Here is a 165241-nt window from a genome sequence, read left to right on the forward strand (position 1 = left end):
GAGCGCCATGTCCGATATCCGCCAGCCGGACACCTGGCGGCGACGCACACTGGAGGGGTGATTGACGAGGAGACCGGATACGGAGCCGTACGCAGCCGGGACGCCCGGTTCGACGGCGCGTTCTTCTTCGCCGTGGAGACGACGGGGATCTACTGCCGGCCGAGCTGTCCCGCGGTGACGCCGAAGCGGGAGAACGTGCGCTACTACGCCACAGCGGCGGCCGCGCAGGGCTCGGGATTCCGGGCATGCCGCAGATGCCGCCCGGACGCCGCCCCCGGTTCCGCCGAGTGGAACGTACGCGCCGACGTCGTGGGACGCGCGATGCGGATGATCGGCGACGGCGTAGTGGACCGCGAGGGCGTCGCCGGTCTCGCCGTCCGGCTCGGGTACAGCGCCCGGCAGGTCCAGAGGCAGCTGACCACGGAACTGGGCGCGGGCCCGGTGGCCCTGGCACGGGCCCAGCGCGCCCACACCGCGCGGGTACTGCTGCAGACCACGGAACTACCGGTCACGGAGATCGCGTTCGCCGCCGGATTCGCGAGCGTGCGGCAGTTCAACGACACGATCCGGACGGTGTACGCGTCCACCCCGACCGAGCTGCGCGCCGCCGGAAACAGGGGCGGGACGCGCCGGACGGCGGCCACCCCCTCCGCCGGGATACCGCTGCGCCTCGCGCACCGGGGCCCGTACCAGGCAGCCGCCGCCTTCGACCTGCTGAGCGCCGAGGCCGTGCCGGGCATCGAAGAGGTGGCCGGCGCCCCCGGGGCCCGCACTTACCGACGGACACTGCGGCTGCCGTACGGCACGGGCATCGTCGCCGTGCGGGAGCGCCTGTCGGGCGCCTCCGCCCACAGCGGCGGCTGGCTCGACGCCCGGCTGCACCTCACCGACCTGCGGGATCTCACCACCGCCGTACAGCGGCTGCGCCGGCTCTTCGACCTCGACGCCGACCCGTACGCCGTGGACGAGCGTCTCGGCGCGGACAGCCGGCTGGCCCCGCTGGTGGCGGCCAGGCCGGGGCTGCGTTCGCCCGGCGCCGCCGATCCGGAGGAGCTGGCGGTGCGCGCGCTGGTCGGCCCGCACGAGGCCGAGAACCTGGTGCGGACCCACGGGAAGGCGCTGGACGCGCCCTGCGGGACGCTCACGCACGTCTTCCCCGAACCGGCAGCCCTCGCGGAGTCCGGCGGCACGCTGGGCGCCCTCGCCACCGCGCTCGCGGACGGCACCCTGCGGCTCGATCCCGGCGCCGACCGGGAGGCGGCGCAGGCCGCACTGCTCACCCTGCCCGGCCTGGACGAACACGTCGTGGCCGTCATCCGTACCCGCGCCCTCGGTGACCCCGACGTGGCCCCGCCCGGCGCACAGGTCCCCGAGACCTGGCGTCCGTGGCGTTCATACGCTCTGCGGCACCTGGCGGCCGCCGAGCCGGAAGGCGAAGAGAAGTGACCACGTACTACACGGCCCTGGCCAGTCCTGTCGGTGAACTCCTGCTCACCGCTGACGAGTCGGGCGCGCTGACCTCCCTCTCCGTGCCCGGCCAGAAGGGCGGCCGCACGGTCCAGGCCGACTGGCGGCGCGCACCGGAACCCTTCCAGGAGGCCGAGCGGCAACTGGCCGCCTACTTCGCCCGCGAACTCAAGGAGTTCCAGCTGGAGTTGAGGCCGAGCGGCACCGAGTTCCGGGAGCGGGTCTGGAGCACCCTCGACTCCGTGCCGTACGGGACGACCGTCACGTACGGGGAGATCGCCGCCCGGATCGGCGCGTCGCGCATCGCCGTGCGGGCCGTCGGCGGAGCGATCGGCGCCAACCCGCTGCTGATCGTCCGCCCGTGCCATCGTGTGATCGGCGCGGACGGATCGCTCACCGGGTACGCGGGAGGGCTGGAACGCAAGCTCCGACTCCTCACCCTCGAAGGCCGATGAGTCGTTCCTTCGGCCGCCCGGCTATTCCTCGAGACCCCAGCTGTGGATGCGCCGGGGGTGGACGCGGATCAGCTCCTCACTGAAGTGCGGTCCCAACTCGTGCGGCCCGGTCAGCAGTTCGGCGTCCCCACGGATGTCCACTCCGCGCACCTTCCAGGGGCGGAGGCTGACGATGTCGTCGATCACCAGGGCGACCTTGGGGTTCTTCTGCAGGTTGCGCCACTTCTTGGTGGTCCCCATGGCATAGCCGCCGATGAGGATGGTGCCGTCGTCCTGCGGATGGAAGCCGACGGGGTTCGCCTGCGGCTGGCCGTGCTGGTCGACGGTGGCGAGGCGGCCCAGCCGCTGGGATTTTAGGTACGCCCGTTCGGCTTCACTGAATGCGGTCATGTCAGCAGCCAAACACGGTTTTCGTGCTCTCCGCATCGGATCCTGACCCCGGATCCGGAGACCCGCACCCGTCGGGCTCCGTCGGCGGAAGGCAGGAACGCATGGTCGGGTTCGGACGAAGAGACGCGGCCCGGGCGGCGACCGCCCTGGCCGGCGCGCTGGCACTGACTCTGACGGGCACGGGGGTGGCCCACACGGGTTCCGTGGCGGCCCCCGACCGCACGGCCCCGCGAGCCACCCCCGCGTACTGGACCGGCACCTGGGAGGCCTCCGCCTCCGGCACCGCGCCACCGCTCCCCGGCGCCTCGATCCGTAACGTGATCCACACGAGCGTCGGCGGCACGGCCGTCCGCGTACGGATCTCCAACCGGCTCGGTTCCCGGTCGCTCGTCCTCGGCGGCGCCACCGTGGCCAGGCAGCAGCCGAAGGCGCCGAGGAGCCCGAACGCCCTGCGCGGCACGATGCGCACGCTCACCTTCGGCGGCAGGAAGAGGATCACCGTGCCGGCCGGCAAGGACGTCGTGAGCGACCCGGTCACGCTGACGGTACCGGCCGCCGCCAACCTTCTCGTCACCCTCCACACTCCCGGTGACCCGGGCCCGGCGACCTACCATCGCGACGCGCGGCAGACCAACTTCTACGCCAGGAACGGCAATCGGGTCGCTGAGGTGAGCGGCGCGGCGTACACGGCCACGACCGGGTCCTGGTACTACGTGACAGGTGTCGACGTGCGCCGTCCACAGGCGGCGGGGAGCGTCGTCGCGTTCGGTGACTCGCTCACCGACGGCTCCGGTTCGACGCCGAACACCAACCGCCGTTGGCCCGACCGGCTGGCCGAGCGCCTGCGCGCCCTGCCGTCCCACCGCCGGCAGGGCGTACTGAACGCGGGGGTCGCCGGCAACCGGCTGCTGCTCGAAGGCCGGGGGCCCAGCGCTCTGGCCCGGTTCGACGCCGACGTGCTCTCCCGCACGGGGGTGCGCACGGTGATCGTGATGGAGGGTGTCAACGACATCAAGAGCCCGCCGAACCAGACCGACCCGGCTGCCCTCGGCGCCGCGTACCGGGAGATCGTCCGGCGCGCCCATGCCCGCGGAATCCGCGTCGTCGGCGCCACTCTCACGCCGTTCGGCGGCCACGGCAGCCACACGGAGGCCCGCGAGCGCGTCCGCCGGTCGGTCAACCATCTCATCCGCACCGGCGGCCTGTTCGACGCGGTCGCGGACTTCGACGCCGTCGTCCGCGACCCGTCCCGGCCGCACCGCATGCTGCCCGCCTACGATCCCGGCGACCATCTCCACTTCAACGACGCCGGGATGCGGGCGCTGGCCGACAGCGTCGACCTGGCCGCTCTGGCCCGGTGACTCACGGGGTGGGCAGGCCCCAGCGCGGGGCCTCAGCGTTCGGTTCGACGGCCGTGACCCGCAGGTCGGGCCGCTCACCCCGGGCGGTGATCAGCGCCGACCCGCCCTTCCTCAGGGCGATCCGGATGCTCCCGTCACCCGCGTCCTCGTGGCGCAGCGGCCGCCCGCGTCCGTCACGTACGTCGATCGCTCCCGGCACGCCGTGCCGTACGACGCAGGGGGCGCCCGCCTCGCTGACGAGCCGGACCCACCGGGTCCGGCCGCCGCTGCGCACCGCGCTGAGCCGGAAAGCCCCCTGGGTGCGGAAGTCGTGCACGGTCAGGTCGGCCCAGGCGGCGGGCAGGGCCGGGAAGACCCGGACGATGCCGCCCCAGGACTGGCAGACCATGTCGTGCAGCGACTGGGCGGCGGAGAGCGGGGTCTCGATCACCGGCCCGGACTCCTTGTACATGGTGTTGGGCTGGATGAAGCGGGCCATGAGCTGGTCGAGGTAGGCGAGCGCTTCCTCTCCCTTGCCGAGCAGGGCCGACATGGAGGCCGCGCCCGTGAACGTGTAGCCCTGGAGCGCGCCTTCGAAGCCGACCCAGTGGGCCAACGACTTCTCGATCAGGGCCCGTTCGTCGGGAGTGCGGCCCGTCAGCTCGTACAGGGGGTAGACGGCGAGCAGGTGCGAGTAGTGGCGGTGCGACTTCGCGAAGGGGATGTCCGCGCCGATCATGAAGCCGTTCGCGTCGGTCGGGTACGCGGCGCGCCGCTTCAGCACCTCCCGCCAGTGGGGCGCCGACTCGTCCCGGACGCCGAGGAGTTCGGCCGACTCCAGGAGGGTGCGGCAGCCCCAGGTCAGCAGCATCAGGTCGTAGTTGCAGTCCCGCGAGTTGCCGCCGTACTCGGGCGAGAACGTCGCCGGCAGGTGCAGTCGGCCGTCCGGGCCGGGCTCCAGGAAGTGCAGGTAGTAGGAGACGGCCCTGCGCAGGAGCGGGAAGAGGACGTCCCGGAGGATCGACTCGTCCATGGTGTGGCGGTAACTGAGCCAGACGTTGTGCAGCGCCCACACGAGGTTTCCCACCTCGGGTGTCGGCGGGTCCTGGCCGGGGATGCCGACCCCGTAGCCCTCGGCGTTGCTCGTGGCGCCGCCGTTGACCAGGTACGCGTCCGTGGTGCGCGGTATGCCGAGCGAGTCGGCGCGGTACGCCGGTGCCATCTCGGCCTTGAGGTTGTCCCGGAACTCACTCAACGCCCGGGTGACGGCGTCGAGTTCGAGGTGGTTGGAGCCGTGGATCAGCCAGTACTCCAGTTGCACGTTCAGGTTCCACCAGGTCGCCGGCCACGGGGTGGACTCCAGCCAGGGGCCGCTGGTGGCCATCACGGGGGCGTCCCGCCGGGCCGCGGATGCCGTCTTGTACAGCTGGATCCAGTAGAAACGCTGGAGGCGGGCGTCGGGGAGCGACAGGAAGCTCTTGCGGTAGAAGGCATGCCACCAGGCCCGATGCGTCGAGGCCAGTCCGTCGTAGGGCAGTTGGGCGGCCTTGCGGACCGCTGCCAGGGCCCGCCCCCGTGCCGCCGTCCCCGGGAACGAGTGCGCGACATGGACGTACAGGGTCCGCCGTGACCCGCGGGCCCGCTCCCGCCACGCGGTGACGTGTCGGCCGCCGGCCAGGAGCGGTTGTACGGCAGCGAAGGCGCCGTCGTGCTCTTCGACCGTGGCGGGCGGGTTTCCGGCGTAGCCCTCCGGCAGCGGGCGGAACGCGGCACGCGGGCTGATCGCCTCGGCCGGATGGAACACCCACCGGTGGTCGCGTTCGCCGCTGCTCGGTGTCACCTCGACGACGAGCACCGAGCGGGTGGTGTGCACCAGTGCGCGGATCGTGAGGGTGCCGCGGTCCGTGGTGAGCGTTCCGGTCAGTTCGGCGTCGCGGAGTCCGAGCCGCCAGTCCAGTGAGGTGATCGTGCCGACCGGTTCCAGGGTGAAGTGGCCGATCGGCAGCCGCGCGAGCCCGAAGAGCGACCCGAACTGCGGGCGGTGGTCCTGCACTTCGGAGTGCTGCACGTTGAAGCGGACGGCCTCGGTCTCCCGGCCGGGCTCGGCGTAGATGCCGGAACCGAGGAAGCCGTTGCCCAGATACGGGCCCTCGTACCAGGTCTTCGGCATCCGCCGCCAGACGAGGTCGGCGTCGTCGAGGACGGTGCGCCAGGGGTCGGAACCGAGGTGGTCGGGCGGGGAGGACGGGGCGCTCCGGCGGTCGTCCGCTCCGGCCTGGGCCGGCAGCCCGCCGGCGAGCAGGGCGCCGCCGGCGGCGGATCCGGTGGTGAGCACGGTACGTCTGGACGGGCGGGGCATCGCGACTCCTGGCGGCTTGTGCGGCTGCGTGAGCGAAAACCGGGCGATTCATCGGAGCTATCCCGGAACGCAACGTAGAGAAGGTGCGCGATCCCGTCAACAACAAGGGAGAGATCCGATGTGTTGCCGCACGTAATGCGCCGTACCGCGACACACCACGGCCTCGCACCACACCACACAGCCCCGCCCCGCACGGCACCACACAGCCCCGCCCCGCATCGCACCGTGGTGGTCGGTGTTCAGCCGAAGAGCACGGCGCCCAGCCACGCCCCCGTGATCAGCAGGCAGGTGAACAGCTCCACCAGCACGCTCGTCCCGCCGCGGCGCATCACCGAGCGCACCGAGGCCATCGCCTCCCCGTGTCCGCCCAGCCGCAGCCGCTCGGCGAGGTAGCCGCCGCCGACATAGCCGGGGATCGCGCCGAGCACCGGCACGACGACGAAGCCGAGCAGGGCGCCGAGGCCCGCGTACACCGCCATTCGAGGGGTCGCGCCGCTCGAACGCAGCCTGCGCGGTGGCAGTCGCCAGCGGATCACCTGGGCGACGAAGAGGGCGGCGGTGGCGCCGGCGAGCACGCTCCAGGAGAGCGTCTTGGGGTCCTCGAACGCCCACCACAGGACCGCGGCCCACACGAGCCACGACCCCGGCGCGCCGGGTACCAGCACTCCGCTCAGGCCGAGCAGCATCACCACGCCGACCAGCAGGAGTTCCCACGCTCCCATCTGCCCAGAGTGCCCCACGACGGGCGAAACCGCAGGTCAGTCCTGTCGCTCCCGGGCGACCCAGCCCTTCTCGTACGTGTGCCAGCCGAGCTGGAGCCGGGTCGTCACGCCCGTCAGCTCCATCAGCCGCTTCACCCGGCGCTGCACGGTCCGCAGGCCCAGGTCGAGCTGTTTGGCGACGCTCGCGTCGGTCAGCCCGGCGAGGAGCAGCGAGAGGATCTCCAGATCGGTGCCGTCCGGGCCCTCCCGCTCCTCCTCGGTCACCGTTCCGGATGCCCCCAGGCGCAGTGGGAGCGCGTCCCGCCACACCGACTCGAACAGGCCCGACAGCGATTCGAGCAGACCGCTCGCGTGGACGACGAGCGCGGCGGGCTCCAGGGTCCGTGAGGTCAGCGGCACCATCGCGAGGGTCCGGTCGGCGATCACCAGTTTGGTCGGCACGGTGTCCACGACCCGGACCCGCTCGTCCCGGCCGAGTGCCGCGGACAGCTCCGTGATGCCGTCGGGCAGGTCAAGGACCGCCCGCTCGACGACGACGCGGTAGCGGACACCGCGGTCGGCGGCCTGCTTCTCCGCGTCGTTGTCCGTCCCGGCGACGACGACGGGATTGCCCGTGACCAGGGCGCACACCTCCTCGCTCGCACCGAGCTGGAGCTGCAGGAACCGCTGGGCGACCGCGGCCGCGCCGGTCACCACCTCGACCAGGTCGTGCGCGGCGGGCTCGGTGGAGCGCGCGCGGAAGTCCTCGGCGAGCAGCGTGGCCGCCAGCTCGGCCTGGTCCAGCTCGTGGCGCCGCTGGGTGAGCAGCGCGCCGAGCGCGACGCCGGGCGGCGCCGCGACCCATCGGCCGGGCCGGGCGGACGACTGGGCCGCGAGACCGTGGCGTTCCAGTCCGCGCAGCGCGCGCTCGGTGTCGTGCTCGCCGAGCGTGAGCCGCCGCGCGAGATCGGGCACGTCGGCGGCTCCCACGGACACCAGCGCCCGGTACGCCGACTCGTGTGTGTCGTCGAGCCCTATCGCTGCCAGCCCTGTCGCTCCGTGCATGCGGCTGTGCCCCTCCCCGAAGACCGGCCGTGGCGGAAAACGGCCACGGCGTAAACCCGCCTCGGCCCATCATCGCCGTACCGTCCGGGTCTCTGCCAAGGTGGCGGTACGGCAGCGTGACGCAGGGCCGGTTATGTCCGTCCCGGACGGTATCGGCCTGCGTGAACGCGTGGGACCGGTCGGGGGCGGGGGCGGCGGTGCGCTCGGCACGGGGCGAGTCGGAGCCACTGCCGGGTCCGCCTCGCCGACGGTGAGTCCGGAAGCGGCGACCGGCGAGGACCGGCCAATGATCGAAGGATCAGGGCCGGCGTGGATGAACAGGGCCGCAGGTGGAACCCGCCCCGGGATCACAGCTCGGCCCCAGGGAAGCGGGGCACACTCCGGACCGGACGGACCGCTCGCGCGGAAGCCGGTCCACCAGAGCGTGACGCGGGCCCCGGCGGTCACCGGGGTCCGGTCACACCGGCGCCGCCGGGCGGTTCTCCCGTGGGGGGTGGGACCGCCCGGCGGCCCCGTACCGTTGTGCGACCCCGACCTCCCGGCCGGTTTTTCCGGATGCACCGTTTTCATCCGGCCTCAACGGTGGACAATCAGGGACATGAGCCAGCAGGGGGAGAGGCCCACCGGTCAGCAGGACGACTGGTGGGGGCAGCTGTACGACGACTCCACGGGGGACACCGGGCCCGCGCCCGCGGCGGACTCGCTCGACGACCGGTTCGCCTCGGCGACGGACACCCTGGGGGCGCCTGCCGACGCGGCCCCGGTGCCCTCGGCAGAGGGGCCCGCCGTACCGCCGCCCCGCACGCCGACCGAGCGGCCCGGGCGTCTCCGCGGCGCGTCCGGCCCTGCGGCACCGGGCCACGGGGCGCGCGGCGACGACGGGTCCATGGAGTCGGACCCCCCGCCCTGGTGGCCGCCGAGCGGGCCGGCCTCGCGCGTACCGTCCGGCCCGGCCGTCGACGCACCCGGGGGAAACGCCCCATCGGCAGACGTGGCCGCAGCCGGTGCTTCTGGTCCCTCCGACCTGTTCGGGACCTCCGGCACCCCCGGGACCTCCGGGCCTCCCGGAACCTCCGGCACCTCCGGGGGCCGGGAGACGGGCACGCCCGGAGGTTCCGTGGCGCCCGGAGGGGCCGTGGCCTGGCGACCGGCCGGCGGAGGGTCCGGAGACGGCGAGGCCGCCGGAGACATCGACAGCGTGGAGGCCGGAGCGGGTTGGCAGGCCCGCGGGGCGTGGACAGGCGACCCGCGTGGGCCCGTGGCAGGCTCACCGGGCCCCGCGCGGGGTGGTGTCCGCCCAGGCGAAGGCCCCACGTCCTCCGGCGAGACGCACAACAGCGGGCTTCACCAGCGGCAGCGGGCTCCCTGGGAGGCCCCGCCCGCCGAAACCCCGGGTCCGGCCACCTTCCCACCCGGGCCCGGACCCACAGGGCCCCGCGCGCCGACACCGTCCCCGGGCATGCCCCCGGAAGCCCCCGGGGCAACGGCGCCCACCTCGTCGACCCCCGCCTCGTGGACGCCCACGGTCCCGCCCTCTCCGGATCCTGTTGACGCGGTCCCGCCGTCGGCAGACCTGGCAGACCCGGCAGGCCCGGCCGACGCGGTTCCGCCCCCGCCGGGCCCGGCTCCGAGGCATGCCGCCACCTCCGACGCGGCTCCCCGGTCCTCTGCCTCTTCCTCCTCCTCTTCCTCCTCGTCCTCCGACACGGCTCCCCGGCACGCCGCTCCCCCCGGTGCGGCCCCGGAGACCGGACCCGCGGCGTCCCGGTGGCCCCAGCCGCCGGGGGGACCGCCGACCATCGGCCCTCCGCCCACCGTGGGCACCCCCTCCATCGACGAGCGCGAGAGCCCGGCCCGTCCCGAGCCCTCAGCCCGTCCCGACGCCGCGGCCCGTGCCGAGGCCGGTCCCGACAGCTGGGCCCCGGCCGGTCCCGAGGTCCCCGCGGGCACGCCGTCCTCGGTGCCGCCCGGCGCCCTGCCTCCGATGCCGGCGGGCTCCCCGCCTCCGATGCCGTCCGGCGCACCCGCTACGGGCGGCGCCTCCACCGGACGGCCCGAAACGGCGGGCGGCGGCCCCTCCGTCCCGCCGGCCGAAGCCCCCGCCGGTGCCCCGGGCGTGCCGGACGCCCCTGACGCCCGGCACGGCACCCTGGTCGACGTCCCCTCGGGCGGCCCGTCCGACCAGCCCGACCTGCAGATCCCCGACATCCCCGCCCCCCTCGGCCACGTGGGCTCCGGCCCGCCCACCTACGAGCCCGAACCCACCGCACTGCCGCCCGCGGACCCGGACGACCTCGGCGACCTCGTGGCCGACACGGTGCTCGACGGGGCGTCCTACGGGACCTGCACCCTGCGGGCCGTGTCCGTGCGGGGGGACTCGGCGCGTTACCGGGGCGAGCCGCGCAGGGACTCCCTGCTCACCGCCCGCTTCGGCGTCGGCGACGCGGCGCTCGTCCTGGTGGCCATGGCGACCGGCGCCCGAGCCACCCCCGGCGCCCACCGGGCCGCGGCCGAGGCGTGCCAGTGGATCGGCAGGGCCGTGGGCCGCAGCCACGCGCGGCTCGCCGAGGACATCAGGGCCGCACGGCGCGGCGACCTGAAGTCGGGCCTGCACCGGCTCACCGACCGCAGCCTCGGCAAGCTGCGGGCCAGCGCCTCCGAACAGGGCGTGACTCCCGAGGAGTACACCGCGAGCCTGCGCTGCCTGCTGCTCCCCGCCGACCCCGAATGCCGTACACGCGTCTTCTTCGGGGTCGGAGCGGGGGGTCTCTTCCGGCTGCGCGACGGCGAGTGGCAGGACATCGAACCGCGCGTCGCGGACACCGCGGGCGAGGCGGTCGTCGGCTTCGGCTCACTGCCGCACGAGACGCCCGACGGCGACCGGCTCACCATGGACCTGGGCATCACCACGCCCCCGAGCCCGTACGAGCCCGCCCCCGAGCCGCCGCCCCGTGACCCCTTCCGCTTCCGGGCCTCCGTCGCCCGCCCCGGGGACGCGCTCCTGCTGTGCACCAGCGGGCTCGCCGAACCCCTGCGCGGCGAACCGCGCCTGGTCGAGCACCTGACCTCCCGCTGGTCGGGAGGCGACCCGCCCGGCCTCGCCGCGTTCCTCGCGGACAGCCTGGTCCGGGTCAAGGGATACGCCGACGACCGGACCGCTGCCGCCGTCTGGGAGGCGTAACCGCGACCGCTGTGAATTCATGGGACATGCGAGGGAAGGGAACCCGGGACAGCGAACGACACCAAGGGGCGCGTGACTCATGGCCAAGCAGAACGTTGCCGAGCAGTTCGTCGACATCCTTGTCCGGGCGGGGGTGAAGCGCCTGTACGGAGTCGTCGGCGACAGCCTCAACCCGGTGGTCGACGCCATCCGGCGCAACTCGGCCATCGACTGGATCCACGTCCGGCACGAGGAGACGGCCGCCTTCGCGGCGGGCGCCGAGGCCCAGGTCACCGGCGGGCTCGCCGCCTGCGCGGGCTCCTGCGGCCCCGGCAACCTCCACCTCATCAACGGCCTCTACGACGCCCACCGTTCCATGGCGCCGGTGCTCGCCCTCGCCTCGCACATCCCGTCCAGCGAGATCGGCCTCGGGTACTTCCAGGAGACCCACCCCGACCAGCTGTTCCGTGAGTGCAGCCACTACAGCGAGATGATCTCCAACCCGAAGCAGATGCCCCGCCTGCTTCAGACCGCCATCCAGCACGCGGTCGGACAGGGCGGAGTGAGTGTCGTGACGCTGCCGGGCGACATCGCCGACCAGCCCGCTCCGGACAAGGCCGCCGAGACCGCCCTCGTCACCTCACGGCCCAGCGTCCGGCCCGGTGACGCCGAGATCGACAAGCTCGCCGCGATGATCGACGAGGCCGACCGGGTCACCCTGTTCTGCGGCAGTGGCACCGCGGGCGCGCACGCCGAGGTCATGCAGTTCGCCGAGCGGATCAAGTCCCCGGTCGGGCACGCCCTGCGCGGCAAGGAATGGATCCAGTACGACAACCCGTACGACGTCGGCATGAGCGGGCTCCTCGGATACGGAGCCGCCTACGAGGCCACCCACGAGTGCGACCTGCTGATCCTGCTGGGCACCGACTTCCCGTACAACGCGTTCCTTCCGGACGACGTGAAGATCGCCCAGGTCGACGTGCGGCCCGAACGGCTCGGCCGTCGGTCGAAGCTGGACCTCGCGGTGTGGGGCGACGTGAAGGAGACGCTGCGCTGCCTCACCCCGAAGGTGAACCCCAAGAGCGATCGCCGCTTCCTCGACAAGATGCTCAAGAAGCACTCCGACGCGCTCGAAGGGGTCGTCAAGGCCTACACGCGCAAGGTCGACAAGCACGTCCCGATCCACCCCGAGTACGTCGCCTCCGTCCTCGACGAACTCGCCGACGACGACGCCGTGTTCACGGTCGACACCGGCATGTGCAACGTGTGGGCGGCCCGCTACCTCTCACCCAACGGCCGCCGCCGCATCATCGGGTCCTTCTCGCACGGCTCCATGGCGAACGCCCTGCCGCAGGCCATCGGCGCCCAGTTCACCGACCGCGGGCGCCAGGTCGTCTCGATGTCCGGCGACGGCGGATTCTCCATGCTGATGGGCGACTTCCTCACCCTGGTCCAGTACGACCTGCCGGTGAAGGTCGTCCTCTTCAACAACTCCTCCCTGGGCATGGTCGAGTTGGAGATGCTGGTCGCTGGGCTGCCCTCGTACGGGACCGCCAACAAGAACCCCGACTTCGCAGCCGTCGCGCGGGCCTGCGGTGCCTACGGCGTACGCGTCGAGAAGCCCAAGCAGCTGGCGGGCGCCCTCAAGGACGCCTTCCGGCACAAGGGCCCGGCCCTCGTCGACATCGTCACCGACCCGAACGCCCTGTCCATCCCGCCGAAGATCAGCAAGGAGATGGTCACGGGCTTCGCCCTGTCCGCCTCCAAGATCGTCCTCGAAGGGGGAGTGGGCCGCATGGCCCAGATGGCCCGCTCCAACCTCCGCAACGTGCCCCGGCCGTAGGGCGCGGGTGTCATTGGCCGTAGGGGACCCACTGTCGCTCCGAACCCTCCGTGCCGTACCAGTAGCGAGGCAGCCCCTTGATGCTGCTCGTGCGGAACGGACGGCCGTGGTCGTCGATGCGGACCGTGCCCGTGCGTCCCTCGGAGGACCAGTCGAGTTCGAGGTACCAGGAGCAGCCACAGGTCTGTGTCCGCGCGCTGACCAGGAGGACTTCCGGGTCCTCGGCGGACACCCGGTAGGGCATGCGCACCGCCGGGATCGGGTTTCCCTCGTCGCTGCCGGGGACCGCGCGGGCGATCGGGCGGTCCTTGTCCAGGTCGACGGCGAAGGAGCGGGGGGTGATCGAGCCGCCGCAGCCCTGGTCCATGGCGTAGACGGTGCCGGGCACGGGGGCCGTACGGGCGACCACCCGGACCCGCAGCGCCGTCAGGACGACGGCGGTGGAACTCCGGCCCTGCACCGAGATCTCCACGTTGGTCTCCCGGCCGTGCACGGCTTTCTGGGTCGCCGCCCAGGACCCTGCGTCCTGCGCGGCCGGCGGCGGCGGAACCTGCTGCGGCTCCTTGCGGATGACGTAGTCGTGGCCGCAGCCGAGCGCCCAGGCCTGCGAGTTCGCGGTCCAGGTGAGCGGCACGGCGACGGATCCGCCACCGTTCGGCTTCGCCTTGCCCGACGGCGTTCCGTTCTTGGCCGAGGGTTCGGAGGTCTTCGGGGGGGCGCTGACCGACGGGGACGGGCCGGTTCCGCTGGGGGAGGGGCTCGTGGACGGGCGGTGACGGGCGTCGGGAGCTGCCGTCGTCGGGGCCGGGCGGACGGCCCGGGAATCGTCGTCGTCGGAGGACCGGTCACCGGAGAGCGCCGACAGCCCGCCCAGGGAGGCGAGCAGCGCGGACACCACGGCCACGGTGACGGTGACCCGTCGCCGGTACCAGGCGCCCCGGGGGCGCGCACCGGAGGTGGACACGAGTCCGAGGGCGGTGGCCGGGACGGGTGAGCCCGGTGCCTTCGCGGCGGTGGCGCCGGAGGCCGGATCCCCGCTCGCGGACGTGCTCGCGGTGCTCGCACCCGCAGGGCTGGGCGCAGGCTCCGCGGGCCCGTCGTCCATGCCCGGCTCCGGGTCCACGTCCGGGTCAGGCTTCACGGCCGCGTCCGGCTCCGGGTCCGGCTTCAGGTCCGCGTCCGCGATCGGCTCCGGCTCCTCGTCCGCGTCCGGCTCCGGGTCCGGCGACGGACCGGGTGTACGAGGCCGTTGCCGCGCCGCCACCGCCAGGATCCACAGGCGGTGCAGTTCGAGGCGCTCGTCGGGTGTCGCCCCGCACAGCGTGGCGAACCGCTCCACCGGGGCGAAGTCCAGCGGCACCGCGTCACCGGCGCAGTAGCGGTGCAGCGTCGAGGTGTTCATGTTCACCCGGCGCGCCAGGGCGCCGTAACTGCGGTCCGTCCGCGCCTTCAGACGTCTCAGCAGTGCCGCGAACTCCTCGACGTCGTCGTCCCGAGTCGACACCGTTCCCCCGTACTCGTCGTCGCCCCCTGGTCGAAGGGGCGTGTCCCGGCCCGGGAGGTCATCCCAGGCACTCCATATACCTGCACGTCAGAAGGGATGGGATGGTTCCACCGTGGCGGATCCGGCGCCGTCTGTTGCGCAGAGCCCGAGTGACGGCTGATGCTTCTGGTGTCGCACCGACCGCCGCCGGACCGACCATCCGACGGCAGCCCGTGACGGGCCTTCGCGGCGGCACCCACCAACCAGGCACATACGCAGATCATGCATGCGTTCAGATCGACCATGCACTCATACACAGGGGGACGAAACAATGGCCAAGCGCACTCGAGCCGTGGCACTCACCGCACTCGCCGCCGCGAGCCTCGCCGTCGGTACGGCGCTCGCCGGCCCGGCCGGTGCCGCGCCGAACGCCTCGGCGCCCGTCAAGGTGGCCGCGAAGAGCACGCCCAAGTTCCTGTCGGCCTCCCAGCTGCCGCCGCACCCCTCGTCCGCCTGGACGGCGGGCAAGGTGACGCCCGGTGTGCCCGACGAGCTGTGGTTCTGCCTCCAGGACGCGATGCCCGGCTACGACTCCTCGTACCGCGACTTCCGGACCGACCTGGAGACCAGCGCTCAGCAGCTCACCATCGTCGTCGGCAGCAACGCCAAGGCCAAGGCCCTCGCCACGCGGCTGAACAAGGAGATCCGGTCCTGCGGCGCCCGGGCCGAGCAGGCGGACCCGGAGGTCGAGGTCACGACGAAGGACTACGGCACGCTGCCGGTCGAGGAGGGCGCCCACGTCCACGGGAGGCACACCAGCACCTCCTGGGGCGCCACCGACATCAACCTCGTCTCGGTCGGCCGCGACGGGCGGACCGTCACCGTCGTGAACTGGGGGCAGATGGGCGACTTCTCCGACGCACCGGTGAAGGCCTTCAAGAAGACGACGACCACCGCGGTGAACAAGCTCCACTGACCCACCGGGAAAAGCCGGAGCCGCCCTCCCGCCACGGGGGTCGAGAGGGCGGCTCCATCCGGTGCGACGGACCATCGCACCGGACGGGACCGACCAGCATCACGAAAACGGGGAGTACAGAACGATGAACAGCACCACCACCTCGCGCAGGCCGGGCCGTCGTGCCGCCCTGGTCGCCGGCCTCGTCGCCGCGACCGCCCTGCCGCTCGGACTCACCGCGTCGGCCGAAGCGACCGCCGGGGCTGCCGCGCCCCGGTCGGTCACCGGCAAGCCGTCGGACCCGGTGACCCGGATCGCCGACTTCTACGGCGCCTACATCGACGCGCAGAGCGGTCCGGGCAGCGGCGGCAAGCTGGTCACCGAGCTCCGGAAGTTCTACGTACACGCCGACTACCTCAAGGAGATCGAGGCCTGGGAGCGTCGCAACCACGCGGACGGTGTCCTGCGTGCCCAGAACGTGCCGGCGAAGTGGACGGTCACCGCCAAGGGCGCCGCGAGCCACAGGGAAGCGCTCGTGACGCTGACCTGGGGGGACGGGCCGGCGACCCGGCTGGTCGTCGGAATGAACCGCAACCACAAGATCATCCACATCGGCACCGAGGCCGCGGCCCGCAAGTAGGCGCCTCCGGCCCCCTCCACCGGCTCGCGTACGGCCGGTGCGGCAGGCGGGTGTCGGCCGACGGGCCGAGTGCCGTCGGCCCACCCGTCGGCAGGAATCGCCGGCCGACGGCGGCGCGGCGCTGCCGGCTTCGCCGTGGCCTTCCGCCGCAGATGGACCGTGTCGCCCCGTTCGCCCGCCTCCCGATCGTCGTATACGGGGCTTTCCGGCGGGTGCGCGGGGCGGACTCGTCCCTGGACCGCCCCAGCGCGGCGGGGACAACGGCCGGTGTTCGACAGGTCGTTCAAGATTCGACATGACTGCCGCGTTCCGGGCGGGGCATGCATTCCGTGAACGTGTTCGATCCGGAGGGGAATCGACAGCGGCGGCGGGGGTCATGAAGAGGCATGCACGAGGAGGCGGTCCCGTCATAGCCGGGGCCTCCTCGTCGAAGACGGTGAAGACGGCCACGACGATGGAGGACACCGCGGAGAGCACGCCCGACCAGCAGGGCTCTTCGCAACTCAGGCGCAGGCTCGGCCGCTGCGACCTGCGGGCGGTGCCCGAGGTCCGCAAGGCGCTGCGGGAACTGCTCGCCCACTGGGGGCGGCCCGGCGGGTCCGAGACGGCAGAACTGCTGACCAGCGAAATCGTGACCAACGCACTCATCCACACCGACCGGGAGGCACTGCTGACGGCCACCGTGGGCCCCCGCGGACTGCGGGTGGAGGTACGGGACTTCGCGGCATGCAGGCCGAGGCTCCGGGCACCGAACGCCGACGACGGCACGCACGGCAGAGGCCTGGTCCTGGTGCAGGCGCTCGCGGACGCCTGGGGTGTGCGCATGCACGGGGTGGGGAAGGCGGTGTGGTTCGAACTGGATGGGGGCGCGGCATGAAATGCCGCGCCCCCATCCAGAGTTGAGGCCGCAGGGCGGCCGGGTCACGCTCAGCCGAACTGCTGCTCCAGATCCTTCAGCTTGCGCTCGAGGGAGTCGAGCCGCGGCAGCGCCATCGTGTCGTCCTCCGCGGTGAGGTCGACCGTCGGCGACTCACCGGCGCGGCGGACGGGCTGCAACGAGGGCCGGGCGCGTACGGGTAGTTCCGGCGCTGATATGGCAGGCTCCGCGGCGACCTGGGCGGCCGCCTGGGCCGACTGGAGTTCCGCCTGACGGCCACCGCGTCCGATCATTCCGCGGTGGCCGCGGGTGATCGCCTTGATGCGGGCACGGTCCAGCTTCTCCTGGTCGCGACGGCGCAGACGGTTCTGCTCCTTCTCCCGCTTGTCCTCACGCACTTCCTCGACGGCCTCGTCCAGGCTGCGCACGTTCTCGAGGAGCATCAGCGACCAGGCGCCGTAGGTCTCACGAGGAGCACGCAGCCACCGTACGATCCGGATCTGCGGCAGCGGCCGGGGCACCAGGCCCTGCTCGCGCAGGGCGGCGCGGCGGGTCTGCTTCAGCGCGCGGTCGAAGAGGACGGCGGCCGACAGGGACATGCCGGCGAAGAAGTGCGGGGCGCCCGCGTGGCCGAGGCCCCTGGGGGCGTGCACCCAGTTGAACCAGGCGGCGGCGGCCGCGAACGTCCACACGAGTATCCGGGAGCCGAGCGCCGCGTCACCGTGGCTGGCCTCGCGCACCGCGAGTACGGAGCAGAACATGGCCGCGCCGTCCAGGCCGAACGGCACCAGGTACTGCCAGCCGCCGGAGAGGTTCAGGTTCTGCTCGCCGAAGCCGACCAGGCCGTGGAAGGAGAGTGCGGCGGCGACCGCGGCGCAGCAGAACAGGAGTACGTAGGAGGCGGTGCCGTATATGGCCTCCTTGCGCCTGCGGCGCTCTTCCGTGCGCTCCCACGAATCGTCGGCGTGGGTCTTCTCCCCGGCGCGCTTACCACGCGCGAGCACCGCAACCGCCGCCAGCAGGCCCAGGAGCAGCACGGCGCCGGGAAGCAGCCAGTTCAGCGATATGTCGGTCAGTCTCATCTGGGGTCCCTTGCATTGGGATAGGGCGTAACGCCCGTCATAGTGGCCCAATCCCGCGCGTCCTCAGGGGGTTTCGGGGCAAGAGGCCGCCAAGGGAGTGCAAGGGGATGCGCGAGGACGGCATTCTGCTCGAACTGCCGCTTGAGGAGCGGGAGTTGAGTTCGAGTTAGATTACCCGTACGAGTGGTTCCACGGAAAGTTCTTGCGCCAAGTGAGGATTTTGTGAAGCAGCTGTAACCCGGGCGGCCGTCTCCGCGGCCAAGACACCGGATTCCGCGCCGAGTTGATCTTACGTGACGCCGGGTGCGGGCCTGCGCACGGGGGCGCGGACGCGGGGCCGCACGGGGTGCGGCCGCGGGACCGCATGAGAGTGCGGGCGCGGCACCGCGCGGGGGTGCGGGCGCGGGAAATTCAGCCCGTCGGCCCGGCCGCCTGTGCCGTCAGCTTCGCGACGCGGACCGCCTCGGAGTTGCGCGGGCAGTTGGCGCAGGTGTCCTCGGGGTCGAGGGTGTAGTAGAAGCAGCAGCTGGCCCGGTCCCGGGTGGGCAGGCACTCGCCGTTCGGGCCCGCCGTCTCGCGGAAGCCGGCCGAGCCGACGTACGGCCGGGTGGTTCCGGGGAACAGCCGCTCCAGCTCCTCCGTCGCACGCCGCTGCTCGCCCAGGAGGCCGGCCACGTACCAGAGGCTCTCGACGACCTCGTCGGTCGCCATGGCCCACAGGGCGCGGTCGCGGCGCCGCATCCGCGGGCCGAATCCGCGCAGGACCGGCTCCAGGTGCTCGGCGACGGCGGAGCGCACCTCCGCCCGCAGGGCCTCCTCGTCCCGGACGACGCGCGCGCCGCTGAGCGCGGCGGCCGGGTCGTCCGGCAGACAGGCGAACTCGCCCACGCGGACCGCGATACGGCCGGGCATGCGCTGGAAGGTGACGTGCTCCACGGGGAAGCGGGGGACGCGGCGCAGCAGGAACCACGGCACCGTGATCAGCAGGCAGGCGGGCCAGGCGTACCGGTGCAGGCCGAAGCTCGCGATGACGTCCGGGCGGGCTTGCCGCCCGTGGTCGGCCAGCACCTGCGCGTCGTCCCACGCCAGGAAGGAGTCGAGGGCTGCGCCGCCCGCCGCGAGTCCGGCGACGGCGATCCGCCCGTCACCCGTCGGGGCCGGTTCGCCGGGAGCGAGCTCCGTCACTCCCAGGGCCGGGAATGCCTCGGTCATCCGCGCGTACGCCTCGGTGAGGACCGAGCGGGCCGGGTGCGTGTCGGCACCGGGTGCGGTCTCGGCGAGGGCGGGAGCGGACATGCAAGGACCCCGTTTCACGATCGTTCGCAGGTAAGGCTTACCTTACCCGATACGATCGAGGTTTACCCTGTTCTGTCGGGGTCGCTCCGGGCCCCGCCCGAAATACCCACCACACCGCCGACCCCGGAGGGGGACCCCGTGGAGAAGGCCGGTTCGCGCGAGGCGTACGGCCCTGCCGGAGACCCTTCGGACGCCCGCCTGGAGGAGGTCCGCCCGGAGGAGGTCCGCCCGGAGGAGGTCCGCCCCGGGACGGCCGCCGTGCGGGTGCCTCCCCAGGCGCGCCCGGCGGACGGCCCACGAGGACGCGGGGCGAGCCGGGAGGACGTTCCGCGGGGCGGCGCCTCTCCCGCAGACACGGAAACCACCGCGGCCCCGGCGGGCCCGTCGGCTCCGGCCGCCGCCCGGACGGCCCCCGCCGAGCACGGGGCCCGCGGCGAGCACACCCACAGCGAGACACCGATTCCCCGTCCGCGGCTGACGCGGGAGGACGGTCGCGAGCCGCGGACCTCCGGTGGAGCGGACCGAGCCGCAGGGCGCGCGGGGCTCCCCGGCACCGGCGGGCCCGCGACCCGCGTAGGGCTCCCGGGTGAGGGCGGGACCGAAGCGGGAGGCAACGCCGCGCGCGGGGCGTTCACGCACGTTCCCGGGATCTCGGCCCACGGCGCCGAGGACGGCGTCCGGGACACCGGCACCCACGACACGTCGACGGCCGTGCCCGGCGCGGCGGGCCGGCGGACCTCCGCTCCCGCCCCCGCCGCCGCTTCCGGCTCCGCCTTCGCCTCCGCGGCCCGTCGGCCCGTGGTGCAGCGGGCCTCCGTCCGCGGCCAGATCCTCGACGCCCTTCGCGCCGCCCTGGTCGGCGGCGACCTCGCCCCGGGCGAGGTCTACTCCGCCCCGGCGCTCGGCGAACGCTTCGGCGTCTCGGCGACCCCCGTGCGCGAGGCCATGCAGCAGCTCGCCAACGAGGGCGCGGTGGAGGTCGTCCCGAACCGCGGTTTCCGCGTCGTGCGGCGCGGGGCACGGGAACTGGCCGAGCTCGCCGAGATCCGGTCCCTCGTCGAGATGCCGGTGATGCTCCGGCTGACCCGTACGGTCTCCGCCTCCTGCTGGGCCGAGCTGCGCCCGCTGGCCGACGCCACCGTGGCGGCGGCGTGCACCGGTGACCGCGCGCGCTACGCCGAGTCCGACCGGGTCTTCCACGCAGCGGTCCTCGCCCTCTCGGGCAACCGCCAGCTGGTGCAGCTCGCGGACGACCTGCACCGCCGTGCCCAGTGGCCGATGGCCGGGGCGCCGGCCTGCCGCAGCCGCGCCGACCTGCTGGCCGACGCGACCCAGCACACGGCGATCCTCGACGCGCTGACCGCCCAGGACGTGCCAACCGCGCAGTCCCTGCTGCGAGAACACTTCGCCGGCGCGTAGCGGGCAGGCACCGGCCGCCGCGCCGCGCCACGACGCCACGCCGCGCCACGACGCCACGCAGCGAAGCGTCGCGACCGCGGTCCGGGTTCCGGTGGTCAGCCGCCCGGCCCCGGCCCGCCGCCTTCGGGCGAACGCCCCCGGCCCCGGCGGAGGGCGGCCGGAGGCGCCGACGGCCGAGCGCCAACCGGGCCTCTGGGTAAGGGCGTTCGGTCAGGGCGGGAGGCCGCCCCGACCCGGTGCGGACGCGGCCGACAGAGGCCGGTGCCGAGGCGTCAGGCCGTGGCGGCCGGTGGCGCCAACTGGCCGGCGAGCCAGGTGGGTACGCCCCCGAGCAGCCTGAACAGCCGCCCCGCCTCGGCCCGCAGCCGGGACGCCTCCGGTTCGGTCTCGGCATCGGCGAGGGAGGCCAGGGCCGGAGCCGTACCGACGAGGTAGCCCAACTCCTCGCGGATCCGCAGGGATTCGGCGAAACCGTGCCGAGCCTCCGCCAACTCGCCCTCGCGCAGGGCGAGTCCGGCGAGGTGACGCCAGGTGAAGGACAGGAGCAGCGGGTCGTCGTGCGCGGTGGCGCCGGCGTGGGCCCGCCGGTAGGCGGCGCGCGCGGACTGCGGGGAACGGGCGAGGTTCTCGGCGAGCAGGCCGCGCCGGAAGTCCAGCAGGGCCCGTCCCGGGGCGCCCGGCGCGATCAGGGCGGCCGCCCGGCCGAGCGCGGCCCGCGCCTCGTCGGCGCGGTCGCGCACCGCGAGCAGTGTCGACGCGTACGCGAGCTGTCCGCGCTCGCAGGCCGCCGCGCCCCGCTCGTCGTCGCTCTGGGCCAGCGCCTCCGCCGTCCGCAGCGCGTCCTCCGCCTCCGCCCAGCCCTGCTCGGTGTAGAGGCACCGCTCGACGAGGAGTGAGGCCCGCTGGAGCGCCGCCGAGGCCGTGCGTGGCTCGAGGAGCGCGGCCGCGTCGGCCCAGCAGGCGCGTGAGCGCAGCCGCCATACCGCGGTCTGGAGTGGATCGTCTCCGGCAGTCGTTCCGTAACCAGACATGGCGGGATACGCCACGTTGCCCTCCCCGAGCACGCCATTGAGCTGTTGAGTGGTGGCGGCATCTCAGCACGAATCGACGCGCCCGGCCAAGGGGGTGGGTGAAGGATTTCACAAAGTCGTGGGGCAGAGAAGGCACTTGGTGCCTCTTCCTGGCCGCCCGCCCCGCCCAGGCAACCACGGCTTCCTCGCCCACGGGCCTGTGACCTCAGCTCATGCGCAACGCCAGGAAGAAGTCCAGCTTGTCCTCGAGCCGGGAAAGATCTCGGCCCGTCAACTGCTCGATACGCCCCACCCGGTAGCGCAGCGTGTTGACGTGCAGGTGCAGGCGGGCCGCGCAGCGGGTCCAGGAGCCGTCGCAGTCGAGGAACGCCTCCAGGGTCGGGATCAGCTCGGCCCGGTGCCGGCGGTCGTAGTCCCGGAGCGGGTCGAGGAGCCTCGCCGTGAAGGCGCGGCGCACGTCGTCCGGCACGAAGGGCAGCAGCAGCACGTGGGAGGCCAGCTCCTGGTGCCCCGCCGCGCACACCCGTCCGGGGCGGGCCGCGGCCACCCGGCGCGCGTGCCGGGCCTCCTCCAGGGCGCCGCGCAGCCCCTCCGCCGAGTGCACGGCCGCGCTGACACCGAGGGTGAGCCGCCCGTCGCCGTCGAGGCCCGCCGACAGCGGGTCGCGCACGGCCTCAAGGAGCGTGTCGGCGAGCAGCCCGGCCTCCGAACCGTCGTGCTCCGAGGAAACGGCCGGAAGCGGTACGAGAGCGACGGCCTCGTCACCCGTGTGGGCGACCGCGATGCGGTCGGACGGCTCGGGACCCGACGACAGCGGGTCGACCAGGATCTCCTCCAGCAGCGCCTGCGCCACCGGACCACCCTCGACACCGCCCGCCGGGCGCCCGCCCTCGGCCGGGGACCCGGCGGGCCCGCCCCTCGCGTCGTCCCACTCCACCCGGGCGACCACGACCTGCCAGTGCGGGGCCGCGCCGAGCCCCGGCAGCAGCACCGGTGCGGCCACCCGCAGCCGTGCCGCGATCTCCGCGGGCGCGGCACCGGTCTGCACCAGCTCCAGGACCTCCTGCGCGAGCCTGCGCCGCACGGTCCGTGCCGCGTCCCGGCGGTCCCGCTCCACCGCGATCAGCTGGGTGACGCCCTCCAGCAGGTCGAGCCGCTCCTCCGGCCAGTCCCCGGCGTCCGCCTCGACCGCGAGCAGCCACTCCGACAGCACCGTCTCGCGTACGTCGCGCGCACCCGCCGCCCCGCGACCGCCGCTGCGGACCGGGAAGAGCGAGTACGTGGTGGGGCCCACCGTCACCCGGTGCGGCCCGCGCCGCCCCGTGCGGACCGCTGCCAGGTGCTCACCGGCCAGTGCCGCGCACACGCCCGTGGGCAGCCACTCCTGCGCGAGGTGGGAGCCCGCGATGAGGCGGCCCGCGGGGGAGAGTACCCAGGCCCGCAGGTCCAGGTCGGAACCGAGCAGGTCCAGGACCACGTCCGGGCCGCCGCCGGCGGGTCCCGAGGTCATCATCCGGCGGTGCCGGTCCACGACGGCCGCCAGGTCCCCGGCCCGCTCGCCCGACACCTGCCGTACGACGTGCTCGGTGATCGTCGCGAAGGCCACCGACTCGTTGACGGCGAACAGCGGCAGCCGGTGTCTCGCACAGGCCGCCACCAGGTCGTCCGGGATCGCGCCCAGCTCCGCCTCTCCCGCGGCCAGCGCCGTGACACCGGCGCCCGCGAGGATGCGTACGAAGGGTTCGGAGTCGGCGGCGCCGCGGCGCCAGGCGAGGCCCGTCAGCACCAGCTCGCCACCCGAGAGGTAGCGGCTCGGGTCCCGCAGGTCCGTGGTCATCACGCCACGCACGGTGCGGTCCAGCTCGTCGTCGCCGCCGAGCAGCCGCAGGCCCAGCGCGTCCGTGTCCAGCAGTGCGCGCAGCCGCATCTCGTCGCCGCCGTTCTGTCTCGAAATCTACGATGGAAGTGCGGGAGCCGGACCGGACCCGGGGCCGGAGGCCCGAGGCACCGGGTGTCCGGCCTCCGCCGGGTCGGGTCCGCGGACCCGGGCGGACGGTGGTTCCGGCCTCCGTGGGCCCTGTCCTGGGCTTTCGCGGACGGTGCTCGCTGTTTCCAGGTCCGCGTCGGCCGTCTCCGAAGGTCCGCGTCGGATGTTTCCAAAGGTCTGCGTCGGATGTTTCCAAAGGAAAACGAGGAGGCTACTGATGACCTCCGTTCATACGAATCTACAAGATGGGCGCCCTGGCCAGCCAACTCCTTCATGGTTTCGGTGACTGACCCCGGTGGAGGACAGCGCTGTGTACTGGCTGCGATCCACGTGAACACCTCATGAACGAGCCGGGCCCGCCGCACACGATCTGGCTTGAACAGCACGCTCCACGAGACGAAGAAGAGAGCCGGTCATGGACTTCCTTCGCCCCGCCAGCTGGGAGGAGGCGCTCGCCGCGAAGGCCGAGCACCCCACCGCTGTGCCGATTGCGGGTGGCACCGACGTGATGGTCGAGATCAACTTCGACCACCGCCGTCCCGAGTACCTGCTCGACCTGAACCGCATCGGCGAGCTGGGCGAGTGGGAGGTCGGCGAGGAGTCCGTCCGCCTGGGCGCCTCGGTCCCGTACACGGCGATCATGGACAACCTGCGCGGCGAACTGCCCGGCCTGGCCCTGGCCTCCCACACCGTGGCCTCCCCGCAGATCCGCAACCGCGGCGGCGTCGGCGGCAACCTCGGTACCGCCTCCCCGGCCGGTGACGCCCACCCCGCCCTCCTCGCGGCGGGCGCCGAGGTCGAGGCCGAGTCCGTACGCGGCTCCCGGCTCATCCCCATCGACGCGTTCTACACCGGCGTGAAGCGCAACGCGCTCGCCCCCGACGAGCTCATCCGGGCCGTCCACATCAAGAAGGCCGACGGACCCCAGCAGTACTCGAAGGTCGGCACCCGCAACGCGATGGTCATCGCGGTCTGCGCCTTCGGCCTGGCCCTGCACCCCGGCACCCGCACGGTGCGCACCGGCATCGGCTCGGCCGCGCCCACGCCCGTACGGGCCAAGGCCGCCGAGGAGTTCCTGAACGCGGCGCTCGACGAGGGCGGCTTCTGGGACAACGGGAAGATCATCACCCCGTCGGTCGCCAAGCAGTTCGCCGAGCTGTGCTCGGCCGCCTGCAACCCGATCGACGACGTCCGGGGCACGGCGAGCTACCGCCGCCACGCGGTGGGCATCATGGCCCGCCGCACGCTGACCTGGACCTGGGAGTCGTACCGCGGCACCGACGGCCGGACACATCAGAAGGGGAGTGTCGCGTAATGCGCGTCAATTTCACGGTCAACGGCCGCCCGCAGGAAGCCGACGACGTCTGGGAGGGCGAGAGCCTTCTCTACGTCCTGCGCGAGCGCATGGGCCTGCCCGGCTCCAAGAACGCCTGTGAGCAGGGCGAGTGCGGCTCCTGCACGGTCCGTCTCGACGGTGTGCCGGTGTGTTCGTGTCTGGTCGCGGCCGGGCAGGTGGAGGGCCGCGAGGTCGTCACGGTCGAGGGCCTCGCCGACTTCGCCAAACAGCGTGCGGAGCACGGCGGTTGTGCCACCGGTGCCTGCGGTCCGTCGGGCACGTCCGTCCAGGACGCCCGGCGCTGGGCCGCCGAGGGGCAGGACTCCCGGACCGGCGAGGGCACGGAACTCTCCCCGATCCAGCAGGCGTTCATCGACGCCGGCGCCGTCCAGTGCGGCTTCTGCACCCCCGGCCTGCTGGTCGCCGCCGACGAGATGCTCGAGCGCAACCCGACCCCGAGCGACGCGGACATCCGCGAGGCGCTGTCGGGCAACCTCTGCCGCTGCACCGGCTACGAGAAGATCATGGACGCGGTCCGCCTGGCGGCCGCCCGTCAGGGAGAGGCGGTCTGACGATGCCTTCGAAACCCACCATCGGGACGCCCACCAAGGTCACCCAGGGCACCCCCACCAAGGGTGGCATCGGCGAGTCCACACTCCGCCCGGACGGCACCCTGAAGGTCACCGGGGAGTTCGCGTACTCCTCCGACATGTGGCACGAGGACATGCTCTGGGGCCAGATCCTGCGCTCCACGGTCGCGCACGCCGAGATCCTCTCCATCGACACGGGCGAGGCCCTTGCGACACCGGGCGTGTACGCCGTCATGACCTACGACGACCTGCCGACCGAGGTGAAGAACTACGGCCTGGAGATCCAGGACACCCCCGTCCTGGCCCACGGCCGCGTACGCCACCACGGCGAGCCCGTCGCGATCGTGGCCGCCGACCACCCGGAGACCGCCCGCCGCGCCGCCGCCAAGATCAAGGTGGAGTACAGGGAGCTGCCCGTCGTCACGGACGAGGCCTCGGCCACCGCGCCGGACGCCCCGCTGATCCACGAGGGCCGCGACGACCACCACATCGGGCACGTCCCGCACCCGAACATCGTGCACCGCCAGCCGATCGTCCGCGGTGACGTCGAGGCGGCCCGGCGGCGCGCCGACTTCGTCGTCGAGGGCGAGTACACCTTCGGCATGCAGGACCAGGCGTTCCTCGGCCCGGAGTCCGGCCTCGCCGTGCCCGCCGAGGACGGGGGTGTCGACCTCTACGTCGCCACCCAGTGGCTCCACTCCGACCTGCGGCAGATCGCCCCGGTGCTCGGCCTGCCCGAGGACAAGGTCCGGATGACGCTCTCCGGCGTCGGCGGCGCGTTCGGCGGCCGCGAGGACCTGTCCATGCAGATCCACGCCTGCCTGCTGGCCCTGCGCACGGGCAAACCGGTCAAGATCGTCTACAACCGGTTCGAGTCTTTCTTCGGGCACGTCCACCGCCATCCCGCGAAGCTCCACTACGAGCACGGGGCGACGAAGGACGGCAGGCTGACCCACATGAAGTGCCGGATCGTCCTCGACGGCGGCGCCTACGCCTCCGCGTCCCCGGCGGTCGTCGGCAACGCGGCGTCCCTGTCGGTCGGCCCGTACGTGCTCGACGACGTCGACATCGAGGCGATCGCCCTCTACTCCAACAACCCGCCCTGCGGCGCCATGCGCGGCTTCGGCGCGGTCCAGGCGTGCTTCGCCTACGAGGCGCAGATGGACAAGCTCGCCGACAAGGTGGGCATGGACCGGGTCGAGTTCCGTCAGCTCAACGCGATGTCGCAGGGCACGATCATGCCGACCGGCCAGCCCGTCGACTCCCCGGCCCCCGTCGCCGAACTCCTGCGCCGCGTCAAGGCGATGCCGATGCCGCCGGAGCAGCAGTGGCTCGCGGCCGGCGAGGCGGCGGACGTCCGTCAGCTGCCCGGCGGCCTCTCCAACACCACCCACGGCGAAGGTGTCGTCCGCGGTGTCGGCTACGCGGTCGGCATCAAGAACGTCGGCTTCTCCGAGGGCTTCGACGACTACTCGACCGCCCGGGTCCGTATGGAGGTCGTCGGCGGTGAGCCCGTCGCGACCGTCCACACCGCGATGGCGGAGGTCGGCCAGGGCGGAGTCACGGTCCACGCGCAGATCGCCCGCACCGAGCTGGGCGTCACCCAGGTGACCATCCACCCGGCCGACACCCGGGTGGGGTCCGCCGGTTCGACCTCGGCGTCGCGCCAGACGTACGTCACCGGTGGCGCCGTCAAGAACTCCTGCGAGCTCGTCCGCGAGAAGGTCCTGGAGATCGGCCGCCGCAAGTTCGGTACGTACCACCCGGCCTGGGCCACCGCCGAGCTGCTGCTGGAGGGCGGCAAGGTCGTCACCGACGGCGGCGAGGTGCTGGCCGACCTGGCGGACGTGCTGGAGGACGAGTCCGTCGAGGTCGAGGCGGAGTGGCGGCACCGGCCGACCGAGGCCTTCGACCTCCGTACCGGCCAGGGCTTCGGTCACGTCCAGTACTCGTTCGCCGCGCACCGCGCCGTCGTCGAGGTGGACACCGAGCTCGGTCTGGTGAAGGTCATCGAGCTGGCCTGCGCACAGGACGTCGGCAAGGCGCTCAACCCGCTGTCCGTCGTCGGCCAGATCCAGGGCGGCACGGCCCAGGGCCTCGGCATCGCGGTCATGGAGGAGATCATCGTCGACCCCGTCACGGCGAAGGTCAAAAACCCCTCCTTCACCGATTACCTCATCCCCACGATTCTCGACACGCCGACCATCCCCGTCGACGTGCTCGAACTCGCCGACGACCACGCGCCGTACGGGCTGCGCGGCATCGGTGAGGCCCCGACCCTGTCGTCGACCCCGGCCGTCCTCGCGGCGATCCGGAACGCGACGGGTCTGGAGCTGGACCGGACGCCGGTACGACCGGAACACCTCACCGGGACGTAGCCCTCCGGGGGTTGGAAAGAAGAGTTTCTCCGGGGGCCGAGCCCCCCGGCCCCCCCCTTGTTCGCCTCGGGCCGTCCCCCGGGTCGTGCACATCCCAAAGCCCGCGTACGCCGAAGGCACAGCGTGGGTGCCCCTATGAACCTTGGGAGACGGCACCATGACCCAGCAGTCACTGGAGCCCAGGACCACCGCCGACGACGCGGGCGAAGGAACCCGCGTCCCGGCCGGCCGGTCCTGGCTCGACCGCTACTTTCACATATCCCTGAGAGGCAGCTCGGTCGCGCGTGAGACGCGCGGCGGCGTCACCACCTTCATGGCGATGGCGTACATCCTCCTCCTCAACCCCCTCATCCTCTCCGGCAAGGACGCGGCGGGGAACACGCTCGGCCAGCAGGCCCTGATCACCGCGACGGCGTTCGCGGCGGCCCTCACCACGCTCCTGATGGGCTTCTTCGGCAAGGTGCCGCTCGCCCTCGCCGCCGGGCTCTCCGTCTCGGGTGTCCTGGCCTCGCAGGTCGCGCCTCAGATGACCTGGCCGCAGGCCATGGGCATGTGCGTGATGTACGGCGTCGTGATCATGCTCCTGGTGGTCACCGGGCTACGCGAGATGATCATGAACGCGATCCCGCTGGCGCTGAAGCACGCGATCACCATGGGCATCGGACTGTTCGTCGCCCTCATCGGGCTGGTCAAGGCGGGCTTCGTCCACCCGGGCAAGGCGACCCCGGTCTCCCTCGGCCCCGCGGGCGAACTGGCCGGCTGGCCCGTGCTGCTCTTCGCCGTCACCCTGCTCGCCATCTTCATGCTCCAGGCGCGCGGCGTCCCCGGCGCGATCCTGGTCGGCATCGTCGGCGGCACCGTACTCGCCGTCGTCCTCAACGCCCTCGGCGTCATCGACCCGAAGCAGTGGGCGAGCGGCGCGCCCGAACTGCACGGCAGCGCGGTGTCGATGCCGGACTTCTCGCTCTTCGGCGACGTCGAGTTCGGCGGCTGGGGAGAGGTCGGCGCGATGACGGTCGGCATGATCGTCTTCACGCTCGTGCTGGCCGGCTTCTTCGACGCGATGGCCACCATCATCGGTGTCGGCACCGAGGCCGGACTGGCCGACGACAAGGGCCGGATGCCGGGCCTGTCCAAGGCACTGTTCATCGACGGCGCGGGCGGCGCGATCGGCGGCGTCTCGGGCGCCTCCGGCCAGACGGTGTTCGTCGAGTCCGCCACAGGGGTCGGCGAGGGCGCCCGGACAGGACTGTCCTCGGTCGTCACCGGCCTGTTCTTCGCGGCCTGTCTCTTCTTCACCCCGCTGACGGCGATCGTGCCCGGCGAGGTCGCGGCCGCCGCCCTGGTCGTCATCGGCGCCATGATGATGACGAACGCCCGCCATGTGGACTGGGCCGACCGCGCGACCGCGATCCCGGTGTTCCTGACCGTCGTGATCATGCCGTTCACGTACTCCATCACCGCCGGTGTGGCGGCCGGAGTCATCAGTTACGTCGCGATCAGGATCGCCCAGGGCAAGGCCCGGGAGATCGGGGCGTTCATGTGGGGCCTGACGGCGGTCTTCCTCGTCTTCTTCGCCCTGAACCCGATCGAGAGCTGGATGGGCGTCCACTAGGCGCTCCGCTGTGTGGGGTGCCTCGTCCACGGGTCCGCCCCGGCCGACGAGCCACCCCAACCACCGTGAGGAGAACGAGAGATGCTGGACATCGCCGAAGAACTGCACCGGTGGGTCGAGCAGGGGCGTGACTTCGCCGTGGCCACCGTCGTGGCCGTCGGCGGGAGCGCGCCCCGCCGGCCCGGCGCCGCCCTGGCGGTGGACTCCGACGGCACGGTGATCGGCTCGGTCTCCGGCGGCTGTGTGGAGGGCGCGGTCTACGAGCTGTGCCAACAGGCGTTGGAGAACGGGGAGTCGGTGCTCGAACGCTTCGGTTTCAGCGACGAGGACGCCTTCGCGGTGGGCCTGACATGCGGTGGGGTCATCGACATCCTGGTGACCCCGGTACGCGCCTGTGCCCCCGTCCGCGAGGTGTTCGCGTCGGCGCTCTCCGCAGCCGCGGCAGGGGAGACGGCGGCGCTGGCGCGGATCGTCTCCGGACCGCCGGAGCTGCTGGGCCGCGCCCTGCTGGTCCGCCCCGACGGATCGCCCGAGGGCGGCTTCGGCGCTCACCCCGAACTGGACCGCACCGTCACGGGGGAGGCCCGTGCCTTCCTGGACGCGGGGCGCACCGGCACCCTGGAGATCGGGGAGCGGGGCTCGCGCTGCGGAGCGCCGCTCACCGTGCTCGTCGAGTCGTCGGTTCCGCCGCCCCGGATGATCGTCTTCGGTGCGATCGACTTCGCCTCCGCCCTGGTCCGCATCGGCAGGTTCCTGAACTACCGCGTGACGGTCTGCGACGCGCGTCCCGTCTTCGCGACGGCCGCGCGCTTCCCGGAGGCGGACGAGATCGTCGTCGAGTGGCCGCACACGTACCTGGAGCGCACGGAGGTCGACGCCCGCACGGTGCTGTGCGTCCTGACCCACGACGCCAAGTTCGACGTACCGCTCCTGCGGCTCGCGCTGCGGCTCCCGGTCGCCTACGTCGGTGCGATGGGCTCGCGCCGCACCCATCTCGACCGCAACGAGCGCCTTCGTGAAGTGGGCGTCACCGAAATGGAGTTGGCGCGGCTGAGGTCGCCCATCGGGCTGGACCTCGGTGCCCGTACGCCGGAGGAGACCGCCCTGTCCATCGCGGCGGAGATCGTCGCGAACCGGCGGGGCGGAAGCGGGGTGTCCCTCACCGGGGCGCACACCCCGATCCACCACGACGTGTCGTCGGAGCCGCCGCGCCGCATCGGATCGGTCGCCTGACGCGTTCGGTTCGGGAGACCGGAGTCCCGGACCTGCGCGGCAGCGGCCCGGTCAGAGGTGGGCGAGGAGGCGTTCCAGCGGTCGCGGTGTCCGGTCGAGATCCAGGCTCGCGACGAGTTCCCGCGCGTACTGGGCCTTGCGGCCGCTGTGGGTGCCCATGAACCGGTGCAGATGCTGCTCCACGGTCCGATCCCGCTGCGCGGGCTGGTTCTGGAAGGTGCGGAACGCACGCAACTCGCCCTGCTCCTCGACGACTTGCTGAATCAGGTCGGCGCCCAGGGAACGGATCAGTTCGTCCTCCAGGTCCGCCTCGCACAGGTAGAACCCGAGCGATTGAAGCCCGTCGGGCGTGAGATCCGAGCCGATTCCGGCCCGCTCCAGCGCCCGCCGGAAGAACCTCTCCTCGGCGACGTCGCACAGACCCGCCAGCCGCACGTCGAGGCCTTCGGGCCCGCACAGGTCCACGAACCTTCCGATGCTGGTCGCGCCCCCGAGGGGGACGACCGAGACACCCTCCTTGTCGAGGTCCCGGCCGTGCCGGGCGGCCAGCGCCTCCACGGCGACCCGGTCGCTGCCCCCTTCGACGAGTACGACCGTGCGCAGCCCGGTGCCGGCCGCCAGTTCCCGCGCCGCCGCGGCCGCCCCCGATGCCCCCGCGCCGCCGGCGGCCCACTCGACGACCGCCTCACGGAACCGCCCCATGTCGTTCATGGGTCCCAGTCTCGCAACTCCGAGCGGACTCGTTCCATGGACTTCTGCCTCGGTGAACCTCATGAGCCCCAGGGACGAGCGGGTTGGAACGCGTCGACGAGCACGACCGGCGGTGGAGGCCGTCGACCGGGGAGCGCCGTGTCGCCTCAGGGGCGGGACAGCAGGCGGTCCACGGCCCGTCCGAACATCCGCCGGCCCGCCGCCCCCAGCACGGGGTCGAAGGCCCTCGGCAGCCCTCGCACCCCCAGCTCCTCCCGCCACACCACCCGCGCACCGCCTCCGGCGGCGGGGATCACCTCGATCTCGGCCCACCCGACGACGAGGCTGCCGCGCTTGACGAGCCGGCACAGACCGGGGCCGCCGTCCAGGGGCGGACGCCAGACGACGACCTCCATACGGTCGTCGAACGCCACCGGCCCCACCCCGGTCCGCGCCACGAACACGGTGCCCGCCCCGCGCGGCGGCACCGTGACGACCCGGACCCGCGTCAACGGCACCACCTCCGCATGCCGCTCCCACACGGTGAGCCGCCGCCACGCCTCATCGGCGCTCAGGGGGGTGTCCCGGGACACGAGAAAGAGAACCACCCCCGGATCGTAAGCACACACCGGCCGCGACGGCTCCACGGCTGCCGCGGCGGCGTCACACGTCCAGCAGATCCCGTGTCCGGACCGGCAGCCCCGTCTCGAACGACTCGTTGGCCGCGAGCCCGGTCACCAGGGACTTCGCTCCGTCGACCGCGTCCGCCGCCCTGCCCAGGGGATCCGCGTCGGTCCGGGGACCGAACAGGTCTTCCAGCATCCGCACGTCGCCACCGCCGTGGCCGCCCGCGCCGCTCGCGACCTTCACCTCACGGGCCGGCTCCCAGAACCGCCGCAGCAGCAGCTCCGTACGCCCGGCCTCGTCGTCGGCGGTGGAACCGTGCAGGACGGGACCGGCCCCTGCGGCCCCTGCCCCGGGCCGTACCCACGTCGACTCCTCGACGAGCAGTTCGAGCCGCCCCTCGCTTCCGTTGAACGCGACGCGATAGCCCTCCCACGGGGCGTACGCGGTGAGGTGGTAGGTCAGGGACGCCCCGGACGCGTACCGCACGAGGACGGCCATGTCGTCCTCGATGGTCACGCCCGGCCCGAACACGTTCTGGTCGCGGTGGTAGCCGTCCTGCGCCTCGGCGTCGAGGTACAGCGCGCTGAGCACCGGCGAGTCCGCCAGGCGTACGGCGAAGGGGTCGCCCTCGGCGGCGGGGGAGCCGTGGGCGCGGGCGTAGGGACGGGCGAGTCCCCGGCGCCGGCCGGCCTCGTCGCCGTAGAAGAAGAGGCCGCCCTGCGCGAAAACCGTCCGGGGTTCGGTGCCCAGCCACCAGTTGACCAGGTCGAAGTGGTGGGTCGACTTGTGGACCATCAGGCCGCCGGAGTCGGCCTTGTTGCGGTGCCAGCGCCGGAAGTAGTCCGCGCCGTGCCGCAGGTCGAGCAGCCACTCGAAGTGCACCGAGCCGACCTCACCGATCTCCCCGGCCGCGATCAGCTCCCGTACGGCCGAATGCACCGGGTTGTAGCGGTAGTTGAACGCCACCCGTACCTCGCGGCCGGAGCGGCGCCGGGCCTCCAGGATGCGGCGGGCCCGGTCGGCGTCGGTGGTCATCGGCTTCTCGGTGACCACGTCGCAGCCCGCCTCCAGCGCGCGCACGATGTAGTCGTCGTGGGTCCGGTCGACGCTGCACACCACGACCAGATCCACCCGCTCGCGCCGCAGCATCACCTCGAAGTCCTCGGCGGCGTACGCCGGTACGGGCTCCCGGCCGGGGTGGTCGTCCGCGATCCAGCCGTTGTGGACGGCCATCCGGTGCGCGTTGACGTCGCAGAACCCGACGAGGTCGACCCGGTCCGCGTACGGTCCGGCCAGCGCTTCGGTGAACAGCCGGGCACGGGCGCCCAGGCCCACCACGGCACAGCGGCGACGCGAACCGGAACCGGTGCAGGGGTCTTGTTCTGACATCAGGACCTTCCCTAGGGTCGTGCCGGGGGGTGGAAGCGCTTTCTAGCGAATGAGGTGACCCACTCATGCCCGGAAACGGGACGAGGAAGTCCTGGCGGCCCCACCTCGCGGCGGCCACGGCGATGCTGGTGTCCTGCTCGGTACTCGCCGGCTGCTCGGGGCCGGACGGGGCGAGCGGCACAGGCAAGGTGGTCCTGCGCTACACCTGGTGGGGCAACCCCGACAGGGCGGCCCGAACCCAGGAAGCCGTCGACCTCTTCGAGAAGAAGCACCCGGGCGTCGAGGTGCAGACGTCGTTCTCCGGCTACGACGCCTACAAGCAGAAGCTGGCCACCCAGGCGGCGGGCGGTGACGCCCCCGACGCGATGCAGCTCGACTACCGGATGATCGACCAGTACGCCTCCGGGGGAGTCCTGCTGGACTTCGCCGAGCAGCGCGCCACGCTGGACACCGGGGAGTTCGACGCGGGTCTCCTCGCCACCGGAAAGGTGGACGGCAAGCAGTACGCGATCCCCCAGGCCCGCGGCACCGAGACCGTGGTGTACGACGTCACCCGGTGGAAGAAGGCCGGGGTGGACCTCCCGCGCGAGGGCTGGACCTGGAGCGAATGGGCCGACACCATGCGGGAGTTGGCCGACCGGACCGGCATGCCCGGCGCCACCGACCCGGGACAGAGCGAGGACGCCTTCGAGGTCTGGCTGCGCGGCCGGGGCAAGGCCCTCTACACCGAGGACCGCCGGCTCGGCTTCACGGCCGACGACCTGACCCGCTGGTGGACCTTCACCGACGGGCTCCGCCGGGAAGGCGCCGTCTCGCCCGCCGAGCAGACCACCCAGCTCGACGGCACCGTCGAGAACACCCCGCTGGGGCGGGGCAAGGCGATCTCCGACAACAACTGGGACGCGCCGTCCAGTGGATACGTCGCTCTCGTGCCGGACGGGATCACCCTCGCGCCGATGCCCTCCGGCGAGGACGGCACACCGGGCCAGTACTTCAAGCCCTCGATGTTCATGGGGGTCGCCGCCGACACGAGTCACCCGAAGGAGTCCGTGCAGCTCGTCGACTTCATGCTGAACGACCCGCAGGCCGCGAAGATCCTCGGTGCCACCCGCGGCATCCCGGTCAACGAGACGCTCCGCGACGAGATCGCCCCCGGGCTCAAGGACTTCGACAGGACGGTCTTCGACTACCAGGCATCCCTGGAAGGAAAACTCAACGCCCCGCCCCAGGCGCCCCCTTCGGGGGACAGCGCACTGCAGACCACCTTCCAGCGCGACTACGACCAGGTGTCGTACGAGCGGATGTCGCCCCGTGAGGCGGCCGAGGACTACGTCACCGAGGCGAAGGCGGAGCTGAGGTCATGACCACCACCGAGATACCGGCACCCGCCCCCGCCACGAAGACCGCTCCCGGCAAGCGACGACCCGGCAAGCGCCGACGCGAGGGCGCCGCCTGGGTGTTCCTCTCCCCATGGGTGCTCGGCGCCGCCGTGCTCACCCTGCTCCCGATGGCCGTCTCGCTCTACCTGTCGTTCACCGACTACGACCTGTTCAACCCGCCCCGGTGGGTGGGCCTGCGCAACTACACGCAGATGTTCACCGAGGACCCGCGCTACTGGCGCTCGGTCGGCGCCACCCTCACGTACGTCGTCATCGCCGTGCCCCTCCAACTCGCCCTCGCCCTCGTCGTCGCGCTCGCTCTGAAGTCCATGCGCCACGGCCGGGGCTTCTACCGCTCGGCCTTCTACGCGCCCTCCCTGCTCGGCGCCTCCATGTCCATCGCGCTGGTGTGGCGGGCGGTCTTCAACGACGGCGGCACGGTCGACAACCTGCTGGGCACCGGCGGTTGGGTCAACCGGCCCGGCTGGGCGCTGTTCGCCGTCGCGCTGCTCACGGTCTGGCAGTTCGGCGCGCCCATGGTCATCTTCCTCGCCGGGCTCCAGCAGATCCCGGCAGAGCTCTACGAGGCGGCGTCGGTGGACGGGGCGAGCCGGTGGCGGCAGTTCCTGTCCATCACCGTCCCCATGCTCTCCCCGGTGATCTTCTTCAACCTGGTGCTCCAGACCATCCAGGCGTTCCAGGTCTTCACCCCGGCGTTCGCGGTCAGCGCGGGCAAGGGCGGGCCCGCCGACTCGACGCTCTTCTACACCCTCTACCTCTACGACCGCGGTTTCGTCGCCTCGCACATGGGCTACGCCTCCGCGATGGCCTGGGTCCTGCTCCTCGCCATCGGCGCCGTCACCGCGGTGCTGTTCCGCACGTCCCGCACCTGGGTCTTCTACGCGTCCGAGGGGGACCGATGACCATCTCGACCGCCGCCGAGGGCAAGCCGGTCGCCTGGCGCCGCGTCGCCCTGCACGTGGGCTGTCTCGCCGCGCTGCTCGTGATGCTGTACCCGCTGGCGTGGCTGCTCGCGACCTCGCTCAAGCCCGCCGACGAGGTGATCGCCAGCCTCGACCTGCTGCCCGGCAGCCTGGAGTGGTCCAACTACAGGACCGCGCTGGACGGCGTGAACGACGTCTCCGTGTGGCGGCTGCTCGGCAACTCGCTGTTCATCGCGGGCGGCGCGGTCGTCGGCAACGTACTGAGCTGCTCGCTGGCCGCGTACGCCTTCGCCCGCCTGCGGTTCCGCTTCCGCGGACCGCTGTTCGCCTTCATGATCGCGACGATCATGCTGCCGCACCACGCCGTGCTGATCCCGCAGTACATCATCTTCAACCAGCTCGGCATGGTGAACACCTACTGGCCGCTGATCCTGCCCAAGTTCCTCGCCACGGAGGCGTTCTTCGTCTTCCTCATCGTGCAGTTCATGCGAGGGCTGCCGCGCGAGCTGGAGGAGGCGGCGCGGATCGACGGCTGCGGGCCGTTCCGCAGCTTCTTCAGCGTCATCCTGCCGCTCACCCGGCCCGCCCTCATCACCACGGCCATCTTCACCTTCATCTGGACCTGGAACGACTTCTTCACCCAGCTGATCTACCTCTTCTCGCCGGAGAAGTTCACGCTCACCCTGGCGCTCAGGTCGTTCGTCGACGCGTCGAGCACGTCGGCCTTCGGCCCGATGTTCGCGATGTCGGTGATCGCCCTGCTGCCGATCGTGCTGTTCTTCCTCGCCTTCCAGCGGTTCCTGGTCGAGGGCATGGCGAACTCCGGGATCAAGGGGTGAGCGGCGGACAGGCCCGCGAGACGGGCGAGATCTTCGGGCCGCGCATGACACTGTTCGCGGACGTGCTGAGCGTGGGCGTGTGCACGGCGCTCGCCTCGCTGCCGGTCGTCACGTTGCCCGCGGCGCTGTCCACGGCGTGCGCGGTCCTGCGCGGCACGCGTGAGGACCGGCCGGCGACGGCCGGACGGTATCTGGCGGTACTGCGACGGCGCCTGCGCACCGGGGACATCGCTGCCGGAGTGCTGACCGCGGCCGGTGTCCTGCTCCTCTGGGCGGACCTGGCCCTCGCCCGCGCGGGACTGCCGGGCGCCCCGCTGTTCGCCGTCGTCGCGGCCGCCATCGGCACGTGCGCGGCCGTGGTGGGTCTTCGCGCCTGCGGGCGCCCCGAGTCGCTCACCGACTGGCGGGCCGCCGTGGCCGGCGCCGCCCGGGACTGCGCGAGGGACGTGGGCGGCAGCGGTCTCGTCCTGCTCGCGCTCGCGTCGGCCGTGCTGTGCGCGTGGATGCTGCTGCCGCTGGCGTTCCTGGCACCGGGACCGCTGGCCCTGGCGCTGACGGCGGTCGACGTCCGCCTGCGGGAGCGTGCGAACGCCCCCGAAGAGCCGACGGTCCGGTCAGGAGGGGGCCGCCGTCCGTGACCTGGCCCGGCCGGGCGCTCCGCGGCACGTGACCCCTGGCGGTCGCGGGGCCTGTGCGGTTCCCGTACCTCACCACGACGCGCGCGGCGCAGGCGAGGGGCGGACGGGTCACCGCCCGCCCCTCGCCGGTGAACCCCGCCGCCCTACCTGACGAGTTTCCACTCCTGCGAGCCGTCCGCGACCGCGTTCTGCAGGGTCAGCGGCGCCCCGGCGGAGGCACCGGTCAGATACAGGCTCGTGTTCCTGACCGCCTGCAACGTGTAGTGGCCGTCGGTGATCCTGACGAGGTTCCAGCTGCCCGTCGGGCTGTCGTCGACCCACTGGCCGATCCGCTGGCCGACCGTCGCGTTGCCCGTCCAGATCGCTGCCGCGCGGCCACCGGACTTGTTCAGCAGGGTCGTGCCGCCGTTCGGCCCGGTCACCACGTGCCAGTACTGGGTGTCCCGGTTCGCCGCCGACCCGGGAGCCTCCAGGCGTACGTCGGGAACGTCCCCGTTGCCGATGTTCGCGTCGTTGCTCCTGTTCCCGGTGCCGATCACCTGGCCGGTCCTCCGGTTCACCAGCCGGAAGTAGGCGCCCTCGGAGCGGCCCAGATCCACCTCGGCGTGGGCGATCGTCGACGTGCCCTGGTTGTTCAGGATCACGAGACGTCCGGTGCCCTCGACGTACTGCAGGTTGCGGCTGTAACCGGCCCGCGACGTCGTCTGGTACTCCTTCCACGGGCCGTCGCTGCGCCCGCTCTCGTTGACCCAGACGTTGCCGCTGCCCGCGGCGTTGTAGACGAGGCGTCCGTCGGGAAGCCGGATGACCACCGGGCTGCCGCCGGTGGCGAGGGGGCGGGAACCGGCGTCGAGCGGCAGCGACGTGACGGGGGCGCCCGCGGAGCCGGCGTGGAACTTCAGCGGGTCGTCGGCGATCACGTACCTGGTGTTGGCTCCGCCGCCCCAGTACTCGTACGGGAGAAGCCACTTGCCGTCGGTCGTCCGGACGACGTTCGTCATGCCCGGCCGCCCGCCGCCGATCTCCGTCTTGCCGCCGCCCATGTCCTGGGTCAGCCCCGCGACGTCGACGACGGGAGCGCTCCACCCGCCGTCGCGGCCGTCCCAGGTCTTGTGGACGAGGATCTGGCCGTGCGAGTCGGTGGCGGTGTCGTTCGCGGGATCCAGTTCCGGGACGCCGGTGACCGGGTCGAAACCGAGGTAGTCGTTCTCGTCGGAGTAGTAGCAGACCAGCTTGCCCTTGTGGACCATCAGGTACGGCTCCCAGAGGGGATCCACCTGCTTGTTCCTGTTCGCGGCGGCGATGTTCTGCCCGACCGCGCCCGCGCTGCCGCCCTGCCAGCCGCCCGTGGCGACGACGTTGAGGACCTTCCAGGTCGTGCCCCCGTCGGTGCTGGAGTACAGGGCGATCGCCATGTCCTTGCGGTCTCCGTCGTTGGACGGGGTCCAGCCCGGGTCGGCCGCCTTGTGTTCCCGGTAGTACTCGTCGTCGCCCGACACGACACTCGCGAGGAGCAGCGTGCCCTTCTTCAGCTTCCCGACGCTCTGCGGAAGCGTGTAGAGGTACGGGTTCGTCCAGTTGCTCGTGTACTTCGCGTACTTGGGGTTCTTGGACAGGTACGCGGGGGCCTCGACCTCGGACAGCGGCTGCCAGGACGTGCCGTGGTCGTCGCTCTTGTGGACGGGGAGCGTCTGGCGGTCCGCGCTTCCCGTCTCCGGCACGACCGTGGACTTCTCGAACGACGCGACCAGGCGTCCGCCCGGCAACTGGGCCGACTTCGGGTAGACCGCGCAGTTGCCCCGGCCCTTGAGGCACGGCTCGTTCCCGAGCTGGTAGACGGTTCCGCCCGTCGGGTTGTACGCCTGCGCGCTGCCCATGGGTACCGCCAGCATCGCGGACGCCGCCACGAACGTGCCCAGCGCCTTCGCTGCTCTTCTTCGCCGCACTTACTCCTCCAATGGGTAGGACCAACGCCGGTGTCGGCGTGCTAGACGCGGCTGTCCGCGTCGGGTGCCGGAGCGCCGGCCGCGTCGGCGTGGACGAGCACACGCACGTCCCAGGCGCCGAGTTCCAGGGGTGCGCCCGCCGGGACGGACGTGCCGTCGAGGACGTCGGACAGGCCCACCGGCGCGGGGACGCTCACGGGCTCCCAGCTCCAGTTGTGGACGACGTGGACACGGCGCCCGTCGGGGGAGGTGCCGGTCGTCGCCGTGACGGATGCCGGGAGGTTCTCCCACGCGCCGCGGGAGACCGGGGCCGCCCACGCGGCCAGCGCCCGGGCGAGGTCACGGCCGGGGACGGTGCCGACGGTGGTGACGCGCCCCGCGCCGTGCCGGCGGGTGGTGACCGCCGGCCAACGGCCGAAGTGCGGGTGCTCGTACGTGACGAGCACGTCGGCGTCGGTGACGGTGAGGCCGTCCGCCCACCGCGTCGCCGTCGCGCCCTCGGGCAGGTCGAGCGGCCCGCCGGACGCCGGGCGCACGGGAACCTCCTGTACGAGGTTGCTGAACTCGTCGTAGGTGACGCCCGCGGCGCCGGTGAGCCGCCCGGGGGCCGGCTCGTGGCGGGCCCGGGCCTCGTGGTCGGCGTAGCCGGTGCGCGGACCGAGGACCAGATGGCCGCCCGCCTCCGCGTAGGCTGCGAACCAGTCGAGCGCCGAGTCGGCCGCGACGTAGAACGCCGGGACGACGAGCACGGGGTGACGGCCGGCGGCCTCCTCGGGCGTCAGGCCCGCCCGTTCACCGCGAGGGTCGTGCAACTGGCGGGCGTGCACGATGCGCACCTGGCGGCCCGCGTCGAAGGCGCCCTGGTAGAACGGGTCGAAGATCCGGTGGTAGGCCTCCGGGTCCGGCTCCCCGTCCGGTGTCGCGAGCGGCGGGTACTTCTTCATGAGCCACTTGCTCGGCGTCGAGTACACCATCGTGATGTCCGCGTCCGGTTCGAGCCCGGCGACGAGCGTTCCGGCCGTCTCGAACTCGGCGCCCAGACGGGCGAGTTCGGCATAGGTGCGGCCGGGCTGCCCGGTGTGGGGCAGGATGCCGCCCCAGTAGGTCTCCGCACCGAAGTGCAGGGTGTGCCAGTGCCAGTACTCGATCATGCGGGCCCCGCGAGCGACCAGCGCCCAGGCCGCCTGGCGCCACTGACCGTCGTAGGCGGGGCGGTTGTCCCACGGGAAGCCGATCGAGCCGGCGTTGGTCTCGGTGACCAGGAACGGCTCCTGGCGCGAGGAGAACATCCAGTCGGCGGTCTGGTACAGCGACCACACCCCGGTCGTCTTCCAGGTCTGCTCGTGGTCGTCGGGCGTGGGATCGGGCAGCAGGAGGCCGTCCTGCATCGTGTAGTAGGGGTTGCCCGAGGCGATGTCGAGGCGGTCGGTCAGCTCGTCGTCCTCGACGGCGGGGCGCTTGTAGGAGATGCAGGTGGTGACGAACTGCCCGGGTACGGCGTACTCGCGCACGATGTCCGCCTGCCAGCCGATGAACTCGGTGACCTGGCGGGCCTGGAACTCCCGCCAGGCGACGTCGTACTGGGGCTGGACGTTGCCGTCCGGGGTCCACAGGTCGGCCCACGTCGACAGCCGGTGCGACCAGTAGACGAGGCCCCATTCGCGGTTGAGGGTCTCGACGTCGCCGTATCTGTCGCGCAGGTGGTCGGTGAAGCGCTGGAAGACGCCGTGGTTGTGGAGCAGTTCGTTGCCCGGCTCGTTGTCGACCTGGAAGCCGATGACCGCCGGGTGTCCGGCGTACCGTGCGACGATCCGGCGGATGACCCGCTCGGCGTGGAACCGGAACGCGGGGTGGGTGAAGTCGACCTCCTGGCGGGCGCCCCAGCCGATGCGCTCACCGGTGTGCCGCTCGCCGGTGATCTCCGGGTACTGGCGGGCCAGCCACGGCGGTACGGCGTACGTGGGTGTGCCGAGGACGACGGAGATGCCGCGCTCGTGGGCGCCGTCCAGCACCGGCTGGAGCCAGTCGAGGTCGAAGCGTCCGTTCTCCGGCTCCCAGGTCGACCACACCGACTCGCCGACCCGGATGACGGACAGACGGGCGTCGGCCATCAGGTCGAGGTCGGTCTTGAGACGCTCGTCGGACTGTTCGGCGCTGTAGGGCGGCCGGTACTCGTGGTAGTAAGCGGCGCCGAAGAGGACGCGGGCAGGCAGAGCCGCCATGAAGGAAACCTCCGGGAGAACGGTGAGTGGGACGAAGAGGCGGGCGCCGTGGGCCCTACTGCTTGACGCCGCCGGTGGCCAGGCCGCTCTGCCAGTACCGCTGGAGCACGAGGAAGGCCACCACCAGGGGCAGGATCGAGATCAGGGAGCCCGTCACGACGAGCGCGAGCATGTCGCTGCTGGCTCCCGCCCCGCCGTTCTGCGCCTGCGCGGCCCAGGAGGACAGACCCACCGTGATCGGGTACAGATCCGGGTCGTTGAGCATGATCAGCGGCAGGAAGTAGTTGTTCCAGGTGGCCACCAGGGTGAACAGCAGGACCGTCACCAGGCCGGGAGCCAGCAGCCGCAGTGCGATGCGGAAGAAGATCCGCGCCTCGCCCGCCCCGTCGATCCGGGCGGCCTCCAGGATGCTGTCCGGGATGGCGTCCTCCGCGTAGACGCGCATCAGATACAGGCCGAACGGGTTGACGAGGGAGGGCAGGATGATCGCCCAGGGTGTGTTGACCAGGCCCGCCTTCGCGAAGAGCAGGTAGGTCGGGATGGCCAGGGCGGTGGCCGGGACCATGACGGCGCCGAGGACCAGGTTGAAGGAGGCCCGGTCGCCGCGGAAGCGGAACTTGGCGAATCCGTATCCGGCCGCGGCAGCGAGCAGCGCGGCCCCGAGCGAGCTGGCGACGGCGTACATCAGTGTGTTGAGCAGCCAGCGCACGAACACCCCGTCGTCCTGGGTAAAGGTCGCCTTGATGTTCGCGAGCAGCTGCGGGGCGTCGGAGAACCACAGGCCGAAGCTGTTGAACAGGTCCTGGGTGCTCTTGGTCGAGGCGATCACCAGCCAGCACAGCGGCAGGAGGAAGTACGCCAGGGCCGCCAGCATGGCGATCGTCAGCGGGGTGCTGCGGCGACGTGGGGCGCGGGGCGCTCGTCGGCCGCGGGTCCCGGGCGCGGGCCCCTGGGCCGCCGGGGTGACGGCGGCCGGCGGGGTGGCGGTGGAGGTCATGGAGTCCTCCTGCGGTTCGCGGTGAGCAGGACGGCGTAGGACGCGATCACGATGACGAGGCCGAGGAGGAAGGACACCGTGGCCGCGTAGTTGACCTGCTGACCGGTGAAGGCGAGGGAGTAGGAGTAGAGGTTGGCGGTGTAGGAGCTGCTGATCACGTCCGGGGCGATCTTCATCAGCAGGTTCGGTTCGTTGAAGAGCTGGAAGCTGCCGATCACCGAGAACAGCAGGGTGAGCAGGAGCGCGGGCCGCAGCGCGGGCAGCTTGACCGACCAGGCGGTCCGCCAGGCGCCCGCGCCGTCCATCGCGGCCGCCTCGTACAGCTCCTGGGGGATGGTGCGCAGGGCGGCGTACAGGATGATTATGTTGTAGCCGACGAACTCCCAGGTCACGATGTTCGCCAGGCTGCCGAGCATCCAGCCCTCGCTGAGGAAGTCGGGCGCCGGCACGCCCAGGTTCCGGCCGAGCTGGGCGAACGGGCCGAAGTCCGGTCCGTACAGGTAGCCCCACATGAGCGCGGCGACCACGCTCGGGACGGCGTACGGGACGAAGATGCCCAGCCGGATCACCCGTGCCAGCCGCAGCAGGCCGCTGTCGAGCGCGAGGGCGAACAGCAGCGCCAGCAGCAGCATCACGGGGACCTGGATCACGAAGAACAGCGCGACCCGCGCGACGCCGTGCAGGAGGAGCGGATCCTTCAGGGCCTGGACGTAGTTGTCGAGCCCGACGAACGCCGTCCCGCCGATCAGGCGTTCCTGGAACAGGCTGAGGTAGGCGGCGTAGCCGAGCGGGGCGAGGAACAGCAGCAGGAAGAGCACCATGAACGGCGCGACGAACAGCGGTCCCGCGGTGCGGCGCCTGTCCCTGGTACGGCTCGGCGAGGGCGACCGCCGGCCGGGCGCGGCCGAGACCTCGGGGGCGGCCATCTCAGCTCCCCCTGACGGTGAAGCCCTGCTTCTTGGCGTACGTGGTCAGACGTGACTGCCAGGTGCCGAGCGCGCGGACCGTGTCGGTCTTGTCCGCGAGGGACTTTCCGACGGTCTCGGTCCAGTCGGTCGCCGCCTGGTCGAGGAACGGCGGCCACTGGAAGGAGGAGTTGACCGTGGAACTGACGTCGGCGAAGACCTGGTTGACCTTCTGGCCGCCGTAGAAGGCCGGGGCGTCCGCGACGAACTCGGCGTCTGCGAGCAGTGACTTGGTCGCCGGGAAGAAGAACTGCTCGGTGGCGAACATCTTCGCGCTGGCCGGGTCGCTGTTGAGGAACTGCGCGAACTGGGCCGCCGCGACAGGGTTCTTGGTCGAGCGGATGACCGCGGTGGTCGAGCCGCCCCAGTTGCCCGCGCTGGGCTTGGCGGCGTCCCACTGCGGCAGGGGGGCCGCCCGCCACTTGCCCGCGGTGGCCTTGGCCGAGCCGGAGAGGAAGGCCGGGCCCCAGGCGGCGGTGAGCCAGGTGGCGTACTTGCCCTTGTTGAGGGCGGCGTACCAGCCGTCGGTGAAGTCGGGCTCGACGCCGATGACGCCTTCCTTCGCGAGGCCGCCCCAGTACGCGCCGAGCTTCCGGGAGACCGCGTCGTCGACGCTGATGGTCATGTCGCTCTTGCCGGCGGTCGCGTAGGGCTTGCCGCCCGCCTGCCAGACGAGGCCGTGCCAGGCGGCGGGCTGGTTCGCGGCGAGGTTGGTGAGGTAGACGTCGGGGTCCGCCCTGTGGAGCTTTCGCGCCGCCTCGGCGAACTCGTCCCAGGTGCCCGGCACTTCGATGCCGTGCCGGTCGAAGATGTCCTTCCGGTACAGCATGCCCATCGGGCCGGTGTCCTGGGGGATCGCCCAGACCTCGCCGTCCGCGCCGCTGACCTGACCCCAGGTCCAGTCCACGAACCTGTCCTTGAGTGCGGAGGCGCCGTAGGGCCGCAGGTCCAGCAGGCTGTTGGTGATGGTGAAGGTCGGTATGGCCTGGTACTCCATCTGCACCATGTCCGGGGCGCCGCTGCCGGCCTTCAGGGCCGTCCGCAGCTTGGTGTACTGCGGGGTGCCCTGACCGGCGTTGACGACCTTGACCTTGATGGCCGGGTACTTCTTCTCGAAGAGCGCGATCTCCTTGGCGATGTTCGGGACCCACGTCCAGAACGTCAGCTCGGTCGGCGTCTTCATCGCCTTGTCGATGTCGGCCTGGGAGACCGGTTCCGCGGCGCCGGAGGAATCGCCGGAGTCACCGCCGCCGCAGGCCGTCAGGGCCGCTCCGAGGGAGACGGCACCCGTCGCGGTGAGGAACAGCCGACGGCTCATCGGCGAAGGGCTGGACGAGGAGAGGAACGTGGATCTGGGCATGGTGAACTCCCGCCGGAGGCGAAGGTGGCGGCACGCCTGGCGAGGGCGTGCACTGGCGTGTCGGGAAAGGCACGGACGCGACGACCGGGGCCGGAAGCCGGCCTGTACGGGTGTGCGTCCTCGTGGAGAGGTACCGGCGAGCGTTCCGCGCACTGCGGGGCGGAGATCGCGGCCGGAGCGGGTGGGGCGAAGAGGAGCGCCGGGGGCGGGTGCGGTGAACTCGGCCCGGGCGGTGCTCAGTTCGGTGAGGTGCTCGGTGTCGTCCGCGCGACGGGGTCGTTCGCGGGGGCGCGGGCACGGCCGGTGTCGCGGCTCGTCCCGGGTGAAGCGCCGGCCGTCGGTTCTGCCGACCGGGCCGGCCCGTGTACGTCAGTCATGGCTTAAGTCGGGGTGGGGCGGCCCTCCGTTCGGGAGTGGCGCAGTGCGGGCGCCCCCGCGGGAACGGGAGGCGGTACGCCGACCGTCGGCCGGGGTCGTCCGGTCCGGCGGAGGGGCGGTGGAGGCGCGGACGACGAGGTCGACGGGTGGGCCGCTCGCCGGCAGGGGGTCCGCTCCCGGGTTCTCGATGGCGTGCACGAGACGTTTGAGTCCCTCCTGTGCCACGGCGTCGAAGGGCTGGCGGACCGTGGTGAGGGGAGGAGTCACATAGGCGGCGACCGGGATGTCGTCGAAGCCGACGACGCTGACGTCCTCCGGCACCCGCCGCCCCGCCTCCGTCAGTGCGTGGATGAGACCGATCGCCATGTCGTCGTTGGCGGCGAAGACCGCGGTGACCTCGGGGTCCGCGGCCAGTTGGCATCCGGCGCGGTGCCCGGACGCGGCCGACCAGTCGCCCTCGACGACCGGCGGTACGTCCCTGCCCCGCGCGGTCAGCGTCGCCTGCCAGCCCTCCAGGCGGTCCCGGGCCGCGTACCACCGATGCGGGCCTGCCAGATGATGGACCGTCACATGGCCCAGGTCCAGCAGGTGTTCGGTGGCGGTGCGGGCCAGCAGGTCGGCGCCGTCCCCTGCGGTCAGCACCGAGGGCGCGGTGACGGCGGCCGGTGCGCCGAGGACGAGGACCGGTACGTCGAGGCGGAGGGAGAGGTCTCCTTCGGCGCCCTCCTCGTCGATCGGCTCGGAGATGACGATGCCGTCCACGCCCTGGTCGAGCAGTGACTCCACGGCGCCGGTGATGCCCGCCGGGTCGCCCTCCATCGTGTTGACCACGCGAAGCGCGTACCCCGTGTCCCGGACCACCCGCTCGACACCGATGAGCAGGGAGGCAGGTCCGTACAGGGCCGTGCCCAGCGACACCACGCCGATCGAGCGGGTTCGTCCCGAAGCCAGCGCCCGGGCGGCGTTGTTGCGCCGGTAGCCGAGCTGTTCGGCGGCCTCCAGGACGCGGGTGCGTACGTCGGCCGAGACGTACGGCTCGTCGTTGAAGACCCTGGACACCGTCTTCTGCGAGACGCCTGCCAGGCGGGCGACGTCCACACTGCGCGGCGCGGCGGAACTCCCGCCCCGCCCTGTTCCTCGCGTCATGGTGTCTCCCGGTGACCGCACGATCCAGCCCAATGATGCCAGACGCCGTCCGGATGACTGCGCTGTCATGTCTGCGCTGTCATGTCTACGCAGTCATAGGGCTGTCGTCAAGAGTTCGGTACGCATCCGTGGTTCGGTCGCCGCGCCGGAGGTGACTGCCGGTGAGGGGCCGGGGCCGGAGCCGGTGAGTGGCCGGGGCCCGAACCGGTGGTGGCCGGGGTTAGAGCCAGTCCCGCCGCTTGAAGATCACGTACAGGCTGGCGCAGACCACGCCCATCAGGCCGATCGCGAACGGGTACCCGAAGGTCCAGCCCAGCTCCGGCATGTGGTCGAAGTTCATGCCGTAGATCGTGCCGACGAGGGTCGGGGCGAAGAGGATGGCGGCCCACGAGGAGATCTTCTTGATCTCCTCGTTCTGTTCGAAGCCCGCCTCCGCCAGCGCCCGCATCTCCGCGTTCTGCTGCTGGGTGACCAGTGTGGCGTTGACCGTGAGGATGTCCGTGAGGGCCTGACGGAAGCCGTCCACGCGCTCGCTGGTGTGAGTGACGTGGTCGGCGACGTCGCGCAGATAGCGCTGGAGTTCGTCGTCGGTGCCGTACTTGGCGAAACCGGCCATCAGACCGTGCAGCATGCCGACCAGCGGGCGGGTGGCGCGCTGGAACTCGACCATCTCGCGGGAGAGTTCGTAGATGCGGCGCGAGACCCACGGGTCGCCGCCGAAGACCTCGGTCTCGATCTCGTCGATGTCGTTCTGGACACCGGCGACGACCGGGGCGTAACCGTCCACGACGGCGTCGAGGATGGCGTACAGGACCGCCTCGGGGCCGAGGCGCAGCAGCTCCGGGGTCTCCTCCATGCGGCGCCGGACCGCGGAGAGGTCGGGAGCGGCACCGTGCCGGACCGTGATCAGGAAGTCGGGACCGAGGAAGACGTGCAGCTCGCCGAAGTCGACCTCCTCCGACGCGTCGAGATAGCGGGCGGCGCGCAGGACCACGAAGAGCGTGTCGCCGTACCGTTCCAGCTTCGGCCGCTGATGGGCCTCCATCGCGTCCTCGACGGCGAGCGGGTGAAGGTCGAACTCGGCGGCCAGCGAGAGGATTTCCTCCTCCGTCGGACGGGCCAGGCCGATCCACGCCATGCCGTCCGGCTGCTCGCGCAGCTCACGGAAGGTGTCCGCCAGGGAGGCGGGGGTCGCGACGCGCACACCGTCGCGGTAGAGCGCCGCCTGTACGACACTGCCGGGCTCCACGGGCTTCACGTCGGCCGCAGCCGGCTCGGGCGCCGGGGGATCCGCCGGCGGTGGCGGGGCCGGGACCCCGGCGCGTCGCCACACCGGCTTCCTGCCGCCCTTCGCGGCGGGTACGGGGCGGGCTCGGCGCTCCGGCATCGCGGCTGCCTCCGTGTCGTACGAGTCGAACACGTGTCTCGCTGATCACGGAGCAGGATATACGGGTCAAATGGCCGGAGCACCCGGGTGGAGTAGGGGAACGGCAAGGATCGCGGACAGAAGGTGTCCGCAAGTCCCGGTAGCGTGCGGAGCATGACGAAGACCTCGACCGCCCCCGTGCTGAGTGCCCGTGAGCTGAACCGCGCGACCCTGGACCGGCAGCTGCTCCTGCGCCGGACCGCGATGTCCGCGACGGACGCCGTCGAGCACCTCGTCGGCCTCCAGGCCCAGAACGTGAAGCCCCCCTACTACGCGCTCGCCGCCCGCCTGGAGGGCTTCGACCCCGAGGAGCTGTCCACGGCGATGGACGCGCGGGAGGTCGTACGCATCGTCACCATGCGTTCCACCATCCACACCCACACCGCCGACGACTGCCTCACCCTGCGCCCGCTCGTGCAGGCCGCCCGCGAACGTGAGCTGCACGGCTTCCGCAAGGGCCTCGTCGGAGTGGACCTCGACCGGCTCGCCTCGATCAGCCGGGAGCTGGTCGAGGCCGAGCCGCGCACGATGAAGCAGTTGCGGGAGGCGCTGCTCGTCGAGTGGCCCGACGCCGATCCCCTGGCCCTCGCCGTCGCGGCCCGCTGCAGGCTGCCTCTCGTCCAGGTCACCCCGCGCGGGCTGTGGGGCCGCAGCGGACAGGTCGCGCTCACCACCGCCGAGCACTGGCTCGGCAGGCCGGCCGAACCGGTCCCGGCCCCCGACGCCACGGTCCTGCGCTATCTCGCCGCCTTCGGCCCCGCCTCCGTCATGGACATGCAGGCGTGGGCGGGCCTGACCCGGCTCCGCGAGGTCTTCGAACGGCTCCGGCCCCAGCTGGTCACCTTCGCCGACGAGCGCGGGGTCGAGCTCTTCGACCTGCCCGACGCGCCCCGGCCCGACGCGGACACCCCGGCGCCCGCGCGGCTGCTGCCCGAGTTCGACAACCTGCTCCTCTCGCACGCCGACCGCTCCCGCGTGGTGTCCCCCGAGTACAGGGGCCGTACCTGGCAGGGCAACCAGGCCCACTGCGCCCTGCTCGTCGACGGGTTCCTGGAGGGGGTGTGGCGGCTGGAGGAGACCGGCGACCGGGCCGTGCTCACCATCGAGCCCTTCGGCACGCTCACCCCGCGACAGCGCGAGGAGGCGGTCGAGGAGGCGGCACGGATGCTCACGGTGCTGCGTGGCTCGTCCTCGTACGACATCCGGTTCGGGACCGTCGTACGCGGCTGACGGCTGACGGCGGGGCCCGGGGTGGCGCCGGGCACGTGGAAAGGGGGCGTTGCGGGCCGCTCGTGGAGGCCCGCAACGCCCCCTGGCTCAACCTGAGTCGTGCTCAGGGAGTGTTCGGGACGGAAGCGATCAGATGGACGATCGCCTGTCGGTTGCTAGGAGTTGACCTGCGTCGTCACCAGACTGGAGAAGGTCGTCAGGCGGGTGTAGACGCCCGGGTAGGCGGCGTCCGCGCAGCCGTAGCCCCACGAGGTGATGCCGGCGAGCTTGCCGCCGATGACGAGGGGGCCGCCGCTGTCGCCCTGGCAGGTGTCGACGCCGCCGGAGGTGTAGCCGGCGCAGACCATGTCGGAGGCGATGTAGGACGAGCCGTACGCCGAGGAGCAGGTGGCGTTGGACACGGTCGGAACCGTGGCCGTGCGCAGCTGGTTGGAGGAGGAGCCGCCCGAACTGGTCGTGCCCCAGCCGAGGATGCGGGCGGTGGCGCCGGCCGCGTACACCCCGGTCTCGGAGGAGGAGACGTAGCTGATGGGCGTGTACGGCATGGACGTCGACAGGGTCAGGACGGCGACGTCGTCACCGCTCTCGGCGTCCGAGTAGCTGGGGTGGATCCATATCTTGCTGACCTGGGCGACGGTGCCGTTGGTGCCGTTGCGGTAGGTACGGCCGCCGACCACGCGGGTGTTGCTCGTGGTTCTGCCGACCATGCAGTGGGCCGCCGTGACGACCTTGGTGGCCGACACCAGGGTGCCGCCGCAGAACTGGCTCTGCGAGGCGTTGGTGATCTGCATGACGTACGGGTACGCGGACGCCGTGGTCGTCGAACCGCCGACGATTGGCTGGGGAGCGGCGCTCGCGGTGGTCGCGCCGAGCAGACAGGTCGTCGCGGCGGCGGCGACCGCCGCGGTGACAGCGGCGGCCTTCTTGGCAAAAGTGAGCCCGAACATGGATCTCCTCAGGAGTGCCGGTGGGGGGTGCACTGTGGGGGTGGAGCGACAGCCTGCGGGGCGGGTCCCACGCTAGAAGGGCACGGGGAGTACCCCCAATGAGGGAACTCCCTGCGGGAGTTGCCGAGGGATAACCCTCGGTCGCCGCCCGGTCGCTGCCTGGTGACCGCCCGGCCACCCGGCCTTCGGCGCATGCCCGGCCGTCCCGGCGCCCGGCCGCTCCCCGCCCTCACGTCCCGATACGAGGATGCTGCCGGGAGCCGGGAGCCGGGAGCCGGGAGCCGGGAGCCGGGAGCCGGGAGCCGGGAGTTCCGGGCCCGGAGCAGGGACGGCCCGGCATGTGATGGCGTCGCCCCGGGGCCGGGGGCCCAACGACCGCCGCGGCCGACGGCTTCGCCCCGGCGCCGGCCCGTGTCGGCCCAGGCCGTGGGTGCCCCCTCCCCGGCGGGCGGGAAAGCCGCCGCCCGGGCGAGCCTGGAAGGGCTCGGTGCCCGGCCGTGGACGGGCTTCAGTCGCCCCGCTGCTGCCCCGCGGCCAGTCGTACGATGTCGACCCGGGAGCGGATCCCCAGCTTCCGGTAGACGCGGGTGAGCGTCGCCTCGACCGTCTTCACGCTGATGTACAGGCGCGCGGCGATCTCGCGGTTCGTGGCGCCCTCCAGGACGAGCGCCGCGACCTGACGCTCCGTCGAGGCGAGCCGGTCCAGGTGCGGCAGCACGGACTCGGGAACGGCCGGAGCGGCGGTGGCCGGAGCGGCGGTGGCCAGGGCCACCGCGTCCAGCTGCCGAAGCCAGGGCACCGCCTTGCAGCGGCGGAACAGCCGCGCCGCCTCGTCGTACGAGCCCCGCCCCGACTGCTCGGCGCGCAGCCGGGCCAGCGCGAGGGCGGCCCGCGCCTCCTCCAGCCCGTAGCCGAGCTGCGCCAGCCGGTCCTGCGCCGAGGTCAACTGCTCCGCGGCCGCCTCGTGATGGCCTGCCGCGGCCTTCACGAGGGCCTCGGCCCGGTCCAGCACGGCCAGGACGCTCGCCCGCCGCAGCCGGACCGCATGCTCGCGCGTGGCGGTGATGACGTCCTGCGCCTCCGCGGGCTCGCCGATGAGGACGAGCGCCTCGGCGAGATCGCCGTGCCAGCGTCCGCGTGCGGGATCGAGGATGCCGATGCCCTGCTCCAACTCCCGTGCCCTGCGCAGGGACTCGACCGTCCCGGCGGCGTCCCCCGCCACCAGCCGGGCATGCCCCAGCGCGCCCAGGGCCCGGGAGAGGTAGATCAGGTCGCCGTCGTCCTCGGCACGGCGCACCGCGTCCGCGGCCAGCGCGAGCGCCCGGTGCACGTCGCCGCCCGCGGCCTCGGCGAACGAGGTGAACATGTTGCCCGCGGCCTCGCCGATGCCGGTGTCCCGGGCGAGCCGCAGACTCTCGTGGGCGAGGTCGAGCGCCCGGCCGCAGTGCCCGGAGCGCAGCTCGGTCTCGGCGAGCCCGCGCAGGAAGTGCACCTCGCTCTCGACGATGCCGCGTCGGCGCACCTCGCCGAGCAGCCGGGTGATCGTGGCCCGGGCGTCGGTGAGCTGGTCGCTCATGATGAGCCAGCGGAAGCGGGTGGCGCCCGCGCCGTTGTGGTCGCAGGCCACCCGCAGGTCCTGCGGTTCCGCGAGGGCCTTCACGAGTGTCGCCGGGGCCGCCGGATGGCCCATCAGGGTCTCCATCTGGGCCTGGAAGGACAGGGCGAGCAGCTCGGTGCTCCGGTCACCCGCGGTGGCGGCGAGCCGTGCCGCATGGGCGGCCTCCTCGCGGCCCTTGGCCATCTCTCCCTCCACCAGCAGTGCCCGCCAGGCCAGTTGGTAGCGGACCAGCGCGAGCAGCCGCGGATCGTCGCCCGCGTCCGCCAGAGCCTGCGGGAACACCGCCTCGACGTCGGCCATCGCCTGCCCGGCCGAGTCGATCACGACCATCCAGGCCCGTACCCGGACGGCCGCGTCCGTCGCCCGGTCCAGGACGTCCCGGGCCACCTCACGGGCCAGGTCGATCTGGCCCGAGGTCAGCGCGTCCTCGGCGGACCGCAGCCGGCGTTCGTCCGCGCCGGGCCGGCCGTCCGCCGGGGTGTGCCGGGCGGCGAGCAGCCCGAGCTGGGCCGCCACCGAGGGGGCGCCGCGGTCCCGGGCCAGTGCCGCCGCCTCGGAGAGACGGGCGGCGACCTCCTCGTCGGTTCCGGTGGTGGCCAGCGCGAGATGCCGGGCCCGCTCGATCGGATCGGAGGCGGCCGTGGACAGCGCCGCGTGCGCGGCCCGCCGCTCCTGGGGTGCCGCCTGCGCGTACAGCGCGGCGGAGACGAGCGGATGCGCGAAACGCACCGGCCCCTCCTGGCCGTCCGGCCCGTGGCCGTCCGGGCCCTGGGCCGCCACGAGTCCGAGCGAGGCCGCGAGGGCGATCTCCGACTCCACGTTCGTACGGCCGGCGGCCGCCAGCAGTGCCTGGGTGGGGCGGGCTCCCGCGCTCGCCACGAGAAGAGTCCGGCGGGCTTCGGCGGACAGCAGGTCCAGGCGGCTGAGCACGAGGGCGCGCAGCGAGGTGGGCACGGGCAGCGGCTCGCCGGGCCGGTGCGGCGTCGTGCTCTCGGCCAGCGCGCGGCCGAGCTCCAGCGCGAACAGCGGGTTGCCGCCGCTGGTGTGGTGGATGTCCCGCAGGGTCGAGCGGCGCAGGCCCGTGTGGCCGCGGGCGATGAGCAGCTCGGCGATCTGCGGACGGGACAGCGGGGTCAGCCGCAGGGCCAGCGTCTCCGGCGGATACGCGCGTAGATACGGGTCGTGCTCCTGTTCCTTCGGTTCGGTGCCGGTACGCACCGCGCCGAGCATCCGTACCGGCATTCCGCCGAGGCGACGGGCGGCGAACCCGAGCAGTTCGGCGCTGGGCGCGTCGAGCCACTGCAGGTCGTCGGCGACGAGGAGCACCGGCCCCTTGGCCGCCAGGGCGCGCAGCACCGACAGCACGGCGAGCCGCAGCGCCAGGCCGTCCTGGTGCAGGGACGATTCGGCGCGGCCGGTGAGGGCCGCTTCGAGAGCGGCCTGCTGCGGGGCGGGCAGGGCGTCGGCGACCTCGTCGGCGACCAGGCCGAGCAGATCGACCAGGGCCAGGAACGGGAGATGGGATTCCGACTCGGTGGCGGAGCAGCGCAACACAGTCCGGGCCGATTCGGCGTATTCCGCAGCCATTGCCCGCAGGACGGTCGACTTTCCTATTCCGGGCGGACCGTGCAAGAGGAGGCTGCCGCCTCGCGAGAGCTGCTCGCGTGCTCGTCCCAGCAGCTCGTCCCGCCCGACGACCTGCTCGGAAAGGGGTCTGACAGGCTCCTCGAAATCCCGTCGCACGCGCACCGCTCCCCTCATGTCGTGTTCGGATCAATATTATGCAAAGAGCTTCTGAATTTCGGGGGGTTGCGCCGTGAGGGAAATAACAGAGATTCGGCATACGGGATTTCAGGCTGCCTGTGCATGTATACCCGGCGCGGGGAGGTACGGACCTTCACGGCAGCAACCCCGCCGTCCGCGCCGCCACCACGGCCTCCAGCCGGGTGTGCGCGCCCAGCTTGCGCATCGCGGACCGTAGATAGGCCTTGACCGTCTCGGAACGCAGCCCGAGCCGTTCCCCGGCGCCCGCGTTGGTCGTACCGGCAGCCACGCAGGTGAGAACGTCCAGCTCACGAGGGGTGAGGCGGACCTCCGGGGCCGACGGCGTCCGACCGGGTGAGGCAGCCAGCGTCTCGCAGACCGAGAGAAGCTCGGCCCGCAGGACGGGGTCCACGAGGCGCGGGGCCAGCGCGCGCAGCGCCCCGTGCGCCTCCCGGAGCCGCTCCCACGCCGCGCCCTCCGCCCCTCGGGGCCCCACCGGCCCCCCGGCGACCCCGCCTTCCGGCATGCGCGCCGCCGCCAGCAGTCCGTACGCCTCGTCCCGCACGACCAGCGACTGCTCCACGTCCCGCGCCGCCTCCACCGCCGCGGCCAGCGTCCGGTCGCCCAGCGGCTGGGCCGTGCGCAGGGCGCCGTACAGGACACCGCGCACCCGGCGGCGCACGACGACCGGCACGGCGAGGACGGACCGCAGCCCCTCCGCGGCCACCGCGGAGTCGTACTCGTGGCTGATCCGACGCGAGGAGGAGTAGTCCGTGACGGCGCACGGCCGGGCCAGGGCGACCGCCTTGCCGCCCAGGCCGTTGCCCGAGGACACCGCGAGCGCGCTCAGGGCCGCCGTCGCCGTGCCGTTCAGCTCGCTGATCCGCACCTGCCCGCGGCCCGGCTCCACCAGGCCGCCGAAGGCGACGGGCAGCCCCGTCGCCCGGCGCAGGCGCATCAGCGCGCCGCGCAGTTCCACCGCTTCGGTCACGCCAGCCGCCACGTGCTCGTCCCTTCGCCGCTGCGCACCCCCCGTTCGGGGGTAGTGAGACCCGCATCACGGATTACACGATGTGAAGGAGCCGCCCGGCAATGGTCCGGGTCCGAGGAGGACAGATGACTACGCCGCCGACGACGCCGACGGAGCGCTTCCGCAGCGCGCGGGACTTCCTGCTGGAACACCGCGAGGACTACGCCACGGCCTGCGCGGGCTTCTCCTGGCCCCGCCCGGAACACTTCAACTGGGCACTCGAATGGTTCGACACCATCGCGGACGGCAACGGCCGGACCGCGCTGCACATCGTCGAGGAGGACGGCAGCGAGACCAGGCTGTCCTTCGAGGAGCTGTCCGCGCTCTCCGGCCGGGCCGCGGGATGGCTGCGCGGGCTGGGCGTGCGTGCCGGGGACCGGATCCTGGTCATGCTGGGGAACCAGGCCGAGCTGTGGGTGACGGCGCTCGCCGCGATGAAGCTGCGCGCCGTCGTCATCCCCGCCACGCCGCTGCTGGGCCCGGCCGACCTGCGTGACCGCGTCGAACGGGGCCGGGTCCGCCACGTGATCGTGCGCGCCGAGGACACCGGCAAGTTCGACGAGGTGCCCGGCGCCTACACGCGCGTCGTGGTCGGCGGCGAGCAGCCGGGCTGGCATCCCTACGAGGACGTCCACCGCCACGACCCCGGGCCCTTCAGGCCGGACGGCCCGACCCGCGCCGACGACCCCCTGATGCTCTACTTCACCTCGGGCACCACCGCCCGCCCCAAACTCGTCGAGCACACCCATGTGTCCTACCCCGTCGGCCATTTGGCGACCATGTACTGGATCGGCCTCAAGCCCGGGGACGTGCACCTGAACATCTCCTCGCCCGGCTGGGCCAAGCACGCCTGGTCGAACCTCTTCGCCCCCTGGAACGCGGAGGCGACCGTCTTCCTCCACAACTACACGCGCTTCGACCCGGGCCGGCTGATGGCGGAGATGGACCGCGCGGGCGTGACGACCTTCTGTGCTCCTCCCACCGTCTGGCGCATGCTCATCCAGTCCGACCTCGGCCGGCTGCGTACGCCGCCGCGGGAGGCCGTCGCCGCCGGTGAGCCGCTCAACCCCGAGGTCATCGAGCAGGTGCGCAGGGCGTGGGGCGTCACCGTCAGGGACGGCTTCGGGCAGACCGAGACGGCCGTGCAGGTCTCCAACAGCCCCGGCCAGCCACTGAAGACGGGGTCGATGGGACGGCCGAGCCCGGGCTTCGAGGTCGTGCTGCTCGACCCGGTGTCGGGCGCGCCGGGCGCCGCCGAGGGCGAGATCGCGCTCGACCTGTCCGCGCGGCCCGTGGGCGTGATGACCGGCTATCACGGCGACCCGGACCGCACGGCCGAGGCCATGGCGGGCGGCTACTACCGCACCGGGGACATCGGCTCGCGCGACGCGGACGGTTACCTCACGTACGTGGGGCGGGCCGACGACGTCTTCAAGGCCTCCGACTACAAGATCTCGCCGTTCGAGCTGGAGAGCGCGCTCCTGGAGCACGAGGCGGTCGCGGAGGCCGCCGTCGTGCCCGCGCCGGACGAGCTGCGGCTCGCGGTCCCGAAGGCGTACATCGTGCTGGCGGACGGCTGGGAGCCGGGACCCGACACCGCGAAGGTGCTCTTCGAGCACGCGCGCACGGTCCTCGCCCCGTACAAGCGGGTCCGCAGACTGGAGTTCGGCGAACTGCCCAAGACCGTGTCCGGGAAGATCCGGCGGATCGAGCTGCGCGAGGCCACGGCCGCAGGCTCGGACGCGGAGTACCGCGAGGAGGACTTCCGGTGAGTGACCTGTCGTACGCGCACGGAACGAGCGGCACGCCGCTGGCCGGCGCCACCATCGGCGCCGACCTGGACCGGGCGGTCGCGGCCTGGCCGGAACGGGAAGTACTCGTCGACGTGCCGTCCGGGCGCCGCTGGACGTACGCCCGCTTCTGCGCGGACGTCGACCGGCTGGCCCGCGCGCTGCTCGCGAGCGGAGTGGCCAAGGGCGACCGGGTGGGCATCTGGGCCGTCAACTGCCCCGAGTGGGTCCTCGTCCAGTACGCCACCGCCCGCATCGGCGCGATCATGGTGAACATCAACCCGGCGTACCGCACCCACGAGGTCCAGTACGTCCTCAGGCAGGCCGGGATCTCCCTGCTCTTCGCCTCCCTCCGTCACAAGTCGAGCGACTACCGGGCGATGGTCGGTCAAGTGCGGGGCAACTGCCCAGAGTTGCGGGAGGCCGTGTACTTCGAGGATCCGAGCTGGGACGCGCTGGTCGGGCGCGGGACACCCGAGCTGCAACAGGAACTCCTGGCGCGTGCCGGTGAACTGTCCTGCGACGACCCGATCAACATCCAGTACACGTCGGGCACGACGGGCTTCCCCAAGGGAGCGACGCTCTCCCACCACAACATCCTCAACAACGGGTATTTCGTGGGGGAGTCGATCGCCTACACCGAGCAGGACCGGATCTGTGTCCCCGTGCCCTTCTACCACTGCTTCGGCATGGTGATGGGCAACCTCGCCGCCACCTCGCACGGCGCGTGCATCGTCGTCCCGGCGCCGTCCTTCGATCCCACGGCCACGCTCCGCGCGGTCCAGGAGGAGGGCTGCACCTCGCTGTACGGCGTCCCGACGATGTTCATCGCGGAGCTGAACCTCCCGGACTTCGCGGCGTACGACCTGTCCTCCCTGCGGACCGGCATCATGGCGGGCTCGCCCTGCCCGGTCGAGGTGATGAAGCGGGTGGTCTCCGAGATGCACATGGCCGAGGTGTCCATCTGCTACGGCATGACCGAGACCTCGCCGGTGTCCCTCCAGACGCGCCGCGACGACGACCTGGAGCACCGCACCGGCACGGTCGGGCGCGTCCTGCCGCACATCGAGGTCAAGGTCGTCGACCCCGCGACCGGGGTGACCCTGCCGCGCGGCTCGGCGGGCGAACTGTGCACCCGGGGCTACAGCGTGATGCTCGGCTACTGGGACGAGCCCGCGAAGACCGCCGAGGCCGTCGACCCGGGGCGGTGGATGCACACCGGTGACCTGGCGGTGATGCTCGACGACGGATACGTACAGATCGTCGGCCGCATCAAGGACATGATCATCCGGGGTGGCGAGAACATCTACCCGCGCGAGATCGAGGAGTTCCTGTACGCGCATCCGAAGATCGCCGACGTGCAGGTGGTGGGCGTGGCGCATGAGCGGTACGGCGAGGAGGTCCTCGCCTGTGTCATCCCGCGCGACCCCGGTGACCCGCCGACGCTGGAGGAGCTGCGGGCCTTCTGCGAGGGCCGGCTGGCGCACTACAAGGTGCCCAGCCGGCTGCGGATCATGGAGTCCTTCCCGATGACGGTGTCCGGGAAGGTGCGGAAGATCGAACTGCGGGAGAAGTTCGCGGACGCGGACGTCCGCGGCACCCCCTAGGGAGCAGTCCGCTGTCCGGCCGGCTCCGTGGCCCGGTGCATGCACACCCGGGGCCAGCGGTCGAGACCGTGCCCGGCCTCCGCGGCCCGGATGCGCCGCAGTCCCGGCGTGAGTTCGGGTCCGGCCAGGACGCGGAAGCCGAGACGCTCGTAGTAGGGCGCGTTCCAGGGGACCTCCGCGAAGGTGGTCAGCGTGAGCGCGGCCAGGCCCTGTTCACGGGCGCGGTCGGCGGCGTACGCGATCAGGGTCCGGCCCACGCCCCGGTGTGCGGCGTCGGGGTGGACGGAGACCTGCTCGATGTGGAAGGCGCCGTCCACCGGTTCGCCGACCAGGTAGGCGACGGGCCCGCCGGTGGCGTCCTCGGCGACCCAGGCGTGGCCCGCCTTCGTGAAGCGCTCCAGGACGTCGAGCGAGGGCGGTTCGTCGTCGGCGACCTCCGGCATGCCGAAGAGGCGGAAGGGTTCGCCCGCGGCGCGTTCGATGTCCTGGAGCACTGGAAGGTCGGCGGTAGTGGCCACTCTGACGGTCATGGGACCAAGTATGTGGCTGGCCGGGGGAGTTGGAGTGGTCAGGCGCCGGTCTCGACGAGTTCGTCGGCGAGGCTGTTCGCCGCCTGCGGGGTGCCTGTGAGGTCCAGTACGAACAGGGGGATGCCCAGCGAGTCGGCGCACGCGCGGGCGGCGTCCTCGTATCCGGCCAGCGAGAAGTAGACACAGCCCGCCGATTCCGTCATCGCCGTCAGCCAGAGGCACTCCACGTCCCGCAGGGAGGCCGGGCGCACGGTCGGATCCACCTGGGCGACGATCCCGCGGGCCGCGAGACCGATCCCGGAGGGCGGCCGCTGGTCGGCCCGCCGGATGTCCCGGTAGCCGAGCCAGCGCAGGTACAGCGCGGCGGCCGTCACCGCGTCGCGGGCCGTGCGGATGGTCACCGGCTGGAACGCGGGGCGGGGGGCCGGTTCGGTGCGGGGGAGCGGGATGGCCGCGGGGAGACGCCTGGGCCGGGGCTTCGGGGACTGGTGGCCCGCGCCCTCCCGTGCGGTTTCCGGGGCGTCGCCGGTCTCCGTGCCGTCGCCTTCTGCCCCGCCGCTCCCGCGGTCCGGGCCGCCCGATCCGTCCGTGGTGGAGGAGCGCGGCGCGTCATGGGCGGCCGGGACGTCCGTACCGCGGGCGCGGGGTGCGTCGGGAGCGGCCGGTCGCGCAGCCGGGTCCGGCCCCTCGGAGTGCCCGCCGGGCCCGGCCTCCGTCACCGGCACCCGCAGGACCGTCCCGCACGGACAGCCGACCTCTGGGCGGGGCCACTGGTCCTCGCGCCCGCAGGACACGCAGCGGATCGTCACCCAGCCCTCGTCCCAGGTGTGGTGGGTGACGGACTCGGCGCGGGCCTGCCGGTCGAGGACGGGCGCGACCGGCGCACCGCACGCACACGGATACGTCGGCGCCGCATAGACGTGCTCGCGCCGGCAGGCCGGACACCTCACCGGCACGCTCTCGGACATGACCCTCTCCAGAACACCGTGACACCACATCGGGACAGCCCCTCCATCGTCCACCGGAACGCCACGCTCCGGCAGTGAATCGATCGGAAGTGCCGCAATCGCACCGCCTCCGGGTCCGTCGTCGACCCTTGACGCCCTCCCGCCTCCCACCTACATTGCTTCCAGATAGTAGAAGTTAGTTTCCGTAATACGGAATTTGAAGCTCTCCGCGGGGCGCGACGGGAGCCCGAATCCGACGGCCGAAGCAGGAGTACGCAATGGCTCGTATGACCGCTGCCCGCGCGGCAGTTGAGATCCTCAAGCGCGAGGGCGTCACCAGCGCGTTCGGTGTCCCGGGCGCGGCGATCAACCCCTTCTACGCGGCACTGCAGGCCTCCGGTGGCATCAGCCACACCCTCGCCCGGCACGTGGAGGGCGCCTCCCACATGGCGGAGGGCTACACCCGCACCGCCCCGGGCAACATCGGCGTCTGCATCGGTACGTCCGGCCCGGCGGGCACCGACATGATCACTGGCCTGTACTCCGCGACCGGCGACTCCGTCCCGATCCTGTGCATCACCGGCCAGGCCCCGACCGCCGTGATCCACAAGGAGGACTTCCAGGCCGTCGACATCGCGTCGATCGCCAGGCCGGTCGCCAAGATGGCGGTCACCGTCCTGGAGGCCGCGCAGGTCCCGGGCGTCTTCCAGCAGGCCTTCCACCTGATGCGCTCGGCACGCCCGGGCCCCGTCCTGATCGACCTCCCGATCGACGTCCAGCTCACGGAGATCGAGTTCGACCCAGGGACGTACGAGCCGCTGCCGGTCTACAAGCCGGCCGCGACCCGCCCCCAGGTCGAGAAGGCGCTCACGCTCCTCAACGAGTCCGAGCGTCCCCTGATCGTCGCCGGCGGCGGCATCATCAACGCGGACGCCTGCGAACTCCTTGTCGAGTTCGCCGAGTTGACCGGCGTCCCGGTCGTGCCGACCCTCATGGGCTGGGGCATCGTCCCCGACGACCACGAACTCAACGCCGGCATGGTGGGTCTGCAGACCTCGCACCGCTACGGCAACGCGACCTTCCTTGAGTCCGACTTCGTCCTCGGCATCGGAAACCGCTGGGCCAACCGCCACACCGGAAAACTGGACGTCTACACCGCCGGCCGGAAGTTCGTGCACGTCGACATCGAGCCGACCCAGATCGGCCGGATCTTCGCCCCGGACTACGGCATCGCCTCCGACGCCCGGGCCGCGCTCGAACTGTTCGTCGAGGTGGCCCGGGAGCTGAAGGCCGCGGGCAGGCTCCCCGACCGGTCCGCGTGGGCCCGCTCCACGCAGGAGAGGAAGGCGACCCTCCAGCGCCGTACGCACTTCGACGACATCCCGATCAAGCCGCAGCGCGTCTACGAGGAGATGAACAGGGCCTTCGGACCGGAGACGCGGTACGTCACCACGATCGGCCTCTCGCAGATCGCCGGCGCGCAGATGCTGCACGTCCACCGGCCGCGGCACTGGATCAACTGCGGTCAGGCGGGCCCGCTCGGCTGGACCGTCCCGGCCGCGCTCGGCGTCGCCAAGGCCGACCCCGAGGCGCAGGTGGTCGCGCTGTCCGGCGACTACGACTTCCAGTTCATGATCGAGGAACTGGCCGTCGGGGCGCAGCACCGGATCCCGTACGTCCACGTCCTGGTGAACAACTCGTACCTCGGCCTGATCCGCCAGGCCCAGCGGGCGTTCGACATCGACTTCCAGGTCAACCTGGAGTTCGAGAACGTCAACTCGCCCGAGCTGGGTGTGTACGGGGTCGATCACGTGAAGGTCGTCGAGGGGCTCGGCTGCAAGGCGATCCGCGTCACCGACCCGGGCGAGTTGGGCGCGGCCTTCGAGCAGGCGAAGAAGCTCGCCGTCGAATTCAGGGTCCCGGTGGTCGTCGAGGCCATCCTGGAGCGTGTCACCAACATCTCGATGTCCACCACCAACGACATCAGCAACGTCGTGGAGTTCGAGGAGATCGCGACCGAGCCGGGCCACGCACCCACGTCCATCAGGCCCCTGAAGGTGTGACCCCGGATCGACCTGACCGGAAGACCCGACCTGACCTGACCTGACCTGAAGACCGGACGGGTCGTCCGAGCGGACCGGCCCGTGCGAGGTGAACAGCCGTCCGACGTCAGCTCGTCGGGCCCGCGGGGAAGCCGAGGCCCCCGTCCTGTGAACCAGGACGGGGGCCTCGCGCCGTGTCCGGCCCGAGCGGCCCCCGCCGCCGCCCGTACCGAACCTGCCGCCCCCGTGTTCCCCCGTGGTCCCACCCCTGCGGTCCCGCCCCCGTGCCGGGCCCGGCCCGTGGTGGCCCCGGTGGGGCCCGCCGCCCCCGTGCCGGCGGGCCCCATGTGCTGAGAATGTGCCCTGGGACACAGTGAGTTGAAGCCCCTGGGCCATGTTCAGAGGTTCATTTGAGGGTTCCGTAGCCCGGGTACGCCCACCGGCGTACGTACGGGGTCTCGCGTGAGCGGGGCACCGGCGGCCCGGCCGGAGGGCCGTCCGGCTAGCGGGCCGGGAGGGCGGGGGAGCCGAGGGGCATCGCGGACCGCGAAGAGCGCCGAGTACGGGATGTCCGTACTCGGCGCTCTCGGTTCGGGCGCGGGGCCCGGGTTCTCGGTCTTCGTTCTCGGCCGGGACCGCGGCGGCCACGACGGTCCCGGGGTTTCCCTTCCCTCATGTCGAGAAGGGGGCCCCGGGGCCTTCACCACCGCACTGGCTCGCCCGCCGCCGCGGTCCTCGTCCTGCCCGCTCGTTCCGTGGACTACCCCTCATCCGGATCCACGGCTCTCGCGGGCGGTGCGCCCCGGGCCGGACCTCCCGTCAGGTCCGGGGCGCAGCTCGGGAGTTGATCGAGGCGACCGGTGCACGCGCGGGGCGCGGACCGTCTCCTCACGGACCGGGGCCGGTGGCCCGGGGGTCCGTGGTCCGGGCTCCCTGGCCGGGAGTCCGGGGCTCGATCTGGTGCCGGGCGGCGCCGCCGCTTGGGCGCGACAGGACAGGTGTCAGCGCCGGCGCCGCCCGGGGTCTGTGGGTGGGTCGTCAGACCTGCGCGCCGGAGAGGCGCTCGACCGCGCGCAGCAGCGCGGAGTGGTCCAGGCCGCCGTCGCCCTGTGCGCGCAGCGAGGCCACGAGCTGGGCCACCACGGCACCGACCGGCAGGGCGGCACCGACGTTGCGGGCGGCGTCCGTGACGATGCCCATGTCCTTGTGGTGCAGGTCGATACGGAAGCCCGGACCGAAGTCGCGCTGAAGGAAGTTGTCCTTCTTGCGCGTCAGCACGGTGGAGCCGGCGAGGCCGCCGTTCAGGACGTCGAGGGCCGCCTTCAGGTCGACGCCCGACTTCTCCAGGAAGACCACGGCCTCGGCGCACGCCTGGATGTTGACGGCGACGATCAGCTGGTTGGCGGCCTTGACGGTCTGGCCGGAACCGTGCGGCCCGCACAGCACGATGGTCCTGCCGAGCGCCTCGAAGATCGGCTCGGCCTGGTCGAAGTCGGCCTGCTCGCCACCGACCATGATGGACAGGACGGCCTCGACGGCCCCGGCCTCACCGCCGGACACCGGCGCGTCCAGGACCCGGATGCCCTTGTCCTTCGCAGCCTTGGCCAGGTCCACGGAGGTCTGCGGGGTGATGGAGGACATGTCGATCAGGAGCGCGCCGGACCGCGCGTTCTCGAGGATGCCGTCCGGCCCGTACGCGATGGCCTCGACCTGCGGGGAGGCGGGCACCATCGTGATCACGACGTCCGCGTTCCGCACGGCCTCGGCGATCGAGCCGGCCGCCGTGCCGCCCGCGGCGGTCAGCCGGTCCAGCTTGTCCTGCTCCAGGGTGAACCCGGTGACGTCGTATCCGGCCTTGATCAGGTTCTCCGACATGGGGGAGCCCATGATGCCGAGGCCGATCCAGGCGATCGTCGGGCGGGGCGGGCGGGAACCGCCGGCAAGGTTGCTCATGGTGAGGGTGCCTCTCTGACTGCTGTGCCGTGTCTTTGCCGTGTCTGTGCCGCGTCGTGGGGGCCGCTCAGCGGGCGGCGCGGGCCTCGCGCGGGAGCCACTCGAAGGCCGCCGCGCTCGGCAGGTCGCCCGGCTTGTACTCCAGGCCGACCCAGCCCTCGTACCCGTGCTTGCGCAGCAGGCCGAGCAGCTCTTCCAGCGGGAGCGAGCCGGTGCCGGGGGCGCCCCGGCCGGGGTTGTCGGCGATCTGGACGTGGCCGGTCCGGTCGGTGTACCGCTCGATCACCGACGGCAGGTCCTCGCCGTTCATGGACAGGTGGTAGAGGTCCATCAGGAACCTGGCGTTGCCCAGTCCCGTCGCCTCGTTGACCCTGTCGACCACGGCGACCGCCGCGGGGGCGCTCACCAGCGGATAGAGCGGCGACTCCGGCTCGTTGAGGGCCTCGATCAGCAGGACCGCGCCGATGCGGTCGGCGGCGCGGGCCGCCAGGACCAGGTTCTCCAGGGCGAGTTCGTCCTGCACGGCCGGGTCGACGCCCTCGACACGGTTGCCGTACAGGGCGTTGAGCGCCGTGCAGCCCAGCGACCGCGCGAAGTCCGCGGCCACGTCGATGTTCGTGCGGAAGCGCGCCGACTCCTCGCCGGGGACCGACAGCGCGCCCCGGTCCGGGCCCGGCAGCCGGCCCGCGTAGAAGTTCAGGCCCGTGAGCTGCACGCCCGCGTCCTCGATCGCCCTCCTGAGGGCGTCGAGCTCCGCGCGCCCGGGGTCGGGGGAGTCGGTCCAGGGCCACCAGAGCTCGACCGCGGTGAAGCCCGCCGCGGCGGCGGCCGCGGGGCGCTCCAGGAGCGGGAGCTCCGTGAAGAGGATCGACAGGTTGACGTTGAAGCGCTGCTCTGCGGCTGCATCCATCGAGATACCGGGCATGTGGGTTGGCGCTCCCTTCCGTGACGAGTAGTTCCGTATTGCGGAAGTTCTTTTCTGCTTGATGGAAAGGCTGCCTGGACGGGGAGGCCTTGTCAAGAGGGGTCGTAGACAAACGCGCCAGGACGCGAGGAGGGCCCCGGGCGGATTCGCCCGGGGCCCTCCATGGGGTGGCGCGGCTGTCAGCCCACGTTCACCGAGTAACTGCTGGAGCTCAGCTTGCCCTTGCCCGTGAACACTTCGGTGCCCGCCTCGACGCTGGTCAGGTAGTTGGTGTTCGCCATGAGCCGGCGCTGCACCAAGGTGTTCGCCAGGCCGGTGAGGTCGGTCGACGCCGCGTTGGTGTTGGCGGCCCGGACGAACGAGAAGACGTTCCAGCTGCTTGTCACCTTGCCGCTGCCGTCCTTGTTGATGATCTTCCCGACGTACAGGTCCCAGGCCGTGCCGCCGACCGTCAGGCGCTCACGCTTGGTGCCGAGCGGCCCCGCGCCGTTCTGCCGGTTGAGCCAGACCATCATTTCGTCGTGCGGCTGGTCCTTCCAGTCGGGATTGGGCTTCTGGTGGAACCAGACGTCGTACGAGACGTTCATGACCGTCGGTGTGTTCTGGGTGATGCTGAAGTTCCAGTCGGAGGTGACCTTGCGACCGCTGTTGAGCCGGACGGGGAGCCTGGTCTTCGTGTCCTTCCAGCCCCAGTGCCAGCCGAGCACGGCGCTGCCGTACGCCTTGACGCTGGTCCGGTCGCCGGTCCAGTCGAAGGACGTCTCCCAGTTGGCCTTGCCGTTCCGGTAGGAGTTGAGCCAGGTGCACTGCTTGCCGGTGGCGTTCTTCGCGCCCCAGACGTTGTTGTTGAGGTAGTACGGGGAGATGCTGACCGTGTTGAAGGCGGTGCAGGAGTCCGCGGCGCGAGCCGTGGCCGCCGGGGTGATGAGCAGGGGGACCGCAAGGGTGGCCGCACCCGCCAGCGCGACCAGGGGTGTGCGGTACCGGCGTTCGAATCCGATCACTGTCTCTCTCCCTTACCTGTAGGTGACGTCCGACGTCCGGTAGACGCAGTTCCTGCCGTCCGGCCCCGAGCCGGTCTTGGCGGGCTCCCCGGAGGTCACCCCGCGGAACTTCTGGCAGATCACGATCTTGCGCCCCGGGTCGCCCTGGACGGTGATCCGCGTGAGCCGGGCCGTGTCCCCGTACGGGGTGGGGTTGATGCCGACGACGTCCAGGCCGGGTCCCTTGACGGTGACGTTGTCCAGGACGACATGGCGCTGGTACTGCGTCTTGCAGTTGCCGCAGGAGCGGTACAGCTTGCCGAAGTTCTCGACCTCGAAGTTGCGGACGACGAACGTGCCGGGGCCGTTGTGCTGGAACACCTTGTCGGCCGCCCTGCGTGCGCCGCCCCCGTCGATCGTCATCGTCTGCGAACCCTTGGTGCCCTTGAAGGTGGCCGCGTCCTCGCCGACGTCCTCCCACCACACGTTCTTGAGCGTGCAGGTGCCCCGGCAGTGGATGCCGTCGGCGGCCGGGGTCCCGATGATGACGTTGGAGATCGTGGCCCCGTCGGCCAGTTCCAGGACGGGCGGCTGGTTCTCGGCCTGGTCGCCGCCGGCGAGCGCGCCGGCGCCCACGAAGCGTGTGAAGTCGTAGTTCTTGCTGCCGGCCGGGACCTTGATCGTGGCGGGCACCCGCTGGGTGCGCTTGGCGGTGGGCCAGTCGGCGGCAGCGGCCGGGGACGGCCCGGCGACCAGGGTGACGGTGTTCAGTGCGGCGGCCAGCGCGAGGGCGGCGCCGAGCAGCGGGCGGAGTCGTCCCATGGCGCCCGTCACCGTTCCTTCCGTGCGACGTGGTGCGGGTCGGTGGAGTGCGAGGATCCGGCGGGCACGCAGCCCAGACCGATCAGGCCCCACCGGCCGGCCTCGGCGTCGGACGCACACTCCAGGGCGATACCGCCGTGGCACTCGTCCTCGTGCTCCTCGGGGGTGAAGTTGTGCGGGTGGCAGCCGATGCCGACGGACACGTCCGCCGGAACGGTCAGTCCCGCGTGGTCGAGGACCGGCGCCACGTGGCTGTCGCCCGCGGGAGCGATCTCGTGACAGCAGTAGCCGGAAGGGAGCCTGACCATGGTCGTGGCGGGCGCGGTCCGCGCCGAAGAGGTGCCCGCCGAAGCGGTCGCCGGTGTCAGGGACACCAGAGCCGACGCCGTCAGGGCAGCCAGCGGCACCAGGGTGCATGTACGGAGGTTCATGGACGAATCGTTACGGTACGCCGGTCGTCCGCGCGCGATCAGAAGGCCGAACGTGTGTCTAACGGCCCGTCCGGACGTTCGACGGGATGTTCCGGGTGGACCGACTGCGGGTGGGCTAGGGTCGCTTGCGCGCCCACGCTGCCCCCGGATCAGGTGGGCCGGGGAAGCGTACAGGCCGGAGCCGATGCCATGGGGGCACAGTGCGACTGAGAGTGGAGTTCACGACCGAGCCCTTCGATCTCGACGAGGCGCCGCGGCACGCGCTGGTCGCCCGCGAGGTCATCGAGGCGGCCGAGCTGGACGCCGTGGACGTCGGCCCGTTCGGCAACACCGCGGAGGGTGGCGCGGACTCGGTGCTCACCGCGGTCGACGCGCTGCTGCGCAAGGCCCTGGAGGCGGGCGCCACCCGGGTCTCGCTCCAGGTCAACGTGGTCGGGGAGGCCGGCGAGTGACCGGTATCGGGGACGACCCCTTCGTCACGGCCGTGAAGCCCCTGGTCGACGCCATGGGCGGCGAGATGCTGCCGCCCGGCCAAGCGGAACCCGACGACGTCGTTCTCTCCTGGGAGGGCGTGGACGTGGTCGCCGTCCGTCTGCCGCAGCTCGCCGACTCGCTGGACCACATCCTGGCCGCCCTGGAGCGCAAGCGCGGCAAGCCCCTGGCCGAGCTGGACCGCAAGGCCAAGCAGGAGGTCGTGCGGATACTCGAGGCGCGCGGCGCCTTCTCCGTGCGGCACGGCGTGGAGACCGTCGCGGGCGCCCTCGGCGTCAGCCGGTTCACCGTCTACAACTACCTGAACCGCGAGAAGGACGCCTGACCCGTCGCCTGTCGCCCGACCGTGATGCCCGGCGGACAGGCCTCTGACCTGGTGTGACGCGCTCACGGGCGACCGGCCGGGATGGCCGTGGCGCAGATTCGTCAGCCCTCTGCCCGCCACCGTTGTCCGGCATGCGGGCAGCGGTTTCCGCTTCCCGGATTTGTTACCCGGATTTTTCAACAAAGTGTTGACGTGGTGTTTCCGAGGGCGTTAGCTAATCCGCAGCCCGTCCAGCACAAGGCCACGGAGGCTTCCCGTGACTTCGAGTACGACATCCGGCGGCCTCGCCCGATTCAACGCCCTGGAGGAGCACGCCGCCTACGCCGCCCTCCACGAGGTCTGCGCCTCGGCGGCCTGGGCGCACCGGCTGCTCGCCCGCCGCCCCTACGCCGGCACCGACGACCTCTTCACGGAGAGCGACACCGCCACGGCCGGCCTGACCGACACGGACCTCGACGAGGCGATGGCGGGCCACCCGCCGATCGGACGCCCGAAGCCCGGGGACCCGACCTCCTCGCGCGAACAGCGCGGCATGGCCGGCGCCTCCGAGGAACTGAAGGCGGAGATGCTCGAACTGAACCTGGCCTATCAGGAGAAGTTCGGCCACGTCTTCCTGATCTGCGCGACCGGCCTGACCGGCGAGCAGATGCGCGACGCCGTCAGGGAGCGGATCGACAACACACCAGGGGAGGAGCGCGAGATCGTGCGTACCGAACTGGGAAGGATCAACCGCATCCGGCTCGCCCGACTCGTCGAAGAGGACGCACCCGCATGAGCACCGAGACCACCGCTTCCGTGTCCACGCACATCCTGGACACCAGCGTCGGCCGCCCCGCCGAGGGGGTCGCCGTCCAACTCGCCGCCCGCGCCGGCCGCGAGGCGGACTGGCAGGCACTCGGCGGCTCCGCGACCGACGCGGACGGCCGGTGCAAGGACCTGCCGGCGCTGCCGGAGGGCACCACACACGTACGGCTCGACTTCGCGGTCGAGGCGTATTTGCTGAAGTTCGAGAAGAAGCAAGCCGATGCGCAGCAGGACGCCCCCGCGAACCGGGACAGCGGCCGCGTAGGAGCGTTCTTCCCGGAGGTGGCGATCACGTTCGCCGTCGTGCCGGGCGAGCACTTCCACGTACCGCTGCTGCTCAATCCGTTCGGCTACTCCGTTTACCGAGGGAGCTAGCAGGCAATGGCAGACAATTCCCGCCCGGCCCGCCCTGTGATGCTGGGACAGAACCAGTACGGCAAGGCCGAGAACCGAGTCGTCAAAATCACTCGCGACGGCGCCACCCACCACATCAAGGACCTGAACGTCTCCGTCGCGCTGAGCGGCGACATGGACGAGGTCCACTACTCCGGCTCCAACGCCAACGTGCTGCCGACGGACACCACCAAGAACACGGTGTACGCCTTCGCCAAGGAGCACGGCATCGAGTCCGCCGAGCAGTTCGGCATCCACCTCGCCCGGCACTTCGTGACGAGCCAGGAACCGATCAGGACCGCCCGGATCCGTATCGAGGAGTACGCCTGGGAGCGGATCGGGACCTCCGGCGCCAACGCCGGGTCCAGCGGCGCCGACGAGGTCAAGCACTCCTTCGTCCGCCAGGGCCAGGAGACCCGGGTCACCCAGGTCACGTACGACGGCTCGGCGTGGGAGGTCGTCTCCGGCCTCAAGGACCTCGTCGTGATGAACTCGACCGACTCCGAGTTCTGGGGCTACGTCAAGGACAAGTACACGACGCTCCCCGAGGCGTACGACCGCATCCTGGCCACGCAGGTCTCCGCCCGCTGGCGCTTCAACTGGACCGACGACCAGCAGCGGATGCCGCACTGGGAGCAGTCCTACGAGCAGGCGAAGAAGCACATGCTCCAGGCCTTCGCCGAGACGTACTCGCTGTCGCTCCAGCAGACCCTGTACCAGATGGGTTCGCGGATCATCGAGAACCGCGGTGAGATCGACGAGGTCCGCTTCTCGCTGCCGAACAAGCACCACTTCCTCGTCGACCTGGAGCCGTTCGGCCTCAAGAACGATACCGCCGAGGGAGCTGTGTACTTCGCCGCCGACCGCCCGTACGGCCTGATCGAGGCCACGATCCTGCGGGACGGCTGCGAGCAGAGGATCCCGGTGGACCTCACCAACCTCTGAACCAGTCTCTGGACCAACCTCTGACGTTCCCCATTTCGGCACCCGCGGCCCGCCCGCCAGGCCGGGCCGCGGCACTCAAAGCTCCCAGGGGTCCTGCCGTGCCCACTCCAACTCAGCGACTCCTCAGCGAAGAAGGACGAACCATGGCAGCAGACCCGCGCATCGTCATCGAGAACTGTTCGATCGCGACCGTGGACGCCGTCGACACCGAGTACCCGTCGGGCCACCTGGTCATCGCGGGGAACCGTATCGAGTCGCTCGGCGCGGGCAGGGCCCCCGAGGGCCTGGAGAACGTCGTACGCCGGATCGACGCGACCGGCCACCTCGTCACCCCCGGCCTGGTCAACACCCACCACCACTTCTACCAGTGGATCACCCGCGGCCTCGCCACGGACCACAACCTCTTCAACTGGCTCGTCGCCCTCTACCCGACCTGGGCGCGCATCGACGAGCGGATGACGTACGCGGCGGCCCAGGGCTCCCTCGGCATGATGGCCCGCGGCGGTGTCACCACCGCCATGGACCACCACTACGTCTTCCCGAAGGGCTCCGGCGACCTGTCCGCCTCGATCATCCGGGCCGCGCGTGAGACGGGCGTCCGCTTCACCCTCGCCCGCGGCTCGATGGACCGCAGCGAGAAGGACGGCGGACTGCCGCCGGACTTCGCCGTCGAGACCCTCGACGGGGCCCTCGCCGCCACCGAGGCGACCGTCGACGAACACCACGACGCGTCCTTCGGCGCGATGACCCAGGTGGCCGTCGCCCCCTGCTCGCCGTTCTCGGTGTCGACCGAACTGATGAAGCAGGGTGCGGAGTTGGCGCGAAGGAAGGGCGTCCGCCTGCACACGCACGGCTCGGAGACGGTGGAGGAGGAGCAGTTCTGCAAGGAACTGTTCGGCATGGGCCCGACCGACTACTTCGAATCGACCGGCTGGCTCGGCGAGGACGTGTGGATGGCCCACTGCGTCCACATGAACGACTCCGACATCGCCGCCTTCGCCCGCACGGGGACGGGCGTGGCCCACTGTCCCTCGTCCAACGCCCGTCTGGCGGCCGGGATCGCGCGCGTCCCCGACATGCTCGCGGCCGGCGTCCCCGTCGGCCTCGGCGTCGACGGCACGGCGTCCAACGAGTCGGGCGAACTGCACACCGAACTGCGCAACGCGCTGCTCATCAACCGCCTCGGCGCCCACCGCGAGGCCGCCCTGACCGCCCGTCAGGCGCTGCGGCTCGGCACGTACGGAGGCGCCCAAGTCCTCGGCAGGGCAGGGGAGATCGGTTCGCTGGAGGCCGGCAAGCTGGCCGACCTGGTGCTGTGGAAGCTGGACACCCTGGCCCACGCGTCGATCGCCGACCCCGTCACCGCGCTCGTCCTCGGCGCGGCGGCTCCGGTCACCGCCTCCTTCGTCAACGGCGAGCAGATCGTCGAGAACAGCCGCCTGCTGCACGTCGACGAGGACGCCGTCGCCCGCTCCACCCGGGACCAGGCCCAGCGCCTCGCGCGGATCGCCGCGCAGGCCTGACCGTCAAGAACTCCGGCTGAGGGGGACGGCCCTCGGCCGGTGGCCGCGGACTCCGCGAGGGGTCCACGGCGACCGTCTCCGGGGCGCGCGCACGAAGCTGCCCGCGCCCCGGAACGGTCCCCCGCCACGTCCCCTCCGTGACGGGCTTCGCCCCCACCTCCCTGACACCCACGTCGACGACGACGTGTACCCGACCGGAGGAGCCGCCGTGGCTGCCCAGCCCACGTCCAGCCGTACGGAAGCAAGCCCGACTGGCGAGAAGAAGCACCCAGTCGACGAGAAACTCCCCGCCCTGAAGATGGCGACCAGCGGTCTGCAGCACGTGGCCGCCATGTACGCGGGAGTGGTCGCCCCGCCCCTGATCGTCGGCGCGGCCGTCGGACTCTCCGCGACCGAACTGACCTTCCTCACCGGCGCCTGTCTGTTCACCGCCGGGCTCGCCACCTTCCTGCAGACCCTCGGTGTCTGGAAGATCGGCGCCCGCCTGCCGTTCGTCAACGGCGTCACCTTCGCCGGCGTCGCCCCGATGATCGCGGTCGTCAACTCCACCGACGACAAGCGGGACGCGCTGCCCGTCATCTTCGGCGCGGTCATCGTCGCGGGCGTCCTCGGCTTCCTCGCCGCCCCGTTCTTCAGCAAGGCGGTCCGCTTCTTCCCGCCCGTCGTCACCGGCACGGTCATCACGCTCATCGGGATATCGCTGATGCCGGTCGCCTTCGGCTGGGCGCAGGGCCCCGATCCGGCGGCCGGCGACTACGGTTCGACGACCAACCTCGGCCTGGCGGGCGCGACCCTGGTCATCGTGCTGCTCCTGCGCCGCTTCACCCACGGCTTCGTCAAGCAGATCGCCGTACTGCTCGGCCTGGTCGTCGGCACGCTCGTCGCCATCCCGTTCGGAGCCACCGACTTCGCCCCGGTGGCCGACGCGGCCGTCGTGGGATTCCCGACGCCGTTCCACTTCGGAGCCCCGCAGTTCCAGCTCGCCGCGATCCTGTCGCTGTGCGTGGTCATGGTCGTCTCGATGACCGAATCGACCGCGGACATGCTGGCGTTGGGGGAGATCGTCGAGCGGCCGGCGGACGAGAGGACCATCGCCGCGGGCCTGCGCGCCGACACCCTCGGCTCGGCCGTCAGCCCGCTCTTCAACGGCTTCATGTGCAGCGCCTTCGCCCAGAACATCGGCCTGGTGGCGATGACCCGGATCCGCAGCCGGTACGTCGTGGCCACGGGCGGCGGTTTCCTCGTCCTGATGGGCCTGTGCCCCATGGCCGCCTCGCTGATCGCCGTGGTGCCGCGCCCCGTGCTCGGCGGGGCGGGTGTGGTGCTGTTCGGCTCGGTGGCCGCGAGCGGCATCCAGACCCTCGTCAAGGCGGGCCTGGAGAAGGACAACAACGTCCTGATCGTGGCGGTCTCGCTGGCCGTCGGCATCATCCCGATCACAGCGCCGGAGTTCTACCACGCGTTCCCGGAGACCGCGAAGATCATCCTGGACTCGGGGATCTCGACCGGGTGCGTGGCGGCCGTCGTCCTGAACCTGGTCTTCAACCACCTCGGAAGTCAACGGGAGGCCGACGAGGTGACGGCCCCGATGGAGCCGGGCGACGAGATCGCCGTGCAGCACACCGGGGCCGGGCCCCAGCCGTCCCCGGGCCACTGACGAATTCGCTGCCGCGGTACCGGCAGTACCGGCAGTACCGGCAGGGTCAGCAGCGCCGGCCGTGACCGGCTGCGGGCCGGTGGCCACCCGCTTGTCGGCGAGTGGCCACCGGCCCGCTTCTCGGCCTGCCTCGGCTCAGGTCCGCGCTCGCCGGGCCGTGGACCGGGGCGCCCGTCTCACCGGACGGCCCGTGTCCGCGGTGGCGCGCGAGGAGGGCACCCTCAGCCGATGTGGTAACTGTCCCCGTACACCTGCCAGTTCAGCGGCGGATTCAGGTTCAGGTTCCGGTTCCTGAGGAAGACCCGCTGGGCGGTGTCCACGCGGCTCGTGTCCTCGTGGGCCTCCTCCTGCTTCATCGCCCACACCCGGGCGTCGAGGAAGGCGTGCAGGTACGTGACCTCGTCGCCGCCCTGGGCCGGGGGCCTCGCCCGGCCCAGGGCCCGCCTGCGGATGCTGCCGAAGCTCGCACTGTCGCCGCCGTCGCCGTGCATCACGATGGCGTCGTAGTACGCGAACTGGCCGAGCACACCGACGCCGTCGGCCTTGCCCTGCCGTACCGCGGGGTTGAAGTAGACGCGGTCCCGCTCGTCGTTCTGGGCCTGCCGGAACGCCGGGTCCTGGGCCGCCCGCCGCCAGGCGTCCGGGTAACCGGGGTCCAGCCCCTCGTGCGAGTCGGTGCCGTCGACACGGCGCAGCGCGGGCAGGTAGCCGGCCAGCGCGTTGCCGGGCCTGCGCTGTGCGTACAGCTTGACGAGGTCGAGCATGTCGCCCGTGCCCGAGCAGAATCCGATGATCCCGGCGGTGTAGCCACGGCCGTCGCGGATGTCCTCGATGTACTTGTACTGCGCCTTCCAGTCCAGCGAGGAGTTCTCCGCGCTGGAGACCAGCTTCATGGCGATCTCCTTCTTCGCCGGGTCGTCGAGGCCCGCCGGTGCGGCGCTCGCGGACTGGGTGGCAATGGCCGGGCCTGCCACCAGGGATGCTCCGATCAGCGCGAGGAGTGTGCGTCGCGAGGAGCGGATGTGGGGGGTGTGCACGGGACCTCCAGTGGGGTGGGAGTCGCTCTTCCGTACTGTTAGGAAAGTTTCCTACCAGAGATTCCGAGTGACGTATACCCGTCAAGAAGGAGTCGTGCCTCAAGTTCGTGGTGAGGGCCTGCCCGGAGAGGGCCTGGGGCTGGCCCGGAGAATCAGAGTCGGCTCAGGGCCTGACAGGGCCGCGCGTCCGGGAGGCGGCCGGTGAAGAAAGACGTGGGCGGCACGCCCATCAGCGTCCGGAAGTCGGACGTCATGTGGGACTGGTCGTAGTACCCGGCGGACACGGCGAGTTCCGCCCACGACGTGGTCGCGCCGTGCGTGAGCAGGTGCCGCACCCGCCCGATCCGGGCGAAGTGCTTCGGTGACACCCCCACCCCGTCGGCGAAGAGGCTGCGCAACTGGCGCTCGCTGACCGAGAGCCGGCGCGCCAGGTCCCGCACCCGCGAGGGGACGCGCCCGGAGTCCGTCGACAGCTCCTCGACGGCGGCCCGCAGCAGCTCACGCCGCGAGCGGCCGGAGGCGCCGGAGAGCCGTGCCGGCAGCACCTCCGCCAGATGCGTCACCGCGTCCTCACCCTCCAACCACCGCAACTCGCGCGCCAGTTGACGGGCCGGGGTGCCGGGCAGGTCGCCGAGCCGCACCACCCGCCCCACGAGGTCACCGGCCGCGACGCCGAGCAACGGCCGTGCCGTGCCAGGCCCGAGCTCGACCCGTACACAGGAGGCGAGCCGCTTGCTCGCGTGATACGTGGCCCGGGTACGCGGGCCGACGACGAGTGTGTCGCGACGTCCGCCCTCCTCGATCCGCAACACCAACTTCGTGGTGGCGTCCGGGACATGGGTGAACGGCTCGGGCACCTCGCCCCCACCGGTCGCGATGCCGGTCCCCGCGTCGACCCCGGTGATCCAGGGCCGCAGCGCGTCGGGGGTGGGAAGGGTTCGCGCGGCAGGAGCGTTCGTCACCGCTCCACCGTAGACGCGGTGCGCGGCCGCACGGCGGCCACAACCGTGCCGGAATTTCCTAGAGTCGCCGGACCGCGCCTCGGCACGGTGGTTCCCATGATTCTCGTAACCGGTGCCACGGGCACCATCGGCAGTGAAGTCGTACGGCTCCTCGCGCGGCGCGGCGAGAAGGTCCGCGCCCTGACCCGCGATCCCTCCCGGATGCGGCTGCCCGACGCGGCGGAGACGGAGGCGGGAGTGGAGGCGGGGGTGGAGGCGGGGGTGGAGGTGGAGGTGGTACGCGGGGACTACCTCGACCCCGCGTCCGTGGACGCCGCGATGTCTGGCGCCACGGCCGTCTTCCTCGTCGGGGTGCTCGGGCCCGACGACGTGGACCGCGACCGGGCCCTGGTCGAGCAGGCCCGCGCGGCCGGCGTGCACCGCGTCGTGAAGCTCTCCGCGATCGGCACCGGCGACCCCGCCGTCGGCAGGGTCGGCTCCTGGCACCTCCCGGGCGAACAGGCGGTCAGGGAGAGCGGGTTGGAGTGGACGGTCCTGCGACCCTCGTCGTTCGCCTCGAACACCCTGAGCTGGGCCGAGGCCGTCCGGGCGGGTGACCCCGTGCCGAACATGACCGGCGACGGCCTCCAGGGCGTCATCGACCCGCGTGACGTGGCCGAGGTGGCCGCCGAGTCCCTGCTCTCCGCGCGGCACGCGGGCCACACCTACACACTCACCGGCCCCGGGATGATCAGTGTCCCCGATCAGGCGGCCGTCCTCGCCGACGTGCTCGACCGCCCGGTCGGGACCCTGGACCTCACCCCGGACCAGGCCCGCGCGAAGATGACCGAGTGGGGCATGGCCGCGGCGTACGTGGAGGGCGTCATGGCCGGCAGCGCGTACGTGCGGGCGGGCGGCAACGCCGTTGTCACGGGTGCGGTGCGGCAGGTGCTGGGCAGGCCGCCGCGTACGTACCGGACGTGGGCGCAGGACCACAGGGCGGCCTTCGAGGAGGCCTGACGCGTGACGTGCGGGCGGGCGTGGACGGGGCCGGAACAGGGTCTGGACTGGGCGGGCGGACCTCACCCGCGTTCACGTCCGGCCCTGCTCACCGGCCCCGCTCGCCGGCTCGTCTCTCGCTGCCCGTCCGCCTGCCCGCCTGTTCGCCCGAGCACCGGCCGACCGTGGTGTCCGCCTCGGCCGCGCGCCGGCGCCAGCCCCCTCCCTGCGCCAGCCCCCTCCCTGCGCCGGTCCTCTTCCCGCTCCGGTCCGGATCGCTCGCGCCTGCCCCGCGCGGTCCGGCCGGAACGCGCGCACCCCGGTCAGAGGCCGAACAGCTGTGGATCGGTGGCCAGCGCGCGGAAGTACTCCCGCGGGTCCGCGACCAGCCTCCGCTCCTTCAGGTCCATCAGGCCGCCGACCGCCGTGATCTCGGCGGCGACGGCTCCGTCGGTCCTGCGGATCGTCTGCCGTATCCGGAAGGTCTTGCCCTCACCCCACTCGAACTCGCAGGTGACCTCGACCTCGTCGCCCGCCCGGAGTTCGCGCAGGTAGCGGACGGTCATCTCCAGCGACACCGGGCCCACGCCCTTGGCCACCAGGCCGGCCTGGGTGATCCCGGCGGCCTGCAGTAACGACCAGCGGGCGTGCTCCGCGTAGTTCACGTACACGGCCTGGTTCAGGTGCCCCTGGACATCGGTCTCGTACCCGCGCACGGTCACCGGGACGGCATACGGTTCGGCCACGACTTTCCCTTCAACGGCGAACAGAACGGGCGCCAGCCTACTGAGCAGTCGATCACGGGCCTCGATTTCGCGCGGTCGTCCACGGGCCGGCCCGAGCAGCGGCTCACGCGGCCGCCGTCTCGGGCGCCGCACGGCATTCCGGGGGCCGTCAGGACCGGCGGGGCGAGGCCAGCAGATAACGCGCCCCCGTGCGCGGCTCCGTGTGCTCGCTGACCTGCCAGCCCGCCTTCTCCAGCGTCGCCGCGCACTCTCGCAGGGCCGTCGCGTCCGGCTCGCGCACGGCCACGGCCTCCGGCTGTGGAGTCGCGCGCACCCGGTACCCCTCGGGGCCCGCCCCCGCCGGACGGAGTCCGGCCGCCTCCAGGGCGAGGGCGGCGGCCTGCACCAGATGCGTACGCTCCCAGGCGCACGGCCGGTCCACGGCGCCGCCCGTACCGGTCATCCGGCGCAGCTCCAGCAGCCCCTGCCAGGCGCTGTGCACTTCGCGCACGCGTGCTGGACCGGTCTCCGCGGCCTCCTCACCGCCGACGCGGGCGGTGAACACCCCGGAGGACTCGCGGGCGGGTGCGGGTGCGGGCGCGGGTGCGGGTGCGGGCGCCGCGGTCGTCCCCTCGCGTGTGCGGTGCCCGGCCGGTGTCAGGAAGTGGTCGTGCGGCGGACGCGGGTGCCGGAAGGCCAGACCGTGTCTGACCAGCGCCGCGAGCTGGCTCTCCGTACCTCTGAGCCGCCCGGTCACGGGATCGGCGGCATCGATGACGCGCCGCTGCGCGGCGGTCGGCGGTCGGGTCACGGGATGCTCCTTCCTCCTCGGCGCGACGAGCCGACCCGCTGCCGGACGACCGGCGAGCGGCGGGCCCGTTCGAAGAGTACGACCCGGGTCCGACATCCCACCGGGCTCTGCCGGGCACACCACGATCCGGGCTCCGCCGGGCACACCACGAGAAGCCCGGCGGCGGGCCGAGTACCACCGTCTCCACCGCCTACTGCCGGTAGCCGCTCAGGAACCGGCCGATCCGGCTGATCGCCGCGTCGAGGTCGTCGGCGTGCGGGAGGGTGAGGATGCGGAAGTGGTCGGGCCGGGGCCAGTTGAAGCCGGTGCCCTGGACGACCTGGATCTTCTCGCGCAGCAGCAGGTCCAGTACGAGCTTCTCGTCGTCGTGGATCTTGTGCACCGAGGGGTCGATGCGCGGGAACGCGTACAGCGCGCCCTTCGGCTTCACGCAGGAGACGCCGGGAATCTCGTTCAGCTTCTCCCACGCACGGTCCCGCTGCTCGCGCAACCGGCCGCCGGGGGCGGTGAGTTCGTGGATGGACTGGGTGCCGCCGAGCGCTGCCTGGATCGCGTACTGGGCGGGGGCGTTGGCGCACAGCCGCATGGAGGCCAGCATGGTGAGGCCCTCCAGGTAGTTCTTGGCGTGCTGGCGCGGGCCCGTGACGACCAGCCAGCCGGAGCGGAAGCCCGCCACGCGGTAGGTCTTCGACAGGCCGCAGAAGGTGAGGACCACCAGGTCGGGGGCGAGGGCCGCGGCCGAGTGGTGCACGGCGTCGTCGTACAGGATCTGGTCGTAGATCTCGTCCGCGAACACCATCAGGCCGTGCCGGCGGGCCAGGTCGAGGATGCCCTCGATGATCTCCCGGGGGTAGACCGCGCCGGTGGGGTTGTTCGGGTTGATGATGACGACGGCCCTGGTGCGGTCCGTGATCTTCGACGCCATGTCGTCCAGGTCCGGGTACCACTCGGCCTGTTCGTCGCACAGGTAGTGCACGGCCTTGCCGCCCGCGAGCGTCGTCACCGCCGTCCAGAGCGGGAAGTCCGGGGCGGGGATGAGGACTTCGTCGCCGTCCTCGACGAGTGCCTGGACGGCCATGGACACGAGCTCGGAGACCCCGTTGCCCAGGAAGACGTCGTCCACGTCGACTTCCAGGCCCCGCTCCTGGTAGCGCTGCGCCACGGCCCGGCGGGCCGAGAGGATGCCCCGGGAGTCCGTGTAACCGTGCGCCTGGGGGAGCATCCGGATCATGTCCTGGAGGATCTCCGCCGGTGCCTCGAAGCCGAAGAGCGCGGGGTTGCCCGTGTTGAGGCGCAGCACGCTGTGGCCCGCCTCCTCCAGAGCGTTCGCCTGCTCGATGACCGGGCCCCGGATCTCGTAACAGACCTCGCTGAGCTTGCTCGACTGCCGGAACTCCATGCGGTGCGCACCTCCAGGTTGTGGTGTTGCTTGGTTTTACCAAGTAGGTGCTTGGAAAGTCCAACAAGTTGTCTAGACTGCGTCGCATGTCACCTCGCCGAAGCTACGACCAGTACTGTTCCGCTGCCCGGGCCCTCGACGCCGTCGGTGACCGCTGGACCCTTCTGATCGTCCGCGAGCTGCTCGCCGGTCCGCGCCGCTACACCGACCTGCACGCGGACCTGCCCGGTGTGAGTACCGACGTGCTCGCCTCCCGGCTCAAGGACATGGAGCGGGACGGCCTGGCGACCCGGCGCCGACTGCCTCCGCCGGCCGCGGCGTACGTGTACGAACTCAGCGGGCGTGGGCGCGCGTTGCTGCCCGTGCTGCAGGCCCTGGGGGAGTGGGGCGCGCCGCTGCTGGCGGAGCGGCGGCCCACCGATGCCGTGCGCGCGCACTGGTTCGCGCTGCCACTGATGCGGAGCCTGGCGGGACTTGGCGACGGCGTCGTCCATGTGCGCCTGGACGAGGGCGAGTTCCACGTGCGGCTCGGCTCCGTGGACGGCCCGGTGTACGGGGAGGGCCCCGCACCCGAGGAACCCGACGCCCGCCTCACGCTCGACACCGAGGCGTGCACGCTGCTCGGCCGGGGAGACCTGACACTGCCGGAGGCGGTCCGGGGCGGACGGATCACGGTGACGGGAGAGGGCCCCCTGGCCAAGGCGCTGCGGGAGGCCTGACCGTCCCTGGACGGTCGGCGGCCCGCCGCACCGCGGAACCGGCGCGACGGGCCGAACGCCCCGAAGGGGCACGGGGAACCGCGAACGAGCCATCACCGGTCCGCGGACGAGCGACGACCGGTCCGCGGACGCGAGCGGGCCGGTCCGCGGACGCGAAACGGCTGTGGAACGGGAGACTCAGGCGCCCGGCGGCACCCGTGAGGGCCGCCCGGGCCCCCGCGTCAGCGTGTACCCGCCGACGCCCGCGAGCGCGGCCAGCACACCCCCGATCCCGGTCCACACCCAACGGTCGGACCACCACCCGGAGGCCCACCCGTCATCGGGCTCGATGCTGGACAGCACGGCGGCAGGCGTGTCGGACTCCTCGTCCTCCTTCGCCGTCACCGCGATGCCCGGGACCAGCGGCTCGGCCAGCGAGCCGTCGACCGCGGCCGCCCCGCCCATGTCCTTCGAGTCGACCCGCACCTCGGCGTCCACCGGCAGTCCGAGGTCGGCGGCCTCCAGGCCGACGGTCGTCAGCCGGACGTAGTACGTGCCGGGCAGCGGGTCGTCGGCCCACGGCTCCGACCAGGCGCGGACCGTGCGCAGGGTGCAGGACAGGTCCACGGAGGCGGCCTCCTGGGCGGCCGTCCGCGTCTGCGCCCCGTACTGGCACGCCTGGCGACGCCGCAGCCCGTCGTACACGTCGATCTGCCAGGTCGCGGAGGCGTGCGCGTCCGGCAGCTTCACCTTCGCCTGCACGGTGGGCCGCTGCCCGGCGTCGGCGGGGAACGACCAGTAGAGGTAGTCGCCCGTGGAGGCGCTCGCGGTCGCCCGCTGCCCCTGGTCGACCTCGGCCGCCGTGCGGAAGGACGTTCCCGCCGAGGTGGGCGCGGAGTCGTCGTCCGAAGGGCTCGCGGAGGGGGAGGAGTCGGCGGTCGCGGGGGTCACCGAGACCCCGAGCAGCAGCAGCCCCGCACCGATCGCGCGGACGACACCTCTGGCGCCGACGGCGCTCGACATACGGTTGGCACGCATCAGTTGGTCCTCCAGACCGTGATCCGCCAGCGCGAGACCCAGCCCCACAGCACACCCGCGAGGAAGCCGGTGAGTACCAGGGCGCCCAGCAGCCACCAGCCGCGCCCGAGGCCGAAGGAGGCCACGTCGCTCGATGTGCCGGGCCCGTCCACGACGTCCACGGTCAGTTCGAGCGGCAGGCCGGGTGTGGTCTTCACTCCGGCGGCCGCCGAGAAGGAGTTGGCGACCTGGAGGCACACGGTCTCCGTGGCGGCCTCGTCACCGGAGTCGTCGTCGCTCTCGGCGCTGGGGTACCGCAGTCCGGCCGACATGACGTCGGTCCGTCCGTCGCCGGTCGACTCGCCGCGCACGATCTCACGCCCGTGCGAGGTCACCGCCCGCAGCGTCACGCCGTAGTCCCGGTCGACCCGGCGGTCGGCCGCGACGCTCACCGAGGCGCGCAGCTCGGAGCCTGCCGGGAGGTCCACGCGGTACCAGCGGTGCTGCCCGAACTCCTCACGGTCGGTGTAGAGCCCGGACTTGACCGCGGGAGCCTTCGCGCAGGCGTCGGCCCCTTCCACCGCGACCGGCGTCACCACCGGATCGGCGGCCCGGTCGACCAACTGGTTGACCTTGTCGGCCAGTTCGTCGGTGTGCTCGACCGACGTGTACGTTCCGCCGGTGGCCTCCGCGATGCAGCTGAGCTGCTGCCGCAGCTTGGTGTTCGGCACCAGTCCGAGGGTGTCGATGGTGAGGCCGATGCCCTTGGCGGCGATCTCGCGTGCCACCTCGCACGGGTCCAGCGGGGCGCAGGTGTCCTCGCCGTCGCTGATGAGGACGATACGGCGGGAGCCCTCACCGCCCTCCAGGTCGTCGGCCGCCTTGAGGAGCGCCGGGCCGATCGGGGTCCAGCCGGTGGGTGAGAGGGTCGCGACCGCCGTCTTCGCCTCGGTGCGGTCCAACGGCCCGACGGGGTAGAGCTGTTCGGTGTCCTTGCAGCCCGTCCTGCGGTCGTCGCCGCGGTAGTTGGCGCCGAGTGTCCGTATGCCCAGCTGGACCTCTTCGGGCGTCGCGTCGAGGACCTCGTTGAAGGCCTGCTTCGCCGCCGCCATCCGGGTCTGGCCGTCGATGTCCCGCGCCCGCATCGAACCGCTGACGTCGAGGACGAGGTTGACCTTGGGCGCGGCACCCGTGGGTTCGTCGGCGACGGCTCCGGCCGGCAGGGCGATCCCGGCCGTCAGGGCGGCGAGCAGGGCGCAGGCGCCCGCCGCCGGCCGTTTTCTTGTGATCATCGCCGGATCCTATGGAGCAAAGGCGCCACGCTTCAAAACGAGGGCGCCGGATCCTGCCGAACGCAGCTGCCACACGTCAGAGCGGCCGGCCCGAAGACCGGTCCGTGGACCGGTCCGAGGGCGGGTCGGTGAGCGGGTTGGGCAGGCGCGCCCAGATGTCGCCGGGCCGCTCGGGCGACAGCCGCATCAGGGTCAACGCCTTTGCGGGCAGGGCCTCTTCGAGGAGGGCCGTGAGGTCGGGGGTGCGCGGCAGGTCCCGTACCGCCTCGGACAGTGCCTCGCGCAGCGCGGGCGCCGAACCGGCTGTCGCCGCGAGGGTGCCCGCGACGAGCGAGCCGAAGAGCTTGCTGCGCAGGACGGACTCGTCGTCGGTGACGATACGGCCCGTCAGTTCGGGTGCCGGGATGCCGTGTCGGGCCAGCCGGGCCGGGCTGATCCGGATGTCCGCCAGATCGCGGTAGACCAGCCGCACCGGGGCGCCGGCGGGGGAGAGCACCACGAGCAGGTTCTGGCCGTGCGCCTCCAGGGCCACTCCCAGATCGAGCAGACGCAGCCCCACCGTGAGCGCGAGCCGGCTGAACTGCGCCAGCCAGCCCGTGGACCGGGGCCGGACGTCCGCGGCGAGCGACGCGACCGGGACGACCTGTTCGCCCGTCTGCGCGTACACCTCCGGCGACTCACGCGAAACCGCTGCCAGATCAGGTGTGTTGGCGGTGGCGGCCCCGAGAGTCCGGGTGATGTGGAGCAGGCCGTCCAAGCGCCCGGCCATCGATTCCATGAACGCCGAGACCGTCGCCGCCGACGTGATCGAGTACACCGAGATGTCCCGCACGGACGAGGTCAGCCGGGCGCTGAGCGCGGTCTTGAGGTGCGGCCCGCCCGGCACGGCCAGGGTGCGCAGGGACATCAGGGGGTGCGCGGCCATGCCTTCCCCGAGGGCCTTCTCCTTCAGCACATGCCGCGCCTGCCACGGATGGACGGGGATCAGCACGCGCCCCGCCTCCCGGTACGGCCACTCGCCCGTCACCCGGCAGTCCTCCTCCCGTACGGCGGCCGTCCGCAGCTCGACCACCGGCCGGTGCTCGGGCGCGTAGTCGAGCTGGTCGGCCACCGAGAATCCGGGCCTGGAACGGCAGTTGGGGTGAAAGGGGTGGCCGTCGACGACCCGCTGCTCCCACTCCCAGAGCGCACGGGGGTCCGCCGACGGCTGCTGGTTGGCGCGCGAGAGGGCCAACGAGGCGGCACTGTGGGCGAGTTCGGCGGCGAAGGGTCCGCCGTGCGGGAGCCCGAGCGCCGTCATCAGCGCGGCCGGGTGGTCGTACACGACCCCGTCCAGTTCGACCTGTGTGACGGTCGCGGCCGTCGCGTACGGGTCCGGTCGCGGGCCGCGCAGCCGACGGCCGTCGGCCAGCAGCAGCTCCACCCCGTCGAGGTCGCCCGCGCGGCGCGTGACCCACGGCAGCGGCTCGTGGGCGAGTCCACGCCACAGCCGGGACAGCACGGCGGCGCGCGCACCGGGGAGTTCGGCCGTGTACGGGGACACCAGGGCGGGGCGTACGGTGCGCAGCTCGGCGGCGAGAGAGGTCTCGGTCTCGGCCGGGGTGCGGGCAGGGTGCACAGGGGCTCCTAGAGTGAGGGACACATCGCGGCCGGGTACGACGCCGGACATACTGAGCGCCAGTGCACCGTATGCAACGAACGGATCGCGTGGATCTCATGCACCCCGTGCCACCCATGCACCCCGGTGACGGCGTCGCCGAAGCAGCCGACGCGTACGCGTCGGCGCCGCTGCTCAACTGTCTGCTGCGGGAGATCGGCGAACCCGTACCGGGGCCGCGGGAGCCGGGTGAACGACGGGTGTACCGGCTGCCCGGCGGACGGCTCCTGCGGGTGCGCGACGGGCGCAGGCCGCGCGACCCGGAGCTGTTCACCGACGGCGCCTGGCAGCGGCTCGGCCACGCCGCTCTGGTCGAGCTCACCGCCGAGGAACTGCGCCGCCACACCGGCCTGTCCAACCCCGGGCTGCCCGCCGAGATGACCGACAGCAGGGACGTGGTGGCCGCGATCCTGGCGGCCCGCGCGGGTACGGCTCCGCCCACCGACCCGTATCGGCGGTCCGAGCAGTCCCTGATCACGGGGCATCCCCACCACCCGGCCCCCAAGGCGCGCGGCGGCGGCCCGGTGACCGGCTGGCTCCCGTACGCCCCCGAGGCGTACGCCTCGTTTCCGCTGGTGCTGCTGGGCCTGCGGGAGGACGCCTGCGTGGAGGACGGCGACACGAGGGCCCTCGACGCCCTGGGCGAGGCCCCGCCCGGCTACCGCCTCCTGCCGGCCCACCCGTGGCAGCTCGACCTCGTCGGCGCCCGCCCGGAGATCCGCGCGGCCCTCGCCGACGGCCGCCTCGTACGCCTCGGCCCCTCCGCCCGGCCCGCCTGGCCGACGGCCGCGGTCCGCACCCTGTACGTCCCCGGCGCCGACCTCTTCGTGAAGTTCAGCCTCGACGTCCGCATCACCAACGACATCCGCCGCCTGTGGCGTCACGACCTGCTCGCACTGCGCCGTACGGACACCGCGGTGACGCAGGCCTTCACCGCCCTGGACGCCGGCCCGGCCTGGCTGAGCGACCGCGGCTACCGCACGGCGGACTTCGCCTTCGAGGAGCTGGCCGTCCTCGTACGTGACGGTCTGCGTGAGCATGTGACCCCCGGTTCGACTCCCCTGCTGGCGGCCGCGCTGACGGAGGGCGTACAGGGCACCCGCGACCCCCTCGGCCCGGACGGCGTGCGGGACCTGGCGGGCTTCGACGGCAACCCCCTGGACACCCTCGCCGATCCGGCCGCCTGGTGGACGGCGTATCTGCGCCAAGTCGTCCCGCCGGTACTGGAGTTGTTCGTCCGGCACGGCGTCGTGCTCGAAGCGCACCTGCAGAACACGGTGGTGGCCGTGGACGGCGACGGCGTACCGGTGCAGGCACTGTTCCGGGACGCCGAGGGCGTGAAGCTGCTGCCGGACGTGACGCGGAAGGCCGGCTGGGAGCGGCTGGTGTACTGCCTGGTCGTGAACAACCTGCTGGAGATCGCGGGCGCCCTGCGGGAGCGGCACCCGGAGCTGGATCCCTGGGAGCCCGTACGGCGGGAACTGGCGCGGTACGAGCCCCAGCTGCCCGAGGTGGCGGACCTCCTGCGGTCACCGGCCCTGCCCGGCAAGACGAACCTGCTGCTGCGCTGGACGGAGGCGGACGGCGCGGACGCACGCTACCGGCCCGTCCCGAACCCGCTGCGTGTGGCGGACGTCTGACGGGCGTGGTGTGCCGCGGTCGTCAGGACCGTGGCCCGGAAATGGCGATCAGTCGTGCGGGCGACTGAATTACAGTGGCTGATGTGCTGCGCGAAGTGACCGCCGATCGATACGTGACCCCGCTGCGGGCGGGCGGTTCCGTCCCCGGAATCGTCGAGGCCGACGACCTGGGCACCTACGTCGTGAAGTTCACCGGCTCGGCGCAGGGGCTGAAGGCGCTGGTCGCCGAGGTGATCGTGGGTGAGCTGGCGCGTGCCCTCGGACTGCGGTTCCCCGAGCTGGTGCTGGTGCACTTCGACCCGGCCGTCGCCGAGCACGAGCCGCACGCGGAGGTGCAGGACCTCCTGCGCTCCAGCGCCGGACTCAACCTCGGCATGGACTACCTGTCGGGCGCCCAGGACTTCACCCCGGAGGTCGCGGAGGCGTTCGACGTCGACCCCCTGGAAGCCGGCCGGATCATCTGGCTGGACGCCCTCACGGTCAACGTCGACCGCACGACGCACAGCTCGAACCTGATGGTCTGGCCCACGCTCGGTGTCGCGCCCCCGAAGCTGTGGCTGATCGACCACGGCGCCGCGCTGGTCTTCCACCACCGCTGGGACGCCTCGTCGCCGGAGAAGGCGTACGACTTCCGGCGGCACGCGCTCGGCGGCCACACCCCCGACACACGCGCGGCCGACGCCGAGCTGGCGCCCAGGGTGACGGAGGACCTGCTGCGCGCGATCACCGCGGAGGTGCCCGACGCCTGGCTCGCCGACGAGCCCGGCTTCACGACCCCCGACGACGTCCGCGAGGCGTACGTCGGATACCTCCTCGCCCGGGTGAGGGCCTCCGAGGCCTGGCTGCCCACCGGCTTCCCCACCCGTGAACAGCTCGCGGCCGAGGACGCCCACCGGGCGGCGAAGACCCAGCGGGGCCGTCCGGACTGGCTGAAGCGGGTCCCCGACCTGCACGGCAAACCGGCGGCGGAACAGGATTGGTCGGTACACCTCGGATGACACCGGAGAACACGCCCGCCGCGACGGTGCTGCCGCACCGCGTGCAGATCGAGTACTGCACCCAGTGCCGCTGGCTGCCCCGGGCCGCGTGGCTCGCCCAGGAGCTCCTCACCACCTTCGAGCAGGAGCTGACCGAGCTCGCGCTCAAGCCGGGCACCGGCGGTGTCTTCGTCGTACGGGTCGACGACGAGGTGGTCTGGGACCGCCGTGAGCAGGGTTTTCCCGAGCCGACGGCCGTGAAGCGCCTGGTACGCGACCGAGTGGCCCCGGGGAAGACCCTGGGCCACTCGGAGAGGTAGTACGCGCGGCGGGCCCGCTCAGCCGGCCAGCTGTTCGTAGGCCGGCAGGGTCAGGAAGTCCGCGTAGTCCTCGTCGAGCGCGACCGTCAGCAGCAGGTCGTGGGCCTGCTGCCAGCGACCGGCCGCGAAGGCCTCCTCGCCGATCTCGGCGCGGATGTCGGCCAGTTCACGGGCCGCGATCTCGCGGGCCAGCTCGGGCGTGGCCTTCACCATGTTCCCGTCGTGCTCGAACTCGACGCCCGCGTTGATCCACTGCCAGATCTGCGAGCGCGAGATCTCCGCGGTGGCCGCGTCCTCCATCAGGTTGAAGATCGCGACGGCGCCCATGCCCCGCAGCCAGGCCTCGATGTAGCGGATGCCGACCTGGACGGCGTTGACGAGTCCGTCGTACGTGGGCCTGGCCTCCAGGGAGTCGACGGCGATCAGGTCGGCCGCCTTGACGTCGACGTCCTCGCGCAGCCGGTCCTTCTGGTTCGGCCTGTCGCCGAGCACGGCGTCGAAGGACGCCATCGCGATCGGGACCAGGTCGGGGTGGGCCACCCACGATCCGTCGAAGCCGTCGCCCGCCTCGCGGTCCTTGTCGGCCTTGACCTTCTCGAAGGCGACCTTGTTGACCTCCTCGTCCCGCCGGGACGGGATGAACGCCGCCATGCCGCCGATCGCGTGCGCTCCCCGCTTGTGGCAGGTGCGGACGAGCAGTTCGGTGTACGCGCGCATGAACGGGGCCGTCATCGTCACCGCGTTGCGGTCCGGGAGGACGAACTTCTGCCCGCCGTCACGGAAGTTCTTGACGATGGAGAAGAGGTAGTCCCAGCGGCCCGCGTTCAACCCCGAGGCGTGGTCGCGGAGTTCGTAGAGGATCTCCTCCATCTCGTACGCCGCCGTGATCGTCTCGATCAGGACGGTCGCGCGGACGGTGCCCTGCGGGATGCCGACGTAGTCCTGTGCGAAGACGAACACCTCGTTCCAGAGGCGGGCCTCCAGGTGCGACTCCGTCTTCGGCAGGTAGAAGTACGGGCCCTTGCCGAGGTCCAGCAGCCGCTGGGCGTTGTGGAAGAAGTACAGGCCGAAGTCGACGAGGGCGCCGGGGACCGGGGTGCCGTCGGCGTCGACGAGGTGGCGCTCGTCCAGATGCCAGCCGCGCGGGCGCATCACGACCGTGGCCAGTTCCCCGGGTGCCTTCAGGGCGTACGACTTGCCGGTGCGCTCGTCCGTGAAGTCGATGTTCCGGGTGTACGCGTCGGCCATGTTCACCTGGCCGAGGACCACGTTCTCCCAGGTCGGCGCGGAGGCGTCCTCGAAGTCCGCCAGCCAGATCCTGGCGCCCGAGTTGAGGGCGTTGATGGTCATCTTGCGGTCGGTGGGGCCGGTGATCTCGACGCGGCGGTCGTTGAGGGCCTCGGGCGACGGGGCCACCCGCCAGGAGTCGTCCGCGCGGATCGCGGCGGTCTCCGGGAGGAAGTCGAGCGTGGAGGTGCGGGCGATCTCGGCGCGGCGCCCGGCGCGCAGGGCGAGAAGCTCGTCACGCCGGGGCGTGAACCGCCGGTGCAACTCGGCCACGAAGGCGAGGGCCTCGTCGGTGAGGACCTCCTCCTGCCGGGGCAGGGGCTCGGCGCCGACGATGGCCAGCGGGGACGGCGCTGGTGCGGACATGAGCGGTCACTTCCTTCAGCGAGCGTGGCACCGGGTGCCAGTCGACCGGGTACGGCGGTGGACGCCCGTGGAGGGGCCGGGCGCTTCTGAACAGTGGATACTAGTTTCCTCATGGTGGAAGTTCAATAATTTGTTGATGTCGAGATTCTCCGGGTCGAGGGAAGGTGGCGCTCGGTGCCACCCCGTTCACCCCGGGTGCTGTTCGAGGTGCGCGAGGTCCGCCACCGTGTCGATGTCGAACGGCTGTGCCACGTCCGCGCACTCGACGAGCGTGATCGCGTCCGCGTGCTCCTTCAGATAGGCGCGTGCCCCCCGGTCGCCCGTCGCAGTCGCGGCGATTCCCGCCCAGTGGTCGGCGCCGAGCAGGACGGGGTGTCCGCGCCTGCCGTCGTAGGAGGCGGAGGCGAGCGACGCGGGGGACCGGTGGGCGGCCAGGAGCCGGGCCACCGCCTCGGGGCCGATGCCGGGCTGGTCGACCAGTGACACGAGAGCGGCCCCCGCTCCGGTGCCCCGCAGGGACTCCAGCCCCGCCCGCAGCGAGGAACCCATGCCCTCCTCCCAGTCCGGGTTGTCCACCAGTACGCACCCGGGCAGCTCCGCCCGCTCCCGTACGGTCTCGGCCCGGGCCCCCACTACGACGTGGATCCGGGCGCAGCCGGCGGCGCGCAGCACTCCGGCCGCGTGCTCCACCAGCGGGCGCCCCCGGTGTTCGAGGAGGGCCTTGGGGCGTCCGCCGAGGCGCCGGCCGCCGCCCGCGGCGAGGAGCAGTCCGGCGACCCGGTCGTCGTTGTGCGTCATTCCTCCTGCATACCTGACCGCGGGGCGAGAAGAGGATGTCCGGGGTCTGAATTTCGGTCCTCGTGGTGGCGTCCACCGCACCGGGTGGCGTTTACTGGCCCGCGTCCCCGGCGCCCGACCAGCGCCACGGGACGGTCGGCGGGAGCGAGGGCGTCTCGCGCACGACGGCGTGGGAAGGGGAGAGCTGTGTTGCGGAGCTTGGGACAGAGGTCAGTGACCGGCAGCGACGAGGACCCGAGAGTGGCGGAGTTGCGGACCGCGGTGTCCAGACTGCGCCGTGAACTCGCCGCGCTTCCGGCCGAGTTCCCGGACCGCGGCATCGCCGAGGACGAACTGGCGGCGCTCGCCGCGATGGCCGTCAGCGGCATCCCCGAGGCTCCGCGCCTGCGCCGCTCGCTGCTCCTGGTCGCCGGTTCCATCGGCTCGGTCAGCGCGCTGGCCGCGGGGCTCGCGGGCGTACGCAGCGCGGTCGACCTCTTCGGAGAGCCGCCGCGCCGCTGAGCCCGACCGGGCGACGGCCTTCCCGGGCCGGTCGACTCCCTTGCCGGGCAGGCCCGTCGGGCGCGGCCCGGCGGGCGGGCCCGCTCAGGCCGCGGGGCCCGAACTCGCCAGCGCCGCCGACAGTTCCACCGCGACCTGCTGGAGCACGGGCACGATCCGCTCCGTGGCCGCCTCCGTGACGCGGCCGGCCGGTCCGGAGATCGAAATGGCCGCCGCGGTGGGCGAGTCGGGTACGGGGACGGCGAGGCAGCGGACCCCGATCTCCTGCTCGTTGTCGTCCACCGCGTAGCCGGCGCGCCGCACCTCCTCCAGGGCGTCGAGGAAGCCGTCCGGTGTCGTGATCGTCTTCTCGGTGGCGGCGGGCATGCCCGTACGGGACAGGAGGGCGCGCACCTCGTCGGCCGGTACGTGGGCGAGGAGGGCCTTGCCCACGCCGGTGGAGTGCGGCAGCACCCTGCGGCCCACCTCGGTGAACATCCGCATGGAGTGCTTGGACGGCACCTGGGCCACGTACACGATCTCGTCGCCGTCGAGCAGTGCCATGTTCGCCGTCTCGCCGGTCTCCTCGACCAGACGGGCCAGATAGGGGCGCGCCCACGTGCCGAGCAGCCTGGACGCCGACTCGCCGAGACGGATCAGGCGCGGGCCGAGCGCGTACCGCCGGTTGGTCTGCTGGCGCACGTAACCGCAGGCCACGAGGGTGCGCATGAGGCGGTGGATGGTGGGCAGCGGCAGACCGCTGCTCGCGGAGAGCTCGCTCAGCCCGACCTCGCCGCCCGCGTCCGCCATCCTCTCCAGCAGGTCGAAGGCGCGCTCGAGGGACTGGACGCCACCGCCGCCGGCGGCTGGCTTTGCGGCGACATCGGCAGGGGCGTCGCTGGACGTCGGCACGGGCGCGGTCCTTTCAGACGGGCAGGCAGGTGGGAAGCCTACCCGGCAGTTGGTTGACTGCACGGCTGCGTGTGGCTAAGTTCTGCTTTACGGAAGTGTATTTCCGCTTTGTGGAAACGTCTAGGGGTGGTCGCCCGCGGCGACGGCCGGAAGGCCGACCCTTGACGGCACGGGGTACGGAGTGAAGACTCCTTCAACAGAACGTTGAATTCCGTTACGTGGATGTGAACAGCGGAATGAGACGTCCGGCATGAAAGGGGTCCCGGTGTCCGACGACGCACTGGTCGAACTGGTCCTGCGCTCGACGCGCGTCATCACTCCCGAAGGGACGCGCGCCGCCTCGGTCGCCGTCGCCGCGGGAAAGATCACGGCGGTGCTCCCGCACGACGCCGAGGTGCCCGCCGGGGCCCGGCTGGAGGACTTCGGCGACGACGTCCTGCTGCCCGGACTCGTCGACACCCACGTGCACGTCAACGACCCGGGCCGCACGGAGTGGGAGGGCTTCTGGACCGCCACGCGCGCCGCGGCGGCCGGTGGCATCACGACGCTCGTCGACATGCCCCTCAATTCCCTGCCTCCCACCACCACGGTCGACCACCTCCGCACCAAGAAGGACGTCGCCCGGCCCAAGGCGCACATCGACCTCGGGTTCTGGGGCGGCGCCCTGCCCGGCAACGTGAAGGATCTGCGACCGCTGCACGACGCGGGCGTCTTCGGCTTCAAGGCGTTCCTGTCGCCCTCGGGGGTCGACGAGTTCCCCGAGCTGGACCAGGACCAACTCGCCCAGTCCCTCGCGGAGATCGCCGGATTCGACGGCCTGCTCATCGTGCACGCCGAGGACCCGCATCACCTGGCCGCCGCGCCCCAGCCGGGCCCGCGGGAGGCCGTCGCGTACGCGGCCTTCCTCGCCTCGCGGCCGCGCGACGCCGAGAACACCGCCGTCGCGAACCTCATCGCGCAGGCCCGGCGCCTCGACGCGCGCGTCCACGTACTGCACCTGTCGTCCAGCGACGCGCTGCCGCAGATCGCGGCCGCCAAGCGCGAGGGCGTACGCCTCACGGTGGAGACCTGTCCGCACTATCTGACACTCACCGCCGAGGAAGTCCCGGACGGGGCCAGCGAGTTCAAGTGCTGCCCGCCCATCCGTGAGGCCGCGAACCAGGACCTCCTGTGGCAGGCGCTGGCCGACGGCACCATCGACTGCGTGGTCACCGACCACTCGCCGTCGACGGCCGACCTCAAGACCGACGACTTCGCGACCGCGTGGGGCGGCATCTCCGGGCTCCAGCTCAGCCTGTCCGCCGTCTGGACCGAGGCCCGCAAGCGAGGACACGGTCTGGAGGACGTGGTCCGCTGGATGTCCTCGCGCACGGCCGAACTGGTCGGCCTCGACGACCGCAAGGGCGCCATCGAGGCCGGCCGTGACGCCGACTTCGCGGTGCTCGCCCCCGACGAGACCTTCACCGTCGATCCGGCGGCCCTCCAGCACCGCAACCGGATCACCGCGTACGCCGGCCGGACCCTGCACGGTGTCGTCCGGTCCACGTGGCTGCGCGGCGAACGCATCGTGTCCGACGGCGAGTTCACCGAACCGCGCGGGCAACTCCTGTCCCGGCGACCGTAGTCCGTACCCGAAGCCCGACCCCGCAGTCCACGAACGCCCCCGCACCCGCAGTCCACGAACGCCCCCGCACCCGCAGCGGCCGTCCCCGAAAGGAAGACCTGATCACCGTGACGGAGCAGCATCGACCCGCTTTGGCTCGATTCACCGGCGACGCGAGCCCCTACGGAGGCGGCGACCCGTACGCGGACCACCGCACCGCCGACTTCCCCTTCACCCGGTACGCCGACCTCGCCGACCGGCAGCTCGGCGCCGGGGTCGTCGCCGCCAACGACGAGTTCTTCGCCCAGCGCGAGAACCTGCTGCTGCCCGGGCGGGCGGAGTTCGACCCCGAGCACTTCGGGCACAAGGGCAAGATCATGGACGGCTGGGAGACCCGGCGCCGGCGCGGTACGTCCGACGGCCACCCGTGGCCCACCGCCGACGACCACGACTGGGCGCTCGTCCGCCTCGGCGCTCCCGGTGTCGTACGCGGCATCGTCGTCGACACCGCCCACTTCCGCGGCAACTACCCGCAGGCCGTGTCCGTCGAGGGGACGTCGGTACCCGGATCCCCGTCCCCCGAGGAACTCCTCGCGGACGACGTCAAGTGGACAACTCTCGTACCCCGTACGGAGGTCGGCGGCCACGCGGCCAACGGCTTCGCCGTCGACGTCGAGCAGCGCATCACCCATCTCCGCGTCAACCAGCATCCCGACGGCGGCATCGCGCGCCTTCGCGTGTACGGCGAGGTCGTACCGGACCCGCGCTGGCTTGCGGTCCTCGGCACCTTCGACGTGGTCGCCCTGGAGAACGGCGGCCAGGTCGAGGACGCGTCCGACCGCTTCTACTCGCCCGCCACGAACACCATCCAACCCGGGCGTAGCCGCAAGATGGACGACGGCTGGGAGACCCGGCGGCGCCGCGACCAGGGCAACGACTGGATCCGCTACCAGCTGGTCGCGCGGTCCGAGATCCGCGCGATCGAGATCGACACGGCCTATCTGAAGGGCAACTCGGCGGGCTGGGCGTCCGTTTCCGTGCGCGACGGCGCGGAGGGCGAGTGGACGGAGGTCCTGCCCCGGACCCGTCTCCAGCCCGACACGAACCACCGGTTCGTCCTCACCGCCCCGGCCGTCGGCACGCACGCCCGCGTGGACATCTTCCCCGACGGCGGCATCTCCCGCCTCAGGCTGTTCGGCGCCCTGACGGAGGACGGCGCGACCCGCCTGACGGCCCGCCACCAGGAACTCGGCGGCTGAGCCCCGGCCCGTCCCGCGGTTGTTCTACGTCCGTCCGGCCGGCGTCATGCCGCATGCCCCCCGTCCACCGAGAACTCCGCTCCCGTGACGTACGCGGCCTCGGCGCCGGCCAGGTAGGCCACGGCGGACGCGACCTCGTCGGCCGTCCCGAACCGTCCCACGGCGGTCAGCGCCACCTGCCCCGCCGCGTACGGGCCGTCGGCCGGATTCATGTCCGTGTCGATCGGCCCGGGATGGACGATGTTCGCCGTGATCCCGCGCTCGCCCAGCTCCCTCGCGAGGGACTTCGTCAAGCCGACGAGCGCCGACTTCCCGGTGGCGTACAGGGTGCCGCCGGGGCCCGGCACGCGCTGCGTCATGCACGTACCGATGGTGATGATCCGCCCGCCCGGTCCCATACGGGCCGCAGCCGCCCGGGACGCGAGGAACACCCCTCGTACGTTCACGGCCAGGACCCGGTCGATGTCGGCGAGCGAGAGGCTCTCGATGGGGCCGAGCAGTCCGACGCCCGCGTTGTTCACCAGCACGTCGAGTCCGCCGAGGCCCTCGGCGGCGCGCTCCACGGCGGCCGACGCCTCGTCCGCGTCGGCGGAGTCCGCGCGGAGGGCGAGCGCCCGCCGCCCCAGCGCCCGGATCCGCCCGGCGACGTCGTCCGCCGCGTCCTTGTCGCGCACATAGGTCAGGGCCACGTCGGCGCCCTCCCGGGCGAGCCGTACGGCCGTCGCCGCGCCGATCCCGCGGCTGCCGCCGGTCACCAGGGCCACTGTTCCGTTCATGCCTGCTTGTGTCGTCGTCCGTGTGTTCATGCGTCCATCCCAGCGGCCACGGACCCGGGACGCTGGCGGCGAACGGACACCGAGTTCACCGATGAGTTGCGGGCGCCCCGGCGGTCTGAGCTGATGACAGGACATCCGGCGCGAAAGAAGGCACCCGTCATGGGCAAGCTCGTTCTCACCTCGTTCGTCACCCTCGACGGCGTTTACCAGGCCCCCGGAGGCCCCACCGAGGACCCCGGCGGGGGCTTCACCCAGGGCGGCTGGAGCGTCCCCTACGGCGACGACGACTTCGGACGGTTCGTCACCGAGGTCTTCTCCGGCGTGGGCGCCTTCCTGCTCGGCCGCCGCACCTACGACATCTTCGCCGGGCACTGGCCGAGGATGACCGACCCTGCCGACCCGGTCGCCACGAAGCTCAACTCCCTGCCGAAGTACGTCGCCTCGTCGAGCCTCACGGACCCCGAGTGGGCCGGCACCACCGTGATCCGCGGCGACCTCGCCGAGGAGGTCACCGCCATCAAGGCGAGGACCCGGGGTGAGGTGCAGGTCCACGGCAGCGGAGCCCTCGCCCGGTCCCTCCTGGAACTCGACCTCGTCGACACCGTGCACCTGCTGTCGTTCCCCGTCGTCCTCGGCGCCGGACGCCGTCTCTTCGCCGACGGCGGTGTACCGACCGCGTTCAGGCACACCGCGGCGCGGGTCACGGGCGCGGGCGTGGCCATCCACACGTACGACCTGGCAGGACGCCCCGAGTACGGCACGTACGAACTCCCGGACGCGTCCGCGTGACCCGCGCGGCCGTGCCGGGCGGGACGGGCGCGGCGGAGTCGGTCAGAGGCGGATGACGACCAGGGCGGTGTCGTCGGTGTTGCCGGTGGGGGACAGGAGGTCGGTGAGCAGGGCGTCGGCCAGGGTCTCGGGGCCGGACCGCCGGTGCCGGGTCAGGGCGGCGGCGAGGCGGTCCAGCCCGGCGTCGATGTCCTCGTCACGGCGTTCGATGAGACCGTCGGTGTAGAGGACCAGGGTGGCGCCCTCGGTGAAGGGAACGCGGGCCTGGGGGCGCCGGTGGTGCTCGGGGCGGGCCGCGAGCGGGGGATCGGTGGCCTGGTCGAGGAAGGTGACGGTGCCGTCGGGGTGCAGCAGGGCGGGCGGGAGGTGGCCGGCGCAGCTGTAGGTGACGGTGTGGCTGTCCCAGTCGATGAAGGTGGTCACGACCGTGGTGGACTCGGCGCCCTCGACGAAGCGGGCGTACAGGCCGAGGGCCTCCAGCGCCCGGGCCGGGCCGCCGGCGACCCGGCAGGCGGCGCTGAGCGCGCTGCGCAGCTGTCCCATGGCGCAGGCTGCCGCCAGGCCGTGGCCGACGACGTCACCGACCGCGACCGCGAGGTTGTCGCCGGGCAGGTCGACCAGGTCGTACCAGTCGCCGCACACGTTCAGGGCGTCGATGGCCGGCTGGTAGCGCACGGCCGCCTCGTGCGGCCCGATCGGGACGGGTGCGGGCAGCATCGCCGACTGCAGGGCCAGAGCGACCTCGCGCTCCCGGGCGTGTGCCTGACGCAGCCGTTCGTTGACGTCCTGCAGTTCCCGGGCGCGGGTGTACAGCTCGGCCTCCAGGACGCGGGCGTCGCGGCTGTCGTGTCCGGGGCCGCCGCGGGCGCGGATGAGTTCGGTGACCTCCTCGACCCTGTGTACGACGAGCACCACCTTGCCGTCGGCGCCGAGGACGGGTGCGTTGACCGGGCTCCAGTAGTGCTCTCCCCAGTGGCCCGGGCGGGCGGGGTCCTCGATGTCGTAGCGGAGCAGCGCCATCGTGTCGCGCTCGCCCGTGGAGACGACCCGCAGCATCGACTCGCGGGTCTCCCGCATGCCCGCTGCGGCCGGATCGTTCGGGTTCTCGGGGAAGACGTCGAAAATGTAGCGCCCGAGCAGTTGTTCGCGGGTGCGGCCTGCCAGCCGCAGGAAGTCCTCGTTGGCGTCGATGTACACCAGCTCGGGGGTGAGCAGTGCCACCATGCCGGGCAGGGCCCGGAAGACCGCCGCGTAGTCGATCTGCGGTTTCCTCATGTGCTGTCCGCCTCGACACGGGTCGTCATTGCGTGATTTTCCACGATAGACGTAACGCGGCACGGGCGGAGCACTGATCGCCCCGAAGCCGGGCCGTCGGCCCAGGTCGGCATCGGGTACCTGTCCGGCCCGAGCCGGGGAGCGGCGAAGGGCTCGGCGTCGGGACGGGCGACAGGAACGACCGCTCCGGCGCCTTCCGCGAGGCAGCGGGACGGGCTGCGGCGCTTGAACGGGCCTCGCCCCGCGACAGGTGTGGGGGGTCGCGGGGCGAGGTCTTCGCGCATGCTGTGCGCCTCCCGGCGGAGACCGGCGGCCCGGCTGAACGCCTACCGGGCCGCCGGCGGTTCCGACGGACACAGCGGTGGTTCAGCAGCCGTAGTTGACCAGCCGGAACGAGGCGTAGTGGTCAGCCGTGTAGTAGTCCTCCTGGTGCTCCTCGCCGGTGACGATGCGGCGGGCGCCGCGCGTCGAGGAGCCGGGGGTCTTGACCGTGTACTCGTGGTAATACCCGGTGGACTGGCCGGGAAGGATGCCTTCCCGGTTCTGGAAGACGCTGCCGTCCTGCGAGTAGGGGTAGGGGCCGCCCTGCTCGATCAGGTCGAGCGTGTCGTGCGCCTGGGACGGCAGGCTGCCGTAACAGACGCTGCCGACCGCCGCGGCGGACGTCTCCGCGGCGTTGGCGGTGACGGTGCCGCCGATGAGGAGGGCGGACAGGACAGCGCCCGCGGCGCCGATGCGAGTGATCCGTGGGGGGAATCTCATGCCTTCATGATGACGCGCGTAGATGGTGGCATGTCAATGACAAGTCTGTGGAGTTTCCCGACAAGTCCCATGAGTTTTCCGGGAGTTAACCTCGGGAGCGGCGTCCCATGGAAGGCCTTGAGGCGGTGCCGGTGATGCCTGTCCAGACACCGCTGTCCGCACACCGCCCGTCCGGCCGTCTCCCGTCCGGCCGCCGCCCGTCCGTACTTCGCCTGTCCGGACTCCGTCTATCCGGTCTTGCGGCTCTCGGCCGCCGCGAACAGCGCGAACGACAGCACCACCAGCGCGACGCTCCCGTAGATCTCGCGGCCGTCGAGAAAACCGAGCCGCTGTACGAGACCCCAGTCGCGCATCCACCCGGTGAACTCGTGCACCAGGCCGACCCCGCCCTGCAGCAGAGCGATCACGCCGAGAAACTCCAGAACCTGCTTCATACGAGGATCCTCGCCCCGCCGTCCTCCCGCGTTCATCGGCCGCGGGGCGAGGCCCGGCCGACGGAAGTCCCCGGTGGCGCCGGGGGCCCGGCCGAAAGTCTGCCGCGCCTGCGACTTTGGTAGATGATCAGGCGTCCGGGGCGGTGCGAGCGGTCGCGGATGCGTAGATTTGTCGACCGTGAGTGATATCGCGCCGCTGCCGAAACCCCCGACCACCCCCGTGCGCCGGTGGTTCCTCCCGTCGGCCGTCACTTCGGAACTGGACCCGGACCTCACCGGTCGCAAGGGACGCCCGCGGCGCACCGCGCGGGACTGGGCCGTCGACTTCGCCTGTTTCCTGATCGCCGTCGTGGTGGGCCTCCTCGGCGCCGAGGAGGCGACGAAGGACCCCACCCTCCCGTACGCGGTGGAAGTCCTCGACCAGTCGCTCGGGGCGCTGGCCTGTGCGGCCGTCTGGCTCCGGCGGCGCTGGCCGGTCGGCCTGGCCGTGGCGATGGTGCCGGTCGGCTTCGTGTCGAACAGCGCGGGCGGCGCGGCGATGGTCGCCCTGTTCACACTCGCCGTGCACAGGCCCTTCAGGTACGTCGCGTGGATGGCGGGCGCCAGTCTCGCGCTGCTGCCCGTCTTCTACTGGCTGCGCCCCGACTCGGAGCTCCCGTTCATCGTGGTCGTCGGCCTCGGCGGGCTGCTGACCGTCGCGGTGGTGGGCTGGGGCATGCTCGCGCGGGCCAAGCGGCAGCTCATGATGAGTCTTCGCGACCGTGCGCGGCGGGCGGAGACCGAGGCGGAGCTGCGGGCCGAGCAGGCCCAGCGGCTGGCCCGGGAGGCCATCGCACGCGAGATGCACGACGTCCTCGCCCATCGGCTGACCCTGCTCAGCGTGCACGCCGGGGCGCTGGAGATCCGGCCGGACGCCCCCCGGGCGGAGGTGGCGCGGGCCGCCGGGGTGATCCGCGAGAGCGCGCACGAGGCCCTCCAGGACCTGCGGGAGATCATCGGGGTGCTCCGGGCCTCCGGTGACGACGGCGACGAGTCCGGGCGGCCGCAGCCGACGCTCGCCGCCCTGGAGGGGCTGGTCGCCGAGAGCCGCGAGGCAGGCATGAAGGTCACGCTCGACAGCAGGGTCGTGGACGCGGCCGACGTCCCCGCCTCGGTGGGCCGCACCACGTACCGCATCGCCCAGGAGTGCCTGACCAACGCCCGCAAGCACGCCCCGGGCGCGGAGGTCACGGTCACCGTGGCCGGTGCCCGGGGCGCCGGCGTCACCGTCTCCGTGCACAACCCGCCGCCGCCCGGCGACGTCCCCCACGTCCCGGGCTCCGGGCAGGGCCTCATCGGTCTCACCGAACGGGCCACGCTCGCGGGCGGACGCCTGGAGCATGGACCGGGCGAGGACGGCGGTTTCCTCGTGCACGCGTGGCTGCCCTGGCGTTGAGGACGCGGTGTGAGCCGGTGCGCGACCGGGCGTGCGAGCCGGAGCGTGCGTCGTGTGCCCGGTCGCGCAGGGGCACTGGAGGGGCCGCCGTCCCCGGACGAGCCCGGGAAAAGGGTGCGGTCCGGTGGGGCGGTGTCATTACGGTAGGCGCATGACTCCGATCCGTCTGCTCCTCGTCGACGACGACCCGCTGGTCAGAGCCGGCCTCTCCTTCATGCTGGGCGGCGCCGACGACCTCGAGATCGTGGGCGAGGCCGCCGACGGCGGCGAGGTCGAAGCGCTCGTCGACCGTACGCGCCCCGACGTCGTCCTCATGGACATCAGGATGCCGACGGTGGACGGCCTGGTCGCCACGGAACGGCTCCGCGGCCGCAAGGACGCCCCCCAGGTCATTGTTCTCACCACTTTCCACGCCGACGAGCAGGTGCTGCGCGCCCTGCGTGCGGGCGCCGCGGGCTTCGTTCTCAAGGACACCCCGCCCGCCGAGATCCTCCACGCCGTACGCCGGGTCGCGGCCGGTGATCCCGTGCTCTCGCCCACCGTCACCCGGCAGTTGATGGAGCACGCCGCGGGCGGCGCGCTCGACACCCGGCGCACGACGGCCCGTACGCGTGTCGCCGCCCTCAACGACCGTGAGCGCGAGGTCGCCGTGGCGGTCGGTCAGGGCTGCTCGAACGCCGAGATCGCGACCGGACTGTTCATGAGCGTGGCCACCGTGAAGACGCACGTCTCCCGCATCCTCGCCAAACTCGACCTCAACAACCGCGTGCAGATCGCCCTGTTGACGTACGACGCCGGACTTCTGGAGGAGGACGGGCGCTGAGGCCCGGGTGGCGCGGCCCGGGCGGTGTGAGCGGCGAGGCCCCGGCCCGGGCGCCCCGGCGGCGTCCGGCCCTCGCCGGTGGCGCCGGCCCGGCAGGGAGGTCAGTCCCGGCCGCCGGGGATCTCCGCAAGGTGGACCGCCCTGCGTCCGCGCCGGGACAGTTCGCACGCCTCGGCGATCCGCAGCGCGTGCAGCGCCTCGCGCCCGTCGCACGGGTTGGCCCGCTCGCCGCGCACCACCTCGACGAACGCGTGCAGCTCCGCCTCGTACGCCGGCCCGAACCGCTCCAGGAACCCCGTCCACGGCTTGGTCGCGGCCGGCGGCCCCGCCGCTTCCGTGGACGCGATGGGCGTGCGGTCGTCGAGCCCGACCCCGATCTGGTCCAGCTCTCCGGCCAGCTCCATCCGTACGTCGTAGCCGGCGCCGTTCAGGCGGGTCGCCGTCGCCGAGGCGAGCGTGCCGTCGTCCAGCGTGAGGACGGCCGCCGCCGTGTCGATGTCGCCCGCCTCGCGGAACATCGGGGGCCCGGTGTCCGACCCCATCGCGTACACCTCGGTGACCTCGTGCCCGGTCACCCACCGCAGCATGTCGAAGTCCTGCACCAGGGCGTCCCGGTACAGTCCGCCGGAGAGCGGCAGGTACGCGGGCGACGGCGGTGACTGGTCGGAGGTCATCGCCCGTACGGTGTGCAGCCGGCCGAGCCGGCCGGAGCGCACCGCCTCGCGCGCGGCCGTGTAGCCCAGGTCGAAGCGCCGCTGGAAGCCCATCTGCAGGATCGTTCCGGCTGCTTCGACCTCCGCGATGGCCGTCAGTGTGCCCGCCAGGTCGAGGGCTATGGGCTTCTCGCAGAAGACGGGAAGCCCGGCCCGTGCTGCCCGACCGATCAGTTCGCCGTGGGCCGATGTGGCCGCGGTGATGACCACGGCGTCCACGCCCCAGGTGAAGATCTCGTCCACGCCGGGCGCCGCCGTGGCGCCTAAGCGGTCCGCGAGCCGTCGTGCCCGTGCGGGGTCCGCGTCCGTGACGATGAGGGAGCCGCCCACCTCGCGGTGACGACTGAGGGCGGTCGCATGAAATGTACCGATACGACCCGTCCCGATGAGTCCGATGCGCATGGGACCAAACTGAGGGCGGACCCTACACCCTGTCAACGCTTTGTCCGGACAATCGAACTTCACAACTTCCCGTCATCATTCACCGGAGCTACGCTCGGGCCCGTGCCGAAACCAGATGTGGACCCGACCGCGCCGCTCCAGCTCAGCGTCGACCGGAACAGCCCGGTGCCGCTCTACTTCCAGCTGGCCCAGCAGCTCGAAGCGGCGATCGAGCACGGCGCCCTGACCCCTGGCAGCCTCCTGGGCAACGAGATCGAGCTCGCCGGACGCCTCGGCCTGTCCCGCCCCACGGTCCGCCAGGCGATCCAGTCCCTGGTCGACAAGGGCCTCCTCGTGCGCCGCCGGGGCGTCGGCACCCAGGTCGTGCACAGCCAGGTCAAACGCCCGCTGGAGCTCAGCAGCCTCTACGACGACCTGGAGGCGGCGGGACAGCGCCCGGCGACCCGCGTCCTCGTCAACACCGTCGTCCCGGCGTCGGCCGAGGTGGCGGCCGCCCTGGCGGTGGCGGAGGGCAGCGACGTGCACCGGGTGGAGCGGCTGCGCCTGGCCCACGGCGAGCCGATGGCGTACCTCGGCAACTACCTGCCCCCCGGCCTCCTCGACCTCGACAGCTCACAGCTGGAGGCCACCGGTCTGTACCGGATGATGCGCGGCGCGGGCATCACCCTGCACAGCGCCCGCCAGTCCGTCGGCGCCCGTGCCGCCACGCTCGTGGAGGCCGAGCGCCTCGACGAGTCCGAGGGCGCCCCGCTGCTCACCATGCAGCGCACCACCTTCGACGACACGGGCCGCGCCGTCGAGTTCGGCTCCCACACCTACCGCGCCTCGCGCTACTCCTTCGATTTCCAGCTGCTCGTACGCCCCTGACCTGGTACGACTCCGCTGCTGCGGCGGCGCCAGCGCATTTTCCGCCGGGTTCGTCACCGGTGTGGGCGGAGCGCGTCCAGGACGCCCGCGAGCCAGTGCCCGCCAGGGACAGGGCCGCGGCGGACCCACTTCGCCGAACCGGCGCCAGGATCACCCACTCGGGTGATGGAGACACCTCCCGGGGCATCACCCGGAACGGCTCCGAGCGGACGCGTCCGAGAAAAACATCTCCGCGGAGGACCCGATCCGCCGAATGGCGGATGGCGGCGAGCCGGACGTCTCGCTGACCCGCAGCAGCCGCCGGCCGACGACATCGACGAACAGGAACGACACATACCGCGCGCCAACCACCCCGGAGCCGGGAAGCCGCCTGCCCCGGCAGCGTGACGACCGGGGGCGCGGGCGACCGCGCGACCAGCCACGACGAACCCGCGCCCCACGGACGACCGCGGCCCACCGGGCCGCCCCGGGTGTTCCCGGTGCGGAGCGAGGGGGCGCCGCCGTGCGGTCCGGCCGCGGCGTGCGGCAGAATCGGCGCGATGAGCACCTACCGCGACCTCGCACTCCCCAAGGCGCTCGGCTCCGCCAGAGCCGCGGGCGCCCCCATCGGCTCCCGCCGGTCCACCGTCCTGCGCACCGTGGGCACGCGTGAGCGCCGTTCCCACCTGACGGCACCGCGCGTACCCACCGTCGGCATCGACATCGGCGGTACGAAGGTGATGGCGGGAGTCGTCGACGCGGACGGCAACATCCTGGAGAAGGTCCGCACCGAGACCCCCGACAAGTCCAAGAGCCCCAAGGTCGTCGAGGACACCATCGTCGAACTGGTCCTGGACCTCTCCGACCGGCACGACGTGCACGCGGTCGGCATCGGCGCGGCCGGCTGGGTCGACGCGGAACGCAACCGCGTCCTGTTCGCGCCCCACCTGTCGTGGCGCAACGAGCCCCTGCGGGACCGCATCGCCGGACGCCTCGCCGTGCCCGTACTGGTCGACAACGACGCCAACACGGCCGCCTGGGCGGAATGGCGCTTCGGCGCGGGCAGCGGCGAGGACCACCTCGTCATGATCACGCTCGGTACCGGAATCGGCGGCGCCATCCTGGAGGACGGGCAGGTCAAGCGCGGCAAGTTCGGTGTGGCCGGCGAGTTCGGCCACATGCAGGTCGTCCCCGGCGGCCACCGCTGCCCGTGCGGCAACCGCGGCTGCTGGGAGCAGTACAGCTCCGGCAACGCGCTGGTCCGCGAGGCCCGCGAACTCGCCGCCGCCGACTCCCCGGTGGCCTACGGGATCATCGAGCACGTCAAGGGCAACATCTCCGAGATCACCGGCCCGATGATCACCGAGCTGGCCCGCGAGGGCGACGCGATGTGCATCGAGTTGCTCCAGGACATCGGCCAGTGGCTCGGCGTCGGCATCGCGAACCTCGCGGCCGCGCTCGACCCGTCCTGCTTCGTCATCGGCGGGGGCGTCAGCGCCGCCGACGACCTGCTGATCGGCCCCGCGAGGGACGCCTTCCGGCGCCACCTGACCGGCCGCGGATACCGCCCCGAGGCCCGCATCGCCCGCGCCCAGCTCGGCCCCGAGGCCGGCATGGTCGGCGCCGCCGACCTCGCACGCCTGGTCGCCCGCCGCTTCCGGCGCGCCAACCGCCGCCGCGTCGAGCGCTACGAGCGGTACGAGCGGTTCGCCGAGTCCCGCCGCTCGGCGCAGGAGACGCTGTGACGGCCTCGCTGCCGCGCCAGGCCTCGCCCCCGGACGAGCCGTCGCGGCCGCCCGAGGACCGGGGCCGCACGATCCGCCGCCGCGCCCTGACACTTCTGATCATCGTGCTGCTCATCGGCGTCCCGGCCGGCTACCTGGTGATCTCCGCCAACCAGAGCCGCGACAGCGGCAAGGACAAGGAGGCGAAGTACTCGGCGACCGGCCTGACCCCGGGCTGGCCCTCCCGTGTCCAGCGCCGCCTGTACCAGGTGCCCATCCCGGGCTACTCGGCCGAGGTGGCGTACTACGAGACGAACAACTGGAAGACCAGCCGCCTCTACGTCCAGTTCCTCACCAGCGACGAGGCCCTCGACCACTTCCTCAAGACCATCGGCACCAGCCGTGCCGCCCTGAAGAAGGACGACATCGCCATCGGCGCCCGTGACCAGAGGGTCGTCGGCTGGGAGTTCACGGGACCCGGCCCCTGGTCGGGCCTCAGCCACGCCAGGAAGAACCCGACCCCCACGCAGGACATCGTCGTGAACTGGTCGAAGCCCGGCCACCCCATGGTCTACGTGGTCTCCAGAACGACGCCCTGACCGCCCCGCTCCGCCGCCGAGCCGCATTGTCGGACCCGGCCCGTAGAGTCGAGGACGAGTGATCCGTCCGGGGCGAGGGAGGTGGCCGGGAGCATGAACGCGGGGGAGACGCGTGCCGATTCCGGCACCGCGCCCGAGGTGTCCGTCCGGCTGGCCGCCGTGTTCCTGCCCGCCGCGCTGCCCCGCGACGGGCGGATGGCCTTCTGGGACCCGGGCGGCGACACACCGGTCCCCGCCCCGGACACCGAGCTGACGGTCGTACGGCGGCACGGGACCGGGGCCCGGCGATGGTCGGCCCCCGCACTGACACTGCCCGTCACCCAGGCGCTGCCCCTGCTCGTCCGGGCCAGGCGTGATCTTGCCGCGCACCCCGCCACGGCCTGCTGGGGCGCCGCCGCACTGCACGCGCTGCGGCTCGTCGCGCGCGGTCGACTGCTCCCGGGCCTGACAGCCGACGGATACGACGCCTGGCGGGCCGGCCCCCTGGACCCGGACGACATCGCCCACCTGCGGGCCGTCGCCGCGGCCCTCCCGTTCGAGGGGCACGCCGTCCCCCTGCCGGGCAGCGGCCCGCTCCGGCTGCCCGACCCGGAAGCACTGACACGTGCCTTCCTGGACGCGGTCGCCGACGCCCTGCCCCGTACCCCGGCCGCTCCGTACGCCGCCGGGAAGCCCTTCGCGGCGGCAGGCCCTCAGCGACTGCCGGGTGCCCAGGACTGGGCGGCGGAGGTCGCCGCGGGCATGGACGCGGGCGTCCGGATCTCCCTGCGCCTGGACCTGTCGGCGTACGAGCTGTTCGACGACAGCGAGGGCGCGCGGCGGGCGGGCGCGGCCGTCGTCCAGGTGCACAGCCTCGCCGACCCCACCCTCGTCGTCGACGCCGCGAGCCTGTGGGCGGGCGCCGCCGACACCACGTTCGGCCCGCGCGCCCGTGTCGACGCCGCCCTCGCCGTGCGGCGCGCCGCCCGTGTCTGGGCGCCCCTGGACCGGCTGTCCGCGCAGGACGTGCCGGACGTACTGGCACTGTCCGAGGGCGAGTTGTCGGACCTGCTGGGTGTCGCGGCGACTCGCCTCGGCGCGGCCGGGGTCGCCGTGCACTGGCCCCGTGACCTCGCCCAGGACCTGAGCGCGGCGGCGGTCGTCCGCACCGCGCCGGGCTCGGCCACGGACGGTACGGGCTTCTTCGAGAGCGAGGAACTGCTCCAGTTCCGCTGGCAGTTGGCGCTGGGTGGTGATCCGCTCAGCGAGGCGGAGATGGACGCCCTGGCCGAGGCACACCGCCCCGTCGTCCGGCTGCGCGACCAGTGGGTGCTCGTCGACCCGGCCCTGGTCCGCAAGGCCCGCAAGCGCGAACTGGGTCTGCTCGACCCGGTCGACGCCCTCTCCGTCGCGCTCACCGGCACCGCGGAGGTCGACGGCGAGACGGTCGAGGCGGTGCCGGTCGGCGCGATCGCCGCCCTGCGCGACCGTCTGACGGCGGGACTGCTGCCCGCCGAACCACCCGCCGCGCTCAAGGCGACCCTCCGGGACTACCAACTCCGCGGACTGGCCTGGCTCGACCTCATGACGTCGCTCGGTCTCGGCGGCTGCCTCGCCGACGACATGGGGCTCGGCAAGACCGTCACGGTCATCGCCCTCCACCTGAAGCGGGCACGCACCGAACCGACCCTCGTCGTGTGCCCCGCCTCACTGCTCGGCAACTGGCAGCGGGAGATCGAGCGGTTCGCCCCCGGAGTGCCCGTGCGCCGCTTCCACGGACCGGAGCGCTCCCTGGCCGACATGGACGGCGGTTTCGTCCTGACCACTTACGGCACGATGCGGTCGACGGCGCCGCGGCTCGCCCAGCAGGCATGGGGCATGGTCGTCGCGGACGAGGCCCAGCACGTCAAGAACCCGTACTCGGCGACGGCCAAGGCCCTGCGGACGATCCCCGCACCGGCCAGGGTCGCCCTGAGCGGCACACCGGTGGAGAACAACCTCTCCGAGCTGTGGGCCCTGCTCGACTGGACCACGCCGGGGCTTCTCGGCCCGCTGAAGTCCTTCCGCGCCCGGCACGCACGCGCAGTGGAGAACGGCGAGGACGAGGAGGCCGTGGCCCGCCTGTCCCGCCTGATCCGGCCCTTCCTCCTCCGGCGCAAGAAGTCCGACCCGGGCATCGTCCCCGAGCTGCCCCCCAAGACGGAGACGGACCATCCCGTCCCTCTCAGCCGTGAACAGGCCTCCCTGTACGAGGCCGTGGTCCGCGAATCGATGCTGGCCATCGAGTCGACGGAGGGCATCGCCCGGCGCGGCCTCGTCCTGAAGCTCCTCACCGCGCTCAAGCAGATCTGCGACCACCCCGCGCTGTACCTGAAGGAGGAACCGGACGGGCGTCCCAGCGGCTCGGGGGCGGCTCGGCAGGCCGCCCGTTCCGGGAAACTGGCCCTGCTCGACGAGCTGTTGGACACGTTGCTCGCGGAGGACGGTTCGGCGCTCGTCTTCACGCAGTACGTGGGGATGGCCCGGTTGATCACGAACCATCTGGCGGCGCGGGCGGTCCCTGTCGAGCTCCTTCACGGGGGCACGCCGGTGGCGGAGCGCGAACGGATGGTGGACCGTTTCCAGAGCGGAGCGACGCCGGTCCTGATCCTGTCTCTCAAGGCGGCCGGGACAGGCCTCAACCTCACGCGCGCGGGGCATGTCATCCACTTCGACCGCTGGTGGAACCCCGCCGTCGAGGAACAGGCCACCGACCGCGCCTACCGCATCGGCCAGACCCAGCCCGTCCAGGTGCACCGCCTCATCACCGAGGGCACCGTCGAGGACCGCATCGCCGACATGCTGGCTTCCAAGCGGGCTTTGGCGGACGCGATTCTCGGCTCGGGCGAGGCGTCCCTGACGGAGCTGACCGACCGTGACCTGTCCGACCTGGTGTCACTCCGGAGGTCGGCGTGATGACTCCGAGGGATAGACGGGACAAGGCGGACGGGCCGCACGAACATCCGCCGGGCGGACGGGACGTGCCGGCGGGCGAACGCTCACCGACCGTGGCGGGGGTGCCGACGGACGAGAGCCCGTCGACCGTGCCGGGTGCGTCGCGCGACGAGCCTTCGCCGGATGACGCGGGCGTGGCGCCGGGCGAGACGAGTCGGGAAGAGCCCCGCCTGGTGAGGCGGACCGGCTCGACCGCAGGGGCGGGCCGGATGCAGGAAGGCTTCGAGGCCGAGGAGGCGCCGCGGGGCGAGGGGGCGCTGCCGGGCGAGGGAGCGCTGCCGGACGAGGGGGCGCCCGAGGCCGACCGGGTGCTGCGGGAAGAGGGGATGTTCAAGGCTGCCGACACGGTGTCTCCGGCTGACGACTCCCGCCCCGCGGGCTGTCGCCCGGAAGAGGGGCCGCGGCCCGCCGACGCCGCCCGTCGTGCCCTGCGTGCGGCCCGGCGGGGGGAAGCCGGTATCGCGGGTTCAGACCCGGCGGGGATGTCCTCCGCCACGTCGGGCGCGCGTCCCGCGTCGGGTTCAGCCCCGACGTCGGGTCCCGACGCGACGCCGGGTGAGAGCCCCGCGTCCGTGGCGCACCCTGCGTCGGGCAAGGGCAAGGGCAAGGACGAGGGCAAGGGCTTCGGGCCGGGCGCGCGCCCGGCGTCGGGCGAGCGCTCCGGGGCTGCCGGGCCGGGCAGGGGAGTCGCTGAAGGGGCCCCGGCGCCAGGGCCCAGGCCTGGCGATGTCGCGCGCGAGGCACTGCGGCGGGCCGTGGGCCGGACCGGTGGTGGCGCCGCTGCCGCGGGGACCGAGGGTGCACAGGGGACCCCGGATCCCGGACACACCACGGGACCGGATGCCGAGAGGCCGGGCGCCCCGGGCTCGCGTCCGGCGTCTCGGCATCCGGTCGCCGACTCGACGGCGACAGGCCGACCGGACACGGCCGTCGGACCGTGGGCGGGCGGCCGACGCAAGACGACTCCCGGGTCACAGGCCGTCAGTCGGGCCGACGCGGTCGCCGAGTCGCCGCCGAGCGGTCGGACCTCGGAGGCCTCCGAGTCACCGCGGACCGGCCGGCCCTCTGCGCGCTTCGGTTCGACGGCGGCCGGTCCCGCTGACGCCGCCGCCCCCGAGCCGTCGGGAGGCGGTCTCCCAGAAGCGGTCTCCGAGCCTGCGGTCTCCGAGCCTGCGGTTTCCAAGACTGCGCCGAGCGGTCGGCCCGATGAGGTGTCCGGGGCGCCGGAGAGTGGTCCGCCCGGCGCTGCTTCCGCCGCGGCGCGCCCTGGCGACGTGGCCCGCGAGGCCTTGCGTGCCGCGCGAGCAAAGGCAGAGCGGGAGCGAACGGCCGCGCAGGGCAAGGGAGTCGGGGCCCGAAGGCGACGGGGCGGCGCCGAGCCGACCGCTCCCGGACCGCGTCCCGCCACGCCGAACCGCGAGGCCGCGGCCAAGGTCCGGGAACTGGCCGAGAGGCTGGGGGACATCTTCGAGCTGTCGTCCCGGCTGGAGAGGGAGGACCGGACGGACGGGCCGGACACCGATCCGGGCAGCACGCATCGAGCGGTGACACCCGGCGCCGCCGGAGACGGCAGCCCGGCCGACACGGACACGGACACCGACCTCGGCTCCGGGCCTGGCGACGCCGACGCGCGCGGCCGGGACGACGATGCCGAGGCAGGGCCCCGATCTGTCGACGCCAGGCACCGGTTGGCCGGAGCCGGAGCCGGAGCCGGAGCCGGAGCCGGAACCCGGCCGGCCGACGCCGACGCCGACGCCGAGTCCGCCGCCGGCCGGAGGCCCGACCACACCTCGGCTCCGGGCTCCCGCACCACGCCCGCCGACGATGGCGCCTCGGCGCACCGTCGGGCGGGACGCGACGCCCTGTCCGAGTCGGTGTCCGACGACGACCTCTCGCATCTCGCCGGCAGTGCCGCCGGCACCGAGTCGGGCGCCGTGGGACCGGCCGACTCCGACGCGTCGTGGCCCGAGCCGCACTCCCGCCCCGCGCAGAGCCTCCCGGCGGCCGCTCGTTCCATGGCCGCCCCGGCCCGTGACGGTGAGCTGCGGCGTACCTTTCCCGCGCTGCCGCCGCGGCCGCCGGGCGCCGACGGGTTCGCCGGGACATGGTGGGGCAACGCGTGGGTCGCCGCGCTGGAGGAGATGGCGCTGGACGCGGCGCGACTCGGCCGGGGCAAGACGTACGCGGGACAGGGGCACGTGGATGCCATCACTGTCACACCCGGGCTCGTGCTCGCCTACGTGCACGGAAGCCGTCCGCGACCGTACCGCGTGCAGATCCGGATGCGTACGCTCCCGGACGACGACTGGGAGCGCTTCCTCGACACCGCTGCCGCACATCCGGGCCACATCGCGGCGTTGCTCGACAAGGACCTGCCCCAGTCGCTCGCGGACAGCGGAGTGGGCCTGCTCCCCGGCCCCGGTGACCTGGTACCGCGCTGCAGCTGCCCCGACTCCGGCCACCCCTGCAAGCACGCGGCCGCCCTCTGCTACCAGACCGCACGGCTGCTGGACGAAGACCCGTTCGTCCTCCTCCTGTTGCGTGGCCGGGGCGAGCGTGAACTGCTGGACGAGCTGTCCCGGCGCAACGCGACCCTGGCCGCCCGTTCGGCCCGTTCCACCCGGGAACCGGCACTCCCCGGAGTACTGGCCCGTGACGCCGTCGAGCCTCGTACGCCGTCACCCCTGCCGGTTCCGCTGCCGCCGCCTCCGCATCCGGAGCAGCCCCCGGCCTACCCGGCGTCCCCCGGCGGCCCCGACCCGTTCGCACTGGACCAGCTGGCCACCGACGCGGCCGCCCGCGCGCATGCCCTGCTCACCACGGGCCGCGACCCCCTCGCGGAGCTGACGCTGTGGCAGGACGCCGTCCGCCTTGCCGCCAACCGCCCGGGCTCCGGCCTCACCGCCACCACCCGGGCCCTCTACGCGTCCCTGGCCACCGCAGCGGGCCGTACCCCAGCCGATCTGGCGCGTGCGGTCGCCGCCTGGCGCCAGGGCGGACTGGAAGGGCTCGCCGTCCTGGAGGAACCCTGGGACCCTCCGGCGGGTCGATTCGACCGGGCCCGGCCACTGCTCCTCGCGGCGGACTTCCCCGCCTTCCGCCCCTGGCACAACCACCTCACGCACCCTCGTGGCCACATACAGCTCCGCCTCGGCCACGACGGCCTCTGGTACGCCTATGAGTCGGAGCCGGGCCACGACGACTGGTGGCCCCGGGGCACCCCCGACCTCGACCCGGTCGGCGCTCTCACCGGCCTGGGCTCACCCACCGACCTCTGAATCGTGCTGCCGCGAGTCAGCGGGACTCCGCGATGCCGAACGCGGTCAGGGCATTGTGGATGCCTTCTTCGAGGAGGGCGTCGGAGAGCCGGCGGTCGGTCAGTGCCCGGGAGAGCTGCAGGGTCCCGGGCATCATGGCGTAGACACTGAGGACCTTCGTGCGGGCCGAACGCGGATCGGAGGGCGCGAGCCGCTCGGCGGTACCGTCGACGACCATCAGCACGCCGTCGGTGTAGGCCTGCTTGCCGGACCCTGGCCACGACTTGGGCCCGCCCTCGGTCTTCGGGGTGGGTCAACCGTTCACGTCATCGTGACGACCACCTTGCCGGCCTTCGCCCGTCCCTCCTCGGCGTAGTCCAGTGCCTCCGGTGTCGACTCGAACCCGAAGACGCGGTCGACGACGGGACGGATCCGGCCCGCGTCGACGAGCGCGGCGATCTCCCGCAGCTGGTCCCCGCCGGCCCGCATGAACAGGAACGAATACGTCACCCGGCGCCTACGGGCGCGTCGTCGGATGCGGAAACTCAGCGCGCTCATCACCAGCCGGACGACCGGGTTCGCCCCGAGCTCCCTGGCGAAGGCCGCGTCCGGGGGGCCCGCGATGCTGATGGCCGTCCCGCCGGGCTTGAGCACCCGTAGCGACTTCTCGAGGTTCTCACCGCCGAGCGGGTCAAGGACGACGTCGTAGTCCCGCAGGACCGTCTCGAACGCCTCCTTCCTGTAGTCGACGACGACGTCCGCGCCCAGACTTCTCACCAAATCGGTGTTGGCCGTGCTCGTCGTCGTGGCCACGCTCGCACCCAGGTGCTTCGCGAGCTGGATGGCGACGGTGCCCACACCGCCGGAACCGGCATGGACGAGAACCTTCTGACCTGGTCGCACGTGCGCCCGCTCGACCAGCGCCTGCCATGCGGTCAGGGCGACCAGCGGAAGGGACGCGGCCTCTTCCATGGTCAGCGTGGCGGGCTTGAGCGCCACGTCGTCCTGGTGCACCGCGATGAGCTCGGCGAACGTGCCGATGCGGTCCTTGTCGGGCCGCGCGTAGACCTCGTCGCCCACGGCGAAGCGCGTGACGGCCTCGCCGACCCTGATCACGACCCCGGCCAGGTCGTTGCCCAGCACGAACGGAACCTTGTACGGCAGGATCGTCCTGAACTCCCCGTCCCGGATCTTGTGGTCGAGCGGGTTGACGCTCGCCGCGTGGACCTGGACCAGGACGTCGTCCGCGCCCACCCGTGGGTCCGGCATCTCACCGAGGCGCAGGCCGTCCTTGCTGCCGTAGCGCTCGACCCTGAAGGCCTTCATCGCCTTCCCCTTCTCTCTGTCTCGTCCCTCTTCGGTCTCGTCTCACAACATGCGTGACATGTGACGCCGCCGCTGTCCGGGCAAGCGGGCTTCACGCCGGGTCCGGGGCGGCAGCCAGGCCCTGCTTGACGTACCGGGTGGTGTCGTCGGCGAGGACTTCGAGCCGGCCCTCCTCGAGGCCCGCGAGTGCCTGGGCGGCGACATCGGCGGGGTCGGCCTTCTGGTCGGCGGGGATGCTCGCGGCCATCTCGGTGTCCATGTATCCGACGTGCAGCGCCGACACGCTGATGCCCCGGGGCGCCAGCTCCTCCCGGCTCGCGTTGGTCAGCGCCCATCCGGCGGCCTTCGCCGCCGCGTAGGCCCCGAGGCCGGCGGGGTGCAGCCAGGAGAGCACCGACAGGACGTTGAGGACGGCGCCGCCGCCGTTGCCCTCGATGACCGGGGCGAACGCCCGGGTCACGGCGAGCGGCCCGAAGAAGTTCGTCTCCATCTCCAGCCGCACCGCGTCAGGGTCGCCGGCGATCAGAGGGGTGGCGGTGGAGATGCCGGCGTTGTTCACCAGCAGCGTCGCGTCGGACGCGACGCTGACCGCGGCCCGGATCGACTCCTCGTCCGTTATGTCCAGGCGCAGCGGGATCACACCCGCCAGGTCGACGGTCTCGGGGCGCCGCGCCGCCCCGTACACCTTCGCGCCGCGCTCCAGGAGCTGGGCGGCCAGATGGCGGCCCAGTCCCCGGTTGGCGCCGGTGACCACCGCGACAGTGTTCTTCAGTTCCATGGCTGCTCCCCAGTGCTGCGGGGCCCGACAGGACGGCCCGCCCAAGTAGATTACGGTCGTAATCTAAAGCGAGCATAGAATAGATTGCGATCGACATTCAACTGGGAGGTGGCCGATGGGTCGTGCATCACAGGCGCAGGCGCAGGAGAACCGCGAGCGGGTCGTGCGGACCGCCTCCCGGCTGTTCCGCGAGCAGGGCACACACGTCAGCGTCGCCGACCTGATGAAGGCGGCCGGCCTGACCCACGGCGGCTTCTACAAGCAGTTCCCCTCCAAGGAGGCGCTGATCGACGAGGCCACCGCGCACGCCTTCGGCGAACTTGCCTCCCGCCGCGCAGCCGCACTGGAGCAGATCGCCGTCGAGCAGGCCGCCGTCGAGCAGGACGCCGGGCTTGAGCAGGGCGCCGGACCTGAGCAGCGCTCCGGTCGGCGTGCGGCCGCCCAGCAGGCGCTGATCGATGCCTACCTCTCCGTCGAGCACCGCGACAACCCGGCGGAGGGCTGCCCCGCGGCCGCGCTCGCCCACGACATGGCCCGCGAGCCGGGCAGCCGTGAGGCCCGCCGCGTCTACGCCGAGGGTGTGAGCGACTTCGCCGCGTTCCTCGCCACCGAGGACCAGGACGGCATCACCCGGCTCTGCACCATGCTCGGCGCACTCGTCCTGGCCCGCGCCACCAGGGAAGCCCCGCTCTCCGAGGACATCCTCACCGCCGCGCGCACGGCCTTGACGGAAACCGGCTGACATCGCGCGCGGTGGTGGCCGACGCCCTGCCGTCCTGCCATGTCGGCAGGAGACAGGAGGCAGGAAGCAGGCCGACGTGGCGACCACCGGGGGGTGGGGTGAAGCCCGGTGCGGAGGATCTTCGCGAGGTCACCACAAGAGGGGACGGACTGCACGGAGTTCCGACCCGGGTACGTGAGAAATCGTGAGATGTGGGAGTGTGAGCCGGGTGAGTGAGAGTACGCCCGGCATCCTGCAATACCGCTTCGACGGCCCTGAAGAGGCGCCCGTCCTGATCCTGGGCCCTTCGCTCGGTACCACCTGGCACAGGTAGGCGAAGCTGTCTTCTGGTGTCCATGTGGTCCAGGTCGGGAGCGTTTGACCGAGTTGGGATCTTGCCGTCCAGGCGCGTCAACGCTGTTGGTGACACGAACGTGACAGGTGTTGACCCCCCTCGGCTCGTTTCGGCGGGGGTTCTGCCAGTCAGGCCGATGGCGCGGCGCTGGTCGGTTGCCGCTTGGGGGTAGACGTTTCCGGTAGGTAGGGGCGGCCCCAATAATTCGAACAACTGTAGGCATCGCGGCGCGGGATGACTACGATCGCAGTCGCTCGTCTGTGACCTGTTGTGGGTGCGGATTGTGCAGTGAGAGGGGGCGGATGACCGATGCGGAGCTATCGGGGTAGTGGTCGTCGTTCGTACGAGTGTCCGTACTAGCCTTGCCGCTCGTATGGATGCGTTCCCGTGTCTAGGGCCGGTTGAGGTCTGTTGGCTTTGTTGTTGAGGCTGCTTCCGGTGGCGCGGGGCAAGCGGTAAGGATGAGCGTGTACGGCCCTGCTGGGGAGGGCGTCGGGTGCAGGACGAGAGCGGGTTGGTCGATGGCAATCGCGGCGCGGGAGCCCTTGGGCGTGGTTGCGGGGGCGCTGGCTCCCGGCGATCTCGTACCCCGCGATGCGAACCTGGCGGTTGTTGAAGCCGAGGGGGCGAAGGTCGTTGCGGCCTACCGAGTCGAGGCGCGAGAGCGGGAGCGACGGGCGGCTGCGGGTATGCCACCCCTGACGCGACCGGATGCCCTGAACCTCTTGATGGCGCTGCCGCTCGGCGAGCCTGTTCCTGACGGATCACTGAACGGCAGGGAACGCCGAGCGTTGAAGTGCCTGCCGAAGGGGGCGGTGGTCCGACGCCACGGATTGATTACCCGTCTGGCAACCCAGCCGGTCCACGTCGACATGGTGTTCGTGCCCGGACGCAGCTGGGAATCGGCGATGGAGCGGGCCGAGCGGTTCACGCCATTCACTGCTCGTTCTGTATTGATCGATGGCGCGTTGCGGCGCAAGAACGAGGCGGTGATGCGCGCTGACTTCTACGGCATCGGGTTGCTCCACGTCCAGGGTGATGCGGTCGAGGTTGTTGTGCCACCCAGCCCCTTCGTGCGCAAGCGCCATACGGTTTCTGGCTGGAAATTCCTGGAAGAGGTCCACCGTCAGCTTCCCTGAGGGGGTGCGTCCGGCTACTGAGTGGCGGGCAACGTCGCCCATGCTTTGAGCGGCGCGGGTACTTGGAACCCGGACTTGGGACTCGCACCCACTCCGATGCGCTGGTTTTCCAGTGCGTAGCGGTCGACGGCTGCAGCGCATTTGTTGCGCCACCACGTCTTACGCTCGGAGCCGGCTCGGTAGCTTGCCATGTCGCTGACCCATGCGCCCCAGGTGTGGATGTTGTGGTTCTCGGCCTCACGCCGCGTTTCGCCGTCGGAAAGGTAAAACCTGTCGAGGCTGCGCCCGTCGCACTCCTCGCAGTCGCAGGTTGCCGGATCGGAATTGCCGTAGACCTTGGACAAGAACTCGGCGCCCTTGAAGCACATCAACTGCGGCATCAGGATGTGCGGGTACGTGGGGCCGCCACCGCGCTTACCTACCTGGGCCTTCTCGTCGGGCGGTATCGCGTGGCGGAGCGAGCTCTGGACGCCGATTCCCGCGCACAGGGCGCCGTGCGCCATCACGTCGAGAGCTGCGAGGTCTGTGCGCAGCAGTGACATGTACTCGACCTCGGTGAACAGCCTGCGCAAGTTGGCCGGGATGTCCTTCGTCTGTCCCAGTGGGTCGAACTGGCGGAAGAGGATGACTGCCTTCGGGTGACGGATCTTGTCGCAGACCGCGATCAGTTGGCCGATGTTCTCCCGGCTCAGCCAGGTGACATCGATCGGAAGGGAGACCAGCGTGTCGGCTCGCTCGATCCGGTTGGCTTCCCGCATTACCCCTTTGAGGGCACGGGAGTTCGCCGGCGGTATGTAGCCGGTGGGTGTCAGTGCGGCGGTTGCCCCTCGAGCCTTCTGGAAGTTCAGCGAGGTGTCCACGGCGGCGAACAGTTCGTCGGGAGGAGCCATGAACGGCTCCTCCGCCGTTGCCGTGTACGTGGTGTACACGGCGCTGTCGATCAGCAGAGTGCCCTGGTAGCCGACGTCGGCGCGGAGCTGGAAGGCGCGTGCGTCGGCGTTGGCGCCGGTCATGACCACGCCGCTCAGGCTGTCATCGAGGGCCGGGCGAGGTCGGGGAGTGTGCTGGGCATGTTCGTGCAGTAGTACCCGGCCCTGCAGGAGCGGCACCGCGGCCACGGTGTGGTCGAGCGTCTTCACGGCGGGCGGTCGTGGCCTGGGATCGGGAGCGTTGCTCATGAATCACCTCGCAGAAGGGTCCGGCACGTCCTTGTGTCCGGGCGGAGAAGAAGCGCACAAGTAGATCTCGTGGAACTCCTCACGACCCAGGCCCGCCAGATGAGCGGTCTCGGTCGCACTGAGGTGGTGCTGTCCCTCAAGCCGGGTGACGGCCTGAGCGATATGGCGCGGGGTCTCGCGCCGGATGACGATTGGTTCGTTGGTGCGGTAGCCGAGTGCGGACAACTCGACCATGAGCGTGCGGTACTGCCATTCGCTGATCACGCCCAGGTCCGTGGCCCGCCGAATGAGGGCGGCCATGGAGACCCCCCAGCGGGCTTTGAGGTCCATGAGGCGGGCGACGTCGATGCCGGGCTTCAGCTCTCCCAGGATCACCTCGTGCGGCATGAGGAACTCGGCGGCGAACCGGTCGGCCTGGGCCTCTTGTGTACGTCCCTCGCCTGGTTCGCGGTGCATGATCAGATGGCCCAGCTCGTGAGCGAGGCTGAAGCGTGAACGGTCACCAGGAGCAGTGGAGTTGAGGAGTATCAGCGGCGCCCGGTCGTGCGGCCACTGACTGACGGCGTCGAGTTCGGTGGTGCCCAGATCGCGGACTACGACCAGGGCGCCGGCGTGTTCGAGCAGCGCAACCAGGTCGTCGATGGGGCCGACGGGAACGTTCCACTCTTCGTGCAGCGTCTCCGCTGCGTCCGCGGGTGTGTCGAAGTCGTTGACCTCAATGTGCCTGAACCGGTGAGGATGACGGAGGGCCGCCGCCCGCGTTACCGCTTCGACCTGGAGGCGGGTGAGCGCCAGCGTCGCATGGATTCGGCGCAGCGCGGGGGCGCCGAGTGAGGCCCGCTTGCGGTGGTGTATCAGCCCAATACCTGCCCCGGCCGTATCGGCGGCCTGGCACAGCATTTCGGGTGTGAAGCGAAGCGCGGCGGCGAACAGGAGGACCCGCTCGGCCCGGACCGGGATGCGTCCGGCTTCGGCCCGGCTTACGTACCCCTGCGTGATGCGGTCGCCCTCCACGCGCGACATCTGCTCGGCAAGTTCGGACTGGGTCCCGCCAGCAACTCCTCGTGATCACTCACGGTCCACCTCCAAACCTCGCAAGTCTCAACGCCCCTGAGGATACACGATTTTATCCCTCAAAATATTCCGGACATGATCCGTGAGGTGTCATGCCTTCAGGGATACCACGCACCACTGACAGTCCAACTGACTGTCTGTTGAGGGTTGTTGGGTGGGATAGGGCTTCACGTGCATCATCCGCTGGAGACGGTGGATCGCTGCGCAGATCAGGAGGTCGCTTCGCGGAGAGGCGCAGGGTTGCTGCATCGCGTTCGTCACGGCTGTTGCTCTGCTGATCGCGGTGGGGGACAACCCGGAACGGCTGGGCAGCGAGGCGTCGTTCGCCGGTTCGTGCGGAGTCAGTCCCGTCGAGCGTTCCTCGGGGCGCCGGCAGTTCCGCGCCTCAATCGCGGCGGTGACCATCAGGCAAACGCCGCCGTCCACTGGATCGTGTTCACCCGCCTGCGGGTCGGCCCGCGCACCCAGGACTACTACGAGCGCCGGATCAAGGAGGGCAAGACCGCCGCTCGGACCTTCGGGGCACAATGGCTTTCAGCTGTAGCCGCTGTGCTCTGGGGAGGGGCGTCGTGGAGTTCAGGAAGAGAACGCTGGAAAGACTTGGCGACCTCATCTGTGGAAACCTCGGTGCTGATGCCCCTCAGGGGGATGCTGAGCCCCCGTACTTTCCTTATCGGTCGAGCAAGTACATCACCGACTTCTTTGGCGAGCTCGACATGGACTGGGAACACGACGGCTCGACGCGACATCGCTGGGTCGCGGGCGTGCTTGCGCAGTTGCTGGGGGAGTCACACGATGGTCCCGCGCACCCGCCGGAGTCCTTCTGTCGGGTGATCGACCACTTGATGGACCCGGCGGATGCGCTCAATGAGGGACGCGACCGGACCAATGCCTTGCGTCAGCTGAACGACGCGCTCTTGCGGGAGGGCTTCGAAGCCTTCTACGCGGAAGACAAGCACTGCTACCTGCGGCACATCGGAACGAGCACCGTCTCGACGCTGGTCCAGAATCCGCACCGTCCCCTGAGCGTCGCCGAGATGCAGCGGCGTTCTGGTCTCGCTGCCTTCCTGGAAACCTGCAGCGAGGATGCGCTCATCGAGGAAGTGCTGCTACCACTGTTCCGGCAGCTGGGGTTCCATCGCATTACCGCGGCCGGACATCGGGACAAGGCGTTGGAGTACGGCAAGGACATCTGGATGCGCTACACCTTGCCGACGCAGCACTTCCTGTACTTCGGCATCCAGGTGAAGCGCGGCAAGCTGGATGCGACAGGGCGGTCCAGGTCAGGAAACGCCAATATCGCGGAGATCCATAACCAGGCGTTGATGATGCTGGCGCACGAGATTTTCGATCCCGAGACCAATCGTCGCGTTCTCGTGGACCACGCGTTCATCGTGGCCGGCGGGGAAATCACGAAGGCGGCGCGCAACTGGCTGGGGAACGCCTTGGACGCCGCGAAGCGGAGTCAGATCATGTTCATGGATCGCGACGACATTCTGAACCAGTTTGTTGTGAGCAACCTGCCGCTTCCGGTAGATGCTGCGCAGCCGGATGTTCCGTTCTCCGGTGGAGCACCGTTCTGATCTGAGTCACCGGCTGTGAACCGCCAGTGGTTCCGCCGCTCGGAGAGAGCGATGTGTGTAGACGTGGCTGGTGGCGGGGAATGGATATCGGTGAGCACCGCAGCAGCGCCGGGGACTGACTCTTGACATCTCTGGACCGAAGTGTCCTTACCATCCTGTGTCGTTTGCGGGGCGGCGCGGCAGCTCAAACGTGGGTTCGGGCAAGCGTGTCTGGAGCACTGTCTTGCGTGGTGCACCTGCAATGTCTCACTGGTGACCGCTTGTCCGGGCCGACGGAGCGTGGTGGCGCTGAGACCTTCGACGGGAGTGGAAGAGCGATCGATTCGCCAGACCGTGCCCCTGCTCCGAATGCTGATGAAGCGGTTCTCGGGGTGGACACGCACCGAGATTTTCACGTTGCGGCTGTGCTTTCGCTGAACGGGAGGACTCTGGGCATCGAACGCTTCCCAGCGACTTCGAGCGGCTACGGTCAACTTGTACGGTGGGCCCTTCAGTTGGGTGCCGTTCGGCGTGCCGGAGTGGAGTCTTCGGGAAATTACGGAGCGGCCCTGTCCCGGTATCTGCTGTCGCAAGGCATCGAGGTCTTTGAGGCGCCAGGACCTGGGCGTGCGGCTCGCCGCCGACGTGCTAAGAGGGCATCTGATCAATGTTCAGGTTGTTCTGTCTGATTCGCCGGTTTCGATTCGCCAGGTTGGTGTGGATTCTCCGGTGAGCTCGCGGCTGGTTTTGTTAGCCATCGCCCAGTGGACCATCGCGCGGGATCGCTGGGGCAGTGCTTCGTAGTCCCGGACGAGGCGCCGGTGCTGCATGAGCCAGCCGAAGGTTCGCTCGATCACCCAGCGTTTCGCCTGGGGTTGGAACCCCTTGCCGGTAGGCCGTTTCACGACCTCAACGTCGATTCCCCTCGCGGCTCCGTGCTGGAAGACGCTGTTCTGGTATCCGCCGTCGGCCCAGACCTTCGTCACGCTGGGATGGGAGGCGGCCAGCTCGTCGAGCAGGCGTTTCCCGCCGGTCGAGTCGTGCACCGAGGCGGCCGTGACAATGACGGCCAGGACCAGGCCGAGCGTGTCCGTGGCCACGTGGCGCTTACGCCCTTTGATTTTCTTGCCGGCGTCGATGCCCTGGCTGGTCTCAGCGACATTCGCCGAGGTCTTCACGCTCTGCGCGTCCACCACCGCCGCGGTCGGCTCCGCACGACGGCCATGAAATCGGCGGGCCTTGTCGCGTAACAGGTCGTGGACCTGCTGGGTGGTGCCGTCGGCTTCCCACTTCGCGAAGTAGTCATAGACGGTCTTGTACGGCGGGAAGTCGTGCGGCAGGTACTCCCACGGGATGCCAGTGCGGTTGACATAGAGGATGGCGTTCACGATCTCCCGCAGATCATGCACCCGAGCCGCGGTGCCTGGACCGGTGCGAGCGGCCCGCCATGCCACGAACACGGGCTCGATTAATGCCCAACGGGCATCGGAGACATCACTGCGATAAGGGCGTCGAGAACTCACGAGTCACGCAACGACTCACCGTTGCCGCAGTCACTTCGAACGCACCAAATCACCTGTAAACCAGATCAGTTGCCCTCTAACACCGGCAACCCGGCCACCGTTTCGCTTCGAGTCCCAACACACCTCGAAGTTGATCACGGTGGCCGTCTCACGTCACCACACCATCGACCAAGATCACGCCATGCGGCTGTAGTACTGATCAGCCGGTTTCTCCTGCGCTCGCGGACTGCGCGTACGCCGCGACGCGGCTGAGGTGGTGAGCGCCGTAGGCGTTGGCTTCGGATATCCGGCGGTGGCTCTGGTCGGAGGTGTCGTCGTGGGTGTCGAGGACGGCCTGGAGCGTTCGGACGTGGATCCAGCCTCCGAGGACCAAGCCCCACATCTTGAGATAGGGGACGCCGCCGGCATGGGCGTCACGTCGGCGGCCCTCGGCTGCGTGGTCCAGCAGAAGGGCGGTGACGTCTCGAATCGAGGCGAGGGACCGCGTCATTCGCTCGGCCGTCGCGACGGCTACCGGGTGCTCGGCTTCGGCCAGATGCCGGACATCGGTCTCGATCATGTCGAGCACGCGGGAGGCGGTGCCGGCTCGATCTCGCAGAATCTTGCGGCCGAGGAAGTCGTTGGCCTGGATCGCGGTGGTGCCTTCGTAGATCGCAGCGATGCGGACGTCGCGGTAGTACTGGGCGACGCCGGTGTCCTCGATGTAGCCGGCGCCGCCATGGACCTGGACGGCCTCGGAGGTGATCCCGATGGCTTCCTCGGTTAGCCAGCCCTTCACGACGGGGGTGAGGAAGTCGGTGAGCTCGAAGCTCTCGGCGTCGCCGGCGAATGCTCGGTCGAGGTGGATGCTGGTCTGCAGCATCAGCCCACGCATGGCGGTGATGATGCCGGCCGACGAGGACAACAGGCGCGCTACGTCGGGGTGGCGGGCGATGGGTGTGCCTTCGGGCTCGTCCATGACCCTGCCTTGGACTCGATGGTGGGCGTAGTGGTGAGCCGCCTGGTGGGCGCGGTCGGCGATGCCGAGTGCCCAGATGCCGGCGCCGAGGCGGCTGAGGTTCATCATCACGAACATCGCCGGGAGTCCCCGGTTCAGCTCCCCCAGGAGAAAGCCGGTTGCGTCCTCGTACTGCAGAACGCAGGTCGGGCTGCCTTTGATGCCCATCTTGTGCTCGAGTGCGATGGGGGTAACCCCGTTCGCGCGGCCCGGGCGGCCGTCGGCGTCGGGAAGAAACTTGGGGACGATGAACAGTGACAGTCCCCGTAGCCCTGCCGGTGCGTCCGGCGTTCGAGCGAGCACAAGGTGCACGATGTTCTCGGTCAGGTCGTGGTCGCCCCAGGAGACGTAGATCTTCTGACCGCTCACCCGCCATGTCTGATCGTCCTGAGGGGAAGCGAGGGTGCGGATTGCGGCGAGATCCGAGCCGGCCTGGGGCTCCGTCAGGTTCATCGTGCCGGTCCAGCGGCCTTCGACCATCGGCTCGAGGTAGACGGCTTTCTGCTCGGGTGTGCCGGACCAGGAGATTGCGGCGACGGCGCCTTGGCTCAGTCCGCCGCACATGGCGAATGCAGGGTTCGCAGCGCTCCACAGTTCGGTGAGAGCTGCCGAGACGATGCGGGGAGCGCCGCCGCCGCCAGCGTCGACCGGTGCACCTACGCTGCTCCAGCCCGCCCCGGTGAACTTCGCGTAGGCCTCGCGCATGCCGGGTGCGGTGACGACCTGCCCGTTCTCGATGCGCGCTGCGACCCGGTCGCCGGAGACGTTGGTGTCCTGCAGGACCTCGGCGGCCAGTTGGGCGGCCGGCCGCAGAATGGCCACGACGTCGTCGATGTCGTATTCGCCGTGGGTCACGTCCGCCAGGTGCTCGGCGCCGTTCATGACGTGGCGCAGGAAGAACTCGTACTCATCGACCGGTGGGTTGTAGCTCATGGCGGTTCTCACCATTCTCGACGTGTGGACAGGGGCGGTTCGGCGCAGCGCCGCACCGTTCGGGAGGTTTGTTCAGGGACCGTGCTGAACCGCGGGCCGCGGTCAGAGCCGGGCGGCGAGCTCGGTGGCCTGCCGGATGGCTCGCTTGGCGTCGAGTTCGGCGGCGACGTCGGCGCCGCCGATGACGTGGACCGGGCGGCCCAGCGCTTCGAGCGGTTCGATCAGGTCGCGGACCGACTCCTGGCCCGTGCACAGGACGATCGTGTCGACGTCGAGTACCCGTGACTCGGTGGTGTCCTCGCCGACGGCGACCGTGATGTGCAGGCCGTCGTCGTCGATCCGGTCGTAGGTGACCCCCTTGACCATCTCGACGCCGGAGTCCTTGAGTGTCTGGCGGTGGACCCAGCCGGTCGTCTTGCCCAAGCCCTTGCCGAGCTCGGTTGTTTTGCGTTGGAGCAGTGTGACCTGTCGGCGGGGCGGCGCCTTGACCTTCGTCGTCAGGCCACCGCGCTCCAGGGACGGGTCCGTCACTCCCCAGCGCTGGTTCCAGTGCTGCACCGACTCGCCGGCGTCGTGCAGCAGGAACTCCGACACGTCGAAGCCGATACCGCCTGCGCCCAGCACCGCGACCCGTTCCCCGACGGTGGCGGTGCCACGAATGACGTCCTGGTAGCCGACGACCGATGGGTGGTCGACGCCTGGGATGCTCGGCACGCGCGGCTCGACGCCCGTCGCGACGACAATCTCGTCGAAGCCGGTCAGGTTCTCGACGCTCGCGCGGACGCCGAGGTGGACTTTCACCCCGTTGATCTCCATCCGGCGCGCGAAGTAGCGAATCGTCTCGCGGAACTCCTCCTTGCCGGGTATTTCCATGGCCAGACGGAACTGTCCGCCGATTTCATCGCGCGCTTCGAAGAGCTCGACGGAGTGGCCGCGCCCGGACAACTCGGTCGCGGCGGCGAGACCGGCTGGACCTGCGCCGACGACCGCGACCCGCTTGATGGCCCGAGTCGGCGACAGGACCAGCGTGGTCTCGTGACCCGCGCGGGGGTTGACCAGACAGCTCACACGCTTGTTGACGAAGCCGTGGTCGAGACACGCTTGATTGCAGGCAATGCAGGTGTTGATCTGGTCGGCACGCCCATCGCCTGCCTTCTGGACGAAGAACGGGTCGGCCAGCAGCGGCCGGGCCATCGAGACCATGTCGGCTTGGCCCGAGGCGATGATCTTCTCGGCGACCTCGGGAGTGTTGATCCGGTTGGACGCGACGACAGGAACCGTGACCTCGGCCTTGAGTTTGGCCGTGACCCACGCGAACGCCGCGCGGGGCACGGACGTCACGATCGTGGGTATCCGGGCCTCGTGCCAGCCGATGCCGGTGTTGATGAGCGAGACGCCGGCGGCCTCGATTCTGTGGGCCAGCTCGACGGTCTCTTCCCAGTTCTGCGCGTCGTCGACCAGGTCGAGCAGGCTCATCCGGTACATCACGATGAAGTCGTCGCCGACAGCCTCGCGGACTCGCTCGACGATCTCGACCGGGAAGCGCATCCGGTTGGTGGCGCCGCCGCCCCAGCGGTCCGTGCGGTTGTTGGTGCGCGCGGTCAGCATCTGATTGATCAGGTAGCCCTCGGACCCCATGATCTCGACGCCGTCGTAGCCCGCGCGGCGGGCGAGGACCGCCGAGGCGGCGAAGTCGTCGATGGTCCGGTCGACTTCCCTGGTCGACATCGCCCTGGGGGCTCGGAACGGAGTGATGGGCGATTTGATATCCGACGCCGCCCGCTTGAACGGATGGTAGGCGTAACGCCCAGCGTGGAGGATCTGCATCACGATCTTGCCGTCGTGCTCGTGCACCGCGTCGGTCACGATGCGGTGCTTGTCGGCAGACCGCCTCGACGTCATCTGCGCTCCGAACGGGAGCAGCCAGCCGTGCCAGTTCGGTGCATAGCCACCGGTCACCGCCAGGGCGACGCCCCCCTTCGCGCGCTCGGCGAAGTAGGCCGCGAGTTCGGGCAGATGCTTGGCTCGGTCCTCCATGCCGGTGTGCATCGACCCCATGACGACGCGGTTGCGCAGCGTCGTGTGGCCCAGGTCGAGGGGTTCCAGCAAGTGCGGGTACGGGTTCACGGTGCTCACTCTCGGGCGGGTGTCGTGCTGTGGAGGCCGGCGATCGCTTCGGCCTGGATCTGAGGAAATTGGGCGCCCATGGCTGCAGCGAGGACGGTCGCCGCCGACAGAGGCCGCACCATGACGGTGAACTCGCCGATCAGTCCGGCGTCGTTCGTGCGGAACAGGTCGATGCGTTCAGGCTCGTCCCGTCCACAGACGTCTCGAAGAGCAGCGCCCCGCCGTGACCGTCGGAGTCCTTGAGTTAGCGGACATGGCGGAAGTCGGTGAAGACCCGGCCCACCCCACGCAGGATCGCCGCGCCGATCGGTCAGCTCTCATAAGGCTGGAACGCAACGAGGCTGCGGAAGGCGAAGTCCTCGACGGCGGCACGAAAGGTGCGCATCGGATAACCGGTGGTGGAACGGCCTCGGCTTGCCGGTTCGTGTCGTGCTGATCGCGCTGACGGTCCTGACCTGCCTGAGCGCCCTGGGCCGGGGCGTCAGGGCTCATCGGTCCGTCTCCTCGGGCGCCAGCCGCTGCAGAATCTCGTCGCACCAGGCCAGCGCGGTCTCCTCGGCCAGCATTCCTCCGCGCAGCACGAGCCAGGCGCCCATCTGGTCCGGGCGCAGGGCGTCGGGGTCGGGATAGAAGCGCGCGGCGCTCTCGGCGTAGTAGGCGAGGCGTTCTTCGTGCACCCGGCGGCGGGTGCGGACGTCTTCGACGATCGCCGTCGAGTTTCCGAAGGGCAGGGCGCGAAGTTTGACCGCGAACTCGCTGCGCAGGTACTCGACCGGCGTTGCCTTGGATGTCCACACCTTCAGCTCATCGCGACCAGCCGAGGTAAGAACGTAGACCTTCTTGTCGGGTCGCCCGTCCTGGGCCACGGTCTCGAACTCGATCCAGCCGGCGCGCTCCATCCGGCCCAGCACTTTGTAGATCTGCTGGTGGCTGGCCTTCCAGAAGTAACCGATCGATGCGTCGAACCGACGCGCCAGGTCGTATCCCGTGGCGGACTTTTCCGCCAAGGACACAAGAATCGCGTGCTCCAAAGCCATGAGCGCACCGTAGTATGCAAACCGATGCTGTGCAACTAGATGCATATGTGTGAGCTGGGGTGGGCCGCGCCGCGACTGCCCGGGGTGGCCCGTAGCGGCCGTGTTGCACCGGTCCGCGTCGGGATCTGGCTTCCTGACGTGACCGAGGATCGTCCTGCCGGTAGCTCAAGACGGGTGGGCGTATGACTCGTGTCGTCTGCGATGCTGCTGCGCTGGGGTCGTTGAGGGGTCTCGAGCTGCCATTCGATCATCTGTTCGTCACGCAATGCGGAACAGCCCTGCGCGGTCGCGTGCTGCATGCCGCCTGAGCCCGCCGCAACCGCGGGCGCCACCGGCGTCCGACCAAGCCGTGTATCGGCACCGCAACACCGCCGCGATGAGCAAGCCGCAGTGCTGTCATATGTGCGGTTCACCGTCATGGGTTTTGTGTCCTTTCTCGTTGCGGACTATCGCCAGGCGTTGGTGGTGGAACCAGGCTTCTCGGGCGCCGCGCCCGCGGGGCACCTCGTGGAGCTGTCGCAGCCGTTCGACCTCGGCCGCATCGGCGTGGATGATCCAGGAGTCGCGGGCGTCGTCGCGTTGGTGGGCGGTGAGCCAGCCTTTCTTGATCCAGCAGTGGAGGGTGCCCCGAGGCATGCCGAGTTCGCGGGCGAGTTCGGTGAGGCACCACGCGTCGGGGCCGAGCGGGGCTGCCCTTTGGCGTTGCGCGCGTTCCTGGCGGCTGATGCAGCCCAGTTCCCCTTACCGTCCCTGTCCCGGCAAGTGGTGGTGATGAGTGAAATCGCAGCCGACGGAGACCGCCTGGCGTATTCAGGCAGCTGTTGTGGCCCTTGCCGCCCGACTCCGACGTCTTGACCCCGGAGGTGTTGCCCGCGCTGGTGGGCTACTTCCCCAGTGCCCTTGTCCTTGTTGGCGTCGACCCACTTCTTGGGCCGCCGCGTCATCGAACAGCCCTGTAGGCGCCAAGACCTGACAGCACAAGGACAGGACGGCAAACGAGGCAGTCTTTTCAGGGCTGTGGCCACTCGCCCAGCGGATCACGCCGCGTACCGAATGCGCCCCACGCAGCATGGTTAGGCGACCAGCCGAGCAGGATCGGCCAGGCTGTGCATGAGCCGCCTACTGAGTTGAGTGCCGGGCTCCCGATGCCCGTTAGCGCCGCACCGGCGTTCTCAGAGGTCTTACGGTCGAACGCAGCTTCACGGCCTGATGGCGTCGGTCTATTCGGGAGGGGATGCGGTGGTCCGGCGCGGCACCAGTGTCGGCGAGAGCTTGACCTGGACGGACTTCTTCTGGCGGTCGGCGATTCGATCGAGGAGAACGCGCGCGGCGTTGCTGCCGATCTCGGTGCCTGCCTGGTCGACACTCGTGAGGGAGATCGGGCCGAAGGCGGCGAAGGTCGTGTTGTCGTAGCCGGCCACAGAGATGTCATCGGGTACGGACAGTCCGGCTTCGGCGAAGGCTTCCAGTACTCCCATGGCGACGATGTCCGCGCCGGCGAAGACGGCCGTGGGCCGGCGAGGGTGCTTGAGTAGTTCCTTGGCGCCCTCGTACCCGCCCTGCTGGGTGTAGCTGGTGGAGACGATGTCGATCTCGTCCGCGAGGCCGAGGGACCGCATGGCCTGCCGATAGCCGTCGGCCCGCTGGGCGTTGGGCATCTCGGCGATGCGCGTCGGGTCGGTTTCGTGGTGTTCGATGTGGGCGATCCGGCAGTGCCCGAGGTCGGCGAGGTGACGGACGATGAGGAACGCGCCTGCCACGTCGTCGTCCGTGACGGCGTCGTACACCGGGGAGTGCCCGTGGCGGCCGATGACCACGGTCGGAACGGCGGAGGCGATGCGTTCGAGATGGGCGCGCGGTGAGATGGGCGCGATCAGGATGAGCCCGTCCATCCCGCGGTCGATCATCGCTTCCGTGACGCGCGCCTCCTCCTTCTCGCTGTTGCAGCCCGGGCCGAGGAAGACCTGGTAGTCGGTGTCCGCGAGCCGGCCGGTGATCCCGTCAAGGATTTCGGGGAAGAAGGGGTTGCGGATGTCGGGCAGCATCACGCCGATGGTGTACGTCTGCCCGCGCAGCCCCCGGGCGGCCGCGAGCGGCCGGTAGCCCAGCTCGTCGATCGCCCGGCGTACCTTCGCGCGCATCTCGGGGCTGGCGCCGTAGGCGTTGCGCAGCACCTTGGAGACAGCGGTCGTCGACACCTGGGCGTGACGCGCGACGTCGATGATCGTGACGCGGCGCTGCGGTGTAGGCGGCTCCATCCGGGCGCCCTCCGGCGTAGTGGGGAACGTTGCCGCAGAGTGTACGGGCGAAGGCATGGATCAGTAAGGCGCTGGCGCAGGTCGGGCTGCACCCATTGCTGTAACGGAAGTGCAGCTTGCGCAGCATCTTGACGTCATGCAGGACGCTCTCTATGGTCTGGCAGCACGCTTTGGGAAACGTTACCCATAGCCAGGGATCGGGTCAGCCGCACCCGGTACCTGACCACATCACCAAGTAATGACACTCGGCTGGCTTGCCATACGGCGTTCGAGTCGGCCGACGCTTTGATGGCGCCAGCTTTGAAACGTTTCATGGAAGGGGTTCGCCTGTGACACCCGGTGGGCGGACCCACCCATGTCCAGGGCAGCTACCGCACGCCGCACGGACTGGTGTCCGCGGGGTGGACCGTAAGGACGGCAGGCTCCGGCTCGACGTGGAGATCCCGCCCAACACCACGGTGGACGTCCTGGTAGCCACCGGCGGGAGCGCGGCCCAAGTGGACGGATACAGCGAGCAGTTCCGTGGCGTGCGCGACGACCGCGCCATCTATGCCGTGGCCTCGGGACGGCACACGTTCACCGCTCGCGAAACCGAGAGGAAGGCACTTTGAACCATGAAGCAGACAACGCAGAAGGTGCCGACCGCGACGACAACACGGGAGTCCGGCGTCGTGTCGTGCTCGCCGCGACGGTCGGCGCCGTGTCGGTAGGGGTCGGCGCCATGGGAGGCGGAACGAGCGCGGCGGCACAAGCGCTGCGTCAGGCGGAGGGCGGCGCGGTGCTGGGGCTGACCGTGGAACACCGCACCGATCCCCTGGGCGTGGACGCCGTACGGCCGTGCTTCGGTTGGCGCATGCGGTCCGCCGGCCGGGGGCAGAGCCAGGGCGCGTACCAGATCCTCGTCGCCAGCTCTCCGGACAAGCTGACCGGGGCCCGTGCCGACGTCTGGAACAGCGGCCGTGTCAGCTCGTCCGACTCGGTGGCCGTCCGCTACACGGGTAAGGCCCTCCGGCCTTCAACCCGCTACCACTGGAGTGTCACCGTGTGGGACGCCGAAGGCCGCCCGGTCGGCACCGGATCCCCCGCCTCCTTCGAGACCGGACTGATGAGCACCGACGGCGTGGCCGGGTGGGACGGGGCACAGTGGATCGGGATGAAGGGCAAGACCCCCAACTCGGCCGGGGCACCCATGCTGCGGACCGAAGCAGCCCTCAAGAACAGGTCCCGGGTCCGCGAGGCCCGTCTGTACGTCTCCGCCCTCGGCGTCTACAACGCGTACATCAACGGCCACCACGTCACCGTTCCGCAGGATGGTGGCAGCACGATCGAACTGCTGTCCCCGGGCTGGACCAACTACGACGTGCGCGTCAACTACATGGCCTATGACGTCACGGATCTGGTGACCCGGGAGCGAGCCGTCACGCTCGCCGCCGTCCTCGGCAACGGCTGGTACAACAGCCGTGCCTCCGACGGCAGCACCTACTACTCCAGCCACGGCAACGCCCTGGCCCTCAAGGCCAAGTTGCTGATCCGGTACGCCGACGGCTCGTCGCAGACCGTCGTCACCGAGCCGGACGGAGGCTGGAAGGCCACGGATACCGGTCCCTACCGGGCCGACGACATCTACGACGGCCAGACCTACGACGCCCGCATGGAGCTGTCGGGCTGGACGGCATCCGGCTTCGACGTCTCCACCTGGTCTGACGTGACTCGGGTCGCCTTGGAGGACACGTACCCGGACGTGCAACTCCTCGCCTACCCTGGCGAGACCGCGCGTTTCATGCCCCGCTGGGACCGCCGACCGCAGGCGATCGTCGTCGCCACCGGAGTGACCGGACAGGACGGCAGCCCCAACGGCAGGGGCCGCATCGTCGTGGACCCGTCCCGGACGGTGGCCGACCCCGGGAAGGCAGCCTCCGCCTCGGTCGCGATCGGTACCGGCGAGACCGCCGTCTTCGACCTCGGCCAGAACATGGTCGGCGTGGCCCGCTACAGCCTGCGCGGCCCGGCCGGAGCCAAGGTCGAGTTCAGGTTCGGAGAGATGCTCAACGACGACAGCGCCGGCGCGGACGGCCCCGAGGGCTCCCTCTACCGGGCCAACCTCCGTAGCGCCAAGGCCACCAGCACGTACATCCTCAAGGGCGACCGGCACGGCGAAACCCACCAGGACTCCCTGACCTTCTACGGCTTCCGCTACGTCTCCGTCACCGCCACGGAGAGCGTCACCATCACCGGCCTGACGGGCAAGGTCGCCACGTCCGCGATCCGCGAGACCGGCACCATCACCACCAATGCCCCTGACGTCAACCAGCTGGCGAGCAACATCCGTTGGGGCCAGCGCGGCAACTACCTCTGGGTGCCCACCGACTGCCCACAACGCGACGAACGCCTCGGCTGGACCGGAGACACCCAGGTCTTCGCCACCACCGCCCTCTACAACGCGGACGCCGGTGTCTTCCTCAGCCACTTCCAGGACACCGTCGTCGACTCCGCGCTCATCTACGGCGCGGGCAAGGCGCAGTTCACCGGGGTAGCGCCTGGTGGACGGTACAACTTCCCTGGTGGGGGCAGTGGTTGGGCGGATGCTGGCGTCATCGTGCCGTGGACCGTGTGGCAGATGACCGGTGACGCGACCATCGTCGAAGACAACTGGCCGGCGATGACCCGCTACCTGGACTGGATCCAGGACCAGACCGGCGACACCTACGCCGGGCAGGGCTCCCTCACCGGCGACTGGTTGGGATTGCAGAAGACCAGCGCCCAGCTCATGAGCGATGTCTACTACGGCTATGTCGCCCGGTTGATGGCGCAGATGGCCCGCGCGACCGGGCGGACGGCGGAGGGAGAGGCGTACGAGCGGCTCTTCGGACGCATCAAGCAGGCGTTCATCACCAAGTACCTGAGCACCGAGGGCGGCACGGTCACGGTCAAGTCCAGCCTCGGCGACGCCTCCCCGATCGAACCGGGCTCCGACCCGAACCAGAAGACCGAGGACAACAGCCAGACGGCGCTGCTCTGGGTCCTCAAGCTCGGCTTCTACGAGACGCAGGCCCAACGCCGCGCACTGGTCGGCCATCTCGCCGACAACATCGGCAACGATGCGGCCTACAAGGCCGCGCACCCGAACAGCAGCCGGGTCCGGTACGCCGAGAACACCCTGTCCGTCGGCTTCCTCGGCGTGAACGTCCTCGCCCCGGTCCTCACCGATGAGGGCCGCGCGGATCTGGCGTACCAGCTGCTGCACCAGGATGCGATGCCGTCCTGGCTCTTTTCCGTCAAGAACGGTGCCACCACAGTCTGGGAGCGCTGGAACTCCTACGCCGAGGATGTCGGCTTCGGTCCGGTCGGTATGAACTCGTTCAACCATTACGCCTATGGCGCGATCATGGAGTGGATGTACGCGTACATGGCCGGCATCGCGCGCGATCCGGACAGCCCCGGCTTCAAGCGCTTCCTGCTCCAACCCCACATCGACCCGACCGGCGGGATCACGCAGGTGTCGGGCTCGTACGAGTCGCCGTACGGCGTGATCAAGAGTGAATGGAAGCTGGAGGACGGCGGCAGGGAGCTTGTGTACGACGTGGACGTGCCCGCGAACAGCGAGGCCGTACTGCGACTTCCGGCAGCGTCCGCCGATGTCGTCCGCGAGGGACGGAGACCGCTGGCACGAGCAGAGGGCGTGCGCTTCATCGACCACAGCGACGGCGAGTACGTCTGCCAGCTGACGTCCGGTCGATACCGCATCACTACCAAGCTCCGGTGAGGGCAGCCACTGAGAGGGCGTCAAGTTCCTTCCCCTCGGGTTCATGATCGCTCGTTCGTGTTACTGATCGCCGTGCGGGCCAGAGTAGATCAGCGCGTCACGTGGGGGACGAGGTCAAACAGCAAGCCAGGGTCACGAAGTGAAACGCATCAAGACACGTTTACGGACGTCCGGAGCGCAATCGCTGCGGTCTTCGTTGAGGGAGGTCTGATGGTCGACTCGGAAATGAATCGCAGGGCGATGATCGGCAGTTCGCTGTCGATGGTGGCTCGAACGCCGCGCGGATCGGACCGACCGCGTCGGCACCGTCCCTCCCCGCGCACGGCCATCGGCGCCGCGGGCAGGGACGTGCGGGGCGTATCCGTGTCGGCCTCGGGGCGTTCAGCACTCCGGCGCCCCCTCAGTCGGTATGCCCGACCCCCTTGTCCTGCGAGTCACTTGACGTTTGAGAGATTTCCTGACTAGTCAGGTACTCAAGGGAAACTTCGCCTAAGGTGTCGTGTTCATGACAGACACTTCAGGTGAGCACACCCCCATCGCGCGCCGCACGGTGCTTGCGGCCACTGGCGCCACCGCCGCGGCCCTGGCCGTGGGCGCCGCTGCCACGTACGAGGCCCCCACAACCGAGACGGCCGACACCGCACCTGTCGCCGCCGCGGCCGTCTGCACCCTCACCAGGGAAATGACCGAAGGTCCCTACTACCTCGACGGACAGTACGTCCGCTCCAACATCACCGAAGGTAAGCCGGGCGTCCCGCTCGAGCTCACACTGACGGTCGTCGACGACGACACCTGCGCACCGCTCTCCAACGCTCTCGTGGAGATCTGGCACGCCGACCACCTCGGCGAGTACTCCGGCTTCGTCGGCGCCAACGGCCACAGCGAACCGGACAACGGCACCTTCCTACGTGGCGGCGTGCTGACGAACTCCAGCGGAGTCGCGTCGATCACCACGATCTACCCCGGCTGGTACGTGGGCCGCTGCATCCACATCCACATCAAGGTCCACACGAACGTCAGGCTGACCCCCGACGGCTCGTTCACCGGCGGACAGGAACTTCACACCGGCCAGCTCTACTTCAGCGAGACGATCACGACGCGTGTCAGCAGGCTCTCGCCGTACACGGCGAACGGGGTCACCCGCACCACCCTCGCCCAGGACTCCATCTACGACGGCGGCGGCGCCGCGTCCGGTCTCCTGACCCTGACCGCACTGGGCAGCTCGACGTCCTCCGGGTACACGGGGACCCTGACGCTCGGGGTCGAACGCTGATCCCCACCGCTTGATCCCTTCCTGTCTGACTGGACATCACCGAATCCGGGGTGAAGCACCAGTCTGTACCTCGGAGGGCAGCGCCAAGGGGGGCCTTCACACTGAGGGCGCGGGCGGGCCGGGTGGGCCAGCTCCGCTTGACGCGCCGGCTCCACCCAGCCTCTCTGCTGTATCGGAAAGAACCGCAGAGCAGCACGTGAAGCGAGAAGTGAGGTCAAGCGGCATGCCAGGGCCACGAATTGAAACGTTACGAGACACGTTCACGGACGTCCGGAGCGCAATCGTTGCGCTCGCCGAAGGAGGAGGTCTGATGGTCTACTCGGAAATGAATCGCAGGGCGATGATCGGCAGTTCGCTGTCTATGGTTGCCGCGATGGGCATGCCCTTCCCGGCACATGCGCGGTCCGCTGGGAGCACGGTCGTGGCACCGACCCGCTACGGCAAGGTCCGAGGAAAGCGCGAGGACGGCATCGCCAAGTTTCTCGGCGTGCCCTACGCCACGCCGCCGCTCGGCGCACTCCGGTTCAAGGCCCCGAAGCCGCCCGCGAGGTGGTCTGGCGTACGCGACGCGGTGAGCTTTCCCAACCCGGCGTTCCAGGTGGCGGGCGGTGAGATGGGTCCAGGCGGTAACGGCCGGATGCCGGCTCCCTCCGAGGACTGCCTCTACCTCAACATCTGGACCCCGGCCGCCGACCGCCGACGGCGGCCGGTGATGTTCTACAACCACGGCGGCGGCTACATGATCGGCTCCGGCTCCGCCACCGGGCAGGACGGCACGCACCTGGCGCAGCTGTATGACGTGGTGGTGGTCGAGTCCAACCACCGTCTGGGCCTGCTGGGGTACCTGTTTCTGGGCGATCTCGCCGACGGCGACTACGCGGCCAACCAGGGGATGCTGGACATTCTCGCCGCGCTGCGCTGGACCAGGGAGAACATCGAGAACTTCGGCGGCGACCCCGACAACGTCATGGTCTGGGGCGAGAGCGGCGGTGGCGCCAAGACCGCGGCCGTCTACACCATGCCAGCCGCCTCGCGGCTGTTCCACAAGGCTTCGATCGAAAGCGCCGCGCCACTGCGCTTCCCCACCCGCGACGGTGCCACCGCCCGGGCCAGGCGCACGATGGCGTTGCTGGGACTGACCACGACGGACATTCCCCGGCTCCATGACATCCCGGCCGCGCGACTGCTGGAGATCCAGCAGTCCGAAGCCGCGAACGGCGCCCCTCCGTGGGGCGACCCGGGCCCGCTCCCTGGCTTCGGCGCCTTCGTCGACGGCACCGTCATCCCGCGGCACCCCTTCGCCGACGGCGCCGCGCCCTTCTCGGCCGGCAAGCCGCTGATGTGCGGAACGTGCCGCGACGAGACGGTGTTCTTCAGTCTTTTTGGGCCGCCCGACATCTTCCGCATCGATGAGGCCGGCCTGCGCAGCAGTCTGAGCGGCACCTATCAGGGCGCCGAGCTCGACGAGATCATCCGGACCTTCCGGGCGTCGCGACCCGGCGCGACGCCGGCGCAGCTCTACTTCGCGATCACCACGTCGCCCATCTGGCGCGACGCGATCAAGATCGCGGAGGCCAAACGCGCGCAGCACGCCGCGCCCGTGTTCATGTACCAGCTCGCCTACCCGAGCCCGACCCTGGTGCCCGGCACCGATTTCCCCATCGGCTCACCGCATGCGTCGGACATCAACCTCAAGTTCGCCAACACCGACAAGGACCTCGACTACATCCTCAACAAGGATCAGTCGCCGGGACGGCTGGCGACCGCACGGCACATGAGCGAACTGTGGGCGGGCTTCGCCCACACGGGCCGTCCCATGGCGGCGGGTGTGCCGCGATGGCCCGCCTACACTCTGACCGACCGTGCCACGATGTGGCTCGATGCCAGGTGCCGGATCGTCAACGACCCGGACCGGAGCGAAAGACTGTTCTGGGAGAACCAGGACTGAACTTGACGTCCAGCGTCACCGGTCGCTCGGTCTGCTGAGATCTCCGGGAGCCAGGGCGCGTGACGCGGCCGTTCTTCAGGCTTCGAGATGTGGAGTAACGAAGCATGAAAGAACGGCCGCTGAGTGTGAGCCTCCCGTCGATGCGCCCGCAGGCCCCTGGCACACTGACCTCCTTCACCTCGCAGGGTGGCAGGTCCTTCTCGTGATTTGCTGGGCTCGGATGCGGCTCATCGGCCCAGGGCCTCAGCCGATCTGGCTTGAGTCCTCCGGGACGCGCATCTCTCGCACGAGCCGTTGGCGGGCGCTGAGGAGGGAATCGCGGGTGATCGTGACGGCCTGTTCCGTGTCGCCGGCCGACAGCGCGTCGATCAGCGCGGGCTGGGGCGTCCACAGGGACGAGTCGTGAACTTCCAGGGCCGCACGAGCACCGATCACCTTGTAGGGCCGGCATTGGATCCACAAGGAGTCGATGGTCGATACCAGGACGTCGTTGCTGCCTGAGCGATACAGGTGCCGCAGGAGGTCCTCGTCCTCATCGAGAGCATCCGTGACGCGCCCTTGGACGACGGCCCGGTACATCCGTTCACAAGCGCCCCGCATCTTGTGCAGGTCGTCGCGGGTGACGGACGCCGCGCCCTTCCGGGTGGCCTCGACCTCGAGGATGGTCCGGACCTCATAGAGATCCAGTAGCTCGTGGACGGTGAATTCGCGGACCCGGGCGCCACGATGTGGGTGCGCCACGGCGAGGCCGTTCTTCACCAATAGCTGAATCGCCTCTCGAACCGGCATGACGCTCGTTCCCACTTGCTTGGCCAGGTCCCGGACGGGCAGTCGATCTCCTGCCGCGAGTTCGCCGTCGTAGATGCGTTTGGCGAGGACCTCGTAGACCTGGTCTGCGACGAGCGTCGGGTTGACGGTCTGGCTCCCGCGGCCAGTTCCTGTGACCACTGAGAACTCCATCGCGTCGGCTGCAGACAAGACAGGAATACGATAGCTGCGCGCTGGAGCGGGCTGCCCCGGCCGGCCGTACGCGATCCGGGGCCTTTAGGGTCGGCGAATCCTGGTGATCCGTCGCTCGGCGTGGGTCGGTGCTCGCCGGAGGCGGTGGTGCGGGCGCGGTCGCTCACGCCGACCTCGCCCACAGCCTGTGTGGCGGGCCGTTCACCGGTGGCCGAGAGGGACGGGGCTACGCGGACGCCAGATCCATCAGGATCAGGGCCAGCGCTTGTGCGCCGGCGTCCACATCGGCGTCCTCGGCGTACTCCTCGGGTGAGTGCGAGATTCCGCTGGGGTTGCGCACGAACAGCATCGCCGAGGGGGTGTACGGCGCCAGCACTCCCGCGTCGTGACCGGCACCCGTGTCGAGCAGTGGCGCGGACGGAAGGACCTTCGTGAAGCGCTGGATCAGGTCAGCATCGAAGGTTGCGGTCGGGCTGTAGGACTCGCGACTGACCAACGAGCGGCAGGCTGCCGCTCGCGCGAGTCCGCGTGCCTGGGCCGTGATCTCGTTGACGAGGGGCTGCAGGGCTGACTCGTCCGCGTGCCGTACGTCGAGCCAGACGTCCACGGCTGAGGCGATGACGTTGGAGCCGCCGGGTACCGGAATCAGCTTCCCGACGGTCGCACGGGCTCCGGTGACGGCCCGCGCGGCCTCTTGTACCGCGAGGATGGTCTGGGCCGCGGGGATCATCGGGTCGAGGCGGTCCGCCATCAATGTCGTTCCGGCATGGTTGCCCTGGCCTTCGAAGCGAAGCTTCCAGCGGCCGTGGCCGATGATGCTGCGGCCGATGGCCACAGGCTCGGACAGGTCGACGAGGCCTCGGCCCTGCTCGACGTGGAGCTCCACGAAGGCGCCGATGCGCTCCATGGCCTTCGGGTCGGGTCCGACCTGGTCGGGGTGGATCCCGTTGCGGCCGAAGAGGTCGGCGAGGGTGTCGCCGTTCTCGTCCTTGAGTACGAGGGCTCGGTCCGCGGAGACGGTGCCGGCCATGAGCCCTGAACCGAGGCAGGGCAGGCCGTACCTCGAGCCCTCCTCCTCCGGGAAGACGACGATGACGACAGGGCGGCTCGGGCGGAAACCGGATGCTTGCATCAGTTCGACCGCTGCGAGTGCCGACACGACCCCCAGCGGGCCGTCGAACGCGCCGCCTCCGGGCACCGAGTCGAGATGGCTTCCGGTCGCGACAGCATTTTCACGAGCTGCGCCTGGTACGTCCAACCATGCCCAGATAATGCCGTTCCGGTCCGTTTCCACGTCGAGCCTCAGACGCTGGGCTTCCCCGACGAACCACTCCCGCAACTCGAGCTCCGCAGGCGAGAACACGGGACGGCTGTAGCCCCCGCGCTTGGGATCGCGGCCGATTCCGGACAAGCCGGCCATCATCGACGAGGCCGTCATCGTCGTCCCCCGTCCTGGAGGGACGCGGCGCCCAGGCTGCCGCCGACCAGGAACTCCCGGGGGAGGGCGGCGCGGCCGGCGGCAGGAGTGCCGGCGCCGGTGAGATGGGCGGCGAGAACACCGATGAGTGGAGCGAACTTCGCGCCGTGCCCGGAGCACGGGGAGATCACTGTGAGGTTCTCGGTACGGTCGAGCACGAAGTCCTCGCTCGGGGTTGTGGTGAAGAGGCAGGTTGTCTCCGCGTACGGCTCGGGCACGAGGCCGGGGAGGTTGTCCTTGACATAGGCGATCAGCCGTTCGCGGTTCGCCGGATCGATCTGCCCGTCCTGCTCGTATGCCGAGGGCAGCGCCTTCCCCACGGCGTACTCCGCGAGCTTCTGGCCACGGAAATCCGCGTCACGGCCACCCGGAAGGCTGTACGTCTGGATCGCCGCCGTCTTGTGGATGAAGGTGGGCCAGCCCTCGGCACCGTCGCGGTAGGGAAAGTGGTAGGCCTGCTCCTGGGTGACCGTAAACCGCGGCATTGCGGCTGTGAACCGCTCGTCGGCACCGGTGTTCTGCAGGAGCCGAGGCAGGAAGCCGCCAGCGCAGAGGACCACTCGCTCGGCATCGAGAGTGTCACCCGCGGCCTCGTGCAGCCGATAGCCGGACCTCGTCCTGTCGATCCTCTGTACGTCCCACCCGGTTCGCAGTCGGGCACCGTGGGAGGTCGCGAGAGAGACCATGGCATTGACCGATCTCTCCGCGTCGATCACCCCGGCATCCGGATGCCACAGCACCGGCGAGTCGAACTCGATCTGCCAGCGCTCCGAGGCTGTTTCGGGGCTGAGTAGCTCGTGCTCGAAGCCGGCCTTCTCCAGGGAGTGCGCGAGTGCGCGTGGGTCGCGCCGCCCGCCCCAGTCCAGGCACCCGGTCCGGCTGATCAGTTGCTCCCCGACTGCTGCCTCCAGCTCTGACCAAAGGGGTCGCGAGCGGAGGACCAGATCGGTGTAGAGCGTCGACGGGTAGGCGTAACGCAAGATCCGTGCGGAGCCGTGTGAGCTGCCTTCGTGATCGGCCGGCAGGCCACGCTCGACGAGGGTGACGTCATGGCCGGCTTCTGCGAGGCGCCACGCCGTCGCGGCGCCGGCCAGCCCCGCGCCGACAACGGCAAAGGTGGACTGCTCAGTTGCCATGGGTGTGTTCCTGATGTGTTGGGTTCGTGACAGTGAAAGATCTCGGTACGTAGTAGGGGCGGAGACCTCGGCGGAGGTGTGGCTCGGGCACCGCTCGACGGCCGTAGTTGTGGCGGCATGGCGCGACGTCAGGCCTGGCAGCAGGGATGTGCGGAAGACCACCTGCCAGGAAGCCCGCCCGCAGGATGTCGGGTACCCACCACGTCGCTGTGGTCGCTGAGGATCTGGTCCGCCGCTGGTGGGACGTCGGCGGGGAGTACGCCTTCCACGGCCCGCGGGAACCAGGAAGGCACGGGCAGGGTCGTCGACGCGGCCGACGCGATCAGTTCGCCGTCTGCGAATCCGTCGACGTTGCCTGGCATCCGGGAGCGCCGGCGTGTCGGAGTCTCCGATCGACGGATGCTCTGGGGCGGCGCGCGTGGGGGAGAGGAATGCCGTCTCGACCTGGGTCACAGAGGTCTCAGCTCCAGTGAGGTTCTGGGGGTCCGCCTGGCTTTGACCGCCGTCGCGCCCAGTCGGTCCTGCACGCGATGACGGCACTGAGAGGGTTACATGTGATCACATCTGGCGTCCATAGTGTCTCGCCGATAACTTGAGGGGCGATTTGACTGCGGGTGCCCGGTGCAAGGTTCGCCAGGATTGGCTGCGCGGCAAATAGAGCTTTCGGTGGACTGGCACCTGTCTTGAACTGCGAAAATTAGAAGATGTGGGTCGACTGGGTCGAGCCGTGCGAGGTGCGGTCACACATCGTTTGAGTGGTGCGCAGCATTTTCGGAGGGCGAGGCCTTGCGTGATGTGTTATCACAAATTACGGTGAGCGGCGCGCACCTCCACTCGTGCGAGACCGACGCGGTTCACCCGACGAAGACCTCCTCGCGGAGAGCCCGGAGCCCCGCGCGTCCCCACGTTGCTCCAGACGCTCTACTCCGATCAGAAGGGCATCCCCGTGCCGAACAAACTCCTTCTTGTGGCGTCCGAGAACAAGAAGCTCGAACGGATCGCCACCAGGAGCAAGCTGACCCGGCCCATCGTGCAGCGCTACGTCGCGGGCACCACCCTCGCCGAGGCGCTCGACGTGACCGAGCAGCTCAACTCCGTCGGGATCGATGTGAGCCTGGACCTGCTCGGTGAGTCCGTCCACGACCTGAAGCAGTCGGAGGCCGCGACGGCGGAGTACATCCGCGTCATCGAGGGCATGGCGCCGCGGAGCGCGAGTGCGACCGTGTCGGTCAAGCTGTCCCAGCTCGGCATCGTCATTTCCGCGGAGAGCTGTGAGAAGAACCTGCGCCGGCTCCTCGAAGCCGCCCGTGCCCACGGCTGCGAGGTCGAGGTCGACATGGAGCACAGCTCCGTCGGCCGGGAGACGTTGGAGATCTTCCGGCGCTGCCACGCGGAGTACCCGGAGACTCGCGTGGCCATCCAGGCCTGTATGCGCAGCACCTTTCAGGACCTGTACGAGTTCGGTGCCAACCCGCCGAAGATCCGGCTCGTCAAGGGTGCCTTCGACGAGAAGGTGGACGTGGCCATCCTGGACCGCGACGACGTGACGGCGCAGTACCAGCACTTCGCCAAGTGGGCACTCGCCAACCTTCCCGACCCCGCTTTCGGTACCCATGACGACGCCTGCATCGAGACCGTGAAGCGGACGGCTCGCGAACTCGGCATCGACAAGCGCTCGTTCGAGTTCCAGATGCTCCAAGGCGTGCGTCGCGAACTGCAGGAGGAGCTGGTCCGTGAGGGCTACCGCGTCCGTGTGTACCTGCCCTACGGCACCGAGTGGTATCCGTATCTGACACGCCGTATGGCCGAGAAGCCCGCCAACCTCCTTCTCTTCCTCCGGTCCGTCGTCGGTTCATGATGCAGCTCACTCGGCGTCCTCAAGGGCGGGCGGACGATCGGCATCGACTCGCTTCCCTCGGCGCACGTGAACGGTTGGTGCGGACGACCATGGCCACCCATGCCGCCGAGATCTCGACTGGAGTCAGCCCCACGCTCGTGGCCGACCAGGTCTATGAGGTGCTCGCGGGCCGCATCTTCACCGGTGAGCTGCGCGCGGGCGCGCGGCTGCGGGTCCGTGACATCGCGGAGCAGGTGGGAACCAGTGTCATGCCGGTCCGGGAGGCGGTGCGTCTGCTCGTCGAGAACGGGCTGGCCGTCAGCCATCCGCATCGCGGGTCCAGGGTCCGTGAGTTCACCGCCCGCGAGCTCATCGAGATCTACGACGTCCGAGCCGTCCTGGAGGTCGAGGCCACGCGGCTCGGAGCGCCCCGGGTGACCAACTCGGATCTCGCGGTCATGCGTGAAGCGTGCGACCGGATGTTCCGCGCAGTGGTTCGCGAGGACGTCCACGACGCACTCGAGGCCGACGAGGTCCTGCTCCGGCAGCTCTACCTCGCCGGAGGCAATGACGTCCTCGTCCGGACGGTCGACTCACTGTGGACCCAGTGCCGCCCCTACAAGGTCATCGGTGCCCGCGCCGCGATCCAGTCGCGAGACGCAACGCTGTGGGAGCCCCAGCCGGCACTGATCGGTGCGCTCGAGGAACGAGACCTCGGCGCGGCGATCGCGATCACCCGACGTTCGGTCGCGAGCGCTCGCCGGCGCCTCGAGAACCAGATCGTCGCTCACTGACCTCAGCACCGTGGGCCGTACGCCAAGCAACCCATCTGAAAGGGAACTCCCCATGTCCGCCACACCCGTCAGCATCGCCGCGAACCCGCGGATGCCCGCGCCGAAGAACGAACCGTCGCGGGACTTCGTGCCCGGCTCGCCGGAGTCGCGCTCGGTATCGGCCGCGATCGAGAACATCCGCGTGAACCCGCGGGAGATCCCCCACGTCGTCAACGGCGAGCGGATCATGACTGCCGACACCACGCGCGTCGTCGAGCCGCACGCCCACCAGAGCGTCATCGGCACCCTGGCCGTGGCGGACGAGACCGTGACGAAGAAGGCGATCGCTGCCTCCCTCGCGACAGCACACGAGTGGTCCCGCACCCCCTGGTGGGAACGCGCGGCGATCATGCTGCGCGCGGGCGACCTGGCCGCGGGGAAGTACCGCGACGAGCTGGTCGCCGCGACCATGACGGGACAGTCCAAGACGTTCCACCAGGCGGAGATCGACGCCGCAAGCGAGTTCGCGGACTTCATGCGCTTCAACGCGCACCTCGCGCAGCAGATCTACGCCGACCAGCCGGCGTCCCTCCCCGGTGACATCAACATCCTCGACCAGCGTCCGCTGGAGGGATTCGTCCTGGCGATCACCCCGTTCAACTTCACCGCGATCGGCGTCAATCTGCCGACGACTCCCGCCCTCATGGGGAACACCGTCGTGTGGAAGCCCGCGGAGAAGGCGGCTCTCGCGGCCGAGGTCACGATGCGGGTACTCGAGGAGGCGGGACTGCCGGCGGGTGTCATCAACCTGGTCCACGGTTCAGGCGCCGCGGTGTCCGCCACCGCCATCGCGGACCCGGACTTCGCCGGCCTCACCTTCACGGGCTCCACGGCGGTCTTCCGGAGCCTGTGGCGCGCCGTGGGCGACAACATCGACACCTATCGTTCCTTCCCCCGGCTGGTCGGCGAGACCGGCGGCAAGAACGCCGTCCTTGTGCACCCGACGGCTGACATCGACGCTGTCCGCACCGCGCTGGTCCGTTCGGCCTTCGAGTACCAGGGCCAGAAGTGCTCCGCGGCCTCGCGCGCGTACATCGCGCGCTCGGTGTGGAACAAGCTCCGTGACGAGCTGGTCGACATCGTCCGCGAGCTGCCCGTCGGTGACCCGACCAAGCACGAGACGTACGTCGGTGCGGTGATCGACCGGACCGCTACGGACCGCCTCCAGTCGGCCTTCGACCGTGCGAACGCGCTCGACACCCACGAGCTCCTGGTGGGCGGCAGGACCGACACATCGACAGGCTGGTTTGTCGACCCGACGATCTACACCACGACCGACCCGACGGCGTTCACCTTGTCGGAGGAGTTCTTCGGTCCGCTGCTCACCGTGTACGTCTACGAGGACAGCGAGTGGGACACGGTCCTCCGCGAGGTCGACCGTGCCAGCGGCTACGCCTTGACGCTGTCCGTCTTCGCCTCCGACCGCCGGGCGATCTCGAGCGCCCTCGACGTGCTCCGCAACACGGCCGGCATGACCTACGTCAATGACAAGCCGACCGGGGCACTCATGGGCCAGGTCTCCTTCGGCGGCGGCCGGGCCTCGGGCACCAACGACCGGACAGGTTCGCGGCTTGCGCTGCAGCGCTGGATCTCGCCGCGGTTCATCAAGGAGAGCCTCACCCCCGCCACGGACTGGACCTACCCGTACCTCCAGCGATGACGTCATGGCCGCTCGACCATGACGTAACGCCATGGCGCCGGACTTGGCGGGGTGCGCACGGTTGGATGCCGACGTGCCCCGCCGCCTTGTCATCGCGGCACACCGGCGCTTCGTGTGCGCCGCGTTGCGGGGGTATCCGTACACCGCCGGCACCGAGCGCGAGACAACCGGGCGGGCGCCGGTTCCGGCCGTCAGCCCGCTGCGGCGATCCTGATCCCGGCCACCGCGCCCTCGCCCCGTAGAGTCAGCGCCGCCGGGCCTTCGTGACGCACGCAGTCGAGACGGCCGAGGGTGGTCTCCCGTCCGTCCGGTCCGTCAACGGCGATGCCCTCGGCGACGGCCATGACGAGCAGGGTCTCGTTTGCCGCGCAGGTCAACTCTGCTCCCTGTGCGGCGGCGACGGTGATGATCCGCACGTGTGCCGTCGCTCGGCTCCTGCGAGTCATCACATTCATGTTGCGGACCGCGCCCGCCTTCAGTTGACAGACCGTCGCCGCGTCACCGGGGAAGGCGAAGGGACTCAACGGCCGGACTGGGTGCGGTGTCCCGTCCACCGTCAGGACCATGCCCTCGCCCTCGACGAGGGTGATCACGCGGTCGATCCCGGGAAAGGCGGAGAAGGAGCCGCCCGCCTCCACGTCGGCGACGCTGACACGCCAGTCGAAGCCGTCCGTGATCTCCGCCGGGGCCATGGCTGCTTGCACGGTCCCCGACGCGACCTCGCGGGTGGTACCGCCGCGGTTCTTCCACGGCATGCTGCGGTATTCGCTCCAGCGCAGAGCGTCTCCGCCCATCCGACACCGCCTCCTTGCTCTCTCATCCGGCCGGCCGCCTTCACCGGCGAACCCGGGCCACCAGCCGCTCGGTTGTCGGATCGCAGGAGCGCCCAAGCACGTGATCATCGGGTCCGGGGCCAGCCTATGCGCCGACCGGACACGGGCGGCGGCCGTGCCCAGCCAACGGGTCGAGTCGCGAGGCTCGGCGCGATTCCGAGCGCCGGGCCGGGGTGTGACCTCGATCGTCATGCGCAGACGATTCTCCCCGAGGCTCGCGAGTCGGAGGCTCACCTCACGTTTTGGCGTGCTGGGCGTCGGCGGTGTGGTGGGAGACGAGAAGCGGCCATGTCAGTTCGGCCATCTCTGCCGGTGTCCGGGGGCTGCCGCGTTGGAGCCAGTCGGTGGCCACGCCGAGGAGGGCACCGGCGGTGAACGCGGCTGGTACGTCGTGGGGGAAGTCAGTCGACGAGACGCTGTCGGGCGCAGCGCCGGCGTTCAGGCGCACGGCGACGTGGACGCTGGCGGAGATACGGCTGCGGATGTGGTCGATGACGCGGGCACTGCCCTGTGGCCCCAGGAGGCTGCGGTAGAGGCCGGCATGCTCGGCAAGGTTCTCGAAGAACGCGACGAGTGACCGGGCGGGGTCTGCGTCCGGGTCCGCCGGCGCGGGGTCGAGGACGGGGAGCGACTCGATCAGGGTGTCGATCGTCGAGGTGCAGGCAGCCTCGGCCAGCTCGTGAACGTCCCGGTAGTGGTCGTAGAAGGTCGTGCGGTTCACCCCGGCCTGTTCGGCCACGTCCGCGACGCTGATCTGCCCCAGGTCCTGTTCCTCGACGAGCTTGATCAGCGCGCTCTGCAGGGCCGCGTGTGTACGCCGTACGCGCCGGTCACCTGCCGGTGGGTTCTGTCGGGTCGTGGGCATGACGTACATCCTATCTAACCGACGACTGTTGGTTTACCTACGAGTGTCGGCTAACGTGGTTCTCGGAACCAGCTCTGACCGGCCGAGAGAGGACCCCTCGTGAACATCACCGTCGACGAACCCAAGTGCGTGGCCGCCGGGCAGTGCGTCCTGATCGCACCCGACGTCTTCGACCAGCGGGAAGAGGACGGCGTGGTCGTGCTACTGACCGAGGCCCCCGGGGCGGACCAGCACCGGGCCGTGCGTGAGTCGGCCCTGTCCTGTCCCGCCGCCGCGATCCACGTGGCGGAGTAGTGAACCGAACAGCGCTGGTAGGCGCGTCGGCGGGCGGACTGGCCACGGTGGAGGCGCTGCGCAGGGCGGGACACGGGGGCGGGATCACGCTCGTCGGCGATGAGCCGTACCTGCCGTACGACCGGCCGCCGCTGTCCAAGCACTTCCTGAAAGGGGAGTGGGAGCTGGATCGGCTGCCCCCGCGCGCTCTCATCGCCTCTGGCGCCAACTGGGACACGGCCGTCACCGTCCTGGCCACCGCTTCACCGACCTCGTAGGCCGCCGTCGCGTGCGGCGATGACACCCCCTCTTTTTCGAATCTGCCAAGGAGTGATCCGTGAGTACGACGACCCACACGGCCGACCCGGTCGACCACACCGGTCTCCCCCCGTTCCCCGGCGTGCGGTCAGCGCGCTGCCCCTTCGATCCGCCGACCGACTACGCGCACTGGCGTGAGGGCGAGGGTCTGCGGAGGGCGCTGTGGCGTGGCGAACCCATGTGGGTGGTGAGCCGGTACGCCGACATCCGGGAGGCCCTCAGCGATCCCCGGATCAGCGCGGACGACCGTACACACGGCTTTCCCGTCCCGGCCTCCGCGGGGTCCGAGGTGGCCCAGTCCTTCGTACGGATGGACGACCCGGAACACATCCGGTTACGTCGGATGCTCACCGGCGAGTTCACCGTCAAGCGGATGGAGCGGCTGCGCCCCCTGATCCAGGAACAGGTCGATCACTTCCTGGAGCAGATGATCAGCCAGGGATCACCGGCGGATTTGGTGAGCGCCTACGCCTTCCCGATCCCGTCCATGGTCATCTCCCTGATGCTCGGAGTGCCCTACGAGGACCACGCGTACTTCCAGGAGCACAGCGCCACCATCGTCAGGGCCGACGCGACGGACGAGGAGAAGCAGGCGGCCGACATCGCGCTGGCCAGCTACATGTACGAGCTGGCGGCGCACAAGGAGCGTGAGTCGGCGGACGACCTGATCAGCCGACAACTCCAGCGGGTCGCCGCCGGGGAGATCAGCCGTGACACCGTCGTCGTCAACGGTATGGCGCTGCTGGTCGCCGGGCATGAGACGACGGCCAACATGATCGCCCTGGGGACTCTGGCCCTGCTGGAGCAGCCCGACCGGCTCGCCAGGCTCCGAGAAACCGACGACCCCGCTGTTGTGGCGAACGCCGTCGAGGAACTGCTGCGATACCTGACCATCGTCCAGGACGGGATCTTCCGCGTCGCCACCGAGGACGTCACCATCGGCGGGCAGCTCGTCCGGGCCGGCGAGGCCCTGCTCATGAATCTGCCCGCCGGCAACCGCGACGCTTCCTTCTCTGCCGCCCCCGACACCTTCGACCCGGACCGCAACACCCGTGGGCACCTCGCCTTCGGCTACGGCACCCACCAGTGCCTCGGCCAGCCCCTTGCCCGGGCGGAGCTGCAGATCGCGCTGCCCGCACTGCTGCGCCGACTGCCGAGTCTGCGGCTGGCAGTGCCGCTGGAGCAGATCGCGTTCCGGAACAACACCATCACCTACGGCCCGCACCGGCTGCCGGTCGCCTGGTGACCACCACGTCGGTCGACAGTCCGACGGCCTGACAGGAGAGGACGGGTACGCCGGCGCGAGTCTTGGCGGACGTGGTGCGGGTCCGGCAGGGCCGGACCCGCACGGCTGCCCAAACCTCTGAGCTCAGTGTCGACCTACCCCACCCGAAAAGAGGGCATGGAGATGAACGCAAGAGTCGAGAACCGTTTCGACGGCAAGGTGGCGATGGTCACCGGCGGAGTTTCCGGTATCGGTGCCGCGATCACCGAACGCCTGCTGGGCGAGGGCGCGGTCGTTGTCGCGGCGGACATCGACGCAGACGCTGTCGCGTCGTTCACGACGCCGCACGACCCGACTCGTCTGCAGCCCCGTGTGCTTGACGTTTCGGACGCCGACGCCACACGGACAGTGATCGAGGAAGTCGTCGCCGAGCACGGCCGGCTCGATCTCGTCGTTCCCAACGCCGGTATCGCCGCTCCCGGCAACGCCGCCGACGTCACCCTCGACGGGTGGAAAGCGGTGCTGAACGTAGACCTCAACGGGGTGTTCCACACCATTCGCTACGCCCTGCCGCACCTCGCGGCAACACGCGGCTCCGTCGTCAGCACCGCATCCATCTCAGGACTCGGTGGCGACTACAACCTCGCCGCCTACAACGCGGCCAAGGGCGCCGTCGTCAACCTCACCCGCAGCGCCGCCGTCGACTTCGGGAAACAGGGCGTTCGCGTCAACGCCATCGCCCCGGGGCCCGTCCTCACCCAGGGCTTGCGCCAGTGGTTGGACGCCCGCACCGATGTCCGCGACCTCTACGAAGACCACATCCCGCTGGGACGCGCTGCCGAACCATCCGAGATCGCGTCGGTGGTCGCGTTCCTCGCCTCCGACGACGCCTCGTATATCACCGGCATCACCCTCGCCGTCGACGGCGGACTCACCGCCTGGACCGGCCAACCCCACGTCATGGGCTGAGAGGGCAGCTGAGCTACTCCCGAACGCTCTCACTCCCGGAGCGGCAGAAAAGGTCGTCGTCACCTTCGACGAGATAAGAGCCATCGCCAACCCACCAGTTGGTCCGGCTGACCGGAAACCGCGCACCGCGCGAGGAGTCGACGGCCGGGCGTGCGGTCACAACCCGCACCACACCACGGAAGAACACAGGAACAGGAGCCATGCCATGAGGGGACTCACCAGACAGCGCATCGTCATCGCCGGAGGCGGCAAGGGGATCGGCGCCGGCACTGCCGAGCGCCTCGCCGCCGAGGGCGCCACGGTCGTGATCGGCGACATCAACGCGGACGCGGCGCAGGCCACCGCCAAGCGCATCACCGACGCCGGCGGAACCGCCCTCGCCGTCGAGTTCGATCTCGCCGACGAGCGGTCGGTACGCGCACTGTTCGACACCGCCGTCGACCAACTCGGCGGAGTCGACGGGCTCTACAACGTCGCCGCAGACGCCTCGGCGGACGTGCTGGGCCGTGACGGCGACCTGCTGGACATGGACCCGGCCGTATGGCGGCGCACCCTTGAGGTGAACCTAATCGGCTTCGCGCTCACCTGCCGCGCGGCCCTTCCCCTGCTGCTCGAACAGGGCCGCGGAGCGATCGTCAACACCTCCTCGCTGTCCGCCCACGTGGGCGACCACCAGCGTGCGGCCTACCAGACCAGCAAGGCCGGGATCAATGCCCTCACCCGTCACGTCGCCGCCCGCTGGGGCAAGCAGGGCATCCGGTGCAACTGCGTGTCCCCCGGGGTGGTGATGACGGAGTCCGCGGAGAAGATGGCCCTGACCCCGGAAGCGCTGGAATTCGCGCGGATGACCATCCCCAGCCCCCGGTTCGGCCAGCCCAGCGATCTGGCCGGAGTGGTGGCGTTCCTGCTCTCCGACGACGGGGAGTGGATCAATGGTCAGGTCTGGTCGATCAACGGCGGCGCACTTCTCCGCGAATGACGACCGGCTGTCCAAGGGCCCAGGAATACGATGGCACGGAGCAGCCACGGTGGTCGTCGCCCCCACCGCGTCGGGTCCGGTCGCTGAGCGCCCCACAGCGGATTACGCGGAAAGGTCTTGCCATAAAGGTTCTGAACTGGGCGATTCTGGCCGTGACCGGGTGGCCGGGTGTGCGGGGTGCGGAAGGCTTCGTCGCCATCGACACCTAAGCTCGTGCCGACCGGTTTGCCTCTAGCAACGCCGATGGAGCGAGACATGCTGCCCTCCCGCCTGCCGGAACCCGACCTCTACCTGCCCGGCACAGGAGAGCCTTCACTTCGGTGGGGCATCGTCGGGCCCGGCTGGATCGCCGACGAGTTCGCGAAGGCCGTCCGCAGCCACACCACTCAACGGATCGTGGCGGTCGCCTCCCGCTCCCTCGACCGTGCGACAGCGTTCGCCGCCACCCACGGCATCGACCTCGCTCTCGACTCCACGGAGCAACTCCTCGCCCGTCCCGACATCGACGTGGTCTACGTCGCCACCCCGCAGAATTCGCATCTCTCCATAGGCTTGGCGGCGATCGCCGCCGGCAAGCACGTGCTGATCGAAAAGCCGATCACCGTGAGCGCGGATGAGGCGCAGATCCTGGCCGATGCGGCGCGCGCCGCTGGCGTGCTGGTGATGGAGGCGATGTGGAGCCGCTATCTTCCCCAGACATCGGTGATCCGCAAGCTTCTCGCCGACGGCGTGCTCGGGAAGATCCGTGTGGTTCTCGCCGATCACGGACAGGCGATCCCGGCGAATCCTCAGCACCGCCTCCATCGCCCCGAGCTCGGTGGCGGGGCGCTGCTGGATCTGGGCATCTATCCGGTGCAGTTCGCCTCCATGGTGCTTGGGACTCCTACCCGGGTAACTGCCGTCGGGAGCATGACCAAGGCGGGCGTGGACGCCTACTCGACCGTGGTACTCAGCCACGAAGGCGACGCCCAGTCGACGCTCTATACCTCGATCCTGACACGTACGCCGATCGCGGCCGTGATCTCCGGAAGCGAGGCGACGCTCAGCATCGACAGCGTCTTCTTCAACCCGACCTCCTTCACGCTCTCCTCTCTCGGCGACCCCTCCGGCCCGGTGCTCACCTGGAGTGATCCGACCGGCCTCATGTCCTTCGACGGGCTGTCCTGGGAGGCCACGGCACTGGCGCGGTTCGTCGGCGAGGGGCGCACTGAATCCCCAGTCCACACGCTCAACGAGAACGTGTCGATCCTCGCCACCATCGACGAGGCGCGCAGCCAGATCGCCGCGTCCTGACCTGCGCGATCGTTGGAGAGACTCCACGTCCGACCTCATCACCAGTCTGGAACACCAGGAGCAAGGAGCCAGTCTTCGACTCGTTCGCCGGAGGCTCTTGCTCAGACCATTACCAGTCGGCGTGCTGCCGGGGCCGCACGAACGCCCGTTCCCCCGGCCTGGCAGTTGTCCGGCGTGGCACGAGAGTGGGGGGAAGCGTGACCTGAACCGACGGCCGACGACGATCGGTGATCCGTTCCAGGAGGAGCTGAACGGCGTGGCTGCCCATCTCGTGCCCGGCCTGGTCGACGCTGGTCAGCGAGATCGGGTCGAAGGCGGCGAAGGAGGTGTTGTCGTATCCGGCCAACGAGATGTCGCCCGGAACGGACAGCCCGGCCTCGGCGAACGCCTCGAGCACGCCCATGGCCACGATGTCCGCCCCGGCGAAGACGGCCGTGGGCCGGACGGACGCGGGACGGGCCAGCAACTCCTTCGCACCCTCGTAGCCGCCTTCCTGGGTGTAGTTGGCGGACACCACGTCGATCCACTCCGCCAACCCGTGCGCCCGCATACCCAGCCGGTATCCGTCGGCGCGCCGGGCGTTGGGCATCTCCACGAGGCGGGTCGGATTCGTTTCCTGATGCTCGATGTGGGTGATCCGGTGATGCCCGAGACCGGTGAGGTGGGCGACGACCAGGGCCGCGCCCTCGATGTCGTCGTCGGCGACCGTGTCATACACCAGCGAGGCCCCTTGTCGGCCGACGACGACTGTCGGCACCGAGAGGGCCACGTGCTCCAGGCGAGTTCGTGAGGACACGGGTGCGACCAGGATGATGCCGTCCATGCCGCGGTCGACCATCGCCTCGGTGACGCGGGCTTCCGCCTGCTCGCCGTTGCATCCCGGTCCCAGGAGCACCTGGTACTCGGTGTCCTCCAGCGAGTCGGTGATGCCGTCGAGGATCTCGGGGAAGAACGGGTTGCGGATGTCGGGCAGCATCACGCCGATCGTGTACGTCTGCCCGCGCAGCCCCCTGGCCCCCGCGTGCGGCCGGTAGCCCAGCTCGTCGATCGCACGGTGCACCTTGGCACGCATCTCCGGGCTGGCCCCGTACGCGTTGCGCAGCACCTTCGACACGGCGGTGGTGGACACCTGGGCGTGACGGGCGACGTCGACGATGGTGACCCTGCGGCGCGGTGCTGGCAGCTCCATTCGCTCCTTGCCTCTCCGGGGAACGTTGCCGGTGAGTGTAGGGCCGCCGGGCACGGGGGGATCCTGCAGCTCAGAGGGTGCTCCTAGTGCTTCGTTGTGACACAAACGCAACTTGCGCAGCATCTTGACGACACGCGGGGCGCTCTCTAAGGTCCGGCTACAGCCTTTGGGAAACGTTACCCATTCGCCTCGCGGATCGGCTCGGCCCGGCAGTGGATCGCGCCATTCCCAGACGAAGAGGTCGATCGGCGCCTTCCATGCAACGGCGGCCGAAGGAACTGATCAGCAAGCGCTTGAAACGTTTCAAGAAAGTTGGTTCGCCGGTGACCCTCGCTCCGCACGAGCAACTTCAGGGCCACGACCGGTCTCTGGTCGCGAAGCGTGTGCCGCGCATCCGGCGGGCGCGTACCGCCCCGCCATGGTGGTTCGCACTGCCTGCGCTGCTGCTGTTCGCCTTCGTGGTACTGGTCCCGAGCGCCCGCGGTCTCTACTACGCCTTCACCGACTGGGACGGCCTCGATCCCCACTTCTCCTTCATCGGCCTGGACAACTTCTCCGACATGCTGCGCGATCCCGACGCGACGCAGGCCATCTGGCACACCCTGCTGATCGCCGTCTCGATCACCGTGATTCAGAACGCGGTGGGGCTGATCCTGGCCCTGGGCGTCAACTCGGCCATCAAGTCGCGCAACGTGCTGCGGGTGTTTCTGTTCGCCCCGGCCGTGATCACCCCGATCGTCACCGCCTACCTCTGGCGCAACCTGCTCGGGCCGGACGGCGCGGTCAACAGCCTGCTGGGCGCGATCGGACTGACTGGCTGGGAGCAGGACTGGCTCGGTGATCCCGATCTCGCGCTCTGGGCGATCGTCGGAGTGATCGTGTGGCAGTTCGCCGGTTACTCCATGGTCATCTTCCTGGCCGGACTCCAGTCCGTGCCCAGGGAGGTCCACGAGGCCGCGGCGATCGACGGAGCCGGTCCCGTACGGCGGTTCTGGTCGGTGACCCGGCCGTTGCTGGCCCCGGCGTTCACCATCAACCTGATGCTGTCGATCATCGGCGGAATCAAACTCTTCGACCAGGTCTTCGCGCTGACCGGCGGCGGACCGGGGCACGCGACCGACACCCTCTCCACGCTCATCTACAAGGACGCCTTCACACTCGGTGAGTTCGGCTACAGCATCGCCCTCGCGGTCGTCCTCACGATCATCGTGGCGATCGCCTCCACCGGCCAGTACGTCATGCTCTCCCGCAACGAGAGGGCCGCCTCGTGAACCGCTACCGCCGCCGCACCCTCGCCCTTGAACTGGCCATGATCGCAGGCGCTCTGTTCGTCGCTTTCCCGGTGTACGTCCTGGTCAACCTCGCCGTACGTTCGACGTCCGACACCTCCTCACCGATCAGCCCGACCACCTCACCCACCCTCGACAACTTCACCCAGGCCTGGCAACAAGGCGGCCTGGGCGGCGCGTTGGCCAACAGCCTGCTGGTGACGGTGTGCAGCGTCGCGATCGTGCTGGCCGTCTCGTCGCTCGCCGCCTATCCGCTGGCCCGCGTGACGTCCCACTGGTCGCGAGGCACGTACCTGCTCGTTCTGCTGGGACTGGCACTGCCCTTTCAACTCGCCTCACTACCCCTCTACCAGACCATGCGCGACCTAGGCCTGCTCGGCACCCCCTGGGCCCTGATCCTCTTCTACTCCGGCCTCCAAGTGCCGTTCACCGTCTTCCTCTACGTCGGCTTCCTGCGCGCCCTGCCCCGAGACTTCGAGGACGCTGCCCTGATCGACGGCTGCACACCGCTGCAAGGCTTCCGCTACGTGGTCCTGCCGATGCTCAAACCCGTCACCGCCACCGCCCTGGTGCTCAACGCCGTCGCCATCTGGAACGACTTCTTCACCCCACTGCTGTATCTCAGCGGCAGCACCCAGCAGACCGTGCCGGTCGCGATCGCCGGCTTCGTCGGTCAGTACGTCACTGACTGGAACCTCATCTTCGCCGCACTGGTGATCAGCATCCTGCCCGTCCTGCTCGTCTACTTCCTGCTGCAGCGCAGCATCATCAACGGCTTCGCGGGAGGGCTCAAGGGATGACGCCCGACGCCTTCTTCTCAAGGGAGACACCATGAAAACACGCACACCAGTGGCGCTGATCGCCGCGACAACGGCCGCAGCCCTCCTCGCCGCCTGCAGCGGCGGGACCAACGCAGGCTCGGACAACGGCTCGGGCGGATCCAAGACCCTCACGCTCGCGTCGCAGGACCAGGGCTCCATCGACGCCGTCGTCAAAGCATTCGAGAAGGCCAACCCGGGCGTCAAGGTCCGCTACACCGTTACCGGAACCGACCAGTACCAGCAGCAGATCCGCACCCAGCTGAGCTCGGGCACCGCACCCGACGTGATGTCGGTCTGGCCGGGCAACGGAAACGCCGCGGCTACTCAAGTCCTGGCCAAACCCGGCTACCTGCTCGACCTCTCGGACCAGCCCTGGGTCGCGAAACTGCCCGACGCGGTCAGAGACATGACCAAGTACGAGGACAAGACCTACACCGCGCTCTTCGGGCTCAACGGCATCGGCGCCATCTACAACAACCAGGCGATGGAGAAGGCCGGCCTCACCCCGCCGGACACCTGGACCGATCTGCTGGCCTTCTGCCGGGCGGCGAAGGCCAAAGGCACCCCCGCTTTTGCGCTGGGCATCCAGGACGGCTGGGTCGACCAGATGGTCCAGTACGCGCTGGTCGCCACGACCGTCTACAGCGGCGACCGCGACTTCGACAAGAAGATGCAGGCCGGCCAGGCCACCTTCGCCAAATCGCCGTGGACCACCGCCCTCGACAAGTACCTGACGATGGAGAAGACCGGCTGCTTCCAGAAGAAGCCGCTGGGCACCAGCTACGAAGCCAGTCAAGGCCTCGCCGCCACCGGCAAGACCCTCGGCATCGTGCAGGGCAACTGGGTGGTCACCCTGCTCAAGGAGAAGAACCCGAAGGCCACCTTCACCCTGAAGGCACTACCCGCCGCCGACAACCCGTCCCAGACCATCATGCCGGCCGCCGCGGGCGCCGGTTACGCGATCAACGCGAAGGCGAAGAACAAGGAACTCGCCCTGAAGTTCGTGAACTTCGTGATGTCGCCCGAGGGCATGAACACGTTCGTCAAGAAGCAGGGCAGTCTGCCCACCCTGCCCGACACGGGCTTCGCGGCGGACCCGTCCCTGGCCGAGGTGACGAAATTCGTCCAAGCGGACCGGACCGTGCCGTTCATGGACCAGCTGTGGCCCAGCGCCAAGGTCGGACAGACCTTGGTCAGCGGCCTCCAGGAGGTCTTCAGCGGCCAGACCACCCCCGGGAAACTCCTCGACGAGATGGATGCCGACTACAAGGCCGAAAGCTGACCATGCCGGGCCCGGCCCAGCGCGTCGCCGGCGACGACGTCCTTGCGGCCGTTACGTAGGACGGCCGATGACATCGTGATGGAGCCGAGCATCCACTGCACGGAGGGCGGGACTTCGCACTCTGGCGGACGGCTCGGACCAGCAGACCGGGGCCGCACCTCCCCCGGCCCTGGCCGCTGCTCCGCCGGGAGTCCAACCTCCCGGCGGAGCCAGCGTCCGCGCGCCTGTACGTGACCTCACTCGGCGTCCACCACACCGTGATCTACAGCCGTCCCGTCTCCGGCGACCTGCTGGGACCAGGCTGGACGGGCTACCCCAACCGTCCCCAACCGCCCGCAAACGAACCTGACGTGAATCCCCTCAAGGCGCCTGGTCACTGTTGCGGCGCGGCCCACCTGCCAATGTCGCCTTCACCGACCACGACCCGAAGGACTCAGTAGTGCCGGCCGGTTCCGACCGCTGAGACCGGCTCAGACCACGCGTGCGGCTGCTGCGACTGACCGCCCATCGACATGAACGCGAGCACTGGATCACCCAGAGCCCGCCGCCGCGTAGTGATGAAGCCGAACGAAGCCCATGCCCAGGAGGCCACAGCGATGAACAGCCCACATGGCGAGAGCCGGATCGTGTTCCCCAGGAACTTCGTGTTCGGCACGGCCACCAGCGCCTTCCAGATCGAGGGTGCCTGGGACGAGGACGGGAAAGGCCCGTCGATCTGGGACACCTTCGGGCACACCCCGGGGAAGGTGCACCTGGACATCCCGGGTGACGTCACGGTCGACCACTATCACCGATTCCGCGAGGACGTCGCCCTGATGCGCGACCTGGGCGTCGACTCCTACCGATTCTCGCTGAGCTGGGCCCGGCTGTTCCCCGAGGGAACCGGTGCCGTGAACCGCGCCGGCATCGACTTCTACCACCGGCTCCTCGACGAACTCGACGCGGCCGGGATCTCCCCCAACGTCACGCTCTACCACTGGGACCTGCCCCAGGCACTCGAGGACCGCGGCGGCTGGGCCAACCGCGACGTGGCGAAGTGGTTCCGCGACTACGCTGCCCTGGCGTTCGAGGAGTTCGGCGACCGGGTGCCCCGTTGGGCGACGCTCAACGAGCCCATCGCCATCTGGGTCGGCTACGGCATGGGCATGTTCGCGCCCGGGCACGCGGACGCCCGGCTGGGCAAACAGGCCATGCACCACGCACTCCTCGCGCACGGTGAGGCGGTCCGCGCCTTCAGGGAACTCGGTGCACCCGGGTCCGAGATCGGGATCGTCGTGGACATCTGGAAGCAGCACCCCGCCACCACGGATCCCGCCGACGCGGCCGTCGCGGCGCGGAACGAGGACGACACCTTCCGGTTCTTCCTCGACCCGCTCCTGAAGAAGGGATACAGCGAGCGCAACATCGAACGCCTCACCCGCGAGGGCGCCATGCCCGAGGTCCGCGACGGGGACCTGGAGCTGATCGCCTCCCCAGTCGACTTCCTCGGCCTGAACGTGTACTCCCGCGTCCTCGCGAGCGCCGAGGACGCGGACAAGAAATGGTGGGAAGTCAATCGCGAGACCCACCCGGGCGGTAACTTCCTCGACAACGGCATGGAGTTCTACCCGAAGGCCGTCTACGACGCCATCAACCTGGTCCACGATGATTATGGCTGGACGGGGCCGGTGTACATCACCGAGAACGGCACGGTCGACGCCGACGGTGCCGACCCGTTCGACGACCAGGAGCGCATCCGCTACGTCCGCGGCTTCCTGGAGTGGACCGCACGGGCCATCAACGAAGGTGCCGACGTGCGCGGCTACTACTTGTGGTCGCTCCTGGACAACTACGAGTGGTCCGCGGGTTTCACCAAGCGCTTCGGCATCGTCCACGTCGACCCGGACACCCTCGACCGTAAGCCGAAAGCGTCATTCCAGTGGTACCGCGACGTCATCGCGCGCCGCGAACTCGACGTCTGATTCACAGCGGCTCGCAAAACGTCGCGGAATACAGTTCCTCGACCAGGTCAAGCGCCCTGTCATGCCCTGTTGCGTGCCTGTTCCAGGGCCCAACGAATCTCCTTGGTGCCGGCCCGCTTCCCCGGGTCCTGGAAGAAGGGCAGTCGGGGGTCGGACAGGTAGGGGAGGACGTAGACGGGGCTGCCCTCCTGGATGCGCCAGCTCTCTGTGGTGGCGCCGACGTCGACGGTGTCGTAGCCGAGGCGGTCGAGCAGGGCGGTGACGGACTTCTTCGCCGCGCCGTCGTCGCCGGCTATGGGAAGCGCGCTGCGGTCGGGGGACCCGGCGGGGCGGGCGAGGGAGACGAGGTGTTCGAAGAAGATGGTGTTGAACGTCTTGACCGTCCGTGCTCCCGGCACGAACCGCTGGAACAGTTCTCCCGCGGTCAGGGCGCCCGTCTCCAGTTCGGCGATGACGCCGTCCCGGAGCCGGTAGTAGTTGTTCGTGTCGATGACGGTCTTCCCGGCGAGGGCGTCCGTGGGCAGGTGGGGCACGGCGCTGAAGGGGACGGAGACGACGGTCCAGTCGCCGGCGGCGGCGGCTTCCGCGGGAGTGGCGGCGCGTGCCCGGGGGCCGAGGCGGTCGGTGAGGGTGCGCAGGGTTTCGGGACCGCGTGAGTTGCTGAGCACCACGTCGATTCCCGCGTTGACGGCCAGGCGTGCGACCGCGCCGCCGATGTTGCCGCTTCCGATGATGCCGAGCGTGTTGTTCATGGGTTTTCCTTGTGGTGATGGGTCTGTGCCTTTGGGTACACCCGTCGTCCGCGGACCGTGGTTCGTGGCGAGTTGCGGTCCGCGGGCGTGGTGTGGTGCGGGGATGGAGTGTCCAGAGATGTGGGCTGCGGGGACTGTCAGTGGCCGGCTTCGATTTGTTGTGCCAGGGCCCTGCCGTAGCTCGCGTAGCGCTCCTCTGTTTCGGACCTGCCGGGCCCCAGGAACTGAGCGGCGGCCGGGCCGGTGATCTCCTCGGATTCCGTGAGCCGTGTTCCGCTGCCATGTGGCTCGAGGACGAAGGAATGGAGTGCCATGAGAACGTCCGGGATACCGCCCTGCCAGACAAACCGTCGCGGTGCCTCGTAGTGGACGACCGTGAAAATGTGTTCCCCGCCGGCCTCGGAATCGCTGATCACCTGGACCCGCAGCTGGGTTCCGGGCCGAATTTCGTCGGGAACATCGACGAAATGCAGCCCAGGGTGCCACTGTGCGTATGCGGCGAAGTCGGTCAGTACCCTCCATACCTCCTCGGGGGGATGGGCGATGTCGGTGACCGCGGTGATGACTGAATCGTTGTCCATGGTCCTCAGGCCTCCCTGCGGTTCTCGAGGATGATCTTTCCGCGGGTGTGCCCGTCGGCCAGCTGCTGCTGGGCCTGCGCCGCCTGGGTGAGGGGGAAGGCCCGGTCGACGTGGACGGTGAGCTTGCCCTCCTCGGCGAGTTCCACCAGCCGGGTCAGGTCGTCGCCGTCGAGGTGGAGGAAGACGTCGATGGCCCCGGCGTACTCGGCGGCGGACTGTGTGATGGAGGCGACCCGCGCGCCGAGGGCGGCGATTTCCCGGGTTGTGGCCAGGGAGCCGCGTCCTGCGGTGTCGAGGATCGCGTCGACCCCGTCCGGGGCGATCTTGCGCACCTGTTCGACGAGCTCGTCGCCGTAGCGCACAGGTGTCGCTCCGAGGGACTCGATGAATGCGTGGCCAGCCTCGGATCCCGTGCCGATCACGCGTGCGCCCCGCGCGACGGCTATCTGTAGGGCGAGGTGTCCGACGCCGCCCGCCGCGCCGTGTACCAGGACGGTGTCGCCGGCGGTCACCTGGAGGCTGTGCACGATGGCCTGGTAGGCGGTGAGCCCGGCGGTCGGCAGTCCGGCGGCCTGGGCCCAGCTCAGGTTCCTCGGCTTGCGGACGAGCTGGCGCGGTTCCGCCGAGATCTTTTCCGCGTAGGTGCCGTAGTGCATGGCCTTGCCTTTGACGAAGCCGATCACCTCGTCGCCCGGCCTGAACCCCGTCGTCCCGGGCCCGGTCTGCTCGATGACCCCGGCCAGGTCCCACCCGGGTGTCACCGGGAAAAGGGAGTCCACGACAGGATCCGCGTATCCACCCTGGAACGCCAGATCCGCCGGGTTGAGCGCTGCCGCCTCGATTCTCACCAGAACGAGATCGGCGAACATCTTCGGATCCGGAACATCGACGACGTCAAGGACCTCGGGTCCACCGAAGCTCTGGTACTGAACAGCCTTCACAGCTCTGCCTCTCGTGATGCGTGCGGATCAGCACGGCCTGAGCACCTAACCGGCCGGGGGCCGGAGGCGCACCACCAAGCTGACCAGGCAGTGAACGGCGGAGCAATGACTGTCTGGGCAACAGGTAATACCTTGGAAGCATGAATCAACTGGAGACCCGGGAACTCGCCTATTTCGTGGCCGTGGCCGAGACGCTGCACTTCGGCCAGGCCGCGGAGGGCCTCGGCATCACCCAGCCACCCCTGTCCCGCGCCATCGCCCAGCTGGAGCGGCGCGTGGGCGTGCCCCTGCTGGAACGCACCACGCGGCAGGTGAGGCTGACGGCCGCGGGCGAGGTGTTCCTGGCCGAGTGCCGCACGATCCTGGCGGCGCTGGACACCGCCGTACGCAAGGCGCGCAAAGCCGCCGGGCAGCATCGGGTCACCATCGCGACACGCCCCGCCGCCGCCCCCGGCGTCCTGCCGGACCTCCTCGCCGCTGGAGCAAAGGGCCCGAGCGGCGTGCTCACCGACGTCGTTTTCACCTACGACGAGATCGGCGCCCTTCGGGACGGCACCGCCGACGTCGCCCTCATGTGCCAGTCGGTTGCCGTCCCCGGTCTCGAACTGATGGAACTCGGCCTGGAGGAGCCGGTTGTCCTGCTCCCGGCCGGTCACCCCCTGGCCGACCGCCCGTTCTTGACCCTCGCCGAGGTGGAGGCGCTGCCGGGCTACGAGGCACAACTGCCCAACGAGGCACTGGACACCATGGTCGACCGCGTCGCGCTAGGCCGGCTCGCGGTCGTCGTCGGCGACAGCGTCCGCGACCGCCTCGGCAGATCCGTACGGGCAGTGCCCGTTTACGGATACCCGGCCACCCAACTGGTGCTGGCCTGGCTCCCGGACGCGCGCTCGGCCGCGTCCCACCTCACCGCGATCGCCCACGCCGTGATGGAACGTCGCACGCCCCGACCGCCGGCGGTGGCGAGCACGGACACCATAGGAGTCAGTCGTTCACCTGCGGATGACGCCTCGCGGGCATGAAGATCGGTACGTGGGCTTTCCGCCGGCACCGCTTGATGTTCGGGCTTACTTGAGAGAAGACCAGGGCACGGAACGGTCGCCAGGGTCGCGGCGATCGATATCGCCAAGGCGTCCGGAAAGATCTGCCTGCGCGTCCCGCGCGATGCCATCGACGGCCGTTCCGGCGCGACCGCGGACCCGGCCGGCCAGGGCAATCTCTGGCTCAAGGGCGCCCTCGGCGAGGCCGCCAACGCCGCCGCCCGCACCGACACCTTCCTCGGCGCCCGCTACCGCCGCATCGTCAAACGCCGCGGCCACGCCAAGGCGCTCGTTGCCGTCGTCCGCTCGATACTCGTCATCGCCTGCCACCTGATCAACGCCTCGGCCGCCTCCTACCAGGAGCTGGGTGCTGACCGGCACCGGCGCCATCTCGATCCCGCCCGAAAAACCCGCGATCTCGTCCGTCAGCTCCAGGCACTCTGCCACCAGGTCGCCCTCACCTCGGCATCAGCCTGACCGCCCGGCCCACCGACATCCGGTCCGCAAACGCCCCGGATGCCACCGCCTGCCCTCTCGAAGGTCGATTTTCCGTTCAGCTTCAGAGTCAGCTGAGGTCTTGACTGCCACCTGTTCGCCAGAATGGCGCATCAAGCGGCTGCTGCCGGACCTCTCGGGCCACGGGATGGAACTCGTCGTCGATCAGCAGTGGGGGCTGGCGACCTACAGGACCCACAGCGGGGCCCAGGAAACATCCCGGCTCACCAGCGTGCCGACGGCGTAGGAATCCGGCGAAACGACTGTCCGGGGCTCACGTCCGCATCACGCTTCCGCAAAGCAGTGCGCATCTCCGGGCTTCTCGGCCCGGCGCGTGATTCTCGCCGGACCCCAGGAGCCGGACAACTGACCGCCTGGAGCGCGGCACAGACGTGGCTGTCCCGACGTCAGAGTCGACGACGTCAGGCGGGACCCGCGAGGTCGACGACCGCCTCGGCGCAGCCCCACGACAGAGTGACACCGGACCCACCGTGGCCGTAGCACGCTATGACCGGGACCGCATGCTCCTCGACGTGTTCCAGGCGGATCGTGTCCCGCGCCGGTCGCAGGCCGGCATCCCGCGACAGCACGGGCAGCCCTGCCAATGCGGGCATGAGCGCTGTCGCGCGTCGCAGAATCGCCCGCTCCGTCTCGGGATCCACTTCGGTGTCCCACGAGCCGACCCCCGCGACACCACCGCAGACGATGTCTTCGCGCCGGGGGACGACGTAGGTGAGGCCATCCGGGTTGTCGTCGTCGGTGACCCATGCGGTGATCCCGGGGTTGGCGAGCCGGACGACCTGCCCCCGGACGGGAAACATCGTGTCGTCGTCCAGAAGGTCTCCTGAACGCAGGCCGGCGGCCACCACTACAAGATCGGCCTCCCCTGCCAGGTCGTCGACACGGGCGACCGTGCGGCGGACGAACCTCACATCCAGATCCTCGCAGCGCTTGAGCAGCCAGGGCAGGTAGTGGGAGATGGAGATGACCGGCACTGTCGCTCTCACGCCCGCCACGGCGCCAAGGGGCAGGTCGCCCAGGTCCGCTTCACGGTGATCGGGAACCGCTGCGGTCCAGGTCCGGTCCGCACCGGGGTGACGCTCGACCACCACGCCCTGCCGGAGATCGACCCCGGTGGCGTGGTCGGCAGCGAGCTGCTCGAAACGCGTCCGGGACCGGACGAGCCAGGACATCAGCGACACAGACGCCCCGCTCCGATACGGGAACCACACGGCGGCCGCAACCCCGGACACGCTCTCCGCTGCGGACCGGTCAGCGATGACCGTGACAGTGTCGCCGGCCAGGGAAAACTCGTGGGCGATGCTCAGCCCGACAACGCCCGCTCCGACAACGGTGACCCGCCTGGAACTCATCGCACCACCGCCATGGCCTCGATCTCGATGCGGAACGGACCGGCCAGTCCCGCCTGCAGGGTGCTCCGCGCCGGCCTCGGCTGTGCGAACCGCTGCTCGTAGACGACATTGAACTCCGCCACGAGCGCCAGATCCGTGATGACGCACATGGTTTTGACCACCCGGTTCAGACTGCTCCCCGCCGCAGCGAGAACAGCTTCCAGGTTGTCGATCGCCTGATGTACCTCCGCGGCAAAGTCCACCGGGACTTCTCCGACGCCGGGAAGCAACCCGACCTGTCCCGAGGTGACGATCAGCGGCCCGACGGCCATCGCTTGCGAGAACATCGAGGGTGCCGGGACGAGGTCTGATACGACGGGAGTGATGGTGGTCAACGGGCCGGAGCCGGGCAGGCCGGCGCTTCCTGGCGAACCCCCGTCCGGCGTGCGGGCGCCCGGCTGCTGAGGCGCACCGTCGGGTTGGACCTCGCGTCGGGGATTCGGGGCGATCTCATTGCCGGACTGGGCCATCGTCTGCTTCCTCACTGCTCGGACCACTGTGCGGATGAAACGCCAGTAGACAACCAACCTTCACACTCCGACAATCACCTTCAGTCCAGCTGTGCAATCCGCATAGCTCACCGCAGGAAGAGGGTGCAGAGATGGCGCATGGACCAGCTGGACACCTTGCTGATCAGGGCATTGCGGGACCACCCCCGCGTTGGTTTCCTGGAACTCTCACGGCAAACAGGGGTCTCACGGGCCACAGTGCAGGCGCGCATCCAACGGCTGGAGACGGCCGAGGTGATCACCGGCTACGGTCCGGACGTGAACCTGGCCGCTGCCGGCTATCCCGTACTGGCCTTCGTGAACCTGCAGATCGCGCAGGGCGGCCTCCACGCGGCAGCGGACGAGCTCGCCCAGATCCCCGAGGTCCTCGATGCCTACGGCACCACCGGTGACGCCGACATCCACTGCCGCGTGGCCGCACGCTCCCACCAGCACCTGCAGGAAGCCCTGGTCAGGATCAACCACATCCCAGTCGTCGTCCGCTCCACCAGCGTCATGGCCCTGTCCGAGGTCGTCGCTCCCCGCATCCTCCCCCTCCTCGAATCGGAACAGCGACCCCGCCCCAGCCGCGTCCCGGCTTACCGCAGGCCAAGCTGACCACACTCAACTGCGTGTAGTGCCGGTACACGCGGTGCATGCCTGCGTGTACGGATTGCCCTTCCACACGGTCCGTTCCCGCGTCGTGGGCCCCGCCTCGTACGAGGGTTTCCAGCGTCGCCGCGCTGATAGGCATAGCGCCGGACCGGGAAACGCGATCCGGTCGGGGAGGAAGGCTCGCAGTCCCGCCAAGTGCGCCGGGCGCCCTTCTGGAACACGACAGTGGAGCGGGCGCTCGCCCCACATCTCGTCGGGCACGGCGTGCTCCAGCCGGGCCGAGCGGTGGGTCAGCCGGGGTGGGCATGGGCCCAAGCCCGGCTTGCGGCCTTGCCGTAGTTGGCGGTGTCGGTGGGCGTGACGACCGCCGGCTCGGGCCACGTCTCGGGCCTGGCGAAGCGGGACTCCGGCCTCTGATTGGGCGGCCAACCGCCCTTGTGGTCATGGACGCGGGGCGGCTTCGGCAGCCGCATCACCCAGTCTCTGCGGATCCGGCCCACCAGCTCGACGGACAGATCGGGCAGCACCCAGGCCAGGCGGGTGACGACGTAACCGGCGTCCATGACGATCGTGAAGTCCGGATCACCAGACTGCCACTGGCCAGCGGTCATGAGCCCCCCGAAGACACCGAGGAGCTGCTCGACAGTGACCGCGGTCGCATCGTCCTCAGGCCCGAGCCGGAGCGCGTCCACAATCCCGGTCCACGACGTGGCCCCGGGCTCGAGGACGGCGACAGGAAGCTGGGCGGCACGATCGCAGCCATCGTGTTCCCACATGCATAGCGATACGATCCTGGCCGCCCGGCTGGTCCTCGGACCAGCTCGTCGGCCTCCTTGGGCACGCTCCCCGCGTTCTTCAATGCTCCGGTGGGGTTGCCGGTCGATGGCCCTTCATCGTGCTGCGAGTGCGGCGAAGGCCTGGTCGATCAGGTCGTCCAGGGCGAGGCGGCCGTCGGAGGCGGCCCACTGGTCGACGGCGATTTCCAGGCAGTCCAGGGCGGCGGCAGCGCGCACGAGCAGGTCCAGGTCCGTGGGCAGCGACGGCGGGTCGGTGCGCTCGGCGAGAGCCTGGGCCAGCAGGGGGCGCCAGCCGCACTGCTTCTCCAGGCGCCGGGCACGCAAGGCTGGTGTCTCCTGGATGAGGCGGGCTGTTGCGAGGGTGCCGCCCGGGTCTCGGCGATAGTCCTCCACGATGGTGTCCAGCGCGTGGCGCAGCACTGTCCAGTCGTCCTCGCCCGCGGGCCGGGCGCGTAGGGCGTCGGCGACCCGTTGCCCCTGGGCATCGAAAGCGCCGAGGACGGCGTCCTCCTTGGTGCCGAAGTAGCGCAGGAAGGTGTTGCGCGAGACCCCGGCGGCCGCGGCCACATCGTTGATGGTCACCTTCGCGAAGCCCTCCCGCTGGAACAGTCCGATGGCCACCTGGCCCAGCTCGGCCCGGACAGCGGCCCGGGCGATGTCCCGCGTTCGTGTGCGTACGTCTCCACTCACCATGCGACCCTACCCTTCATCGGGTGCGTGTTCCAATATGCTAACTCGGCCCCTAAGCTGAGACTCAGTCTCTAAATAGGGAGTGTGTGCGCCACTGGCTCAGGGGTCTGTCGCCGGTGGGGCAAGCGGTGAACAGGGCTCGGAATCAATGAGGAGTGCAAGCGTGAGCGCGACAGAGACCAGGAACGTAGTGCTGGGTTTCTTCAAGGCCCTCTCGGCGGGGGATCTCGAAGCCGCCTCGGATCTGTTGGACGAGGAGTTCGTGTGGTGGGTGTCCGGAAAGCCGGAGTACCTCCCCATAGCCGGCACGTACAACAAGGCGCAGGTCGTCGCGTTGTCGAGCAAGGTGGGGGCGGCCATGCCGGACGGGATACAGATGACGATCACGGGGAGCACGGTGGAGGGTGACCGGGCCGCGGTCGAGGCCGAGGTGTACGGGGTGTCCCCCACCGGAAAGGTGTACGACAACCGGAACTTCTTCGCCGTCGAGGTGCGCGACGGCAGGATCCGGGCTGTGCGCGAGTACTTCGACACCATCCACACCAACGAGGTCTTGTTCAACAACGTCTACGCAGACGACGTTCTGAGGGAGGCGTGACCAACCTTCGGGTTCAAAGCGCGTAATCAGACGAAGACTGCCCGCGCGTCCGGTGAATCCCCATCCGAGCGAATCCGTTCGAGACGCCATTCGAAGGCCGTGGCACCCTGTACCGCATGACGACAAACCGAAGGGTCCATGCCGCGTAGTCGGCGCCAGGACGGATCCGTGCCGGCGTCGGCAGCCACCGGACAACGGGTGCGAGGACAGTCATCGACGGCCTGTGTTCGCGTGCGCTGTCCGAGATCATCCGTCTCGAGCGCAGCCGCACCTATCTGCAGCCAGGCGACGTCAGCGCGGCTGCGGGCCTGTGGAAGGACTACGTCCACCAGCCCGAACGTGATCTGTGGCACGACTACGAGTGGGGCAACCTGCACTGGTACTGCTGCGGCAACCCACTCAAAGCCCGATCCCTCCTCGACACCGTGATGCAGGCCATGTCGCCACGAAGCGCGCGCGAACTTCGATCGTCAGTCGGTTTGACGCCATCTGGGACCTTCAGTCGCCTTACGACGCGGACGGAGGATAAAGAACAGGCCGGGCGCCGGCGACGGGGGTGCGGTGCGGGCGCGCGGTGTAGCGGGCCGGCGGGGCGATCCACCCGGTCCGGCTCCGGCCTGGTGTCGTCGGCCGCCTGCCCATCCGCGCGACGGCGCAGAGACCGCTATGTGGCAGCGATGTCTGTCTCCTTGCGGAGTCTCACCCCGTAAGGACTTGCACCTGACGTTAGCGTGAGGTTTTAGCGTAGGTGCTGTAAGGGCTCTCCCGGGCGTCCCTGACGACGCATTCCTACGCGAAGGACTTTCCCCCACATGCAGATCGCCAATTCCGTCGCCCTCGTCACTGGTGCGAATCGCGGCCTCGGCCGTCACTTTGTCACACAACTGCTGGAGCGGGGAGCGACGAAGGTGTACGCCACCGCACGCAACCCTGAGAGCGTCGACCTGCCCGGCGCGGAGGTGCTCGGGCTCGACGTCACCGACCCGGCCTCCGTGGCGGCTGCGGCGGCAGCCGCCACGGACGTGACGCTGCTGGTGAACAATGCCGGCATCAACACCATGAACGATCTGGTCAACGGGGATCCGGACCAGATCGAACTGGAGATGAACACCGCCTTCTACGGACCGTTGCGCATGATCCGGGCCTTCGCTCCGATACTGAAGGCGGGTGGCGGCGGGGCGATCGTCAACGTCCTGTCGGCTGCCTCCTGGTTCCCCTCCGAGCAATGGGGCGCCTACCACGCGGCCAAAGCCGCTGCCTGGAGCCTGACCAACAGTGTCCGCCTCGAACTCTCCAGGCAGAGCACCTTGGTCACCGGTGTGTATCTGGGGCCGACCGACACCGACCTGGCCCGGGGACTGTCGTTCCCGTTCGAGCTGAACGACCCCGCCGACGTCATCAGGGCCACGCTCGACGGAGTTGAGGCACGGCAGTCCGAAGTTCTGGCCGACGCGCTCTCCGTTCAGTTCAAAGCGAACCTCGTCCTCGACCCCGCCACGATCTACACACCGAGCACCGCCACGCCCTGACCACCCACTGGCATACCCCGGGGTGCGGCGCCGCCAACCGGCGCCCGCCCCCTGCCCACAGAACAGAACGAGAGAAGGAATGTCATGGACACCTCCGCCACTCCGTCCAAGCCCAAAGCGCTGGTCGTCATCCCGTCGGCCGCAGTCCTGCCGCTCACCGAACCAGCGGGCCACCCCGGCGTGTCCACCGGGTTCTACCTGGTCGAGATGGCGCAGGTCCTCAAGGAATTCGGCGACGAGTACGAGTTCACCTTCGCCACCCCCGGCGGACTCGTTCCGCAGCTCGAGATCAACGGTCTGGGCCTGCCGATGCACGCCGGTGCCAAGTCCGGCGCCGCGATGGTCTCGGCCACCGCGGCACAGGCGTTCCGCTTCGATGTCGACACCTTCCGTGCCAAGCGGCCGGAACTCGTCGCCCGCCGGGACAGTGAACTCGCCCTCTCTCGCCGCTACCTGGGCCGCCTGCCCGTCTCCGAGGCGCTGCCCAACAGTGACAAGGAGGTCGTGGTAGTGCGTGACGAGCTGATCAAGTCGATGCAGGACCTACCGGAGCACACCTTTCCGTCCGTCGAGCAGCTCGTGCGCAGGCACCGTGACCCCGAGGACGCCTTCGACCTGGGCGCGTTCGACTTCGTGCACATGCCCGGCGGCCACGCTCCCATGGTCGACTTCGTCGACA

General features: G+C 70.7%; 141 protein-coding genes and 3 pseudogenes. 74 read left to right on the forward strand and 70 right to left on the reverse strand.

Going from position 1 to position 165241, the window contains the following annotated elements:
- The first annotated feature begins 60 nt into the window (after nt 1-60).
- Nucleotides 61-1446 (forward strand): DNA-3-methyladenine glycosylase 2 family protein, encoded by a 1386-nt coding sequence (locus KUF83_RS27630; protein ID WP_217457799.1) that lies wholly within the window; start codon nt 61-63, stop codon nt 1444-1446.
- Complete coding sequence (locus KUF83_RS27635; protein ID WP_217457677.1) at nt 1443-1922, forward strand: methylated-DNA--[protein]-cysteine S-methyltransferase; 480 nt, start codon at nt 1443-1445, stop codon at nt 1920-1922. The genes KUF83_RS27630 and KUF83_RS27635 overlap by 4 nt, the downstream gene beginning before the upstream one ends.
- A 21-nt stretch (nt 1923-1943) precedes the next feature.
- Here the strand turns inward: KUF83_RS27635 and KUF83_RS27640 are convergent, their stop codons facing one another.
- Nucleotides 1944-2312: a PPOX class F420-dependent oxidoreductase gene (locus KUF83_RS27640; RefSeq protein WP_217457678.1), complete on the reverse strand. Its 369-nt coding sequence runs from the start codon at nt 2310-2312 to the stop codon at nt 1944-1946.
- Between the two features lie 101 nt (nt 2313-2413).
- Between KUF83_RS27640 and KUF83_RS27645 the strand changes: the two genes are divergently transcribed.
- A complete protein-coding gene (locus tag KUF83_RS27645; protein ID WP_217457679.1) occupies nt 2414-3673 on the forward strand; it encodes an SGNH/GDSL hydrolase family protein in 1260 nt (419 codons plus the stop codon).
- A 1-nt stretch (nt 3674) separates the two neighbouring features.
- Here KUF83_RS27645 and KUF83_RS27650 read toward each other — a convergent pair whose 3' ends face one another.
- The 3 genes from KUF83_RS27650 to KUF83_RS27660 form a co-directional block, all read right to left on the reverse strand.
- Nucleotides 3675-6011, reverse strand: a complete 2337-nt coding sequence (locus tag KUF83_RS27650; RefSeq protein ID WP_217457680.1) for a glycoside hydrolase family 95-like protein — start codon at nt 6009-6011, stop codon at nt 3675-3677.
- Between the two features lie 239 nt (nt 6012-6250).
- Nucleotides 6251-6733 carry a DUF456 domain-containing protein gene (locus KUF83_RS27655; RefSeq protein ID WP_217457681.1) on the reverse strand — a complete coding sequence of 161 codons (483 nt, stop codon included), beginning with the start codon at nt 6731-6733 and terminating at the stop codon, nt 6251-6253.
- A gap of 36 nt (nt 6734-6769) precedes the next feature.
- Nucleotides 6770-7777: a LuxR family transcriptional regulator gene (locus tag KUF83_RS27660; protein ID WP_217457682.1), complete on the reverse strand. Its 1008-nt coding sequence runs from the start codon at nt 7775-7777 to the stop codon at nt 6770-6772.
- A 1816-nt stretch (nt 7778-9593) separates the two neighbouring features.
- Here KUF83_RS27660 and KUF83_RS27665 point away from each other — a divergent pair.
- Both KUF83_RS27665 and KUF83_RS27670 read left to right on the forward strand, forming a co-directional pair.
- Nucleotides 9594-10958 (forward strand): protein phosphatase 2C domain-containing protein, encoded by a 1365-nt coding sequence (locus KUF83_RS27665; protein ID WP_308403157.1) that lies wholly within the window; start codon nt 9594-9596, stop codon nt 10956-10958.
- A gap of 79 nt (nt 10959-11037) precedes the next feature.
- The gene (locus tag KUF83_RS27670; protein ID WP_217457683.1) at nt 11038-12780 is read left to right on the forward strand and encodes a pyruvate dehydrogenase; all 1743 of its coding nucleotides are present in this window, start codon (nt 11038-11040) and stop codon (nt 12778-12780) included.
- A gap of 10 nt (nt 12781-12790) precedes the next feature.
- Here KUF83_RS27670 and KUF83_RS27675 read toward each other — a convergent pair whose 3' ends face one another.
- Complete coding sequence (locus KUF83_RS27675) at nt 12791-14284, reverse strand: helix-turn-helix transcriptional regulator (protein WP_217457684.1); 1494 nt, start codon at nt 14282-14284, stop codon at nt 12791-12793.
- 310 nt (nt 14285-14594) lie between these two features.
- Here KUF83_RS27675 and KUF83_RS27680 point away from each other — a divergent pair, with 310 nt between their 5' ends.
- From KUF83_RS27680 to KUF83_RS27690, 3 genes are all read left to right on the forward strand, one after another.
- Entirely contained in the window at nt 14595-15239 is a 645-nt protein-coding gene (locus tag KUF83_RS27680; protein ID WP_217457685.1) for a hypothetical protein, read from the forward strand.
- 124 nt (nt 15240-15363) lie between these two features.
- Nucleotides 15364-15858 carry a hypothetical protein gene (locus KUF83_RS27685; protein WP_217457686.1) on the forward strand — a complete coding sequence of 165 codons (495 nt, stop codon included), beginning with the start codon at nt 15364-15366 and terminating at the stop codon, nt 15856-15858.
- 454 nt (nt 15859-16312) lie between these two features.
- Nucleotides 16313-16735, forward strand: coding sequence for an ATP-binding protein (locus KUF83_RS27690; protein ID WP_217457801.1), 423 nt, complete (start codon nt 16313-16315; stop codon nt 16733-16735).
- Nucleotides 16736-16785: 50 nt separating this feature from the next.
- On the opposite strand, the gene KUF83_RS27695 is transcribed toward KUF83_RS27690, so the two are convergent.
- Both KUF83_RS27695 and KUF83_RS27700 read right to left on the reverse strand, forming a co-directional pair.
- Nucleotides 16786-17817 carry a DUF2637 domain-containing protein gene (locus KUF83_RS27695; RefSeq protein WP_217457687.1) on the reverse strand — a complete coding sequence of 344 codons (1032 nt, stop codon included), beginning with the start codon at nt 17815-17817 and terminating at the stop codon, nt 16786-16788.
- Between the two features lie 411 nt (nt 17818-18228).
- Nucleotides 18229-19113, reverse strand: coding sequence for a (2Fe-2S)-binding protein (locus tag KUF83_RS27700; protein ID WP_217457688.1), 885 nt, complete (start codon nt 19111-19113; stop codon nt 18229-18231).
- Nucleotides 19114-19761: 648 nt separating this feature from the next.
- Between KUF83_RS27700 and KUF83_RS27705 the strand changes: the two genes are divergently transcribed.
- A complete protein-coding gene (locus KUF83_RS27705; RefSeq protein ID WP_374106180.1) occupies nt 19762-20532 on the forward strand; it encodes a GntR family transcriptional regulator in 771 nt (256 codons plus the stop codon).
- 272 nt (nt 20533-20804) lie between these two features.
- On the opposite strand, the gene KUF83_RS27710 is transcribed toward KUF83_RS27705, so the two are convergent.
- Nucleotides 20805-21578, reverse strand: a complete 774-nt coding sequence (locus KUF83_RS27710; RefSeq protein ID WP_217457689.1) for a hypothetical protein — start codon at nt 21576-21578, stop codon at nt 20805-20807.
- Between the two features lie 190 nt (nt 21579-21768).
- Nucleotides 21769-23490, reverse strand: coding sequence for a PucR family transcriptional regulator ligand-binding domain-containing protein (locus KUF83_RS27715; RefSeq protein ID WP_217457690.1), 1722 nt, complete (start codon nt 23488-23490; stop codon nt 21769-21771).
- Between the two features lie 475 nt (nt 23491-23965).
- Between KUF83_RS27715 and KUF83_RS27720 the strand changes: the two genes are divergently transcribed.
- The 5 genes from KUF83_RS27720 (at nt 23966) to KUF83_RS27740 (ending at nt 30702) form a co-directional block, all read left to right on the forward strand.
- Complete coding sequence (locus tag KUF83_RS27720) at nt 23966-24865, forward strand: xanthine dehydrogenase family protein subunit M (RefSeq protein WP_217457691.1); 900 nt, start codon at nt 23966-23968, stop codon at nt 24863-24865.
- On the forward strand, nt 24865-25458 hold the full coding sequence (locus tag KUF83_RS27725) for a (2Fe-2S)-binding protein (RefSeq protein ID WP_217457692.1): 594 nt from the start codon (nt 24865-24867) through the stop codon (nt 25456-25458). Before KUF83_RS27720 ends, KUF83_RS27725 begins: the two co-directional genes overlap by 1 nt.
- Before the next feature lie 2 nt (nt 25459-25460).
- Complete coding sequence (locus KUF83_RS27730) at nt 25461-27854, forward strand: xanthine dehydrogenase family protein molybdopterin-binding subunit (protein ID WP_217457693.1); 2394 nt, start codon at nt 25461-25463, stop codon at nt 27852-27854.
- Nucleotides 27855-28011: 157 nt separating this feature from the next.
- Complete coding sequence (locus KUF83_RS27735; protein ID WP_217457694.1) at nt 28012-29469, forward strand: NCS2 family permease; 1458 nt, start codon at nt 28012-28014, stop codon at nt 29467-29469.
- An 81-nt stretch (nt 29470-29550) separates the two neighbouring features.
- Complete coding sequence (locus KUF83_RS27740; protein WP_217457695.1) at nt 29551-30702, forward strand: XdhC/CoxI family protein; 1152 nt, start codon at nt 29551-29553, stop codon at nt 30700-30702.
- 51 nt (nt 30703-30753) lie between these two features.
- Here the strand turns inward: KUF83_RS27740 and KUF83_RS27745 are convergent, their stop codons facing one another.
- From KUF83_RS27745 to KUF83_RS27755, 3 genes are all read right to left on the reverse strand, one after another.
- The gene (locus KUF83_RS27745; RefSeq protein ID WP_217457696.1) at nt 30754-31413 is read right to left on the reverse strand and encodes an ATP-dependent endonuclease; all 660 of its coding nucleotides are present in this window, start codon (nt 31411-31413) and stop codon (nt 30754-30756) included.
- 146 nt (nt 31414-31559) lie between these two features.
- Nucleotides 31560-32000 carry an SRPBCC family protein gene (locus KUF83_RS27750; protein WP_217457697.1) on the reverse strand — a complete coding sequence of 147 codons (441 nt, stop codon included), beginning with the start codon at nt 31998-32000 and terminating at the stop codon, nt 31560-31562.
- A gap of 55 nt (nt 32001-32055) precedes the next feature.
- A complete protein-coding gene (locus KUF83_RS27755; RefSeq protein WP_217457698.1) occupies nt 32056-33408 on the reverse strand; it encodes a Gfo/Idh/MocA family protein in 1353 nt (450 codons plus the stop codon).
- Between the two features lie 65 nt (nt 33409-33473).
- Here KUF83_RS27755 and KUF83_RS27760 point away from each other — a divergent pair, with 65 nt between their 5' ends.
- The 4 genes from KUF83_RS27760 to KUF83_RS27775 are packed head-to-tail and all read left to right on the forward strand — an operon-like array spanning nt 33474 to nt 37208.
- Nucleotides 33474-34772 (forward strand): ABC transporter substrate-binding protein, encoded by a 1299-nt coding sequence (locus KUF83_RS27760; RefSeq protein ID WP_217457699.1) that lies wholly within the window; start codon nt 33474-33476, stop codon nt 34770-34772.
- A complete protein-coding gene (locus KUF83_RS27765) occupies nt 34769-35710 on the forward strand; it encodes a carbohydrate ABC transporter permease (protein ID WP_217457700.1) in 942 nt (313 codons plus the stop codon). The genes KUF83_RS27760 and KUF83_RS27765 overlap by 4 nt, the downstream gene beginning before the upstream one ends.
- Complete coding sequence (locus tag KUF83_RS27770) at nt 35707-36570, forward strand: carbohydrate ABC transporter permease (RefSeq protein WP_217457701.1); 864 nt, start codon at nt 35707-35709, stop codon at nt 36568-36570. Before KUF83_RS27765 ends, KUF83_RS27770 begins: the two co-directional genes overlap by 4 nt.
- Nucleotides 36567-37208, forward strand: coding sequence for a hypothetical protein (locus KUF83_RS27775; protein ID WP_308403158.1), 642 nt, complete (start codon nt 36567-36569; stop codon nt 37206-37208). The genes KUF83_RS27770 and KUF83_RS27775 overlap by 4 nt, the downstream gene beginning before the upstream one ends.
- A gap of 143 nt (nt 37209-37351) precedes the next feature.
- Here KUF83_RS27775 and KUF83_RS27780 read toward each other — a convergent pair whose 3' ends face one another.
- From KUF83_RS27780 to KUF83_RS27810, 7 genes are all read right to left on the reverse strand, one after another.
- Nucleotides 37352-39100, reverse strand: coding sequence for an RICIN domain-containing protein (locus KUF83_RS27780; protein ID WP_217457804.1), 1749 nt, complete (start codon nt 39098-39100; stop codon nt 37352-37354).
- Between the two features lie 95 nt (nt 39101-39195).
- A complete protein-coding gene (locus KUF83_RS27785) occupies nt 39196-41376 on the reverse strand; it encodes a beta-galactosidase (protein ID WP_217457702.1) in 2181 nt (726 codons plus the stop codon).
- Nucleotides 41377-41431: 55 nt separating this feature from the next.
- On the reverse strand, nt 41432-42373 hold the full coding sequence (locus tag KUF83_RS27790) for a carbohydrate ABC transporter permease (RefSeq protein ID WP_217457703.1): 942 nt from the start codon (nt 42371-42373) through the stop codon (nt 41432-41434).
- Complete coding sequence (locus tag KUF83_RS27795; RefSeq protein ID WP_217457704.1) at nt 42370-43299, reverse strand: carbohydrate ABC transporter permease; 930 nt, start codon at nt 43297-43299, stop codon at nt 42370-42372. The genes KUF83_RS27790 and KUF83_RS27795 overlap by 4 nt, the downstream gene beginning before the upstream one ends.
- A gap of 1 nt (nt 43300) precedes the next feature.
- Entirely contained in the window at nt 43301-44698 is a 1398-nt protein-coding gene (locus tag KUF83_RS27800; RefSeq protein ID WP_217457705.1) for an ABC transporter substrate-binding protein, read from the reverse strand.
- A 369-nt stretch (nt 44699-45067) separates the two neighbouring features.
- A complete protein-coding gene (locus tag KUF83_RS27805) occupies nt 45068-46222 on the reverse strand; it encodes a LacI family DNA-binding transcriptional regulator (RefSeq protein ID WP_254644479.1) in 1155 nt (384 codons plus the stop codon).
- Nucleotides 46223-46442: 220 nt separating this feature from the next.
- Entirely contained in the window at nt 46443-47609 is a 1167-nt protein-coding gene (locus tag KUF83_RS27810; protein WP_217457706.1) for a magnesium and cobalt transport protein CorA, read from the reverse strand.
- A 153-nt stretch (nt 47610-47762) separates the two neighbouring features.
- On the opposite strand from KUF83_RS27810, the gene KUF83_RS27815 reads away from it, so the two are divergent.
- Nucleotides 47763-48878 (forward strand): winged helix DNA-binding domain-containing protein, encoded by a 1116-nt coding sequence (locus tag KUF83_RS27815; RefSeq protein WP_217457707.1) that lies wholly within the window; start codon nt 47763-47765, stop codon nt 48876-48878.
- 155 nt (nt 48879-49033) lie between these two features.
- Here KUF83_RS27815 and KUF83_RS27820 read toward each other — a convergent pair whose 3' ends face one another.
- From KUF83_RS27820 to KUF83_RS27830, 3 genes are all read right to left on the reverse strand, one after another.
- Nucleotides 49034-49825 carry a serine protease gene (locus tag KUF83_RS27820; protein WP_217457708.1) on the reverse strand — a complete coding sequence of 264 codons (792 nt, stop codon included), beginning with the start codon at nt 49823-49825 and terminating at the stop codon, nt 49034-49036.
- Nucleotides 49826-50333: 508 nt separating this feature from the next.
- Nucleotides 50334-53204: a LuxR family transcriptional regulator gene (locus KUF83_RS27825; protein WP_254644480.1), complete on the reverse strand. Its 2871-nt coding sequence runs from the start codon at nt 53202-53204 to the stop codon at nt 50334-50336.
- A 136-nt stretch (nt 53205-53340) separates the two neighbouring features.
- On the reverse strand, nt 53341-54165 hold the full coding sequence (locus tag KUF83_RS27830) for a LuxR C-terminal-related transcriptional regulator (protein ID WP_217457806.1): 825 nt from the start codon (nt 54163-54165) through the stop codon (nt 53341-53343).
- 158 nt (nt 54166-54323) lie between these two features.
- Here KUF83_RS27830 and KUF83_RS27835 point away from each other — a divergent pair, with 158 nt between their 5' ends.
- Together KUF83_RS27835 and KUF83_RS27840 are read left to right on the forward strand one after the other, a co-directional pair.
- Complete coding sequence (locus tag KUF83_RS27835; RefSeq protein ID WP_217457710.1) at nt 54324-56009, forward strand: AMP-binding protein; 1686 nt, start codon at nt 54324-54326, stop codon at nt 56007-56009.
- 5 nt (nt 56010-56014) lie between these two features.
- Nucleotides 56015-57634: an AMP-binding protein gene (locus tag KUF83_RS27840; RefSeq protein WP_217457807.1), complete on the forward strand. Its 1620-nt coding sequence runs from the start codon at nt 56015-56017 to the stop codon at nt 57632-57634.
- On the opposite strand, the gene KUF83_RS27845 is transcribed toward KUF83_RS27840, so the two are convergent.
- On the reverse strand, nt 57631-58164 hold the full coding sequence (locus KUF83_RS27845; protein WP_217457711.1) for a GNAT family N-acetyltransferase: 534 nt from the start codon (nt 58162-58164) through the stop codon (nt 57631-57633). The two genes, KUF83_RS27840 and KUF83_RS27845, sit on opposite strands and share 4 nt — an antisense overlap.
- Before the next feature lie 38 nt (nt 58165-58202).
- Nucleotides 58203-59132, reverse strand: coding sequence for a hypothetical protein (locus tag KUF83_RS27850; RefSeq protein WP_217457712.1), 930 nt, complete (start codon nt 59130-59132; stop codon nt 58203-58205).
- Between the two features lie 257 nt (nt 59133-59389).
- On the opposite strand from KUF83_RS27850, the gene gcl reads away from it, so the two are divergent.
- The gene (gene gcl / locus KUF83_RS27855) at nt 59390-61174 is read left to right on the forward strand and encodes a glyoxylate carboligase (RefSeq protein WP_217457713.1); all 1785 of its coding nucleotides are present in this window, start codon (nt 59390-59392) and stop codon (nt 61172-61174) included.
- 1017 nt (nt 61175-62191) lie between these two features.
- Here gcl and KUF83_RS27860 read toward each other — a convergent pair.
- The 5 genes from KUF83_RS27860 to KUF83_RS27880 form a co-directional block, all read right to left on the reverse strand.
- On the reverse strand, nt 62192-63106 hold the full coding sequence (locus KUF83_RS27860; protein WP_217457714.1) for a 2-hydroxy-3-oxopropionate reductase: 915 nt from the start codon (nt 63104-63106) through the stop codon (nt 62192-62194).
- 67 nt (nt 63107-63173) lie between these two features.
- A complete protein-coding gene (locus KUF83_RS27865) occupies nt 63174-64016 on the reverse strand; it encodes a TIM barrel protein (RefSeq protein ID WP_374106176.1) in 843 nt (280 codons plus the stop codon).
- 194 nt (nt 64017-64210) lie between these two features.
- Nucleotides 64211-65035 (reverse strand): endo-1,4-beta-glucanase, encoded by an 825-nt coding sequence (locus tag KUF83_RS27870; protein WP_308403161.1) that lies wholly within the window; start codon nt 65033-65035, stop codon nt 64211-64213.
- Between the two features lie 12 nt (nt 65036-65047).
- A complete protein-coding gene (locus KUF83_RS27875) occupies nt 65048-65836 on the reverse strand; it encodes a pectate lyase (protein ID WP_217457716.1) in 789 nt (262 codons plus the stop codon).
- Between the two features lie 8 nt (nt 65837-65844).
- A complete protein-coding gene (locus KUF83_RS27880) occupies nt 65845-66267 on the reverse strand; it encodes a hydrophobin family protein (protein ID WP_217457717.1) in 423 nt (140 codons plus the stop codon).
- 200 nt (nt 66268-66467) lie between these two features.
- On the opposite strand from KUF83_RS27880, the gene KUF83_RS27885 reads away from it, so the two are divergent.
- From KUF83_RS27885 to KUF83_RS27915, 7 genes are all read left to right on the forward strand, one after another.
- Nucleotides 66468-66719: a thiamine-binding protein gene (locus tag KUF83_RS27885; RefSeq protein ID WP_217457718.1), complete on the forward strand. Its 252-nt coding sequence runs from the start codon at nt 66468-66470 to the stop codon at nt 66717-66719.
- Nucleotides 66716-67084, forward strand: a complete 369-nt coding sequence (locus tag KUF83_RS27890) for a helix-turn-helix domain-containing protein (RefSeq protein WP_217457719.1) — start codon at nt 66716-66718, stop codon at nt 67082-67084. Before KUF83_RS27885 ends, KUF83_RS27890 begins: the two co-directional genes overlap by 4 nt.
- A 256-nt stretch (nt 67085-67340) precedes the next feature.
- Complete coding sequence (uraD, locus tag KUF83_RS27895; RefSeq protein WP_217457720.1) at nt 67341-67859, forward strand: 2-oxo-4-hydroxy-4-carboxy-5-ureidoimidazoline decarboxylase; 519 nt, start codon at nt 67341-67343, stop codon at nt 67857-67859.
- Entirely contained in the window at nt 67856-68263 is a 408-nt protein-coding gene (gene uraH, locus KUF83_RS27900) for a hydroxyisourate hydrolase (protein WP_217457721.1), read from the forward strand. The genes uraD and uraH overlap by 4 nt, the downstream gene beginning before the upstream one ends.
- 6 nt (nt 68264-68269) lie before the next feature.
- The gene (gene pucL / locus KUF83_RS27905) at nt 68270-69226 is read left to right on the forward strand and encodes a factor-independent urate hydroxylase (protein ID WP_217457722.1); all 957 of its coding nucleotides are present in this window, start codon (nt 68270-68272) and stop codon (nt 69224-69226) included.
- 143 nt (nt 69227-69369) lie between these two features.
- The gene (locus KUF83_RS27910; protein ID WP_217457723.1) at nt 69370-70749 is read left to right on the forward strand and encodes an 8-oxoguanine deaminase; all 1380 of its coding nucleotides are present in this window, start codon (nt 69370-69372) and stop codon (nt 70747-70749) included.
- Nucleotides 70750-71047: 298 nt separating this feature from the next.
- A complete protein-coding gene (locus tag KUF83_RS27915; protein WP_217457809.1) occupies nt 71048-72406 on the forward strand; it encodes a nucleobase:cation symporter-2 family protein in 1359 nt (452 codons plus the stop codon).
- A gap of 221 nt (nt 72407-72627) precedes the next feature.
- Here KUF83_RS27915 and KUF83_RS27920 read toward each other — a convergent pair whose 3' ends face one another.
- Both KUF83_RS27920 and KUF83_RS27925 read right to left on the reverse strand, forming a co-directional pair.
- On the reverse strand, nt 72628-73443 hold the full coding sequence (locus KUF83_RS27920; RefSeq protein ID WP_217457724.1) for a chitosanase: 816 nt from the start codon (nt 73441-73443) through the stop codon (nt 72628-72630).
- Between the two features lie 152 nt (nt 73444-73595).
- The gene (locus KUF83_RS27925; RefSeq protein ID WP_217457725.1) at nt 73596-74405 is read right to left on the reverse strand and encodes a helix-turn-helix domain-containing protein; all 810 of its coding nucleotides are present in this window, start codon (nt 74403-74405) and stop codon (nt 73596-73598) included.
- 96 nt (nt 74406-74501) lie between these two features.
- On the opposite strand from KUF83_RS27925, the gene KUF83_RS27930 reads away from it, so the two are divergent.
- Nucleotides 74502-75404: an NAD(P)H-binding protein gene (locus KUF83_RS27930; RefSeq protein WP_254644481.1), complete on the forward strand. Its 903-nt coding sequence runs from the start codon at nt 74502-74504 to the stop codon at nt 75402-75404.
- Between the two features lie 302 nt (nt 75405-75706).
- Here the strand turns inward: KUF83_RS27930 and KUF83_RS27935 are convergent, their stop codons facing one another.
- The 3 genes from KUF83_RS27935 to KUF83_RS27945 form a co-directional block, all read right to left on the reverse strand.
- A complete protein-coding gene (locus KUF83_RS27935) occupies nt 75707-76129 on the reverse strand; it encodes a thioesterase family protein (RefSeq protein ID WP_217457727.1) in 423 nt (140 codons plus the stop codon).
- 148 nt (nt 76130-76277) lie between these two features.
- On the reverse strand, nt 76278-76919 hold the full coding sequence (locus KUF83_RS27940) for a hypothetical protein (RefSeq protein ID WP_217457728.1): 642 nt from the start codon (nt 76917-76919) through the stop codon (nt 76278-76280).
- Between the two features lie 190 nt (nt 76920-77109).
- A complete protein-coding gene (locus KUF83_RS27945) occupies nt 77110-78318 on the reverse strand; it encodes a pyridoxal phosphate-dependent aminotransferase (protein ID WP_217457729.1) in 1209 nt (402 codons plus the stop codon).
- 86 nt (nt 78319-78404) lie between these two features.
- Between KUF83_RS27945 and KUF83_RS27950 the strand changes: the two genes are divergently transcribed.
- Complete coding sequence (locus tag KUF83_RS27950) at nt 78405-79037, forward strand: helix-turn-helix domain-containing protein (RefSeq protein ID WP_217457730.1); 633 nt, start codon at nt 78405-78407, stop codon at nt 79035-79037.
- Between the two features lie 177 nt (nt 79038-79214).
- Here KUF83_RS27950 and KUF83_RS27955 read toward each other — a convergent pair whose 3' ends face one another.
- The 3 genes from KUF83_RS27955 to KUF83_RS27965 all read right to left on the reverse strand — a co-directional run bounded on the left by KUF83_RS27955 (nt 79215) and on the right by KUF83_RS27965 (nt 82994).
- On the reverse strand, nt 79215-80054 hold the full coding sequence (locus KUF83_RS27955) for a hypothetical protein (protein WP_217457731.1): 840 nt from the start codon (nt 80052-80054) through the stop codon (nt 79215-79217).
- Nucleotides 80054-81325: a VWA domain-containing protein gene (locus KUF83_RS27960; RefSeq protein WP_217457732.1), complete on the reverse strand. Its 1272-nt coding sequence runs from the start codon at nt 81323-81325 to the stop codon at nt 80054-80056. Before KUF83_RS27960 ends, KUF83_RS27955 begins: the two co-directional genes overlap by 1 nt.
- Nucleotides 81326-81401: 76 nt before the next feature.
- On the reverse strand, nt 81402-82994 hold the full coding sequence (locus KUF83_RS27965; protein WP_217457733.1) for an IucA/IucC family protein: 1593 nt from the start codon (nt 82992-82994) through the stop codon (nt 81402-81404).
- A 47-nt stretch (nt 82995-83041) separates the two neighbouring features.
- On the opposite strand from KUF83_RS27965, the gene KUF83_RS27970 reads away from it, so the two are divergent.
- From KUF83_RS27970 to KUF83_RS27980, 3 genes are all read left to right on the forward strand, one after another.
- On the forward strand, nt 83042-84622 hold the full coding sequence (locus KUF83_RS27970) for an IucA/IucC family siderophore biosynthesis protein (RefSeq protein ID WP_254644503.1): 1581 nt from the start codon (nt 83042-83044) through the stop codon (nt 84620-84622).
- A gap of 83 nt (nt 84623-84705) precedes the next feature.
- Complete coding sequence (locus tag KUF83_RS27975) at nt 84706-85620, forward strand: HipA family kinase (RefSeq protein ID WP_217457735.1); 915 nt, start codon at nt 84706-84708, stop codon at nt 85618-85620.
- Entirely contained in the window at nt 85617-85919 is a 303-nt protein-coding gene (locus tag KUF83_RS27980; RefSeq protein WP_254644482.1) for a SelT/SelW/SelH family protein, read from the forward strand. Before KUF83_RS27975 ends, KUF83_RS27980 begins: the two co-directional genes overlap by 4 nt.
- An 18-nt stretch (nt 85920-85937) precedes the next feature.
- Here the strand turns inward: KUF83_RS27980 and aceB are convergent, their stop codons facing one another.
- The gene (gene aceB, locus KUF83_RS27985) at nt 85938-87572 is read right to left on the reverse strand and encodes a malate synthase A (RefSeq protein ID WP_217457736.1); all 1635 of its coding nucleotides are present in this window, start codon (nt 87570-87572) and stop codon (nt 85938-85940) included.
- Between the two features lie 186 nt (nt 87573-87758).
- On the reverse strand, nt 87759-88370 hold the full coding sequence (locus KUF83_RS27990) for an NTP transferase domain-containing protein (protein ID WP_217457737.1): 612 nt from the start codon (nt 88368-88370) through the stop codon (nt 87759-87761).
- Nucleotides 88371-88556: 186 nt separating this feature from the next.
- Here KUF83_RS27990 and KUF83_RS27995 point away from each other — a divergent pair, with 186 nt between their 5' ends.
- Nucleotides 88557-88871 (forward strand): DUF5955 family protein, encoded by a 315-nt coding sequence (locus KUF83_RS27995; RefSeq protein WP_217457738.1) that lies wholly within the window; start codon nt 88557-88559, stop codon nt 88869-88871.
- An 84-nt stretch (nt 88872-88955) separates the two neighbouring features.
- Here the strand turns inward: KUF83_RS27995 and KUF83_RS28000 are convergent, their stop codons facing one another.
- The gene (locus tag KUF83_RS28000; protein WP_217457739.1) at nt 88956-89762 is read right to left on the reverse strand and encodes an IclR family transcriptional regulator; all 807 of its coding nucleotides are present in this window, start codon (nt 89760-89762) and stop codon (nt 88956-88958) included.
- Nucleotides 89763-90012: 250 nt separating this feature from the next.
- Between KUF83_RS28000 and allB the strand changes: the two genes are divergently transcribed.
- A complete protein-coding gene (gene allB, locus KUF83_RS28005) occupies nt 90013-91386 on the forward strand; it encodes an allantoinase AllB (protein WP_217457740.1) in 1374 nt (457 codons plus the stop codon).
- A 107-nt stretch (nt 91387-91493) separates the two neighbouring features.
- Nucleotides 91494-92624, forward strand: coding sequence for an allantoicase (gene alc / locus KUF83_RS28010; protein ID WP_308403164.1), 1131 nt, complete (start codon nt 91494-91496; stop codon nt 92622-92624).
- A gap of 44 nt (nt 92625-92668) precedes the next feature.
- Here alc and KUF83_RS28015 read toward each other — a convergent pair whose 3' ends face one another.
- Entirely contained in the window at nt 92669-93400 is a 732-nt protein-coding gene (locus tag KUF83_RS28015) for an SDR family oxidoreductase (protein WP_254644484.1), read from the reverse strand.
- A gap of 159 nt (nt 93401-93559) precedes the next feature.
- Here KUF83_RS28015 and KUF83_RS28020 point away from each other — a divergent pair, with 159 nt between their 5' ends.
- Nucleotides 93560-94189: a dihydrofolate reductase family protein gene (locus KUF83_RS28020; protein WP_217457742.1), complete on the forward strand. Its 630-nt coding sequence runs from the start codon at nt 93560-93562 to the stop codon at nt 94187-94189.
- A 42-nt stretch (nt 94190-94231) separates the two neighbouring features.
- On the opposite strand, the gene KUF83_RS28025 is transcribed toward KUF83_RS28020, so the two are convergent.
- The 3 genes from KUF83_RS28025 to KUF83_RS28035 all read right to left on the reverse strand — a co-directional run bounded on the left by KUF83_RS28025 (nt 94232) and on the right by KUF83_RS28035 (nt 96660).
- A complete protein-coding gene (locus KUF83_RS28025; RefSeq protein WP_217457743.1) occupies nt 94232-95464 on the reverse strand; it encodes a PP2C family protein-serine/threonine phosphatase in 1233 nt (410 codons plus the stop codon).
- A gap of 366 nt (nt 95465-95830) precedes the next feature.
- Nucleotides 95831-96226, reverse strand: coding sequence for a ribonuclease domain-containing protein (locus tag KUF83_RS28030; protein WP_217457744.1), 396 nt, complete (start codon nt 96224-96226; stop codon nt 95831-95833).
- Nucleotides 96227-96453: 227 nt separating this feature from the next.
- Complete coding sequence (locus KUF83_RS28035; protein ID WP_217457745.1) at nt 96454-96660, reverse strand: hypothetical protein; 207 nt, start codon at nt 96658-96660, stop codon at nt 96454-96456.
- A 169-nt stretch (nt 96661-96829) separates the two neighbouring features.
- Between KUF83_RS28035 and KUF83_RS28040 the strand changes: the two genes are divergently transcribed.
- Both KUF83_RS28040 and KUF83_RS28045 read left to right on the forward strand, forming a co-directional pair.
- Complete coding sequence (locus KUF83_RS28040; protein WP_217457746.1) at nt 96830-98095, forward strand: sensor histidine kinase; 1266 nt, start codon at nt 96830-96832, stop codon at nt 98093-98095.
- 151 nt (nt 98096-98246) lie between these two features.
- Nucleotides 98247-98918 (forward strand): response regulator transcription factor, encoded by a 672-nt coding sequence (locus KUF83_RS28045; RefSeq protein ID WP_217457747.1) that lies wholly within the window; start codon nt 98247-98249, stop codon nt 98916-98918.
- A gap of 101 nt (nt 98919-99019) precedes the next feature.
- Here KUF83_RS28045 and KUF83_RS28050 read toward each other — a convergent pair whose 3' ends face one another.
- Nucleotides 99020-100033: a Gfo/Idh/MocA family oxidoreductase gene (locus tag KUF83_RS28050; protein ID WP_217457748.1), complete on the reverse strand. Its 1014-nt coding sequence runs from the start codon at nt 100031-100033 to the stop codon at nt 99020-99022.
- Between the two features lie 117 nt (nt 100034-100150).
- Between KUF83_RS28050 and KUF83_RS28055 the strand changes: the two genes are divergently transcribed.
- From KUF83_RS28055 to KUF83_RS28075, 5 genes are all read left to right on the forward strand, one after another.
- Complete coding sequence (locus KUF83_RS28055) at nt 100151-100900, forward strand: GntR family transcriptional regulator (RefSeq protein ID WP_217457812.1); 750 nt, start codon at nt 100151-100153, stop codon at nt 100898-100900.
- A gap of 539 nt (nt 100901-101439) precedes the next feature.
- A complete protein-coding gene (locus KUF83_RS28060) occupies nt 101440-102624 on the forward strand; it encodes an ROK family glucokinase (RefSeq protein ID WP_217457749.1) in 1185 nt (394 codons plus the stop codon).
- Complete coding sequence (locus tag KUF83_RS28065; RefSeq protein WP_217457750.1) at nt 102621-103202, forward strand: sugar kinase; 582 nt, start codon at nt 102621-102623, stop codon at nt 103200-103202. Before KUF83_RS28060 ends, KUF83_RS28065 begins: the two co-directional genes overlap by 4 nt.
- 93 nt (nt 103203-103295) lie before the next feature.
- Entirely contained in the window at nt 103296-106136 is a 2841-nt protein-coding gene (locus KUF83_RS28070) for a DEAD/DEAH box helicase (protein WP_217457751.1), read from the forward strand.
- A 1313-nt stretch (nt 106137-107449) separates the two neighbouring features.
- A complete protein-coding gene (locus tag KUF83_RS28075) occupies nt 107450-109453 on the forward strand; it encodes an SWIM zinc finger family protein (protein ID WP_308403165.1) in 2004 nt (667 codons plus the stop codon).
- 16 nt (nt 109454-109469) lie between these two features.
- Here the strand turns inward: KUF83_RS28075 and KUF83_RS28080 are convergent, their stop codons facing one another.
- From KUF83_RS28080 to KUF83_RS28090, 3 genes are all read right to left on the reverse strand, one after another.
- Nucleotides 109470-109676 (reverse strand): hypothetical protein, encoded by a 207-nt coding sequence (locus KUF83_RS28080; protein WP_254644485.1) that lies wholly within the window; start codon nt 109674-109676, stop codon nt 109470-109472.
- A gap of 77 nt (nt 109677-109753) precedes the next feature.
- Entirely contained in the window at nt 109754-110758 is a 1005-nt protein-coding gene (locus KUF83_RS28085) for an NADP-dependent oxidoreductase (RefSeq protein WP_217457752.1), read from the reverse strand.
- A 91-nt stretch (nt 110759-110849) separates the two neighbouring features.
- Nucleotides 110850-111536 (reverse strand): SDR family oxidoreductase, encoded by a 687-nt coding sequence (locus tag KUF83_RS28090; protein WP_217457753.1) that lies wholly within the window; start codon nt 111534-111536, stop codon nt 110850-110852.
- 115 nt (nt 111537-111651) lie between these two features.
- Between KUF83_RS28090 and KUF83_RS28095 the strand changes: the two genes are divergently transcribed.
- Both KUF83_RS28095 and KUF83_RS28100 read left to right on the forward strand, forming a co-directional pair.
- Complete coding sequence (locus KUF83_RS28095) at nt 111652-112278, forward strand: TetR/AcrR family transcriptional regulator (RefSeq protein WP_217457754.1); 627 nt, start codon at nt 111652-111654, stop codon at nt 112276-112278.
- A gap of 855 nt (nt 112279-113133) precedes the next feature.
- On the forward strand, nt 113134-113751 hold the full coding sequence (locus KUF83_RS28100; protein ID WP_217457755.1) for a hypothetical protein: 618 nt from the start codon (nt 113134-113136) through the stop codon (nt 113749-113751).
- A gap of 14 nt (nt 113752-113765) precedes the next feature.
- Here the strand turns inward: KUF83_RS28100 and KUF83_RS28105 are convergent, their stop codons facing one another.
- The gene (locus KUF83_RS28105; RefSeq protein WP_308403167.1) at nt 113766-114890 is read right to left on the reverse strand and encodes a hypothetical protein; all 1125 of its coding nucleotides are present in this window, start codon (nt 114888-114890) and stop codon (nt 113766-113768) included.
- A 42-nt stretch (nt 114891-114932) separates the two neighbouring features.
- Nucleotides 114933-115952 carry an ImmA/IrrE family metallo-endopeptidase gene (locus KUF83_RS28110; protein WP_217457757.1) on the reverse strand — a complete coding sequence of 340 codons (1020 nt, stop codon included), beginning with the start codon at nt 115950-115952 and terminating at the stop codon, nt 114933-114935.
- A 334-nt stretch (nt 115953-116286) separates the two neighbouring features.
- Between KUF83_RS28110 and KUF83_RS28115 the strand changes: the two genes are divergently transcribed.
- From KUF83_RS28115 to KUF83_RS42115, 3 genes are all read left to right on the forward strand, one after another.
- Entirely contained in the window at nt 116287-116547 is a 261-nt protein-coding gene (locus KUF83_RS28115; RefSeq protein WP_308403168.1) for a hypothetical protein, read from the forward strand.
- Between the two features lie 25 nt (nt 116548-116572).
- A complete protein-coding gene (locus tag KUF83_RS28120) occupies nt 116573-117586 on the forward strand; it encodes a hypothetical protein (protein ID WP_217457758.1) in 1014 nt (337 codons plus the stop codon).
- A gap of 371 nt (nt 117587-117957) precedes the next feature.
- The gene (locus KUF83_RS42115) at nt 117958-118254 is read left to right on the forward strand and encodes a transposase (RefSeq protein ID WP_308403169.1); all 297 of its coding nucleotides are present in this window, start codon (nt 117958-117960) and stop codon (nt 118252-118254) included.
- Here KUF83_RS42115 and KUF83_RS28130 read toward each other — a convergent pair.
- The 6 genes from KUF83_RS28130 to KUF83_RS28155 all read right to left on the reverse strand — a co-directional run bounded on the left by KUF83_RS28130 (nt 118237) and on the right by KUF83_RS28155 (nt 126440).
- Nucleotides 118237-119088 carry an IS5 family transposase gene (locus KUF83_RS28130; RefSeq protein ID WP_217457760.1) on the reverse strand — a complete coding sequence of 284 codons (852 nt, stop codon included), beginning with the start codon at nt 119086-119088 and terminating at the stop codon, nt 118237-118239. The two genes, KUF83_RS42115 and KUF83_RS28130, sit on opposite strands and share 18 nt — an antisense overlap.
- 199 nt (nt 119089-119287) lie before the next feature.
- Nucleotides 119288-121018, reverse strand: a complete 1731-nt coding sequence (locus tag KUF83_RS28135) for an acyl-CoA dehydrogenase (protein WP_217457761.1) — start codon at nt 121016-121018, stop codon at nt 119288-119290.
- A 102-nt stretch (nt 121019-121120) separates the two neighbouring features.
- Nucleotides 121121-123145 (reverse strand): NADPH-dependent 2,4-dienoyl-CoA reductase, encoded by a 2025-nt coding sequence (locus KUF83_RS28140; RefSeq protein WP_217457762.1) that lies wholly within the window; start codon nt 123143-123145, stop codon nt 121121-121123.
- Between the two features lie 488 nt (nt 123146-123633).
- Nucleotides 123634-124182, reverse strand: coding sequence for a PadR family transcriptional regulator (locus KUF83_RS28145; RefSeq protein WP_217457763.1), 549 nt, complete (start codon nt 124180-124182; stop codon nt 123634-123636).
- 396 nt (nt 124183-124578) lie between these two features.
- Nucleotides 124579-124818, reverse strand: coding sequence for a hypothetical protein (locus tag KUF83_RS28150; protein WP_217457764.1), 240 nt, complete (start codon nt 124816-124818; stop codon nt 124579-124581).
- Nucleotides 124819-125402: 584 nt separating this feature from the next.
- Complete coding sequence (locus KUF83_RS28155; protein ID WP_217457765.1) at nt 125403-126440, reverse strand: LacI family DNA-binding transcriptional regulator; 1038 nt, start codon at nt 126438-126440, stop codon at nt 125403-125405.
- A gap of 401 nt (nt 126441-126841) precedes the next feature.
- Here KUF83_RS28155 and KUF83_RS28160 point away from each other — a divergent pair, with 401 nt between their 5' ends.
- The 4 genes from KUF83_RS28160 (at nt 126842) to KUF83_RS28175 (ending at nt 133424) form a co-directional block, all read left to right on the forward strand.
- Nucleotides 126842-127051, forward strand: coding sequence for a hypothetical protein (locus tag KUF83_RS28160; RefSeq protein WP_217457766.1), 210 nt, complete (start codon nt 126842-126844; stop codon nt 127049-127051).
- Between the two features lie 110 nt (nt 127052-127161).
- Complete coding sequence (locus KUF83_RS28165) at nt 127162-130203, forward strand: family 78 glycoside hydrolase catalytic domain (protein ID WP_374106181.1); 3042 nt, start codon at nt 127162-127164, stop codon at nt 130201-130203.
- A 505-nt stretch (nt 130204-130708) separates the two neighbouring features.
- Nucleotides 130709-131476: an intradiol ring-cleavage dioxygenase gene (locus tag KUF83_RS28170; RefSeq protein WP_217457768.1), complete on the forward strand. Its 768-nt coding sequence runs from the start codon at nt 130709-130711 to the stop codon at nt 131474-131476.
- A gap of 196 nt (nt 131477-131672) precedes the next feature.
- Nucleotides 131673-133424: a carboxylesterase family protein gene (locus KUF83_RS28175; protein ID WP_308403172.1), complete on the forward strand. Its 1752-nt coding sequence runs from the start codon at nt 131673-131675 to the stop codon at nt 133422-133424.
- 243 nt (nt 133425-133667) lie between these two features.
- Here KUF83_RS28175 and KUF83_RS28180 read toward each other — a convergent pair whose 3' ends face one another.
- The 3 genes from KUF83_RS28180 to KUF83_RS28190 all read right to left on the reverse strand — a co-directional run bounded on the left by KUF83_RS28180 (nt 133668) and on the right by KUF83_RS28190 (nt 136997).
- Entirely contained in the window at nt 133668-134402 is a 735-nt protein-coding gene (locus tag KUF83_RS28180; protein ID WP_217457769.1) for a GntR family transcriptional regulator, read from the reverse strand.
- A gap of 208 nt (nt 134403-134610) precedes the next feature.
- Complete coding sequence (locus KUF83_RS28185) at nt 134611-135804, reverse strand: allantoate amidohydrolase (RefSeq protein ID WP_254644512.1); 1194 nt, start codon at nt 135802-135804, stop codon at nt 134611-134613.
- Nucleotides 135805-135818: 14 nt separating this feature from the next.
- A complete protein-coding gene (locus KUF83_RS28190) occupies nt 135819-136997 on the reverse strand; it encodes an FAD-dependent oxidoreductase (protein WP_217457771.1) in 1179 nt (392 codons plus the stop codon).
- Nucleotides 136998-137943: 946 nt separating this feature from the next.
- On the opposite strand from KUF83_RS28190, the gene KUF83_RS28195 reads away from it, so the two are divergent.
- The 3 genes from KUF83_RS28195 (at nt 137944) to pruA (ending at nt 141327) form a co-directional block, all read left to right on the forward strand.
- Entirely contained in the window at nt 137944-138855 is a 912-nt protein-coding gene (locus tag KUF83_RS28195) for a proline dehydrogenase family protein (RefSeq protein WP_217457772.1), read from the forward strand.
- 89 nt (nt 138856-138944) lie between these two features.
- Nucleotides 138945-139628 (forward strand): GntR family transcriptional regulator, encoded by a 684-nt coding sequence (locus KUF83_RS28200; protein WP_217457773.1) that lies wholly within the window; start codon nt 138945-138947, stop codon nt 139626-139628.
- 73 nt (nt 139629-139701) lie between these two features.
- The gene (pruA, locus tag KUF83_RS28205) at nt 139702-141327 is read left to right on the forward strand and encodes an L-glutamate gamma-semialdehyde dehydrogenase (RefSeq protein WP_217457815.1); all 1626 of its coding nucleotides are present in this window, start codon (nt 139702-139704) and stop codon (nt 141325-141327) included.
- Between the two features lie 191 nt (nt 141328-141518).
- Here the strand turns inward: pruA and KUF83_RS28210 are convergent, their stop codons facing one another.
- Both KUF83_RS28210 and KUF83_RS28215 read right to left on the reverse strand, forming a co-directional pair.
- Nucleotides 141519-142121, reverse strand: a complete 603-nt coding sequence (locus KUF83_RS28210; protein ID WP_217457774.1) for a HutD family protein — start codon at nt 142119-142121, stop codon at nt 141519-141521.
- A gap of 274 nt (nt 142122-142395) precedes the next feature.
- Nucleotides 142396-143025 carry a TetR/AcrR family transcriptional regulator gene (locus KUF83_RS28215; protein WP_217457775.1) on the reverse strand — a complete coding sequence of 210 codons (630 nt, stop codon included), beginning with the start codon at nt 143023-143025 and terminating at the stop codon, nt 142396-142398.
- A 99-nt stretch (nt 143026-143124) separates the two neighbouring features.
- Between KUF83_RS28215 and KUF83_RS28220 the strand changes: the two genes are divergently transcribed.
- The 6 genes and pseudogenes from KUF83_RS28220 to KUF83_RS28245 all read left to right on the forward strand — a co-directional run bounded on the left by KUF83_RS28220 (nt 143125) and on the right by KUF83_RS28245 (nt 148082).
- Nucleotides 143125-143319: a ferredoxin gene (locus tag KUF83_RS28220; protein ID WP_217457776.1), complete on the forward strand. Its 195-nt coding sequence runs from the start codon at nt 143125-143127 to the stop codon at nt 143317-143319.
- Nucleotides 143319-143504: pseudogene (locus KUF83_RS28225) on the forward strand (FAD-dependent oxidoreductase); the annotation flags it as partial. The gene KUF83_RS28220 and the pseudogene KUF83_RS28225, both read left to right, overlap by 1 nt.
- A gap of 131 nt (nt 143505-143635) precedes the next feature.
- On the forward strand, nt 143636-144862 hold the full coding sequence (locus KUF83_RS28230) for a cytochrome P450 (protein ID WP_217457778.1): 1227 nt from the start codon (nt 143636-143638) through the stop codon (nt 144860-144862).
- Between the two features lie 162 nt (nt 144863-145024).
- A complete protein-coding gene (locus tag KUF83_RS28235; RefSeq protein ID WP_217457779.1) occupies nt 145025-145810 on the forward strand; it encodes an SDR family NAD(P)-dependent oxidoreductase in 786 nt (261 codons plus the stop codon).
- Nucleotides 145811-146015: 205 nt separating this feature from the next.
- Nucleotides 146016-146789, forward strand: a complete 774-nt coding sequence (locus tag KUF83_RS28240) for an SDR family NAD(P)-dependent oxidoreductase (RefSeq protein ID WP_217457780.1) — start codon at nt 146016-146018, stop codon at nt 146787-146789.
- Between the two features lie 213 nt (nt 146790-147002).
- The gene (locus tag KUF83_RS28245) at nt 147003-148082 is read left to right on the forward strand and encodes a Gfo/Idh/MocA family protein (protein WP_217457781.1); all 1080 of its coding nucleotides are present in this window, start codon (nt 147003-147005) and stop codon (nt 148080-148082) included.
- 109 nt (nt 148083-148191) lie between these two features.
- Here the strand turns inward: KUF83_RS28245 and KUF83_RS28250 are convergent, their stop codons facing one another.
- Nucleotides 148192-149271, reverse strand: coding sequence for a LacI family DNA-binding transcriptional regulator (locus KUF83_RS28250; RefSeq protein WP_217457782.1), 1080 nt, complete (start codon nt 149269-149271; stop codon nt 148192-148194).
- Between the two features lie 323 nt (nt 149272-149594).
- Between KUF83_RS28250 and KUF83_RS28255 the strand changes: the two genes are divergently transcribed.
- From KUF83_RS28255 to KUF83_RS28275, 5 genes are all read left to right on the forward strand, one after another.
- Complete coding sequence (locus KUF83_RS28255; protein ID WP_308403173.1) at nt 149595-150542, forward strand: sugar ABC transporter permease; 948 nt, start codon at nt 149595-149597, stop codon at nt 150540-150542.
- Nucleotides 150539-151360: a carbohydrate ABC transporter permease gene (locus KUF83_RS28260; protein WP_217457784.1), complete on the forward strand. Its 822-nt coding sequence runs from the start codon at nt 150539-150541 to the stop codon at nt 151358-151360. The genes KUF83_RS28255 and KUF83_RS28260 overlap by 4 nt, the downstream gene beginning before the upstream one ends.
- A gap of 31 nt (nt 151361-151391) precedes the next feature.
- Entirely contained in the window at nt 151392-152663 is a 1272-nt protein-coding gene (locus KUF83_RS28265; RefSeq protein WP_217457785.1) for an ABC transporter substrate-binding protein, read from the forward strand.
- Between the two features lie 257 nt (nt 152664-152920).
- Entirely contained in the window at nt 152921-153103 is a 183-nt protein-coding gene (locus tag KUF83_RS42120; RefSeq protein ID WP_308403174.1) for a hypothetical protein, read from the forward strand.
- A 156-nt stretch (nt 153104-153259) separates the two neighbouring features.
- Nucleotides 153260-154624 carry a GH1 family beta-glucosidase gene (locus KUF83_RS28275; RefSeq protein ID WP_217457786.1) on the forward strand — a complete coding sequence of 455 codons (1365 nt, stop codon included), beginning with the start codon at nt 153260-153262 and terminating at the stop codon, nt 154622-154624.
- Between the two features lie 59 nt (nt 154625-154683).
- Here the strand turns inward: KUF83_RS28275 and KUF83_RS28280 are convergent, their stop codons facing one another.
- The 3 genes from KUF83_RS28280 to KUF83_RS28290 all read right to left on the reverse strand — a co-directional run bounded on the left by KUF83_RS28280 (nt 154684) and on the right by KUF83_RS28290 (nt 156898).
- Complete coding sequence (locus tag KUF83_RS28280; RefSeq protein WP_217457787.1) at nt 154684-155376, reverse strand: NADPH-dependent F420 reductase; 693 nt, start codon at nt 155374-155376, stop codon at nt 154684-154686.
- Nucleotides 155377-155513: 137 nt separating this feature from the next.
- A complete protein-coding gene (locus tag KUF83_RS28285) occupies nt 155514-155957 on the reverse strand; it encodes an SRPBCC domain-containing protein (RefSeq protein ID WP_217457788.1) in 444 nt (147 codons plus the stop codon).
- 5 nt (nt 155958-155962) lie between these two features.
- Nucleotides 155963-156898, reverse strand: a complete 936-nt coding sequence (locus KUF83_RS28290; RefSeq protein ID WP_217457789.1) for an NADP-dependent oxidoreductase — start codon at nt 156896-156898, stop codon at nt 155963-155965.
- 140 nt (nt 156899-157038) lie between these two features.
- Between KUF83_RS28290 and KUF83_RS28295 the strand changes: the two genes are divergently transcribed.
- Nucleotides 157039-157920: a LysR family transcriptional regulator gene (locus tag KUF83_RS28295; RefSeq protein WP_217457790.1), complete on the forward strand. Its 882-nt coding sequence runs from the start codon at nt 157039-157041 to the stop codon at nt 157918-157920.
- 45 nt (nt 157921-157965) lie between these two features.
- On the opposite strand, the gene KUF83_RS43050 is transcribed toward KUF83_RS28295, so the two are convergent.
- A complete protein-coding gene (locus tag KUF83_RS43050; RefSeq protein WP_217457791.1) occupies nt 157966-158385 on the reverse strand; it encodes a hypothetical protein in 420 nt (139 codons plus the stop codon).
- Between the two features lie 130 nt (nt 158386-158515).
- On the opposite strand from KUF83_RS43050, the gene KUF83_RS28305 reads away from it, so the two are divergent.
- The gene (locus KUF83_RS28305) at nt 158516-158680 is read left to right on the forward strand and encodes a hypothetical protein (RefSeq protein ID WP_217457792.1); all 165 of its coding nucleotides are present in this window, start codon (nt 158516-158518) and stop codon (nt 158678-158680) included.
- A 175-nt stretch (nt 158681-158855) separates the two neighbouring features.
- Here KUF83_RS28305 and KUF83_RS28310 read toward each other — a convergent pair whose 3' ends face one another.
- Entirely contained in the window at nt 158856-159806 is a 951-nt protein-coding gene (locus tag KUF83_RS28310; protein WP_217457793.1) for an FAD-dependent oxidoreductase, read from the reverse strand.
- Entirely contained in the window at nt 159803-160315 is a 513-nt protein-coding gene (locus tag KUF83_RS28315; RefSeq protein ID WP_217457794.1) for a RidA family protein, read from the reverse strand. Before KUF83_RS28315 ends, KUF83_RS28310 begins: the two co-directional genes overlap by 4 nt.
- A gap of 138 nt (nt 160316-160453) precedes the next feature.
- On the opposite strand from KUF83_RS28315, the gene KUF83_RS28320 reads away from it, so the two are divergent.
- Nucleotides 160454-160951, forward strand: coding sequence for an Lrp/AsnC family transcriptional regulator (locus tag KUF83_RS28320; RefSeq protein ID WP_217457795.1), 498 nt, complete (start codon nt 160454-160456; stop codon nt 160949-160951).
- Between the two features lie 261 nt (nt 160952-161212).
- On the opposite strand, the pseudogene KUF83_RS28325 reads toward KUF83_RS28320, so the two are convergent.
- Together KUF83_RS28325 and KUF83_RS28330 are read right to left on the reverse strand one after the other, a co-directional pair.
- Nucleotides 161213-161682 (reverse strand): annotated as a pseudogene (locus KUF83_RS28325) (transposase); the annotation flags it as partial.
- A 156-nt stretch (nt 161683-161838) separates the two neighbouring features.
- Nucleotides 161839-162438 carry a TetR/AcrR family transcriptional regulator gene (locus KUF83_RS28330; RefSeq protein ID WP_217457796.1) on the reverse strand — a complete coding sequence of 200 codons (600 nt, stop codon included), beginning with the start codon at nt 162436-162438 and terminating at the stop codon, nt 161839-161841.
- Between the two features lie 160 nt (nt 162439-162598).
- Here KUF83_RS28330 and KUF83_RS28335 point away from each other — a divergent pair, with 160 nt between their 5' ends.
- From KUF83_RS28335 to KUF83_RS28345, 3 genes and pseudogenes are all read left to right on the forward strand, one after another.
- Nucleotides 162599-163033, forward strand: a complete 435-nt coding sequence (locus KUF83_RS28335; protein WP_217457797.1) for a nuclear transport factor 2 family protein — start codon at nt 162599-162601, stop codon at nt 163031-163033.
- An 812-nt stretch (nt 163034-163845) separates the two neighbouring features.
- A complete protein-coding gene (locus KUF83_RS28340) occupies nt 163846-164562 on the forward strand; it encodes an SDR family oxidoreductase (RefSeq protein WP_217457798.1) in 717 nt (238 codons plus the stop codon).
- A gap of 84 nt (nt 164563-164646) precedes the next feature.
- Nucleotides 164647-165241 (forward strand): annotated as a pseudogene (locus tag KUF83_RS28345) (hypothetical protein); the annotation flags it as partial.

The sequence above is a fragment of the Streptomyces sp. BV286 genome (genome assembly GCF_019090165.1).
In the GTDB taxonomy this organism is placed as follows: domain Bacteria; phylum Actinomycetota; class Actinomycetes; order Streptomycetales; family Streptomycetaceae; genus Streptomyces.

Coding starts and splice junctions, on each gene's coding strand:
- KUF83_RS27640 (WP_217457678.1), bottom strand. CDS start 2,312: ATGACCGCATTCAGTGAAGCCGAACGGGCGTACCTAAAATCCCAGCGG.
- KUF83_RS27645 (WP_217457679.1), top strand. CDS start 2,414: ATGGTCGGGTTCGGACGAAGAGACGCGGCCCGGGCGGCGACCGCCCTG.
- KUF83_RS27650 (WP_217457680.1), bottom strand. CDS start 6,011: ATGCCCCGCCCGTCCAGACGTACCGTGCTCACCACCGGATCCGCCGCC.
- KUF83_RS27655 (WP_217457681.1), bottom strand. CDS start 6,733: ATGGGAGCGTGGGAACTCCTGCTGGTCGGCGTGGTGATGCTGCTCGGC.
- KUF83_RS27660 (WP_217457682.1), bottom strand. CDS start 7,777: ATGCACGGAGCGACAGGGCTGGCAGCGATAGGGCTCGACGACACACAC.
- KUF83_RS27670 (WP_217457683.1), top strand. CDS start 11,038: ATGGCCAAGCAGAACGTTGCCGAGCAGTTCGTCGACATCCTTGTCCGG.
- KUF83_RS27680 (WP_217457685.1), top strand. CDS start 14,595: ATGGCCAAGCGCACTCGAGCCGTGGCACTCACCGCACTCGCCGCCGCG.
- KUF83_RS27685 (WP_217457686.1), top strand. CDS start 15,364: ATGAACAGCACCACCACCTCGCGCAGGCCGGGCCGTCGTGCCGCCCTG.
- KUF83_RS27690 (WP_217457801.1), top strand. CDS start 16,313: ATGGAGGACACCGCGGAGAGCACGCCCGACCAGCAGGGCTCTTCGCAA.
- KUF83_RS27695 (WP_217457687.1), bottom strand. CDS start 17,817: ATGAGACTGACCGACATATCGCTGAACTGGCTGCTTCCCGGCGCCGTG.
- KUF83_RS27700 (WP_217457688.1), bottom strand. CDS start 19,113: ATGTCCGCTCCCGCCCTCGCCGAGACCGCACCCGGTGCCGACACGCAC.
- KUF83_RS27715 (WP_217457690.1), bottom strand. CDS start 23,490: ATGCGGCTGCGCGCACTGCTGGACACGGACGCGCTGGGCCTGCGGCTG.
- KUF83_RS27720 (WP_217457691.1), top strand. CDS start 23,966: ATGGACTTCCTTCGCCCCGCCAGCTGGGAGGAGGCGCTCGCCGCGAAG.
- KUF83_RS27725 (WP_217457692.1), top strand. CDS start 24,865: ATGCGCGTCAATTTCACGGTCAACGGCCGCCCGCAGGAAGCCGACGAC.
- KUF83_RS27730 (WP_217457693.1), top strand. CDS start 25,461: ATGCCTTCGAAACCCACCATCGGGACGCCCACCAAGGTCACCCAGGGC.
- KUF83_RS27735 (WP_217457694.1), top strand. CDS start 28,012: ATGACCCAGCAGTCACTGGAGCCCAGGACCACCGCCGACGACGCGGGC.
- KUF83_RS27740 (WP_217457695.1), top strand. CDS start 29,551: ATGCTGGACATCGCCGAAGAACTGCACCGGTGGGTCGAGCAGGGGCGT.
- KUF83_RS27745 (WP_217457696.1), bottom strand. CDS start 31,413: ATGAACGACATGGGGCGGTTCCGTGAGGCGGTCGTCGAGTGGGCCGCC.
- KUF83_RS27755 (WP_217457698.1), bottom strand. CDS start 33,408: ATGTCAGAACAAGACCCCTGCACCGGTTCCGGTTCGCGTCGCCGCTGT.
- KUF83_RS27760 (WP_217457699.1), top strand. CDS start 33,474: ATGCCCGGAAACGGGACGAGGAAGTCCTGGCGGCCCCACCTCGCGGCG.
- KUF83_RS27765 (WP_217457700.1), top strand. CDS start 34,769: ATGACCACCACCGAGATACCGGCACCCGCCCCCGCCACGAAGACCGCT.
- KUF83_RS27770 (WP_217457701.1), top strand. CDS start 35,707: ATGACCATCTCGACCGCCGCCGAGGGCAAGCCGGTCGCCTGGCGCCGC.
- KUF83_RS27780 (WP_217457804.1), bottom strand. CDS start 39,100: ATGCTGGCGGTACCCATGGGCAGCGCGCAGGCGTACAACCCGACGGGC.
- KUF83_RS27785 (WP_217457702.1), bottom strand. CDS start 41,376: ATGGCGGCTCTGCCTGCCCGCGTCCTCTTCGGCGCCGCTTACTACCAC.
- KUF83_RS27790 (WP_217457703.1), bottom strand. CDS start 42,373: ATGACCTCCACCGCCACCCCGCCGGCCGCCGTCACCCCGGCGGCCCAG.
- KUF83_RS27795 (WP_217457704.1), bottom strand. CDS start 43,299: ATGGCCGCCCCCGAGGTCTCGGCCGCGCCCGGCCGGCGGTCGCCCTCG.
- KUF83_RS27800 (WP_217457705.1), bottom strand. CDS start 44,698: ATGCCCAGATCCACGTTCCTCTCCTCGTCCAGCCCTTCGCCGATGAGC.
- KUF83_RS27805 (WP_254644479.1), bottom strand. CDS start 46,222: ATGACGCGAGGAACAGGGCGGGGCGGGAGTTCCGCCGCGCCGCGCAGT.
- KUF83_RS27810 (WP_217457706.1), bottom strand. CDS start 47,609: ATGCCGGAGCGCCGAGCCCGCCCCGTACCCGCCGCGAAGGGCGGCAGG.
- KUF83_RS27815 (WP_217457707.1), top strand. CDS start 47,763: ATGACGAAGACCTCGACCGCCCCCGTGCTGAGTGCCCGTGAGCTGAAC.
- KUF83_RS27820 (WP_217457708.1), bottom strand. CDS start 49,825: ATGTTCGGGCTCACTTTTGCCAAGAAGGCCGCCGCTGTCACCGCGGCG.
- KUF83_RS27825 (WP_254644480.1), bottom strand. CDS start 53,204: ATGAGGGGAGCGGTGCGCGTGCGACGGGATTTCGAGGAGCCTGTCAGA.
- KUF83_RS27830 (WP_217457806.1), bottom strand. CDS start 54,165: ATGCGCCTGCGCCGGGCGACGGGGCTGCCCGTCGCCTTCGGCGGCCTG.
- KUF83_RS27835 (WP_217457710.1), top strand. CDS start 54,324: ATGACTACGCCGCCGACGACGCCGACGGAGCGCTTCCGCAGCGCGCGG.
- KUF83_RS27845 (WP_217457711.1), bottom strand. CDS start 58,164: ATGACCGTCAGAGTGGCCACTACCGCCGACCTTCCAGTGCTCCAGGAC.
- KUF83_RS27850 (WP_217457712.1), bottom strand. CDS start 59,132: ATGTCCGAGAGCGTGCCGGTGAGGTGTCCGGCCTGCCGGCGCGAGCAC.
- gcl (WP_217457713.1), top strand. CDS start 59,390: ATGGCTCGTATGACCGCTGCCCGCGCGGCAGTTGAGATCCTCAAGCGC.
- KUF83_RS27860 (WP_217457714.1), bottom strand. CDS start 63,106: ATGAGCAACCTTGCCGGCGGTTCCCGCCCGCCCCGCCCGACGATCGCC.
- KUF83_RS27865 (WP_374106176.1), bottom strand. CDS start 64,016: ATGGATGCAGCCGCAGAGCAGCGCTTCAACGTCAACCTGTCGATCCTC.
- KUF83_RS27875 (WP_217457716.1), bottom strand. CDS start 65,836: ATGGGACGACTCCGCCCGCTGCTCGGCGCCGCCCTCGCGCTGGCCGCC.
- KUF83_RS27880 (WP_217457717.1), bottom strand. CDS start 66,267: ATGAACCTCCGTACATGCACCCTGGTGCCGCTGGCTGCCCTGACGGCG.
- uraH (WP_217457721.1), top strand. CDS start 67,856: ATGAGCACCGAGACCACCGCTTCCGTGTCCACGCACATCCTGGACACC.
- pucL (WP_217457722.1), top strand. CDS start 68,270: ATGGCAGACAATTCCCGCCCGGCCCGCCCTGTGATGCTGGGACAGAAC.
- KUF83_RS27910 (WP_217457723.1), top strand. CDS start 69,370: ATGGCAGCAGACCCGCGCATCGTCATCGAGAACTGTTCGATCGCGACC.
- KUF83_RS27915 (WP_217457809.1), top strand. CDS start 71,048: ATGGCGACCAGCGGTCTGCAGCACGTGGCCGCCATGTACGCGGGAGTG.
- KUF83_RS27930 (WP_254644481.1), top strand. CDS start 74,502: ATGATTCTCGTAACCGGTGCCACGGGCACCATCGGCAGTGAAGTCGTA.
- KUF83_RS27945 (WP_217457729.1), bottom strand. CDS start 78,318: ATGGAGTTCCGGCAGTCGAGCAAGCTCAGCGAGGTCTGTTACGAGATC.
- KUF83_RS27950 (WP_217457730.1), top strand. CDS start 78,405: ATGTCACCTCGCCGAAGCTACGACCAGTACTGTTCCGCTGCCCGGGCC.
- KUF83_RS27955 (WP_217457731.1), bottom strand. CDS start 80,054: ATGCGTGCCAACCGTATGTCGAGCGCCGTCGGCGCCAGAGGTGTCGTC.
- KUF83_RS27960 (WP_217457732.1), bottom strand. CDS start 81,325: ATGATCACAAGAAAACGGCCGGCGGCGGGCGCCTGCGCCCTGCTCGCC.
- KUF83_RS27965 (WP_217457733.1), bottom strand. CDS start 82,994: ATGTCCGGCGTCGTACCCGGCCGCGATGTGTCCCTCACTCTAGGAGCC.
- KUF83_RS27970 (WP_254644503.1), top strand. CDS start 83,042: ATGCACCCCGTGCCACCCATGCACCCCGGTGACGGCGTCGCCGAAGCA.
- KUF83_RS27980 (WP_254644482.1), top strand. CDS start 85,617: ATGACACCGGAGAACACGCCCGCCGCGACGGTGCTGCCGCACCGCGTG.
- aceB (WP_217457736.1), bottom strand. CDS start 87,572: ATGTCCGCACCAGCGCCGTCCCCGCTGGCCATCGTCGGCGCCGAGCCC.
- KUF83_RS27990 (WP_217457737.1), bottom strand. CDS start 88,370: ATGACGCACAACGACGACCGGGTCGCCGGACTGCTCCTCGCCGCGGGC.
- allB (WP_217457740.1), top strand. CDS start 90,013: ATGAAAGGGGTCCCGGTGTCCGACGACGCACTGGTCGAACTGGTCCTG.
- KUF83_RS28015 (WP_254644484.1), bottom strand. CDS start 93,400: ATGAACGGAACAGTGGCCCTGGTGACCGGCGGCAGCCGCGGGATCGGC.
- KUF83_RS28020 (WP_217457742.1), top strand. CDS start 93,560: ATGGGCAAGCTCGTTCTCACCTCGTTCGTCACCCTCGACGGCGTTTAC.
- KUF83_RS28025 (WP_217457743.1), bottom strand. CDS start 95,464: ATGAGGAAACCGCAGATCGACTACGCGGCGGTCTTCCGGGCCCTGCCC.
- KUF83_RS28030 (WP_217457744.1), bottom strand. CDS start 96,226: ATGAGATTCCCCCCACGGATCACTCGCATCGGCGCCGCGGGCGCTGTC.
- KUF83_RS28035 (WP_217457745.1), bottom strand. CDS start 96,660: ATGAAGCAGGTTCTGGAGTTTCTCGGCGTGATCGCTCTGCTGCAGGGC.
- KUF83_RS28045 (WP_217457747.1), top strand. CDS start 98,247: ATGACTCCGATCCGTCTGCTCCTCGTCGACGACGACCCGCTGGTCAGA.
- KUF83_RS28050 (WP_217457748.1), bottom strand. CDS start 100,033: ATGCGCATCGGACTCATCGGGACGGGTCGTATCGGTACATTTCATGCG.
- KUF83_RS28060 (WP_217457749.1), top strand. CDS start 101,440: ATGAGCACCTACCGCGACCTCGCACTCCCCAAGGCGCTCGGCTCCGCC.
- KUF83_RS28070 (WP_217457751.1), top strand. CDS start 103,296: ATGAACGCGGGGGAGACGCGTGCCGATTCCGGCACCGCGCCCGAGGTG.
- KUF83_RS28085 (WP_217457752.1), bottom strand. CDS start 110,758: ATGAAGGCCTTCAGGGTCGAGCGCTACGGCAGCAAGGACGGCCTGCGC.
- KUF83_RS28090 (WP_217457753.1), bottom strand. CDS start 111,536: ATGGAACTGAAGAACACTGTCGCGGTGGTCACCGGCGCCAACCGGGGA.
- KUF83_RS28095 (WP_217457754.1), top strand. CDS start 111,652: ATGGGTCGTGCATCACAGGCGCAGGCGCAGGAGAACCGCGAGCGGGTC.
- KUF83_RS28100 (WP_217457755.1), top strand. CDS start 113,134: ATGGCAATCGCGGCGCGGGAGCCCTTGGGCGTGGTTGCGGGGGCGCTG.
- KUF83_RS28110 (WP_217457757.1), bottom strand. CDS start 115,952: ATGTCGCGCGTGGAGGGCGACCGCATCACGCAGGGGTACGTAAGCCGG.
- KUF83_RS28135 (WP_217457761.1), bottom strand. CDS start 121,018: ATGAGCTACAACCCACCGGTCGATGAGTACGAGTTCTTCCTGCGCCAC.
- KUF83_RS28145 (WP_217457763.1), bottom strand. CDS start 124,182: ATGGCTTTGGAGCACGCGATTCTTGTGTCCTTGGCGGAAAAGTCCGCC.
- KUF83_RS28150 (WP_217457764.1), bottom strand. CDS start 124,818: ATGCCTCGGGGCACCCTCCACTGCTGGATCAAGAAAGGCTGGCTCACC.
- KUF83_RS28155 (WP_217457765.1), bottom strand. CDS start 126,440: ATGGAGCCGCCTACACCGCAGCGCCGCGTCACGATCATCGACGTCGCG.
- KUF83_RS28165 (WP_374106181.1), top strand. CDS start 127,162: ATGGGAGGCGGAACGAGCGCGGCGGCACAAGCGCTGCGTCAGGCGGAG.
- KUF83_RS28170 (WP_217457768.1), top strand. CDS start 130,709: ATGACAGACACTTCAGGTGAGCACACCCCCATCGCGCGCCGCACGGTG.
- KUF83_RS28185 (WP_254644512.1), bottom strand. CDS start 135,804: ATGGCCGGCTTGTCCGGAATCGGCCGCGATCCCAAGCGCGGGGGCTAC.
- KUF83_RS28190 (WP_217457771.1), bottom strand. CDS start 136,997: ATGGCAACTGAGCAGTCCACCTTTGCCGTTGTCGGCGCGGGGCTGGCC.
- KUF83_RS28200 (WP_217457773.1), top strand. CDS start 138,945: ATGGCCACCCATGCCGCCGAGATCTCGACTGGAGTCAGCCCCACGCTC.
- KUF83_RS28210 (WP_217457774.1), bottom strand. CDS start 142,121: ATGGGCGGAGACGCTCTGCGCTGGAGCGAATACCGCAGCATGCCGTGG.
- KUF83_RS28215 (WP_217457775.1), bottom strand. CDS start 143,025: ATGCCCACGACCCGACAGAACCCACCGGCAGGTGACCGGCGCGTACGG.
- KUF83_RS28235 (WP_217457779.1), top strand. CDS start 145,025: ATGAACGCAAGAGTCGAGAACCGTTTCGACGGCAAGGTGGCGATGGTC.
- KUF83_RS28240 (WP_217457780.1), top strand. CDS start 146,016: ATGAGGGGACTCACCAGACAGCGCATCGTCATCGCCGGAGGCGGCAAG.
- KUF83_RS28250 (WP_217457782.1), bottom strand. CDS start 149,271: ATGGAGCTGCCAGCACCGCGCCGCAGGGTCACCATCGTCGACGTCGCC.
- KUF83_RS28265 (WP_217457785.1), top strand. CDS start 151,392: ATGAAAACACGCACACCAGTGGCGCTGATCGCCGCGACAACGGCCGCA.
- KUF83_RS28275 (WP_217457786.1), top strand. CDS start 153,260: ATGAACAGCCCACATGGCGAGAGCCGGATCGTGTTCCCCAGGAACTTC.
- KUF83_RS28280 (WP_217457787.1), bottom strand. CDS start 155,376: ATGAACAACACGCTCGGCATCATCGGAAGCGGCAACATCGGCGGCGCG.
- KUF83_RS28285 (WP_217457788.1), bottom strand. CDS start 155,957: ATGGACAACGATTCAGTCATCACCGCGGTCACCGACATCGCCCATCCC.
- KUF83_RS28295 (WP_217457790.1), top strand. CDS start 157,039: ATGAATCAACTGGAGACCCGGGAACTCGCCTATTTCGTGGCCGTGGCC.
- KUF83_RS28310 (WP_217457793.1), bottom strand. CDS start 159,806: ATGAGTTCCAGGCGGGTCACCGTTGTCGGAGCGGGCGTTGTCGGGCTG.
- KUF83_RS28315 (WP_217457794.1), bottom strand. CDS start 160,315: ATGGCCCAGTCCGGCAATGAGATCGCCCCGAATCCCCGACGCGAGGTC.
- KUF83_RS28320 (WP_217457795.1), top strand. CDS start 160,454: ATGGACCAGCTGGACACCTTGCTGATCAGGGCATTGCGGGACCACCCC.
- KUF83_RS28330 (WP_217457796.1), bottom strand. CDS start 162,438: ATGGTGAGTGGAGACGTACGCACACGAACGCGGGACATCGCCCGGGCC.
- KUF83_RS28340 (WP_217457798.1), top strand. CDS start 163,846: ATGCAGATCGCCAATTCCGTCGCCCTCGTCACTGGTGCGAATCGCGGC.